Origin of the sequence: Nocardia sp. N2S4-5, from assembly GCF_044628355.1 — a bacterium.
GTDB lineage: Bacteria > Actinomycetota > Actinomycetes > Mycobacteriales > Mycobacteriaceae > Nocardia > Nocardia wallacei_B.
Genome location: NZ_JBIUPM010000001.1, coordinates 3,183,456 through 3,409,597, shown reverse-complemented (window position 1 = coordinate 3,409,597; position 226,142 = coordinate 3,183,456). Strand labels below are relative to the sequence as shown.

At 68.8% G+C, this 226,142-nt stretch carries 213 protein-coding genes, 2 tRNA genes and 2 pseudogenes (2 of these 217 cut by a window edge); 104 read left to right on the top strand and 113 right to left on the bottom strand.

The features are described from left to right. From ACFMRZ_RS15515 to ACFMRZ_RS15505, 3 genes are all read right to left on the bottom strand, one after another. A protein-coding gene (locus ACFMRZ_RS15515; protein ID WP_400179711.1) for a tobH protein crosses the window boundary here: on the bottom strand, positions 1–356 show its beginning. 841 nt of this gene lie to the left of the window's left edge; only the first 356 of its 1,197 coding nucleotides appear in the window; it begins with the start codon at positions 354–356; its stop codon lies beyond the left edge, outside the window. 103 nt (positions 357–459) lie between these two features. Next, entirely contained in the window at positions 460–1,851 is a 1,392-nt protein-coding gene (locus ACFMRZ_RS15510; RefSeq protein ID WP_400179710.1) for a phosphomannomutase/phosphoglucomutase, read from the bottom strand. Positions 1,852–2,031: 180 nt separating this feature from the next. Beyond that, a complete protein-coding gene (locus ACFMRZ_RS15505; RefSeq protein WP_400182872.1) occupies positions 2,032–2,424 on the bottom strand; it encodes a DUF3499 domain-containing protein in 393 nt (130 codons plus the stop codon). 116 nt (positions 2,425–2,540) lie between these two features. On the opposite strand from ACFMRZ_RS15505, the gene ACFMRZ_RS15500 reads away from it, so the two are divergent. Then, a complete protein-coding gene (locus ACFMRZ_RS15500; protein WP_400179709.1) occupies positions 2,541–3,017 on the top strand; it encodes a metallopeptidase family protein in 477 nt (158 codons plus the stop codon). A gap of 54 nt (positions 3,018–3,071) precedes the next feature. Here ACFMRZ_RS15500 and ACFMRZ_RS15495 read toward each other — a convergent pair whose 3' ends face one another. Continuing rightward, positions 3,072–3,305 (bottom strand): WhiB family transcriptional regulator, encoded by a 234-nt coding sequence (locus tag ACFMRZ_RS15495; protein WP_024799873.1) that lies wholly within the window; start codon positions 3,303–3,305, stop codon positions 3,072–3,074. A gap of 446 nt (positions 3,306–3,751) precedes the next feature. Between ACFMRZ_RS15495 and cofD the strand changes: the two genes are divergently transcribed. From cofD to ACFMRZ_RS15480, 3 genes are read left to right on the top strand one after another with little or no spacing between them, the layout of a single operon-like run. Next, positions 3,752–4,885 carry a 2-phospho-L-lactate transferase gene (cofD, locus tag ACFMRZ_RS15490; RefSeq protein WP_400179708.1) on the top strand — a complete coding sequence of 378 codons (1,134 nt, stop codon included), beginning with the start codon at positions 3,752–3,754 and terminating at the stop codon, positions 4,883–4,885. Then, a complete protein-coding gene (locus tag ACFMRZ_RS15485; RefSeq protein ID WP_400179707.1) occupies positions 4,882–6,237 on the top strand; it encodes a coenzyme F420-0:L-glutamate ligase in 1,356 nt (451 codons plus the stop codon). Before cofD ends, ACFMRZ_RS15485 begins: the two co-directional genes overlap by 4 nt. Before the next feature lie 14 nt (positions 6,238–6,251). Continuing rightward, complete coding sequence (locus ACFMRZ_RS15480) at positions 6,252–6,770, top strand: NUDIX hydrolase (protein WP_400179706.1); 519 nt, start codon at positions 6,252–6,254, stop codon at positions 6,768–6,770. A gap of 100 nt (positions 6,771–6,870) precedes the next feature. Here the strand turns inward: ACFMRZ_RS15480 and ACFMRZ_RS15475 are convergent, their stop codons facing one another. Further along, on the bottom strand, positions 6,871–8,223 hold the full coding sequence (locus ACFMRZ_RS15475; protein WP_400179705.1) for a cation:dicarboxylate symporter family transporter: 1,353 nt from the start codon (positions 8,221–8,223) through the stop codon (positions 6,871–6,873). A 199-nt stretch (positions 8,224–8,422) separates the two neighbouring features. Here ACFMRZ_RS15475 and ACFMRZ_RS15470 point away from each other — a divergent pair, with 199 nt between their 5' ends. The 15 genes from ACFMRZ_RS15470 (at position 8,423) to ACFMRZ_RS15400 (ending at position 25,063) form a co-directional block, all read left to right on the top strand. Further along, on the top strand, positions 8,423–9,949 hold the full coding sequence (locus ACFMRZ_RS15470) for an ATP-binding protein (RefSeq protein WP_400182871.1): 1,527 nt from the start codon (positions 8,423–8,425) through the stop codon (positions 9,947–9,949). Beyond that, positions 9,949–10,641, top strand: a complete 693-nt coding sequence (locus ACFMRZ_RS15465) for a response regulator (protein WP_400182870.1) — start codon at positions 9,949–9,951, stop codon at positions 10,639–10,641. Before ACFMRZ_RS15470 ends, ACFMRZ_RS15465 begins: the two co-directional genes overlap by 1 nt. Positions 10,642–11,015: 374 nt before the next feature. Beyond that, positions 11,016–12,125, top strand: coding sequence for an alkane 1-monooxygenase (locus ACFMRZ_RS15460; RefSeq protein ID WP_400179704.1), 1,110 nt, complete (start codon positions 11,016–11,018; stop codon positions 12,123–12,125). A gap of 101 nt (positions 12,126–12,226) precedes the next feature. Then, the gene (gene ahcY / locus ACFMRZ_RS15455) at positions 12,227–13,702 is read left to right on the top strand and encodes an adenosylhomocysteinase (protein ID WP_400179703.1); all 1,476 of its coding nucleotides are present in this window, start codon (positions 12,227–12,229) and stop codon (positions 13,700–13,702) included. Between the two features lie 210 nt (positions 13,703–13,912). Then, positions 13,913–14,560 (top strand): dTMP kinase, encoded by a 648-nt coding sequence (locus tag ACFMRZ_RS15450; RefSeq protein WP_280368916.1) that lies wholly within the window; start codon positions 13,913–13,915, stop codon positions 14,558–14,560. 78 nt (positions 14,561–14,638) lie between these two features. Then, positions 14,639–15,316 carry an MtrAB system response regulator MtrA gene (gene mtrA / locus ACFMRZ_RS15445; protein ID WP_228824209.1) on the top strand — a complete coding sequence of 226 codons (678 nt, stop codon included), beginning with the start codon at positions 14,639–14,641 and terminating at the stop codon, positions 15,314–15,316. Then, on the top strand, positions 15,313–17,259 hold the full coding sequence (gene mtrB / locus ACFMRZ_RS15440) for an MtrAB system histidine kinase MtrB (RefSeq protein ID WP_400179702.1): 1,947 nt from the start codon (positions 15,313–15,315) through the stop codon (positions 17,257–17,259). Before mtrA ends, mtrB begins: the two co-directional genes overlap by 4 nt. Then, positions 17,256–19,109: an MtrAB system accessory lipoprotein LpqB gene (gene lpqB / locus ACFMRZ_RS15435; protein ID WP_400179701.1), complete on the top strand. Its 1,854-nt coding sequence runs from the start codon at positions 17,256–17,258 to the stop codon at positions 19,107–19,109. Before mtrB ends, lpqB begins: the two co-directional genes overlap by 4 nt. Before the next feature lie 34 nt (positions 19,110–19,143). After that, positions 19,144–19,788 carry a ComF family protein gene (locus ACFMRZ_RS15430; protein ID WP_400179700.1) on the top strand — a complete coding sequence of 215 codons (645 nt, stop codon included), beginning with the start codon at positions 19,144–19,146 and terminating at the stop codon, positions 19,786–19,788. Between the two features lie 333 nt (positions 19,789–20,121). Continuing rightward, positions 20,122–20,730, top strand: coding sequence for a ribosome hibernation-promoting factor, HPF/YfiA family (hpf, locus tag ACFMRZ_RS15425; protein ID WP_400182869.1), 609 nt, complete (start codon positions 20,122–20,124; stop codon positions 20,728–20,730). Positions 20,731–20,977: 247 nt separating this feature from the next. Next, positions 20,978–21,115 (top strand): keywimysin-related RiPP, encoded by a 138-nt coding sequence (locus ACFMRZ_RS15420; RefSeq protein WP_400182868.1) that lies wholly within the window; start codon positions 20,978–20,980, stop codon positions 21,113–21,115. Between the two features lie 105 nt (positions 21,116–21,220). Next, the gene (locus ACFMRZ_RS15415; RefSeq protein ID WP_400182867.1) at positions 21,221–23,005 is read left to right on the top strand and encodes an asparagine synthase-related protein; all 1,785 of its coding nucleotides are present in this window, start codon (positions 21,221–21,223) and stop codon (positions 23,003–23,005) included. Then, entirely contained in the window at positions 23,002–23,283 is a 282-nt protein-coding gene (locus ACFMRZ_RS15410; RefSeq protein ID WP_400179699.1) for a lasso peptide biosynthesis PqqD family chaperone, read from the top strand. Before ACFMRZ_RS15415 ends, ACFMRZ_RS15410 begins: the two co-directional genes overlap by 4 nt. Beyond that, positions 23,280–23,699 carry a lasso peptide biosynthesis B2 protein gene (locus ACFMRZ_RS15405; protein WP_400179698.1) on the top strand — a complete coding sequence of 140 codons (420 nt, stop codon included), beginning with the start codon at positions 23,280–23,282 and terminating at the stop codon, positions 23,697–23,699. Before ACFMRZ_RS15410 ends, ACFMRZ_RS15405 begins: the two co-directional genes overlap by 4 nt. Before the next feature lie 71 nt (positions 23,700–23,770). Beyond that, positions 23,771–25,063, top strand: a complete 1,293-nt coding sequence (locus ACFMRZ_RS15400) for an acetyl-CoA C-acyltransferase (protein ID WP_400179697.1) — start codon at positions 23,771–23,773, stop codon at positions 25,061–25,063. An 84-nt stretch (positions 25,064–25,147) separates the two neighbouring features. On the opposite strand, the gene bluB is transcribed toward ACFMRZ_RS15400, so the two are convergent. The 6 genes from bluB to ACFMRZ_RS15370 all read right to left on the bottom strand — a co-directional run bounded on the left by bluB (position 25,148) and on the right by ACFMRZ_RS15370 (position 32,004). Next, a complete protein-coding gene (bluB, locus tag ACFMRZ_RS15395) occupies positions 25,148–25,777 on the bottom strand; it encodes a 5,6-dimethylbenzimidazole synthase (RefSeq protein ID WP_400182866.1) in 630 nt (209 codons plus the stop codon). 122 nt (positions 25,778–25,899) lie between these two features. Beyond that, positions 25,900–27,150, bottom strand: a complete 1,251-nt coding sequence (locus ACFMRZ_RS15390; RefSeq protein ID WP_280277121.1) for a fatty acid desaturase — start codon at positions 27,148–27,150, stop codon at positions 25,900–25,902. A gap of 97 nt (positions 27,151–27,247) precedes the next feature. Continuing rightward, the gene (locus ACFMRZ_RS15385; protein WP_400179696.1) at positions 27,248–28,648 is read right to left on the bottom strand and encodes a fatty acid desaturase family protein; all 1,401 of its coding nucleotides are present in this window, start codon (positions 28,646–28,648) and stop codon (positions 27,248–27,250) included. 127 nt (positions 28,649–28,775) lie between these two features. After that, entirely contained in the window at positions 28,776–29,939 is a 1,164-nt protein-coding gene (locus ACFMRZ_RS15380) for a ferredoxin reductase (protein WP_400179695.1), read from the bottom strand. An 84-nt stretch (positions 29,940–30,023) separates the two neighbouring features. Next, on the bottom strand, positions 30,024–30,536 hold the full coding sequence (locus ACFMRZ_RS15375) for a DUF6912 family protein (protein ID WP_400182865.1): 513 nt from the start codon (positions 30,534–30,536) through the stop codon (positions 30,024–30,026). Between the two features lie 58 nt (positions 30,537–30,594). Next, complete coding sequence (locus tag ACFMRZ_RS15370; RefSeq protein ID WP_400179694.1) at positions 30,595–32,004, bottom strand: wax ester/triacylglycerol synthase family O-acyltransferase; 1,410 nt, start codon at positions 32,002–32,004, stop codon at positions 30,595–30,597. A 74-nt stretch (positions 32,005–32,078) separates the two neighbouring features. Between ACFMRZ_RS15370 and ACFMRZ_RS15365 the strand changes: the two genes are divergently transcribed. From ACFMRZ_RS15365 to ACFMRZ_RS15355, 3 genes are all read left to right on the top strand, one after another. Further along, entirely contained in the window at positions 32,079–32,720 is a 642-nt protein-coding gene (locus ACFMRZ_RS15365; protein ID WP_400179692.1) for an Rv3235 family protein, read from the top strand. 132 nt (positions 32,721–32,852) lie between these two features. Continuing rightward, positions 32,853–35,684 (top strand): preprotein translocase subunit SecA, encoded by a 2,832-nt coding sequence (gene secA / locus ACFMRZ_RS15360; RefSeq protein ID WP_400179691.1) that lies wholly within the window; start codon positions 32,853–32,855, stop codon positions 35,682–35,684. Between the two features lie 120 nt (positions 35,685–35,804). Continuing rightward, entirely contained in the window at positions 35,805–36,380 is a 576-nt protein-coding gene (locus ACFMRZ_RS15355; protein WP_400179690.1) for a helix-turn-helix domain-containing protein, read from the top strand. 19 nt (positions 36,381–36,399) lie between these two features. Here ACFMRZ_RS15355 and ACFMRZ_RS15350 read toward each other — a convergent pair whose 3' ends face one another. From ACFMRZ_RS15350 to abc-f, 3 genes are read right to left on the bottom strand one after another with little or no spacing between them, the layout of a single operon-like run. Next, positions 36,400–37,563 (bottom strand): macrolide family glycosyltransferase, encoded by a 1,164-nt coding sequence (locus tag ACFMRZ_RS15350; protein ID WP_400179689.1) that lies wholly within the window; start codon positions 37,561–37,563, stop codon positions 36,400–36,402. After that, positions 37,560–38,201: a CatB-related O-acetyltransferase gene (locus ACFMRZ_RS15345; protein ID WP_400179688.1), complete on the bottom strand. Its 642-nt coding sequence runs from the start codon at positions 38,199–38,201 to the stop codon at positions 37,560–37,562. Before ACFMRZ_RS15345 ends, ACFMRZ_RS15350 begins: the two co-directional genes overlap by 4 nt. A gap of 37 nt (positions 38,202–38,238) precedes the next feature. Beyond that, positions 38,239–39,852, bottom strand: coding sequence for a ribosomal protection-like ABC-F family protein (abc-f, locus tag ACFMRZ_RS15340; RefSeq protein ID WP_400179687.1), 1,614 nt, complete (start codon positions 39,850–39,852; stop codon positions 38,239–38,241). 156 nt (positions 39,853–40,008) lie between these two features. Here abc-f and ACFMRZ_RS15335 point away from each other — a divergent pair, with 156 nt between their 5' ends. Continuing rightward, positions 40,009–40,653, top strand: a complete 645-nt coding sequence (locus tag ACFMRZ_RS15335; RefSeq protein WP_400179686.1) for a TetR/AcrR family transcriptional regulator — start codon at positions 40,009–40,011, stop codon at positions 40,651–40,653. 72 nt (positions 40,654–40,725) lie between these two features. On the opposite strand, the gene ACFMRZ_RS15330 is transcribed toward ACFMRZ_RS15335, so the two are convergent. After that, complete coding sequence (locus tag ACFMRZ_RS15330) at positions 40,726–41,550, bottom strand: hypothetical protein (protein WP_400179685.1); 825 nt, start codon at positions 41,548–41,550, stop codon at positions 40,726–40,728. Further along, positions 41,547–41,744, bottom strand: coding sequence for a hypothetical protein (locus tag ACFMRZ_RS15325; RefSeq protein ID WP_280270144.1), 198 nt, complete (start codon positions 41,742–41,744; stop codon positions 41,547–41,549). The genes ACFMRZ_RS15330 and ACFMRZ_RS15325 overlap by 4 nt, the downstream gene beginning before the upstream one ends. Before the next feature lie 733 nt (positions 41,745–42,477). Here ACFMRZ_RS15325 and ACFMRZ_RS15320 point away from each other — a divergent pair. Continuing rightward, positions 42,478–43,254, top strand: a complete 777-nt coding sequence (locus ACFMRZ_RS15320; RefSeq protein ID WP_400179684.1) for a hypothetical protein — start codon at positions 42,478–42,480, stop codon at positions 43,252–43,254. A gap of 3 nt (positions 43,255–43,257) precedes the next feature. On the opposite strand, the gene rsgA is transcribed toward ACFMRZ_RS15320, so the two are convergent. From rsgA to ACFMRZ_RS15295, 5 genes are all read right to left on the bottom strand, one after another. Beyond that, positions 43,258–44,259: a ribosome small subunit-dependent GTPase A gene (gene rsgA / locus ACFMRZ_RS15315; protein WP_400182864.1), complete on the bottom strand. Its 1,002-nt coding sequence runs from the start codon at positions 44,257–44,259 to the stop codon at positions 43,258–43,260. Then, positions 44,256–45,560, bottom strand: coding sequence for a 3-phosphoshikimate 1-carboxyvinyltransferase (gene aroA / locus ACFMRZ_RS15310; RefSeq protein WP_400179683.1), 1,305 nt, complete (start codon positions 45,558–45,560; stop codon positions 44,256–44,258). Before aroA ends, rsgA begins: the two co-directional genes overlap by 4 nt. A gap of 65 nt (positions 45,561–45,625) precedes the next feature. Next, positions 45,626–46,306 (bottom strand): Uma2 family endonuclease, encoded by a 681-nt coding sequence (locus ACFMRZ_RS15305; protein WP_400179682.1) that lies wholly within the window; start codon positions 46,304–46,306, stop codon positions 45,626–45,628. Between the two features lie 567 nt (positions 46,307–46,873). After that, positions 46,874–47,206: a divalent-cation tolerance protein CutA gene (gene cutA / locus ACFMRZ_RS15300; RefSeq protein WP_400179681.1), complete on the bottom strand. Its 333-nt coding sequence runs from the start codon at positions 47,204–47,206 to the stop codon at positions 46,874–46,876. Between the two features lie 129 nt (positions 47,207–47,335). Further along, entirely contained in the window at positions 47,336–48,844 is a 1,509-nt protein-coding gene (locus tag ACFMRZ_RS15295) for an aldehyde dehydrogenase family protein (RefSeq protein WP_400179680.1), read from the bottom strand. A 172-nt stretch (positions 48,845–49,016) separates the two neighbouring features. Between ACFMRZ_RS15295 and ACFMRZ_RS15290 the strand changes: the two genes are divergently transcribed. Beyond that, positions 49,017–49,814: an SOS response-associated peptidase gene (locus tag ACFMRZ_RS15290; protein WP_400179679.1), complete on the top strand. Its 798-nt coding sequence runs from the start codon at positions 49,017–49,019 to the stop codon at positions 49,812–49,814. A 26-nt stretch (positions 49,815–49,840) separates the two neighbouring features. On the opposite strand, the gene ACFMRZ_RS15285 is transcribed toward ACFMRZ_RS15290, so the two are convergent. The 3 genes from ACFMRZ_RS15285 to ybaK all read right to left on the bottom strand — a co-directional run bounded on the left by ACFMRZ_RS15285 (position 49,841) and on the right by ybaK (position 51,248). Beyond that, positions 49,841–50,140 (bottom strand): hypothetical protein, encoded by a 300-nt coding sequence (locus tag ACFMRZ_RS15285; protein ID WP_280274541.1) that lies wholly within the window; start codon positions 50,138–50,140, stop codon positions 49,841–49,843. A gap of 86 nt (positions 50,141–50,226) precedes the next feature. Beyond that, complete coding sequence (locus ACFMRZ_RS15280) at positions 50,227–50,712, bottom strand: MarR family winged helix-turn-helix transcriptional regulator (RefSeq protein WP_280274542.1); 486 nt, start codon at positions 50,710–50,712, stop codon at positions 50,227–50,229. A gap of 44 nt (positions 50,713–50,756) precedes the next feature. Further along, positions 50,757–51,248 (bottom strand): Cys-tRNA(Pro) deacylase, encoded by a 492-nt coding sequence (gene ybaK / locus ACFMRZ_RS15275; RefSeq protein ID WP_400179678.1) that lies wholly within the window; start codon positions 51,246–51,248, stop codon positions 50,757–50,759. 130 nt (positions 51,249–51,378) lie between these two features. Between ybaK and ACFMRZ_RS15270 the strand changes: the two genes are divergently transcribed. Together ACFMRZ_RS15270 and rsrA are read left to right on the top strand one after the other, a co-directional pair. Beyond that, the gene (locus ACFMRZ_RS15270; protein WP_400179677.1) at positions 51,379–52,245 is read left to right on the top strand and encodes a sigma-70 family RNA polymerase sigma factor; all 867 of its coding nucleotides are present in this window, start codon (positions 51,379–51,381) and stop codon (positions 52,243–52,245) included. Continuing rightward, positions 52,242–52,517, top strand: coding sequence for a mycothiol system anti-sigma-R factor (rsrA, locus tag ACFMRZ_RS15265; RefSeq protein ID WP_280274544.1), 276 nt, complete (start codon positions 52,242–52,244; stop codon positions 52,515–52,517). The genes ACFMRZ_RS15270 and rsrA overlap by 4 nt, the downstream gene beginning before the upstream one ends. Positions 52,518–52,608: 91 nt before the next feature. Here rsrA and ACFMRZ_RS15260 read toward each other — a convergent pair whose 3' ends face one another. Next, a complete protein-coding gene (locus ACFMRZ_RS15260; RefSeq protein WP_022597109.1) occupies positions 52,609–52,683 on the bottom strand; it encodes a 50S ribosomal protein bL37 in 75 nt (24 codons plus the stop codon). Between the two features lie 100 nt (positions 52,684–52,783). Here ACFMRZ_RS15260 and ACFMRZ_RS15255 point away from each other — a divergent pair, with 100 nt between their 5' ends. Together ACFMRZ_RS15255 and ACFMRZ_RS15250 are read left to right on the top strand one after the other, a co-directional pair. Next, complete coding sequence (locus ACFMRZ_RS15255; protein ID WP_280271126.1) at positions 52,784–52,999, top strand: biotin/lipoyl-binding carrier protein; 216 nt, start codon at positions 52,784–52,786, stop codon at positions 52,997–52,999. A 70-nt stretch (positions 53,000–53,069) separates the two neighbouring features. Next, complete coding sequence (locus ACFMRZ_RS15250; protein WP_400179676.1) at positions 53,070–54,584, top strand: sensor histidine kinase; 1,515 nt, start codon at positions 53,070–53,072, stop codon at positions 54,582–54,584. Positions 54,585–54,692: 108 nt separating this feature from the next. Here the strand turns inward: ACFMRZ_RS15250 and ACFMRZ_RS15245 are convergent, their stop codons facing one another. Together ACFMRZ_RS15245 and ACFMRZ_RS15240 are read right to left on the bottom strand one after the other, a co-directional pair. Continuing rightward, positions 54,693–54,947, bottom strand: coding sequence for a WhiB family transcriptional regulator (locus ACFMRZ_RS15245; protein WP_062507827.1), 255 nt, complete (start codon positions 54,945–54,947; stop codon positions 54,693–54,695). Between the two features lie 235 nt (positions 54,948–55,182). Next, positions 55,183–56,142, bottom strand: coding sequence for a diacylglycerol kinase family protein (locus tag ACFMRZ_RS15240; protein WP_280369189.1), 960 nt, complete (start codon positions 56,140–56,142; stop codon positions 55,183–55,185). Between the two features lie 74 nt (positions 56,143–56,216). Here ACFMRZ_RS15240 and ACFMRZ_RS15235 point away from each other — a divergent pair, with 74 nt between their 5' ends. Next, positions 56,217–56,660: a hypothetical protein gene (locus tag ACFMRZ_RS15235; RefSeq protein ID WP_280271119.1), complete on the top strand. Its 444-nt coding sequence runs from the start codon at positions 56,217–56,219 to the stop codon at positions 56,658–56,660. 10 nt (positions 56,661–56,670) lie between these two features. Here ACFMRZ_RS15235 and ACFMRZ_RS15230 read toward each other — a convergent pair whose 3' ends face one another. The 5 genes from ACFMRZ_RS15230 to ACFMRZ_RS15210 form a co-directional block, all read right to left on the bottom strand. Next, positions 56,671–57,279 carry a GNAT family N-acetyltransferase gene (locus ACFMRZ_RS15230; protein ID WP_400179675.1) on the bottom strand — a complete coding sequence of 203 codons (609 nt, stop codon included), beginning with the start codon at positions 57,277–57,279 and terminating at the stop codon, positions 56,671–56,673. Positions 57,280–57,303: 24 nt separating this feature from the next. Further along, a complete protein-coding gene (locus ACFMRZ_RS15225; RefSeq protein WP_280369193.1) occupies positions 57,304–57,780 on the bottom strand; it encodes a GNAT family N-acetyltransferase in 477 nt (158 codons plus the stop codon). Beyond that, the gene (locus ACFMRZ_RS15220; RefSeq protein ID WP_400179674.1) at positions 57,777–58,382 is read right to left on the bottom strand and encodes an acid phosphatase; all 606 of its coding nucleotides are present in this window, start codon (positions 58,380–58,382) and stop codon (positions 57,777–57,779) included. Before ACFMRZ_RS15220 ends, ACFMRZ_RS15225 begins: the two co-directional genes overlap by 4 nt. A 77-nt stretch (positions 58,383–58,459) precedes the next feature. Continuing rightward, positions 58,460–59,677, bottom strand: a complete 1,218-nt coding sequence (locus tag ACFMRZ_RS15215) for a hypothetical protein (protein ID WP_400179673.1) — start codon at positions 59,675–59,677, stop codon at positions 58,460–58,462. 42 nt (positions 59,678–59,719) lie between these two features. Continuing rightward, a complete protein-coding gene (locus ACFMRZ_RS15210; RefSeq protein ID WP_400182863.1) occupies positions 59,720–61,489 on the bottom strand; it encodes a DEAD/DEAH box helicase in 1,770 nt (589 codons plus the stop codon). Between the two features lie 399 nt (positions 61,490–61,888). Between ACFMRZ_RS15210 and ACFMRZ_RS15205 the strand changes: the two genes are divergently transcribed. The 3 genes from ACFMRZ_RS15205 (at position 61,889) to ACFMRZ_RS15195 (ending at position 64,008) form a co-directional block, all read left to right on the top strand. Further along, positions 61,889–62,941: an alpha/beta fold hydrolase gene (locus tag ACFMRZ_RS15205; protein WP_400179672.1), complete on the top strand. Its 1,053-nt coding sequence runs from the start codon at positions 61,889–61,891 to the stop codon at positions 62,939–62,941. Positions 62,942–62,982: 41 nt separating this feature from the next. After that, on the top strand, positions 62,983–63,681 hold the full coding sequence (locus tag ACFMRZ_RS15200) for a ferritin-like fold-containing protein (RefSeq protein WP_280369296.1): 699 nt from the start codon (positions 62,983–62,985) through the stop codon (positions 63,679–63,681). 99 nt (positions 63,682–63,780) lie between these two features. Beyond that, positions 63,781–64,008, top strand: a complete 228-nt coding sequence (locus ACFMRZ_RS15195) for a DUF3107 domain-containing protein (RefSeq protein ID WP_187687132.1) — start codon at positions 63,781–63,783, stop codon at positions 64,006–64,008. 81 nt (positions 64,009–64,089) lie between these two features. On the opposite strand, the gene ACFMRZ_RS15190 is transcribed toward ACFMRZ_RS15195, so the two are convergent. After that, the gene (locus ACFMRZ_RS15190) at positions 64,090–64,746 is read right to left on the bottom strand and encodes a TetR/AcrR family transcriptional regulator (protein WP_280271112.1); all 657 of its coding nucleotides are present in this window, start codon (positions 64,744–64,746) and stop codon (positions 64,090–64,092) included. Between the two features lie 280 nt (positions 64,747–65,026). On the opposite strand from ACFMRZ_RS15190, the gene ACFMRZ_RS15185 reads away from it, so the two are divergent. The 3 genes from ACFMRZ_RS15185 to ACFMRZ_RS15175 all read left to right on the top strand — a co-directional run bounded on the left by ACFMRZ_RS15185 (position 65,027) and on the right by ACFMRZ_RS15175 (position 68,597). Next, positions 65,027–66,172 carry a DUF3152 domain-containing protein gene (locus ACFMRZ_RS15185; protein ID WP_400179671.1) on the top strand — a complete coding sequence of 382 codons (1,146 nt, stop codon included), beginning with the start codon at positions 65,027–65,029 and terminating at the stop codon, positions 66,170–66,172. A gap of 97 nt (positions 66,173–66,269) precedes the next feature. Beyond that, positions 66,270–67,454 carry an adenylyltransferase/sulfurtransferase MoeZ gene (gene moeZ / locus ACFMRZ_RS15180; RefSeq protein ID WP_280271111.1) on the top strand — a complete coding sequence of 395 codons (1,185 nt, stop codon included), beginning with the start codon at positions 66,270–66,272 and terminating at the stop codon, positions 67,452–67,454. 291 nt (positions 67,455–67,745) lie between these two features. Further along, the gene (locus ACFMRZ_RS15175; RefSeq protein ID WP_400179670.1) at positions 67,746–68,597 is read left to right on the top strand and encodes a TIGR02569 family protein; all 852 of its coding nucleotides are present in this window, start codon (positions 67,746–67,748) and stop codon (positions 68,595–68,597) included. A gap of 186 nt (positions 68,598–68,783) precedes the next feature. On the opposite strand, the gene ACFMRZ_RS15170 is transcribed toward ACFMRZ_RS15175, so the two are convergent. Together ACFMRZ_RS15170 and ACFMRZ_RS15165 are read right to left on the bottom strand one after the other, a co-directional pair. Further along, positions 68,784–70,268, bottom strand: coding sequence for an MFS transporter (locus ACFMRZ_RS15170; RefSeq protein WP_400179669.1), 1,485 nt, complete (start codon positions 70,266–70,268; stop codon positions 68,784–68,786). A 176-nt stretch (positions 70,269–70,444) separates the two neighbouring features. Then, positions 70,445–71,113 carry a FadR/GntR family transcriptional regulator gene (locus tag ACFMRZ_RS15165; RefSeq protein WP_280271108.1) on the bottom strand — a complete coding sequence of 223 codons (669 nt, stop codon included), beginning with the start codon at positions 71,111–71,113 and terminating at the stop codon, positions 70,445–70,447. A 65-nt stretch (positions 71,114–71,178) separates the two neighbouring features. Here ACFMRZ_RS15165 and ACFMRZ_RS15160 point away from each other — a divergent pair, with 65 nt between their 5' ends. The 6 genes from ACFMRZ_RS15160 (at position 71,179) to ACFMRZ_RS15135 (ending at position 79,241) form a co-directional block, all read left to right on the top strand. Beyond that, positions 71,179–72,414 carry a CynX/NimT family MFS transporter gene (locus ACFMRZ_RS15160; RefSeq protein ID WP_400179668.1) on the top strand — a complete coding sequence of 412 codons (1,236 nt, stop codon included), beginning with the start codon at positions 71,179–71,181 and terminating at the stop codon, positions 72,412–72,414. A 291-nt stretch (positions 72,415–72,705) separates the two neighbouring features. Further along, the gene (locus ACFMRZ_RS15155) at positions 72,706–74,202 is read left to right on the top strand and encodes a nitrate/nitrite transporter (RefSeq protein WP_400179667.1); all 1,497 of its coding nucleotides are present in this window, start codon (positions 72,706–72,708) and stop codon (positions 74,200–74,202) included. 23 nt (positions 74,203–74,225) lie between these two features. After that, on the top strand, positions 74,226–76,787 hold the full coding sequence (gene nirB, locus ACFMRZ_RS15150; RefSeq protein WP_400179666.1) for a nitrite reductase large subunit NirB: 2,562 nt from the start codon (positions 74,226–74,228) through the stop codon (positions 76,785–76,787). A 65-nt stretch (positions 76,788–76,852) separates the two neighbouring features. Continuing rightward, a complete protein-coding gene (nirD, locus tag ACFMRZ_RS15145) occupies positions 76,853–77,248 on the top strand; it encodes a nitrite reductase small subunit NirD (RefSeq protein WP_400179665.1) in 396 nt (131 codons plus the stop codon). After that, the gene (locus ACFMRZ_RS15140; RefSeq protein WP_400179664.1) at positions 77,245–78,471 is read left to right on the top strand and encodes a uroporphyrinogen-III synthase; all 1,227 of its coding nucleotides are present in this window, start codon (positions 77,245–77,247) and stop codon (positions 78,469–78,471) included. Before nirD ends, ACFMRZ_RS15140 begins: the two co-directional genes overlap by 4 nt. Beyond that, positions 78,468–79,241 carry a sirohydrochlorin chelatase gene (locus ACFMRZ_RS15135; RefSeq protein WP_400179663.1) on the top strand — a complete coding sequence of 258 codons (774 nt, stop codon included), beginning with the start codon at positions 78,468–78,470 and terminating at the stop codon, positions 79,239–79,241. The genes ACFMRZ_RS15140 and ACFMRZ_RS15135 overlap by 4 nt, the downstream gene beginning before the upstream one ends. Positions 79,242–79,382: 141 nt before the next feature. Here ACFMRZ_RS15135 and ACFMRZ_RS15130 read toward each other — a convergent pair whose 3' ends face one another. Then, a complete protein-coding gene (locus ACFMRZ_RS15130; protein ID WP_400182862.1) occupies positions 79,383–80,447 on the bottom strand; it encodes an aldo/keto reductase in 1,065 nt (354 codons plus the stop codon). A 118-nt stretch (positions 80,448–80,565) separates the two neighbouring features. Here ACFMRZ_RS15130 and ACFMRZ_RS15125 point away from each other — a divergent pair, with 118 nt between their 5' ends. The 3 genes from ACFMRZ_RS15125 (at position 80,566) to ACFMRZ_RS15115 (ending at position 83,040) form a co-directional block, all read left to right on the top strand. Further along, positions 80,566–81,393: a helix-turn-helix transcriptional regulator gene (locus tag ACFMRZ_RS15125; RefSeq protein WP_400179662.1), complete on the top strand. Its 828-nt coding sequence runs from the start codon at positions 80,566–80,568 to the stop codon at positions 81,391–81,393. A 110-nt stretch (positions 81,394–81,503) separates the two neighbouring features. Continuing rightward, complete coding sequence (locus ACFMRZ_RS15120; protein WP_400179661.1) at positions 81,504–81,950, top strand: VOC family protein; 447 nt, start codon at positions 81,504–81,506, stop codon at positions 81,948–81,950. 112 nt (positions 81,951–82,062) lie between these two features. Next, the gene (locus ACFMRZ_RS15115; RefSeq protein WP_400179660.1) at positions 82,063–83,040 is read left to right on the top strand and encodes an alpha/beta hydrolase; all 978 of its coding nucleotides are present in this window, start codon (positions 82,063–82,065) and stop codon (positions 83,038–83,040) included. Between the two features lie 26 nt (positions 83,041–83,066). On the opposite strand, the gene ACFMRZ_RS15110 is transcribed toward ACFMRZ_RS15115, so the two are convergent. Then, a complete protein-coding gene (locus tag ACFMRZ_RS15110) occupies positions 83,067–84,770 on the bottom strand; it encodes a metallophosphoesterase (protein ID WP_400179659.1) in 1,704 nt (567 codons plus the stop codon). Between the two features lie 120 nt (positions 84,771–84,890). Between ACFMRZ_RS15110 and ACFMRZ_RS15105 the strand changes: the two genes are divergently transcribed. From ACFMRZ_RS15105 to ACFMRZ_RS15090, 4 genes are all read left to right on the top strand, one after another. Next, positions 84,891–85,226, top strand: coding sequence for a TfoX/Sxy family protein (locus ACFMRZ_RS15105; RefSeq protein WP_400179658.1), 336 nt, complete (start codon positions 84,891–84,893; stop codon positions 85,224–85,226). A 193-nt stretch (positions 85,227–85,419) separates the two neighbouring features. Further along, positions 85,420–87,156 (top strand): class I adenylate-forming enzyme family protein, encoded by a 1,737-nt coding sequence (locus tag ACFMRZ_RS15100; protein ID WP_400179657.1) that lies wholly within the window; start codon positions 85,420–85,422, stop codon positions 87,154–87,156. Between the two features lie 36 nt (positions 87,157–87,192). Next, complete coding sequence (locus ACFMRZ_RS15095) at positions 87,193–88,932, top strand: amidohydrolase family protein (protein WP_400179656.1); 1,740 nt, start codon at positions 87,193–87,195, stop codon at positions 88,930–88,932. 29 nt (positions 88,933–88,961) lie between these two features. Beyond that, entirely contained in the window at positions 88,962–89,741 is a 780-nt protein-coding gene (locus tag ACFMRZ_RS15090; protein ID WP_280277234.1) for an SDR family NAD(P)-dependent oxidoreductase, read from the top strand. Positions 89,742–89,749: 8 nt separating this feature from the next. Here the strand turns inward: ACFMRZ_RS15090 and ACFMRZ_RS15085 are convergent, their stop codons facing one another. From ACFMRZ_RS15085 to ACFMRZ_RS15065, 5 genes are all read right to left on the bottom strand, one after another. Further along, positions 89,750–90,262: a DUF1772 domain-containing protein gene (locus ACFMRZ_RS15085; RefSeq protein ID WP_400179655.1), complete on the bottom strand. Its 513-nt coding sequence runs from the start codon at positions 90,260–90,262 to the stop codon at positions 89,750–89,752. 89 nt (positions 90,263–90,351) lie between these two features. After that, the gene (gene narI, locus ACFMRZ_RS15080; protein ID WP_400179654.1) at positions 90,352–91,095 is read right to left on the bottom strand and encodes a respiratory nitrate reductase subunit gamma; all 744 of its coding nucleotides are present in this window, start codon (positions 91,093–91,095) and stop codon (positions 90,352–90,354) included. Then, entirely contained in the window at positions 91,092–91,772 is a 681-nt protein-coding gene (narJ, locus tag ACFMRZ_RS15075) for a nitrate reductase molybdenum cofactor assembly chaperone (protein WP_400182861.1), read from the bottom strand. The genes narI and narJ overlap by 4 nt, the downstream gene beginning before the upstream one ends. Positions 91,773–91,783: 11 nt before the next feature. Beyond that, a complete protein-coding gene (gene narH, locus ACFMRZ_RS15070) occupies positions 91,784–93,466 on the bottom strand; it encodes a nitrate reductase subunit beta (protein ID WP_400182860.1) in 1,683 nt (560 codons plus the stop codon). Between the two features lie 42 nt (positions 93,467–93,508). After that, positions 93,509–97,195 (bottom strand): nitrate reductase subunit alpha, encoded by a 3,687-nt coding sequence (locus tag ACFMRZ_RS15065; RefSeq protein WP_400182859.1) that lies wholly within the window; start codon positions 97,193–97,195, stop codon positions 93,509–93,511. 497 nt (positions 97,196–97,692) lie between these two features. Here ACFMRZ_RS15065 and ACFMRZ_RS15060 point away from each other — a divergent pair, with 497 nt between their 5' ends. Next, positions 97,693–98,130, top strand: coding sequence for a YdeI/OmpD-associated family protein (locus ACFMRZ_RS15060; protein ID WP_400179653.1), 438 nt, complete (start codon positions 97,693–97,695; stop codon positions 98,128–98,130). 6 nt (positions 98,131–98,136) lie between these two features. Here the strand turns inward: ACFMRZ_RS15060 and ACFMRZ_RS15055 are convergent, their stop codons facing one another. Continuing rightward, positions 98,137–100,434 (bottom strand): arylsulfatase, encoded by a 2,298-nt coding sequence (locus tag ACFMRZ_RS15055; RefSeq protein WP_400179652.1) that lies wholly within the window; start codon positions 100,432–100,434, stop codon positions 98,137–98,139. A gap of 175 nt (positions 100,435–100,609) precedes the next feature. Between ACFMRZ_RS15055 and ACFMRZ_RS15050 the strand changes: the two genes are divergently transcribed. The 4 genes from ACFMRZ_RS15050 to ACFMRZ_RS15035 are packed head-to-tail and all read left to right on the top strand — an operon-like array spanning position 100,610 to position 105,637. Next, a complete protein-coding gene (locus tag ACFMRZ_RS15050; protein WP_400179651.1) occupies positions 100,610–102,193 on the top strand; it encodes an ABC transporter substrate-binding protein in 1,584 nt (527 codons plus the stop codon). Then, complete coding sequence (locus ACFMRZ_RS15045) at positions 102,190–103,149, top strand: ABC transporter permease (RefSeq protein WP_400179650.1); 960 nt, start codon at positions 102,190–102,192, stop codon at positions 103,147–103,149. Before ACFMRZ_RS15050 ends, ACFMRZ_RS15045 begins: the two co-directional genes overlap by 4 nt. Next, positions 103,146–104,003: an ABC transporter permease gene (locus ACFMRZ_RS15040; RefSeq protein WP_400179649.1), complete on the top strand. Its 858-nt coding sequence runs from the start codon at positions 103,146–103,148 to the stop codon at positions 104,001–104,003. The genes ACFMRZ_RS15045 and ACFMRZ_RS15040 overlap by 4 nt, the downstream gene beginning before the upstream one ends. Further along, positions 104,000–105,637, top strand: a complete 1,638-nt coding sequence (locus tag ACFMRZ_RS15035) for a dipeptide ABC transporter ATP-binding protein (RefSeq protein WP_400179648.1) — start codon at positions 104,000–104,002, stop codon at positions 105,635–105,637. The genes ACFMRZ_RS15040 and ACFMRZ_RS15035 overlap by 4 nt, the downstream gene beginning before the upstream one ends. Positions 105,638–105,640: 3 nt before the next feature. On the opposite strand, the gene ACFMRZ_RS15030 is transcribed toward ACFMRZ_RS15035, so the two are convergent. The 9 genes from ACFMRZ_RS15030 to ACFMRZ_RS14990 form a co-directional block, all read right to left on the bottom strand. Continuing rightward, positions 105,641–106,114 (bottom strand): GtrA family protein, encoded by a 474-nt coding sequence (locus tag ACFMRZ_RS15030; RefSeq protein ID WP_280277225.1) that lies wholly within the window; start codon positions 106,112–106,114, stop codon positions 105,641–105,643. Between the two features lie 75 nt (positions 106,115–106,189). Continuing rightward, positions 106,190–107,926: an NTP transferase domain-containing protein gene (locus ACFMRZ_RS15025; protein ID WP_400179647.1), complete on the bottom strand. Its 1,737-nt coding sequence runs from the start codon at positions 107,924–107,926 to the stop codon at positions 106,190–106,192. A 90-nt stretch (positions 107,927–108,016) separates the two neighbouring features. After that, complete coding sequence (locus tag ACFMRZ_RS15020; protein ID WP_400179646.1) at positions 108,017–108,751, bottom strand: VOC family protein; 735 nt, start codon at positions 108,749–108,751, stop codon at positions 108,017–108,019. A gap of 43 nt (positions 108,752–108,794) precedes the next feature. Then, entirely contained in the window at positions 108,795–109,109 is a 315-nt protein-coding gene (locus ACFMRZ_RS15015) for an MGMT family protein (RefSeq protein WP_280277222.1), read from the bottom strand. Between the two features lies 1 nt (position 109,110). After that, positions 109,111–109,869, bottom strand: a complete 759-nt coding sequence (locus tag ACFMRZ_RS15010; protein WP_400179645.1) for an alpha/beta fold hydrolase — start codon at positions 109,867–109,869, stop codon at positions 109,111–109,113. A gap of 20 nt (positions 109,870–109,889) precedes the next feature. After that, the gene (locus ACFMRZ_RS15005; RefSeq protein ID WP_400179643.1) at positions 109,890–110,690 is read right to left on the bottom strand and encodes an alpha/beta fold hydrolase; all 801 of its coding nucleotides are present in this window, start codon (positions 110,688–110,690) and stop codon (positions 109,890–109,892) included. A gap of 17 nt (positions 110,691–110,707) precedes the next feature. Beyond that, positions 110,708–111,460 carry a MerR family transcriptional regulator gene (locus ACFMRZ_RS15000; protein ID WP_400179642.1) on the bottom strand — a complete coding sequence of 251 codons (753 nt, stop codon included), beginning with the start codon at positions 111,458–111,460 and terminating at the stop codon, positions 110,708–110,710. A gap of 17 nt (positions 111,461–111,477) precedes the next feature. Further along, entirely contained in the window at positions 111,478–112,401 is a 924-nt protein-coding gene (locus ACFMRZ_RS14995; protein ID WP_400179641.1) for an alpha/beta hydrolase, read from the bottom strand. A gap of 75 nt (positions 112,402–112,476) precedes the next feature. Next, complete coding sequence (locus ACFMRZ_RS14990) at positions 112,477–112,914, bottom strand: MarR family winged helix-turn-helix transcriptional regulator (RefSeq protein ID WP_280277217.1); 438 nt, start codon at positions 112,912–112,914, stop codon at positions 112,477–112,479. Between the two features lie 77 nt (positions 112,915–112,991). Here ACFMRZ_RS14990 and ACFMRZ_RS14985 point away from each other — a divergent pair, with 77 nt between their 5' ends. Together ACFMRZ_RS14985 and ACFMRZ_RS14980 are read left to right on the top strand one after the other, a co-directional pair. Beyond that, on the top strand, positions 112,992–113,627 hold the full coding sequence (locus tag ACFMRZ_RS14985; RefSeq protein ID WP_400179640.1) for a maleylpyruvate isomerase family mycothiol-dependent enzyme: 636 nt from the start codon (positions 112,992–112,994) through the stop codon (positions 113,625–113,627). A gap of 175 nt (positions 113,628–113,802) precedes the next feature. After that, entirely contained in the window at positions 113,803–114,684 is an 882-nt protein-coding gene (locus ACFMRZ_RS14980) for a glycoside hydrolase (protein WP_400179639.1), read from the top strand. Positions 114,685–114,697: 13 nt separating this feature from the next. Here the strand turns inward: ACFMRZ_RS14980 and ACFMRZ_RS14975 are convergent, their stop codons facing one another. Both ACFMRZ_RS14975 and ACFMRZ_RS14970 read right to left on the bottom strand, forming a co-directional pair. Then, entirely contained in the window at positions 114,698–115,783 is a 1,086-nt protein-coding gene (locus ACFMRZ_RS14975) for a dihydrodipicolinate reductase (RefSeq protein ID WP_280277214.1), read from the bottom strand. Further along, the gene (locus tag ACFMRZ_RS14970; RefSeq protein WP_400179638.1) at positions 115,780–116,787 is read right to left on the bottom strand and encodes a Rieske 2Fe-2S domain-containing protein; all 1,008 of its coding nucleotides are present in this window, start codon (positions 116,785–116,787) and stop codon (positions 115,780–115,782) included. The genes ACFMRZ_RS14975 and ACFMRZ_RS14970 overlap by 4 nt, the downstream gene beginning before the upstream one ends. Positions 116,788–116,906: 119 nt before the next feature. Between ACFMRZ_RS14970 and ACFMRZ_RS14965 the strand changes: the two genes are divergently transcribed. Continuing rightward, complete coding sequence (locus ACFMRZ_RS14965; RefSeq protein ID WP_400179637.1) at positions 116,907–117,524, top strand: TetR/AcrR family transcriptional regulator; 618 nt, start codon at positions 116,907–116,909, stop codon at positions 117,522–117,524. On the opposite strand, the gene ACFMRZ_RS14960 is transcribed toward ACFMRZ_RS14965, so the two are convergent. Then, the gene (locus ACFMRZ_RS14960; protein WP_400179636.1) at positions 117,509–118,075 is read right to left on the bottom strand and encodes a cupin domain-containing protein; all 567 of its coding nucleotides are present in this window, start codon (positions 118,073–118,075) and stop codon (positions 117,509–117,511) included. The two genes, ACFMRZ_RS14965 and ACFMRZ_RS14960, sit on opposite strands and share 16 nt — an antisense overlap. A gap of 104 nt (positions 118,076–118,179) precedes the next feature. On the opposite strand from ACFMRZ_RS14960, the gene ACFMRZ_RS14955 reads away from it, so the two are divergent. Continuing rightward, entirely contained in the window at positions 118,180–118,740 is a 561-nt protein-coding gene (locus ACFMRZ_RS14955) for a TetR/AcrR family transcriptional regulator (protein ID WP_400179635.1), read from the top strand. On the opposite strand, the gene ACFMRZ_RS14950 is transcribed toward ACFMRZ_RS14955, so the two are convergent. Further along, a complete protein-coding gene (locus tag ACFMRZ_RS14950) occupies positions 118,735–119,403 on the bottom strand; it encodes a TetR/AcrR family transcriptional regulator (RefSeq protein ID WP_400179634.1) in 669 nt (222 codons plus the stop codon). The two genes, ACFMRZ_RS14955 and ACFMRZ_RS14950, sit on opposite strands and share 6 nt — an antisense overlap. A gap of 102 nt (positions 119,404–119,505) precedes the next feature. Here ACFMRZ_RS14950 and ACFMRZ_RS14945 point away from each other — a divergent pair, with 102 nt between their 5' ends. From ACFMRZ_RS14945 to ACFMRZ_RS14935, 3 genes are all read left to right on the top strand, one after another. Further along, a complete protein-coding gene (locus ACFMRZ_RS14945) occupies positions 119,506–120,468 on the top strand; it encodes an SDR family oxidoreductase (protein ID WP_400179633.1) in 963 nt (320 codons plus the stop codon). Positions 120,469–120,577: 109 nt separating this feature from the next. Then, complete coding sequence (locus ACFMRZ_RS14940; RefSeq protein ID WP_400179632.1) at positions 120,578–121,054, top strand: VOC family protein; 477 nt, start codon at positions 120,578–120,580, stop codon at positions 121,052–121,054. 124 nt (positions 121,055–121,178) lie between these two features. Further along, complete coding sequence (locus ACFMRZ_RS14935; protein ID WP_400179631.1) at positions 121,179–122,297, top strand: alpha/beta hydrolase; 1,119 nt, start codon at positions 121,179–121,181, stop codon at positions 122,295–122,297. An 18-nt stretch (positions 122,298–122,315) separates the two neighbouring features. Here the strand turns inward: ACFMRZ_RS14935 and ACFMRZ_RS14930 are convergent, their stop codons facing one another. Then, entirely contained in the window at positions 122,316–122,876 is a 561-nt protein-coding gene (locus tag ACFMRZ_RS14930) for a TetR/AcrR family transcriptional regulator (RefSeq protein WP_400179630.1), read from the bottom strand. 275 nt (positions 122,877–123,151) lie between these two features. On the opposite strand from ACFMRZ_RS14930, the gene ACFMRZ_RS14925 reads away from it, so the two are divergent. Beyond that, positions 123,152–126,652, top strand: a complete 3,501-nt coding sequence (locus ACFMRZ_RS14925; protein ID WP_400179629.1) for an ATP-dependent helicase — start codon at positions 123,152–123,154, stop codon at positions 126,650–126,652. Between the two features lie 50 nt (positions 126,653–126,702). Next, positions 126,703–130,896, top strand: a complete 4,194-nt coding sequence (locus tag ACFMRZ_RS14920) for an ATP-dependent helicase (protein WP_400182858.1) — start codon at positions 126,703–126,705, stop codon at positions 130,894–130,896. A gap of 4 nt (positions 130,897–130,900) precedes the next feature. Here ACFMRZ_RS14920 and ACFMRZ_RS14915 read toward each other — a convergent pair whose 3' ends face one another. Continuing rightward, positions 130,901–131,293, bottom strand: coding sequence for a hypothetical protein (locus ACFMRZ_RS14915; protein ID WP_400179628.1), 393 nt, complete (start codon positions 131,291–131,293; stop codon positions 130,901–130,903). 97 nt (positions 131,294–131,390) lie between these two features. Here ACFMRZ_RS14915 and ACFMRZ_RS14910 point away from each other — a divergent pair, with 97 nt between their 5' ends. Next, a complete protein-coding gene (locus tag ACFMRZ_RS14910) occupies positions 131,391–132,446 on the top strand; it encodes a potassium channel family protein (RefSeq protein WP_400182857.1) in 1,056 nt (351 codons plus the stop codon). 61 nt (positions 132,447–132,507) lie between these two features. After that, the gene (gene nudC, locus ACFMRZ_RS14905; RefSeq protein ID WP_280277203.1) at positions 132,508–133,434 is read left to right on the top strand and encodes an NAD(+) diphosphatase; all 927 of its coding nucleotides are present in this window, start codon (positions 132,508–132,510) and stop codon (positions 133,432–133,434) included. A 19-nt stretch (positions 133,435–133,453) separates the two neighbouring features. On the opposite strand, the gene ACFMRZ_RS14900 is transcribed toward nudC, so the two are convergent. Beyond that, entirely contained in the window at positions 133,454–133,705 is a 252-nt protein-coding gene (locus ACFMRZ_RS14900) for a mycoredoxin (protein ID WP_280277202.1), read from the bottom strand. A gap of 91 nt (positions 133,706–133,796) precedes the next feature. On the opposite strand from ACFMRZ_RS14900, the gene ACFMRZ_RS14895 reads away from it, so the two are divergent. The 4 genes from ACFMRZ_RS14895 to ACFMRZ_RS14880 all read left to right on the top strand — a co-directional run bounded on the left by ACFMRZ_RS14895 (position 133,797) and on the right by ACFMRZ_RS14880 (position 137,346). After that, positions 133,797–134,249 (top strand): MarR family winged helix-turn-helix transcriptional regulator, encoded by a 453-nt coding sequence (locus ACFMRZ_RS14895; protein ID WP_400179627.1) that lies wholly within the window; start codon positions 133,797–133,799, stop codon positions 134,247–134,249. A 57-nt stretch (positions 134,250–134,306) separates the two neighbouring features. Next, a complete protein-coding gene (locus tag ACFMRZ_RS14890) occupies positions 134,307–136,478 on the top strand; it encodes an ATP-dependent DNA helicase UvrD2 (RefSeq protein WP_400179626.1) in 2,172 nt (723 codons plus the stop codon). Between the two features lie 107 nt (positions 136,479–136,585). Continuing rightward, positions 136,586–136,900 carry a hypothetical protein gene (locus tag ACFMRZ_RS14885; RefSeq protein ID WP_400179625.1) on the top strand — a complete coding sequence of 105 codons (315 nt, stop codon included), beginning with the start codon at positions 136,586–136,588 and terminating at the stop codon, positions 136,898–136,900. Between the two features lie 161 nt (positions 136,901–137,061). Further along, positions 137,062–137,346 carry a WhiB family transcriptional regulator gene (locus tag ACFMRZ_RS14880; RefSeq protein WP_342213872.1) on the top strand — a complete coding sequence of 95 codons (285 nt, stop codon included), beginning with the start codon at positions 137,062–137,064 and terminating at the stop codon, positions 137,344–137,346. A gap of 89 nt (positions 137,347–137,435) precedes the next feature. Here ACFMRZ_RS14880 and ACFMRZ_RS14875 read toward each other — a convergent pair whose 3' ends face one another. Both ACFMRZ_RS14875 and ACFMRZ_RS14870 read right to left on the bottom strand, forming a co-directional pair. Beyond that, on the bottom strand, positions 137,436–138,779 hold the full coding sequence (locus ACFMRZ_RS14875) for an AarF/ABC1/UbiB kinase family protein (RefSeq protein ID WP_280277199.1): 1,344 nt from the start codon (positions 138,777–138,779) through the stop codon (positions 137,436–137,438). Positions 138,780–138,976: 197 nt separating this feature from the next. Continuing rightward, a complete protein-coding gene (locus ACFMRZ_RS14870) occupies positions 138,977–139,840 on the bottom strand; it encodes a TOMM precursor leader peptide-binding protein (RefSeq protein WP_400179624.1) in 864 nt (287 codons plus the stop codon). 429 nt (positions 139,841–140,269) lie between these two features. Here ACFMRZ_RS14870 and ACFMRZ_RS14865 point away from each other — a divergent pair, with 429 nt between their 5' ends. Further along, positions 140,270–141,295 carry a MaoC family dehydratase N-terminal domain-containing protein gene (locus tag ACFMRZ_RS14865; RefSeq protein ID WP_400179623.1) on the top strand — a complete coding sequence of 342 codons (1,026 nt, stop codon included), beginning with the start codon at positions 140,270–140,272 and terminating at the stop codon, positions 141,293–141,295. A gap of 9 nt (positions 141,296–141,304) precedes the next feature. On the opposite strand, the gene ACFMRZ_RS14860 is transcribed toward ACFMRZ_RS14865, so the two are convergent. After that, the gene (locus ACFMRZ_RS14860; RefSeq protein WP_280277196.1) at positions 141,305–142,258 is read right to left on the bottom strand and encodes a sigma-70 family RNA polymerase sigma factor; all 954 of its coding nucleotides are present in this window, start codon (positions 142,256–142,258) and stop codon (positions 141,305–141,307) included. A gap of 215 nt (positions 142,259–142,473) precedes the next feature. Between ACFMRZ_RS14860 and ACFMRZ_RS14855 the strand changes: the two genes are divergently transcribed. Continuing rightward, complete coding sequence (locus ACFMRZ_RS14855) at positions 142,474–142,806, top strand: ArsR/SmtB family transcription factor (RefSeq protein ID WP_400179622.1); 333 nt, start codon at positions 142,474–142,476, stop codon at positions 142,804–142,806. A 106-nt stretch (positions 142,807–142,912) separates the two neighbouring features. Further along, complete coding sequence (locus ACFMRZ_RS14850) at positions 142,913–143,788, top strand: TIGR03620 family F420-dependent LLM class oxidoreductase (protein WP_400179621.1); 876 nt, start codon at positions 142,913–142,915, stop codon at positions 143,786–143,788. 9 nt (positions 143,789–143,797) lie between these two features. Here the strand turns inward: ACFMRZ_RS14850 and ACFMRZ_RS14845 are convergent, their stop codons facing one another. Continuing rightward, positions 143,798–145,204: a zinc-dependent metalloprotease gene (locus tag ACFMRZ_RS14845; protein ID WP_400179620.1), complete on the bottom strand. Its 1,407-nt coding sequence runs from the start codon at positions 145,202–145,204 to the stop codon at positions 143,798–143,800. Positions 145,205–145,254: 50 nt separating this feature from the next. On the opposite strand from ACFMRZ_RS14845, the gene ACFMRZ_RS14840 reads away from it, so the two are divergent. Then, positions 145,255–146,280 carry a PDZ domain-containing protein gene (locus ACFMRZ_RS14840; protein WP_280369285.1) on the top strand — a complete coding sequence of 342 codons (1,026 nt, stop codon included), beginning with the start codon at positions 145,255–145,257 and terminating at the stop codon, positions 146,278–146,280. Between the two features lie 9 nt (positions 146,281–146,289). Here the strand turns inward: ACFMRZ_RS14840 and ACFMRZ_RS14835 are convergent, their stop codons facing one another. Beyond that, positions 146,290–146,895: a PPA1309 family protein gene (locus tag ACFMRZ_RS14835; protein ID WP_400179619.1), complete on the bottom strand. Its 606-nt coding sequence runs from the start codon at positions 146,893–146,895 to the stop codon at positions 146,290–146,292. A 219-nt stretch (positions 146,896–147,114) separates the two neighbouring features. Between ACFMRZ_RS14835 and ACFMRZ_RS14830 the strand changes: the two genes are divergently transcribed. Continuing rightward, on the top strand, positions 147,115–150,111 hold the full coding sequence (locus ACFMRZ_RS14830) for a UPF0182 family protein (RefSeq protein WP_400179618.1): 2,997 nt from the start codon (positions 147,115–147,117) through the stop codon (positions 150,109–150,111). Between the two features lie 81 nt (positions 150,112–150,192). Here ACFMRZ_RS14830 and ACFMRZ_RS14825 read toward each other — a convergent pair whose 3' ends face one another. Further along, a complete protein-coding gene (locus tag ACFMRZ_RS14825) occupies positions 150,193–150,732 on the bottom strand; it encodes a transglycosylase family protein (protein ID WP_400179617.1) in 540 nt (179 codons plus the stop codon). Positions 150,733–151,236: 504 nt separating this feature from the next. Here ACFMRZ_RS14825 and ACFMRZ_RS14820 point away from each other — a divergent pair. The 3 genes and pseudogenes from ACFMRZ_RS14820 (at position 151,237) to ACFMRZ_RS14810 (ending at position 154,366) form a co-directional block, all read left to right on the top strand. Beyond that, positions 151,237–151,310: transfer RNA gene (locus ACFMRZ_RS14820), tRNA-Met, on the top strand. Between the two features lie 308 nt (positions 151,311–151,618). Beyond that, positions 151,619–151,915 (top strand): annotated as a pseudogene (locus ACFMRZ_RS14815) (toll/interleukin-1 receptor domain-containing protein); the annotation flags it as partial. 186 nt (positions 151,916–152,101) lie between these two features. Beyond that, positions 152,102–154,366 carry a WD40 repeat domain-containing protein gene (locus ACFMRZ_RS14810; protein WP_400182856.1) on the top strand — a complete coding sequence of 755 codons (2,265 nt, stop codon included), beginning with the start codon at positions 152,102–152,104 and terminating at the stop codon, positions 154,364–154,366. 47 nt (positions 154,367–154,413) lie between these two features. Here the strand turns inward: ACFMRZ_RS14810 and ACFMRZ_RS14805 are convergent, their stop codons facing one another. Further along, positions 154,414–157,305 (bottom strand): TIR domain-containing protein, encoded by a 2,892-nt coding sequence (locus ACFMRZ_RS14805; protein ID WP_400179616.1) that lies wholly within the window; start codon positions 157,303–157,305, stop codon positions 154,414–154,416. A 178-nt stretch (positions 157,306–157,483) separates the two neighbouring features. Between ACFMRZ_RS14805 and ACFMRZ_RS14800 the strand changes: the two genes are divergently transcribed. Continuing rightward, the gene (locus tag ACFMRZ_RS14800; RefSeq protein WP_400179615.1) at positions 157,484–158,383 is read left to right on the top strand and encodes a DUF4231 domain-containing protein; all 900 of its coding nucleotides are present in this window, start codon (positions 157,484–157,486) and stop codon (positions 158,381–158,383) included. 269 nt (positions 158,384–158,652) lie between these two features. Here ACFMRZ_RS14800 and ACFMRZ_RS14795 read toward each other — a convergent pair whose 3' ends face one another. After that, positions 158,653–159,096: a nitroreductase/quinone reductase family protein gene (locus ACFMRZ_RS14795; RefSeq protein WP_280277183.1), complete on the bottom strand. Its 444-nt coding sequence runs from the start codon at positions 159,094–159,096 to the stop codon at positions 158,653–158,655. Positions 159,097–159,273: 177 nt separating this feature from the next. On the opposite strand from ACFMRZ_RS14795, the gene ACFMRZ_RS14790 reads away from it, so the two are divergent. From ACFMRZ_RS14790 to ACFMRZ_RS14780, 3 genes and pseudogenes are all read left to right on the top strand, one after another. Further along, complete coding sequence (locus tag ACFMRZ_RS14790; RefSeq protein ID WP_280360628.1) at positions 159,274–159,759, top strand: MarR family winged helix-turn-helix transcriptional regulator; 486 nt, start codon at positions 159,274–159,276, stop codon at positions 159,757–159,759. Between the two features lie 115 nt (positions 159,760–159,874). Beyond that, positions 159,875–159,948 (top strand) — tRNA-Met (locus ACFMRZ_RS14785). A gap of 159 nt (positions 159,949–160,107) precedes the next feature. Further along, positions 160,108–160,167 (top strand): annotated as a pseudogene (locus tag ACFMRZ_RS14780) (CGNR zinc finger domain-containing protein); the annotation flags it as partial. 32 nt (positions 160,168–160,199) lie between these two features. Here the strand turns inward: ACFMRZ_RS14780 and ACFMRZ_RS14775 are convergent. From ACFMRZ_RS14775 to ACFMRZ_RS14745, 7 genes are all read right to left on the bottom strand, one after another. After that, positions 160,200–161,033 (bottom strand): NAD(P)H-binding protein, encoded by an 834-nt coding sequence (locus tag ACFMRZ_RS14775; protein ID WP_400179614.1) that lies wholly within the window; start codon positions 161,031–161,033, stop codon positions 160,200–160,202. 67 nt (positions 161,034–161,100) lie between these two features. Further along, on the bottom strand, positions 161,101–161,457 hold the full coding sequence (locus tag ACFMRZ_RS14770) for a winged helix-turn-helix transcriptional regulator (protein ID WP_400179613.1): 357 nt from the start codon (positions 161,455–161,457) through the stop codon (positions 161,101–161,103). 2 nt (positions 161,458–161,459) lie between these two features. Further along, a complete protein-coding gene (locus ACFMRZ_RS14765) occupies positions 161,460–161,846 on the bottom strand; it encodes a hypothetical protein (RefSeq protein WP_400179612.1) in 387 nt (128 codons plus the stop codon). Between the two features lie 24 nt (positions 161,847–161,870). After that, positions 161,871–162,515: a dihydrofolate reductase family protein gene (locus ACFMRZ_RS14760; RefSeq protein ID WP_400179611.1), complete on the bottom strand. Its 645-nt coding sequence runs from the start codon at positions 162,513–162,515 to the stop codon at positions 161,871–161,873. Between the two features lie 79 nt (positions 162,516–162,594). Further along, on the bottom strand, positions 162,595–162,807 hold the full coding sequence (locus ACFMRZ_RS14755) for a CDGSH iron-sulfur domain-containing protein (RefSeq protein WP_280362241.1): 213 nt from the start codon (positions 162,805–162,807) through the stop codon (positions 162,595–162,597). Further along, positions 162,785–163,441 (bottom strand): HemK2/MTQ2 family protein methyltransferase, encoded by a 657-nt coding sequence (locus ACFMRZ_RS14750; protein WP_400179610.1) that lies wholly within the window; start codon positions 163,439–163,441, stop codon positions 162,785–162,787. Before ACFMRZ_RS14750 ends, ACFMRZ_RS14755 begins: the two co-directional genes overlap by 23 nt. Before the next feature lie 28 nt (positions 163,442–163,469). Continuing rightward, on the bottom strand, positions 163,470–164,477 hold the full coding sequence (locus ACFMRZ_RS14745) for an iron-containing redox enzyme family protein (protein WP_400179609.1): 1,008 nt from the start codon (positions 164,475–164,477) through the stop codon (positions 163,470–163,472). A 114-nt stretch (positions 164,478–164,591) separates the two neighbouring features. Between ACFMRZ_RS14745 and ACFMRZ_RS14740 the strand changes: the two genes are divergently transcribed. The 6 genes from ACFMRZ_RS14740 to ACFMRZ_RS14715 all read left to right on the top strand — a co-directional run bounded on the left by ACFMRZ_RS14740 (position 164,592) and on the right by ACFMRZ_RS14715 (position 169,686). Then, a complete protein-coding gene (locus tag ACFMRZ_RS14740) occupies positions 164,592–164,960 on the top strand; it encodes a hypothetical protein (RefSeq protein ID WP_400179608.1) in 369 nt (122 codons plus the stop codon). A gap of 33 nt (positions 164,961–164,993) precedes the next feature. After that, on the top strand, positions 164,994–166,340 hold the full coding sequence (locus ACFMRZ_RS14735) for a cytochrome P450 (protein WP_400179607.1): 1,347 nt from the start codon (positions 164,994–164,996) through the stop codon (positions 166,338–166,340). Positions 166,341–166,430: 90 nt separating this feature from the next. Continuing rightward, positions 166,431–168,218, top strand: coding sequence for a thiamine pyrophosphate-requiring protein (locus ACFMRZ_RS14730; RefSeq protein WP_400179606.1), 1,788 nt, complete (start codon positions 166,431–166,433; stop codon positions 168,216–168,218). Positions 168,219–168,237: 19 nt separating this feature from the next. Next, the gene (locus ACFMRZ_RS14725; protein ID WP_280274024.1) at positions 168,238–168,561 is read left to right on the top strand and encodes a plasmid stabilization protein; all 324 of its coding nucleotides are present in this window, start codon (positions 168,238–168,240) and stop codon (positions 168,559–168,561) included. Positions 168,562–168,600: 39 nt separating this feature from the next. Further along, the gene (locus ACFMRZ_RS14720) at positions 168,601–169,188 is read left to right on the top strand and encodes a hypothetical protein (protein ID WP_400179605.1); all 588 of its coding nucleotides are present in this window, start codon (positions 168,601–168,603) and stop codon (positions 169,186–169,188) included. 60 nt (positions 169,189–169,248) lie between these two features. Continuing rightward, a complete protein-coding gene (locus tag ACFMRZ_RS14715) occupies positions 169,249–169,686 on the top strand; it encodes a hypothetical protein (protein WP_400179604.1) in 438 nt (145 codons plus the stop codon). 23 nt (positions 169,687–169,709) lie between these two features. Here ACFMRZ_RS14715 and ACFMRZ_RS14710 read toward each other — a convergent pair whose 3' ends face one another. Next, a complete protein-coding gene (locus tag ACFMRZ_RS14710; protein ID WP_280274021.1) occupies positions 169,710–170,852 on the bottom strand; it encodes an acyl-CoA dehydrogenase family protein in 1,143 nt (380 codons plus the stop codon). Between the two features lie 103 nt (positions 170,853–170,955). Between ACFMRZ_RS14710 and ACFMRZ_RS14705 the strand changes: the two genes are divergently transcribed. Further along, positions 170,956–171,540 (top strand): TetR/AcrR family transcriptional regulator, encoded by a 585-nt coding sequence (locus ACFMRZ_RS14705; RefSeq protein ID WP_280274020.1) that lies wholly within the window; start codon positions 170,956–170,958, stop codon positions 171,538–171,540. On the opposite strand, the gene ACFMRZ_RS14700 is transcribed toward ACFMRZ_RS14705, so the two are convergent. The 15 genes from ACFMRZ_RS14700 to hpnC all read right to left on the bottom strand — a co-directional run bounded on the left by ACFMRZ_RS14700 (position 171,530) and on the right by hpnC (position 190,039). Next, positions 171,530–173,266 carry an FAD-dependent oxidoreductase gene (locus ACFMRZ_RS14700; RefSeq protein WP_400179603.1) on the bottom strand — a complete coding sequence of 579 codons (1,737 nt, stop codon included), beginning with the start codon at positions 173,264–173,266 and terminating at the stop codon, positions 171,530–171,532. The genes ACFMRZ_RS14705 and ACFMRZ_RS14700 overlap by 11 nt on opposite strands. 113 nt (positions 173,267–173,379) lie before the next feature. Then, complete coding sequence (locus tag ACFMRZ_RS14695; protein WP_400179602.1) at positions 173,380–174,447, bottom strand: ABC transporter ATP-binding protein; 1,068 nt, start codon at positions 174,445–174,447, stop codon at positions 173,380–173,382. Between the two features lie 25 nt (positions 174,448–174,472). After that, the gene (locus tag ACFMRZ_RS14690) at positions 174,473–175,336 is read right to left on the bottom strand and encodes a carbohydrate ABC transporter permease (RefSeq protein ID WP_400179601.1); all 864 of its coding nucleotides are present in this window, start codon (positions 175,334–175,336) and stop codon (positions 174,473–174,475) included. A gap of 298 nt (positions 175,337–175,634) precedes the next feature. Further along, positions 175,635–177,215: a hypothetical protein gene (locus tag ACFMRZ_RS14685; protein WP_400179600.1), complete on the bottom strand. Its 1,581-nt coding sequence runs from the start codon at positions 177,213–177,215 to the stop codon at positions 175,635–175,637. A 33-nt stretch (positions 177,216–177,248) separates the two neighbouring features. Next, complete coding sequence (locus tag ACFMRZ_RS14680; RefSeq protein ID WP_400179599.1) at positions 177,249–177,839, bottom strand: RNA polymerase sigma factor; 591 nt, start codon at positions 177,837–177,839, stop codon at positions 177,249–177,251. 476 nt (positions 177,840–178,315) lie between these two features. Further along, entirely contained in the window at positions 178,316–179,161 is an 846-nt protein-coding gene (locus ACFMRZ_RS14675) for a carbohydrate ABC transporter permease (protein WP_400179598.1), read from the bottom strand. A gap of 3 nt (positions 179,162–179,164) precedes the next feature. Further along, entirely contained in the window at positions 179,165–180,472 is a 1,308-nt protein-coding gene (locus ACFMRZ_RS14670; protein ID WP_400179597.1) for an ABC transporter substrate-binding protein, read from the bottom strand. A 52-nt stretch (positions 180,473–180,524) separates the two neighbouring features. Continuing rightward, complete coding sequence (locus ACFMRZ_RS14665; protein ID WP_400179596.1) at positions 180,525–181,823, bottom strand: hypothetical protein; 1,299 nt, start codon at positions 181,821–181,823, stop codon at positions 180,525–180,527. Positions 181,824–181,881: 58 nt separating this feature from the next. Further along, positions 181,882–182,883 (bottom strand): adenosyl-hopene transferase HpnH, encoded by a 1,002-nt coding sequence (gene hpnH / locus ACFMRZ_RS14660; protein ID WP_280274013.1) that lies wholly within the window; start codon positions 182,881–182,883, stop codon positions 181,882–181,884. Further along, on the bottom strand, positions 182,884–183,882 hold the full coding sequence (locus ACFMRZ_RS14655) for a hypothetical protein (RefSeq protein ID WP_400179595.1): 999 nt from the start codon (positions 183,880–183,882) through the stop codon (positions 182,884–182,886). It abuts the gene before it with no gap. A gap of 3 nt (positions 183,883–183,885) precedes the next feature. Beyond that, the gene (shc, locus tag ACFMRZ_RS14650) at positions 183,886–185,817 is read right to left on the bottom strand and encodes a squalene--hopene cyclase (RefSeq protein ID WP_400179594.1); all 1,932 of its coding nucleotides are present in this window, start codon (positions 185,815–185,817) and stop codon (positions 183,886–183,888) included. Between the two features lie 2 nt (positions 185,818–185,819). Further along, entirely contained in the window at positions 185,820–186,836 is a 1,017-nt protein-coding gene (locus ACFMRZ_RS14645) for a polyprenyl synthetase family protein (protein WP_280274010.1), read from the bottom strand. 52 nt (positions 186,837–186,888) lie between these two features. Further along, a complete protein-coding gene (gene hpnE / locus ACFMRZ_RS14640; RefSeq protein ID WP_400179593.1) occupies positions 186,889–188,283 on the bottom strand; it encodes a hydroxysqualene dehydroxylase HpnE in 1,395 nt (464 codons plus the stop codon). After that, positions 188,280–189,197, bottom strand: coding sequence for a presqualene diphosphate synthase HpnD (hpnD, locus tag ACFMRZ_RS14635; protein WP_400179592.1), 918 nt, complete (start codon positions 189,195–189,197; stop codon positions 188,280–188,282). The genes hpnE and hpnD overlap by 4 nt, the downstream gene beginning before the upstream one ends. After that, complete coding sequence (hpnC, locus tag ACFMRZ_RS14630) at positions 189,194–190,039, bottom strand: squalene synthase HpnC (RefSeq protein WP_400179591.1); 846 nt, start codon at positions 190,037–190,039, stop codon at positions 189,194–189,196. The genes hpnD and hpnC overlap by 4 nt, the downstream gene beginning before the upstream one ends. Before the next feature lie 179 nt (positions 190,040–190,218). Between hpnC and ACFMRZ_RS14625 the strand changes: the two genes are divergently transcribed. Then, positions 190,219–191,361: a PucR family transcriptional regulator gene (locus ACFMRZ_RS14625; RefSeq protein WP_400179590.1), complete on the top strand. Its 1,143-nt coding sequence runs from the start codon at positions 190,219–190,221 to the stop codon at positions 191,359–191,361. 178 nt (positions 191,362–191,539) lie between these two features. Continuing rightward, a complete protein-coding gene (gene ald / locus ACFMRZ_RS14620; protein ID WP_400179589.1) occupies positions 191,540–192,649 on the top strand; it encodes an alanine dehydrogenase in 1,110 nt (369 codons plus the stop codon). Positions 192,650–192,659: 10 nt separating this feature from the next. Here ald and ACFMRZ_RS14615 read toward each other — a convergent pair whose 3' ends face one another. From ACFMRZ_RS14615 to ACFMRZ_RS14605, 3 genes are all read right to left on the bottom strand, one after another. Beyond that, a complete protein-coding gene (locus tag ACFMRZ_RS14615; RefSeq protein WP_280274004.1) occupies positions 192,660–193,145 on the bottom strand; it encodes an Lrp/AsnC family transcriptional regulator in 486 nt (161 codons plus the stop codon). A gap of 105 nt (positions 193,146–193,250) precedes the next feature. Then, complete coding sequence (locus ACFMRZ_RS14610) at positions 193,251–193,646, bottom strand: rhodanese-like domain-containing protein (protein WP_400179588.1); 396 nt, start codon at positions 193,644–193,646, stop codon at positions 193,251–193,253. A 58-nt stretch (positions 193,647–193,704) separates the two neighbouring features. Then, entirely contained in the window at positions 193,705–194,229 is a 525-nt protein-coding gene (locus ACFMRZ_RS14605) for a cysteine dioxygenase family protein (protein WP_280274002.1), read from the bottom strand. A gap of 207 nt (positions 194,230–194,436) precedes the next feature. Here ACFMRZ_RS14605 and ACFMRZ_RS14600 point away from each other — a divergent pair, with 207 nt between their 5' ends. Both ACFMRZ_RS14600 and ACFMRZ_RS14595 read left to right on the top strand, forming a co-directional pair. Beyond that, positions 194,437–195,426, top strand: coding sequence for an ABC transporter substrate-binding protein (locus ACFMRZ_RS14600; RefSeq protein ID WP_400179587.1), 990 nt, complete (start codon positions 194,437–194,439; stop codon positions 195,424–195,426). Between the two features lie 25 nt (positions 195,427–195,451). Beyond that, complete coding sequence (locus ACFMRZ_RS14595; protein WP_400179586.1) at positions 195,452–197,056, top strand: ABC transporter substrate-binding protein; 1,605 nt, start codon at positions 195,452–195,454, stop codon at positions 197,054–197,056. A 7-nt stretch (positions 197,057–197,063) separates the two neighbouring features. Here ACFMRZ_RS14595 and ACFMRZ_RS14590 read toward each other — a convergent pair whose 3' ends face one another. From ACFMRZ_RS14590 to ACFMRZ_RS14555, 8 genes are all read right to left on the bottom strand, one after another. After that, complete coding sequence (locus ACFMRZ_RS14590; RefSeq protein WP_400179585.1) at positions 197,064–197,894, bottom strand: nitroreductase family protein; 831 nt, start codon at positions 197,892–197,894, stop codon at positions 197,064–197,066. A gap of 22 nt (positions 197,895–197,916) precedes the next feature. After that, positions 197,917–199,107, bottom strand: a complete 1,191-nt coding sequence (locus ACFMRZ_RS14585) for a questin oxidase family protein (protein WP_400179584.1) — start codon at positions 199,105–199,107, stop codon at positions 197,917–197,919. After that, positions 199,104–200,384 (bottom strand): MFS transporter, encoded by a 1,281-nt coding sequence (locus ACFMRZ_RS14580; RefSeq protein WP_400179583.1) that lies wholly within the window; start codon positions 200,382–200,384, stop codon positions 199,104–199,106. Before ACFMRZ_RS14580 ends, ACFMRZ_RS14585 begins: the two co-directional genes overlap by 4 nt. Before the next feature lie 122 nt (positions 200,385–200,506). Then, the gene (locus tag ACFMRZ_RS14575) at positions 200,507–200,737 is read right to left on the bottom strand and encodes a hypothetical protein (protein ID WP_400179582.1); all 231 of its coding nucleotides are present in this window, start codon (positions 200,735–200,737) and stop codon (positions 200,507–200,509) included. A gap of 1 nt (position 200,738) precedes the next feature. Further along, a complete protein-coding gene (locus ACFMRZ_RS14570; protein WP_400179581.1) occupies positions 200,739–204,485 on the bottom strand; it encodes an amino acid adenylation domain-containing protein in 3,747 nt (1,248 codons plus the stop codon). A gap of 3 nt (positions 204,486–204,488) precedes the next feature. Then, positions 204,489–205,193 carry a uracil phosphoribosyltransferase gene (gene upp, locus ACFMRZ_RS14565; protein WP_400179580.1) on the bottom strand — a complete coding sequence of 235 codons (705 nt, stop codon included), beginning with the start codon at positions 205,191–205,193 and terminating at the stop codon, positions 204,489–204,491. A gap of 9 nt (positions 205,194–205,202) precedes the next feature. Continuing rightward, on the bottom strand, positions 205,203–205,892 hold the full coding sequence (locus ACFMRZ_RS14560) for an HAD family hydrolase (RefSeq protein WP_400179579.1): 690 nt from the start codon (positions 205,890–205,892) through the stop codon (positions 205,203–205,205). After that, complete coding sequence (locus ACFMRZ_RS14555; RefSeq protein WP_400179578.1) at positions 205,882–206,835, bottom strand: pseudouridine-5'-phosphate glycosidase; 954 nt, start codon at positions 206,833–206,835, stop codon at positions 205,882–205,884. Before ACFMRZ_RS14555 ends, ACFMRZ_RS14560 begins: the two co-directional genes overlap by 11 nt. Before the next feature lie 180 nt (positions 206,836–207,015). On the opposite strand from ACFMRZ_RS14555, the gene ACFMRZ_RS14550 reads away from it, so the two are divergent. Further along, entirely contained in the window at positions 207,016–208,227 is a 1,212-nt protein-coding gene (locus ACFMRZ_RS14550; protein ID WP_400179577.1) for an acyl-CoA dehydrogenase family protein, read from the top strand. Then, positions 208,224–208,715: a GNAT family N-acetyltransferase gene (locus ACFMRZ_RS14545; RefSeq protein WP_400179576.1), complete on the top strand. Its 492-nt coding sequence runs from the start codon at positions 208,224–208,226 to the stop codon at positions 208,713–208,715. The genes ACFMRZ_RS14550 and ACFMRZ_RS14545 overlap by 4 nt, the downstream gene beginning before the upstream one ends. Before the next feature lie 51 nt (positions 208,716–208,766). Here ACFMRZ_RS14545 and ACFMRZ_RS14540 read toward each other — a convergent pair whose 3' ends face one another. Beyond that, the gene (locus ACFMRZ_RS14540; RefSeq protein ID WP_400179575.1) at positions 208,767–209,345 is read right to left on the bottom strand and encodes a serine hydrolase domain-containing protein; all 579 of its coding nucleotides are present in this window, start codon (positions 209,343–209,345) and stop codon (positions 208,767–208,769) included. A 579-nt stretch (positions 209,346–209,924) separates the two neighbouring features. Further along, positions 209,925–210,752: an MBL fold metallo-hydrolase gene (locus tag ACFMRZ_RS14535; protein WP_400179574.1), complete on the bottom strand. Its 828-nt coding sequence runs from the start codon at positions 210,750–210,752 to the stop codon at positions 209,925–209,927. Between the two features lie 104 nt (positions 210,753–210,856). Here ACFMRZ_RS14535 and ACFMRZ_RS14530 point away from each other — a divergent pair, with 104 nt between their 5' ends. Further along, entirely contained in the window at positions 210,857–211,465 is a 609-nt protein-coding gene (locus ACFMRZ_RS14530; RefSeq protein ID WP_400179573.1) for a helix-turn-helix domain-containing protein, read from the top strand. 534 nt (positions 211,466–211,999) lie between these two features. Here ACFMRZ_RS14530 and ACFMRZ_RS14525 read toward each other — a convergent pair. Beyond that, positions 212,000–212,506: a hypothetical protein gene (locus tag ACFMRZ_RS14525; RefSeq protein ID WP_400179572.1), complete on the bottom strand. Its 507-nt coding sequence runs from the start codon at positions 212,504–212,506 to the stop codon at positions 212,000–212,002. A 133-nt stretch (positions 212,507–212,639) separates the two neighbouring features. Between ACFMRZ_RS14525 and ACFMRZ_RS14520 the strand changes: the two genes are divergently transcribed. The 4 genes from ACFMRZ_RS14520 to ACFMRZ_RS14505 are packed head-to-tail and all read left to right on the top strand — an operon-like array spanning position 212,640 to position 215,036. After that, positions 212,640–213,479, top strand: coding sequence for a helix-turn-helix domain-containing protein (locus ACFMRZ_RS14520; protein WP_400179571.1), 840 nt, complete (start codon positions 212,640–212,642; stop codon positions 213,477–213,479). Then, positions 213,472–213,948 carry a hypothetical protein gene (locus ACFMRZ_RS14515; protein WP_400179570.1) on the top strand — a complete coding sequence of 159 codons (477 nt, stop codon included), beginning with the start codon at positions 213,472–213,474 and terminating at the stop codon, positions 213,946–213,948. The genes ACFMRZ_RS14520 and ACFMRZ_RS14515 overlap by 8 nt, the downstream gene beginning before the upstream one ends. Beyond that, the gene (locus tag ACFMRZ_RS14510; RefSeq protein ID WP_400179569.1) at positions 213,945–214,520 is read left to right on the top strand and encodes a GNAT family N-acetyltransferase; all 576 of its coding nucleotides are present in this window, start codon (positions 213,945–213,947) and stop codon (positions 214,518–214,520) included. The genes ACFMRZ_RS14515 and ACFMRZ_RS14510 overlap by 4 nt, the downstream gene beginning before the upstream one ends. A gap of 54 nt (positions 214,521–214,574) precedes the next feature. Further along, positions 214,575–215,036 (top strand): NUDIX domain-containing protein, encoded by a 462-nt coding sequence (locus tag ACFMRZ_RS14505; protein ID WP_400179568.1) that lies wholly within the window; start codon positions 214,575–214,577, stop codon positions 215,034–215,036. A gap of 185 nt (positions 215,037–215,221) precedes the next feature. Here the strand turns inward: ACFMRZ_RS14505 and ACFMRZ_RS14500 are convergent, their stop codons facing one another. Further along, positions 215,222–215,794 (bottom strand): GNAT family N-acetyltransferase, encoded by a 573-nt coding sequence (locus ACFMRZ_RS14500; protein ID WP_400179567.1) that lies wholly within the window; start codon positions 215,792–215,794, stop codon positions 215,222–215,224. Positions 215,795–215,973: 179 nt separating this feature from the next. Between ACFMRZ_RS14500 and ACFMRZ_RS14495 the strand changes: the two genes are divergently transcribed. Next, a complete protein-coding gene (locus ACFMRZ_RS14495; RefSeq protein ID WP_400179566.1) occupies positions 215,974–217,134 on the top strand; it encodes a helix-turn-helix domain-containing protein in 1,161 nt (386 codons plus the stop codon). Positions 217,135–217,718: 584 nt separating this feature from the next. Here the strand turns inward: ACFMRZ_RS14495 and ACFMRZ_RS14490 are convergent. Continuing rightward, on the bottom strand, positions 217,719–218,669 hold the full coding sequence (locus ACFMRZ_RS14490; protein WP_400179565.1) for an MBL fold metallo-hydrolase: 951 nt from the start codon (positions 218,667–218,669) through the stop codon (positions 217,719–217,721). 99 nt (positions 218,670–218,768) lie between these two features. On the opposite strand from ACFMRZ_RS14490, the gene ACFMRZ_RS14485 reads away from it, so the two are divergent. Next, complete coding sequence (locus tag ACFMRZ_RS14485; protein ID WP_400179564.1) at positions 218,769–219,314, top strand: MerR family transcriptional regulator; 546 nt, start codon at positions 218,769–218,771, stop codon at positions 219,312–219,314. Here ACFMRZ_RS14485 and ACFMRZ_RS14480 read toward each other — a convergent pair. The 4 genes from ACFMRZ_RS14480 to ACFMRZ_RS14465 form a co-directional block, all read right to left on the bottom strand. After that, complete coding sequence (locus ACFMRZ_RS14480; RefSeq protein WP_400179563.1) at positions 219,198–219,506, bottom strand: DUF202 domain-containing protein; 309 nt, start codon at positions 219,504–219,506, stop codon at positions 219,198–219,200. The two genes, ACFMRZ_RS14485 and ACFMRZ_RS14480, sit on opposite strands and share 117 nt — an antisense overlap. Further along, on the bottom strand, positions 219,503–219,847 hold the full coding sequence (locus ACFMRZ_RS14475) for a YidH family protein (RefSeq protein WP_280273979.1): 345 nt from the start codon (positions 219,845–219,847) through the stop codon (positions 219,503–219,505). The genes ACFMRZ_RS14480 and ACFMRZ_RS14475 overlap by 4 nt, the downstream gene beginning before the upstream one ends. Beyond that, positions 219,844–220,491 carry a DUF3159 domain-containing protein gene (locus ACFMRZ_RS14470; RefSeq protein WP_400179562.1) on the bottom strand — a complete coding sequence of 216 codons (648 nt, stop codon included), beginning with the start codon at positions 220,489–220,491 and terminating at the stop codon, positions 219,844–219,846. Before ACFMRZ_RS14470 ends, ACFMRZ_RS14475 begins: the two co-directional genes overlap by 4 nt. A 96-nt stretch (positions 220,492–220,587) precedes the next feature. Beyond that, complete coding sequence (locus ACFMRZ_RS14465; protein ID WP_400179561.1) at positions 220,588–221,169, bottom strand: TetR/AcrR family transcriptional regulator; 582 nt, start codon at positions 221,167–221,169, stop codon at positions 220,588–220,590. 159 nt (positions 221,170–221,328) lie between these two features. Here ACFMRZ_RS14465 and ACFMRZ_RS14460 point away from each other — a divergent pair, with 159 nt between their 5' ends. Both ACFMRZ_RS14460 and ACFMRZ_RS14455 read left to right on the top strand, forming a co-directional pair. Next, on the top strand, positions 221,329–222,354 hold the full coding sequence (locus ACFMRZ_RS14460) for an isopenicillin N synthase family dioxygenase (RefSeq protein WP_400179560.1): 1,026 nt from the start codon (positions 221,329–221,331) through the stop codon (positions 222,352–222,354). A gap of 12 nt (positions 222,355–222,366) precedes the next feature. Next, positions 222,367–222,909, top strand: coding sequence for a YaeQ family protein (locus ACFMRZ_RS14455; RefSeq protein WP_400179559.1), 543 nt, complete (start codon positions 222,367–222,369; stop codon positions 222,907–222,909). A 2-nt stretch (positions 222,910–222,911) separates the two neighbouring features. Here ACFMRZ_RS14455 and ACFMRZ_RS14450 read toward each other — a convergent pair whose 3' ends face one another. After that, entirely contained in the window at positions 222,912–223,430 is a 519-nt protein-coding gene (locus tag ACFMRZ_RS14450) for a dihydrofolate reductase (protein ID WP_400179558.1), read from the bottom strand. A gap of 41 nt (positions 223,431–223,471) precedes the next feature. On the opposite strand from ACFMRZ_RS14450, the gene ACFMRZ_RS14445 reads away from it, so the two are divergent. Next, positions 223,472–224,323 (top strand): HAD family hydrolase, encoded by an 852-nt coding sequence (locus tag ACFMRZ_RS14445; RefSeq protein ID WP_400179557.1) that lies wholly within the window; start codon positions 223,472–223,474, stop codon positions 224,321–224,323. Positions 224,324–224,623: 300 nt separating this feature from the next. Here ACFMRZ_RS14445 and ACFMRZ_RS14440 read toward each other — a convergent pair whose 3' ends face one another. Beyond that, a complete protein-coding gene (locus ACFMRZ_RS14440) occupies positions 224,624–225,922 on the bottom strand; it encodes a diguanylate cyclase domain-containing protein (RefSeq protein ID WP_400179556.1) in 1,299 nt (432 codons plus the stop codon). 30 nt (positions 225,923–225,952) lie between these two features. Then, positions 225,953–226,142 carry the final stretch of an SAM-dependent methyltransferase gene (locus tag ACFMRZ_RS14435; RefSeq protein ID WP_400179555.1) on the bottom strand. It continues 620 nt past the right edge of the window, so the window shows 190 of its 810 coding nt (coding positions 621–810); its start codon lies off the right edge, out of view — the gene reads right to left on this strand; the stop codon is at positions 225,953–225,955.

The window sequence follows — 226,142 nt, the reverse complement described above, 5'->3', positions numbered from 1 at the left end:
TCCACGGCCTCGATCAGCCGCGGGTCGCCCGCGTCGTCCCCGGCCACCAGGACCGCGTCCAGCGGGCCCACCCACTGCGGGATGGCGGTGGCGGGCACGATCGGCAGCCCGGCCCGGTCGCCCAGCGCGGCGACCAGCAGCATGGCGGCGCGGTCGGCCCGTCCGGCGCCGGAGACCAGCACCAGGCTGCGGGGACTCATACCGCTCAGCCGGGCAAGCGCGTTTTCGTCGACGGCCGCCGCGGTGGCGCGCACCTGAGCGCCGGCCGACGCCGCCGAACGCAATGTTCCTCCGGAGTCGGCGGCCTCCAGCGAGGCGACGTCATCGAGATCGAGTACCGGTGTCCCAGCGATCATCGGGCGTTGCCACCTCCCCTCAATCGGGTCACCAGGCCGGGTGAGCGCCCGGGTGAAGCTTTAACTGCGAACGAATTCGCACCTTGTGATTCCACTATTCCAGTCAGCCGCGGACGATGCTCAGGATCTCGGTCACGAGTGCGTCTACTTCCTCCTGAGATCGGGCCTCGACGTTCAGACGCAACAGCGGTTCGGTGTTGGAGGCGCGCAGGTTGAACCAGGCGCCCTCGGGCAGTTGGACCGTGACGCCGTCCATCCGGTCGACCGATCGGGCCCGCCCCTCGAACGCCGCGAGCACCGCGCGGGTGCGGTCCTGCGCGTCGTCCACCGTGGAGTTGATCTCGCCGGAGGCGGCGTAGGTCGCGTACGCGGCCGCCAGTTCCGACATCGTCGACGCGGTACCCGACCCGTCCTTCTCGCCGAGTGCCGCCAGCACGTGCAGCGCCGCGAGCATGCCCGAGTCGGCGCCCCAGAAGTCCCGGAAGTAGTAGTGCGCGGAGTGCTCGCCGCCGAAAATGGCGCCGGTGGCGGCCATCTGCTGCTTGATGAAGGAGTGCCCGACGCGGGTGCGCACGGGCGTGCCGCCCAGCTCGGTCACCAGGTCGGGCACCGTCCGCGAGGTGATGAGGTTGTGGATGATGGTGGCGCCCGGCTCCTTGGCCAGCTCGCGCTCGGCCACCAGCGCGGTCACCGCCGAGGGCGGGACCGGCTCGCCACGCTCGTCCACCACGAAGCAGCGGTCGGCGTCGCCGTCGAAGGCCAGTCCGATGTCGGCGCCCGTCTCGCGGACGAAGCGCTGCAGATCCACCAGATTCTTCGGGTCCAGCGGGTTGGCCTCGTGGTTGGGGAAGGTGCCGTCCAGTTCGAAGTACAGCGGTGCGACGGTCAGCTGCGGGACGGGACCGAGGACGGCGGGAACGGTGTAGCCGCCCATGCCGTTGCCGGCGTCGACGGCGACCTTCAGCGACCGGATGCCGCTCAAATCGACCAGCCCGCGCAGGAATTCGGCGTACCCGTCGAGCAGATTCTGCTCGGTCGCGGCGCCGCGGGCGCCGTCGTAGCGGGGCACGCCGTCGGTCAGTTCCGCGGTGATGGTGGCCAGGCCGGTGTCCTGGCCGACCGGGAGCGCGTTGGCCCGGCACAGCTTGATGCCGTTGTAGCGGGCGGGGTTGTGGCTCGCGGTGAACATGGCGCCCGGACAGCCCAGCCGCCCGGAGGCGAAGTACAACTCGTCGGTGGAGGCGAGGCCGATGTGCACGATGTCCAGGCCCTGCGCCAGCACGCCGTCGGCGAAGGCCTCGGCCAGTCCCGGCGACGACTCCCGCATGTCGTGCCCGACGACGACCCGCGTCGCGTCCTCGCCGCGCATCAGCCGGGCGAAGGAGGCGCCCACGTCCCGGACGAAGTCCGCGTCGATCTGCTCCCCGACCACACCGCGCACGTCGTAGGCCTTGACAACTGCTTTCACGGACTCGGCAGACCGGGCGACTGTCATGGGCAACACCCTAGTAGGCCGACGGTGTGGAACGTATTCGGTACGCCTGTGGGTGTTCCGAGAACACCCCTACTTCGCCGTAGGCGAACAGCCGCGGCGCGTGCGGGAGACGCCGCATCGGCGCGATGGTCGTGGGGAGCGCTACACATGGTGGTGGCTCGTGGCCGGGGGAGTCGCGGCTCAGCTGGGCGGGTCGGGAAGCACGCGCAGATGCCCGCGGCGGCCCGTGCGCGCGGGGCGGCCGGGACGGGTGGGTCGCGGGGGAGCGGGAGGATTGTCGGCATAGCCGCGGTGGTCCGGCTCCGGGGACCGGCGGCGCATCCCGGCTTCCCGGACGGCCTCGGCCAGCGCGGTCAGGTCGTCCTCGTCCGGGGCGGAGAACCCGCCCTCGTGGCGGACCATGTCCCAGCCCTTGGGGGCGGTGATCCGGGAGGCGTGGGTGTCGCAGAGATCCCAGGAGTGCGGTTCGGCGACGGTGGCCAGGGGGCCGACGACGGCCGTCGAGTCCGAGTACACATAGGTGAGCGTCGCGACGGCCGGATTCTTGCAGCCGGGTCGACAGCAACGACGCATGGGAATCACGCCAAGGAGAGTAACTCTCCGCGCGCCGTCGTGCGGTGAGACACGCGAGGATGCGGCCGGGTTCACTGGGTTTCGGGCCGCAATCCCCGGAGTACTAGATTCGACGCATGACCCGTTCACGCAAGCGGCCGCCCACCGCGCGGTCGGTGATCCGTCGTGGGCGTGGGGTGCGGGGGCCCATGCTGCCACCGACCGTGCCCGCGTGGCGCACCCGGGGGCAGCAGTTCGACCGGCTGGTGCTCGAGGCGTTCGCGCCGCTGGACAGCCGGTGGCACGACCGGCTCACCAAACTGGACATCGCGGTCGACGACGTGCCCAAGATCCGCCCGCTGCACCCGGACTCGGTGACCTGGCCGGACGAGGTGGTGGCCGACGGCCCGGTGCCGCTGTCGCGCCTGGTCCCGGCCGGTGTGGACCGGCACGGCGCCACGACCCGGGCCCGCGTCGTCCTGTTCCGCAAGCCACTGGAGTTGCGCGCGGGCGACCCCGACGACCTGGTGGATCTCCTCCGCGAGGTCCTCGTCCAGCAGATCGCCACCTACCTGGGCGTCGATCCGGATGTCATCGATCCGGAAGAGGACTGAGTAGCGGAGGAATGAAAAAACTTGGGGGCCAAGGCGTTTCCCTGACCCCCGAGTTCAGCTGATGCCGCGCTTGAGGCGGCGGCGCTCTCGCTCCGAGAGACCGCCCCAGATGCCGAAGCGCTCGTCGTGCGCGAGTGCGTACTCCAGGCACTCGTCACGGACCTCGCAGCCCATGCAGATCCGCTTCGCCTCCCGCGTCGAGCCGCCCTTCTCGGGGAAGAACGCCTCCGGATCCGTCTGGGCACACAGGGCCCGTTCCTGCCACTGTTCCTCGATGCTGTCGAACATCGCATCGAAGTCGGTGACGATGAGGCTCAGTGTCGGTGGTTCGGGCGCTTGCTGCGTCCGTGCCCACTGGCCTCCATGCTGCGCTCGGTTTCCCGAGCCCTCCCCGGCAGTCACCGTGGCTCCCCCCTCTCGTTCGTCGTTCCGGCTTTCAGTGCAGGCGCCAGGTGCTGCGCCTGCTGTGGAATCGGTTTGCGATACACCGCCCGGATTGCCCGACGGGGCCACGTCCTCGGCCATCGCTCCGCCTCCTCACTGTGTGTTAGCGCAGAATGATTATCCGTCGGAACCGATCTGCCCACCGACGGCCCAACACCGCGACGTTGTCCCGCGGACATCCCCGAGCGCGTCATCCCGGTACGAACGGGTGTTCGAAAAACGGTCAGCGCCTTGAACTCTCGCGCCGACCCGGAATGACATGTCTGTGATTAGACACGCCGGACGCGGCGATGGTCAAGCTGCCGACACAATTCCGTTACTATCCGCCGCCCTCTTCGATGCGGTTCGGTAACCGCCCAGTAGCAAATGACCAGCAAATATGCTCCGGAGCATGCCGTTCCGAGTACCGCATAGGCTGTGCGGATGTGACTGGAGAACAAGCGGACATCGCGCCCGGAACCGGACCGCGCATTGCCGTGCTGGTCGGCGGAGTCGGTGGCGCACGCTTCCTGCTGGGGGTGCGCGAACTGCTGCCGGAGGCCGATGTTTCGGCCATCGTCAATGTCGGCGATGACGTCTGGATGCACGGGCTGCGGATCTGTCCCGACCTGGACACCTGCATGTATACCCTCGGTGACGGCATAGATCCCGAGCGCGGCTGGGGCCGGCGCGGGGAAACCTGGCACGCGAAGGAGGAGCTGGCGAAATACCGTGCCCAACCGGATTGGTTCGGGCTCGGCGATCGAGATATCGCCACGCATCTGGTTCGCAGTGAAATGTTGCGTGCCGGGTACCCGCTCTCGGCGGTCACCGAGGCCCTGTGCAATCGGTGGCAGCCCGGCGTGAAACTTGTACCGGCAACCGACGACAGATGTGAAACGCATGTTGTCATCAGCGACTCGGAGAAGCCTGGCGAACGTCGCGCGATTCATTTCCAGGAGTGGTGGGTACGCTATCGCGCGAGCGTTGAGACCCATGGATTCGTCACAATCGGGGCGGATCAGGCCAAACCTGCCCCTAATGTGACGGAAATCATAGCTGCCGCTGATGTGGTGCTGCTGGCCCCCTCGAACCCCGTGGTGAGCATCGGCGCGATCCTCGCGGTGCCGGGTATTCGCGGGGCCCTGCGCACCACGCGCGCGCGGGTCATCGGCCTGTCACCGGTGATCGATGGAAAACCGTTGCGCGGCATGGCCGACGAGTGCCTGTCCGTGATCGGCGTGGAGACCTCCGCCGAGGCGGTCGGCCGTCACTACGGGGCCCGGTCCGACACCGGCATCCTGGACGGCTGGCTGGTGCATTCGACCGATACCGCCGAGGTCCCGGGCGTGGAGGTGCGCAGCGTGCCGCTGTTGATGACCGACCCGGCCGCCACCGCCGAAATGGTCCGGGAGGCATTGGATATCGCGGGGGTGAAGCCGTGAACGCACCGCGGGTGACCGACCACGCGCCCGGCGGCGAACTGCGGATCGTGCCCGTGACCGGTCTCCCGGAGTTCCGCCCCGGTGACGATCTCGCCGAACACCTTGCGGCGCAGGCGCCCTGGCTGCGGGACGGCGACGTGCTGGTGGTCACCAGCAAGATCGTCGCCAAGGTGGAGGGCCGGGTAGTGGCCGCGCCGCTGGACCCCGACGAGCGGGACACGCTGCGGCGCAAGCTGGTCCGCGAGGAGGCGGTGCGCGTGCTGGCGCAGAAGGGCCGGACGCTGATCACCGAGAACAAGATCGGCATCGTGCAGGCGGCCTCCGGCATCGACGGGTCCAACGTCGAACAGGGCGAACTGGTGCTGCTGCCCGCCGATCCCGACGGCAGCGCGAAGGCGTTGCGGGCCGCGCTGTTCGCGCGGCTCGGCGTCGACGTCGCGGTGGTGATCACCGACACCATGGGTCGCGCGTGGCGGATCGGTCAGACCGACGCCGCGATCGGCGCGGCCGGGCTGCGAGTGGTGCACGACTACGCCGGCGCGATCGACGGGCAGGGCAACGAACTTCACGTCACCCAGGTGGCGGTCGCCGACGAGCTGGCCGCCGCCGCCGATCTGGTGAAAGGCAAGCTGGGCGGCGTCCCGGTCGCGGTGGTGCGCGGCTGGACTCCTTACGACGACGGTTCCACCGCCGCGGCGCTGCTGCGGCGCGGGGACGAGGACCTGTTCTGGCTGGGCACCGCCGAGGCGCTCGAGCGCGGTCGCGCGGAAGCGGTGCTGCTGCGGCGCTCGGTGCGGCAATTCGCCGACACCCCGGTCGATCCCGAGCTGATCCGGTCCGCGGTCGCGGTGGCCCTCACGGCGCCCGCGCCGCACCACACCCGGCCGGTGCGCTTCGTGTGGCTGCGCCGGGACGGCGTGCGCGAACGGCTGCTCACGGCGATGGCCGACAAGTGGCGGGCCGACCTGACCGCGGACGGACTGGCGCCGGACCGGGTGGAGCGCCGGATCGCCCGCGGCCGCATCCTGTTCGACGCGCCCGAGGTGATCATCCCGTTCTGCGTGCCCGACGGCGCGCACGACTATCCGGACGAGCGCCGCCGCGCGGCCGAGTCCACGATGTTCACCGTGGCGGTCGGCGCGGCCGTGCAGGGCCTGCTGGTCGCGCTGGCCACCGCGGGCGTCGGCAGTTGCTGGATCGGGTCCACCATCTTCGCCCCCGAGATCACCCGCGAGGTGCTGGGGCTGGGGCCGGACTGGAAGCCGTTGGGCGGCATCGCGATCGGCTATCCGATTGAGGAGCTGACCCCGCGCGAGCCCCGGGAGCCGGGGACCGGTCTGATCGAACTGTGAACCGGAAGGAATAGATGAGCGCGGAATCCCTGCACCGATCGGCCACCGACCTGCTCGAAACCTGGTCTCCGGCAATGGGAGTCGAGCAGTCGCTGCGTCAGGCGATGCTGGCGTTCCTGGGCGCGTCGCCGCGCGGCTGCCTGCGTGAGCACGCGCCGGGGCACATCACCGCCTCGGCCATGGTGTTCTCGCACGACGAGCGGGAGGTGCTCCTGACCCTGCATCCGCGGGTGGGATTGTGGATCCAACTCGGCGGGCACTGCGAGGAATTCGACGCCACCGTGCCCGCCGCCGCCCTGCGCGAGGCCACCGAGGAGTCGGGCATCGACGGCCTGTCCCTCGAACCCGGGCTCTACGGCGTCCAGGCCCATCCGATCACCTGCTCGCTGGGCGTACCCACCCGTCACCTGGATCTGGTGTTCAAGATCAAGGCACCGAAAGGCGCTGTGCCGGTGAAGAGTTCGGAATCCACCGACCTGCGCTGGTGGCCGGTCGGGGCGCTGCCGTCGGACACCGACCTGATCCTGCGCTGACCGCGCCGGGACCCTCCGGACGTGGAAGCGCCGGCGCACTCACACTCGGGGGGAAGTGGAGTACGCCGGCGCGCTGGTCCCGGCCCGGGAACAAGGCGGGTTAGGCCGGGACCAGGTCTCTGTGTTGTTGTGGCGTGTTCGCGGTGTCGTCGTCGTCGACCATGCTGGTCTCGTCGAACGGCACCTCGCGGTCCAGCACCGAGCGCACCCGCTCGGCATCGATGGTCTTGGTCCAGGTGCCGATGAGCACGGTGGCGACGGCGTTGCCCGAGAAGTTGGTGACGGCCCGGGCCTCCGACATGAACCGGTCGATGCCGACGATCAGCCCGACGCCGTCCAGCAGTTCGGGCCGGTGGCTCTGCAACCCGCCGGCCAGGGTCGCCAGGCCCGCGCCGGTCACGCCCGCCGCGCCCTTGGACGCCACGATCATGAACAACAGCAGGCCCAACTGCTCGGCCCAGGACAGCGGCTTGCCCATCGCGTCGGCGATGAACAGCGTCGCCATCGTCAGGTAGATCGCCGTGCCGTCGAGATTGAAGGAGTAGCCGGTCGGCACCACGATGCCGACGGTGCTCCGCTCCACCCCCAGATGCTCCATCTTCGCGATCAGCCGCGGCAGCGCCGACTCCGACGACGAGGTGGACACGATGAGCAGATACTCCCGCGCCAGATACCGGACCAGCTTGAAGATCGACACGCCGGACGTGGCCCTCATCAACACGCCCAGCACGCCGAACACGAACACCACGCAGGTCAGGTAGAACGCGACCATCAGCAGCGCCAACTGCTGCACCGCCGCCAACCCCGTCGACGCCACCACATTGGCGATCGCGCCGAACGCGCCGATCGGCGCCAGCCACAGGATCATCGTCAGGATCCGGAACACCAATTTCTGAATCAGCCCGACCGCGTGCAGGATCGGCTCACCGGTGCGGCCCATGGCCTGGATGCCGAAGCCGACCAGCAGCGCCACGAACAGCGTCTGCAGCACGCTGCCCGCCGTCAGCGCGGACAGCAGCGAGGTCGGGATGATGCTCTCCAGGAACTGCCACGTGCCGCCCGCGCCCTCGGCCTGCTTCACGTACTTGGCGGCATCCGTCGCGTGACTCGCGATGTTCAGCCCGCTGCCCGGTTCCAGCAGATTGCCGACCACCAGTCCGATCGCCAGCGCGATGGTCGACATGACCAGGAAGTAGCCGATCGCCAGTCCGCCGACCTTGCCCACTCGCGAGGCGGCGCGCACCGAGCCGATGCCGAGCACGATGGTGCAGAAGATGACCGGCGAGATCATCATCTTGATCAGGTTGACGAACATGGTGCCCAGCTCGCCGACCGACTTGCCGAACCCGGGCGCCAGCCAGCCGACGAATACGCCGGCCACCACCGCCGCGATGACGGCGAGGTAGAGCCAGTGGGTCCGGTCGCGTCGTCGCGGCCGTGTCTGTTCCGACATGGGTTGTGTTTCCTCCGGTACTGCGGTGTCCCTCGGTTGCCCGCGCGGGGGTCGCCGCTTCCCGGGCCGGACGCGCGCTGTGCTGGTGAGCCGGGCTACGCGTCCTGTCGACAATGGTGGCGGCTACCGTGATCGAGGTCACTATTTCGTACATTTCGTTCACCGGGAGGTGCTGGTGAAACGTCGCGACCCGCGCGGGATGACGCTGGCGGGCCAGGTTTTCCTCGTGCAGCTGGTCGTCCTGGTGGCCGTCGTCGCCGTCGGGGTGGCGCTGACCGTGTGGGAGCTGCGCCGCGACCAGGACGAGGCGACGGCGCGGCGGGTCACCGGCATCGCGGTGGCCCTCGCGCAGGCGCCCTCGACCGCGGCCGCGCTGGACGACCCGGACCCGACCGCGCGGCTGCAACCGGTAACCGAGCGGATCCGCCGCGAGACCGGCGTGGATTTCATCGTCGTGATGGCGCCCGACCGCACCCGCTACACCCATACCGAATCGGACCGGATCGGAAAGCCGTTCAGCGGCAACATAGATCGCGCGCTGGCGGGACAGACGTTCACCGAGACCTACACCGGCTCACTCGGCCCGTCCATCCGCGCGGTGACTCCGGTGCACGCCGACGGCCGCATCGTCGCCTTGGTCTCGGCGGGCGTGACGCGGGCGCGCATCGGCGATCAGGTGCGGCAGCAGTTGCCGTTGATCCTCGGCGCCGCGGGCTCGGGCCTGCTGCTGGCGGTGCTCGGCTCGCTGCTGCTGCGGCGGCGACTGCTGCGCCAGACCCACGGTCTCGCACCGGGCGAACTGCGCAGCCTCTACGAGCATCACGACGCCGTGCTGCACTCGATCCACGAGGGGCTGGTGGTGTTCGATCGGGACGCGGAGACCGCCGCGGTCGTCAACGATCGGGCGCGGCTGCTGCTGGAGTTGCCGGACGGACCGGTCCGCCGCACCGATCTACCGATCTCGTTGCGCCGCATGGATCTCCAGGTGGTGCGCGACGAGATGCACGTGACCGCCGAGCGCGTGCTGGTGGTGAACCAGGACGTCGTGCGCTGGTCGGGCCGGCCGCTGGGCACGGTGCTCACCGTGCGCGACCACACCGAGCTGCGCGACATGATGGGGGAGTTGGATTCGGTTCGGGGACTGGCGGATTCGCTGCGCTCGCAGGCGCACGAGGCCGCCAACCGGCTGCACACCGTCGTCACCATGGTCGAGCTGGGCCGCTACCGGGAGGCAGTGGAGTTCGCCACGGCCGAGCTGCGCTTGTCGCAGGCCCTGATCGACCGGCTGACCGGCGCGGTGCGGGAGCCGGCCCTGGTGGCGCTGCTGCTCGGTAAGGTCGACCAGGCGATCGAGCGCGGTGTGGAGCTGACCGTCGCGGACGATACGGTGCTGGATACCGCGGCCCCGCTGACCGCGCAGGAAATGGTGACCCTGGTGGGCAATCTGGTCGACAATGCCCTCGACGCGGTCGCGCAGACCCCCGACGCCTGGGTGGAGGTGACCGTGCGGCACGAGGAGGCCGGGCTCTATCTCCGGATCGCGGACAGCGGGCCGGGCATGTCCGAGGAGGTGTTCGCCCGAGCCATGGAGCGGGGCTATTCGACCAAGACCGATCACCAGGGCCTCGGTCTCGCGTTGGTGCGGCGGTTGGTGGCGCGGCACGGCGGCACCCTGCGCGCCGAGCGGTCCGCGGAATCGGCTGTCGTGGTGCGGATTCCGCGATGATCGTCCGGGTGCTGATCGTGGAGGACGAGCCGCAGATCGCCGCCGCCCACCGTGCGTATCTGGAGCGGATGACGGGCTTCACGGTCGCGGCGGTCGCCGGTACCGGCCGCGACGCCCTGCGCGCGGCGTCCCGGGCGGCCGAGTCGGACGCGCCGATCGAATTGGTGCTGCTGGACATCTGCCTGCCCGACATCGGCGGCCTGGAGGTGGCCGCGGCGCTGGCCCGGCTGCGCCCGCGGCCCGATGTCATCGCGATCACCTCGGCCCGCGATCTGGAGATGGTTCGTTCCGCCGTCGCGCACGGCGTCGCGCTGTATCTGTTGAAGCCGTTCACATTCGCGGCGTTCCGGGAGAAGCTCGATCGCTATCTGGAGTATCGCGCGGCCCTGGCGGCCGGCGCGTCCACCGTCACTCAGCACGATATCGACCGGGCGTTCAGCGCCCTGCGCACCGCCGACCCGAAGACCACGGCGCCCAAGGGCATCGCGCCGCACACCCTGGAGGAGGTTTCGCGGGCGGTCCGCGCGGCGAGCGACGGCCTGTCGGCCACGGAAACCGGCCGCGCGGTAGGGGTTTCGCGGGTCACCGCCTGGCGCTACCTGGAACGGCTGGCCGAGGACGGGGTGGTGGACCGGCGCAGCGACTACGGTCGGGCGGGACGTCCGCAGGTGCGCTATGTGTGGCGGCGCTGACTAGGGCCGCTGTGCTCGAAACATCTTGTGTTATATAACAATCACTTCACACCCCTATTGTGGAATCTCGCCGTCGGCTGGCAAGGTTTCCGGCTGTCGAGAGCAGTCGGCGACGCGCGAGTCGCGGCATGAGGTGTGCGAGCACCTCCGGTGTTTGCCTGCGGTGTGCGGTGTCGGATATCGCCTGAGTGAAGACTTAAGAAAGTACTGCGAGGTATGTAACGGTGGTCACCCTTCCCGGCTTTGGTGAGGTGTAACAGTAGAGATGGGCGTACATATCTACAAGCAACAGTTCCAGGGTCTTCTTTAGCGGGGCGAAAGTGCAAACGGTCGGCAAACGCTCGGGTTCGCCTGATCCGAAGCGGTATCTATGGGTGCTCGGCTTGGTCGCTCCCAGCTGCGCGTTATTGCCTTCGCAACTGGTATTGCACACCGGGTACCCCGTGTTCTGGTGGCTCGGGCCGATCGTCGTGCTGATCGTCATTCCGGTGCTGGACTGGGTGGTGGGCGAGGACGGAAACAACCCGCACGACGAGGACTACGAACGGCTGTCCAACGACCGGTACTACCGGTGGTGCACCTATCTGTTCCTGCCCATCCAGCTGATCGGCCTGTTCGTGGCCTCTTACCTGTGGGCCGACGACGGACTGCGCGTCGTCGACAAGCTCGGCCTGGCCGCGACCCTGGGCTTCATGAGCGGCATCGGCATCAACGCCGCGCACGAACTCGGGCACCGGGTCGAGCACCTGGAGCGGTGGCTGGCGAAAGTCGCACTGGCGCAGTCCGGGTACGGGCACTTCTATGTAGAGCACAACAAGGGCCACCACGCGCGGGTCGCGACGCCGGAGGATCCGGCCAGTGGCCGGTTGGGCGAGTCCCTGTGGGAGTTCCTGCCCCGCAGTGTGATCGGCGGTTTCCGCTCCGGTATCCGGCTCGAGCACGAGCGGCTGCGGCGCCGGAACCTGGGCTGGTGGAGCGTGCACAACAACATCCTGCAGGCGTGGTCGATGACGGTCGTGCTCTACGGTGCGCTGCTGGTCGCCTTCGGCCCGAAGATGCTGCCGTACCTGCTGCTGCAGGCGGTGCTGGCGGCCGGACTGCTGGAGACGGTGAACTATGTCGAGCACTACGGGCTGATGCGGAGCAAGCGGCCGAACGGCATGTGGGCGCGCTGCTCACCCGCCGACAGCTGGAACTCCGACCGCCTGGTGACCAACATCTTCCTGTTCCATCTACAGCGGCACAGCGACCACCACGCCAACCCCGGCCGCCGGTACCAGACGCTGCGCAGTTCCCAAGAGGCGCCGCAACTTCCGGCCGGCTACGCCTCGATGATCCTGCTCGCGGCCATCCCGCCGCTGTGGCGCCGCGTGATGGACCCGCGCGTGCTCGCCCACTACCGCGGCGACATCATGCGCGCCAACATCTCACCGCGCAAACGGGGCCGGATCCTGGCGGTCTACGGTTCGGCCGCTCCCGCATAGGGGCGCTACCCCTGCCGCGGGCGCTCCCCACCTCCCTTGCGTATCGCGTACGCATGGAAGCGGCTAGCCTTTCCTGAGTACACGCCGACCAGGAGAGGCAGATGACGACCGCAGTGAGCAGCAAGATGACTGCCGACCACCGCAACGGGATCGATTACAAGGTGGCGGACCTGTCCTTGGCCGAGTTCGGCCGCAAGGAAATTCGGCTGGCGGAGCACGAGATGCCGGGCCTGATGACATTGCGGCGCGAGTACGCGGAGGTACAGCCGCTGAAGGGGGCGCGGATTTCGGGATCGCTGCACATGACCGTGCAGACGGCGGTGCTGATCGAGACGCTGGTCGACCTGGGCGCGCAGGTGCGCTGGGCGTCCTGCAACATCTTCTCCACCCAGGACCACGCCGCCGCGGCCGTGGTGGTCGGCCCGCACGGCACCATCGACGAGCCCAAGGGCACCCCGGTGTTCGCCTGGAAGGGCGAGTCCCTGGAGGAGTACTGGTGGGCCGCCGAACAGATGCTGACCTGGCCGGGCGAGCCCGCCAACATGATCCTCGACGACGGCGGCGACGCCACCATGCTGGTGCTGCGCGGCGCCCAGTACGAGAAGGCCGGCGTGGTGCCCCCGCCGGACGAGGACCACTCCGCCGAGTTCACCGTCTTCCTGAACCTGCTGCGCGAGCGGTTCGAGACCGACAAGGGCAAGTGGACCCGGATCGCCGAGAGCGTCAAGGGCGTCACCGAGGAGACCACCACGGGCGTGCTGCGGCTCTACCAGTTCGCGGCCGCGGGTGAGCTGTCGTTCCCGGCGATCAACGTCAACGACTCGGTCACCAAGTCCAAGTTCGACAACAAGTACGGCACCCGGCACTCCCTCATCGACGGCATCAACCGCGGCACCGATGTGCTGATCGGCGGCAAGAAGGTGCTGATCTGCGGCTACGGCGACGTCGGCAAGGGCTGCGCGGAATCGCTGGCCGGCCAGGGCGCGCGCGTGCAGGTCACCGAGATCGACCCGATCAACGCGCTGCAGGCGCTGATGGACGGCTACGACGTCGTCACCGTCGAGCAGGCCATCGGCTCGGCCGACATCGTGGTCACCTCCACCGGTAACAAGGACATCATCACCCTCGACCACATGAAGGCGATGAAGGACCAGGCCATCCTGGGCAACATCGGCCACTTCGACAACGAGATCGACATGGCCGCGCTGGAGCGTTCCGGCGCCGACCGGCTCAACATCAAGCCGCAGGTCGACCTGTGGACCTTCAAGGAGTCCGGCAAGTCCATCATCGTGCTGTCCGAGGGTCGCCTGCTGAACCTGGGCAACGCCACCGGACACCCGTCGTTCGTGATGTCCAACAGCTTCTCCAACCAGGTGATCGCGCAGATCGAGCTGTGGACCAAGCCGGAGGAGTACGACAACGAGGTCTACCGGCTGCCCAAGCATCTGGACGAGAAGGTGGCCCGCATCCACGTCGAGGCGCTGGGCGGGACGCTCACCAAGCTGACCAAGGATCAGGCGGAGTACATCGGGGTGGATGTGGAAGGGCCGTACAAGCCGGACCACTACCGGTACTGAATTTTTGGCCTTCGCTTCGCTACGGCGTGTTCGCGGCCCCTGAGTCTCGCGGCTGGGCCCCGTGTCGGGTACTCGTTCCTCGCACCCGCCACGCGTCCCAGCCGCGAGACGGGCCGCGAACCTTGGGGGTGTGCGAGTTGGGCGAGGTGAACCCGGATCGGTTCAGCACCCGGGTGAGGTTGATGGTTGTGAGGGTCTAACCTGCAAGCCATGGGTGCGTTGGTTGCGGTGGAAGGCCTCGATGGGGCCGGTAAGCGCACGTTGATCGAGGCGGTCGCCGGTGGGCTGCGGGAGCGGGGGGTGCGGGTGGGCACCCTCGCGTTCCCGCGCTACGGGCGGTCGGTGCATGCCGATCTCGCGGCCGAGGCGCTGCGCGGGCGGCACGGGGACGTGGCCGCCTCGGTCAACGCGATGGCGCTGTTGTTCGCGCTCGATCGCGCCGACGCCCGGGACGAGCTGTCGAAGTTGTTGGCCGACAACGACATCGTGCTGCTCGATCGCTATGTCGCGTCCAATGCCGCCTACAATGCCGCGCGGACCGGTCAGTCCGCCGACGGTGAAATCGCTTCGTGGGTGGCGGAATTGGAATTCGGCCGGTTCGAATTGCCGGTACCCGATGTACAGGTACTGCTGGACGTGCCGATCGAAGTGGCCGCCGAACGTGCCCGCCGCCGTGGCGAACTCGACCGCACCCGCGACCTGGATGCGTACGAACGCGACAAAGGGCTGCAGGAACGTACGGCGGCGGTTTATCGTGTGCTGGCCGAATCGCATTGGCACGGACCCTGGTGGGTCCATGCGCCGCATGACGATCCGGCAACACTCGCCGCGCGCCTCTCGGAAAAGGTTGCCCGATAGGGTTGGATGTGCGTCGGTAATGTACCAGTGTTGGCGTGGTTGCCCGTTCCGAGCCGGAGAGATGACAACATAGTAGTTATGAAGCCGAAGATTCTGGTCGTCGACGACGATATGGCGCTCGCGGAGATGCTCACGATCGTCTTGCGCGGCGAGGGTTTCGACCCTCACGTCGTCGGCGACGGCACCCAGGCGCTCACCGCGGTCCGGGAGCTACGCCCCGACCTGGTGCTGCTCGATCTGATGCTGCCCGGCATGAACGGCATCGACGTATGCCGCGTGCTGCGCGCCGATTCCGGCGTGCCGATCGTGATGCTGACGGCGAAGACCGACACGGTCGACGTCGTGCTGGGCCTGGAATCGGGGGCCGACGATTACATCGTCAAGCCGTTCAAGCCGAAGGAACTCGTCGCTCGGGTGCGGGCTCGCCTGCGCCGCACCGAGGAGGAGCCGGCGGAGCTGCTGTCGATCGCGGACATCGTCATCGACGTGCCGGCCCACAAGGTCACCCGGAGCGGTCAGCAGATCTCGCTGACCCCGCTGGAGTTCGATCTGCTGGTGGCCCTGGCTCGCAAACCACGCCAGGTCTTCACCCGCGAGGTGCTGCTCGAACAGGTCTGGGGCTACCGGCACGCCGCCGACACCCGCCTGGTCAACGTGCATGTGCAGCGGCTGCGCGCCAAGGTCGAGAAGGACCCGGAGAATCCCGAGATCGTGCTGACCGTGCGGGGTGTCGGCTACAAGGCCGGACCACCGTGATCGATGGCTCCAGAGACCGCGTTCAGCGGTTGCTGGCAGCTCTGGTGGACTGGTTCAAATCCGTCGGAGAAGCACTGGGCCATGTGTGGCGGCGCTCGTTGCAGTTGCGCGTCGTGGTGTCCACACTCACCCTGTCGCTGATCGTGATCACGATCCTCGGTGTCGTGCTGACCAGTCAGATCACCGATCGGCTGCTGCAGGCCAAGCAGAACGCGGGACTCGAGGAGATGGGCCGGGCGCGCAATACCGTCGAGGCCCAGCTGACCGTCGCGAACGATTCGAGCAGCCAGGCGATTCGCCTGCAGGACGCGCTGCGCGCGCTGACCTCGGGGAGCAGTTCGCAATCGGTCGGCGCCGCGGGCAGTTACGAGGCGGCGCTGGTGATGGTGGGTGACGGCCAGCAGGAGATTCCGGCGGGCCCGATCCAGGAGGTGCCGGCCGAACTGCGCCGGTTCGTCCAGCAGAACCAGGTCAGCTACCAGTTCACGACGGTGTCGGATTCGGATCGCTATCGCGGACCGGCCCTGATCATCGGCAGTCCCAGCCTCGAGGTCCCGACGCTCGAGATCTACCTGATCTTCCCGCTCACCAACGAGCATCGCAGCCGGGACCTGATGACCGGCACCATGCTGATCGGCGGCCTCGTGCTCCTGGTCCTGCTGGCCGCGATCACGGCGCTGGTGACCAGGCAGGTGGTGCTGCCGATCCGCTCGGCCGCGCGCATCGCCAGCCGTTTCGCCGACGGCCGGCTCAAGGAGCGGATGCTGGTCCGGGGTGAGGACGACATGGCCCGGCTGGCCATGTCGTTCAACGAGATGGCCGAGAGCCTGTCCAACCAGATCACCCAGCTCGAGGAGTTCGGCAATCTGCAACGCCGGTTCACCTCCGACGTCAGCCACGAACTGCGCACCCCGCTGACCACCGTCCGGATGGCCGCCGACCTGATCCACGGCTCCAGCGACGAGCTGGATCCCGCGCTGGCCCGCAGCGCCGAACTGCTGGTCACCGAGCTGGACCGGTTCGAGGGCCTGCTCAACGATCTGCTGGAGATCAGCCGCCACGACGCGGGCGTCGCCGAATTGCAGGTGGAGTCGCTGGACGTGCGGATGTGCGCGCGGGCGGCCATCTCCACCGTGCGGCATCTGGCCAAGGAGACCGGCGTCGAACTGGTGGTGGATCTGCCGGAGGATCCGCTGGTGGCCGAGGTGGACCCGCGGCGCGTCGAGCGCGTGCTGCGCAACCTGCTCGCCAATGCCATCGACCACAGCGAGGGCAAGCCGGTCATGATCCGGATGCGCGGCGATATCGAGGCCAACGCGGTCGGCATCGTGGTCCGCGACCAGGGTGTGGGCCTGCGGCCGGGCGAGGAGAAGCTGGTGTTCAACCGGTTCTGGCGCTCGGATCCCTCGCGTATGCGCCGTTCCGGTGGCACCGGTCTGGGCCTGTCGATCAGCGTGGAGGACGCGAACCTGCACGACGGCCGGTTGGAGGCCTGGGGCGAACCGGGTCAGGGCGCGAGCTTCCGGCTCACGCTGCCGCTGGTCCGAGGCCGTAAGCTCGGCGTCAGCCCGCTCTCGCTGGAACCACCCAAACGCAAGCTGCTGACGGCGGAAGCCGCTGCGCTGCAAGAGGGTTCGGATGCCGGTGCGGAGCCGGACGCACCGGAACAACCGGGCTCCACCGACGCCGGGACAACTGAATCGCCGGGAACCGGTGCGGCGCAACACCCGGACGATGCCGCCGCGACGACGGAGCCGACCGACCCCGATGGTGCGGCACAGTCCGGTGGCGCGTCGGCTCTGCCCGGCTCCGCACCCGAGGCGGGCGCCGATTCGCCCGGGGGAGAAAAGAATTCGCCGCCGACTCGACGGACGTCCGCCGACTCCGGCAACGGGGCCGGGTCCGCGGACATGCTCACCGACTCCGGAGATCCGACGATATGAGCCTGTGGACCGCAATACAGCGATGGCCCGCGCCACGACCGTCCGAACGCCGCGCGTTCTGGGCGCGCGCGACTCTCGGTGTGGTGCTGGCCGGTCTCCTCGCTCTCCCGGGGTGCGCCAATCTCCCCGATTCGTCGGCCCCCCAGGCGCTGGGCACCATCGACCGCGAGCCCACCACCGCCGGTCCGCCGCCGCCGAGCACCGGCCGCGACCCGGACCTACTGCTGCGCGATTTCCTGCAGGCCACCGCGGACCCGTCCAACCGCCACCAGACCGCCCGCCAGTACCTGACCCCCGCCGCCGCGGCGACGTGGGACGACACCGCACGCATCACCATCGTCGAAAAGCCCGACACCCTGCGCGAATCCAGGTCCGGCGATACGGCGACCTATCAGATCCGGGCGCACAAGATCGGCGAACTCGAAGCCGACGGGTCGTACCGGGTGGTGGACAACACGCTCGAGAACCACATCGAGATGACCAAGGTCGGCACCGAGTGGCGGATCGATGAATTACAGCCGGGCGTGGTGGTGGACTCCAACGCGTTCGCCAAGTTCTACCGGCGCTATGCGTTGAATTTCGCGAATACGCCTGGCACGGCGATGGTTCCGGACCTGCGCTGGGTCTCGGTGCGCAAGGAGCAACTCGCGCAGCGCTTGCTGTCGCTGCTCGCCGAGGGGCCGCAACCGGCGCTCGCGCCCGCGGTGCGCAATGTGCTGTCCGGCCCGGTGACGATCCGCGGCGGCATCACCAAACCCAACGGAGACACCGACGGGGTGGGCGTCGGGTTGGGCGGCGTACAAGTGGATTTCGCCGGTGCGTCGGCGCTCGATCAGCGGGCCAAGGAGTTACTGGCGGCGCAGGTCGTGCTGACACTGGCCGACGCCGGCGTGCTGGGGCCCTACTTCCTGCTGGGTGACGGCAAGCCGCTCGACGAGCGCTACGCGACCACGGGCTGGTCGGTGCCCGACGTCAGCGCGCTGAGCCCATCGGCCAACTCGCACAACAAGATCGGCCTGCACGCCGTGCGCGACGGCGCGCTGGTGCGGGTCAAGGACGGCGGAATATCCCCGGTGCCAGGGTATTTCGGCACCGCGCGCAATCTGCAGTCGGTGGGCATGACGCCGGACGGTCAGCTGGTGGCCGCGGTCGCGGACAGCGGCAGGCCCGCCCCGGAGCCCGCCCGCACCCTGGTGATCGGCGGCAACGACAACAATGCGCTGGCCGTCGCCGAGGGCAATACCTTCACCCGGCCGTCCTGGACCGCCGACGGCAGTTCGGCCTGGTCGGTGGTCGACGGGGACCGGGTCGTCCGGGCCGCGCACGACCGCAGCACCGGCAACCTGTCGGTGCAGGACGTCGACACCTCGGCCCTGTTCTCGACGCCGACCTCGACCTCCGAGCCCATGCCCCGCACGCCGATCACCGAATTGCGCATGTCGCGGACCGGCGCCCGCGCGGCGATCGTCGCGGGCGGCAAGGCGTACGTGGTCGTGGTGGTCCCGCAGGCGGACGGAAAGTACGCGCTGACCTCGCCGCTGCCCATCGCCTTGAGCCTGAGCACCGCGGTGGTGTCGCTGGACTGGTTCAGGGAGGACACGATCATGCTGGCGCGCGAGGGCAACGTCGACCCGGTGAAGACGGTGCTGATCGACGGCTCCGAGTCCGATCCGGTGACCAGCCAGAACCTGACGCCACCGGTCCGGACGCTCAGCGCCTCGCCCGACACCCAGTACATCGCCGATTCGCGCGCGGTGATGCAGCTGCAGTCCGACGAGCCGGGCCGCGAGCGCTTCTGGCGTGAGGTGCAGCCGCTCGGCGCGAACGCGGTCCCGGTGCTGCCGGGGTGAGAATTCTGTCGGTGGTCACCGGCACACTGGGGCGATGCGAACGCTGCTGGACCTGATCCTGCCGCAGGCATGTGGGGGATGTGGGGTAGTCGGCACCGGATGGTGCGCGAGCTGTGCGGGTTGTCTGGCGGGGCCGCCGCGGCGCGTGCGGCCGCGCACCGATCCGGGTGTGCCGTGCTGGGCGCTGGGGCCGTACTCGGGTCCGCCGCGGCGGGCGGTGCTGGCGGCCAAGGAACGGGGGCGTCGCGATCTGGCGGCGCCGCTCGGACTGGCGCTGGCGAGGGGCCTGGATGGGCTGCGGTCCCGCGACCGTCCGCTGCTGCTGGTGCCGGCGCCGAGCCGGCGGGTAGCCGCCCGGCGGCGCGGTGGCGACCCGGTCGCCCGAGCAGCGCGGGTGGCTACCGGTTGGCTGTCCGATAGCCGTTGCGCTCCCGTGCTGGCCACCCGGCCAGGCGTGCGCGATTCGGTCGGTCTGGGCCCGCTCGACCGGCGGCGCAACCTCCGCGACGGCATCCGCGCCACCGGCGATTCGCTGCTCGCCCTGCTGCGCTGCCCGAACGTCGAGGTAGTGCTGGTGGACGATGTCCTCACGACCGGCGCCACGGCCCGCGAATCGGTGCGCGCGCTGGCGCGCGCCGGTGTGTCCGCACATGGCGTGTTGGTGACATGTGCCGCTTGAAGCTTTGAAATTCGTGTGAACACTGGCGGTCGGAACGCTGTCGTAATAGCGTTGCTGACAGAGCGATCTGACACCCGAACCAGAGAGTTTGGAGGTGGCACCTCGGACGACTTCGTGCCGAGTTCCCCGGCATCCGCCTCGACTCGGCGCGGTTGAATCCCGCCGCACATGCATCGGTTGTGCGGCCAGATCCGGGAGGTACGCGTGACGACTTCACGACCTTCAGTGAAAGCAGCAGATCCCTCGGCCCGTGACGGCTCTGCGTTCGAGTTCGAACGCAACGGCGCCGAGCAGCCTGCAGCGGACCGGCCCAGAACCCCTCTAGCGGACGTCGTGGTGAAGGGCCGCAACGTCGAGGTTCCCGATCATTTCCGAATCCACGTGGAGGAGAAGCTCTCCCGACTCGAGCGTTTCGATCCGTCGATCCACCTGTTCGATGTCGAACTGTTCCACGAACGCAATCGCCGCCAGCGCAAGAACTGCCAGCGCCTCGAGATCACCGTGCGCGGCAAGGGACCGGTGGCCCGGTCCGAGGCCTGTGCGGACAGCTTCTACGCCGCCCTCGAGTCGGCCGTGGAGAAACTGGAGAGCCGCCTGCGCCGCAGCAAGGATCGGCGGCGCGTGCACTACGGGGAGAAGACCCCCCTCTCGGTGGCCGAGGCCACGGCCACGCTGATCGATGAGGCGGTGCCGGCCCCCGGCAACGGGACCGTCACCCACGAACATCGGTCCGAGGACACGGAATCCGGCGAATACGCCGGGCCGGGTCACATCGTCCGGACCAAGGTGCATCCGGCGAATCCCATGTCGGTCGACGACGCGCTCTACCAGATGGAACTCGTCGGCCACGATTTCTTCCTCTTCCACGACCGCGACACCGACCGACCGTCGGTCGTCTATCGCCGCCACGCCTTCGACTACGGCCTGATCCGGCTCGCGTAGCGGCATCCGATTCGCGCACGGGGCCGATGGTTTCCGCCTTCGGCCCCTCGTCGCCAGGCTGTCCGGTCCGGACAGCGAGCAGGGGGAATTGCAGCGCCGGTGCCTTATCATAGGTATTGAACGGTCCTGTGACCGAGGGGAGGGGAATTCGATCGGCGCACCCGTGGGGGGCGCTTCCGATTTAGCATTGTGGATTCTGCCGGAGAATCGAGTTCGAATACTTCGACTCGGTGTATTCGGCGTGCTCATGAAACCGAGGAACGACATTATGCTGGCGTACGAACGACCGACTCTGGTCCGAATCGGCTCTTTCCAGGAGGTTACGGAAGGCTTCTCCAGCTTCCTGCCCGAGTTCCCCTTCGGGGACCAGAACTGGCCGAACTGAACGCGTCGAGCCGCGGCTCGGCCGGTGCGCCGGTGCGCCGTCGCGGCTCGTCCGGATTCGGCTGATTTCGCAGAATCGAACCGAATTCAGGGGGGAACATTGGCTGTGCTGTCGAGCGCGCCGTCATGGTTTCTGGTTCTAGCCGACGGGCCGGGCGCGGAAATCGTCGCCGATCGGGTGCGTGCTGAATACGGAAGCGTGCGGGAAATATCTCATCCGAGTGACCGCCCGTGGGTCATCGGGCATTGGGAGGAATCCGAAGTCGCCGTGTTCCGAGGCCGCGACGAGGCCTGTGCGGCCATCGGCGAGCACGATATGCCGCCCGGCAGGCTCGCCGGTCTCGGCGCCGAACTCTTCGGCCGGGCGACGGCCTCGGCCCCCGGCAGCTTCCATGTGATCGGCTCCCGTCCCGGCCGAGTATGCGTGCGCGGCACGGCCTCCGGGTTGCGGCGGGTCTTCCATGCCGTGGTGGACGGCGTCCGAGTCGCGAGCGACCGCGCCGATGTCCTCGCCACGCTGGCCCGAGCCGAGATCGACCGACAGCAACTCGCGCTCCTGCTGCTGTACGTCGTGCCCTGGCCGCTGCCGTTCCGGTCCGTCTGGTCCGGCATCGAGGTGGTATGGCCCGGCCACACGCTCGAGCTCGACCACCACGGCCACGCCGCGCAGCACCGGTGGTGGCAGCCGCCGGCCGCCGAACTCACGCTGGCAGAGGGCGCCGAATTGCTCCGAGCCCGCCTGCGAGAGGCCGTCGAACTGAGAACCGCGGGCAAGCGCCGCGTGGCGTCCGATCTGGGCGGCGTGGATTCGACGGCGCTCTGTTCTCTCGCCGCCCGCAGCGGCGCCGAGGTCGTGGCCATCACCGCGACCAGCCCCGACGACCTGGACGACGACATCCGCTGGGCCCGCGACACCGTGGCCGGGCTGGGCTCGGTCGAACATGTCGTGATCGGCGCCGACGAACTACCCCTGACCTACGACGGGATCCGCACCACCGACGACCGCTTCGACGAGCCGTGCATCGTCCAGGTCAACAAGGCCAAACTGGAGGCGGTCTGCCATCGCAGCGTCGACCTGGACACGCAGATCCGGTTCGTGGGATTCGGTGGCGACGAAATTCTCCGGGTGAGCTGGGGGTGGCTGCACGCGACCGTCCGACGGGATCCGCTGACGGCCATCCGCACGGCGCGGCGTTGGTCGGCGAAGCACAAGTATCCGCTGTGGCGGGTAGGAATGCAGATGGCCGGAAACAAATCGTACCGAGAACATTTGACCGATATCGCCGACAATATTGTGTCGACCCCGGCCTGGGCGCCCGATCCGGCGATAAATTGGGGCCTCGGCATCATATCTCCGCCGTGGCTCACCACCGGCGCATCGGAAACGGTGCGCGATGCGATACGCGAATGCGCGAAAGACGCCGAGCCCTTGGCCCAGGATCGCGGGCTGCATCAAACGCTGGAACAGCTGTACGGTGTCGCGCGCGGCGCTCGATTATGCCAGCAATTCGCCAGAAGAATAGGCGTGCCCACCGCGGCGCCCTATCTCGACGATTCGGTGGTGGGGGCCGCCTTGTCGGTGCGCCCGCCGGAGCGGGTCGACACCGGTCGATACAAGCCGCTGCTGGCCGAGGCTATGGCCGGAATCGTGCCGGAAACGTCTCGTCATCGCGGCACCAAGGCCAATACTTCGGCGGGCGTCGCGCGCGGTCTGCGGCGGCACCGCGGGGATATTCTCGCGTTGCTGGAGAATTCCCGGCTCGCCGAACTCGGAATAATCGACTCTGCGGCGGTCCGAGATCTGTGCGCCCAACCTCTGCTGATCGATAAGCACCGCGCCTCGCTCGACCTGACCATCGCCGTGGAGGCGTGGCTACGGGGGGAATCATGAATTCACTGTTCCTGGACAAGGTTTCGCTGGCCGAGACCGACTACGGCGTCATGGTGCTCGACGAGCGCAGCGGCGTCTACTGGGGTCTCAACGGCTCGGCCGCCGTGGCGCTGCGGGAGTTCGCGGAGTCGCGCAGTCTCACCGCCGCGGTAGCGGCCGTCACGACGAAGTACGACGTAGCCGAGCAGCAGGCATTGGACGACATCCGCGCGCTGCTCGGCGAACTGCGGTCCGCCGGCCTGATCGGCGACTGGGAAACCACCTCGGAGTTGTCGTGACAACGCACCATCCGCTGTTCCACGACCCCCGCGTGACGTCCCTGCGGGTGCGGATCCTCATCCACGTCCTGGTGGCCGTCGCCCGCGTCCTGGCGAAGGCGAAACCGGCCCGAATCCGAGCGATCCTGGCGATACTCCGAATCGGTACCGCGCCCGCCACATTCGAGGCCGCGAGCGTCGCGCACGAGCAGGTCACGGCGGTCAGCTACGCGTGTGTCGGGCCGCGCTCGTGCCTGCTGCGCTCGATCGCGATCACCCTGCTGTGCCGGACCAGAGGCCAATGGCCGACCTGGCGGGTCGGCGTCCGCAGGCTGCCGCCGATGGCCGCGCACGCGTGGGTGGAAGCCGAGGGCGAACCGGTGGGCGAGTCGTTCACCGGTGACTACTACGCCGTCCTGATGTCCGTTTGTCTGTGACACCGTGTCTCGATTTTATTCTTACCTCCGAGTAAGTTTGGTGGCCAGGTGGTTCTCTCGAAAGGATTCCCATGGCAACCCAGGGCGCTCGCCGTGCCGTCATCGTCTCCGGGGCTCGCACACCGTTCGTGCGGGCGTTCACCGACTACACCCGGATGGACTCCATCGATCTGGCCGATGCGGCGGTTGCCGGACTGCTGGAGCGGACCGGGCTGCCCAAGGAGCAGGTGCAGGCGATCGTGTGGGGCGGGGTCATCCTGCCCAGCGCGGCCCCGAATATCGCCCGCGAGATCGCCTTGGACCTGAAGCTCGACCCGGGCTGCGAGGGCCACACCGTGACCCGGGCCTGTGCGTCCGGACTGCAGGCGGTCACCACGGCGGCGGCGGCTATCGAGCGCGGCGAGTACGACATCATGATCGCCGGCGGCAGCGACTCGACCAGCAACGCCGAGGTCAAGTTGCCGCAGAAGATGGTGCATGCGGCGGCGCCGCTGGCGCTGGGCAAGCCGAAACCCAAGGACTACCTGTCCGCGGTGGCGCAGCTGGCGCCGTTCACCGATCTCCTGCCGCGCCGGCCGAAGATCGAGGAGCGCACCACCGGCGAGGTGATGGGGGAGTCGGCGGAGAAGATGGCCGGTATCCACGGTGTCACCCGCGCCGCGCAGGACGAGTTCGCCGCCCGCTCGCACCACCGGGCCGCCGCGGCCATCGACTCCGGCCGCTTCGACCGCGAAGTGCTGGAAGTCGTGACGCCGGAAGGGAAGTCGATCACCCGCGACGGCCTGGTGCGGGCGAACACCAGCGTCGAGAAGCTGTCGGCCCTGGCGCCGGTGTTCGCGAAGGACGGCACCGTCACCGCTGGCAACGCCAGCCCGCTCACCGACGGGGCCGCCGCGGTGCTGCTGATGAGCGAGGAGAAGGCTCGCGAGCTGGGCCTGCAACCGCTGGCCGCGTTCCGCTCCTGGAGCTACGTCAGCGTCGACCCGCGTGATCAGGTGCTGATCGGCCCGGCCATCTCCATGCCGCGCGCCCTCGACAAGGCCGGAATGTCGCTCGCCGACGTCGATTTCGTCGATATCCACGAGGCGTTCGCCGCCCAGACCCTGTCGGTGCTGGCCGCGCTGGCCAGCGACGACTGGGCCGAGAACCGCCTGGGTCGAGACTCGGCAGTCGGCGAGATCGACCCGGCGATCCTGAACGTGCACGGCGGCTCGGTCTCCCTCGGGCACCCCTTCGGTGCCACGGGCGCCCGCATGGTCACCACCATGGCCAACGAACTCGCGCTGTCCGGCAAGAGCGCCGCCCTGCTGGGCATCTGCGCGGCGGGCGGCATCGGCGCGTCGGCGGTCCTGGAACGCGTCTGAGCGGCGACGGTTTACCGCCCACGTTCAGGCGACGGTTCGCTTCTCTCTGGCGGTGCGGGGAAAGCGGCTGGCGCGCAGCGATACTCAGGCCCGGAAGCGTTCCCAGTGAATCGCGTGCTCGAGCGGACGCCGGGCGCGCCAGCCGAAGCGCTCCAGATCCGGCGTCTGCTGGAACTCGCGCACCGGCCCGACACACAGCCACGCGATCGGACGGATACCCGGCGGCAACTCGATCAGGTCGGTGAGGAACGGGCTGTCGTAGAAGCTCACCCAGCCGACGCCGACGCCCTCGGCGGTGGCCGCCAGCCACAGGTTCTGAATGGCGAGAATCGTGGAGTAGAGCCCGGTTTCGGGGACGGTGGCCCGCCCGAGCACCTGCGGCCCGCCGCGGCTGTCGTCGTGGGTGACGACGATGCCGGTGCCGCTCTCGGTGATGCCCTCGATCTTGATCGGATCGAAGACCCGCGCCCGCTCGGGCGGCAGCGCATCCCGGAATTCGGTGCGCTTCCGCGCGACGTGCGCGGCGAACCGCGCCAGCCGCTGCCGGTCTCGCACGACGACGAAATCCCACGGCTGCGAATTGCCGACGCTGGGCGCGCGGTGCGCGGCGTCGAGGATCCGCAGCAGCGTCTCGTCGTCGACCACTTCCCCGGTGAACTCCGCGCGCACGTCGCGCCGCTGTCGAATCACGTCGTAGATACCGGGTTGAGCCAACACGGGCCTCAGTCAATCAGGCGGGGCGACATCGGTCCGCCGCACCCCGGGAAACCAGCTACACAAAGGCGCACCCCGTATCGGTGAGGGGAACCGATACGGGGTGCGTGAATACGGGAAGCTCAGGCGACGGCCGCCGCGGCCCGGCGGGCGATCCGGCGACGGCCCTCCTGCAGCGCGGTGCGCAGCCCACGGCGGCGACCGGTGGCCGGGTCGATCGTGGACGCGCCGCCGAAGGCGCGCTCGGACCTGGTCTCCGGGGCGTCGTCGGTGCTGCGCCGCAGGTACTTGTTCGGCAGCGACAGCTTGATGATGGTGCGCCACGACTTGGCGTACTGCACCGGCAGCGAGCCGGTGGTGTAGGGCAGGTCGTACTTGTCGCACAGTTCGCGCACCCGCACCGCGATCGCGGCGAGCCGGTTGCTCGGCAGGTCCGGGAACAGGTGATGCTCGATCTGGTGCGAGAGGTTGCCGGTCATGAAGTGCAGCAGCGGGCCACCGGAGATGTTGGCGCTGCCCAGCATCTGCCGCAGGTACCACTGGCCCTGCGTCTCGCCGTCGATATCGGCCTTGGTGAATTTCTCGGCGCCGTCGGGGAAGTGGCCGCAGAAGATGACCGCGTTGGTCCACACGTTGCGCACCACATTGGCGGTGATGTTGGCCGTCAGTGTGGAGAAGAACGCCGGACCGGTCAGCAGCGGGAAGATCAGATAATCCTTGGCGACCTGCTTGCCGACCTTCTTCAGCACCAAGCGGCGGTCCGCCTCGAACTGCTTGCGCTCCGGGCTGTCGGCGGCCCACTTCTTCTTGGCGACCTTGCCCAGCTCCAAATGCTGGATCGCGACGCCGTATTCGAAGAACATCTGCAGCAGCAGGTTGTACACCGGCTGGCCGAGATAGAACGGCGCCCAGCGCTGGTCGCGGGTGACGCGCAGCAGGCCGTAGCCGATGTCGTCGTCCATGCCCAGCACGTTGGTGTACTTGTGGTGCAGGAAGTTGTGCGTGATCTTCCAGTGCTCGGACGGGCCGACGTTGTCCCACTCCCACGTCGCGGAGTGGACCTCGGGATCGTTCATCCAATCCCACTGGCCGTGCATGACGTTGTGGCCGATCTCCATGTTCTCGATGATCTTCGCGGTGCTCAGCAGCGCCGTGCCGGCCAGCCAGGCCGGCGGCAGGAAGCTCGCGAACAGCACCGCGCGGCCGGAGATCTCGAGCGCGCGCTGTAGCCGGATCACATTGCGGATGTACTTGGCGTCGCGCTCGCCACGGGACGCCTCGATCTCGCGCCGGATCGAATCCAGCTCGGCACCGATGGCCTCCACATCCTCGGGAGTGAGGTGGGCGTATTCCTTGACATCCGAGATCGCCATGCCGGTTACACTACCGTAGGTTACGGCTCCGTAGGTTGTGGCTTTATCGATTCACAACTGTGGCGTACGCCGCATTGTGATCGAGACCAACATGTGCTTAATTGGACCGCTGACGTCGGCGTACCCGTCGAATCGCGCGCTCGCGCAACGCCCGCTGCCGCAGCACCTTCTTCTCCTGGCGAGCCTTGTCCTGCAGGGCCACTTTGGCCTCCTGCAGCGACTCCTTCTCGTGGCGCGCCTTCTCCTTCAGCGCCACCTTGGCCTCGGCCAGCGCCGAGCGCAACCCGCGGCGCTGCCCGGTCACCGGATCGACCGGCCAGTGGTTCTCGGCCCACTGCTCGGTGCTCGGCAACGCGGGCAGGGTCAGCCCGGCGAACTTGCGCTCCGAGGATGTCTCGGGGGCGTCGTCGGCGGTGCGCCGCAGGAACCGGTCCGGCAGCGCCAGCTTGTGGATGGTGCGGAAGGCGAGCAGATACTGCTTGCCCAGCGAGCCCGTGGTGTAGGGCAGGTCGTATTTGTCGCACAGCTCCCGCACTCGGCGGGCGACCTCGGGGTAGCGGTTGCTCGGCAGGTCGGGGAACAGATGGTGCTCGATCTGATAGCACAGGTTCCCGCTCATGAACGCCATCACGGGGCCCGCGGAGAAGTTCGCGCTGCCGAGCATCTGCCGCAGATACCACTCGCCGCGGGTCTCACCCTCCAACTGCTCGATGGTGAATTTCTCCGCGCCGTCGGGGAAGTGGCCGCAGAAGATGACCGCGTATGCCCACAGGTTGCGGACCAGGTTGGCGGCCGCGTTGGCCTGGAGCGTCGACTTCCAGCCGGGACCGGTGAGCGCCGGGTAGATCACGAAGTCCTTGGCGACCTGGCGGGCGATCTTGCGTCCGAACGCCCGGTTCGGCTCGGACATCACCTGCCAGCGCGGAGTGTCGGACAATTCCCTGTCGATGCTCCAGTCGTGCAGGGCGATACCCCACTCGAAGGTCGCGGCCAGCACCAGATTCGCCGCGGGCTGCGCCAGGTGTACCGGTCGCCACTCCTCGTCGCGGGTCATCCGCAGGATCCCGAAACCGAGGTCCTCGTCCTTGCCGAGCACGTTGGTGTAGGTGTGGTGCGAGTAGTTGTGCGCCCGCCGCCACTGCGCCGACGGCCCCGTCATATCCCACTCCCAGGTGGTGGAGTGGATTTCCGGGTCGTTCATCCAGTCCCACTGCCCGTGGCTGATGTTGTGCCCGAGTTCCATGTTCTCGATGATCTTGGCGACCGAGAGCATCGCGGTGCCGGCCACCCAGGCCCACCGGTTACGCCCGGCGAACAGCGTCGCGCGGGCTGCCGCCTCCAGCATGCGCTGAGCGCGGATGGTGCGCCGGATGTAGGTCGCGTCGCGTTCGCCGAGCGATAGCTCCACGTCCCGGCGGATCGTGTCCAGTTCTTGACCCAGGGTCTCGATATCGGCCGCCGTCAGATGGGCGAACCCCTTGATATCGGTGATTGCCACCGCGTCTCCTGCTCCCTGTGCTCGGTGCCGTGCCTTCGGTACGGCGTGTTCGCGGCCCGGAGGCTCGACTACCCTCGAGGGTATCGGGTTTCGGTGAACCCGCGGCCGCGGATGATGGTGCCCTCGGCTATACGTCGAGGGTGCAGTCGCCGGCAGCGGCCGAGATGCAGGTCTGGATCTTCTCTCCCGCTTGATGTTCCGTGCCGTTGCGCAGATCGCGCACGTGGCCGTCGGTGAGAGACACGACACAGGTCTGGCAGATGCCCATACGGCAGCCGAACGGCATCTGCACGCCGGCGTCCTCACCGGCCTGCATCAGCGTGGTGGCGCCGTCGACGGTCGCGGTGCGCCCGCTGCGGCCGAAGGTGACGGTGCCGCCCTGCCCGACCGCGGAGCGTTCCACCTCGAACCGCTCGATGTGCAGCTTGTCGCTGAGTCCCGCTGCGGCCCAGTGCTTTTCGATGTCGTCGAGCATTCCCAGCGGGCCGCAGGCCCAGGTCTCGCGCTCGCGCCAGTCCGGGAACAGCGCATCGAGGCGGTCCAGCGTGAACTTGCCCTGCTCGCCGGTCAGGTGCCGGTGCGAGGTGAAGCTCGGATGCCGGTCGTGCAACTCGCTCAGCTCGGCGCCGAACAACACGTCGTCGGCGGAGCGGGCGGAGTGCACGTGCACCACGTCGGGCCAGCTGCCGCGCCGGTCCATGGTGCGCAGCATGGCCATCACGGGCGTGATGCCGCTGCCCGCGGTCAGGAACAGCACCTTCGCCGGCGGCGGCTCCGGCAGCACGAACCCGCCCTGCGGTGCGGCCAGCCGCACGATGGTCCCCTCGGGGACCCCGTTGACAAGGTGGCTGGACAGGAAACCTTCCGGCATCGCCTTGACCGCGATGGAGATCAGGCGCTTGGACCGGCTGTCGGGATCGGTCCAGTCCGGCGGGCAGGTCAGCGAGTAGGACCGCCAGTGCCAGCGGCCGCCGACCAGTACTCCGATGCCGATGTACTGACCGGGCGTGAACTTGAAATCGAAGCCCCAGCCCGGCTTGATGACCAGCGTGACCGCGTCGGTGGTCTCCTTGCGCACCGACACGATGCGCCCGCGCAGCTCGCGCGCCGACCAGAGCGGGTTGATCAGATGCAGATAGTCGTCCGGCAGCAGCGGAGTGGTGACCCGGGCGGCCGCGCCGCGGAGCGCGTTCAGCCGCGTCCGGCCGGACATCTTCGCCTCGGCGACCGGTGCCTCCAACCATTCTCGGACGCCTTGTACCGATTTCAGGACCATCGTGCGGATGCTCATTTCACTGTGTTGAACGATGCCGGCGCGCTCCACCGCGCGCTCTCCCGGTGCCAGGTTACGGCATCGTAGGTTACCGCGGCACGCTCACATCAGATCCAGCAGGAACGGCAGCTCCTGGGTGGCGTACCAGGCCAGTTGATGGTCCTCGGCGTCGCCCAGCACGAACTCGGCGTCCTCGTCGCCCAGGTCGGCGGCGTCGACGACGTCCACGGCCTTGGCCACGGCCGGCTCCGCCTCGGCCAGGTCGACGTGCACCGAGGCGATCCGGTTGTAGGTGATCGGGCCGGACAGCCGGACCACCGCGTCGTCCAGGTCGGGGCGCAGCGCGGCGCCGGTGACGTCGGCGGCGATCACCGCGCGGCGGTAGACCGGGCCGGAATACGGGTGCTCGGGGTCGTCGTCACCGGCGTGCAGGCCCGCCGCCTCGCGCTCCTCGGCGAGCAGGCGCAGCGCCGCGCGCGCGGCCTCGCCCATCGCCACCTCAGCCAGTTCCTCGTCGTCGCCGGAGGCGTAGGCCTCGCGCAGCGCCGGGGTCACCGCGAACGCCGTGTCGTTGATCGCGCGGAGTTCCCGGTCGGCCACCAGCTCGCGCAGCATCGGGACGGTCGCCGGAACGTAGACGCGTAGCTTCCGGTCGCCCGCGGGCTTGCCGGACTCACTGGACGCAGGCACCGAGCATCTCCTCCATGGATTCGTGCACCGCCGCGGACAGTACTCCGATATCGGCCATCGCATCGCGGTCGGCATTCAGACCGTAGAACACGCGGCCGTCGTAGGACGTGATGCCGATGCTCGAGGCCTGGTTGCGCAGCAGCGGCGATACCGGATACATCTCCAGCATCCGCGCGCCGCCGATGTACATCGGCCGTTGCGGACCCGGCGCGTTGGTGATCACCAGATCGAACGTGTGCTCTGCGAACGTACTCGCCGCGCGCACGCTCATGGCGTGCAGGCTCGCCGGGGCGAACCCGGCCATGTGCACCAGGGTGCGGGCCCGCACGCCGCGCCGGTGCCGGGCGTGCGCCTCGGTCGCGTGCGAGATGTGCGAGAGCCGCATCACCGGATTCGCCTCGCCCACCGGCAGATCGATCACGAACGACGACACCTCGCTGGCCGGTTTCATCCGGTCGCCGTGCTGCCCCTCGATGTACACCGACATCGGGACCACCGTCCGCAGCACCGCGGACTCGGTGAGCACCTCGTCGCGTGACTGCAGGAAGATGCGCAGCGCGCCGGTCACCACGGCCAGGATCACGTCGTTGATGGAGCAGTCGAAGCGCCGCCGGATCTTGCGGTAGTCCTCCAGATCGGTCCGGACCACGTCGAAGCGGCGGTTGCGGGAGGTGCGGGCGTGGAACGGGCCGTCGCGGCCGGGAGCGGTGCCGCGCAGCCACGACACGGCCTTCTCCAACGCGCGCCCGCCGGCCAGCCCGAAGGCGTCGCCGCCGGCCTGCCGCAGCACCTCGAACGCCTCGCGCGGCTGCCCGGCCAGCTCGACCAGCGCCATCGCCAGCAGTTCGACCTCGCCGGGCTCGCGCACCGCGATCCAGGCGTCGTCGGCGACCTCGCGCGGCGACGGTCCGGCGTCGAGGATGACGTGCCCGATCTCCAGCGCGGTGCCGCCGTCGACCAGCGCGGAATGCGTCTTGGTGAACACCGCGCGGCGGCCGTCCGACAGCCCCTCGATCAGGTACATCTCCCACAGCGGACGGGTGGGGTCCAGCGGCCGCGAGGCCAGTCGGGCCACCAGGTCGTGCAACTGCGCGTCGGTGCCCGGACCGGGCAGCGCCGAGCGGCGCACGTGATAGGTGATGTCGAACCGGCCGTCGTCCACCCACACCGGGCGGCCCAGGCCGAAGGGGATCTCACGCACCTTGCGGCGATAGCGCGGGACCAGGGCGAGCCGCTGCTCCACCAGGTCGACGAGACCGTCGTAGTCCAGCGACGCCCCGCCGGAGTCGCCGGCGCCATCGCGCACGATCGCGAGGGATCCGATGTGCATCGGATTGCTGCTCGACTCGAGCCGGTGGAACGACGCGTCCTGCGGCGTCAGTCTCGTGATCACGCTGCCGGGTGCTCCTTCCGATACCCGCTCCATTGTGATGTCACACAAACCGTTCGCGCCCCGGCGTGTGGGACATGTCGCGATACCGGGGGAAAGCCTTTGCGCTCGGCGGTCCCCATGGCATGCTGGTCCGATTCGTGTCAGGGGGAGACGACTACGAGGGGGAATCCGTGGGCAGCCGACGCCGGTCTCTGTCACGCGCGCCGAGTTTCGAGCCGCCGCTGGAGGGCGCCGGTGATTCCGGCGATCCGATGCGGCACGGTGGTCCGGCGAGCCGAGCCACGCTGCCCTGCCATCGTGCGTCCGCTCGTGGACCGGCGGCCGGCGCCCCGGGCCGGGCGCCGCGCCGCTCGCCGCACGACGGACGCTCTACATCGTACGCTTCCCAGGGCGAAACAGATTCCGCGACAAAGCGATTCGCCGAACGATCGCTGCGCCTGGTGCTGGAGGTGGTGGACGGCCGGCGGCCGGTCGCCCAGCTCGGACCGGTCGCCGAGCCGACGGTGCTCGCGGCGGTCGAGACCCTCGCCCGCACCGGCGCCGCCGAGCGGCGGCTGGGCCCGGCGGTGCTGGCATCGGTGCGGACGACGACCGTGGCGCCCGGCGCCGCCGAGGTCTGCGGCGGTTACGATCGCGGCAACCGGCGCTTCGCCGTCGCGGCCCGCATAGTCGCGCGCCGCGGTGAGTGGCGGTTGGCCGCACTGCGGCTCAGGTGAACGCGGCGCCTACCATGGAGGCCGCATTACCATGGGCGTTGCCGCGGCATCCGCGTAACCGGACCCCGCCCGCGGGGCCCCGGGGATGAAGCGCCGCAAACCACGACACCGACCAGAGGACTGACGAGACCCGTGCCTGCGCTGACACTGACGAGGTTGCTACGGATTGGTGAGGGCCGCGTCGTCAAGCGGCTCGCGCGGCTGGCCGACGAAGTGCTCGCCCTGGAGGACGAGTACGCCGACCTCACCGACGCGGAGCTGCGGGGCAAGACCGACGAGTTCCGGCAGCGCTACGCCGACGGCGAATCCCTGGACGAGATGCTGCTGGAGGCGTTCGCCGTCGCCCGTGAGGCGTCCTGGCGCGTGCTGAACCAGAAGCACTACAAGGTGCAGGTGATGGGCGGCGCCGCGCTGCACATCGGCAACATCGCCGAGATGAAGACCGGTGAGGGCAAGACCCTGACCTCGGTGCTGCCCGCCTACCTCAACGCCCTGAGCGGCGACGGCGTGCACATCGTCACCACCAACGACTATCTGGCCAAACGCGACTCGGAGTGGATGGGCCGCGTGCACCGGTTCCTCGGTCTCGAGGTCGGTTCGATCCTGTCCGGCATGACCCCGGCCGAGCGGCGCGCCTCGTACAACGCCGACATCACCTACGGCACCAACAACGAGTTCGGCTTCGACTACCTGCGCGACAACATGACCCACTCGCTGGACGATCTGGTCCAGCGCGGGCACAACTTCGCCGTGGTCGACGAGGTCGACTCGATCCTGATCGACGAGGCCCGCACCCCGCTGATCATCTCCGGTCCCGCCGACGCCTCCTCGAAGTGGTACGCCGAATTCGCGCGCATCGCGCCGCTGCTGAAGAAGGACGTGCACTACGAGGTCGACATCAAGAAGCGCACCATCGGCGTGCACGAGCAGGGCGTGGAGTTCGTCGAGGACCAGCTGGGCATCGACAACCTGTACGAGGCCGCCAACTCGCCGCTGGTCAGCTACCTGAACAACGCCATCAAGGCCAAGGAGCTGTACGTCCGCGACAAGGACTACATCGTCCGCGACGGCGAAGTGATCATCGTCGACGAGTTCACCGGCCGCATCCTGGTGGGCCGCCGCTACAACGAGGGCATGCACCAGGCCATCGAGGCCAAGGAGAAGGTGGAGATCCAGCCGGAGAACCAGACGCTGGCCACCATCACGCTGCAGAATTACTTCCGCCTCTACGACAAGCTGTCCGGTATGACCGGTACCGCCGAAACCGAAGCGGCCGAGCTGCATTCGATCTACAACCTCGGCGTGGTGCCGATCCCGACCAACAAGCCGATGATCCGCGCCGACGAGTCGGACCTGATCTACAAGACCGAGGAATCGAAGTTCGCCGCCGTCGCCGACGACATCGTCGAGCGGCACGAGAAGAACCAGCCGGTGCTGATCGGCACCACCTCGGTGGAGCGCTCGGAGTATCTGTCGAAGCTGCTCACCAAGCGCGGTATTCCGCACAACGTGCTCAACGCCAAGTTCCACGAGCAGGAAGCCCAGATCATCGCCGAGGCGGGCCGCCCCGGCGCGGTCACCGTGGCGACCAACATGGCCGGCCGCGGTACCGACATCGTGCTGGGCGGCAACCCCGACATCATCGCCGACACCCTGCTGCGCCGCCAGGGCCTGGACCCGGTCGAGACGCCGGAGGAGTACGAGCGGCACTGGCTGCCCACCTTGGAACAGGTGAAGCAGCAGGTCGAGGAGGACGCCGAGACGGTGCGCGAGGCCGGCGGCCTGTACGTGCTGGGCACCGAGCGGCACGAGTCGCGGCGCATCGACAACCAGCTGCGCGGCCGCTCCGGCCGCCAGGGCGACCCGGGCGAATCCCGCTTCTACCTGTCGCTGGGCGACGAGCTGATGCGGCGCTTCAACGGCGCGGCGCTGGAGTCGATCATGACCCGGCTCAACCTGCCCGACGACGTGCCGATCGAGGCGAAGATGGTCTCGCGGGCCATCAAGAGCGCGCAGACCCAGGTCGAGCAGCAGAACTTCGAGATCCGCAAGAACGTCCTGAAGTACGACGAGGTGATGAACCAGCAGCGCACGGTCATCTACGCCGAGCGCCAGCGCATCCTGTCCGGTGAGGACATGGAGGGCCAGGTCGAGAACATGATCACCGACGTGATCACGGCCTACGTCAACGGCGCCACCGCCGACGGCTACGTCGAGGACTGGGACCTCGAAAAGCTGTGGACGGCACTGAAGACGCTCTACCCGGTCGGCCTCGACTACCGGGACCTGACCGGCGAGAACTCCGACGGCGAGATCGGTGAGCTGACCCGCGAGGAACTGCTCGACGCCCTCCTCGACGATGCCCACAACGCCTACCAGCGCCGCGAGAAGGAGATCGACGACCTGGCCGGTCCGGGCAGTATGCGCAACCTGGAACGCCAGGTGCTGCTGTCGGTGCTGGACCGCAAGTGGCGCGAGCACCTCTACGAGATGGACTACCTCAAGGAGGGCATCGGCCTGCGCGCGATGGCCCAGCGCGACCCGCTGGTCGAATACCAGCGCGAGGGCTTCGACATGTTCGCCGCCATGCTGGAGGGCCTGAAGGAGGAGTCGGTCGGCTTCCTGTTCAACCTCCAGGTAGAGGTCCAGCAGCCCCAGCCGCAGGGCTCCGCCGTAGCCCCCGGCCTGCGCTCCCCGGTCGGCGCCGCCGCCCCCGCCCCGGTCGAGGAACCGGTCAACGGCGCCCCGGCGGCCTTGCGCGCCAAGGGGATCGACCAGCGCGACGTGAGCGGTCTGACCTACTCGGGCCCGGACGAGGGCGGCCACGCGGCCCGCCACAGCGACCGCGAGGAATACGGCGCCGACCCCGCCGACGACGGCATGACCCGCCGCGAGCGCCGCGAAGCAGCCCGCGCCGATTCCCGCCACAGCACCAAGCCCCCGAAGTCCAAGCGCCGCAGGTAATCACGGCAGCAAGAACGCCCACCCCGTCGCCCGGGGTGGGCGTTCCTGTTCGGTCGGGCAGCGCGGTGGCGTCCGTGAGACATCCGGCACGGAAACTTGCGGGTCCGGCAAGATGGGCGGGTGGACCCCGATACCGAGAATGTGCTCGACACGGTTGGTTCGCGGTTGCGTGCGCTGCGTCGCCATCGCGGGATTACTCTCGCGGATCTGGCGGTGCGGACCGGGGTGTCGGAGAGCACGTTGTCGCGGCTGGAGAGCGGGCAGCGGCGGGCGACGTTGGAATTGTTGCTGCCGCTCGCCCGCACCTATGACGTGCCGCTGGACGACCTCGTCGGCGCCCCGCGCACCGGCGATCCCCGTATCCATCTGAAACCGATCCATCGGCACGGGATGACCTTCGTACCCCTGTCCCGGCGGCCGGGCGGGGTGCACGCGTTCAAGATGATCATCCCCGCCCGCCCGGAACCCCTCGAACCGACTCCGCAGACCCACGACGGCTTCGAATGGCTGTACGTTCTCAACGGCCGCCTGCGTCTCGTGGTCGGCGAACGTGATCTGACCCTGCCACCCGGCGAGGCCGCCGAATTCGACACATCCCTGCCGCACTGGCTCGGCAGTGCCGACGGCGGCGCGGTCGAACTCCTGATCCTGTTCGGCCTGCAGGGCGTGCGCGCACACCTGCCGCCACACACCTGAGGCAAATGCCGGCGCCCGCTCAGCCCAGCATGCTCTCGATGAGATCGGCGGCTCGCCGGGTCCCGCCCTCGGCGCGGGTGTCGGCCCGGAGACGATCCGAGCGGCGCCCGACCTCGGCGTCGGAAACGAGTTCCCGCAACGCTTTTCGGAGGTTCTCGGCGGTCGCCTCCGCGGTATCGATGCGCCGCGCCACCCCCAGTTCCACGAGCCGATCCGCGTTGAGGAACTGCTCCGCGGCCTGTGGAACGGCGATCATCGGCACCCCGGCCAGCAGCCCTTCCCCGCACCCGCCCATCCCGGCGTGCGTGACGAACGCGTCGGCCTGCTCCAGGATCGCACGCTGCGGAACCCATTGGTGCACTTCGACATTCGCGGGAATATCGCCGAGTTCGCTTGGGTCGACGTACTTTCCGATCTGCAGGACGACGTGCCAACCGGGCAGGTCACCGAAGGCCGCCAGGCATTGCCGGTAGAACTCGGGCTGACGGGTATACGCCGATCCCAGCGAGATCAGCAGCACCCGTTCTGCATCGGGGCGCGACCAACCCTCGCCGCGTGGACCCAGGCACGGCCCGACGAAGGTCACCTTGTCGCCGTCGACCCGATCGGCATGCGGCTGCATCGCCCGCGGGATCAGCGCCAGCGCCTTGGCGGGCGCGCCGGAGAACTCGTCCACGTCGGTGGTGACGGCTCCGCAGTCGGCCAGCCACCGGGCGAACTTCGTCCGGTAGGCGTCCGCGCCCGGCAGTGCCCGCACCTGCGCCGCCACCTCCTGTTCGTAACCGTCCCAGGCCACGAAGGTCGGCGACAGTTGCAGCAGGGGACGGCCCTGGGTCTCGGCGAGGGCACGGGCGGCGTAGGCGCCGATGTCGTACAGGTACAGATCCGCTTGGTCGCGGTCGTAGGCGTCCCGCAACTGCGGCAGCGCCTGTACGGCATTGTCGAGGAACAGGGTCATCGCGGCGATGGGATCGTCGGGCCAGTTGTTGTCGGCGACCGGCAATACGGAAGTGCACCGGACGAATTCGGCGCCGGTGGACTCGACGAGGTCGCCGACCGCCGGGTCGTTGGCATAGGTGACGCGATGGCCACGGCCGACCAGTTCACGGATGACCTCGAGACTCGGCAGGACATGGCTGACGGCCGGGATGCCGATCATTGCGATATGAGCGGGAGAGGTCATCGAGGTTGTACTCCTTCGAGTTCGTCGACGGTGCCGGACATGATCACGCGGATATGTTCGGTGATGTGCTCCACCGGCCAGTCCCACCAGGCCACCGCCAGCAGCCGGGCGATATCGCGGTCGGCGTAGCGGGTCCGGACGAGGCGGGCCGGGTTGCCGCCGACGATGCCGTAGTCGGGGACGTCGGCGGTGACGACGGCGCGCGCGCCGATGATCGCGCCGTGCCCGATGCGGACGCCGGGCAACACCGTCGCGCCGTAACCGAACCAGACGTCGTTGCCGACGACCGTGTCCCCGCGATTCGGCAGCTCGGCCAGCAGGTCGGTGTGGTCCGACCACGCGCCGCTCATCATCGGGAACGGGAATGTCGAAGGCCCGTCCATGCGGTGATTGGCGCCGTTCATGATGAACCGCACCCCGGTCCCGAGCGCGCAGAATTTCCCGATGATCAGTTTCTCGGGTCCGTAGTGGTACAGCACGTTGCGGGTCTCGAAGGCGGTCGCGTCGTCGGGATCGTCGTAGTAGGAGAACTCTCCGACCTCGATCAGGGGCGAGGTGACCAGGGGCCGCAGCATCACGACGCGCGGCTGGCCGGGCATGGGGTGCAGGACGGTCGGGTCCGCGGGAACAGCGGGCATCGCGAATCTCCTTCTGTACGAACGTAAGTGATGGATGTCAGGAACCGACGGCGGCCGGTGTCCGAAGGTCGAGCCGCGCACCCTGCCACCGTTCCCGCAGCCGCCGATCGTGACTGACGATCACGAGCGCGCCCCGGTATTCGGCCAGGGCGGTCTCCACATCCTCGACCAGGCCGGGGGACAGGTGATTGGTCGGCTCGTCCAGCAGCAGCACGTCCGCCGGCTCGGTGACCAGCCGCGCCAGCGCGAGCCGCTGCCGCTGCCCGGTGGACAGGTGCTCGACCGGTGTCGTGAGCCGACCGCGGTCGAACAGGCCCAGCGACAGCAGCCGCTCGGCATGCTCGGCGAGATCCCCGGCACGACCGCGGGCAAAGGCGGTCAGCAGCGTCTCGCCGGGTGCGGCGGGCCGCGGTTGCTGCGCGAGGAAACCGATCCTGCCGCCGCGGGTGACGGTGCCGCCGTCCGGGGTCAGTTCCCCGGCGAGCACCCGCAGCAGCGTGGTCTTGCCCGCGCCGTTCGGCCCGGTGATCAGTAGTCGGTCACCGGCGCGGACCGTGACGCCGGTCCGGTCCAGGCGTCCCGCGACGGTGATGTCCGTGGCGTCCAGCACCGTGCCGCGTGCCCGGCCCGTCCGCACGGTGGCGGTGAAACGCAACGGCTCCGGGGGCGCCGGAACCGGCTCGGCGAGCAGGCGGCGCAAGCGTTCCTCGGCATTGCGTACCCGCCCGGCCAGCGATTGCTGCACCCGCCCACCGGCCCGGTCGTAGGCCATCTTGTTGTTGTCCCGCATCGCGCGCCCGGGGGCGACCCGGCGTGCCGTGGTCACGACGGCCTCGCGCTGCCGTTCGACATCGGCCTGCCATCGCGTGTGCTCCTGCACCCACCGCTCCCGCGCCGCCGCCTTCCCCGCGAGGAATCCGGCGTACCCGTTGCCGTAGCGCACGACCCGGCGGGTGTCCGCATCGACCTCCAGCAGGCTGGTGGCGACCCGCTCGAGGAAGACCCGATCGTGGGACACCGTCACGGTGGTGCCGCGGCGGGTGCGCAGGTGTTCCTCGAGCCAGCTCAGGGCGGCATCGTCGAGATGATTGGTCGGCTCGTCCAGCAGCAGCACCTCCGTGCCGGCCGCCAGCACGGCGGCCAGGCGCAACCGGACCTGCTCGCCGCCGGACAGCCCGCCCACGGTGCGGTCCCGCTCCACCAGTCCCAGGCCGAGACCGTGCAGCGCGCGTTCCACCCGGGCATCGGCGTCGTAACCGCCGCGCAGCTCGAAAACCGTTGTCAGCTCGCCGTATTCGGCCATCGCGGATTCCTCGCCCGCGGTCATCGCGACCTCGAGACCGCGCATCCGCCGCTCGATCGCGCGCAACTCGCCCAGCGATCGGTCGATGACCTGCTGGACGGTCAGGGCCGGCGACAGCCGTTCGTCCTGCGCGAGATATCCGACGCCGCCGTCGGCCTGGACAACGATCTCACCTTGATCGGGCCGCTCCCGCCCGGCGAACAGGCGCAGCAGGGTCGTCTTGCCGGACCCGTTCTCTCCGACTATGCCCGTGCGCTCACCCGCGGCGAGCGCACACGTCACCTCGTCGAGGACGCATCGGCCGTCGAAGGACTTGCTGACCGCGAGCGCGGTGATCTGGGTAGGCATGCACACACTCCGAAGCATTCGAGGACTTCGCGGCCACGGGGGACCGCAGGGCCGGGTGAACACTCCGGAAGAACATCGGCAAACCTCACTAGTGCGACAACTGTTGCATTAAGATAGCGCTACAGTCCTGCCCCGTCAAGCAAACGGATCCTGCCGATGAATTCCGCCCCGTCCGCCGACAGTTCCCGACCTCCCGACAGCCCCGGACCGTCGGCCCGTGCCCGCCCTGGTGGCCGGACCGCCCGCATCCGCGCCCAGGTGCTCGACGCGGTCCAGGCGGAGCTGGCCGAGCACGGCTACGACGCGCTGACCGTCGACGCGGTGGCCGCCCGCGCCGGTGTTCACCGCGCGACGGTGTACCGCCGCTGGCACGATGTCGGCGGCCTGATCGCCGACATCTTCACCGCCGCAGGCGATCTCGACTGGAAGCCGCCCGACACCGGCTCACTGCGCGGCGACCTGGCGGCGCTCAACACGGAGATTCAGGACTCGCTGCTCGAGCAGCCGTCGATCGCGGCCGCCCTCATCGCGGTGTCGTTCCGGTCCGAGGAGGCCGCCCGTGCGCTGCGACGGCTGTGGGAGAACCGGTACGCGCAGTGCGAGATCGTCGTGGAGCGGGCGATCCGGCGTCAAGAACTTTCGCCCGGCGTCGACGCGCGTGCGCTGCTGGTCGCCTCGACCGCGCCGCTCTATCACCACTTGGTCCTGCTGCGTACGCCGCCCGATCCGGACCTCCCCGACCGTGCGGCGAACGGCGCCGCACTCGCCGCCTCCGCGGGCGCCTTCTCCGCGGCACGCTGAGTGATCGTAAAAGCGATGGGCACCCGCTCCAATAGTGGAGCGGGTGCCCATCGAGTATGTGTTCGCGAACCCTCAGCGTTCGGCGGCCGAGCCCGCGAACAGCGGGGAATCGGTCCGGGCGGTGCTCGGCGCGAACGGCAGGCGGACGATCATTCCGTCCAGGCGAGCTTCGGCGTGCGGCCGGGTGTCGGGCCGCGGCGCGGGGACGGCGGCACCCCGGTCGGCGTCGAATGCGTTGAGCGCCTTGGCCGAATGCGTGATCTCGGGCGTCGGGGCCGGCTGTGCCGGGGCGTCCGGACCGGGATCGGCGGGCAGGCCGGTCGCGGCCTGGCCGTTGCCGCGGATCGGCATGAGGGAGGTCAGCACGATCAGGACGGAACCGAGCGCGGTGATGCCGCCGAGCATGGCCGCCGCGCCGAGGCTGACACTGGCGACCTCGCGAATATTCGAGGTGCCGTTGCCCGACAGCAGATCCCGCAGTCCGCCGGTACCGGAGGTCTCGACGAGGGTCTTGAACGCCTGGCCCTTGCCGTTGAGGTACAGCAGCGTGCAGAACACCGAAAGCGCCTGTCCCGCACTGGATCCCAGCACGAGCAGGGCCAGCGAGGGGCTGCCGTCACGCAGGTACAGGCCCACCGCGAAGATCGTCGTGATCGCCGCGGCGGCGGTGAGAATGCCCCAGCCGCCGCTGATGTGGGCCGGGTACGCGCCCTCGCCCCAGGTGTCGGCGGTGTTCGAGTCGGTGGTGCCCTGCGTCCGGCCGAAGGCGTCGGCCAGGATCCGGCCGTTCGGGCCCTGGGCGGTCAGCCAGGGCTGGAAGAGCAAGACTGTGGTGGCGAGGCTCAGCGCTGCCGCACATAGAAAACCCCAGTACACACGTAGATCGCGACTCGTCATCGCGACATCGCGTGCCTGCCGCCCGATTTCGGGTCGACGAAGCTGAACTTCATTGCTGCGCGGGGTGTTTGGCTGAACCATTCTTCTGAGCCTGAGGCTTTCTTTATATCGTTGAACCGGTGAGGTGAACGGGGATCGCCCATTTTCTCCGGTCGAATATTTAGTTTGAATCGGCGACGGGCTGCTTCGACCATCGGAATTACCGTAGAACCGTGTACTTACGAGGTCAACCGCAACAACGGTACCACTCGGAGAGCTGGGTCACATCGAAGTTTGCGAAATGTCTGCGACTCAGAATTTGGGACAAGTCGTTGGACGGTGTCCGAATCACCGTCTTCCGTGGGGGTTTGCCCTCGGGGTGCCGAGGAGCCCGCGCGGGTACGACGGCGAACCACGAGCATGCCTCTCGGTCTGTTCCTGTGACACGACTAACATGCCTGGTCTGAGACCTGGATCACGCCTGTTCCGGGCGGTGGCACGGGTTGTGCTGGCCAGGCTGCCGATGCTTCGGCCGGACTCGTGGGATCGAGGCCGTACCGCGTGTTTCCGGCAAGTTACTGATAGCGAGTGGCGGTGGCCGCCGCCCGGTGTCCCCGCTGCGCCACCGGCTCTTGTCGGACATTACGAATGGCAATTATTTTCACCGGCCCGTTCGATCTATTCCGATAACGGGCCGCGGCGGCATGTTTCTGTTCGGTAGTGATTCCTTCGAGCGTTTCCCGGCGCCGCCCCGCCGGCTTTGTCCCGGGGGAAATGATCATGATTGCGGTGGCGAGAACCGCCCGAATGCGAGAGACTGTTCGCGGCTCGGCGCAACTATCCATTGTTGCCAATGATGGGAAGACGTCGTTGTTGTGAGTCGCGGCGCTGCGGTGGCATCGTCGTCGTGGTGTGAGACCTCTTGTGGGACAGGAGGGAAGGAGAGCGGTGGGTGCGGATACCGGCCGGTCCCACCGGCCCGCGGATACCGGGCCCGGACCGGCGCAACTGCCGGGGTTCGGCCCGCCCCTGGGACCTCCCGACTGGCTGATGCAAGACATTCCGGCGCAGCAGCCGGAGCTGACCTGGCAGCCCGGTGACGCACCGGCGAGCCCACCGGCCGCGGCGGCGCCGCAGATCCCGACACCCGAGTGGGCGCTCGATCCCGATGTCGTACAGCGCACGCTGGCCCCGCCCGCCCGCAAAACCCGCCGGGTGCCGGGTCGCCTCCGGGTCGTGGTCGCCGTCGCGCTGGTGGCTTGCGGCGTCGCCGTGGGCGCGATCGTCGCGCTGGCGGCGGGCGGCCAGCGCGACGAGTCCGGCGCTCCCGTCGCGGCTCCGGTCCCGCCGAAACCGGCCTGTGCGTTCGAGCAGACGGGCAGCCTGACCATCGGCAACGGCCCCGGGGACACCGCCAGCGGCACGGGCGCGATTCTCGGCTTCGAATACGCGTTCTACGCCGAGCGCAGCGGCCGCAGCGCACAGGCCTTCGTCGCGCCCGACACGGTCAACGTCTCCCACGCCGAGGACATGCAGCGCGGGATCGACGCCGAGATCCCGATCGGCACCACGCACTGCGTCCGCGTCGTCGAACGCGCGTGGGACTCCTTCGATGTGGACATCGAGGAACGCCGCCCGAACGGCACGGTGAACGTCTACAAACAGCACATGCACACCGTGGTCCGCGACGGCCGCAACGTGATCTACGAGATCTCCGACCGATAGGCCCTAGCCGTTCCCGACCACCCACGGATCGTTGGCGTTGAGGGCGACGAGCAAGTGGCGGATGGCCTCGACCCGGCGCTGCTTGCCGGGGAGTTCGTCCAGGGCGCATTCCGGGTCGGCGGGCGGGCCGAGATGGGTGCAGCCGCGCGGGCAGTCCTCGATGGCCTCGGCGAGGTCGGCGAAGGCCTGGATGACATCGTCGGGCGTGATGTGGGCCAGGCCGAAGGAGCGGATGCCGGGTGTATCGATGACCCAGCCGCCGTCGGGCAGCGCCAGCGCCACCGACTGGGTCGAGGTATGTCGTCCCTTGCCCACCCCCGACACCACGCCCACGGCCCGGTCCGCTTGCGGCACAAGGCGATTGACGAGGGTCGACTTGCCGACGCCGGAGTGGCCGAGCAGGCAGCTCAGCTTGTCGCGCAGCAGCGCCTCGATGTCGTCCAGCGGGTCGTCGCGGCCGCCGAAGACGATGGTGAGATCGAGATCCCGGAATTCCGTGGCGAATTCGGATTCGGCCACCAGATCGTGTTTGGTGAGGCACAGAATCGGTTCCAGCCCACCGGCATACGCAGCCGCCATGGCACGCTCGACGAAACCGGTGCGCGGCGGCGGGTCGGCCAGTGCCACCACGATGAACAACTGCTCGGCGTTGGCCACCACCACCCGTTCGAACGGATCGGTGTCGTCGGCGGTGCGCCGCAGCACCGTGCGGCGGTCGGCCACCCGCACGATCCGGGCGAGCGTGTCGGTGCGGCCGGACAGATCGCCCACCACGTCGACCTGATCGCCGACCACGATCGGGGTGCGGCCCAGCTCCCGGGCCCGCATCGCCACGATCGGGCGGTCCGGGTCGCTGGCCAGCACGCAACTCCACCGGCCCCGGTCGACCCCGATGACCATGGCCTGCTCCGCGTCGAGGTGCTCGGGCCGGGTTTTCGTGCGAGGACGCGAGCCCCTGCCCGGGCGCACCCGGACATCGGACTCGTCGTACTCGCGGCGTCTCAGCGCACCGCTCCCGCCGGGCCGGCGTCGACCTGGCCGTCGGACAGCATGGCCTCCCACAGCTCCACGAAGTTCGGCAGGGTCTTCGCCGTGGTGCCGATGTCCTCGATCGTCACGCCCGGCACCCGCAGGCCCAGGATGGCGCCGGCGGTGGCCATGCGATGGTCGGCGTAGGAATGCCACTGGCCGCCCCGCAGCGCGGTGGGCTCGATGTGCAGGCCGTCCTCGGTCTCGGTGACCTTGCCGCCGAGGCGGTTGATCTCGGTGGACAGCGCCGCCAGGCGGTCGGTCTCGTGGCCGCGCAGGTGCGCGATGCCGCGCAGCCGCGACGGGGAATCCGCCAGCGCCGCCAGCGCCGCGACCGTCGGGGTGAGTTCCCCGACGTCGTGCAGATCGATATCGATACCGGCGAGCCGGTCCGGGCCGCGCACCACCAGCTTGCCGTCGGAGCGGCGGGCCTCGGCGCCCATGCGCACCAGGATCTCCCGGATCACGTCGCCGCCCTGGGTGGTCAGCGACGGCCAGTGCGGAACGGTCACCTTGCCGCCGGTTACCGCCGCGGCGGCCAGGAAGGGGGTGGCGTTGGACAGGTCGGGCTCGACGTCCCAGTCCACGGCATGGATCGGGCCGGGCGTCACCGACCAGACCTGTTCGGCGCGCGGCCCACTGGGCGCCTGCACCTCGACCCCCGCCTCCTGCAACATCTGCACGGTCATCGCGATGTGCGGCAGCGACGGCAGCGGCGCGCCGTCGTGCCGCACGGTCACGCCCTGCTCGAAGCGCGCCGCCGACAGCAGCAGTCCGGACACGAACTGCGAGGAACCGGACGCGTCGATGGTCACCTCGCCACCGCGCAGCGTGCCTGAGCCATGCACCACGAAGGGCAGCGAATCGCCATCGATCTCCACGCCGAGCTGCCGCACCGCGTCCAGAATCGGCCCGAGCGGGCGCAGCCGGGCCTGTTCGTCGCCGAAGAACGCCACGTCACCGTGGGCGAGCGCGGCCACCGGCGGCAGGAAGCGCATCACCGTACCCGCCAGCCCGCAGTCGACGGTGGCATTGTGCAGCGCCTCCGCCGGGGTGACGGCGAGAGTGTCACCGTCCCCGTCGATTTCGGTACCCATCGCCCGCAGCGCCGCGATCATCAGATCGGTGTCGCGGCTGCGCAGCGCACCGGTGATGGTCGAGGGACGGTCGGCGAGCGCGGCCAGAATCAATGCCCGGTTCGTGATCGATTTCGACCCGGGCAGGGTCACAGTCGCGTGCACGGAGTGCTCGGTATGGGGCGCGGGCCAGAAACTCACGCCTCTATCTTCTCCTACGACCGGTCGGAGACACCCCCCGGTCACGAACTCGTGACCGGGCGAGTTCAGAATTCGAGTTCGGACCAGGGGATATGGATCGGGAAGGGGTGGTCGATCACGATGCCCTCCACGTCGGCCGGAGACCATTCGCCGATGGCGAGATAGTTGGCGGGGTGCAGCGGGCGCACTCCATCGGGAAGCTGCCCGGGCCGCGTTTCCAGGGCATGGGCTCGGACGGTATGGATCGCGCTGTCATCGCGAGCCAGGTGGACTTCCCAGTACCACGGAATTCCCGCGTCCGCGTAACGCCCTTTCTTCGCATCGATATCGACCGGTGTGTTGGACGGCGAGAGCACCTCGCCGACCAGCAGCACCTCGTCGGCTCGAATGTCCTGATACGGCCCACCCGAACACCGCCGCACCATGAAATCCGGTGTAGCGAAGTCGGACTTGCCGGTACGGCCGAAGAAGATATTCGTCTCGAAGCTGGCACGCCAGCAGCGCTCGGGATCGTTCGCCATATCCTTCCGCGCCGCCCGCTCCAGCGCATTCCACAGCCGCCCGATGAATACTTGGTGCTCATCAGGCTTGTTGCCGGGACGACATAGTTCCGGGCCGCCATCGATCCAGACCACTCGTCCGTTCCACAACTCGATCCGGGAGGCGATTTCGTCCGGCAGACGTTCGAGTTCTTCCCACGTCATGTGGGTGGGGATGTCGGGGTGCTGCATCGGCGGGACGGGCATGCGGGGAGGTTAGCCGCGGGCCGGGCCGGTCGGCGGGATCCTGGCCGAGTATCGGGCCGAGCCCCTACTTGCCGTTCTTGTCGTACGGCCACCAGATCGCCGCCACAATCACCGCCAGCGGCAGGCCGGCCGCGACTGTATAGCCGAGCATGGTCACCATGCGTTGCCCCCGACCGTCGACCACCGCGCGAAAGACAAACGGGGGCAAGCGGTCTCGACGTCCGCGATGTGCATGAGCCCGTTCAGCTCGAGCGCACCGGTCCCGAGGCACATCCAAAAGCACGGGCCTTGCTGGAATCGCGGCGCGCCTGGTCGTGCGCTACCATCGGCGACCGCGACGGAGCGGCCCGCGCGCTAGACGTCGCGCGCGCCGCACTCGACAACGCCGACGAAGCGGCTCCCCATCGACCGGACATCGCCACCGCCCCATTGGAACAGGCGCTTTCCGGCTATCCCGATTACTGGGCGCGAGACAAGGCGCGCATTCGCGAAGTCGCACTACGGCGCGCTGCCACTGGTATCGATGGCAGCGCCGATTTGCCCGACGCGCTGCCACCGCTCGAATGCCTAATGTGCCGCAGCCGTAGTGCGTTCGATCCATTCGGCGTAGCTGTCCAAGCACCACTCGATCGGTGTCGCGGTGACTTCAGGACTGTCCCACGGGTGCAGTTCGGCGACACGCGCCGCGAGCCGATCACGGACGGCAGCAGCGGTACGCATCGTCACCCGCCATTCTTTGCCTTCGCCCAGTTCGCCGAGATGCCAGAACACCGACGCGGCCGGTCCGGTGATCTCGGCTCCGGCCGCCAATCGCTCGCCGACAACAGCACGCGCGATCGATCGTGCGTCATCCTCGGTCGGCGTCGTCGAGGTCACCGACCACACTCTCACCGTTGCCATACGGCCACCCTATGCGTGCATCGGTCCCGGGGTATTCGGCTGCTACTCGACGCGAGGGAGTGACATGCGTAGCCGGAGGCCGGTGCGGTCGGTCGTGCTCGAACCGACCACACCGGACCCCTCGGGGAACTACTTGTGCCGGCCGTGGAGGAGGGGGACGATGCGGCGGAGTAGTTTCATGGTGCTTTCGGTGCGGGTGTAGCTGAGTAGGGCCATGCCGGGGATTGTGAAGCGCTGCACTGCGATCGAGTGCGGGGTGGTGAATTCCAGCATGCCGGGGGCGCCGTGGATGCGGCCGATGCCGGAGTCGCGGCCGCCGCCGAAGGGCAGGGCGGAGATCGCGGCGAAGCCCAGGACCGAGTTGACCGAGGTGGCGCCGGCCTTGATGCGGCGGGCGATCTCGAGGCCGTGCTTGCGCGAGAAGACCGCCGAACCCAGCGAGTAGGTGGAATTGTTGGCCAGCTCCACCGCCTCGTCGACGCTCTGCACGGTGCGGATGGTGACCGTCGGGCCGAAGGTCTCCTCGCGGACCGCCGCGGAACTCTCGTCCACGTCGACCAGCACCACCGGCTCGATGTAGGCGCCCTGCACCGAGTCGGGGCCGCCGAGCACCGCGGTGCCGCCGTTCTTCAGGGCGTCCTCGATGTGGCGGCGCACGATGTCGATCTGGCTCGGCATGGTCATCGGGCCGTAGGAGGCCTTCTCGTCCGAGCCGGGGTGCACGTTCGACAGGATCTTCTTCACCTCGGCCACGAACTGGTCGCTGATCGAGGCGTCCACGTACACGCGCTCGACACCGGCACAGGTCTGGCCGCTGTTCATGGTGGCGCCGTAGGCGACCGCGTCGGCGGCGGCCTTGATGTCGGCGTCCGGTGCGACGATGACGGCGTCCTTGCCGCCGCACTCCAGCAGCACCGGCGTGAGCCGGTCGGCGGCGGCCGCCATGATCTTCTTGCCGGTCGCGGCGGACCCGGTGAACGCCACCTTGTCGATATCGGCGCGCACCAGCGCGGCGCCGGTGTCGCCGTAGCCGTTGACGGTGACGAAGACGCCCTCGGGCAGTTCCGGGTTGGCCTCGGAGAAGGCCTTCGCGACGAAATTGCCGATGCTGGTGGAGAATTCGCTCGGCTTGTACACCACCGTGTTGCCGGCGGCCAAGGCGTACGCGATCGACCCGTTCGGCGTGTAGACGGGGTAGTTCCAGGGCCCGATCACGCCGATGACACCCAGCGGGCGCTGTTCGATGTAGGCGCCGAAGTTGGACATCAGCGCGCCGGGGGAGACCTTCTTCGGCTTCAGGACCTTCTCGGCGTTCTTGGCGGCCCAGGAGATGTGCTCGAGGGCGAGCAGCAGTTCGAGGAACGCGTCGTCGCGCGGCTTGCCGTTCTCGGCGTGGATCAGGTCGCACAGCTCGTCGGATTTGGTGACCAACCGGCTGGCCCAGCGCAGCAGATGTTTCTTGCGTTCCGCGTAGGACAGCGCGCCCCAGACGGCCGCGGCTCCGCGCGCTGTGTCGACGGCCGCGCCGACCGCCTGCGCGTCGGCGATCGGATGGGTGGCGATGACCTCGCCGGTGGCCGGATTGACCGAAGTCAGGGTGGTGTCACCGGCGACGGCGGTGGACTCGTTGGTGGACATGGTTCGGCGGCCCCTAATGAGAGAGTTACGGCACGAAGTTCTCATACCCTAGATGTGAAGTCAACCGCCTTCAGTTGCATTTCCGGCCATCTTTCGCGCCGTCCGGCCATGCGGGTGCGGCGGCGGCGCGACGAAACCGGAATTCGTCGGTGGGCGGTGGCAGCATGGGGGCATGTGCGGCAGATATGCGACAACGGCCAACCCGGCGCGGCTGGCGGCCGAGTTGGACGCGATCGACGAGACCGGTGACCCGCCCGACCTGGACCGCGCGAATTACAACGTGGCCCCCACCAACCAGGTGCTCACCGTGGTCGAGCGGCACGACCACGACCACCCGGAAGACGATCCGGCGCTGCGCATCCGGCGCATGCGCTGGGGGCTGATTCCCGTCTGGACCAAGGCGTCGGAGCCGGGCGTGCCGGCCAGGGGCAAGCCCCTGTTCAACGCCCGCTCCGATCGCGCGGCCACGGCCCCCTCGTTCCGCGACGCGACGAAGAAACGCCGCTGCCTGGTGCCGATGGACGGCTGGTACGAATGGCTCGTCGAGCCCGCGCCTACCGGTAAGGGCAAAGCTGTCAAGCAGCCTTTCTTCATGTCGAACGCCGATGGCTCCCCCCTGTACATGGCAGGCCTGTGGTCGACCTGGCGCGACCGCTCGGTCGAGGACATGGCCCCGATCCTGTCCTGCACGATCCTGACCACGGACGCCGTCGGCGACCTGACCCGAATCCACGACCGGATGCCCCTGGTGATGCCGCGCGAGCATTGGGACGCCTGGCTCGATCCCGACCGCCCCGCACCGGCGGAACTGCTGGAAACGCCTGGCCCGGAACGGGTCTCGGGAATCGTGGCGCGCCCGGTGTCCCCGCTGGTGAACAGCGTCCGCAACAACGGACCCGAACTGCTCGCACCCGCGCCGGGAGCGCCCGCTCCGGACAGCGAACAGGCCGGGCAGATCAGCCTGATCTGAACCCGGCCCGCACGGCGAGGAGGGCCTCAAATATCGCACTTCACCGCCGGGGTGGCGAGGTTGAGCCCGCACTTGATGAGCTCGGTCCCCAGCTCCAGAATCTTGCTGGTGGTGGCCCCACCCAGCTTCTCCGCCTTCTCCGGCGCCTTCTCGAGACGCTTCTCCGGTTGCTGCTGACTCGGTACGCCCGGGCTGGTGCCGAGCGGGAAATTCGGGTCACCGCCGGGTGCCGCGCCCGCGGGGGCGACGACGAGCGCGCCGGACCCCACTACAAGGATCGCGCCGCAGGTGACGACCATGGTGCGCACACGCTGCCGGTGGGACATTTTCGCATCACATCCTCACGGTCGAACGAATTCTGGCCGCTCAAGTAATGCACAGATACTGGTGTGGTTGATGGGGTTTCTGTGATTTACACCTGTGAGCGCGGCGTTTCTCCGGAGGTCAGCAGCGCCGGCCGAGCCGTCTCGTAGTCGTCGACGAACCGGCGCAGCAGCGTCGCCAGCTGCTCGCGGTCGGCGTGATCCCAGTCCGCGACGATGTGCTCGAGCATTTCGACGCGTCGCTTGCGCAGCTGTGCGGCCAGCTCCCGGCCGGCGTCGGTGACGGTGAGTACGCTGGCCCGCCCGTCGTCCGGGTCGGCGCGGCGCTCGATCAACCCGCGCTTGACCAGCCCGGCGACCTGACGGCTGATGGTGGACGCGTCGGAGAACATCGCCTCGGCCAGCGTGCCCGAACGCATCGGGCCGTCGGCGAGCAACCGGAAGATGATGCTGTAGGCGGAGATCTCGATTTCGCCCCCGGACGCGGCGGCGATCTGGGCGTTGGTGCGTTCACGGAGACGACCGAGCCGGATCAACTGCTGGCCGATCGTGTCGATCACCTCGTTATCGTCCACGCACGGTCACCTCCTCGCACTCGCACCATTGTCCAGCAGACTGGTCAGCCGGTCACCGCGGCGGTCACCGCGCCCGTGAGCCGGATCAGGTCCGCCGGCGCCAGCTCGATCTCCAGTCCGCGCTTACCGGCGCTGCACAGCACCCGATCCCAGCGCAGCGCCGAATCGTCCAGCACCGTGGGCAGCGCGCGCTTCTGGCCCAGCGGCGAGATACCGCCCAGCACATAGCCGGTGGTGCGCTCGGCCTTCGCCCGATCGGCCAGGACCGCCTTCGGCGCGCCCAGCGCGGCGGCCGCCGCCTTCAATGTCAGCGTGCGCGGCACCGGCAGCACGGCCACCGCCAGACCACCCGTCGACAGCTCGAGCACCAGCGTCTTGAAGATCTGCGCGGCCGCGACGCCCACCTCGTCCGCCAGCGCGGCGACCGCCTCGGCGCCGTAGGAGTCGCTGCGCGGATCGTGCGCGTAGGCGTGCACCCGGTGCGCCACCTGCGCACGGGTGAGCGCAAGGATCGCGGGAGTCGAAGCACCTGCCATGCCGGTCAACCTTAGAGCCGCCGCGGCGCGGCCGGGAACACAGCGGCCGCCGACCATGTTGCACGCGGTACGCCGAACGTCCGCCGGGGGCCCGGACGAGGCAACGAGAGATTCGATCGGAACAAAGGAGATGCCGGTGACCGTGCTGGTCGACGAACGCCCGGTGGCAGTCGCTTGGCCGCCCGACACCGGGTTCCCGGTGTCCACCCCGCTCGCGGTAGATTCGAAAGCTACGGCGATCGAAGGGATGGGCGTGACGAGCGACGATACCGCGGGCAACGCTGAGCGCAAGAATGCCGGGCGCACGGACGTGAGCGCCGCCGAGGATCCGGCGATCGACGATCCCGCCGACGACATCGACGGCGCCGAGGGCGAGCCCGGCGTGGCCCGCAGCACCGCCAGCGACGCGGAACTGGCGCAGCGCTTCGAGCGCGACGCCCTGCCGCTGCTGGATCAGCTCTACGGCGCCGCCCTGCGGATGACGCGCAACCCGGCCGACGCCGAGGATCTGGTGCAGGAGACGTTCGCCAAGGCGTATCAGGGTTTCCGGTCGTTCCGCGAGGGCACCAATCTGCGGGCCTGGCTGTACCGCATCCTGACCAACACCTACATCAACTCCTACCGCAAGAAGCAGCGCCAGCCCGCGCAGTATCCGACCGAGGAGATCACCGACTGGCAGCTGGCGTCCACCGCCGAGCACACCTCGACCGGTCTGCGCTCCGCGGAGATGGAGGCGCTCGAGGCACTGCCCGACGACGACATCAAGGCGGCGCTACAGTCGTTGCCCGAGGAATTCCGGATGGCGGTGTACTACGCCGACGTGGAGGGCTTCCCCTACAAGGAGATTGCCGACATCATGGGGACCCCGATCGGTACCGTCATGTCCCGCCTGCACCGCGGCCGCAAACAGCTCAAGGGCCTGCTGGCCGACGTGGCACACGAGCGGGGCTTCGATCGGGACCGAACGGGAAGTGCGCGGCAGGAGGTTACTCGATGAGCGACGACATGGAACTGGATTGCACGGCGGTCCTCACCGATGTCTGGCTCATGCTCGACGGTGAGTGCGACGACGCCACCCGGGAGCGGCTACAGCACCACATGGACCACTGTTCGCCGTGCATCGAGGCGTACGGGCTGGAGGAGAAGCTGAAGCGGCTGCTCAGCACCAAGTGCGGCGGCGATCGCGCCCCGGACTCGTTGCGCGAGCGGCTGACCCTCGAGATCCGCAAGTCGGTCGTCATCACCGAGACCAAGATCGAGAATCCCTAGGTCGGTACCGGTAGGGGCGCACAGCAGAGCGGCACGTCATCATCGAGATGACGTGCCGCTCAGTGCTTTACGGCGCTTCGCGCCGGGCGACTCAGGCGTTGGGACGCTTGCCGTGGTTGGCCGCGTTGCCCTTGCGTGAGCGCTTCTTACGTCCTCGCTTACCCATCGGTATCCTCCTTCTGATCGAGCGCCATTGTTTCACGTGTGATTGGCTGTACCTCCAGCGGATGGGGGCGTCAACCGTGTCGACCGATCGAGAGGGTGTCATGGCCGAGGAAGTGCTCGCCGAGATGGTGTCGACCGTCTACGAGATCGTCGCGCAGGAGGGGGCCACCGTGCACGAAGGGGACACTCTCGTCATGTTGGAGTCGATGAAGATGGAGATCCCCGTGGTGGCCGAGGGCGACGGCACCGTCACGTCGATCAACGTCACGCCCGGACAGGTCCTGCAGAAGGGCGATCTGATCGCAGTCATCTCCTGACCGGGAGGGCTGCCCGCGTACCGAGCCCGACGGTTGGGGGAGAATCGCGTCGGGTGAAGGAGCGTGGTGCATGTCGACACTGAGTGACCTGCTGGCCGAACACACCGATCTACCGGGTGCGGCCGTGGACCATCTGCAGCGGGTGGTGGGGGACTGGCAGTTGCTGTCGGACCTGTCGTTCGCGGACCTGCAGCTGTGGGTGGGCGCGGGTCCGGTCGCCGAGGGCGCCGACGTGGTGTGCGTGGCGCAGGCCCGCCCGACCACCGCGGCGACCGTTCATCCCCAGGACGTCGTGGGCTCCCTCGCCTCCAAGGAAGATCATCCGCAGGTGTTCGAGGCCCTGCTGACCGGCGAGATCGTGCGGGTGGATTCCGACGGCGAGTCCGCGGGCGTCTATCACCCGACCCCGGAACACGCCATCCGCGAGGCCATCCCGGTACGAGTGGGCACCGACGTGATCGCCGTGCTGGGGCGCGACACCGACGTGCAGCGAACGAAGACCCGCGGCAGCCTCGAAGAGGCCTATATGACCTGCGCGGACGACCTGTGCCAGATGATCGCCGACGGCACCTTCCCGACCCTGGAGGACCGTACCGGTTCGCATTCCAGTCCCCGTGCCGGTGACGGTTTCATCCGCATCAATACCGAGGGCACGGTCGCCTACGCCAGTCCGAACGCGTTGTCGGCGTATCACCGGATGGGGTTGCAGAGCGATCTGGCGGGCCAGGATCTGGCGCACACCACGCGCTCGCTGATCACCGATCCGTTCGACGCCCAGGAGGTCGTCAACGACATCCAGGCCGCGCTGGCGGGCAAGTCGGGTCGCCGCATGGAGGTGGAGGCGCGCGGGGCCACCGTGCTGTTGCGCACGCTGGTGCTGCGCCCGCACGGCGTGCTCGCCGGGGCCGCGGTGCTGGTGCGCGACGTCACGGAGGTCAAGCGCCGTGACCGCGCGCTGCTGTCCAAGGACGCCACCATCCGCGAGATCCACCACCGCGTGAAGAACAACCTGCAGACGGTGGCCGCCCTGCTGCGTTTACAGGCCCGCCGCACCGAGAACGAGGAGGCGCGGCTGGCGCTGACCGAGTCGGTGCGCCGGGTCACCTCGATCGCCTCGGTGCACGAGATGCTGTCGATGTCGGTGGACGAGGAGGTCGACCTCGACGAGGTGGTGGACCGGCTGCTGCCGATCATGGCCGACGTGGCGACCGTGCACACCGCCCGGATCAAGGTGCGCCGGGCCGGTTCGCTGGGCGTGTTCTCCGCCGAACGCGCGACGCCGCTGGTCATGGTGCTCACCGAGTTGGTGCAGAACGCGATCGAGCACGCCTTCGACGCGGGCGAGAACGGCACGGTCACCATCCGCTCCGAGCGCTCGGCGCGCTGGCTCGACGTGATCATCAGCGACGACGGCCGCGGGCTGCCGGACGGTTTCAGCCTGGAGGGTTCGGACCGGCTGGGCCTGCAGATCGTGCGCACCCTGGTCACCGCGGAGCTGGGCGGCTCGATCGGTTTACACCCGGGTGCGGACATCGGTACCGACGCCGTGCTCCGAGTTCCCTTGGGCCGCCGCTCTTCTCGCTGATCGAGGAAGGATGGCAGCCCGGAAACAATGAAGCCCGGCACCTTACGGTGCCGGGCTGAAACGCGTTACGAGCCGGGGGCTGTGCGAGTGGCCGTAACGCCAGCGTCGTCAGACGACGCTGCGGGTGCGAGTGCGCGCGTTGCGACGCTTCAGCGCCCGACGCTCGTCTTCGCTCATACCGCCCCATACACCGGCATCCTGCCCGGACTTCAGGGCCCAGGACAGGCATTCGGCGGTCACGGGGCAGCGGGCGCAGACCAGCTTGGCATCGGCAATCTGCGCGAGTGCGGGACCACTGTTACCGACCGGGAAGAACAGCTCGGGGTCCTCATCGCGACAGATGGCCTTGTGGCGCCAGTCCATTCTCTCTGCTCCTTTGCTGGGCGCACCAGGGCGCCTCGGGTTTGTGGTCCGTTCACTTGTGCGACTCGAATGTTTCCGCACGGTTGCTTGTGAATGCTTTCACGAACACCGTAGATGTCAATAGCTTTGTGGTGCACCGTGGGGAAGCTCACGCTGTAAGACCCCTACATCGGGGGCCTGCCGAGTCCTTTGTACTCGCTCGAACCGGTTTCCGCAGCACAACTGCGATGTTTTCTCAGTTGTGTCGGCCCGTTCCGGGCCGTGGCGCGATCACCTCGAGCACCTCGGGAACCGAGGTGAAATCCACCACGTTGCGGCGGCCGATGAAGTCGCCATCGATTTGCAGGCCGATCGGCTCGTCGGCCGAGACGCGTACCGACGGAACGTCGTCGTCGCGAAACAAATTGCGAGACTTGGGATTTCCGTCGGTGGCCAACAGTTGCCGGGCGACCCACAGTGTGGGCAGTACCCGCATGGTCTGCATGGCAAACACCCCGAGACCGGTTTCGAATCGAGTTTCGGGGTTCGTGACCACCGGAGTGGCGTCGAGATAGGTCCACGGACTGGTGTTGGTCACAAATGCGTAATGCACGTCCGTGACCGGTTCGTGATGGGGAATCCGCAGGGTGACCGAGGGCTCCTTGCGCTTGGCCCGGAAGAACTGCCGGATGGTGGTGCGCAGGTAACGGGCCGGTGTCGCGGCGTGGCCGTCGGCGCGGCTGTTGTCGATGGCCTCGCACACGTCGGCGTCCAATCCGACGCCCGCGGAGAAGGTGAACCAGCGGTCGTCGGCGATGGCGAGCCCGATGCGACGGTCCTTTTCGACCGACAGCAGATCGATGAGCTGATTGGTGGCGGCCACCGGATCCGGTTTGATGCCCAGCGAGCGGGCGAACACATTGGCCGAGCCGCCCGGAATGACGCCGAGCCGCGGAATCCACGCCTGCCCGTCGTCGACCTGCGGTAGCGGGAGGAAGCCGTTGATGGTCTCGTTGACCGTGCCGTCCCCGCCGTGCACCACGATCAGATCCATCTCGTTGGTGGCCGCCCACTGCGCCAGTTCGGCGGCGTGCCCGCGGTGCTGGGTGTGGGCGACGATCAGCTGGGTCCGGCTCTCCAGCGCGTGGGCGAGCAGATCGCGGGTGGCCGGTGTGGTCGAGGTGGCATTCGGATTCACGATCAGCAGCGTCCGCACGCATGCAGCCTACTGAGACGGGGGCCGCGACACCGCGACGGGGACAAGAGAATCGACGGCTCTAGGCTGGCGGGGTGGCGAAGCGGAACGCGGACGAAGGCACGGCGGGCGAGAGCGCGGCACCGGAGCGGGCGCCCGCCACGGTGCGCGTGGCCGGCGGGCTGGCGGCGCTGGAGGGCGGCATCGGGGTGATCGTGGCGATCGTGCTGGTGGTGCGCGGTATCACGGGCATCGATCAGAGCTTGACCAGCGCGTACGGCACGGCCGCCTGGTTCGTGATCCTCGGTGGCGCGGTGCTGGCGGCCGGTATCGGGCTGCTGCGCGGGCGGCGCTGGGGGCGGGCCATCGCGGTGATCGCGCAGATTCTGCTGCTGCCGGTGTCGTGGTACATGATCGGCGGGCAGCCGCAGTTCGGGATCCCGCTGGGCCTGGTGGCGCTGGTGGCGCTGGGCCTGCTGTTCTCGCCGCCGTCGACGAGTTGGGCGGCGCAGGTCTACGACATCGCCGACGAGGACTGAACCGGCACGGTCAGCGCGGCGGCCGCCACATCGGCCACACCGGCGGGCCGCCGGCGGTCACGTCGAGTTCGCCGGTGACCTCGAATCCGTAGCGCTCGTAGTACGGGATGTTCTCGCGCTTGCTGGATTCCAGATAGGCGGGCGCGCCGGTGCTGTCGCAGTGCCCCACCCGCGGTTCGAGCAGGGCATGTGCCACGCCGCGCCCGCGCACCCGCGGCAGCGTGCCCACGAAGGCGAGATACCAGTGCGGCTCGCGCGGGTGCTCGGCCTGCATGCGCTGGGCGAGTTGCCCGGCCGCGAGCAGCCGGGTCCGGAACGCCCGCGCCAGGCCCGGCAGCGTGCGCAGTTCGGTCAGGGTCGACGGGCGCCGGTCGCCGGGCGGCGCCCACACGGCCGCCCCGACCATGCTGCCCGTGTCGTCGAATGCCACATCCACGCCGCCGAGGTCGATGAATTGGTGCCGGACCAGCGCGGCGAACATGTGGGCGGCCCGCCGGGCCCGCACGCGGTCGTCGCGGATGAGCCAGCCGATGATCGGGTCGTCGTCGAACGCCGCGCCGAGCACCTGCGCCAGCGCCCGCACATCCGACAACCCCGCCGACCGGACCGTGATATCCATCGCACCACGATACGGCTCGTGCACTCAGGACTCGGCGAGCCGGGTGAGCGCCGCACCGGCGAGGCGGTAACCGATCCAGTCGTTCTGTGGTTCGGCGCCGAGCGAGTTGTAGAACTCGATGGACGGGGTGTTCCAGTCCAGCACCGACCAGGCCACGCGGTGGTAGCCCCGCGCGACCGCCACCCGGGCCAGCTCGGTGAGCAGCGCCTTGCCCAGGCCCAGGCCGCGGGCCTCCGGCTTGACGTAGAGGTCCTCCAGGTAGATGCCGTGCGTGCCGGTCCACGTCGAGTAGTTCAGGAACCAGAGCGCGCAGCCGAGCACCTCGCCGCCCGAATCCCGCTGTGCCACATGGGCGAACAGCGCCGGGTTCGGGCCGAACAACGCAGCGTGCAGTTGTTCGGCGGTGAGCCGGCACTCGTGCCGGGCCTTCTCGTACTCGGCAAGGTCGTAGACCAGCCCGACGAGGGCCGGCACGTCGGCGGGCGTGGCGCGGCGGATCATCGGGCGTCGCCGTCGAGCGTGGGGACCAGGTTGTGGGCCAGTACGCTGCGGGCCTTGTGGTCGTGGCCCAGCACCGTGACCCCGGCGGTCGACATGAAGAAGCGGCGACCCTCGCGGACGTCGAATCCGGCCCACCGGGCGATCAGGGCGCGGGAAAAATGGCCGTGGCCCACCAGGACCACGTCGCGCTCGCGCAGCGCCGGTTCCACCGAGGCCAGCACGCGATCGGCGCGGGCCTGCACCTCGGCACTCGATTCGCCGCCGGGCACCTCGCCGGTGAAGATGGTCCAGCCCGGGGCGGTCTGCTGGATCTCCGGCGTGGTGATGCCCTCGTAGTCGCCGTAATCCCACTCGACCAGGTCGTCGTCGACCCGGGCGGCGAGTCCGGCCAATTCGGCGGTGTGGACCGCCCGCCGCTTCGGGCTGGTCAGCGCGAGCGGGTCGTGCAGGTCCAGGGTGCCCAGCAGCCGCGCGGCCGCGCGGGCCTGCTCCTCGCCGAGCGGCGTCAGCGGCACATCGGTACGCCCCGTGTGCTTACGTGCCCGCGACCATTCGGTCTCGCCGTGGCGCAGGAGTACCAGCCGGAAATCGGTGTCGCCCATGCCGTCGATCATGCCGGATCCGGTGCCGCGCCCGGGCAGCCGCTCGCCTCACTCGCGGTGGTCTCGCGGAAAGGACGTCAGCCCAGCGCGTACAGGTCGCCGCCGCGGCGTTCCAGCACGGTATTGCCGATCACCGCGAGGGAGATCGGCTCGCCGTGGTACTCGGCGCGCGAGACCGGAATGCGGGTGGTCTGCGCGCCGGTCGCGGGGTCGACGACGGCCAGGCCGTCGGCGACCGGCATGAGCAGTTGCCCGGCCAGCAGCGCCGGGGTACCGAGGGCGTCGGAGGCCGTCCAGACCGGGTCGAAGGTGGTGGTGTTCAGCGCGATCACGCTGTTGCCGGTGAAGACCAGGAAGGCCGAGCCGACGCGAGTGGTCATGATGTCGTCGGTCAACGGAGCGGTAAGCCGATGTACGGCAACGCTATTGGCGTTCTGGTCGTAGATCGCGAATTGTGGTGCCTCGGTGTCGGTTCCGGGCAGATACAGCGCGATTCGGTTGTCGGACACCGCGATTACCCGGGCCTTGTCCGACACCGCGCCGGGCTCGGTGAGTACGTGCGAGCCGTACTCCTCGGGCACGCTGTTGTCCTTGGGCGCGGGGTTGAGCACGGTCAGGCGGTCGGCGGTTTCGCCGGGACAGCGTTCGAGCACGGCGAGCCGGGTGGTGCTGGACGCGCCCGACAGCAGCGCGCAGTCCTTGCGCGGCTGGGTGCGGACGTTCACCGGCGCGTCCACGTAGCCGTACTCCAGCGTGCGGACCAGGTCCGAACGCCACATCTCGAGCCGGTCGGGACCCAGCGCCAGCGTGTAGGTGCCGTCCACCGACAGCTTCACCCGATCGTCCATATAGCTGCTGCGGGCCGTGCGCCGCGCTCCCGTGTCGGCGGCGAGCAGCGTGGTCTGGCTGCATCCGCGCTGGTCCCGATAGGTGGCGACGACGGTCCCGAACTGGCTCTCCACCCCGCACAGCGGAATATCGCGCTGGTACTTCCAGAGTTGTTCCCCGGTGCGCGGATCGCGGCCGGTGACCGTGCCGCCGGAGCCGGTGATGGCGACGCCGCCGGACGCGAGCGCCCGGGTGGTCGCCTCGTCGGGCTGATGCCACAGTTCGCGCAGTTGCTGCGGCAGGGCGGTGGCCGTGACTGGCGCCGTTGCCGCCTGCGCGGCGGGCTCGGACACGGTGCGGCGCGCGTCGCTGTACACCCAGACGAGCGCGATCGCGATCACCACGACGACGGCGATCGCGACGGCGGCTTGGATATCGGCGCGCGTCCGCCGCTCGGGTGCGAGCACGTCAGCGAGGGTAACCGATCGGCCGGGCGGACCGTGGCGTGGCTAGGCCGAGGTGCGTACGTCGGTGTCGCTGTGCGACTCCGACGCCGTGCCGTTGTGGCCCTCTTCGGCCGCACCGTTGTGCGATTCGCCCCCGGCGGGCTTACGCCGCCGCCGACGACGGCGTGCGGGCTTGTCGCCGGTGTCGGCGTCGTCGTCACTCTCGGCGCTCTCGCCGGTCGTCGTCGTGTCGGCCTCCGCGCCCTCGCCGCTCCCGGCGGGCTTACGACGGCGGCGGCGACGGCGTGCGGGCTTATCGCCCTCGTCCGACTCCGAATCACCCTGCGGTGCGGTCGATTCCGTGGCCGCGGCGGTGACTTCGGCGGTGTCCTCGGCGCTTTCGCCCTCGACACGGTCGATCGGCCGGCCGCGCACGGTCCGCTTGCGGTTGCGCTTGCGCGGCGCGCGCTGCTCGCGCTCGACCACCACGGCGTCCTCGTCACGAGCGGGCTTGCGCCGCAGCGTGCCGGTCACGTTCTCGGGAATGCCGAGTTCCTCGAACAGATGCGGCGACCGCGAATATGTCTCGACCGGTTCGGGGATACCGAGATCCAGCGCGGAGTTGATCGAGGCCCAGCGGTTCAGCTCGTCCCAGTCGACCAGGGTGACGGCGACGCCCGTGCGGCCCGCGCGGCCGGTGCGGCCGATGCGGTGCACGTAGGTCTTCTCGTCCTCCGGGCACTGGTAGTTGACCACGTGGGTGACGTCGTCGATGTCGATGCCGCGCGCGGCGACGTCCGTGGCGACCAGGACGTCGATCTTGCCCTTGCGGAATTTGTCGAGCGCCTTCTCGCGCGCGATCTGGCCCAGGTCGCCGTGCACGGCGCCGACGGCGAACCCGCGATCGGCGAGGTCGTCGGCGACCTTCTGCGCGGTGCGCTTGGTGCGGGTGAAAACCATGGTGGCGCCGCGGGTCTCGGCCTGCAGGATCCGCGCCACCACCTCGCTCTTGTCCAGCGCGTGCGCCCGGTAGACGAACTGCGCGGTGCGTTCGTGCACCGCCGAGTCGTGCGGCTCCTCGGCGCGGATGTGGGTCGGCTTGTGCAGGAAGGTGCGGGCCAGCGTGATGATCGGGCCCGGCATGGTCGCCGAGAACAGCATCGTCTGCCGCTGTTCGGGGACCATGGTCAGGATGCGCTCGATATCGGGTAGGAAGCCCAGGTCGAGCATCTCGTCGGCCTCGTCGAGCACCAGCACCCCGATCTTGCCCAGGATCAGATGCTGCTGCTCGGCCAGGTCCAGCAGGCGGCCGGGCGTGCCGACGACCACGTCGACACCCGAGCGCAGCGCCGCGATCTGGGACTCGTAGGGGCGACCGCCGTAGATGGAGGCCACCCGCAGCGGACCCTGGTGATTGGTCAGGTATTTGCTCGCGTTCTCCAGATCCGAGGTCACCTGCACGCACAGTTCGCGCGTCGGGACGATGATCAGGGCTCGCGGCGTACCGTCCAGCGCGGTCGTGCCGGAATCGGCGGTGGAAATTCGGTGCAGCAGCGGAACGCCGAATCCGAAGGTCTTACCCATGCCGGTGCGTGCCTGGCCGATGAGGTCCTCGCCGGCCAGTGCCAGCGGCAGGGTGAGCTCCTGGATGGCGAAAGTACGTTCGATTCCGAGCTCGGCGAGTGCGCGGACGATTTCCGGCCGCACTCCCAATTCGGCGAACGCGGGGGCGGTGTGAGTGGGGTCGAGTTCGGCCGTCAGCAGCGTCTCCGCCAGCCCCGGCTCCTGTTCGACAGTGATCTTGCTCAGGTTCGTGCCTTTCCTCGTGTCAATCGCGTCTCGCGCGCACGAGGCGTGGGGCGGACCCTTGCGGTCCGCGACGACCACCTGTCCGGCGTTTCCCACCCGGCCGCTCCGGGACACCGAATCGGCATCGACCTGGCGGCGCAATGGTGGTGCGGAACTGGTGCGCGCACAATTTTCCTGGGCAACGAATTTCCGTTGCCCACGTAGATTGTAGCGTGATACTTTCCTTAACTCGATTTCCGGCTCCGGTTCAGCTCCGGAGGTATTTCCCGGATACTTCGCCGTACCCGCGCGAGCCTGCGCGTCGTCCGCTGCGGCACAGCACAATTCACGCGGCGCGGGGAAATTGCCCGGGCGCGTCGCACCGTTCCGGCGGTGGCCGATCCCACATATGTGTGACGCGGTGTCACGGGATAGGTTGGTGCGGTGAGTCTGGCAGACACCGTGACCGTCGCCGCCCGCAACGCCTGGGCACTGACCTTCGGCGACGGCATCGAGCAACCCACGCCCACCCCCGCCACGGTGCTGTGGGACGAACCGCACCGGCGGCTGCTGAGGTTCGAGCGATCCGCCCCCGGCGCGTCCGCCGACGATGCCGCGGTACTGCTGGTCCCGCCGCTGGCCGCCCCGGCCGTGTGCTTCGATCTGCGCCCCGATCAGAGCCTGGCGCGGTTCCTGCTCGACGCGGGCCGCCACCCCTACGTCGTCGACTACGGCGAGATCACCTTCGCCGACCGGCGGCTCGGTTTCGAGGACTGGATCGACGACATCCTGCCCACCGCGATCGGCCGGGTCTCCGCCGATCGCGACGGCGCCCCCGTGGACCTGGTCGGCTGGTCGCTCGGCGGCGTGCTCGCGCTGCTGACCGCCGCGGCCGATGCCGCGCTGCCGATCCGCTCGATCACCGCGATCGGCTCGCCGCTGGACTACGACAAGGTCACCGGCGTGCCGCAGGTGCGGGCGCTGGCCCGGTTCACCCGCGGCCTGGCCACCTCCAACCTGATCCGGGCGGCGGGCGGGGTGCCCGCGTCGCTGACCCGGCTCGCCTACCGGGCGACCTCGTGGGAGCGGGAACTGCGGCGGCCGCTGTTCATCGCCGCCAATCTCACGGACCGCGCCACGCTGGGCCGGATGGAGACCATCGACCGGTTCCAGGCGCAGATGCCCGGCTACCCGGGACGGTTGTACAACCAGCTGTGGAGCCGATTCATCCTGGCCAACGACATCGGCAGGGGCGTGGTGCGGCTCAACGACGCGCGGATCGCGCTCGCCGACGTCACCGCGCCGGTGCTGCTGGTAGGCGGCCCCGACGACGTGATCACCCCGGCCGCGGCCGTCGAGCACGGCGTCACCACCCTCACCGGGGCCGACGTGCGCTACGAGACCGCGCCCGGCAGTCACCTCGGCATTCTCGCCGGACCGGGCGCGCGCGACACCACCTGGACCTACCTCGAGAAGTTTCTGCGAGATCGGGCGTGACCGGTCACGCCGCCGCCGCGACCCCTACTAGGCTGGAGCGCATGGGAGTAAACCCGTCTGCCGCGCTGGGTGTTTCGACCGGATCCGGCGCCCGCATCCCCGCCGACCATCCCGGCGTCCTCGACCTGTTCGCGGTGCTCGCCTACGGCGAGATCTCGGCGTTCTACCGGCTGGCCGAGGAGGCGAAGCTGTCGCCGTCGCTGCGCGGCCGGGTGGCCGTGGCGAAGATGGCGGCCGCGGAGATGTCCCACTTCGACACCCTGGAGGGCGCGCTCGCCGAGCGCGGGGTGGACGTCTTCGACGCGATGGCGCCGTACGTGCGCGCGCTGGACGCCTACCACGACTCGACCGACCCCTCGACGTGGCTCGAGTCGATGGTGAAGTTCTACGTCGGCGACGGCATCGCCGCCGACTTCTACACGGTCCTCGCCGACTCGCTCGCGCCCGAGGTGGCCGGCGTCGTGCACGACGTGCTCGCCGAGACCAGCCACTCCGAATTCGTCGTCGACGAGGTGCGCCGCGCGGTCACCGAGAGCCGCTCCGAGCGCGACCGGCTCACCCTGTGGGGCCGCCGGCTGCTCGGCGAGGCGATCACGCAGGCCCAGTTCGTGATGGCCCAGCGCGACGAGCTGACCGAACTGGTTCTCATCGCCACCGGCGACCTGAACGGCATCGCCGCGCTGTTCGACCGGATGCAGACCAGGCATGCCGAGCGCATGCGCGTACTGGGCCTGGCCTAGCCGCCCCGACGTCGGCGTCGTTCGCTGACAGCGTTAACTTCGCCCATCCGCCCTGCACTAGCCTGAGCAGGACAGCATCAGGACTCTAGGAGGTTGACCGTGGAGGTCAAGATCGGTATTTCGGACAGCCCGCGCGAGCTCGTGATCACCAGCTCGCAGACCCCGGAAGAGGTCGAGGCGCTGGTGTCCGGTGCGCTGGACGGCAAGGGCGGCGTGCTGGCGCTGACCGACGAGAAGGGCCGCAAATACCTGATCCAGGCCGCCAAGGTCGCTTACGTGGAGATCGGCACGTCGACCAGCGGCCGCGTGGGTTTCGCTGCGGTGTAGGGGTTTTCGACAGCGAAACGCGGCGAGGCGGGTAATCCGCTTCGCCGCGTTGTCGTTTCGTCCGGGTTCGGGGAGCCGCGCTCAGTGGTGCAGCGGCACCCGCGACAGGCCACCCCAGCAGAGGGCGACGGTGGTGTCCACGGCCTCCTCCTTCGGGATGGGTCGGTCGGCCTCGAGCCAGTAGCGGGCGGTGATCTGGCTCGCGCCCACCAGACCGACCGCGAGGATCCGAGCCCGGTAGGGGTCCAGTCCGGAATCGTGGGCGACCAGGTCGAAGACCGCGTCGACGCACGCCTCGGTGGCCTGCTCCACCCGGCGCTGCACCTGCGGTTCGCTGGTCAGGTCGGATTCGAAGACCAGCCGGAAACCCTGGGTCTCGTGATCGACGAAATCGAAGTACGCCTGCACCGCGGCCCGCACGCGCTGGCGGTTGTCGGTGGTCGAGCGCAGCGCCTGGCGCACACTGGACACCAACGCGTCGATGTAGTTCTGCAGGACCGCCAGATATAGCTCGAGTTTGCTTGAGAAGTGCTGGTACAGCACGGGTTTGGATACTCCGGCGCACTGCGAGATCTCGTCCATGCCCGAGGCGTGGTATCCGCGTAGCACGAAGACCTCACTGGCCGCGGCAAGCAGTTGGGCACGGCGCGCATCGCGGGGCAGGCGGGTTCCGCGCTTGCTCGGCATGGCCTCGGACGACAGTCGAGACGACGTCATCCGGTCCACGAGGTCTGTCATTTCGGCTCTCCCAATCGATTCCCGGCGAAAAATGTATGTGCACGGGTATCCCACGAACGATACCCGTACCTGGCTCACCTCGCTGATGCTCGGTGCACCATACGCGAAGGGCGCCCCCTCGATGGGCGCTTCGTACACGGCGCCCCCCGGCACCTATTGGCAACCTGCCAGTAACTGGTGGTCTAGAGCAATCTCGCACAGCCGTGAGAAATATCGCAACCCCGGACGGCCGAAAGTCGGTTGGTCCGTGCGGTCGCGGCGGTTGTGAGACTCTGATGCGGTGACCGACGAACGGGGCAGATCGACCGGTGGGCGGGATCCGAGCCGCCTCGTGTCCGCCCCCGCCGCGCGTAACGGCGGGCGCCCCGTCGGCCGCGGGACCGAGCCGCAAGCCGGCGCCTACGACCCGCTCGGCCTCTACACCAGCACCGACGGCTCCCATGGCAACGGCGGCGGTCAACTCCCGGACCGCTTTTCGCCCGGCGACGATCGGTCCGGGCAGCCGCTGCGAGCCATCTGGAATCCGTCCGTCGAGGGCCTGCGCGACCGTCGCGGCACGGGGAAACGCAGTGCGATCCGCCGGTTCGTCTCCACGTACGGCTGGCGGGCCTACGCGCTTCCGGTGCTGGTCGTGATCACCGTGCTGGTGCTCGTGGATGCGGTCAAGGGGGCTGGAGATCCGGCGGGTGCCGGCGTCCCGGGTCTGGGACGGCTGAGCCAGCACAGCGAGAAGGCCGGGATCATCGGCGCACCGCCCCGCGGCGACGGCAAGTTCTCGACCGAACTGGCCTCCGGCGCGCTGCCCGACGGCGGTTCCTTCGCCGAGACCGGCACGGGCGGCTGGCATCTGGTGCGCGGGGCCTCGGCTCAGGTCGGGGCGGCCCAGGGGCATCTGTTCAGCTACACCGTCGAGATCGAGGACGGGGTGGACACCGCCGCGCTGGGCGGCGACGAGGCGGTCGCCAAGATGGTCGAGGCGACGCTGGCCAATCCCAAGAGCTGGACCCACGATCCCAAGTTCGGCTTCCGCCGCGTCGACACCGGCAACCCCGACTTCCGGATCTCGCTCACCTCCCGCCAGACCACCAAGACCATGTGCGGGTTCGAGATTCCCATCGACTCCTCGTGCTACAACGCCGATGTCGGCCGGGTGGTGCTGTCGGAGGTGCGCTGGGTGCGCGGGGCGCCGGCCTTCGAGGGCGACATCGGCTCGTACCGGCAATACCAGATCAATCACGAGGTCGGGCACGCCATCGGCTATCACGAACATCAGCCGTGCGAGACCGACGGCGGGCTGGCGCCGGTGATGATGCAGCAGACCTTCGGCACCCGCAACAACGACATCGCCGCGCTCGATCCGCAGGGCGTGGTGCCGATGGACGGCAAGAAATGCCGGTTCAACCCCTGGCCCTACCCGCGCGGCTGAGGACACGGCCGGTACGGCACGATGGACGGGGAAGAACGGTCCGATTCGCGGTGTTGCACGGGTGTAATCGGCGAATTCGATTCGAGGAGTCCAGGACGTGTCATCACCACAATCCCTGCCGCCATTGGTCGAGCCGGCGGCGGAGCTGACCAAGGATGAGGTCGCCCGCTACAGCCGTCACCTGATTATTCCGGATCTGGGCGTGGATGGTCAGAAACGACTGAAGAATGCCAAGGTGCTCGTGATCGGCGCGGGCGGCCTGGGTTCGCCCGCGCTGCTGTATCTGGCCGCGGCCGGGGTGGGCACCCTGGGCATCGTGGAGTTCGACGAGGTGGACGCGTCGAATCTGCAACGGCAGATCATTCACGGCGAATCCGATATCGGCCGCAGCAAGGCCGACAGCGCGCGGGATTCGATTCTGGAGATCAATTCGGGAATCGACGTGCGGCTGCACAAGATTCGGCTCGAGCCGGAGAACGCGGTCGAGTTGTTCGCCGAATACGACCTGATCGTCGACGGCACCGACAACTTCGCCACGCGCTACCTGGTCAACGACGCCGCGGTGCTGGCGGGCAAGCCGTACGTGTGGGGTTCGATCTACCGCTTCGAGGGCCAGGTGTCGGTGTTCTGGGAGGACGCCCCCGACGGTCGCGGCATCAACTACCGCGATCTGTACCCGGAGGCCCCGCCGCCGGGCATGGTGCCCTCCTGCGCCGAGGGCGGCGTGCTGGGCGTGCTGTGCGCGTCGATCGGCTCGATCATGGTGACCGAGGCGATCAAGCTGATCACCGGGATCGGCGAGACGCTGCTGGGCCGCCTGATGGTCTACGACGCACTGGACATGAACTACCGCACGATCAAGCTGCGCCGCGACCCGGAGCGGCAGCCCATCACCGAGCTGATCGACTACGACGCCTTCTGCGGCGTGGTGTCCGAGGAGGGTCAGGCCGCCGCGGCCGGGTCCACCGTCACCGCGCGGGAGCTGAAGGACATGCTCGACGCGGGCAAGGACGTCGCGATCGTGGACGTCCGCGAGCCGGTGGAGTGGGACATCGTGCGCATCGACGGCGCGACGCTGATTCCCAAGGACCGCATCCTGTCCGGCGAGGCGCTGGCCGAGCTGCCACAGAACCGCCCGATCGTGCTGCACTGCAAGACGGGCATCCGCTCGGCGGAGGCGCTGGCGGCGCTGAAGAACGCCGGCTTCTCCGACGCGGTGCACCTGCAGGGCGGAATCATCGCCTGGGCCAACCAGATCGATCCCTCGCTCCCCGTCTACTGACCCGCCCCGCGCGTTTCCCGCGTCTGAGAACCGGCCGGTACGAAAGGTCGTTATCGCGTATATTTGCCCTGCGTACCAACGGAATTCGGATGTGGACGGCAACTCGCCGGTGCGGCCGAGCGGTAACCGGGCAATTGCGCAGGACCTGTCACGACGTCCCGCGGCGCGGGCCCGTGCGGTCTGACACGCGAAGAGGCGGGTTGGCAACGCGGAGAGGCGGGTTAGCTCGTGCTGATCGCTACCTCGGCGCGGCTTCCTGGGTGGACAACGGTCCGGGAGTACGGTACGGCCGTGACTTCTGTGGAACCTCCCGAGCATGTTCGGGCCACGTTCGGTCTTCGCGAGGTGACGCCGGTCGCGCTCGGCGACTGGGACGGCGGATGGCGCTGCGGCGACGTGGTGCTGTCCCCGGTGGCGGATCATGCCCGGGCCGCCTGGTCGGCCAAGGTCCGCGAGACGCTGCAGGTCGACGGCCTGCGGGTGGCCCGGCCGGTGCGCGGCACCGACGGGCGCTACGTCGTGGCGGGCTGGCGCGCGGACACGTTCCTGGAAGGCACGCCCGAGCCGCGGCACGACGAGGTGGTGTCGGTGTCGCTGCGGCTGCACCAGGCCACGGTCAAGCTGGAGCGGCCGCGGTTCCTGATCCAGCAGCCGATCGCGCCGTGGGTGGACGTCGACGTGTTCGTCGCCGCCGACCGCGCCGCGTGGGAACCGGTCCCGCTCCGCAGCCTGAAGGTGGGCGGCATGCTGCCGTCCACCTCACCCGACGGGCGGCGGAGCCTGGAGTTGCTCACCCAGCTGGCCACGCTGCGCAAACCCGTGCAGACCCCGGCCCAGCTGGTGCACGGCGACCTGTTCGGGACCGTGCTGTTCGCGGGGACGTTCACTCCCGGCCTCACCGATCTGACCCCCTACTGGCGACCCGCGCCGTGGGCGGCGGGGGTGATCGTGGTCGACGCGCTGTCCTGGGGCGGCGCCGACGACGGGCTGCTGCACCGCTGGTCGGATCTACCGGAGTGGCCGCAAATGGTGTTGCGGGCGGTCATGTTCCGGCTCGCGGTCCATGCGCTGCATCCGCGTTCCACCCCGGAAGCCTTCCCCGGACTAGCTCGCACGGCCGACATGACGCGCATGCTGCTCTGAGCGGAAACCTTTGGCGCACAGCGCTGTAAAAGCTCGAGGGGCCAGACAAGCGGGCGGGCACGGACGCCGACGGCAGGGGGGACGACGGCGACCGTGCCCTGGGGATCCGGCTTGGTCAGGGCCGGATCAGTCGGTGGCACAAAGCGATACCCGCTTACTTGATCATCTGTCCTGGTCCGCGAAGTGTTACACCCGCGCGTAGGCCAATGACGGCGCCCGGCGCACCGCGAACGACGACCGCAGATAGCACCACCAGGTCAGCCCGGCCATCGCGAGGAAGGCCACCGCGTAGGCCGAGAAGGCCGGCGACATGCTGCCGAAGTGGTTGTTGGACAGGCGCAGTGCCTGCTGCAGCAGCCAGCCGCCGGAGGCGCCCACCGCGCCGATCACGCCGATCGCGGCGCCGGCCTGGCGCTTCGCCGAGATCAACGCCGACGCGGTGTCCTCGCCCGCCTCGCTGGCGCGCCGCTTGGATTCGGCGATGAAGATCGACGGGATCATGCGGTAGGTGGAACCGTTGCCGACCCCGCTGAGCACGAACAGCAGCAGGAACGAGATCAGGTACAGCGGAAAGCTTTTCGCCGACAGCGCGGCCATGATCAACACCGTCGACACCGCCATTCCGGCGAACACGTACAGCGTGATCCGGCCACCGGTCAGCCTGTCGGAGATCCAGCCGCCGAAGGGCCGGCTCATCGACCCGACCAGCGCCCCGAGGAAGGCCAGGTTGCCGATCGTGCTCATCCAGCCGATCTTGGCCAGATCGGGGAAATTGGCCTTGAGCAGCGTCGGGAACGCGAAGGAGAAGCCGATGAACGAGCCGAAGGTGCCGATGTAGAGCACCGCCATCACCCAGGTGTGCGGGTTGGTCAGGGCCAGGCGGTACGAGCGGCCGTCGGCCTTGGCCCCGGTGATGGAGTCCATGTAGCGCAGCGCCCCGGCCATCGCGATCAGGATGAACGGGATCCACATCAGGGTGGCGAGGGTGATGCCGAAGCGGTAGCCGCCCGCGTCCTTGGCCATCAGGTGGGTGCCGAGGGTGATGATCAGGGGCACGAACAGCTGGGTCTGCGCGACGCCGAGATTGCCGCCGGCGGCGTTGATGCCCAGGGCCGCGCCCTTCTTGCCCTCCGGGAAGAAGAAGTTGATATTGGCCATCGACGAGGAGAAGTTGCCGCCGCCGACACCGGCGAGCGCGGCCAGCAGCATGAACACCCAGAACGGCGTGTCCGGCTGGTTGACGAACCACGCCAGCCCCAGCGTCGGCAGCAGCAGCATTCCGGCGCTGAACACGGTGAACGCGCGGCCGCCGAAGCGCGGGATGGCGAAGGTGTAGGGAATCCGCAGCGCGGCGCCGACCAGCGTGGGGGTGGAGGTCAGCAGGAGCGAATTGCCCACCGCGACCGGATCGCCCTTGCCGAGCCCGGCCAGGAAGTCGAAGCCCGCCGGACCCATCGCGGTGACCACGCTGGCCCACAGCACCCAGACGCTGAAGCCGAGGTTCTCGGCGAAGACCGAGAAGAGCAGGTTCTTGCGCGCGGTCCGCTTTCCGCCGCTCTCCCAAAAGCTTTCGTTGTCCGGTTCCCAATGTTCCAGCCAGCGCCCGCGGGTCTGGTGCTGGAAGGTGGCTGGGTCCGGACCGGTACGTACCGCGGCGTCGGTGGTGGTCATCGGCGCTTCCTCTCACGAAGGGGTGACCGCCCTCATCGCGGGAGTTCCGGCGGTGAATCCGGATCCCCCGGCGGTCGCGTCCACCGTACGAATGTGGCGTTACGCACACGTCGCGTGAGATGACGGGCTCGGCAAATCGCGCTCACCCGCCGACTTGCCCCGCGGTGACGACTCGTTTACTTGTCCGGGAACTCGGCGATGAGGGAGCCGAGGAAGCAGTTGGCCGCCCGCGCCGCGCGCTCGGGATCGCCGTCGATCACGGCGTGCACCAGATCGGCGTGCTCGGTGTGGAAGGAGTCGCCGGATTTGGCTGTGCGACTGCGGATTCCGTCCTCGATCACCGGCAGCAGGGAATCGTAGAACTCGAGATACACCGCGTTGTGGCTGGCCACCACGATGGCCCGGTGCAGTTCCACGTCGGCCTCGACGGCGGCGGGGTTGTGCTCGTCCCAGGCCTGCCGGCGTTCTTCCAGCAACCGCAGCAGAGTGGCGATGTCGGTGTCGTCGCGGCGCTGCGCCGCCAGCCGGGCGGCCTGGGTGTCGAGGGCCTGGCGCAGCTCCAGGATGTCGCGCTCGACCGCGTCGGCGAAGTACTTGGCAAGGGCGCCACCGAGATCGGAGGTGGCGATCACGTAGGTGCCGGACCCCTGGCGGCGTTCGAGCATGCCGGCGTGCACGAGGGCCTGTACGGCCTCACGAACGGTGTTGCGTCCGGTGCCGGTGAGTTCGGTCAGCTCCGGTTCGGTGGGAATGCGGGAGCCGACGGACCAACGGCCGGAACGGATTTCGGCACGCAGCTGCTCGGTGACCTGAGCGATGAGGCTGGTGCGACGGACGGGCTGCACGCTCCATAGAGTACCCCTGCTCACATTCTTTGCGTCCGATCATCCAATCATCCTATGATTTTTACGTGACGGTAACCGTTGAGCACACCACCACCGAGGTCCGCCGCCGCTCGCTGATCGAGGGGCGGCTGCTGGTGCTCGCCGCGATCCTCATGTCGGCGTTCACGCTGCGCCTCGCGGTCACCGCCTTCACTCCGCTGGCCGAGCGCATCGGCGGGGACATCGGCTACTCGACCGCCGTCGTCGGCGTGTTCGGGATGATCCCCACCGCCATGTTCGCCTTCGCCGGCGTGCTGACGCCGATCTTCGTGCGGCGGCTCGGCCTCGAGCGCACCGCGCTCGTGGCGATGCTGATGGCGGGTGTCGGCCAGCTCGCCCGCGCGATGGTGCCCGACACCTGGGAGCTGCTGGCGCTCTCGGCGCTGGCGCTGGCCGGCATGGGCATCGGCAACGTGGTGATTCCGCCGTTGGTCAAGCGGTACTTCGCCGACCATCTCGCGGTGCTCAGTTCGCTGTACATCACCATGGTGCAGCTGGGCACGGTGATGCCGGCGCTGATCGCGGTGCCGGTGGCCGACGCCGCGGGCTGGCGGGTGTCGCTGGGGCTGTGGTCGCTGCTGGGATTCGCGGCCGCGCTGCCGTGGCTCGGGGTGCTGCGCGGGCGCCGCGGGCACGATCAGGCCGACCGGACGGCGCTGCCGACCGGGACGCAACCCGCCGGCGGCAAGGTGTGGCGCTCGCCGGTGGCGTGGGGGATGGCCGGGATGTTCGGTATGACCTCGCTGAGCACCTACGCCATGTTCACCTGGCTGCCCAAGATCTTCTCCGACGCCGGGGCGTCCGCGGCGTTCGGCGGCACCATGGTCGGCGTCTTCTCGATGATCGGTCTGGTCGCCGCGCTCACCGCGCCGAGCGTGACCGCGCGGGTGCGCAATCCGTTCCCGATCGTGATCGGTTGTGCCATCTGCTTTTTCGTGGCGTTCGGCGGACTGCTGACGGCGCCGATGGCGGCGCCTTGGCTGTGGGTGGTGCTGCTGGGGCTGGGGCCGAGCACCTTCCCGATGGCGCTGACCCTGATCAATCTGCGCACCCGCACCCAGGCCGGTTCGGCCGCGCTGTCCGGGTTCACCCAGGGCGTCGGCTACACGGTCGCCTGCGTGGGTCCGCTGCTGTTCGGCGTGCTGCACGATCTGACCGGTGGCTGGGGCGCCCCGTTCGCTCTGCTCGCGGTGGCGGTGCTGGTGTTGCTCACGGGGGCGTGGCAGGCGTGCAAGCCGCGGATGCTGGAAGACACCTGGTGACGAATTCACCGTAGGACTTGCCGACCGGTGAGGTGTGGGCCAAGATGTTGGCCATCGGCAAGCGAGTGTGGTCCAAAACACTTGCCGCCGTTGATCTCACCGACCGATCGTCGTCCGGTGGGCTCTTCGTGACGCGCTGAAACCGTTGTGTCACACGGGCGAAACAATAGGCGGGTTCTCACGGGCGCTTCCCGATAATCGTGAGCAACCGTTGATTTGACGGTCATTTCGCGCAGCATCGGCGCAATACCGGTTTCCTACCTTGGGGCCATCCCGGAATTCAGGAGGCCCTTGGTGAGCACGCTGACGCGCAATCACGACATCCAGCATTGGGATGCCGAGGACGTCGACGCCTGGGAGGCGGGCGGCAAGAACATCGCCCGCCGCAACCTGGTCTGGTCGGTCTTCGCCGAGCACATCGGGTTCTCGGTGTGGTCGATCTGGTCGGTGATGGTGCTGTTCATGCCCACCGACGTGTTCCACATCGACACGGCGGGCAAGTTCTTCCTCGGCGCGGTCCCGACGCTGGTCGGCGGCGTGCTGCGGATTCCCTACACGGTCGCCACGGCCAAGTTCGGCGGCCGGAACTGGACCATCTTCTCGGCGCTCGCGCTGCTGGTACCGGTGCTGCTGACGCTGTACTTCATCAACCAGCCCGGCACCTCGTTCACGACATTCCTGATCGTGGGGGCGTTCGCGGGCCTGGGCGGCGGCAACTTCGCCTCATCGATGGCCAATATCAACGTCTTCTACCCGCAGCGGCTCAAGGGCTGGGCGCTGGGCCTCAACGCGGGCGGCGGCAATGTCGGCGTCCCGGTGATCCAGCTGATCGGCCTAGCCGTCATCGCGACTCTGGGCAGCGCCTACGGGCACGCCTCGGTCGTGTGCCTGGTGTACCTGGCGCTGATCGTCACCGCCGCCACCGGCGCGGCGCTCTACATGGACAACGTGCGCAACCAGAAGGCCGACTACTCCTACATGATCACGGCGCTGAAGGTGCCGCAGTCGTGGGCGATCGCGTTCCTCTACATCGGCACGTTCGGCTCGTTCATCGGATACAGCTTCGCGTTCGGGCAGGTGCTGCAGGTCAGCTTCGTCGCCGGGGGCGGCAAGCCCGCCGAGGCGGCGCTGCACGCCGCGCAGATCGCGTTCATCGGCCCGCTGCTCGGCTCGATCACCCGGCCCTACGGCGGCAAGTGGGCCGACCGGTTCGGCGGCAGCCGGGTCACGCTGTACAGCTTCGGCGCCATGACGCTCGCGACGCTCGCGGTGGCCGTCGCCAGTGCGGTCGCCGACGGCAACAACCACGTGCCCACCGGTGCGGTGATGGCCGCGATGGTGATCGGCTTCATCGCCCTGTTCGTGGTGTCCGGTATCGGCAACGGCGCGGTCACCAAGATCATCCCGTCCGTGTTCGACGCCAAATCCCGCAGCCTGCAAGCCGATTCGGCGACGCGGGCGGCCTGGTCGCAGAACACCTCGGGCGCGCTGATCGGTTTCGTCGGCGCGGTCGGTGCGCTCGGCGGGGTCGGCATCAACCTGGTGCTGCGCTCCTCCTACGCCTCCACCAAGTCCGCTACCACCGCCTTCTGGGTGTTCATGGCGTTCTACCTGGTCTGCGCCGCGGTGTGCTGGGCCGTGTTCCTGCGCCGTCCTAGTGCGCGGCGGCGCGCTGAGCCCGATGTCGTGGTGGAGGCCGAGACGTTCGTGCTCGAGGCCGAACTCGAATCCGGAAACCCCGTGTCCGGCAATGGATCCCCGTCCACCAACCGTCGGCCCAGAGCCTGACCAGAACCATTCGGAGGACAGACATGAACCCCACTGTGGAACCCGCGCAGCGCAAGACCGTGGTGGTCGTCGGTCACGGCATGGTCGGCCACCGGTTCGTCGAGGCCCTGCGCTCGCGCGACACCGACGGCCGCTGGCAGGTCGTGATCCTCAGCGAGGAACCGCGCCCGGCGTACGACCGCGTCGGCCTGTCGTCCTACGTCGGCGCCTGGGACGCGACCGCGCTGGCGCTGCCCGGCAACGAGTACGCCGGTGACGCGCTGGTGGATCTGCGGCTGGGCGTCTCCGCCGAGAACGTGGACCGCGGCGCCCGCAAGGTCACCACCTCCACCGGTGACGTGATCGGTTACGACGCACTGGTTCTCGCGACCGGCTCGTACGCCTTCGTGCCGCCGGTGCCCGGCCACGACCGCCCCGAATGCTTCGTCTACCGCACCATCGAGGACCTCGACGGCATCCGGGCGGCGGCCGACGCGGCCGGGCCGGGCGCGGTCGGCGTCGTGGTCGGCGGCGGCCTGCTCGGGCTGGAAGCGGCGAATGCGTTGCGGCTCATGGGTATCACCCCGCACGTGGTCGAGTTCGCGCCGCGGCTGATGCCGGTGCAGGTCGACGAGGGCGGCGGCGCGATCCTGGAGCGCCTGGTCACCGATCTGGGCCTGCACGTGCACACCGGTGTCGGCACCTCGGCCATCGAGGCCGCGGAAGATGGTGCGGGACTGCGGGTCACGCTGTCGGACGAGTCGACCATCGACGCCTCGCTGGTGGTGTTCTCCGCCGGTGTCCGCCCGCGCGACCAGATCGCCCGCGACGCCGGGCTGGAGGTCGGGCCGCGCGGCGGTGTGATCACCGACCTCGGGCTGCGCAGTTCCGATCCCCACGTCTACGCCGTCGGCGAGGTGGCCGCCGTGGAGGGGACCTGCTACGGCCTGGTCGCCCCCGGCTACACCACCGCGGAGATCGTGGCGGACCGATTGCTCGGCGGCGCAGGGGAATTCCCCGGTGCGGACCTGTCCACCAAGCTGAAGCTGCTCGGTGTGGACGTGGCCAGCTTCGGTGACGCGCACGGCACGACCGAGGGCGCGCTGTCGGTCGTGCTGCACGACGCGGCCAAGGGCACCTACGCCAAACTCGTTCTCTCCGATGACGCCAAGATCCTGCTCGGCGGCATCCTGGTCGGCGACGCGTCACAGTACGCGGCGCTGCGCCCGCTGGTCGGCAGCGAGTTACCCGCCGAGCCCGCGGCCCTGATCTCGCCCGCCGGTGCGGAACTGGGGGCCGACGCGCTGCCCGACGAGGCGCAGATCTGCTCCTGCAACAACGTGTCCAAGGGCGCCATCTGCGGCGCCATCGCGGACGGCGCCTGCGACATCCCCGGCATCAAGAGCTGCACCTCGGCCGGAACCTCGTGCGGCGGTTGCGTTCCCATGCTCAAGAAGCTGCTGGAGCAGTCGGGCGTGGAGATGTCCAAGGCGCTGTGCGAGCACTTCGAGCAGTCGCGCGCGGAGCTGTTCGAGATCATCCAGGTCACCGGCATCCGCACCTTCTCCGAGCTGATCACCAAGCACGGCAGGGGAACCGGCTGCGACATCTGCAAGCCGACGGTCGCCTCGATCCTGGCCTCCACCTCGAGCGACCACATCCTCGAGGGTGAGCAGGCCGCGCTGCAGGACACCAACGATCACTTCCTCGCGAATTTGCAGAAGAACGGCACCTATTCGGTGGTGCCGCGGATGCCCGGCGGCGAGTGCACGCCCGAGCAGCTGATCGAAATCGGCCAGATCGCCAAGGATTTCGGTCTCTACGTGAAGGTCACCGGGGGCCAGCGCATCGATCTGTTCGGCGCGCGGGTCGAGCAACTGCCGAAGATCTGGCAGCGCCTGGTCGATGTCGGCATGGAATCCGGGCACGCCTACGGCAAGTCGCTGCGCACGGTGAAAAGCTGCGTCGGGTCCACCTGGTGCCGCTACGGGCAGCAGGATTCGGTCGGCATGGCGGTGCTGCTGGAGAAGCGGTACCGCGGGCTGCGGTCGCCGCACAAGCTGAAGCTGGCCGTGTCCGGGTGCGCCCGCGAATGCGCCGAGGCGCGCGGTAAGGACGTCGGCGTCATCGCCACCGAGAACGGGTGGAACCTGTACGTCGGCGGCAACGGCGGCCTCACGCCCAAGCACGCGGTGCTGCTGGCCGGCGATCTCGACGACGAGACGCTGATCAAATACATCGACCGCTACCTGATGTTCTACATCCGCACCGCCGACCGGCTGCAGCGCACCGCGCCCTGGCAGGAGGCGCTGGAGGGTGGCATCGAGCACGTCAAGCAGGTCGTGTGCGAGGACTCGCTGGGCATCGCGGACGAGCTGGAGACGGCCATGGCCCAGCACGTCGCCGGGTACAAGGACGAGTGGTCGGCGGTGCTGGAGGACCCGGAGAAGCTGTCGCGGTTCGTGTCCTTCGTCAACGCGCCGGACCAGAGCGACCCGACCATCGGCTTCGACGACAGCGGCGAGCGCAAGGTCCCGGTCCTGCTGGGTATGCCCGAGGTGCCGGTCGGCAGCGCTGTCGCCGAGAGCGCCACGCACGGGAAATAGGCGCGTAATCGCCTGGAAACAGGACGCCGGTACCAATAGGTAGGGCGTTCGGAGGAGAGTTACCGATGACCGTGATCGACACACCCGGTATTGCTCAGGTGACCACCGCAGGGTGGACCTCGGCCTGCCGCCTCGACTATTTGATTCCCGGCCGCGGCGTGGCGGTGTTGCTGAGAGGTGGCCGTCAGGCCGCCCTGTTCCTGCTGCCCGACGGCAGCCTGTACGCCGTCGGCAATATCGATCCGTTCGGCCGGGCCGCGGTGATGTCGCGCGGCATCGTCGGTGATCGAGGCGGTGTGCCCGTCGTGGCGTCGCCCCTGCTCAAACAGGCCTTCTCGCTGCTCGACGGGCACTGCCTCGACGACGACTCGACGGGGCTGCCGGTATACGGTGTCCGCGTGATCGACGGTGTCGTGGCGGTGTCCGACGAGCCGGTGGACTGTACCGAGGACTCGGCATGAGCGTTGATATCCCGAACAACGCCGCCTGCCTCGACGGCTTCACCATCGGCGTCACCGCCGCGCGGCGCGCCGACGAGCTGGCCACCCTGCTGACCCGGCGCGGGGCGAACATCATGGCCGCCCCCGCGATCCGGATCATTCCGCTGGCCGACGACAACGAACTGGAGCGGGTGACCAGGCAGTTGGTCACCGATCCGCCGCAGGTCACCGTCGCCACCACCGGTATCGGTTTCCGTGGCTGGATGGAGGCCGCGGAAGGGTGGGGCCTGGCCGAAGATCTGCGCACGACGCTGGGCTCCACCCGCCTGCTGGCCCGCGGCCCGAAGGCCAAGGGCGCCATCCGGGCCGCGGAACTGCGCGAGGAGTGGTCGCCGGCCTCGGAGTCCTCCGCGGAGGTGCTCGATCACCTGCTGGCCGAGGGCGTGGAGGGTACGCGCATCGCGGTGCAGCTGCACGGCGCGACCACCGAGTGGGAGCCGGTTCCCGACTTCTGCGAGGTATTGCGTTGCGCCGGAGCCGATGTCGTGCCGGTGCCGGTGTATCGCTGGATTCCGCCGGAGGATCCGACCCCGCTCGACCGGATGATCGAGGCCATCGTCACCTCGGCGCTGGACTGCGTGACCTTCACCAGCGCCCCGGCGGTGGCCTCGACGCTCATGCGCGCCAAGGAAACCGGGCTGCTGGAGGCCGTGCTGCACGCCTTCCGCGCCCGGGTGCTGCCCGCGTGCGTCGGGCCGATCACCGCCGCTCCGCTGGAGGAGCTGGGAGTGTCCACCACCATGCCCGGCCGGGCGCGGCTCGGTGCCCTGGCGCGGCACGTGGCCGAGGAATTGCCGCGGCGCGCCAACCGGATTCACGCCGCGGGTCACATCCTCAGCGTGCGCGGTGGCTGCGTGGTGGTCGACGGCCAGGTGCGGCAGCTGGCCCCGGCGCCGATGGCGCTCATGCGCGCCCTGGCGCGGCAGCCCGGACGGGTGGTGTCGCGCGAGGACCTGCTGGCGGCGCTGCCCGGCGGCGGCGACGACACGCACGCGGTGGAGACGGGCATCGCCCGACTACGCGCGGGTCTCGGCACGCCGAAGGCCATCCAGACCGTCGTGAAGCGCGGCTACCGGCTCGCGCTGGACCCCGCCGAGTGCATCGACAACAACCCGCGCCCGCCGGTCGGCTACGCCCCCTCACTGCGCCCCCAGGGCCCCGCACCCATGGCAGGGGTCTGGTGAGCGGTCCGGCCCTGGTGCTGGTCGCACACGGCACCAGGAGTTCGCGCGGCGTGCGGATGATCGCCGATTTGGCCGAGGCGGTGTCGCGGGAGCTGGGCGCGGTGGCGCCCGCGCCGGACTTGCTCGATGGCGAGTCCGGGCGGGTCGACGTGCGCGCTCTCGAACCCGCGCCCGTGGTGCGCACGGCCTTCGTGGACGTGCTCGGCCCGTCGCCCGCGGAGGTACTGCGCGACCTGGATTCCGTTCCCGCCGTGGTGGTTCCGGCCTTCCTCGCCTCCGGGTACCACGTGTATCAGGATGTACCGCGCGAGGTCGCGGAGAGCGGGCACGCGTCCGTCGCGGTGACCCCGGCGATGGGTCCGGACCCGGCCCTGGCCCGCATCATGCGGATGCGGCTACGGGCCGCGGGCCGGCGCCCCGGCGACGCCGTGGTGTTCGCCGCCGCCGGTTCCTCCGACGCCCGAGCCCGCCACGACGTCCGCCGCGCGGCCCGGTTGTTGGGCCAAGACCTCGATGCCCCCGTCCGAGTCGCCTACATCGCCACCGGCGAGCCCCGAGTCCCCGAAGTAGTTGCCTCCCTTCGCGAATCCGGCGCCCCCCGCGTCTTCATCGCCTCCTACCTACTGGCCCACGGCCTGTTCCACCAACGCCTGCACGACACCGGCGCAGATGGCGTAGCCGAACCCATCGGCGTCCACCCCGCCATCGTCCGCCTACTAGCCGACCGCTACCGCACCGCCGCAAGCGAACTCACCCACACCGCCGCCTGAATTGTGTCGCACGCGCTCCGGCCCGGTGGCCTTCTCGAACAGCGCCGCCGACGACCTTGCTTCGTCAGTGTCCGGCCGTCATCCCGGCATGCTGTTGGCCGGGATCCACACCGCGCACCCGCGGTCGGGAGCAGTGTCGGGTCAGCGGCGGGGTTCGATGGTGAGGCCGCCTGTGGTGACTGTGCGGGTCATGTCTCGGGCCAGCATGTCGTGGGGGAAGCCGAGGGAGATGGCGCTGGCTTCTTCGAGGCGGGTTAGGTGGGTGGGGGCGAATTCGATGTCCAGGGCGCCGAGGTTGTCCTCCAGTTGGTGGGCGGTGCGGGCGCCGATGATGGGTGCGGTCACGGCCGGGTTCTGCAGGGTCCAGGCCAGGGCGACCTGGGCGGGGGTGCGGCCGAGTTCGGTGGCGATCTGGCGGACCACGTCGGTGATGGCGAGACCGCGTTCGGTGAGCTGGTTCTGCGCGAGGGCCACGTTCTTGCGGGTGCCTTCGGGGGAGCCCACGCCCTCGGCGTCGAGGTCGGCGCGGCTGTACTTGCCGGTGAGTACCCCGCTCGCCAGCGGTGACCACGGAATCACGCCCAGGCCCATCTCCCGGGCCATCGGGATCAGATCGCGCTCCGCGGTGCGCTCGATCAGGTTGTATTCCACCTGCAGCGCCACCAGCGGCGACCAGCCGCGCAGATCGGCGATGGCCTGCATCCGCGAGACCTGCCACGCGGGGGCGTCGGAGATCGCGACGTACAGCACCTTGCCCTGGCGGACCAGATCGTCCATTCCGCGCAGGATTTCGTCCACTGGAGTATGGAAGTCCCACGCGTGCAGGTACAGCAGATCGATGTAGTCGGTATTCAGCTGCCGCAGACTGGCTTCCACCGAGGCGAACATGCTCTTGCGGTGATTACCACCGGCATTCGGGTCGCCCGGCCGCCGCTGCATCGTGTATTTCGTTGCCAGCACCAGGCTTTCGCGATTGTCGCGGGTGAACTCGCCCAGCAGCCGCTCGGAACTGCCGTTGGTGTACATGCTGGCGGTATCGATGAAGTTGCCGCCGCGCTCGAGATAGAGATCGAACACCTTGCGCGCATCGTCGCGGTCGGCGCCCCAGCCCCAATCCGCGCCGAAGGTCATCGTGCCCAGCGCCAGCGGGGAGACCCGCAGCCCGGACCGCCCCAGCAGCCGGTAGGTGTCGAGGGTGAGGGACATGGTGTCCTCCTGTGTCGTAGCCATCGTCGGAATCGAGTCTGCGACGGCCGCGAACAGGGGGTAAGGGAAGGTTTTTCCTGGGAGCGCCGGTCCTAGGCTGGCCGTAGGATCGATCCTGATGACTGGCACGGTGGATGCGACACAGGAGTTGGGGGCGTTTTTGCGGGCCCGGCGGGAACGGCTGGACCCGCGGGATGTGGGGCTGCCCGCGCGGCGGTCCCGGCGTACGCCCGGGTTGCGGCGGGAGGATGTCGCGGAGTTGGCGGGGGTCAGCACCGACTACATAGTGCGGCTGGAGCAGGGGCGGGGGCTGCGGCCGTCGGCGGAGGTGCTGGAGGCGCTGGCCCGGGCGCTGCGGCTGGGCGGGGACGAGCGCGCCTACCTGTTCGACCTGGCCCGGCAACGCCAGCCCGACGACGGCAAGCCCGCCACCACCGCGGCTCCGGCGCTGCAACTGCTGGTGACCGACCTGTCGCCGCTGCCGGCGATGGTGGTGAACCATCGCTACGACATCCTGGCGTGGAACCGCGAGATGAGCCGTCTGCTACTGGATTTCGATACGCTGCCGCCGTCGCAGCGCAACTCGATGTGGATGTGCCTGTTGCATCCGGGGATGCGCGAATTCTTCGCCGACCGCGAACGCACAGTGCGCGAGGGCATCGCCGACCTGCGGGCCGCCTGGGCGGCGCATCCGGACGATCGGGTACTCGCCGACCTCATCCGGGAATTCCGTTCCCGCAGTGCAGAATTCGAACTGTTGTGGGCGAAACAGGACGTCCGGGTGAACGGGCGCGGGCAGAAGACGCTGGTGCATCCCGACGTCGGCCCGGTCACGGTGGCGTACGAGGCGTTGATGCCGTTGCAGGATCCGGATCAACGGCTGATCATCTACCGCGCCGCCGACGAGGCCAGCCAGGCGGCGCTGGATCGGTTGGCCGAGGACTGACTCGGGACCGACGAATCCGGGAGAAAAATTTCGCGGAAGTATGTCGAAATGGTCCGGGTGGCTCCGACCGAAGGGTGACAGCACGTCGGAACAACCCACAGGAGCACATCATGACCAGCGTCACCACCTTCTTCTGGTTCGAGCGCGACGCCGAGCAGGCGGCCGAGTTCTACACCGCGACCGTGCCGGATTCCCGCATCACCGAGATCAGCCGCGGCCCCGACGGGTCGGCGTTCATCGTCGCCCTGGAACTGGCCGGGCACGCCGTCACGCTGATGAACGCCGGACCGGACCACCCGTTGTCCGACGCGGCGTCCATCCAGGTCGTCGTCGACACTCAGCACGAGGTCGACCGGCTGTGGGCGGCGCTGACCGAGGGCGGCGCGCCCGGCCCGTGCGGCTGGCTGACCGACCGCTACGGCCTGTCCTGGCAGGTGGTGCCCGCGGCGCTGCCGAAGCTGCTGAACGGGGACCACGCCGCAGCGGTAGGCGCCGCCCTGCGCACCATGTCGAAGATCGACCTGGCAGTGCTGCAGGACGCTCACGACCGAGGCTGACTACTGACGCGAGCAGGCCGTGCTGGTCGATTGCCCAGGGGATGTGGGCGGGCGGCGGACACGCGCCCCCGCCTCGGCGAGTTTCCCTGTGCCACGGTGCGATACTGCATCAATGTCCCGGGTCATGCGCTGCCTGACGGTCCTGTTCGCGATGTTTGCCATGGTTGTGCCGGTGTCGGCCGTCGCCGCTCCCGGCGACGGCCCGGCCATCCTCGAGGTGCGCCCGCTCGGCGGCCGCGAGTTCGAGGTGGTGGTCTACTCCGCCGCGATGCATCGGCCGATCACGGTGTGGGTATCGCATCCCGGCGCCTCGGCTCCGGCTCTGTATCTGCTCAACGCGGTCGACGGCGGCGAGGACGGCGGCCCGTGGACCGCCCGCACCGACGTCGCGCAGTTCTTCGCCGACAAGCCGGTCAACGTGATCGTGCCGATGGGCGGGCGCGCCAGCTATTACACCGACTGGGTCTCCGACGACCCGGTGCTCGGCCGGAACCAGTGGTCCACCTTCCTCGTGCGCGAGTTGCCGCCCCTGCTGGAACAGCGGTTCGAGATGACGGGCCGCAATGCCGTTGCGGGAACATCGATGTCGGCGACCTCGGCACTGGACCTCGCGATCGACGCGCCGGGGAAGTATCAGGCGGTCGGCTCCTACAGCGGCTGCCCGCGCACCAGCGATCCGGTGGCGCGCGCCTACGTCCATTCGCAGCTGGGCATTTTCGGCGCGAACGCCGCGAATATGTGGGGCGCGCCGGACAATCCGGCATGGCCGGCGCACGATCCGGTGCTCAACGCGGACCGCTTGCGCGGCACGGCCCTCTACATCTCGGCCGGAAACGGCGGCGCGGGCGTGCACGACACCCTCGCCGACCCGTCCATCGCCGGTAACGCGGGCAAGCTCGCCGACCGGCTCGCGGTGGGCGGCGTGATGGAGTCGGTGGTCAACGGCTGCACCCGCGTCCTGGCCGATCGCCTTGCGTCCCTGGGCATCCCGGCCGATGTGGTGTATCGCACCGGTACCCACGCCTGGCCCTACTGGCAGGACGACGTCCACGACTCCTGGCCGACTTTCGCCGCCGCCCTGGGAGTCTGACGTCGTCCAGCCGAGTTCGCTGAATTTCAGGCCCGCACTTGCCGCCGGTAGGTGACCTTGTCGAACTCGCGCCCGTACTCGTCCACCGCGACCACGTCCATCTCGCTGGCGAAGAAGCCCGGCCGCACGTCGACCCGGATGAACGAGTAGTTGCGGAACCGCACGCGTGACCACGGCGCGGCTTCGTCCCGCTTGTCGCCGCCGACGGTCCATACATAGCTGTTGGGGACGGTGGTATCGGCGACTTCGTGACCGCGGTAGGTCTCCTGCGAACCCGGCTGGAAGCCGTAACGCGGTCGCCCGCCGCCGCCCACGGTGTAGTACACGGTGCCGTCGGTTTCCGGGTACACGACCGAATTGTCGCCCGCGACCTTGCCGGGCTGTCCCGCGCGGATCGGGTCGGTGCGTTCGAAGATGTGATTGTGGCCCTGCAGCACGAGATCGACGCGATAGCGGTCGAACAGGTCGCACCAGGCCGCGCGCAGACCTCCGTCGCTGGCATGCGAATCGGTGGTCGAATAGGCGCAGTGGTGGAAGAAGCAGACCAGGAAGTCGATGTCCGGATCGGCCCGGTAGGCGGCGAGAGTCCGTTCCACCCAACCGGTTTGGGCGCCACCGGAGTACCCGGTGTTGGCCCGGATCTCGGAGGAGACGTCGTTGGCGTCCAGCGACAGCACCGCCACATTGCCGTAGGTGAACGAGTACGCCGACGGGCACCCGGAGGGTCCGTTGCCCGGAAAGTCCAGGCGCGCAAGGTGTCCGCCGTACCCGTGGGTGTCGTAGGCGGCTTCCATGTCGTGGTTGCCGGTGGCGAACATCCACGGCGTGGTCGACGCGCTGGGTTCGATGGCGCCGAAATACACGTCCCACACATAGGGATTGAATTTGTCGAAGCCGCCGGGTGCGGCCCCGCCCGCGGGTACGAACCGCGGGCTCTTGCCCGCACCGGAGGGATCGGCATAGGCGATATCCCCGGCGAGTATGTGGAAATCCGGTCGGGCGGCGATGATCTGGCGCATCACGTTGTCGGCGTGCCGGACGGTGGGGTCGTTGTCCGCCTTGTAGTACATGTCGTCGTAGTCGCCGGGCGCCACTCCGCCGGGCTGCACGGGTGTTTCGTCGGTGCCCTGGTCACCCATCATGGTGAAACGGAAGGGCAGCACCGCGTTTCGCGCGGTGGGCATGGCGGTGGCCGCCGCGCTGACCTCGCCGGTGAAGCCGTCGGAGGTGCGCCACCGGTAGAAATGCGGTATCCGTCCCGCCAGCCCGTCGACGGGGGCGTGCACGTAGAACTGCTCGGCCGCGAGCACACCGCCGTCGCTGCTGGGGATCTGGGTGACCAGATTGCGGATCTCCGCTTCGACGCTCGCTCCCAGCCCGGGTGTCGGTCCGTGTTCGAGAAAAACCTTCGCACCGTGGGGATTTCGCGACAGCTGCGCCGAGAACCGGAGCTGACCAGCGGCATCGGCGCCGAACCCGACCCGCCGCCCGCCCACGGCCAGCTGTGCGTCCTCGGCGTAGGCGCGGCCCGCGAACGGTGTGGCGCCGACCGCCGCCACGGCGGCCGCCGCGGCCGAACCGCGCAGGAAATTGCGCCGCGAGACCGGGTGCCGGCGCAGGTGGGCGCGGTGCCATTCGTACTGCTCGGCCATGGTCATGGTGGCGGCCAGCGGCTCCGGGATCCCCGTGTCGGGGATATCGCCGGCCGGGTTCAGGCGATTCGACGGCATGGGATCGGATGCTCGTCCAACCGGTGTGGCTCGGCAACTGCCGACCTCGCCGTCGCTGGGGAATTCTCGGTGAATTCCGCGTGCGGGCGAATCTGTCGGTGGCCGGGGTCACAATGCGGTATGGCCTACGACGAGGAACTGGCGGACCGCATCCGGGATCTGCTCGGCCCGGTACTGCCCGAGACGGTGGAGAAGAAGATGTTCGGCGGGCTGGCCTTCCTGGTCGGCGGCAATATGGCCGTCGCGGCCAGCGGCAAGGGCGGCCTGATGGTCCGGGTCGACCCGGACCAGGCCGAGGGGCTGGTCGACGGTAAGCAGGTCGCGCCGATGGTCATGGGCGGCCGCCCGATGCGCAATTGGCTACGGGTCGATTCGGCCCTGGTAGCCGACGACGACGTGCTCGAGCAGTGGATACAACGCGGCGTGGCGTACGCACGCAGTCTGCCGCCGAAGTAGACGACCAGGTCCGGCGGAGTCGTGGTCAGGCTGCCGCGCCAGGTGCTACCGTGTGTCCCACGCCACGATAACTGCAACGAGTTCTAGTTAATCGCGGGCCTCGGGAGGACGTTCAGATCCGGAAGCGCGCGATGGACGGCTACTCGGGTGAAGGACGTACCCGGCGGCGACGCGGCGCGGAGGAGAGTGTGCCTTGACGAATACCGTTGATCCGCAGGCCGTGGCAGCCCGTGTGACCGCCGAACTGACCGGCCCCGGTGGTCCGTTCGACATGGCCGTCGAGGAGGTATTGGGCGCTCCGATCCCCGTCATGCGCACTCGGCGTCGCTCGCTGGGGGAGATGCTGGACGATTCGGCCGCGTGGGGCGACCGCGAATACCTCGTGACCGCCGACGACCGAATGTCGTTCGCCGAACACGCGGCCGCGGCGGGAGCGCTCGCGCAGGCCCTGGCGGATCGGTACGGCGTCGGCAAGGACGACCGCATCGGAATCCTGGCGGCCAACACCCCGGAGTGGGTGGTGGCCTTCTGGGCGGCGCAATGCCTGGGCGCCCTCGCGGTCGGTTACAACGCCTGGTGGGCGCCCCGGGAGATCGAGTACGCCCTCGGCCACGCCCGCCCGGCGGTACTGATCGCGGACGCGAAGAGAGCCGGGCTGCTGGACGATCCGGCGAGCGCGGGTCGAACCGAGGGCTCCGGCAGTGCGGGGTCGCCGGGTGGTGCGGCGTCTTCGGGCGAGGCTGGATCTGTTCGGCGGGTAGCTGGCATCCCTGTGCTGACGATGGAGCACGACCTCCCGCGACTGATCGCCGAATACTCCGGCGCACACCCCCGCACGGCCGTCGCCGAGGACGATCCGGCGGTGATCCTGTACACCAGCGGCACCAGCGGCCGTCCCAAGGGGGTCGTGCATTCGCATCGAAACCTGGTGGCGGTCACCGACTATCACCGATTCACCGATGCGATGGTGGCGGGCATGCGCGGCCTGCCCCATCGCGAACCCAGCGACAATCGCTTCCTGCTCACCTCGCCGCTGTTCCACATCGCCAGCCTGCACAACCTGGTCGTCCCGCGCCTGGCGACCGGCGCCGCGGTGGTAATCCACCAGGGTTCGTTCGAAGTCGACCGGGTGTTGCGCCTGGTCGAGCGCGAGCGGGTCACCAACTGGGGCGCGGTGCCGACGATGGCGAGCCGGATGCTCGAGCACGACCTGTCCGGCTACGACCTGTCCTCGCTGGCGGCCTTCTCGCTCAATGCCGCGCCCTCCTCGCCGGCGTTCCAGCAGCGGCTGCGCGAGCGGCTACCGGTCGCGCGGGTAGCGCTGACCACGAGCTACGGCCTCACCGAAAGTGGCACGGCCGCAACAGTTGCCACGCCGCCGGAGCTGGCGGCCCACCCGGATACGGTCGGCCGTCCCATCGTCGGGGTCACCGTCGAGATCCGCGACCCGGACGGCACGCCGGTACCCGACGGCACGGAGGGCGAGATCTGCATCCGCAGCCCGTACGTGATGCTCGGCTACTGGGACGACGAGACCGCCACCGCGGCGGCGATCGACGGCGAGCGCTGGTTGCGCACCGGCGATTTCGGCACCCTCGAGGACGGTCGGCTCCGCTTGTCCGGCCGGCGCAGCGATCTGATCCTGCGCGGCGGGGAGAACGTGTATCCGACCGAGATCGAGAACGTACTCGACGAGCATCCCGCGGTGCGCGAGTCCGCGGTGCTCGGGGTGCCGCACGACGATCTCGGCCAGGAGGTGGCGGCCGTCGTGGTCGTCGGCGATCCGAACGCCGTGACCCCGGCGGCGCTCCGTGATTTCGCCGCCGAACGGCTGGCCTACTTCAAGGTGCCCGCCCGCTGGACGATCACCGATAAACCATTGCCGCGCAACGCGACCGGAAAGGTCGTCCGTCGTGAGATAACGATCTGACGGCGGGTGTCCCCGGGCACCGAAAGAGGAAACACGATGTACGACAGCATCATCAAGGGCGGCCGCTGGTTCGACGGCACCGGCGCGCCCTCCGCGCTCCGGCACGTCGGCATCCGCGACGGCCGGGTCGCCACCGTGTCCGCGGCGCCGCTCGAGGAAACCGATTGCGACACGGTGATAGACGCCGCGGGCAAATGGGTGCTGCCCGGCATGATCGACATCCACACCCACTACGACGTCGAGGTGCTGCTGGATCCCACACTGTCGGAATCGGTCCGCCACGGCGTCACCACGGTGCTGCTCGGGTCCTGCTCGCTGTCGACCGTGCACGTCGACGCCGAGGTCGCGGGCGACCTGTTCGGCCGGGTGGAGGCGATCCCGCGCCGCCACGTCATCGATGCCATCGGTGATCTGAAGACGTGGCGGAACGCGCACGAGTACGCCGCGGCGCTGGAGGCGCTGCCGCTGGGCGCGAATGTCGCGTGCTTCCTGGGACATTCGGATGTGCGCGCCGCCGAGATGGGGTTGGACCGCGCCACCCGAAAAAACGTCAGGCCCGGCGCCGCCGAGGTGGCGGCGATGGAACGCAAGCTGGTCGAGGCGCTCGACGCGGGCTTCATCGGCATGTCATCGCAGCAACTGCTGTTCGACAAGCTCGACGGCGACCTGTGCCGCTCGCGCACCCTGCCGTCGACCTATGCGACCACCCGGGAACGGCGGCGGCTCAACACGGTGCTGCGCGAGCGCCGCCGCGCCCTCCAGGGCGGGCCGGACGTCTCGCGGCCGCAGAGCCTGCTGACCATGGCGGCGAGCAGCCTCGGCCTCTGGCGCGAACCGCTGAAGGTGAGCCTGCTGTCGGCCGCCGACATCAAGGCGATCCCCTTCGTCGCCTACGTCTTCCCGGCGATGGCGCGCGTGATGAACGCGCTGGGCGGCGATTTCCGCTGGCAGCATCTGCCGGTGCCGTTCGAGGTGTATGCCGACGGCATCGATCTCGTGGTGTTCGAGGAATTCGGTTCCGGCGCAGCGGCACTGCACCTGTCGAACCAGTTGGCGGACCGCGAGGAACTGCTGCGCAGCGCGGCGTACCGGCGGCGGTTCCGCAAGGACTACGACAAGAGGTTCGGCCCGCGGGTGTGGCACCGCGACTTCTTCGACGCCGAGATCGTCGACTGCCCGGACAGTTCGGTGATCGGCAAGACCTTCGGACAGGTCGGGCAGGACCGCGGCGGCCTGCATCCGGTGGACGCGTTCCTGGATCTGGTCGTGCAGTACGGCGGCAAGGTGCGGTGGCGCACCACGATCTCCAACCACCGGCCGCGCGTGCTCGACCGTTTCGCCGCGGATCCCGGTGTGCAACTGGGCTTCTCGGACGCGGGCGCGCATCTGCGCAATATGGCCTTCTACAACTTCGGGCTGCGGTTGCTGCGCCGGGTGCGGGACGCGCAGGGGTCGGCGCGGCCGTTCCTGACCCTGGAGCGCGCGGTGCACCGCCTCACCGGCGAACTAGCCGACTGGTACGGGCTGGACGCCGGGCACCTGCGCGTGGGTGACCGCGCGGATGTGGTGGTCGTCGACCCGCGACACCTGGACGACAGTCTCGACGCGTACGCCGAGCAGACGGTCCCGTACTACGGCAACCTGTCCCGCATGGTGAATCGCAACGACGCCGCGGTGTCGGCGGTATTCGTCGGCGGCACTTATGTTTTCGGCGATGGGCAGCCGGGTGCGGCGCTGGGGAACCGCCGCACCGGCCGTTTCCTGCCCGCCGCGTGAGCGCGACACCACGAGACGGGGGACACCGCATGACGAATCGCAGCTTCGACGGCCGGACGGCCGTGGTCACCGGCGCGGCCTCGGGCATCGGCGCCGCCATCGCCGACCGGCTGATCGCCGAGGGCGCGAACGTCGCGGGCCTGGACATCGACGAAGCGGGCCTGCGGTCGGCGGCCGAACGGCTGGGCGAGCGGTTCCGCGCGGTGCCGGCGGACGTGACGAGCGAGTCGGAGGTGGAATCGGCGATCGAGACGACGGTGCGGCTGTTCGGTTCGCTGGAGCTGGCGTTCAATGTCGCCGGGGGTTCGCGTATCGGCGCGGTCACCGAATTGGCCGAGGCGGACTGGGATTTCACCGTCGATCTGGTGCAGAAGAGTGTCTTTCTGTGCACCAAGCACGAGGCACGCCGGATGCGGGCGGGCGGTGGCGCGATCGTGAACGTCTCGTCGCTGGACGCGCGGATCCCGATGCCCGGCGGCAGCCCGTATTCGACCGGCAAGGCCGGGGTGGAGATGTTCACCAAGAATGCCGCACTGGAGCTGGCGCCCTACGGGATACGGGTGAACTGCGTGCTGCCCGGCTTGGTCGACACCCCACTCACCGCGCCGATCGTCGCCTACGAGCCCGCACTGCGAATGTTCCTCGACCGCATTCCCCTGAAAACGCCGGCAAGGCCCGACCAGATAGCCGGGCCTTGCTTGTTCCTCGCGGGCGCCGATGCCTCCTACATCACCGGCGCCTCGCTGGTCATCGATGGTGGCTGGCAGCTCACCAGCTTCCCCAACCTGGCCGCCCTGAGCGGCTCCTGACCGGCGCGTCATCCGCGTCCGGCGCACCGCAGGGCCCAGGCCAGGGCGCCGAGGGCGGCGGTGTTGGCGACACCGCGCAGGATGTTCAGCCGCACCCACGAATCCTCGAACTGCTGGCGCATCGCGGCGAAATCACCACCGGTGGCGTCGGCGAGCTGATTGTTGAGCGGGATATTGCCACCGGCACTGATCAGGAAGCTGATCACATTGAGCGCCAGCGCCGCCAGAATCCACCACAGCACCGTCCGCTGATCGCCCCGCAGATGCAGCGCCGCCGCCACTCCCGTGAACACGATCGAGCCGAGGAACCCGAACATGAAGGCCGGATTGACGATCACCACGTTGATCCGATTCATCACATCCACGAACGTCCGATCGTCCATCTGCCGCAGCGCCAACATCACCGAGCTGGCGTAGGCGTAGAAAACTCCGGCCAGGAGTCCGGTCGAAATGGTGGCCACCACGAGAGAAGTGGTGCCGAGGGCGGAAGTAGCGGTACTTGCCTGCGTCGTTGTCGTCATGCGATAAGTACACCGGGCGCCGTGAGATCCCGACATAGCCGCGACGCTCGACGGCATAAGCGGGCGTCCACGGGCCGAGGCGGCCCTGGTCAGTGGGTGCGCGACGGGGGGACCACCGGGGAGTCCCAGGCTCGGGCGTAGCGGCGTTTGTCGGCGGCGTTGTATTCCTTGCTGCGGTAGACGACGTAGGGGCGCACGAGGTAGCCGACGGGGGCGCTGAACATGTGGACCAGGCGGGTGTAGGGCCAGATGCCGATGAGGGTGAGCACGATCAGGCCGTGGGCCTGGAAGGTCCAGGGCGTGCCGACCATCAGGTCGGGCTCCGGGTGCAGCGTGAAAAGGCTACGGAACCAAGGGGATACGGTTTCGCGATAGTTGTGGCGGCCCCACAGCAGGTTGCTGCCGACGGTGTTGAGCAGGCCGGTGATCAACGCGCCCGCCAGCAGCGCGTACATCACCTTGTCGTTGTTGGTGGTGGCCTGCCGCACCGCGGGCACGGTGACGCGGCGATACAGCAGGATGGCGATACCGGCGATGACGGCGACCCCTGCCACGGTGCCCGCCGACACCGCGACCAGGTGGTACAGGTGTTCGGAGACGCCGATCGCCGCGGTCCAGGACTCGGGGATCAGCACGCCGAGCACATGCCCGCCGATCACGCCGAGCATCCCGAAGTGGAACAGCGGACTGCCCAGCCGCAGCAGCCGGCTCTCGTAGATCTGGGAGGACCTGGTGGTCCAGCCGAACTGGTCGTTGCGATACCGCCACAGGTGGCCGAGCAGGAACGACGTGAATGCCACATAGGGCAGCGTCATCCAGAGCATGGTGGTCATCGGCGGCCTTCCGATCCGGTGAACAGCGAGGGGTCCATGGCGAACGGGTCCAGCCCGACCTCCTCCTCCGGCGGCCCCTGCGCGGCGAGTTCGGCGATGCGGCGGCGGTCCGCGGTGGTCAGCGGCGGCAGGGTCGCGACCACCGCCGCCAGGATCGCCGTGTACGGAGAGTCGCTGTCGGACAACGACAGTCGCAACAGCTCGAGCACCGGGACATGCTCACCCAGCAGCCGTTCGCCGCCGATCGGATCGACGGTGGCGGCGAATTCCAGCAGCACCGGAAGGTGATCGGGCAGCTCGGTGTCGTCCAGTTCGACGCCCGCGTGCCGGTAGGCGTGCTTGAAGCGCAGCAGCGCCATGCCGCGCTTGCGGGTATCGCCGTAGGCGTAGTACGTGAGATGGAGGCTGACGCGGCGGCGCAGGTCGAACGTCTCGACGTACTGCTGCGCCAAGGCCAGCGGCTCGGTGTCGCGCAGATGCCGCAGGAACCGATCCAGGTTCTCGCGCACCTCCGACGGCAGTTGCGTTGTGGCGCTCGCCAATTCGTCTATCAGTGCGAGCGTCTCCCGGCCGGGGTAGTCGAGCAGGAGGGCGGCGATCCGCCACACCAGGCGGCGGTCGCGCTCGGAGATCGTTATCGCGGGCTCGGGGCGTCGCCGCAACTTCGGCAGGCTCACAGGAAAAGCGCTCATCGACTCGCCCCGGTCGGCTCGGGCTCCGCGATATCGTTCGCCGCGCCGTTCGTCGGACCACCGTTGTGGCTCCCGTTGTGCCCGTTCGCCCCGTCGCGCTCGGGCAGCAGCCCGCTGGTCGACTTCCCGTCCCAGTTGAGCAGGTTGACGCGGCTCGACTTCTCCTCGGGCGCGGCGCCGTTGGTGTCGGTCAGGTGGAACTTGTCCGCCATGACGTCGAACGCGGTCATGCCGGGCCCGCCGTCGTTGTCCAGGCTGCACCCGGTCGCCAGCGAATCCAGTTCGTGCGCACGGGAAGTCGCGCCGCTGGGAATCACGTAGCGGTGCTCGTACTTGGCGATGGCCAGCAGCCGGTACATGGCCTCGATCTCCTCGGGCTCCAGCCGCACCGATTCCGGGATCGAGAGGTCCGGCTCCTGGCCCAGGTTGATCGAGCGCATGAACGCGCGCATGCCCGCCAGCCGTTGCAGCGCGGCCCGGACCGGGCCGACCTCACCGGCGGTGAACAACTCGGCGAGATACTCGACCGGGATGCGCAGCGCGTCGATGGCCCCGAACAGATTGGCCATGTTCTCGCCGTCGTGCCCGGTCTCCGACAGCACATCCACCACCGGTGACAGCGGCGGCACGTACCAGACCATCGGCATGGTCCGGTACTCCGGATGCAGCGGCAGCGCGATCTGGTAGTCGACGATCAGCTTGTACACCGGCGAATCCTGCGCCGCCTGAATCCATTCCGGCGAGATCCCGGCCCGCTCGGCCTCGGCGATGACCCGGGGGTCGTGCGGGTTCAGGAATACGCCGAGTTGTGCCGGGTAGAGGTCCTTGTCGTCGGTGACCGACGCCGCCTCCAGCACCGCGTCCGCGTCGTAGAGCATCACGCCGATGTAGCGCAGCCGGCCGACACAGGTCTCCGAGCACACCGTCGGGATGCCGACCTCCACGCGCGGGTAGCAGAACGTGCACTTCTCCGCCTTGCCCGTCTTGTGGTTGAAGTAGATCTTCTTGTACGGGCAGCCGGTGACGCACTGCCGCCAGCCGCGGCACTTGTCCTGGTCGACGAGCACGATGCCGTCCTCGGCGCGCTTGTAGATCGCGCCCGACGGGCAGGACGCCGCACACGACGGGTTGAGGCAGTGCTCGCAGATGCGCGGCAGGTAGAACATGAAGGTCTGCTCGAACTCGAGCTTCACCTGCTCGGACAGCTTTCCCAGCAACGGATCCCGGCCGACCTGCTCCGGTCCCGATCCCAGGTCGTCGTCCCAGTTGGCGCCCCAGGTGACCTTGGTGTCCTCGCCGGTGATCAGCGATTTCGGCCGGGCCACTGGCGTGGTGTCCATGGCCGGTGAGCTGAGCAGATTCTCGTAGTCGTAGCTCCACGGGTCGTAGTAGTCCGACACCGTGGGCAGGTCCGGGTTGGCGAAGATGTTGAGCAGCCGCTTCATTCGCGACCCCGACTTCAGGGTGAGGCGGCCCCGGCGGTTCAGCGTCCAGCCGCCCTTCCACCTCTCCTGATCCTGGTACTGCCGCGGATAGCCCTGTCCGGGACGGGTTTCCACGTTGTTGAACCACACGTACTCGGTGCCGCTCCGGTTCGTCCACGCTTGCTTGCAGGTGACGCTGCAGGTGTGACACCCGATGCACTTGTCCAGGTTCATCACCATGGCCAGCTGTGCCATGACGCGCATGTCAGTACTCCTTCCGTCCACGGGGCGCGCGCATCAGTACTCCACCTGCTGCGAACGGCGGCGGATCGTGGTGACCTCGTCGCGCTGATTTCCGGTGGGCCCGTGGTAGTTGATGGCGAACGACTGCTGCGCGTAGCCGCCGATCAGGTGCGAGGGCTTGATCATGATGCGGGTCAGCGCGTTGTGGATGCCGCCGCGTTTTCCCTTCGCGCCGTTGACGTTCGGCGTCCCCTCGATGCGCGGGACGTCGACCGCGCGGTCCTGTGCGTGATACATGAACACGGTGCCCTCGGGCATGCGGTGGCTGACGATCGCGCGGGCGACGACGATGCCGTTGCGGTTGATCGCCTCGATCCAGTCGTTGTCGGCCACACCGATCTTGGCGGCGTCCTTCTCCGACATCCAGATCGCCTGACCGCCGCGCGAGAGCGTGAGCATGTGCAGGTTGTCCTGGTAGGCCGAGTGGATCGACCACTTGGAGTGCGGCGTGAGGTAGCGGACGGTGACGCCGTTGTCACCGACGCTCCCCACCCCCGGCTCGCGGAACAGGGCGGACATGTCCAGCGGGGGGCGGAAGATCGGCAGTTGCTCGCCGAGTTCGATCATCCAGTCGTGATCGAGGTAGAAGTGCTGGCGGCCGGTGAGGGTGTGCCAGGGCTTGAGCCGCTCGGTGTTGATGGTGAACGGCGAGTACCGCCGCCCGCCGGTCTCGGACCCGGACCATTCCGGCGAGGTGATGACCGGCACCGGCCGGGATTGGGTGTCGGCGAACGTGATTCGCTTGCCCTCGTGTTCGGCCGCGAGGTCGGCCAGCCGGGTTCCGGTGCGCCGTTCGAGCGCCTCGAACCCCGCCACCGCGAGCCGCCCGTTGGTGGTGCCGGACAGCGCCAGGATGGCCTCCGCCGCGTGGACGTCCTTGGCCAGCGACGGACGGCCCTGTGCGGCACCGGAGATCACGGTGCCGTTGACTCCGGCGAGATACTCGACCTCGGTGTCGGGGTAGGTGGTGACGCCCTTGGTGGTGAGGCCGAGCGTCTCGACCAACGGCCCGAGCGCCGCCATCTTCTCGGCCAGTTTCGGATAGTCCCGTTCCACCACAACGAGTTTCGGCATGGTCTGGCCGGGAATCGGCTCGCATTCCCCCGCCTTCCAGTCCAGCACCCGCCCGCCGGGCTGCGCCAGCGCGTCGGGCGAATCGTGTTGCAGCGCCACCGCGACGAGATCCTTGCGGACGCCGAGGTGCTTCTCGGCCAGCCAGGAGAAGCCGCGCGCGATGCGATGGAACGCCTCGAAGTCGGTCTTGGCCTCCCAGGGCGGGGAGATGGCGGGGGAGAAGGCGTGCACGAACGGGTGCATGTCGGTGGAGGACAGGTCGTGCTTCTCGTACCAGGTCGCCGCGGGCAGCACGATGTCGGAGAACAGCGTGGTGGAGGTCATCCGGAAGTCCAGCGACAGCAGCAGGTCCAGCTTTCCGGTCGCCGCCTGGTCCCGCCATTCCAGTTCCTGCGGACGCACCCCGGCCACGTCGGTCGTCTGCAGATTCGAGTCCGTGCCCAGCAGATGCTTGTGGAAGTACTCGTTGCCCTTGCCGGAGGAGCCGAGCAGGTTGGCCCGCCACACGGTGAGGCAGCGCGGGAAGTTCTCCGGCGCGTCGGGGTCCTCGCAGGCGAAGCGCAGATCGCCGGATTTCAGCCCGTCGACCACATAGTCCTGCGGCGTCTTGCCCGCCGCCTCGGCCTCGTCCACCAGGTCGAGCGGATTGCGGTTGAGGGTCGGGTAGCTGGGCATCCAGCCCAGCCGCGACGCCAGCGCGATGTTGTCGGCGGCCGTGCGCCCGGCGAAGCGGCCCGAAGCCAGTGGGGAGGAGAAGGTTTCGGCGGTGAACGGGTCGTAGCGCCACTGGTCGTTGGCCAGATACCAGAAGATGGTGCCCTGCATCTGCCGCGGCGGCCGCTGCCAGTCCAGGCCGAAAGCCAGTGTGGCCCAGCCGGTCACGGGCCGGCACTTCTCCTGGCCGACGTAGTGCGCCCAGCCGCCGCCGTTCACGCCCTGGCAGCCGGTGAGCAGGGTGAGGGTGAAGAACGACCGGTAGATCTGGTCGGAGTGGAACCAGTGGTTGGTGCCGGCGCCCATCAGGATCATCGAACGGCCGCCGGAGCGGTCGGCGTTGTCGGCGAACTCCCGCGCGATCCGGGTGGCCTGCACGGCGGGGACGCCGGTGATGGTCTCCTGCCAGGCGGGTGTATAGGGCTCGCGCGCGTCGTCGTAGCCCGTCGGCCAGGTGCCGGGCAGACCGGGGCGGCCCACGCCGTACTGCGCCAGCAGCAGATCGAAGACGGTCGTGACCCGCTTGCCCGCAACGATTCTCGTGGGCACGCCGCGCACCAGCACGGCCTCGCCGTCCGCGCCGCCGTCGAAGCGGGGGAACTGCACGGCCACAGCATCGTCGGTGTGGCCGTGCAGTGTCAGCAGGGGATCGACGTCCCCCAGGTCCAGATTCCAGCGGCCGGTGCCGGACGCCGAGAAGCGGTCGCCGAGAGAGCCGTTGGGCACCACGGGGTTGCCCTCGGCGTCCAGCAGCACGGTGCGGTGCTCGGCGCCCTCGCCGCTCTCGCCGAGATCGGCGGCGGTGAGGAACTTTCCGGGCGCCCAGGCGTGGCCGCGGTACTCACCGTCGGCGTTCCAGCCGCCCTCCTGCTCGTCCAGGGTGATCAGGAACGGCAGGTCGGTGTAGCGCTTGACGTAATCGAGGAAGCGGGGCGTGTCCCGATCGAGGAAGAACTCCTTGAGAATCACGTGGCCCATCGACATGGCAAGGGCCGCATCGGTTCCCGGCCGCGCGGGCACCCATTCGTCGGCGAACTTGGTGTTGTCCGCGTAGTCGGGGGAGACCACGACGACCTTCTGGCCGCGGTACCGGGCTTCGGTCATGTAGTGCGCGTCGGGGGTACGGGTCACCGGGACGTTCGAGCCCCACATGATCAGATAGCCCGCGTCGAACCAGTCCGCCGACTCGGGAACGTCGGTCTGGTCGCCGAACACCTGCGGCGAGGCCACCGGCAGGTCGGCGTACCAGTCGTAGAACGACAGCATCGACCCGCCCAGCATCGAGATGAACCGCGCGCCCACGGCGTGCGACACCATCGACATCGCGGGGATCGGGGAGAACCCCGCCACCCGGTCCGGGCCGTACCGCTTGATGGTGTAAACGTGTGCGGCGGCGGCGATCTCGGCCGCCTCCCACCACTCGGCGCGCACGAAGCCGCCCTTGCCGCGGGCCGACTTGTACCGCTTCGCCTTCTCCGGATCCTCCACCAGTGACTCCCACGCCACCACCGGGTCCTTCACCGCCGCCTTGGCCTCGCGGTACATCTCCAGCAGCACCCCGCGGATATACGGATACCGCACGCGCGCAGGCGAATACGTGTACCAGGAGAACGAGGCGCCGCGCGGGCAGCCGCGCGGCTCGTACTCCGGCTTGTCGGATCCGACCGAAGGGTAGTCGGTCTGCTGGGATTCCCAGGTGATCACGCCGTCCTTGACGTAGATCTTCCACGAGCAGGAACCGGTGCAGTTCACGCCGTGGGTGGAACGCACCACCTTGTCGTGCGCCCATCGGTCCCGGTAGAACTCGTCGGCGCTGCGCCCGCCCACCTTGTGGAGGGTGCGCAGATCGGCGGAGACCTCGCCGCGGTGGAAGTATTTGCCCAATCGGAGCAGTGCGTCACCGGATGCCGCGGATCGTCCGTTCGTATCGGAGGGGGTCGAACCCTTTGTATGAGAATTAACCACAACGCCCCCTTCGAGCTGTGAACCGGGCTGCTGCACCGAGAGTAAGGACGTCGGGAGAGGGGACAAAACGGTTCTCTCACAACGCTCCCGGCCTCGCGGTGAGCTGTGAGGCGGGGGAAACGTGGTGGTCACTATGCGGTGCCCGCCCCGCCCGACCTGGGCGGAGGCGACCTGGGCCGATGCCGTTTTCCAGGGCCTCGGAGGGCGGCGGCGCGGTATCCGGTGATGCTTTGGAAACGACCGGTTCTCGGGCACTTTACATTTGTTTACATATCCGGGAGCCGCTTCGAGCATCGTTTTTCCCGTCCCGATGAGACGGACGTCGCACAGGTTACGAGACCCGAATTACCGCGTGGTAAATCGTTTGCCCGGCGCTCGCGGCCGAAATCCTCCGTGCCACGCGACGGCCGGATAGGGTGCGGGTCATGCAGCGATTCGAGGCCGGAATCGAAGCGGCTCGCGGCGGCGGGGCGTATGTGCCGGTACCCGGCGAGGTCGTGGCGGCGCTCGGCGGCGGTGGCCGGATCCCGGTGCTCGCCACCTTCGACGGCGTGGAGTACCGCGGATCGATCGTGTCGATGGGCGACGGCCCGTGCATCGGCCTGGTGAAGGATATTCGCACCGCGCTCGGCAAGCAGCCCGGCGACACCGTGACCGTCACCGTGGCGCGCGACACCGCCGAGCGCACCGTGGCGGTCCCCGACGAACTGGCCGCCGCACTCGCCGCCGGCGGCCTGCGCAACCGGTTCGATCGGCTGTCGTACTCCCGCCGCCGCGAGTACGCCGACTCGGTGACCAGCGCCAAACGTGCGGAGACCCGGACCCGCCGGATCGAGAAGATCGTGGATAGCCTGCGCGAATAGGCCGGCCTACTCGGCGACGAGTTCGGCCTCCGCTTCGACGGCGCGGACGGTCCGCTCGGGGACGCGCAACGGTCCCGGGGTGTAGGTGATCGCGCGCAGGTCGCCGGTGTAGCGGAAGGGACCGCGGCGGCGGCGCAGGTCCCAGTCGACCGGACCCCGGGCGTCGATACCGACGGAAATCCCTGTCCACGGGGACATTCCGGCCAATTGCACCTGATCGGCCAGACTGCTCACCGCCGTGCCGTCGACGCGCACGGTGAAGTCCCATCGCAGCCGCGGCCGCACCACCGCGGTGAGGCCGATCTCGCGCGCCCCCGGCGGGAGCGGCGCCGCGGCGGTGGCGTAGCGGCCGTAGCTGTTGAATCCGAACACGATCCGGCCGTCCTCGACATACAGCAGGTAGCCGCCCTGCGGATCGCCGTGGGCCACCAGCACGCCCTCGTCACCCTCGGCGTACCCGGCCAGTTCCGCGGTGACGGTGAAGTCGCGATACGCGATCAGCCGCTGCGAGCGATACCGCTCCAGGGTCGGCGTGCCGGGCAGCAGTCGTACGGGGTCGGCCAGGCGTGCCTCCTCGGGCCTGCGCCGCGCCAGATCCGCGCGGGTGAGCAGCGGGAACACGGTGTTCCGCCAGGCGGCGTCGTCCCACGCGCGGGACAGCTCGGCGACCTTCTCCGGGAACTCGTCCGCCACGTCGTGCAGTTCGGTCGGGTCGGTGCGCACGTCGAACAACTGCCAGCGCGGGGCGTCGATATCCGCGCCGGGCTCGTACAGGGCGAGCAGTTTCCAGCCGTCCCGATAGAAGCCGCGGTGCCCGGTCATCTCCGAATACTGCTCGACGTGCGCCGACCTTGCCCGCGGATCGCGCAGCACCGGCACGGCCGAGACGCCGTCGAACTCCTTGGCGGGCAGTCCGTTACGCACCGACGGCCGCCGCAGGCCCGCCAGCTCGAGCAGGGTCGGCGCGAGGTCGGTCACGTAGCTGTACTCGCGGCGAATCTCATTGGCGGGCAGTCCGTTCGGCCACGACACCAGAAACGGGACCCGGACCCCTCCGGCGAACGTCTGGCCCTTGTAGAACCGGAACGGGGTGTTCGACGCCTGCCCCCATCCGCGCGGGTAGTGCACACCGAGCCGGGCGGTGCCGATCAGCTCCTCGTCGTGCGGCACGTCACCGACCCAGTCCGGATCGTCGACGTGCGCGAATTCCGCCAGATAGCTGCGGGTGCCGACCGGGCCGCCCTCCGCGGTGCCGCCGTTGTCGGAGGTGAACACCACGATCGTGTCGTCCAATTCGCCCAGCTGCTCCACCGTGTCGAGCAAGCGGCCCAGGTTCTGGTCGATATTGTCGACCATCGCCGCGTACACCTCCATGTAGCGCGCGAACCGCCGCTGCTGTTCGGCCGGCAGCGAATCCCATTCCTGCGCTTCGTATCCCGGCTCGGTGTTGCGGGGCTTCTGCCGGGTGCCCGCCGGAAACAGTCCCTGTGCGAGCTGGGCGGCGAAACGACTGTGCCGCAGCCGATCCCAGCCCTCGGCGTAGCGGCCCCGGTACTTGTCCAGGTCGACCTGCTTGGCCTGTAGCGGGCCGTGCATCGCGACGTGGGCGAAGTACAGGAAGAACGGCTTCGCCGCATCGTGCGCGCGCAGGTCCTTCAGATACGAGATCGCCTTGTCGGTGAGATCGTCGGTGACGTAATAGTCGTCGGGATAGGCCTCGACGTCGACGACCGAGCTGTCGGAGACGATCTGGTTCGGGTAGAAGAAGGAGTTGAACCCCTCCAGCGACCCGTAGTAGCGGTCGAAGCCGCGCTGCGTCGGCCACGAATCGCGGTGTGCCGCAGGGTTCATGGTGGCGTCGCGCACCAGGTGCCATTTGCCGACGGCGTAGGTGGCGTAGCCGTTGGCGCGCAGGATCTCCGGCAGCGTCAGCACGTCGTCGGCCAGTTCCAGCCGCAGCCCGGGGTAACCGGGATCGGCGTTGGCCACGAATCCGAAGCCCGCGCGGTGCGGGTTGATCCCGGTGAGCAGCGCGGCCCGCGACGGGGAGCACAGCGGGGTGGTGTGATAGTTGGTGAGCCGGATCCCGCGCTCGGCCAGGCGGTTCAGCGTCGGGGTCTCGATCTCCGAGCCGAACGGCCCGATATCGCTGAAGCCCATGTCGTCGACCAGCACCACGATGATGTTCGGCGCGTGCTCGGGCGCGGTGGGCGGGTAGGTCCATCGCGGGCTGGACTCGGCGGCGGTCCGCCCGATCGTACCGGTGAAGTTCTCGTAGCCGCGGGCATGATCAGGCACAGACATCGCTCCAGCGAAGCTCGGCGCCGACCGGGTTCGCCAGGGTTTCACGCAGGGTGCGCGCAACCGGTGCCGGGCGAGTCCGGGCTGGTTACCGTAACCGCCGTGCACACGAGTCGACGCCGCGCGCCCCGGAACGGTTCCGGCGACCCGTCGTGCTGAGTATTTCGAGGATCCAGCTATGAGTTCACCACCCGGCGCTCTGCGCCGCCGCATCTTCCTGCGCGGAGCGGGCGCCGCCGCGCTCGCGTTCGCCACCGGCGCCTCGGCGGCGTGCACCTCGGCGGTACACGAACTCGACGCCGCCGGTGACGACGCCACCCCGGTGCGCGGCGGCACTCTGAAGGTCGGCACGCCGTGGGACATCGTGCCCGCCAACATCCTGACCAATACCGCCACCACACCCGCGGTGATCGGCCTGGTGTACGAGTCGTTGATCCGCTACCCGAACGACCGCCTGGAACCGCAACCGCTGCTGGCGAAGTCGTGGAGCCTGGCTCCGGACGGCCTGTCGCTGGCCCTGGAGCTGCGCGACGACGTCACCTTCCACAGCGGTCGGCCGTTCACCTCCGCGGATGTCGAATTCGCGCTGCGCACCTACGCCGACCCGAAATGGTCGGCGCAGCTGAAGAGCACCGCGGCGGCCATCACCGAGTACGACACCAGCGCGCCGCATCGCATCGTGTTGAAATTCGCGCATCCGCTCGGCAATATCTTCGACCTGCTGGACACCGCGCCGATGCTGGACCGGGAGACCATCGGGCAGCTCGCCACCGGCGACGCCTTCGTCGGCACCGGGCCGTTCCGGTTCGTCGATCGAATCCCCAACAGCCGGTTGGTGTTCGAGCGCAACGAGCATTACTGGGTGCCGGAGCGGCCATATCTGGACCGGGTGCAATTGTCGATCATCCCGGACAGTCAGGCGCAGCTCAACGCGCTGCGATCGGGCCAGGTCGGGCTCGCGCACGGGCTGAATCCGCGCGACATCGAAAACCTCGCCGCGCGACCGGGATTCAAGTCGATCACCTACGACGGCGCCGAGCTGCAGATGTATGTCGGTGTGAACGTGCGTAATCCGGCGCTGGCCGACGTCCGGCTGCGGCAGGCGATCGCCTACGCCCTCGACCGCGACCGCATCATCGAGGAGGTGTTCCGCGGTGCCGGATATCCGCTGAACGTGCCGTGGCCGCGGAACTCGCCCGCCTACGACGAGGCGCGCAACACCAGATACGCCCGCGACCTGGGCAAGGCCCGCGAACTCGTCGCGCAGGTGGGCAAGCCGCCGCAGATCCCGCTGTCCTACAACACCAGTACGCCGTCGCACGGGGCGACCGCGCAGATCGTGCAGGCGAATCTCGCGGACGCGGGGATCGAGGTGACCCTCGACCCCAACGACGACGGCACCGCGGTGAAGAAGCTGATCGGCGGCCAGTATCCGGGCCTGTGGGTCACCGATCACTCGTGGGCCCAGTTCGTGCCGTCGACGCTCACGGTCAGCGCCTACCCGTTCAACGCCCGCAAGAACGCCTCCCACTACGAATCCGCCGCCTACGTCGCGGCCGCCGACGCGGCGTGGCGGCGCAGCGGCGGCACGGACGGCGCGGCGGTCTCGGCATATCGGGCCGTCAGCGACCAACTGCTGGAGGGCCTGTTCCTCATCGAGATCGGGGTGCGGTTCAACCAGGCGGCGGCGTCCAAGCGGCTGCACGGGGTGTCGTGGACCAAGCGCCGCGAGACCGTTCTGACGGAGGCGTTCCTGTCGTGACCCGATATCTGTTGCGCCGCTTGCCTTCCGCGCTACTGGTCCTGTTTCTGTCGTCGGTGCTCATCTTCCTGCTGATGCGCCTGGTGCCGGGTGATCCCGCCAGCACCCTGGCCGGACCGGACGCGACCCCGCAGAGCGTGGACGCGATCCGGCACCAGCTGGGGCTGGACCGATCCATTCCGGCGCAGTACCTGAGCTGGCTCGGCGGCCTGGTCACCCTCGACCTCGGCCGGTCCTATGTCCTCGGCGGGCAGATCTCCGAACTGGTCGGCCAGGGCCTGACCAACACGCTGGTGCTGACCGCGGCCGCGTTGCTGCTCGCGGTCGTGGTGAGCCTCGCGCTGGGGGTGGCGTCGGTGGTCCGGCCGAACCGGTGGCTGCACGCGGTGATCGCGGCGGCGAATACGGTGGCCGTCGCGTTGCCCACCTTCGTGACCGGCGTGCTGCTGACCCTGCTGTTCGCGGTCGCGCTTCCGGTGTTGCCCGCGGGCGGCGTGCCGCCCGACGGGTTCATCGCGCGACCGGACATCGCCGTGCAATATCTGCTGCTGCCCGCGGTATGCCTGGCATTGCCGGTCGGTGCGGCGCTGACCCGATTCCTCACCGAAGCGCTGCGCACCGAACTCGGCAGGCCCTATGTGCTGACCGCGCGGTCGCAGGGAATCTCACAGTGGCAGATAGTGACTCGCGGCGCGCTACGCAACGCGCTGCCCGCGATGCTGACCGCGCTGGGTATCCAGACCGGCCATCTGCTCGGCGGTGCGGTGCTGGTGGAGGCGATCTTCGCCTGGCCGGGGATCGGGCAGCTCATCGAACAGGGCATCAATCGGCGCGACTACCCGGTGGTGCAGGTGCTGTTGCTGCTGTCGGTGACCGTTTTCGTGGCGTTGCAGCTGGTCACCGATGTCGTGCACGCGTGGCTGGATCCGCGGATCCGGATCGGAGGGCGGTCATGACCGAGGTCGCGACGGCCGCGGAAACAGATTCGGCGGCAACGGAATCCGAGCGGTTCGCGCTGCGGCGCGGTCAGGGACTGGCCGGGCTGATCCTGGTCGGGATGATCGTGCTGGCGGGGCTGTTCGCGGGGGCGCTGAGCCGCCAGGATCCCGTCACACAGATCACGGGGGCGAATCTGCTGGGACCCACCGCGGAGCACTGGCTGGGCACCGACGAACTCAATCGGGACGTGCTCGCGCGGGTATTGCACGGCCTGCGGATCGATCTGCTGATCGTGTTCGTCGCGGTGCCGCTGGCGGCGGTATTGGGGTCGGCGATCGGGCTGCTCGCGGGTCTGCATCCGGTCGTGGACACCGTGGCGCAGCGCGTCTTCGACGTGGTCCTCGCCTTCCCGGCGCTGATTCTCGCCATCGCGCTGGCGGCCATCACCGGGCCGGGCGCGCACGCGGTGATCATCGTGATCGTCGCCGCCGAGGTGCCGATTTTCGGCCGTCAGATCCGCACCGCGATCCTGCGGGTGCGCGAGCAGGCGTTCGTCGAGGCCGCCGAGGTGATCGGCGCGGGGATCTGGTGGACGCTGCGCAAGCATGTGCTGCCCCATGTCCTCGAACCGCTGGGAGTTCAACTCGCGCTGTCGATGTCGATCGCCGTGGCGGTGGACGGGGCGATGAGTTTCATCGGGCTGGGGGTGCGGCCGCCGCAACCGTCACTGGGATCGGTGGTGGCCGAATCGGTCTCGAATATGGACGCGAATCCGGCGATGGCCGTGGGTCCCCTGGTGGTGGTCGCGGGGCTCACGCTCGGGTTCCTGCTGATCGCCCAGGGGCTGGGCCGGGCGAGGAGGATCGGATGAGTGACGAAGTGGTGCTGGGAATCTCGGACCTGGTGGTGCGGTTCGGGGCACGGACCGTCGTGGACCGGGTCGGCTTCGACGTGCGGCGCGGCGAGGTGGTCGCCCTGGTCGGGGAGTCCGGTTCCGGGAAGTCGCTGACCGCCCGCTCGGTGCTCGGCCTGCTGCCCGAAGGAGCCTCGGCGACCGGCTCGATCCTGTTGAGCGGCACCGAGATCGTCGGGGCGAGCGAAGCCGGGCTGCGTGGGGTGCGGGGCACGCGGGCCGCGATGGTGTTCCAGGAGCCGCAGACCGCGCTGAATCCGGTACAGAAGATCGGCACCCAGATCGCACAGGCGCTGCGCGCGCACGGGCCGATCTCGCGGAGCGACGCGCGCGCCCGGGCGGTGGAACTGCTGGGGCTGGTGGACATCCCGGAACCGGAGCGGCGCGTCGACTGGTACCCACATCAGCTTTCGGGCGGCCAGAAACAGCGCGTGGTCATCGCGCTCGCACTCTCCGGCGAACCGGATCTGCTCATCGCCGACGAACCCACCACGGCCCTGGACGTGACGGTGCAGGCCGAGATCCTGGACCTTCTCCGAGACCTGCAGCGGCGCAAGGGAACCGCGGTCCTGTTCATCACCCACAATCTCGGGGTGGTCGCGGAGATCGCGGATCGGGTGGTGGTCATGCGCGGCGGGCGAGTGGTGGAGCAGCAACCGGTGCGGGAACTGTTCGCCGCGCCGCGCGAGAACTACACTCGCGCACTGCTCGCGGCCGTGCCGAAGTTGCCGGACACAGCCGCAGAGGCGGATCTGGGACTGGCGGTGCCCGCGGAGCGGGAGCGTCCCGCGCCGGTGGTGGCACTGAGTGATCTCACCGTCGTCTACCGGTCTCGCGGCGAGCGGTTCCGGGCGCTGGACGGCGTGTCACTGTCGGTCGCGCCGCACGAGGTCGTCGGGTTGGTCGGTGAATCCGGTTCGGGGAAAAGCACTCTCGGTCGGGTCGCCTTGGGCTTGGTGCCTGTCGATTCGGGTGAGGTTGTGCTGCAAGGGGTGTCGTTGCGCGGACTGAGCGCCCGGGAGCTGCGCGGACTGCGCAAGCATGTGGCGCTGGTGCATCAGGACGTCACCGCCTCGCTGGATCCGCGGCGCACGATCGAGGATTCGATCGGTGAGCCGCTGCGGGTACACCGGGTGGCGAGCGGGTCACTGCTGCGGGAGAAGGTGGGTCGGCTGCTCGAATCCGTGCGGCTGCCGGGCGATTACGCCGCCCGCCGCCCCGGCGAGCTCTCCGGCGGGCAGCGGCAGCGAGTGGCGCTCGCCCGTGCCCTCGCATTGGCGCCGCGGCTGGTCGTGGCCGACGAGCCCACCAGCGCCCTGGATGTCTCGGTGCAGGCGCAGGTGCTCGACCTGTTCGCCGACCTCCGTGACGAGTACGGGTTCGCCTGCCTGTTCATCAGTCACGACCTGGCCGTGGTGCATCGGGTCGCCGACCGGGTGGTGGTGTTGCGGGCCGGAACGGTCGTCGAGACCGGCACGCCCGACGAGGTTTTCGGTCGTCCGCGCGCGGAGTACACGCGGCGGCTGCTGTCCGCGGTCCCCGTCCCGGATCCGGCGCGCAGGTATCGCGAGCCGTTGGCGCTCGGCGCGTGAGGGTCAGCGCCGGAAGACCACCCAGCGCATGGCGCAGTACATGTAGACCGCCTCGCACGCTCCGGCGGTGATCCGGGCGACGTGGTATTCGACTCCCAGCGCGCTCAGCACGCTGGACACGCCGAGGATGAACGCCAGGTAGTTGATCACCACGACCACCACGTACACCGTGAACTGCGGTCCCACCGCGGCGTGCGAACGGAAATTCAGCGTCCGATTCGCCAGGTAGCTCAATCCGAACGCGCAGACGTAGGCCACGGTCACGGCGATCGGCAGGCCGACACCCCACCAACTGTGCAGGACCGTGAGCAGAACCAGATCGATTGCGAACGTACACCCGTTGATCAGGGCGAAGCCCAGGAACGTCGCGGGAACGACAGCGGCCAGCCCCCACGGCAGCCGGCCCACCGCCACCTCACACCAGCGATGGAACCACTCGGCCCGTCCCGCCTCCTCCGCACTCGTATCGACCCGCACGCCGCCACCGTGCCATCACCAGGTGTCGGGAAGGTGATCAGCAGGTGAGCGGGATTACGCCCGATGTCCGGTGGGTCAGGTGGGCAGGGGAAGGAACTCGACCAGGGCGCCGTCCGGGGCGTTCGGGGGCACGATCACGAGGCCGTCGCGGTCCAGTAGCCCGGCGAGGTGGGCGGTGCGGATGTGGGAGTCGCCGAGCCAGCCGCCTTCGGGGGCGTTGCGGGCGGGCACAATACGCGGGGCGGGGCCGGAGATCTCCGCGGCGTTGAGTAGCGGGCCGGTGATCTTGCGGGCGGAGGTGCGGCCGAGGCGGCCCTCCACCACGGACGGGGCCAGGGCCAGCAGGGTGGCGACCGCCGCGAACGGATTGCCGGGCAGGCCCAGAATCGTGGTGCCGCTGTCGGTTTCGGCAACCACCGTGGAGCCGCCGGGCCGCATTCGTAAGCGGTGCACCAGGATTCGGGCGCGGAGACGGTCGAGGGCATCGCGCAGCTGATCGGCGGCGCCGCCGCCGGTGGCGCCGACCACCACCAGCAGCTCGCAGTCCGTGGCGGCCGCCAGGACCTCGTCGAAGCCGTTCGCCGTGTCGCGCAGGTGGACTCGGTCCAGGGCACGAATCCCGCACCACGCCAACAGGTCCGGGAGCGCCGGGCCGATGGAGTCGCGCGTCTGGCCGGTGTGCAGCGGGCCCTCGCTGCGAATCTCGTCACCGGTCATCACGACGCGGGCGCGCACCGGCCCCCGGACCGCGGCGGCGCCGACCTCGGCGGAGGAGGCGACCGACAGGAGCGCGGCCGATACCGGGGTGCCCGCGGGCGCCACGATGTCGCCGGGCTGCCAGTCCTCGCCGCGCCGGCGCACATCGTCGCGGATCGGGGTGTCGGGCAGCCGCCGCAGCAGGCCGTCCGGTCCGGTGTGCACGAATTCGTCCCGCACCACCGTCGTGGTGCCCTCGGGGACGTGCGCGCCGGTGGCGATGCGCACGGCCTCCCCGGTCAGCAGGCCGACCGGGCGCTCCCCGCCCGCGAAACCGACATCGTGGCGCAGCTGCCACGGACCGTCGCCGGACACCGCGTACCCGTCCATCGCCGACACGTCGAACCGGGGCAGCGCCTCGGCGGCGGCCAGCGGTTCCGCGAGCGCCGCACCGGGCACCGAACGCAGCGTCGCCCGACGGGTCGGCAAGCGGGAAAGCTTGCCGCGTAATACGCTTCGCGCCTCATCGAGCGACAGGGGCGTCGCGTGCGCCCGCGCCCGGCGCACGTCATCGGCCGTGTCGCAATCGGCCACGCCCGGCAGCGGCACCATCACCGTGTCGACCGGAACCAGGGCCTTCATGGGCTGGTTCATCAGCGAATCCAGCCGTGCCAATCCGGCCAGCAGCGCCGTGCGCCGCCATACCCCGACCAGATACTGCGGGCGCCCGGACTCGTCGGCCGCGAACACCGCGTCCGTGCCGGACTCGTCGGCATGCCGACGCAGGTCGTCGACCGCGGCGGCGGTGAGGAACGGCATATCCGCGGCGAGGACAACCACCAGCTCGGCCGGGAAATCGCACTCGTCCAGCGACCTGAGCCCCGCGGCGATCGCGGCGACCGGACCCGACCCGGCAGGCACCTCCTGCGCCTGCCGCACCTCCGGCCCCAGCTCCGGCCGATGCGGCCCGACGACAACCGTCCGCGCACAACCGACAACCGCACCCAGAGCGGCATCCAGCATCGAACGCCCGCCGACGACGATCGCGGGCTTGTCCACCCCACCCATCCGGCTGGCCCGCCCCCCGGCCAGCACGATCGCATCGGCGTCGGTCACGAGCCCACCCCCGCTACCTTCGTCATGCGCCGATCGTAGTTCGTCTCTCCGCCCGGACGCCCGAACGGGCACGGCCGCCGCGAGCAAGCGCTATAGGACAGGCTGGTGCAGGCGGAATTCGGTGGTTTCCGGGTCGGCCAGCGTTGTCGGCGGATCCTGGTGAGAAGCGCTGGGGCGCAGGTGGAGTGCGCCCGCGGCGGTGAGGCGGGCTACCTCCGCGGCGGGATCGTCGCCGGGGAAGGTGATGATGTCCAGGTGTAGTCGGCCGGGTTCGGGTGCGGCGTCGGGGGAGTGGAGGAATTCCAGCCAGGGGCCCTGCTGTGTCGCCGAGCGGAGACCGGCGAAATGTGTCTCGCTGTGGGTCAGCGGCCAGCCCGCGGCGGTCGACCAGAACCGCGCCGAGCGGGCCGGGTCCTGGGTGTCGACCACGATGGCGGCTACCGCGCCGGTGTCGACGTACTGCGCTCGCGGTTCCAGGACACAGAATTCGTTGCCCTCCGGATCGGCCAGTACCGACCACGGCACCGCACCCTGGCCGATGTCGATGGGGTGGGCGCCCAGTGCCAGCGCCCGATCCGCTTGGGCGCGTTGGTGTTCCAGGGACCGGGCGGACAGGTCGAGATGAATGCGATTCTTGCCGGACTTCGGCTCGCGGGTGAGCAGGAAGGTCAGGGCCACGTCGGGAGCGTCGGGGTCGGGCGCGGCGACCTCGGCCCGGTCGGGGCGGTCGACGGTCACTTCCCAGCCGAGCAACTCGGCCCAGAACCGGGCGACCGCGCGCGGCTGTTCCGCGTCGAACGCCACGCACGCCAGACGGGTGGGCATGCCCCCACGGTAACCGCCGAACCGGCCCGTGGGGAGCAGTCGGTCAGATTGTGCCGCCGGAGGATTCGAATCGGTGCCGGGCCGCCGCGAGGTCGACCCGGTCGCCGCGGATCGGGCAGCCCTCGGCGGCCAGTTGTCGCAGTTGGCGATGGGCCAGGTGCGGCGCGGGGGTGCCGTTCGCGCGCAGCACCCGGTGCCAGGGCAGATCCGCGGCGTCGGTGCGCATGATCCAGCCGACCGTGCGTGGCGTCGACAGGCCCGCCGCCGCGGCGATATCGCCGTACGTCGCGACCCGCCCCGGCGGAATCGCCGCGACGAGTTCGCGGACCCGTTCGATCTCGGCGTCGGTGGTGGCCATCTCAGAGCGCCGCGCGCACCACGGCGGCGGTCTCGGCGGGCCGCGCCTGGGCCACCATGTGGTCGCAGTCGAATTTGTGCACGGTGAGGTCGCCGCCCAGGCGTTCGGCCAGCACCGCCCGCAATCGCGGCGTGACGAACGGCGACTTCAGCGCGTGCACCAGCACCGTCGGCAGTCCGGCGGGCGGCAGCACGGGTTCGCGGGCGAGCTGGCCCCAATACGACACCACGGCAGGCAGATTCATCCGCCATGCCACCCGGCCGGTCGGCGTGGGCGCCAGATGTTCGGCGAGTTCGGCCGCGAGCAACGCCGGCGCGACATCGGCCCACGCGGTCTCCAATTTGTCCAGGCGGGCGGCCTCGACATCGGGATAGTCCGGCGCCGACAGCGTGCTCTCGGCGATCTCCAGCAGCAGGGCCGGGTCGAGTGCGATCGCGGGATCCAGCAGCACCAGCCGGCGCACCAGCTCGGGGCGCTGGTGCGCGAGGTGCAGCGCGGCGGCGCCACCGAATGAATGGCCCACCACCACGGCCGGTGTGTCGTCCAGCAGCGGAATCACATCGTCGACGACCGCCTCGAAGGTCCAGGGTGGCAGTGCGGGTGAGCGGCCGTGCCCGCGCAGATCGGGCGCGACGAGGCGAACCTCGGGCAGGTCGGTGGCCAGCGCCTCCCACCGTCTGCCGTGGCCGGTCAACCCGTGCAGGGCGAGCACCAGGGGGCCGTCGGCGGGGCCGTAGCGATGGACGTGCAGATCGGACACGCAACCATTGTGCCGGTCGGCTACGACGGCCGCGCCTCGGGAGCGGCCGGAAGACTTCGGATGAGCCGGGCGATTTCCGCGGCGTGCGTGAACACCAGCCCGTGATCGGCCTCCAGCCAGGTCACGGCGATGTGTGGCCGCTCGCGACGCAGCCGCTCGATTCCGGCCCGCCAGTTCCGATTACGTGGCGGCGCAAGCCCTTCGGCGCTGTCACCGGCCATCGAGGTCGACATGATCATGCTGATCGGTAGCTCGATCCGGCGGTACCGGCCGAGGATCTCGGCGCGCACCGCGTCCACCTCGATGTTCAGGTCGAGAATCTCCCGCCCGGTGAGCAGCACCTGGTGCGCGGTGCCCCGGTTCGCCTCCTGCTCGGTGGCCAGGTCCTCCCACATCGCGCGGAATTCCGGCAGGTCCGACTCGGTGAGGAACGGTTCCGGCACCGGGTTCGCACCATCGATGAGCACGAGTTCGGCGACGCTACCGGGATGCTCGGCGGCATAGTGCACGACCAGATCCGCGCCCAGCGAGTAGCCCGCGAGCACGGGCGGCGCGGGCAGATCGAGGCGTTCCACCTCCGTCATCACGGCGGTGAGGTCGCCGAGAAAGGCGTCGAAGGTGTAGCGGTCGGCGGCCGAGGCGAGGCCGTGGCCCCGCAGGTCGAAGGTGATCACGTCGTGGTCGCGCCGCAGCAGGCCGATCAACTCGTGCAGGTCCGCCTGTGTCGAACTCAGTCCTGGGCACAGCACCAGCGGCCGTCCGCGCCCACCGCGCGACACCGCGAGGGTGACTCCGTCGTGCTGAACGGTGAACTCCCGCATAGCTTTCCACGTTCCTTTCACCGGGTGGCCCTCGAAGCGGGCCGGTCCTGTCCGGTCCGGCGGCGCTCGGCGCGGTGGGCGAGGGCGTGCAGGACGCGCTGCCAGGCCGGGCTCTCCTCGGCGATGCGGGAGAAGGTCAGCTCCGTGCTGCCCGGGCGCTCGGCTCCTTCGTGCGCGATCTCCCAGGCGTCCAGGTCGTCGATGAGCCGGTCCAGGCGCGGGTCGTCCGCGTCCCAATCGGCCGCCCGGTCGCAGGCCAGGTACAGGCGCGCCGTCTCGGGATCATCCAGGGCGGCGTTCTTCTCCCGGATCCGCTGCGGCACGGCGCGCGGATCCACGGCCCGCATCAGGATCCATGCGTCGCGTTCGAGCCGCACCCGGCGTTCGCTGACGCCGAGACCGCGCATCCGGTCGAGGAGGGCGACCACCTCGGGCGGCAGGACGAGCCGCTCGCCGCTGTCCAGGTCGCCGATCCGGCGGCGGTAGTCGGCGAGTTGGTCTATCCGGCGCCGCAATTCGGCGTCGATATCGGCGATGGCCGCGGCGAACTCGGTCGGCTGCGCGTGCAGCAGCGCGTCGATGCGCGACAGCGGCACCCCGGCGTCGGCGAGGGTCCTGATCCGGATGAGGTCCACCGCCGCCTGCGCGCGGTAGCGGCGATAACCGGAGGCGTCGCGCTCGGGCTCGGGCAGCAGGCCGATGTGGTGGTAATGCCGGACGGTGCGCACGGTCACGCCGGCGGTCGCCGCGAGCTGGCCGATCGTGAGCACCGTCCTCCTTAGTCTTCCTACGACCGTGCCGAGTCTAAGGGGCGAGCCGAACGGTCGACGACGTCGCGGATCGCCCGGACCACGGCGTCGGGGCGGTCGAAGCAGAGCCGGTGGTGGAAGGTATCGGTGAGGATGCGCTGCTCGCCCCGCGAGACCGCGCTCACCAAGGCGGCATCCAGTGTCCGCTTGCCGTCGTGCACCTGCCGCGATGCCTGCTCCGGCATCGCTGCGGACTCGTCGCCGAGCACGGTGAGCGCGACCACCGGCACGTCGGGTAGGCCCGGGCCGGTGCGCAACTCGGCGGCGAGCGGGGTCAGCGTGGCTCGCTCGGCGAGGCCCGCGCGAATCCAATCGTCGCTAGCCTTGGCATCGATCAGAGACCGCTGTATCCGCTCCGGATAGGCGGCCAGCAGTTCGGTATTCATCTCGTGCAGGGCCGGGCGCAGTGCGTCCAGCCGGTCCGGGTCGGGCGCGGTTCGCTCCATCGCGCCCAGCCCGGCGTCGGGCGGCATGTGCTCGTCCCAGTCGCGGTGCAGCGCGTCCAGCCAGACCAGGCCCGCCACGTCCCGCGGATACAACTGCGCGAACCGGAAAGCGTAGAAGCCGCCCAGCGAATGCGGCGCGAGCACGTACGGGGCGGCGATGTGCTGGGCCCGCAGCAGGTCGCGCAGTTCCGTGGCGACCGCGGCGGCGGTGCGCGGCAGCGGCAGGGGATCGCTGTACCCCGTGCCGCCGCGGTCGTACACGACGGCGGTGGTGAATCGCGAAACCTCTTGCTGCACACCGAAATAATCCAAACCGACCGCGCCCGCGCCCGCCAGGAACACGACGGCCGGTCCGCCGCTGCCGCAGCGGTGCACGTAGATCCGGCGCCCATCGATCTCCTCGAACCCGCCGACCGGCGGCGCGAGCCGTGTCGAGGGAATGCTGTCGTTCGTCATGCGACCAGCCTCCGACCCTGACGCTGCGTCAAGGTCAACCGGCGGTCCGGGGGAGCAAGGTATTCGGCGCCGAACTCAGGCGTAGGGATCGGTGATCTCGCGCAGGCTGGTCAGTGCCTCGCGCAGGTCCCGCATCCGGCGCGCGCCCAGGTGCGCGGCCCATTCGGCCTGCACGGTCGCGGCGATCTTGTCGGCGTGGTCGGCCATCGTGTGGCCGCGCGGCGACAGGCGCACGAGGCGGGCGCGGCCATCGGACGGGTCCGGAGCCCGATCGACATAACCGGCCCGTTCGAGTTGATCGACCAGGAAACCGGCGGTCTGCTTGGTGACCTGCGCCTGCTCGGCCAACTCGGTGATGCGCGAGCCCTCCGGCGCCAGCCGCCCCGCCAGCCGGCCCTGCGCCACGGTGATATCGCCGTAACCGGCGTCGGCGAGGCCGGCGAAGATTCGTTCCTCCATGGACCGGTACGCGATGAACATCAGCAGACCGACATTTAACTCGTCGTCAGACATCCCACTCCTTGACTCGGTAAGCGACACTGACCATAATAGTCAGTGAATCTTACTAACCCTGACGTGAGGGGGCTGCTATGGATCGCGAAACTTCCTGGCAGCACATCGAACAGCAGCGTCGCGCGATAGCCGATCTGCTCGCCGACCTCACGCCCGAGGAGTGGGAGACCGAGTCGCTGTGCGCGGGCTGGCGCATCCGGGAGGTGGCCGCCCACATCGCACTGACTCCGGAGCCGCCCTCCCCGCTGGTACTGCTGCGCACCGGCCTGCATGTGCGAGGCGACTACAACCGGCTCATCGACGAACTCACCCGAGCATATGCCGTCCGTCCCCCATGGGAACTGGTGACCAGGCTCCGGGTGAACGCGGCCTCGCGTCGCTTGCCGAAGCTGACCAATTACTCCAACATCCTGTTCGACACCATCGTTCACGGGCAGGACATCGCCCTGCCGCTCGGCCGCGCCCTCGCCGTCCCGCCCGCGGCGGCGGCCGCGGGAGCCACGCGCGCCGCGAAGGTCGGCCGGCCGGTCTGGAACCGGCACCGCCTCGCCGGAATCCGGTTGTGCGCCATAGACATCAATTGGGCGTACGGCACGGGCCGCGAGATCTACGGGCCGATCCTGGCGCTGCTGCTGCTCATCACAGGCCGCACCGCTCTGCTGGATCAGGTCACCGGGCCCGGGGTCGTTCGGCTCACGCGCCAACTGGCCTGACGATCCCCGCGGCCCGCCCCCGGTTCCGGTGTGTCGGCAAACCTTCAGCGTCCGTGCCCTGGATACTGTGCGCATGACGTCGGGTCGGCTGTCGCGTAGATCGCTGCTCGCCTTGGCGGCGGTGCTTCCGTGGAGCGGGATGGCAGCGGGATACGCGGGGGCTAGGGTGTCGTCGATGCGATACACGATGACGGCGTTCACCAATCGCAGCCAGACCGACATGTGGGTCTTCGAATCCACCGATGCGACGAACTTCTCGCTGGTCGCCGCGGCCGCCTACCGACCGCCCCAGGCCGATCCCGCCGCCACGCCCGCGGCGGCGGTCACCGATATGAAGGGTTTGTGCCGCGACCCCAACATCTTCCGGCACGTCGACGGCGCCTACTACCTGACCTACACCACGGCCTGGGACGGCGATGCCATCGGTTTCGCCCGCAGCGTCGATCGCGTCGACTGGACGTTCCTGTACGAGTACACGTTTCCCGGGGCCGAGCACGCCTGGGCGCCGGAATGGTTCGTCGACGCCGAGGGCGCGGTGCACGTGGTGGTCAGCATTCACGACGGCGCCGTGTTCCGGCCCCACCTGCTGACCGCGACCGACCCGTCGCTGAGCGAGCGGCAGTGGACCGCGCCGACGCCGCTGCTGGGTTTCACCCCGGAAGCCGACACGCTCGGCTATATCGACACCACGATCGTCTTCGCGCGGGGCCGCTACCACGCCTTCGTCAAGAACGAGTCGACCAAGAACATCGAGGTCGCGGTGTCCGACGATCCGGTGGGCCCGTACCGGTTCGAGCGGACCGGCAACTGGGCGCAATGGGGCGGGACGGGTGCGGGCGAGCCGCGCGAAGGACAATGCGTGGTCCCCCTGCCCGACGGCCGGTGGCGAATCTATCTGGACGCCTACAACCTCGACGACCCCGAGCACGGCCGCTATCTCTACAGCGACACCGTCACCGACGACCTGCTCGGCGAATGGACGATACCGCGAGACCTCCCCGGCCTGTCGGGACTCGTCCGCCATCTCACCGTGCTGCCCGAACCCACGCCGCTGTAACCCTTCCCGGCAATCAGCGCTTGAATCGCCCGGCGAAACCGCGCAACGGCAGATCGGCGCTGGTGATGATGCCCGGCCGGGCCGCCACAACGGATTTGATCGCGTTGAGGGCGGGCAGTCCCGTGACGGTCATGCCGATGGAGGCGAAGTTCTCCGGGTTGGACAGGTCGAATCCCTTGCGGGGGAAAATCATGTGTTTGCTGTAGATATTCGGGTCGCCGGTGATCTGAGTGATGTAGCAGCCCTTGATATTCCATGCGGGATCGGTGTGCGGCGTCATCTGCCATTCGAGATGGGATTCCACGCGCGGCACGCCGTCGACCAGACCCTGATATTTGATGTAGCTGGCGCCCAGCGAATCCTTGGGGAGCTGGTACCAGCCGAGGTCGACATCCTTGGTGCAGGCGCCGAGTTCATAGCTGAAACGCACCTCGTCCAACGCCAAGTCGAACGCGTCGGCCATCAGATGCACCGAGTCGGCGAATACGGCGGTGTACTTGTACAGCGAGTCCGGGATGGTCGGGTCGTCGATCGGGCGGCCGTAGCCGACGGCTTTCCAGGTGTCGACGGAATGGTGGCAGGAGACGTCCACCGATTCGGTGACGGTGACATTCTCGATCTCGGAAACGTCCGCGCTGTGGACGATCCCGAGGATCTGGCACAGGCCGGGGTTCATGCCGGTGCCGTAGAACGTCGAATTCCCGCGCTCGCACGCGGCCTGGATGATCTCGCTGACCTTGCGGCCGGAAGGGTGCGGGTGATTGGTGTCGCGGTGATATCCGGTGATCCAGTCCGCCGTGGTCACCACGTCGATACCCGCCTCGAGGACCCGCGCGTAGAGGTCTTCGTCGGGAAACACCCCGTGGAAGGTGAGTACATCGGGCGCGGCGGCGAGGATCGCCTCGACCGTGCCCGTCGCGGTGACACCGATCGGGCCGAGGCCGACGATCTCGCCCGCGTCGCGGCCGATCTTGTCGGGGGTGTAGCAGTGCAGCCCGACGAGTTCGAGATCGGGATGGTTGCGGATGCGCCCGATCATCTCGGTACCGAGATTTCCGGTGGCGACCTGGAATACCCGGATGGTGGCAGGGGTGGTCATCGCGTGGCCCTTTCTGGCTGTGATTCGGCGGGATAGAACTGCTGGGCCCAGTGCCGCAGCGCCTTGAAACCCGCGAATTCCTTGTGCGACAGGGCAGGCGGGTCCGAGTAGCGCTGATGCGACCAGATATGGACGTCCGCCTCGAACTGCTCGATGACGAAATCGGCCATCGTCTTGCCGTAGCGGGTCAGCTCCGGGGCGTCGTCGCCGGGCTTGCGGCCGATCCACACGGTGAAGCGGACGTCGCAGGTGTGGTCGTCGACCGGTGTCACCGCGGGCATGGTGCGGTTGTCGATCATGCCCCAGCTCTTGGTGATCGAACAGCCCAGTCCGGCGTTGATCGATTCCACGCCGCTGTCGATCTGGTCCGCGGCCACGTCCGCGTCGAAGGCGACGGTGAAATCGACGTAGGAGACCGGTCCGGAGAAGTCGTGCCGGGTGAATTCCGGGACGAACGGTGTCTTGTGCACGAACTTGAAATGGGCGAAATCGACGCCGTTCTCCATGACGTACTGCGGGTGCAACTCCAGCCCCGTGCGGAACAGGGTCGCGCCGGGCACGGGCGGGTAGTAGTCGGCGGCGGTCTTGCCGTCACCGAAGGCCGCGAACATGTCGGGCACCTCGAAATACGGTGCGCGGCCGCGGATGTCGTACCAGATCCACACCGCTTCGTTGCGTTCGACCACGGGGTAGCTGCGGATGCGGCGGCCCTTGTTCGGATGCGTCTCGTAGGGGATGCAGACGTTGCGGCCCTCGCGATTCCACTCCCAGCCGTGGAACGGGCACACCAGATTCTCGCCGTCGACGTGGCCGCCGTAGCCGAGATGCGCGCCGAGATGCTCGCAGTACGCGTCGAACACCGCGATCTCGCCGGCCGCGGACCGCCACGCGACCATCTCCCGCCCGAAGTACTTCATCCGATGTACCGCGCCGACGGGGATCTCGGTACTCCAGGCGACCTGGAACCAGCCCGTCGGCTCCATCGACAGGGGTGGTCTGGCCATCTGGAACCTCCACGCTCGCGCACCAGGGAACGACCTTGATCGTAGAACCCTCTGCGAAACAATACAAGAGGCCTCTGTGAAACTGGTTGCGCCTGGTCAGCACTGCTAAACTCGGCGGCGTGACGGAAGCGGAGATCGGTGAGCGGCGCGCGAACAAGCGCGGGATCCGGTCCAGGGAGTCCATGTTGGAGGCGGCGATCGCGTCGCTGGCGACCGGCGATCCCGCCGCGGTGTCCGGCAATCGGATCGCCCGCGATATCGGCGCGACCTGGGGCGTGATCAAGTACCAGTTCGGCGATATCGACGGTCTGTGGGCGGCGGTCCTGCGCTACACCGCCGACAAACGCGGCGACCTGCCCGCCGGAATCATCTCCGACGGCACCGTGAGCGAACGGGTGCGCGCGATGATCACGGCCATGGCGACCGGATTGCGCCGGCCCGAATCGCTCGCCATCGAGACGCTGCGCGCCGCACTGCCCCGCGACCACGCCGAACTCGAGCGCGACTACCCGCTCACCGCCGCCGAACTGGCGTCGTGGAAACCCAACTGGGACAGGGCTTGTCAGAAGGCCTTCGCGGATCTGGATCTCGACCCGGACCGGGTGCGGCAGGTCGCCGCCCTCATTCCCGCCGCCATGCGCGGCATCACCTCCGAACGCACCCTGGGCACCTACGGCGACCTCGACGACGCCATGCAGGCATTGATCGGCGGAATCGTCGCCTACCTCGAGCGCTGAGCCGAGGCGGGCCGGACGCGGTCCGCCCCGATGGCGACGCCGACGATCGTGCACGGCTCGGCGCCGTGGTTGCGCCAGGCGTGCCGGGTGCCGTTCTGGACGACGATATCGCCCGCCCGCAACGCTTTTCGCTCGCCGCCGTCGAGTTCCAGCGTGACCTCGCCCGAGACCACCAGGACATAATCGATGCTGTCGGTGGTGTGCATTCCCGGGGCGTCGGACTCCTGGACGGCCATCGCGCCCGGCATCCGCCGTTCCAGTTCGGCCAGGGCCGCGGCCGTGTCGAGGTCGGGGTGCGGGGTCGGCTCGCCCGGCGGGATCACGTTGATCATGAAACGCGAGCCGTCCCGGGGCGGATACCACGTCTCGGCGTGGGGCGGCGAGCCGTCGTCCGGGAACGTCGGCCGCTCGTCCAGGCCCCACAGCCGGTAGGCGGCGAAGCCCGGCAGCAGTTCGGTGGTGATGGGTTCGATGTCGCGGTCGTCGGCCACTCGGCTCCTGCCCTGGGCGTCGTGCCCGGTGACCAGTCGCCGAATCTTCCTGTGTGCCATGGGAACGGTCCTTAGTACGGTTGCGTATGGATACGGTAGCGTATGGATACGCCACCGTATCTCTGTTTCGGGGAGGCGTCAATACGCTGGCGTATCCTGACTCCGTGGTGAACGAGACGACCAGGCTGTCGGCGTCGGACTGGGCATCGGCCGCGCTGCGTGCGATCGCCGACGGCGGGCTGGCCGCCGTCGCGGTGGAACCGCTGGCGCGGACCTTGGGCGTGACCAAGGGCAGCTTCTACGCGCACTACCGCAACCGGGACGAGCTGATCGAGGCGGCACTCGCGGAGTGGGTGCGAAGTCACGGCGAAGCGGCGCTCACGGACTTCGCGGCGATCACCGATCCGGAACGGCGACTGCGCGAACTGCTCACCGCTGTCGTGCGGTCCGTCCAGCCGCTGGCGCCCTCGGTGCACCTGAGCCTGCTCGGCGACCGCAACGACCCGCGGGTCAAGAAGGCGGTCGGGCGCGTCGATCGAGCCCGGCTGGAACTGCTGACCGACACCTACCGCGAACTCGGCCTGTCGCCGGGGCGTGCGGCGCATCGGGCGCGGATCGCCTACGCGGCCATCCTCGGCCTGCTGCATCTGGCGCAGACCGACGCGGACTTCCCGCACTCCGCGGCGCTGTCCGACGAGGCGACTGCGGTCTTTCTGCCGTCATGACCGGTCGCGGCCGAGCAAACCCTCGATGATCAGGTCGGCGAGTCGGCGGGCGGTGCGTTCCTGGCTTTCCCGGGTGACCGGCGCCGGGCGGCCGAGCCGGTGTGCGAGGGGCAGTTGTACCAGGGCGGCCACCGGGCTGATCACGGCGAAGAAGAGGACGTCCACCGGCACGGTGGGTATGCGATGCGCCGCCATGAGCCGTTCGAGCGAGGGGAGCAGTGGGTTCAGCGTCGGCGCCACGTAGTTCTCGTACAGGTAGTCCAGGCGCTCGGACTCGTGGGCGAACTCGTCGGCGAGTAGGCGGCCGAACAGCGGCGTTTTCACGGCGGCCCGGTAGAAGTGGGTGATCACGGCCCGCACTCGCTCGACATCGTCCAACTCGGCCTCGAGAATTCGCCGGCGTTCGTGCTGATCGTCCTCCAGCGCCGAATCCACCACGGCCCGCCAGAAATTGGCCTTGGACCCGTAGCGGTCGTTGATGAAGTTGTGGCTGACGCCGAGCCGGCGCGCGAGTTCCCGCGCGGAGGTTCGGTCGTAGCCGAGTTCGGCGAAGGCCTCCATGCCGCGCCGGAGGATTTCGGCCTCGGCCGGTACCGGGCGCGTGGCCGTTCCGGGTCGTCCCGCTCCGCGCATCGCGCCGGTTCTCGACTTCTCCACCGCCATGCGTTCATTCTCCCGAGTGACCCTCGCCGCCTTGCTTGACAGCTGTCAGAATACGCCTAATCTGACAGGTGTCAGCCCGGCTATCGAATCGGAGACCCTCGCATGGCACGCACCGCACCCGACATTTCCGTTCCCGATCTCGCGGGCAAGCTCGCGGTGGTCACCGGCGCGAGCGACGGCGTCGGACTGGGGCTGGCGACCCGGCTCGCCGCGGCGGGCGCGGAGGTCGTCATGCCGGTCCGCAATCCGAAGAAGGGCGAGGCCGCGATCGCGAAGATCCGGGAGCGGTACCCGAATGCCGCACTCTCCCTGCGTGATCTGGACTTGTCCTCGCTGGCCTCCGTCGCCGCCCTGGCCGACCGGCTCGCCGAGGAGGGGCGGCCGATCCACTTCCTCGTGAACAACGCCGGCGTGATGACGCCGCCCGAGCGGCAGACCACAAAGGACGGTTTCGAGTTGCAATTCGGCACCAACCACCTCGGGCATTTCGCCCTGGTGGCGCGGCTGCTGCCGCTGCTGCGCGCGGGCCAGGCGCGGGTCACCTCGCAGATCAGCATTGCCGCCGACCAGCGCGGCATCAATTGGGACGATCTGCAGTGGGAGCGGAAGTACAACGGCAACGGGGCCTACAGTCAGTCGAAGATCGCGTTCGGGCTGTTCGGTCTCGAACTCGATCGGCGCAGCCGCGCCGGAGGTTGGGGCATTACGAGCAATCTCTCCCATCCCGGGGTGACGCCCACGAATCTGCTCGCCGCGCGCCCGGAGGTCGGCCGGGAGCGGGATACGCCGCTGGTGCGGCTGATTCGCGCACTGTCCAAGCGCGGCATCCTGTTCGGCAAGGTCGAGTCGGCACTGCTGCCCGCCCTCTACGCCGCGACATCGCCCGCCGCCGAAGGCGGACATCTGTACGGCCCCAACGGTTTCCGTCACCTGTCCGGCCCACCCGCCGAGCAGAAGCTGTACTCCCGCCTGCGTAGCGCGGACGACGCCCGCCGAATCTGGGCGATCTCCGAGGAACTGATCGGCTACCGGTTCCCGGCCGTGGACATCCGAGCATCGGCCTGAGGGAGAACGTTCAGAATTTTTCGGTGGCGGTGTCGAGAACGCACGGGTGGCTCCGTCCCAGGGGTACGAGAGCCGAACGGGCTCGACGACTCCGACGAAGGGGAACATCATGAACGACACCGATCAGCGAGACACCCGGCCCGCTCGCGGGGCAGTTCAGCGGCTGGACAATATCGCCATCGTCGTCGACGATCTCGCGGCCGCCAAGGCGTTCTTCGCCGCGCTCGGGCTGGAGCTGGAGGGCGAGGCGACGGTCGAGGGCAGCGACGTGGACCGCCTTATCGGGCTCGAGGGAGTCCGCTCGGACATCGCGATGATGCGCACCCCCGACGGCCACAGCCGACTGGAGCTGACCAAGTACCAGTCGCCGCAGGTCCGAGACGTCGACCCGCACGCCCCGGCGAACACACTGGGCATGCACCGCATCATGTTCGCTGTCGAGGACATCGACGACATCCTCGACCGCCTGCGCCCCCACGGCGCCGAACTCCTCGGCGAGCCGATGCAATACGAGAACAGCTACCGCCTCTGCTACCTCCGCGGCCCCGCGGGAATCCTCATCGCGCTGGCCGAGCAACTTCGGTGACGGACAGGTTCGTCTGAAACACGGTGACATCCCTCCCATCTTGACTGGCAGCCAAGAAGCTTCTAGCGTTGCGTCACGCTTTCTTGATTGAAGATCAAGAAGAGGGTGATGGGAGGAATCATCGATGGGTGCAGCCGAACCGACTCCGGCCGCGGGAACCGCGCGTGCGGGAGTTGTCCGACGTGACGTGCGTTTCGTCTCCGGCGGGCAGGAGTGCGCGGCATGGCTGTACACCCCGGACGCGGCGGGTCCGCGGCCGTTGGTGGTGATGGGCCACGGGCTCGGTGCCGTGCGGCACATGCGCCTGGATGCCTATGCCGAGCGGTTCGCCGCGGCGGGCTGGTCGGTGCTGGTGTTCGACTACCGGTATCTCGGCGCCAGCGGCGGTCGGCCGCGCCAGCTGATCGACATCGGCCGCCAGCTCGCCGATTGGCACGCGGCATTGGCATTCGCCCGCACGCTCCCCGAGGTAGATACCGATCGAATCGCGTTGTGGGGCAGCTCCTTCGGTGGCGGGCATGTGCTGCAGGTCGCCGCCGACGACGGGCGCGTGGCCGCCGTGGTGGCGCAATGCCCGTTCACCGACGGTCCGGCATCAATGCTGGCTCGGACGCGCACCGGAACGTTGAGCATGGTCGTCCTGGTCGCCGCCGCGTTGCTCGACCTCGCCGGGTCCTGGTTCGGGGCGCGACCGGTGCTCGTGCCGATGGCCGGGCCCTGGTGGCTGCCGGCCTTCCTGGTTTCGGCCGACACCGTGTCCACCGCCTCGAAGCTCGTCCCGCCCGGCACGCGCCTGTCGGCGCGCACCAGTGCCGCGCTGGGACGGCTGCCGCGACTGCGGGCGCAGCTGTCGCGCCACCTAGAGCTGACCGGCGACAGCGCACCGGCGCCCGCGGGGATCGGCCGCGACACCATCTGGGGTGTGCTCACCGGCCCCGGCGAGAGCTTCACCGCCGCGAACGCGCTGTCGGCGCGGCTCGCGTTGCGACTGCCGTTCTACCGGCCCGGTCGTGCCATGGCCCGCATCAACGCGCCGACTCTGGTCTGCGTGTGTGAGCACGACGCGGTCGCCCCCGCCGCCGCGACCATCGCACACGCCGCCGGCCTGTCCAACGTCCGCGTCCGGACCTACCCGTGCGCGCATTTCGACATCTATGTCGGTGCCGACTTCGAGCACGCCGTGCGCGACCAAATCGATTTCCTGGCAACCCATTTCGACGACACCGCCGCCGAGCCGCACTGACCGACCATGGCCCTCGGGTCAGGCGGTGCTCACGGCAAGGCCGCGGATGCTGCGGACCAGCGCCGACACCACCGCGCGCTGCTCGGTGCGGGCGGCCGAGTGCATCAGCAGGCCTTCGATGACGAACACCCCCATGCTGATCACCGCGTCCAAGTCCGCCTCGGCGAGGCCGAGTTCGGTCAGCTCGAGCCGGAACAGGCCCTCCGCCAATGCGTGGAAACGGTCGTGCCAGTCCCGTACCACCGCCGATTCCTCGGCACGGGCATGGACCGTGGTGACCAATCCGCTCAGCTGCGCGAGTTCATCCACCACCCACACCAGTCGTTCGGCCAGATCCGCCCCCGCGATCGCCTCGAACCGCTGCATCGACTCGGCCAGCACCACGTCCAGCACCGAGATCAGCACCGCGTCCTTGTCCGGGAAGTACCAGTAGACCGTATTGGACACCACCCCGGCCGCCCGCGCGATGCTCGCCACCGACACCGCGTCGTACCCCCGCTCGGTGAACAGCGTCCGCGCCGCGGCGACGATCTCGGCGCGCTTCTCCTCACGATCCTGCGGACGTCTGTTACGAGGCATCACCAATCCCGATCACTCACCGGACAACCGAACCTCCGATGCTATCTTGACCTTCGGCCAAGAATTGTCGGCGTTCACGCGCCGGAGGGGTGTCAACCGGCGAATCGATTCGAATATATGTTCGAATTCTGTTCGGGTGTGAAAATCGAGGGGGCTATAACGGTGCGGCCCGATGCCTATCACAGGGCGGATACGTCGCGTGGTTTGCTGCGGTGGCCGCATTTCTGTCGGACGGGTCTGTTGAAATAGCGGTCGTGATGCGATCGGATAGCTCGGTGCGATTGGTGCGTCGCGGCGAGACGGCCCCCCGGGTGCGGGAATGGGGGGCCGAGGTCCGTGCGCTGTTCGACGGTGCTGTCGCGGAGGCGGGCTGGCGGCCTTGGCAGGTGCTCGGCGGCCCGGGTTCGGGGAAGACCGCGCTGCTCACCGATATCGCGTCCGACCGGATCGCCGGTGGCGCGGACCCGGATTCGATTCTGGTGCTGACGCATTCCAAGCATGCGGCGTTGCGGGTGCGCAACGCGGTTACCCGGCAACTGGCCGCCGCGTTCGGCGGGGTGCCCGGGGCGACCCGGGAGCCGCTGGTGCGCACGGTGCACTCCTACGCCTTCGCGATCGTGCGCCGCCACGCCGCCGCGCACGGCAATCCGCCGCCGCGGCTGCTCACCGGCGCCGAACAGGATGTGGTGCTGCGCGAGATGCTGCGCGGCGAGTTGGCGGATATCCAGGAGGGTTACGGCGGCGACACCGACCGCTGGCCGCAACGACTGCAACCGGCGCTGGGCACGATCGGATTCGCCGAGCAATTGCGGGATCTGATGCTTCGCACCACCGAGCGCGGGCTCGGGCCGGAGGATCTGGTCGAATTGGGCAGCCGGTACGACCGCCCGGAATGGGAGGCGGCGGGCCGGTTCGCCGAACGCTACGAGCAGGCCATGCTGCTGCGCTGGTCGGTCGGCGTCGAGGCGCCGGAGGCGAGCGCGCCAGCGCTGGATGCCGCGGAACTCGTCGGCGCCGCTTTGGATGTGCTTGCGCTCGATCCGGATCTGCTGGCGTCCGAACGGGAGCGGGTTCGCTGCCTGCTCGTCGACGACGCGCAGCATCTGGACCCGCTTGCGGCGCAACTGATTCGCGCTGTCGGCTCGGGCGCGGCGACGACGGTGGTGGCCGGTGACCCTGATCAGTCCGTGTTCACCTTCCGTGGCGCGGATGCCCGTTTCGTCGCCGATCTGGATGTCCCCGCGGATCGGCGAATCATCTTGCGGGACAACCATCGTTGCGCCCGTGCCGTGCACGAGGCCGTGGTCAGGGTGTCGGCGCGGCTGCCGGGCAGCGCGCCGCAGCGGTTCGGCGGGCGCGAGAACGACATGGCCGCAAGGGAATCGGCGATGGGCGACGGTGAGGTCCAGGTGCGGGTGCTGACGACCCCGGCGAAGGAAGCCGCCCTGATCGCCGACCACCTGCGCCGCGCACACCTGACCGACGGCGTGCCCTGGTCGCGCATGGCGGTGATCGTCCGCTCGGTGCCGCTGTCCCTCGCGCCGCTGCGCCGCGCCCTGCTGGCGGCCGGAGTCCCTGTCCTGCAACCGAAGCCGGACGTCCCCCTGGCCCGTCGCCGCGGCGCGGCCTGGATGCTGCTGGCCCTGCGCGCCCTACTCTCCGGCGACCGCGCCCGCCCCGACCTGTTCACCGAAGACGACACCCTCGACCTCCTGTCCGGCCCCCTGGGCGGCGCCGACCAAATCGCCCTCCGCCGCCTCCGTCGAGGCATCCGCCGCACCCTCCTGGAGCGCGCAAACCCCCGCGCCGCAGACGATCCATGGGCCGCCGGGCTGGAGAGCGCCGACATCCCTCATGCTCCCGAAGGATCTGAGGGTGCCGGGGAAGCGGCGGGCGCGCCCAACGCCGCGGAGGAGGCGAGGGGTAGGGGCAGGGGTGGTGCTGTGGATGACGACTTTGCTTGGGAGGCAGTGGATTCCGCGTATTCTCCGGATTTGGATCGGTCGTCGGCGGAGGTGTTGCGGGAGCTGATCGCGGGGGTGGGCGATTTCACGGTTTTGGATCGGCTTACCGAGGTGGAGGCGGCGCCGCTGCGGCGGGTGTTGAAGGCGGTCGGGCGGGCGCGGAAGGCGGCGCAGCGCGGTGCGGGGCTCGAGGATGTGCTGTGGGCGTTGTGGACGGCGTCCAATCTGGAGCGGCGCTGGGTCGGGCAGTCCGAGCGCGGCGGTGCGGTCGGCATGCAGGCCGACCGCGATCTGGATGCGGCGGTGGGGCTGTTCGACGCCGCGGCCGCCTTCGTCGATCGGCTGCCGCGCGCCACCATCGAGGGCTTCGTCGAATACCTGGAGCTTCAGGAGATCCCGCAGGACTCCGCGCCGCTCACCGATCCGGGCGACGCGGTCGCCATCGTCAGCGCGCACGCCGCCGCGGGCCGGGAATGGGATGTCGTCGCGATAGCCGGTGTGCAGGAGGGGATCTGGCCCAATCTGCGCCCGCGCGGGACGCTGCTGGGCATCGAGGATCTGGTGGATCTCGTTGCGGGCGTGGTCGATTCCGGCGATCGGGTGAGCCGCGCGGCGCCGATCCTCGCCGAGGAGCGGCGCCTGCTGCTGCTGGCGTGCAGCCGCGCGCGGCACTCGCTGCTGGTCACCGCGGTCGAATCGGTCAGCGGCGACCGGGATCTGGTGCCCTCCCGGTTCCTCGGCGAACTCGACGAGACGGCCGATCCCAGCGAACCGGGCCGCATCCCCGCACCGGTCGACCCCGGCCGCGCCCTGGTGATGCAGGCGCTGATCGCCGAATTGCGCGGCACCGCATGCGATCCGGAGGAGAATCCGCGACGCCGGCAGCGCGCGGCGCGCGAACTGGCCCGGCTGGCTCGCGCGGGCGTGCGCGGCGCGCATCCCGACGACTGGTACGGCACCGCCGAACTCAGCTCGCAGCTGCCGCTGTGGGGGGACGACCAGGGCCCGGTCGCGCTGTCCCCGTCCACGGTCGAGCTGCTGCAGACCTGCCCGCTGCGCTGGGCGCTGGAACGGCACGGCGGCAGCGACGGCGACAATCCGTACGCGGTCAAGGGCAACCTGGTGCACACGCTGGTGCAGGCGCTGGCCGGACAGGTGTCGGAGGCGCAGGTCAAGGCCGCGCTGGTGCGAGCCTGGAAGGCCGTCGACCCCGCCGCGTCCGACGACGGCCCGCACAGCTGGCATTCCCGGCAGGAGCTGCGCCGCACCGAATCCATGCTGGACACCTTCCTGGCCTGGCTGCACAACACCCGCACCGAACTCACTCAGATGGGGGTGGAGGTGCCGGTCGACTGCGTGCTCCCGGCCCGCGCGCCGGGGGAATACGCCGTGCGGATCCGCGGCCGTGTCGACCGGGTCGAACGAGATGCGTTCGGGCGCTTCGTGATCGTGGACGTCAAGACCGGCAAGACGCCGATCTCCAAGCAGGCCGCGCAGGACCACGCGCAGCTGGCGACCTACCAGGTTGCCGCCGCCGCGGGCGCCCTCGACGACGGCTCGCCCGATGCCGAGCCCGGCGGCGCCCGGCTGGTCTACGTCGCCAAGCCGAGCACCAAGGAGGGCGCGGCCCAGCGGTTGCAGACCGCGCTGGACGCGGACGGCGTCGAACAGTGGCGCGACGCCATCCATCAGGCCGCCGCCGCCACCCGCGGCCCCAGCTATCTCGCGATGCGCAACGACGGTTGCCGGCACTGCTCGGTCTCGGGCAGCTGCCCCGTGCAGGACACCGGGCGGCAGGTGACGGATACGTGAGCGGGCAGGGCGGCAGGATCACACCCGAGCGGCTGGCCGAAGCGCTCGGTATGCCGCCGCCCACCGCCGAGCAGGCCGCGGTGATCGCGGCCCCGCCCGGCCCGACACTGGTGGTGGCGGGAGCGGGCGCCGGCAAGACCGAGACCATGGCCGCGCGCGTGGTGTGGATGGTCGCCAACGGTCTGGTCGCGCCCGACGCGGTGCTGGGCCTGACCTTCACCCGAAAAGCCGCGCAGCAGTTGACGACTCGCATCCGCACCCGGCTGGCGCGGCTGGCCGGGTCACCGCTGCTGCGCGAGATCGATCCGAGTGGCCGGCTGCGTGCGCGGGTGTCCGGCTCCGAACCGGAGATCAGCACCTACCATTCCTATGCCGGTCGGCTGCTCGGCGAACACGGGCTGTTGCTGCCGGTGGAGCCGAACGCCACCCTGCTCACCGAGACCCAGCTGTGGCAGCTGGCCCACCGGGTGGTCACCGGCTGGGACGGTGACCTGGACACCGATCGCACCCCGGTGTCGGTCACCGAGGCCGTGCTGGCGCTGTCCGGTCAACTGGCCGAGCACCTGGTCGAACCCGAGCAACTGGCCGAGGCGCACACCGAACTCGAGAAACTGATCCTGACCCTCCCGCGGGGCCCGCGCCAGCGCGGCGGCCCCAGCCAGGAACTGCTGGGAATCCTCAACGTCCAGCACGAACGAGTGGCCCTACTGCCCCTGGTGCAACGCTTGGGCGAGGAGTTACGCCGCCGCGGCGCACTGGATTTCGGCTCCCAGATGTCGCTGGCCGCCCGCTTGGCCGCCGAACACCCGGAGGTGGGCGCCGCCGAACGAGCCCGCTTCCGCCTCGTCCTCCTGGACGAGTACCAGGACACCGGCCACGCCCAACGCATCCTCCTCGCCGCCCTGTTCGGCAACTTGGACAACGCCCAAGGCGTCGACACCGGTCGCGGACGGGCGCATTCACCGGAGCAGGACCATTCACCGAGCGATACGCCGCGGCCCCCGGAGCCGACGTCTCGGTCACAACCCGCGAAATATGCTGAGCGCCAATCACCTTCCGGCGATACCGCGCCCACTCTCGACGAGTTCGACGTTCCATCGGTGGGGGAGGCCGGGGTGGATGACGAGACGTGGGTGGTGGGGGAGCGTGCGGCGGGTTCGGCGGGTGCCGAATATGTTTCGGGGGTCGGGGAGGTGGGGGCGGCGGATGTTGCCGGGCAGCGGCTGGCGGTGACGGCTGTGGGTGACCCTATGCAGTCCATTTACGGCTGGCGTGGGGCGTCGGCGGCGAATCTGCCTCGGTTCGCTACCGATTTCCCTGTGGCGCCGGGGGTTCCGGCGCCGATCCTGCCGTTGCTGACCAGCTGGCGTAATCCGCCGGAGGCGCTGGAGCTGGCGAACTCGATCGCCGAACCGCTGCGGCAGGCTCCGGGCGGAGTCGCCGTCGACGCGTTGCGGCCCCGGCCGGACGCCGCTTCCGGGACGGTGGCGCTGGCGCTCGCCGAAACCGTTGCGCACGAACGGGAATGGGTGGCCGAGCGGATCGCGGCGGAATGGGAGGCGCATGCCGACGCCGGTGCGCCGCCGCCGACCTCCGCGGTGCTGGTGCGCCGCAACGCCGATGCCGCGCCTCTGGCGGAGGCGCTGCGCGAACGCGGATTGCCGGTGGAGATCGTCGGGCTCGGCGGCCTGCTGGCTACCCCGGAGGTGTCCGATGTGGTCGCCACGCTGCGCCTGATCGCCGACCCGGGCGCGGGCAGCGCGGCGGTGCGCGTCCTCACCGGCGCCCGCTGGCGTCTCGGCGTGACCGATCTGGCCGCGCTGGCCCGCCGGGCGCGCGATCTGTCCATCACCCGGCCGCCGGACCAGACGCCCGCGATCACCGACCCGGCGGCGCTGGCCCAAGCCTTGCGCTCGGTGGCCCCGGAACCGGCGGAACAGGCCGGGCTCGCCGACGCCATCGCCGATCCTGGTCCGGCGGAACAGTATTCGGAATTCGGCTACCAGCGCATCGTCGGTCTGGGCCGGGAGTTGGCGGCCCTGCGGGAACGCAGCGGTCAGTCGCTGCCGGAGCTGGTCGCCGATGTGGAGCGCACCATCGGCGTGGGCGTCGAGACCCAGGCGCGGCGCGCCTCGGCGGGCGGCGGCGCGGGCCGTGAGCATCTCGACGCCTTCGCCGAGGTGGTCTCCGACTATGCGAGCGACCACCGCGCATCGCTGCCGGGGCTCCTGACCTTCCTGGCCGCGGCCGAGGAGGTCGAAAACGGTTTGGAGCCAGGCGAAATCGAGGTGGCCCGCGACCGTGTCCAGGTCTTGACCGTGCACGCCGCCAAGGGCTTGGAATGGGAGGTGGTGGCGGTACCGCACGTGTCGCGCGGAGTGTTCCCTTCCGGGGCCGCCTCGGGCAGCTGGCTGGGCGCCCTCGCCGAACTCCCCACCTCGTTACGGGGCGATCGCCAGCGCGATATGGACGGTCGCGCTGCGGCGAGCAATGTGGCTGCCGTCGTGGCTGGGGACGCGGACGTTACCGGCGACGCTGGTGGGCGGGTTGCGGGCCGGGATATGGCCGCGGGCGATGGCGTGCCCGTGCTGGATCTCTCGGACCTGTACGACCGTAGTGATCTGGACCGCGCGATCAAGCAGCACAAGGACGCCCTCAATCGGCGGCGGCTCGACGAGGAGCGCCGCCTGTTCTACGTGGCGCTGACCAGAACCGAACGCGCACTGTTCGTTTCGGCGCACCACTGGGCCGAGACGGGGTCGACGCCCAAGGGCCCGTCGGACTTCCTGCTGGACCTGAAGCGCGTCGTCGAAGACCCGGACGCCACCCCCGCCGCGACGGTACGCGTCGACGTGTGGGCCGATCCCCCCGCCACCGACGCCGCCAACCCCTTCACCGACGACCCCGCCTCCGCCGAATGGCCCCGCGACCCACTGGGCAAGCGCCGCACCGCAATACAGGAGGGCGCCGCCCTCGTCCGCGCAGCCCTCACCACGCTCCCACCCGAACAAGACCTCCGCCGCCCACCCCGCCCCGGCGAGAACCCCCCGACGACGATGCCCGCCTCCCATACGTCGCCACCGACTCACACATCGCACGCGACGAGCACGCCTTCCGCGGCGAAAACGCCGCCCACCTCGGACGTGCCGCCCGCTCCGGACGTGCCGCCCGCTCCGGACGTGCCGCCCGCTCCGGACGTGCCGCCCGCTCCGGACGTGCCGCCCGCTCCGGACGTGCCGCCCGCTCCGGACGTGCCGCCCGCTCCGGACGTGCCGCCCGCTCCGGACGTGCCGCCCGCCTCGGACGTGCCGCCCGCCTCGGACGTGCCGCCCGCCTCGGACGTGCCGCCCGCCCCGGACGTGCCGCCCGCACCGGACGCGCCTTCCGGCCCGGCCGGTCAGTTGTCCCTGTTCGATGACCCGGACGAATCCCCCGGCGGCTCATCCGGTCTCGAAAGCACCGGCGACGCGACCACCTCGCCCGGCGCGGAAGACCCCGACCCCGATCCCGACGACGACCCCGAGGGCTGGGCGGCGGATGTCGATGCGCTGCTCGCGGAATTCTTCGCCGCGGAGGAGGGGACGCGGGAGGTGGAGTTGCCGGGGCAACTGCCCGCTACCGCGCTGGTGGAGTTGCGGGCCGATCCGGCGAAGCTGGCGGCGCGGCTGCGGCGGCCGCTGCCGTATCCGCCGAGCCCGTTCGCGCGGCGCGGCACGGCTTTTCACGCCTGGTTGCAGCAGTGGTTCGGCGCGACGCGGCTACTCGACCTGGACGAACTGCCGGGAGCGGCCGACAGCGGCGGCGCCGACGCCGACCTGATCCGGTTGCAGGAGGCGTTTCTGTCCTCGCCGTGGGCCGATCGCAACCCGGTGGAGGTCGAGGTGGCGTTCGAAACGTCGCTGGCGGGCACGCTGTTTCGCGGTCGCATGGACGCGGTCTTCGCCGAGCCGGGCGGGCGCTGGCTGGTGGTGGACTGGAAGACCGGCGCCGAACCCACCCGTGCCGAGGAACCGGCGGTGGCAATGCAGCTGGCCGTCTATCGCCTGGCCTGGGCCCGCCTGCTGGCCACCCGCACGGGCGCCGATGAGCATGAGATGCTCGAAAAGATCGGGGCCGCATTCCATTACGTGCGCACCGGTCGCACCATCGCCCCGCCCGACCTGCCCGGCCCGGAGGAGCTGGCGGAGTTCCTCACGACCACCGTGCCCGCCTGGTCGGCGCCCCCAGACGAGGACACCGAGTGAGCCGTCAGGCCGCTTCCCGACGCACCTTCCACGCCTGCCGCACCATGGGCACCTGCAGCGGCAGCCGCAGCAGCGAGACCGCCTTGAGTGCCAAGGGCGCCTTGGGATTACGGACGCTGTCCACCGCCATCTGCACATTCGCCGGGTACACGGCGATGAACAGCAGCATCGCCAGCAGCCCGCCGAGCCGCCGGGTCCGCGGCACGGCCAGCGCCGTCGCCACCCCGATCTCCGCCACGCCGGACCAATAGGTGTAGGTGCGCGCCTTGCCGGGCAGCGCGGGCGGCACGATCGAGTCGAACGGCCGCGGAACGACGAAATGCAGGGTGCCCATGCCGAACAACGCGGCGGCCATCAATTGCGCGCGCCGCGGCCGCGCGGGAGAGTCGGTGGTCATGCCTGAACGATGCCATCCGCGTGCCGCGGTGTCGAGCTGTTCCCGGCCCGGTACGCTGCGGTTCCGTGGTGCAGGACAGAATCGGTGATACCCCGTGATCGATGAGCCGTCGCGCGGCCTCCGCCGCCTGACCGACCGCCCCGACTACGCCCTGGTGGGAATTCTGCGAATTCCCGAAATACAAACCAGCCCATGGGTTTCACTGGCCCGTCGCGTGGTGTTCGCGGTCGCGTTGCTGGTGGGCGCGACGCTGGTGGTGTATTTCGGGCGTCACGGATATCACGACAATCAAGGCGACGAACTGTCGCTGCTGGACGCGGCGTACTACTCGACGGTGTCACTGTCGACGACCGGCTACGGCGACATCACGCCCAGCACCCCGCAGGCCCGGTTGATCAATATCATCGTCATCACACCGCTGCGGGTGCTTTTCCTGATCGTCCTGGTCGGCACCACCTTGCAGGTCCTGACCGAACGGTCCCGGCAGGTGTTCAAGATTCAGCGATGGAGGCACAAGGTGCGTAATCACACCGTGGTGGTCGGCTACGGGACGAAGGGCCGCACCGCCGTCGACGCGATGCTGGGCGACGGTGTGCAGCCGGGGGACATCGTCGTGGTGGACACCGACCCGGTGGCCCTGGAACGTGCCGCCACCGCGGGCCTGGTGACCGTGCACGGTTCGGCCGCGCAATCGGATGTGCTGCGGCTGGCCGGGTTGCAGCACGCGTCGTCGGTGGTGGTGGCCGCCAACCGCGACGACACCGCGGTGCTGGTCACTCTCACCGCCCGCGAGCTGAATTCGAAGGCCAAGATCGTCGCCTCGATCCGGGAGGCGGAGAACGTGCATCTGCTGCGGCAGTCCGGCGCGGATTCGGTGGTGGTCTCCTCGGAGACGGCGGGGCGGCTGCTCGGCATCGCCACCACCACGCCGAAGGTCGTCGACATGGTCGAGGACCTGCTCACCCCGGAAGCGGGCTTCGCGATCGCCGAACGCGACGTGGAACCGGACGAGGTGGGCGGCTCGCCGCGGCACCTGCGCAACATCGTGCTCGGCGTCGTCCGCGGCGGCGCGCTGATCCGCGTCGACGAGCCCGAGGTGGACGCGCTCGAATCCGGCGACCGGCTGCTCTACATTCGCCGCGTGCAGAAGTGACGCCCGGCTGGCACCCACCACCGCCGCCACCCGTGTCGCCGCCGGGGGATACGCTCGGAGCGTGCCTGGTTTTCAGCTGAAAGACGTTCCCCTGCTGTCGCGTTCCGTGCTCGACCGCGCCGAGGAGCTGCGCTCGGACGAACAGGCGTTGAAGGAGGGCTGGCCCGGCGCTCGTTTGCTGCGAATGAACCGGCGCGGCCAGGTTCGTGTCGACGGTGAATCGATCCTGCTGGAACCGGCGACGACGCTGGCCGCCGAACCGGTCCCCGAGGCGGTCTTCCTCGGCATCGACCGCGGCAGCCACCTGTGGGCGGTGCGCGACGAGGAGATCGACGGCAAGCTGATGGACCTGCGGGTCGTCAGCACCCTGCTGCACCTCGACGATGTCACCCTCGGCATCCTGGCGGCCGCGCTGGCGCTGCTGAACTGGCACGATCGCGCGCGGTTCAGCGCCGTCGACGGCACGCCCACCGCGCCCGCCAACGCGGGCTGGACGCGGGTCAGCGAGGCCGGGCACGAGGAGTTCCCGCGCATCGACCCGGCGGTCATCTGCCTCGTGCACGACGGCGCCGACCGGGTGCTGCTGGCACGTCAGCAGGTCTGGCCCGAGAAGATGTTCTCGCTGCTGGCCGGATTCGTGGAGGCGGGCGAGTCGCTCGAGCGGTGCGTGGAGCGCGAGATCCTCGAAGAGGTCGGCGTAGCCGTGCGGGAGGTGCGTTACCTCGGCAGCCAGCCGTGGCCGCTGCCGCGGTCGCTCATGCTCGGCTTCGCCGCCGTCGCGGACCCGGAGCAGCCGCTGACCTTCACCGACGGCGAGATCGTCGAGGCGCACTGGTTCACCCGCGACGAGGTACGCCAAGCGTTGGAGGCCGGCGCGTGGGGCGCGCCGATCGGCGACTCCGACGCCGTCGCCGAGCAGCGTCTGTTCCTGCCGGGATCGATCTCGATCGCCCGCAGCATCATCGAATCCTGGGCGGCCGAGGACTGATTCGCCGCTCGGGCCGCCGTCAGGCGATGGCGGCCAGAGCCTGTTTCACCTGCACCAGAGAGGGATTGGTCGCGGTGGAGCCGTCGGCGTAGCGCACGGTCGGCACCACGTGGTTGCCGCCGTTGACACTGCCGACGAATTCGGCGGCCGCGGGATCCTGCTCGATATCGACCTCGGTGTAGGTGATGCCGGACTCGTCGAGCTGCTTCTTGAGCCGCCGGCAGTAGCCGCACCAGGTCGTCGAATACATGGTCAGGTCGGTAGCTGTCACGCCAGCATTCAACATCGGCCGCGCCGAACCTGTTCCCGTGGGTTGCCGAAGCAACGATGAGCGCGGCGATCTCGCGGGCTATGGTCGGCGCGTGAGGCATCGACTGCGCTCCGGATTCCAGCACGCCGACGAGAGCCCCGGGCTGCTGCTGTGGCAGGTGACCAACCGCTGGCAGGCCGCCCAGCGCGCGGCACTCGCGCCGTTCGGCCTCACACATGTGCAGTTCGTCCTGCTGGCCGCGCTGGTCTGGCTCGCCGACGCGAACGGTGAGCCGGTGATGCAGCGCGACATCGCCGCCCACGCCGCCACCGACCCGATGATGACCTCCCAGGTATTGCGGGCCCTCGAACAGAAGGGCCTCGTGGAACGCCGCGACCACCCGCACGACCGCCGCGCCAGATCCCTGATCCCGACGGAATCCGGCGTTGCGCTCGCGGACCGGGCGACCGTCGCGGTGGAGGCCTGCGACAGCGAGTTCTTCGGTCCCCTGGGCGATCGGGTCCCGAATTTCGCCGGTGCGCTGCGCCGTTTGCGCGACCGCTGAGCCCTGGCGCGCGGTCGATCCGCACCGGTCCGTCGATATCTGTCGGACCGCACTGACATGATGGAGGCCGTGCCCGCCCCGACCACCCCGCCCGCGCTGCGGCTCGACGGACTCGATCCCGAGCAGGCCGCCGCCGTCACGGCGCCCCGTGGGCCGGTGTGTGTGCTGGCGGGCGCGGGCACGGGGAAGACCCGCACCATCACGCACCGCATCGCATATCTGGTGTCGGCGGGGCATGTGCGGGCCGACCAGGTACTGGCGGTCACCTTCACCGCCCGCGCCGCGGGCGAGCTGCGCAGTCGCCTGCGGGGTCTGGGGCTCGGCGGCGAGGCGAAAACGGTGCAGGCGCGCACTTTTCACGCGGCGGCACTGCGGCAGCTGCGCTATTTCTGGCCGCAGATCATCGGCGACGTGCCGTGGAAACTGATCGACAGCAAGTTCCCGATCGTCGCGCAGGCCGCGCAGCGGGTCGGCTTGTCGACGGCCACCGAGAGCGTGCGCGATCTGGCCGGCGAGATCGAATGGGCCAAGGCGTCGCTGATCGCCCCGGAGGACTACGCCGCCGCCACCGCCCGCCTGCGGCGCGAAATCCCTTACGAGGCAGGCAAGGTCGCCGCCGTCTACTCGGGGTACGAGCAGCTGAAGAACACCGCGGACGGCCTGCTGCTCGACTTCGACGACCTGCTGCTGCACACCGCGGCCGCGCTGGAGGACTACGCCTCGGTCGCCGAGGAGTTCCGCGGTCGCTACCGCTGCTTCGTCGTCGACGAGTATCAGGACGTCACCCCGCTGCAGCAGCGCGTGCTCGACGCCTGGCTCGGCGACCGCGACGATCTGACCGTCGTCGGCGACGCCAACCAGACCATCTATTCCTTCACCGGCGCCAGCCCGAGCCACCTGCTCGATTTCTCCCGCCGCTTCCCCGACGCGACGGTGGTCCGGCTGGAACGCGACTACCGCTCCACCCCGCAGGTGGTGTCGCTGGCCAACCGGGTGATCGGCGCCGCCCGCGGCCGCATCGCGGGCACCCGGCTGCAATTGATCGGTCAGCGGTCCGAGGGCCCGGAGCCGTCGTTCGCCGAATACGACGACGAGCCCGCCGAGGCGCTGTCGGTCGCCAAGGCGATCGCCCGTCTCATCGGCAAGGGCGTGCCCGCCGCCGAGATCGCCGTGCTGTACCGGATCAACGCGCAGTCCGAGGCCTACGAGCAGGCGCTCACCGAGGCCGGCATCCCGTACCAGGTGCGCGGTGGCGAGGGTTTCTTCCAGCGTCCCGAGGTGCGCCAGGCGGTACAGGCGTTGCGGCAGACGGCCGCCCGCGACGATCTCCCGGATGCCCGCGGCGCCGACCTCGTCAGTCTGGTCCGGGCGGCGCTGGGCCGGTTGGGTCTCACGGCCGCCGAGCCCAGCGGCGCCCAGGCCCGGGAGCGGTGGACGTCGCTGGTCGCCCTGGTGCAACTCGCCGAGGAACTGTCCGAACACGATCCGGAGCTGGATCTCGGCGGCCTACTGCGCGAATTCGCCACCCGCGCCCAGGCCCGGCACCCACCGACCGTCCAGGGCGTGACGCTGGCCTCGCTGCACGCGGCCAAGGGGCTGGAGTGGGACGCGGTATTCCTGGTCGGGCTGGCCGATGGCACCCTGCCCATCGCGCACGTGCTCGGCGACGGCGGTGTCGTGGCCGACGAGGCCGCGCTCGAGGAGGAGCGGCGGCTGCTCTACGTCGGTGTCACGCGCGCACGCGAGCATCTGCGGCTGTCGTGGGCGCTGTCGCGCAGCGCGGGCGGTCGTAAGACGCGGCGGCGCAGCCGTTTTCTCACCGGATTGGTGCCCGAGGATTCGCCGGCCTCTCGCATCGCCGCGCCCCTCGCCGACACGCGGAAGCGTAAGCATCCGGCCTGCCGCGTCTGCGGTCGTCCGCTGCTGGGCACGAAGTCCACCATGCTGGGCCGCTGCTCGCGCTGTCCGGGCGAGATCGACCCCGTGCTGCTGGAGGCGTTGCAGGAGTGGCGGCGGGAGAAGGCCGACGAGTTGTCGGTGCCGAATTTCGTGGTGTTCAGCGACACCACCTTGACCGCGATCGCCGAACAGCTGCCCGCGGACGACCGCGCGCTGGTCGCGATCCCGGGTATCGGGGCCAAGAAACTCGGGCAGTTCGGCGCCGACGTACTAGCGATAGTGCGGTCGCGCGCTCGTGCGCAAGACCATAAAACTGCAGGTGAAAAATAGGTTGTGCGGTTGTGTAGGGCCGCCGTAGTGTGAGGAACACGCACCGGGAGGTCATTCCGGCGCGCACAGTAGCCATTCGGACAACGAGAACGAAGGGAGGCAGACCAGTGAACGAAATCGTGTACATCGCTTCGACCGCCGTTGCGGCGACGGCGATTCCGTCGGTGCCCGCCTCCCGTGGGGTCCTCACCTTGCAGGGGACCGGTCTGTCCGGCGTCGGCATTCTCGGGGTAAGCGCCAAAGCCCCGAAGCATGCCATCGATACGGACAAGCCCGAGCGGGGCTGGCACCTGGCTTTTGCCGACGCATTCGCCAATGCCTACCCAGCCGACCACCAGACGGACGGTATGCCGGCAGCCCGCCTCCGCCGCATCCACCCAGCGACCGTGATCAGGTCTCGACATCGAAGTCGACTCAGATAGGGAATTACTCCCCTGAGCCTCCTGGCCACGGATCGCCCGAAGCGAGACCGTGGCCATAGTTTTATCGGCCCCAGCCACCGGCACCGGTTTCGCGGAAGACAACGAAACGACCGCTGCACGAGCTGAAGGAGACCGACGTGTCCACCGCGACCGTTTCTCGCGTGACATGCTGCACGACCGTGGCCCCGACCTCCCGCACCCGGGGAGTCACCCTCAACCTGCCCTGCCGGGTCGGCGACCCCGACCTGTGGTTCGCCGAGAGCCCCGCGCAGTTGGAGGAGGCGAAGGCCCTGTGCGCCACCTGCCCGATCCGCAAGGGCTGCCTCGCCGCCGCCCTGGACCGTGCTGAGCCCTGGGGTGTGTGGGGCGGTGAGATCTTCGACCAGGGTGTCGTGATCGCCCGCAAGCGCCCCCGTGGCCGGCCGCGCAAGGTTGCCGTGGCGTGATGGTTACGCACGACTCGAATACCGACCGAGCCCCGCATCTCTGTCCGAGGTGCGGGGCTCGCCCTTTGTATCGGGTCGCGCGCGAGAATTCAGCCGGCGTCGCGGTATTCGGCGTAGCTGGGCACCCAGTCGTGCATCAGTTTCATGAACGGCACCTCGGCGTCGAGCTGCGCGTAGATGCCGATCGAGCCCATCAGCACCCGGAAGATCATCACGTCTTCGGGCGGAAGTTGCAGGGACATACCGGTTTTCATCTCGGGGCGGCTCACGTCGGTGGCCTTGCCCGCGACCCGCTGCATCCACTTGCGGGTGAAGTGGAACGACTCGGTGCGGATGGGATCGGTGAACGGGCGCAGGTAATCGGCGATCTCGCGGTGGCTGACGGTGCGGCCGGGGATGACGAAACCGTTGGTGTACATCAGCTCGGTCAGCTCGTCGAAGCGATCCTCGACCGCCAGCGCCACCATCTGCCCGAGGATGGGCGGGAAGCCGTTGGGCAGCGGGGCGCAGGCGCCGTAGTCGATGACGGCCAGGCGGTCGTCGGCCAGCACCATGAAGTTGCCAGGATGCGGATCGGCGTGCAGTTTGCCGACGATCGCGGGGGAGGAGAAGTGGAACTCACCCATCAGCTCGGCGACGCGATTGCGTAGCGCGACCGTGCCTGCCGGGTCCTCGTTGCCGCGCTTGATGATCGCGGAAACCGGTGTGCCGTCCAGCCATTCGGTGACGATCACCTTCGGGGCGCTGGCGACCACCTTCGGCACCACGAAGCGCGGATGCCCGTCGAAGCCCTTGGCGAACGCGCGCTGATTGGCGGCCTCGGTGCGGTAGTCGAGTTCCTCCTCGGTGCGCTCGGTGATCTCGGCGAGGATCGGTTTCACGTCGGCGCCGGGGACGACGGCGCCGATCATGCCGGCCATCCGGTTCAGTGTCTTCAGGTCGGCGCGCAGGGCCTCGTCGGCGCCCGGGTACTGCACCTTCACCGCGACGGTGCGACCGTCGGACCACTGTGCCTTGTGCACCTGGCCGATGCTGGCCGAGGCGGCCGGCTCGTCGTCGAAGTCGGCGAAACGCTGCCGCCAGGCCGTACCCAGCTGCTGGTCCAGCACTCGGTGCACGGCGGGGGCGGGCAGCGGCGGCGCCGCGGCCTGCAGTTTGGTCAGCGCCTCGCGGTAGGGCTCGCCGAATTCCTCCGGAACGGCCGCCTCCAGCACCGACAGCGCCTGCCCGAACTTCATCGCGCCGCCCTTGAGCTCGCCGAGTACGGCGAACAGCTGCTCGGCGGTCCGCTGGTTCAGCTCGGCGTTGATCTCGGTCCGATCGCCCCCGGCCAGTCTGCGGCCGAATCCCATCGCCGCCCGTCCGGCGATCCCGAGCGGAATCTTGGCCAGCTTGGCATTGCGGGACGAAGGTCGACGCACAATCTCAGACACCTCACCATCATGGCGGACGTACCGCGCGCTGTGCCATGTGAATCGAGTGAACTTATCCCTCTCTCACGATGGTGTCTTCGGTCACAATCACCACTTCCAGGCCATGATTTCCGAAGCGCACCGGGTCCGCACGGTCCGTCCGGCCCGGCCAGCGCCCGATGCGCCGAGGAACCGCCCGATGCGTCGGGTGATACATCTCACCGACCCGGCGGGGCGGTGAGAATGGCGCGGCAGCCGCAGGCGGGATGGGGTGGCCAGGTGCGGTGGTGGATGTGGTGGGTTTCCGGGTCGAGTTCCAGTGTGGTGTCGAGGGTTCGGGGCGGGGTTTCGGCGACGCCGCCGAGGATGATCTCCAGATCGCGCAGGGCCAGGGCGGCGGTGGCGGCGATCATGGCGGGCGAGCCGTAACCGATGCGGTCGAGGAGCTGGGCGGCCAGGTGCGGCCATTCCGCGTCCATGTCCCGGCGGGTGAGGTCGGCGCAGCGCAGGCAGCTGGTGCCGCCGGGCAGTACCAGCGGGCCGACCACCCCGCGGCCGTCGCGGATGCGCACCTGCAGGTGCGGAACACGCCGCAGCACAAGGTCGTTGACCAGGTGCGGCTCGGGCACCAGCGCATCGGCGAGCACCACCACGTCGGCGTCGCGGCCCACCCCCGCGCCAGGGGCCAGATCGCGGGACCGGCTGGGCCGCAACCCCAATCGGCGCACCCCCGCGGCGACTGCCTCCGACAGCGGGCCACGCCCGTGCACGTGTACCGCCCGCACCGCGCTCACCGGCGTCCGCGGGCGCACCAGCAATCCGGCGCGGTCGATCTCGCCGAGCAGCCGCAGCGCGTCGCTCGACGCGATCCCGAAACGACTTGCCTGCCAGATGATCTGCGGATGGCTGCGCAGACCGTCCAGTAGCTTCAGGAATTCGGCGATCAGCTCGGCGCCGACCCCCGGTAGCCGCACCACCACGGCCCGCTCCGGATCCCACCCCAGCTGCACCGCCCCGGAAGGGCGCCGCAACACCGCCACTCGCGGATGCAACATCGGCCCGCGCGGCCGAAACATGGTCATGCCGACAGTATTCGCGCGCACCGCATCGGGCGAACGCCCGAAAGCCCTGGTTATCCACAGAATTCGGCTGTCATCCACAGGATATTCGGCCAGGACACCCACGTGTCCGCGCCCCGCTCGGCGGTCGCTTTCTCGCCGGTGTCCACCGAAACCATCCCCAGCTCGCCGGCTTCCGGCGAACCCGTCGATCCGGCTTGTGGAAACCACTTCGGTCGGAATGGCCGGAGCATCAACGTTTTCCGTCGTTCGCGACAATCCGGACGGTACGACCGCGGGCGTGGGGTTCACAATCCGATCGCCCGAACACGGTGATATCTCCAGACCATGGCCCCTCCCGGGTGAAATCCGGCCGGTCCGGGAAAACAATGGTTGTCCCCTCGGGGACGCACCAGCCGGTCGCCCGGCTCGGATTCGCTGCAAAGGAGCACCATGGGAAGCGCATCCGTCGACGTCCCGCATGTGGCATCGGACGAACGACTCCGGTCCCGCAACACCTTCACCGTGACGGCCGAACACATCCGCGACTACGCGCGCGCGGTCGGCAACTCGGACCGCATCCATCTGGACGCGGACGCGGCAGTCGCCCGCGGCTTCGGCGCGCTGGTCGCACCGCCGACGTTCGCCACCATGGTGTGGATGCGGGCGGAGGAGGAGACCCTGGCCGCGATGGTGCCCGGCTTCCACATCGGCCGCATCCTGCACGCCGATCGCGCCCTCGACATCGTGCGCCCGCTGCTGGCCGGGGATCGGGTGAGCTGCGATGTGCACTTCGAATCGTTCCGGCACTACCGCGATTACGACATCGTCTCCATGGCGACCACCCTGCGGGATCACCTCGGGCAGGTCACCGTGATCGGCTCGTCGACACTGCTCGTGCACACGCAGCGGCTCTCCGGCCGCCATCCCGGCGTGCCCGGCTGCGATCGCGGCCTCGAACTCGTGCCCGCCCGGCCGCGCGCCCGCGTGCCGGGACTGGGTGAACGCCTGCCGGTGCGGCAGCACGGGGCGACGGTCACGCGGCCGCCGCAGCCGGTCGTCGGCTACGCGGAGTTGCGGGTCGGCTACGAGTTGCCGCTCCGGCGTTACGCGCTCGCGCCCTCGGACGTGATGGATCATGCGAGTGTGGTGGGCGCCCCGAGCCGTGCGGATTCCGACGGGCGTACGCCGGGAACACCGTCGGGCGGTGCGACACCGGGCATGCTCAGTCTCGGCCTGGCCGCCGGGTATCTGTCGTCGTGGCTGGGTGATCCGACCGCGGTCGCCAAGTACCGGGTGCAGTACGCGCCGAAGAGGCACTACCTGCCCGTCGGCGCCGGCGACTCCACCTCGATCGAGTTCCGCGGCCGCGTCACTTGGCTGAACCCGGCCCGCCGCACCGCGACCGTGGTCGTCGACGCGACGGCGCAGGGGCGCAAGCTGTTCGGATACGCGACGGCGGAGGCGCGCTTCGCCTGAGGCGGCCGGTCAGCCGAGCAGGCCGTCGAGCACCCGCGTGCTGGCGGGCTTGCGGAGCTTGGCCATGCTCTTGGTCTCGATCTGCCGGATGCGTTCGCGCGAGACGCCGAGAATGCGCCCGACCTGCTCCAGGGTGCGCGGCTCGGTGCCGTCGAGTCCGTAGCGCAGCACGAGGACCTGCGCCTCGCGCTCGGCGAGGGTGGACAGCACATCGGCGAGGCGGCCGCGGATGAGGGAGTCGGCGACCGTCTGCGCCGGGTCGGGCGAGTCGTCGGCGATCAGGGCGCCGAGTTCGGTGTCGTCGTCGCCGACCTGCAGGTGCAGCGAGATCGGCTCGCGGGCGTGGCGCAGCACCTCGCGCACCTTCTCGGCGGACAGGTCCAGCTCGGCGGCCAGTTCGTCGGCCGTGGCCTGCCGCCCGAGCTGCTGGTCCAGGGTGCGCTGGGCGCGGGTGATCCGGTGCAGGATCTCGGCCACGTGGGCGGGCAGGCGAATGGCGCGGCTCTTGTCGTCGATGGCGCGGCCGACCGCCTGCTTGATCCACCAGGTGGCATAGGTGGAGAACTTCAGCCCGCGGTGGTGATCGAACTTCTCCACCGCGCGGATGAGGCCGAGCGTGCCCTCCTGGACCAGATCCAGCAGCGACATGCCGGCGGGCGCGGGATAGCGCTTGGCGATCGAGACGACCAGCCGCAGATTGGCCTCGATCATGTGGTCCTTGGCGCTGCGGCCGGAGCGGGCCGCGCGGGTCAGCTCGCGCTGCTCGGACTTGGTGAGTTCGGTTCCGTCCGTGGCGCTTTCGGCCAGCCGCCGCTCGGCCTCCAGCCCGACGGCCATCCGCTCGCCGAGTTCGAATTCCTGCTCGGCGGTGAGCAGGGCGGTACGACCGATGCGGTGCAGATAGTCGCGGATGGGATCCGTGCTGACAGCCGCCGAGCGGTCGGTGGTGGGGCGAAAAGTCACGAAGGCCTCCGAATGCGAGTGCGGCTGTGGGCTGTGCGGTGTAGGCGGCCGGGGGGCGGGACTGTGCAGCGCGGGTTGCGGCGCTAACGTGACGCCCATCCTACCGGCGGGAATTGCCCCGCACCGGCGGTCGTCCGAGCTTCCCGCGAAATGAGGGCACCCTCCCATATCGCCACCCGGCCGATCGTTGTTCCTCCCTCGCTATTCTGGGGGTCATGGCGGAAACTGTGGCCGCACCCGATCCTGATCTGGTGCGTGCGTTGCGGGCGCTGGCGAATCCGCTGCGGCTACAGCTGCTGGCCTGGCTGCGCGATCCGGAACAGCACTTTCCGGTGGAACGCGCGATCGCCGACATGAACGAGGTCGGCGTGTGTGTGAGTCACATTCGGGAGAAGGTCGGGCTGGCGCAGTCCACGGTCTCGGCGTATCTGGCCGAACTCGAGCGCGCCGGGCTGGTGCGGTCCACCCGGGTGGGTAAGTGGACCCACTACAAGCGGGACGAGCAGCGCATCGCCCGACTCGTCGCGGAACTCGGGCACACCCTCTAACCGATCTCGAGCGGGAACATATCGCACTTATCCGATGGTTCTAGGTATCGTATTTCTACGATATGACGATGCGTCTCGGCGCGCGAACCGGAAAGAGGAGATCTGCATGGGCACCATCGACGGCCTGGACCTGGGGACGTACGGCATCTACACCTTCGACTTCGAGCATCTGTCCGCCGCCGGCATGCGTGAGGCGATCCGGGAACTGGAGGACCAGGGCTGGCGGGCCTTCTGGTTTCCCGAGGTCGGCGGCCACGAGGCGCTGACCCAGGCCGGGAATCTGCTCGCCGCCACCGACCGCATGCACATCGTCAACGCCATCGCGCAGATCGGACCGCGGTCGCCGGGCGCGACCCACGGTGGCGCCGCGCTGCTGGCCCAGGCCTACCCGGATCGGCACCTGCTCGGGCTCGGCGTCGGGGCGATCGCGCGTAAACCGCTGGCGGCCATGGCCGAGTACCTCGACGAACTGGACGCGCTGGCGGCCGACGGCCGACCGCCGATCCGCCGCATCCTGGCCGCGTACGGTCCCCGGATGCTGGAGCTGGCGCGCGACCGCGGGGCCGGTGCGCACACCTACCATGTCACCGTGTCACATACCGAGCAGGCGCGAGAAATCCTGGGCCCCAACAGCTTTCTGGGCGTCGAGCACGCGGTGCTGTTCGAGACCGATCCCGATCGGGCGCGCGAGATCGCCCGCGAACACCTGGTGCCCTACCTGAGCACGCCGTACAACCTCGCCAAGTTCCACCGCCTGGGCTACACCGAGGCCGACACGTCGGGTGGCGGCAGCGACCGCATCGTCGACGACCTGGTGTTCTGGGGCGAGCCGGACAGCATCGCCGATCGCCTGCGCGACCATATCGAGGCCGGAGCCGACCATGTGGCCGTTCAGGTGATCGGCGTCGAACCCGGCCGGTCAGCTGTCGCGCAATGGCGCACGCTGGCGGAAACCCTTCTCCCGCAGCCCATCAGCGCCTAAGGGCAGCGCTCAGGAGTCGGTGCCGGAGTCGCCCTTCTCCGAGCCCTTGCCCTTCTCCTTCGCCTCACGCTGGGCGCGTTCGCGGGCCTCGGTCTCGGCCAGCTGGGCCAGCGGGTCGTCGAAAGCGTCGGTGCCGCCGCCGATCACGCCGTCGATGAAACCGGCCGGGTTGTCCAGGTCCTCGGAGCTGGGCAGCAGGTCGGGATGGGCCCAGACGGCATCGCGGGACTCGGTGCCGGCGTCGGTGGTCAGGCGTCGCCACAGGGTGGCGGCCTCACGCAGCTTGCGGGGCCGCAGCTCCAGGCCGACCAGCGTGGCGAAGGTCTGCTCGGCGGGACCGCCGGTGGCGCGGCGGCGGCGCAGCGTCTCCGCCAACGCGCCCGCGCCGGGCAGCCGATCACCCACGGCGTCGGTCACCACGACCTGCACCCAGCCCTCGATCAGCGCGAGCAGAGTCTCCAGTCGCTCCAGCGCGGCCTGCTGCTCCGGCGTGGTCTGCGGTTCGAAGGTGCCCTGCGACAGCAGCTCCTCCAACTTCGAGGGGTCGGTCAGCGTCATCGGATCGATGTTCTGGGCCGCCTCCTCGATGGCCGAGAAGTCCATCCGGATGCCGCGCGCGTAGTCCTCCACCGCGCCCAGCACCTGCTGACGCAGCCAGGGCACGTGCGCGAACAACCGCTGATGCGCGGCCTCGCGGGCGGCCAGATAGACCAGGATCTCGCTCTCCGGCCGCTCCAAGCCCTTGCTGAATTCGGTGACGGCCGCGGGCAGCAGCGCCGCGGTGCCGCTCGGGCCCAGCGGCAGGCCGATGTCGGTGGAGGTCAGTACCTCCTTGGCCAGCTGGCCCAGGGCCTGCCCGAGTTGCGAGCCGAACGCGAGGCCACCCATCTGGCCCAGCATGCCGATCATCGGCGCGGCGAACTCCTTCGCCTCCTCCGGCAAGGTGGCCGTCCACATCCCCGACACCTGCTGGGCAACCGGGTCGCACAGCCGCCGCCAGGTCGGCAGGGTCTCCTCGATCCAGTCGTTGGGTGTCCACGCCACCGTTTTCGAGGCGCCGGCCGGCAGCGTCGTGACCGGGTCCAGCCACAGCTCCGCCAGGTGGGCCGCGTCGGCCACGGCCCGCTGCGTGCCCGCGGACACCGGCTCGACGTTCGAGCCGAGCTGCTGGCGGGCCAGCCGCTTGGCGATGTCGTAGTTCACCGGACCACCGGACTGCGCGCCCGGCTGGCCGATATTGGAGAACATCTGCCCCAGTGAGGTCAGCATCTGCCCGAGCTGCGACGGATCGAACCCGCCCGCACCCGGACCTCCGATCCCGAACGGATTGTTCGCGCCGGAACCGGACTGATCGTCCCGCCGGTCGCGGTCGGGATCGTCATCGCGGTTCGAGAATCCGAATGGCACGTCGCTCATAACCCTCAGGCTACGCGGACGCCTACGGGGGAGCCGCTACTGTGTTGCGGGTGAATCGTCGGATCCTCACGCTGCTGGCTGCCCTGATTCCCGTCCTCGTGCTCGGTGTCGTCGGCAGCGCCGTCACCGTGCCGTTCGTCGCGCTAGGGCCCGGCCCCACCTTCAACACGCTGGGCGATATCGAGGGCAAACAGGTCGTCGACGTGCAGGGCGCGGCGGTCGATCCGACGGCCGGCAACCTCAATATGACCACGGTGTCCGTTCGCGACGGGCTGAATATTTTCGAGGCGTTCGTGCTGTGGGCCGACGGTCGATACGGCCTGGTGCCTCGTTCGGAGGTGTACCCGCCGGGCGTGCCGCGTGATCAGATCGACAAATCCAACGAGCAGGACTTCAAGGACTCCGAGGACAACGCGGAGCTGGCGGCGCTGCACTATCTGAAGTACCCGACCACGGTCCGGCTGCGCACGGTCGCCGAGGACGGCCCGGCCAACGGCGTGCTGCGCAAGGGCGATGTGCTGGTGAGTGTCGGCGGCAAGCCGGTCGCCACCTCCACGGACGTGGTGGAGGCGGTGAAGGCGACCAAGCCCGACACCGTCGTGCCGATGGTGGTCCGCCGCGACGGCGCCGAGCAGACCCTCGACGTGAAAGTCGGTGCGCGCCCGGACGACAACGCCAAGGGCTACCTCGGCGTCACACCGGAAGAGGTGCCGCAGGGCCCGCTGGACGTCACCTTCAACCTGGCCGATATCGGCGGCCCGTCCGCGGGCCTGATGTTCAGCCTGGCCATGATCGACAAGCTGAGCCCCGGACAGCTCAACGGCGGCAAGTTCATCGCCGGTACCGGCACCATCGACCCGACCGGCAAGGTCGGCCCGATCGGCGGCATCCAGTACAAGATGATCGCCGCCCGCGAGGCCGGGGCCGAGACCTTCCTCGTCCCCGCCGACAACTGCAACGAGGCCCGCCAGCGCATCCCCGACGGCCTGAAGCTGGTGAAGGTCGAAACCCTCACCGGCGCAGTGCAATCCCTCGGCGATATCAACGCGGGGCGGGACGCGGTCAGCTGCGGCTGAGCCCCGGCTCTAGTCCTCCGGCTCGTTCTCCAAGGTGTGGCGCAGTGCCTCGACCAGATTGGGCGCGAGGTTGGGGGCGGTGCGCAGGTCGAGATCGCCGAAGGGATCGGCCTCGTCCTCGTCGGGGCGGATCTGCAGCAGGCTCAGTGAGACGCCGTCGCGGAGGATGCCGACGAACAGGCGGGCATCGCGCCGGCCCGGGTGCGTGACCGCGGCCTTGCGGGCGGCCCGGTCGGCGGCGTCACGGTCGGCCAGCAGCGGGGCGATGGCGTCGTCGAGGGTCTGCTCGGCGTCCGGCGGCAGCACCACGATCTGCTGCATCAGCACGCAGCCCGCCACCGCCGGCGGCCAGCTGGTGGTCGCCAGGAATTCGTCCAGCGCCATCGAGTCCCCGCGCAGGTCGTCCGGAAGTGGTTCCTGCGCAATGGGAGTCAGTTCCGCGCCGTCGGCGAGCTGATCCTCCAGCGTCGGCTCGGCCGCGACCAGATCGGCGGTCGGCACCAGCGCGAACAGCTGCGGCGGCCGGTCCCATCCTTCGCCGTCGGCGTACTCGGCCACTTCGCGGATGCAGCGGTACAGAGCGGTGGAGGGGTTCACGATGGTCACGGCCGACACCTTAGGGCCTGCCCGGATGCGTCGGGACAGACACCTGGCGATCGTGGCGGGCACGCGTCGCCGAGCCGCGCGCGACGCACTCGGGTAGGGAGTGTGATCCAAACCGACCCGTTTTACGTAGAGTGGGGCGCGAGAGACGGTCCGCAGGGACCGCCGCAACATCGGACTGCGGTGCGTCGGCCGGGAAGTCGCGCACCGCCGGACCTGGGAGAGTGGCTCGTGGGCATGCGCCCCCCGACAGGCTTACCTTCGCTGTCCCGTCGTAGCCGCGTGCTGCTGCTGACGGCCCTCGTCATCGCGGCGCTGCTGCTGGTCGGGCCACGGCTGGTCGACGCCTATACCAACTGGTTGTGGTTCGGCGAGCTGGGTTTCCGGCGCGTCTACGCGACGGTGCTGGTGACCCGCATTCTGCTGTTCCTGGTGGTGGCGGTCGTGGTCGGCCTGCTCATCTGGCTGGCGTTGCTGGCGGCCTACCGGACCCGCCCGGTGTTCGTCCCGCCCGCCGGTCCCAACGACCCGATCGCGCGCTATCGCACGACGGTCATGGGACGGCTGCGGCTGTTCGGCATCGGCATTCCGGCGCTGGTCGGTCTGCTGTCCGGGCTGGTGGCCCAGTCGAGCTGGGTGACGGTGCAGATGTTCCTGCACGGCGGCTCGTTCAACATGAAGGATCCGCAGTTCGGCCTGGACGTCGGCTTCTACGCCTTCGATCTGCCGTTCTACAAGATGCTGCTGAACTGGCTGTTCGTCGCGACGGTGATCGCGTTCTTCGCGAATCTGGTGACGCACTACGTGTTCGGCGGCCTGCGGCTGTCCGGGCGCGAGGGCACCCTGACCCGCCCGGCCCGCATCCAGCTCGCGATCATCGCCGGAACCTTCGTGCTGCTCAAGGCGATCGCGTACTGGTTCGACCGGTATTCGATGCTGTCGAGCACGCGCAAGGAGCCCACCTTCACCGGTGGTTCCTACACCGATATCAACGCCGTGCTGCCGGCCAAGCTGATCCTGATGTCGATCGCCGTGATCTGCGCGATCGCCTTCTTCACCGGAATCGTGTTGAAGGACTTGCGGGTTCCGGCGATGGCGGCGGCGCTGCTGGTGCTGTCGTCCATTCTGATCGGCGCGGTGTGGCCGCTGATCGTGGAGCAGTTCGAGGTGCGTCCGAACGCGGCGACCAAGGAGTCGGCCTACATCGAGCGCAATATCGCCGCCACCCGGCAGGCGTACGGGCTCACCGACGACAAGGTCCAGTACCAGGACTACAAGGGCACCCAGACCAAGGACCCGACGTCCATCACCGCCGACCAGCAGACCATCAAGAACATCCGGCTGCTGGACCCGAACCTGTTGGCGCAGACCTTCATCCAGCGCCAGCAGTTGCAGAACTTCTATGGCTTCCCCGAGCCGCTGGACATCGACCGCTACACGGTCAACGGCGATGTGCAGGACTACATCGTGGGCGCGCGGGAGCTGGTGCCGCAGAACCTGTCCGGCAACCAGACCGACTGGATCAACAAGCACACCGTCTACACCCACGGCAACGGTTTCGTCGCCGCGCCGGCCAACCGCGTCAACGTCGCGCCGCCGAAGGAGACGCAGCAGGCCGCGACCGGTTCGGCCGGGTCGAACACGGGCGGCTACGGCTACCCGGTGTTCAACATCGGCGACCAGTCCACGGTCAGCGACCTGTTCACGCCGAAGGACAAGCAGGCGATCAAGGTCGATCAGCCGCGCATCTACTACGGCGAGATGATCGCCAAGTCCGATGCCGACTATGCGATCGTCGGCGGCAACGACCAGCCGCCGCGCGAATACGACACCGGCACTTCGCAGTACACCTACACCGGGTCGGGGGGCGTGCCGATCAGCAACTGGTTCAACCGCCTGGCCTTCGCCGCCAAGTACGCCGAGCGCAACATTCTGTTCTCGGGCGCGATCGGGTCGGATTCGAAGATCATCTACAACCGGAATCCGCGTGATCGGGTGCAGCAGGTGGCGCCGTGGCTGACCGCCGACGGCGATGTCTACCCGGCGGTCGTCAACGGCCGCATCCAGTGGATCGTCGACGCTTACACCACCCTCGACAACTTCCCCTACGCCCAGCGCACCTCGCTGGAGGGCATCGAGGACTCGATCGATCAGAACACCGGACGGATGCTGCCGCGCAAGGAGGTCAGCTACATCCGCAACTCGGTGAAGGCCACCGTGGACGCCTACGACGGCACGGTGAACCTCTACGAGGTGGACTCCAACGATCCGGTGCTGAAGGCGTGGGAGGGCGTGTTCCCGAACGCGGTGCAGCCCAAGAGCGCCATCACGCCGGAGTTGCAGGCCCACTTCCGCTACCCGGAGGACCTGTTCAAGGTGCAGCGGGACATCCTGTCGCGCTACCACGTGAACGATCCGCGAGAGTTCTTCACCACCAACGCGTTCTGGTCGGTGCCCAGCGACCCGACCTCGGATACCCCGACCAACGCGCATCAGCCGCCGTACTACGTGCTGCTGGGCGATCCGCAGACGGGTAAGCCGCAGTTCAACCTGACCAGCGCGATGGTGGGATACAAGCGGCAATTCCTGGCCGCCTATATCCAGGTGAATTCGGACCCGGAGAACTACGGCAAGTTCACCGTGCGCAAGCTGCCCACGGATTCGCAGACACCCGGCCCGCAACAGGTGCAGACGTCGATGACGACCGATGCCCGGGTGTCCAGTGATCGGACGGTGCTGACCGGTGGCAATACCAACAAGATCAAATACGGGAATCTGCTGACACTGCCGGTCGGCGACGGCGGCGTGCTCTATGTGGAGCCGTGGTATCTGGAGCGCAATGCCGGACCCAATGCGGCATCGTTCCCGCAGCTGGTGAAGGTCCTCGCCAGCTCCGGGGACAAGGTCGGCTACCAGGCCACGCTGGGCGACGCGCTCAACGACGTCCAGGAGGGTCTGGGTTCGACGGCGACCCAGCAACCCGGCCAGCAGGCGATCAACCCGCCGCCCAGCGGGAGCGGCACCGCGCCGCCCGCCAACCAGGGCACCCAGCCGCCGGTCACCCCGCCCTCGACCGGGTCGGCCGGTAAGGATGCCGCGGTCAAGGAGATCAACGACGCGCTGAAGGGCGTGGAGGACGCGCAGAAGTCGGGCGATCTCGGTCGCCTGGGCCAGGCCCTGGAGACCTTGCAGAAGGCCGTCGACGATTACAACAAGGCCGGTGGATAGCCGGCCGACACGCGACACGGCGCCGCCATCGTCATTGATGGCGGCGCCGTGTCGTTTCTCCCGGTATGGAGAGCTTTCGCGTCAGCGGCCGAGCGACTCGATGAGCCCGCTGTTCTGCTGCAGGATCTGCTGGTACTGGTCGGTGACGCCGAACTGGGTGGCGAGCTGGTCGCCGGTGCTCTTGGCCTGGTCGAGCAGGGCCTGGCGGTCGGACGGGGAAGGGGCGGGCGCAGCGGGCTCCTCCGGCTGCGGCTCGGGCTGCGCGACGCTGTCGTCGTCGGCGCCCCAGCGCAGGTACTGGCCGCACACCGGCCAAGCGCCCGCGCCCTGCGTGGCGAGGACGTTCTCGGCGACCCGGATCTGCTCCTCCTTGGAGGCGTGGGCCGGGCTGCCGGAGCCACCGTTGGCATTCCAGGTGCTCTGCGTGAACTGCAGTCCCCCGTAGTAGCCGTTGCCGGTGTTGATGTTCCAGTTGCCGCCACTCTCGCACTGGGCGACACCGTCCCAGTCGTGGGCGGCGGCGGAAGCCGTGCTGGACATGGCGAACGGGACGGCAACAAGGGCGCCGGTGACGGCGGCGAGGCCGAGGGCGCGACTGCTGATCTTCCGGTTCTTGTTCATTGGCTGTTTCCCTCCCTGCGCCCACCAGCACGACGGCGAACCGTCGGTCCCTGCCCCCAGGAGGTCGGGGATCCCTCGAACCGCGGGGCAGGATCACCGGCGTGCAGCGGTTCGGGTCGGTTGCCCGTCACGAGGATCGATCCGGGCCGAGCACGACGATAACGAACAGATTTCGACAGATCACGTCTTGATAACGGCTGGAATGCATGAAGCGCATAACCGAATCGAGGGTGTTGATGCAGGATAGCTATGCTGCATTTGAAAATTCTGGTCGGTCTGTTATCGGTTCGTTATGTGTTATAGATCACCCCGTGATTGTGGCCCGGCTCACGTTTCCACGCTCTTGCGTGGGGGACGCGCGTGTGCGTAGGGGCGATCCGACGGATATTTTCGGGTCCGATGTCCGGATCACCCGCTCATGATCATCTCCGCGCACCCGGAAACCCGCCCCGACCACCCGATTTGTATGTCCTCACCACCTGTGTGTAATGTTGTGTTCACCGACGCGGGGTGGAGCAGCTCGGTAGCTCGCTGGGCTCATAACCCAGAGGTCGCAGGTTCAAATCCTGTCCCCGCTACTAGGGGAAACGGCCCGGAACCTACTGGTTCCGGGCCGTTTTCGCGTTGAATTGACATCACATTCGGCATCATTAGCGGAACCTTCGTCCGGGGCAGGTCCCCAACGATCACCGGCAACGTCGCCCGCCGCGGGAGCCGCGACAAGGTATACGCCGGCCGCTGGATCGTCGAACAATCCTTCGCCCTGCTCCACCAGTATCGGACGGTTATCGTGCGATCTTGGCCGTTGCCACCCCAAACATGTTGGCGCGTAATTAGAGTGGACGACGCAAGGGTCTCGTGACTCTGGTATGGGGGAGACAAGCCGTTGGCCGCTGATGACATCGACGTATTCATCTCCTACAGCCACACCACCGACAGCGCTCTACCACCCGGGTTGCAGCGGGCCCTTGAGCGTCTGGGTCGGCCATGGTACCGAGCACGAGCTCTGCGCGTCTTTCGCGATCAGACCGACCTGCCCGCCGCCGACGCCCTTGGTCGCGAAATCCGCATCGCGCTCGATCGGTCCCGGTATTTCCTCCTGCTCGCCTCACCGAAGGCCGCCCAATCGACGTGGGTCGGCGCCGAGATCGACCACTGGATCCGGCATCGCGAACGAGCCAACTTCCTGATCGCCATCACCGACGGCGCAGCGGTGTGGGACGACGAGTCGGGTGACTTCGATTGGCCGGCGACGAGCGCGTTGCCCGCGCGGCTGACCGGCTACTTCGACGAGGAACCACTGTGGGTCGATCTGCGGCCGGGTCGATACGGTGGGCCGAGCCTGCGGGACGAGTCCTTCAAGGATGCGGTGGCGACGCTGGCCGCACCGATCCATGGCACGGACAAGCGCACGCTCATGAAATATGACACCCGCCAGCACCGGTATGTCTTCGCTGCGCTCGCGGTGTTCCTCATCGCTGTCTTGGTCGCAAGCCTGGGCTTCGTCGTCCAGCGCGACGCCGCTCACGACGAGCGCGATTTGTCGACATCGCGCAAGCTGATCGCGCAGTCACGCCAGCTGGCAGGGTCGGATCCGGACCTAGCGCGGCTATTCGCGGTCGCGGCCGTGAATCTCGACGTCGCGTCGGAGCGGGCGAACGCCGAAGCCGCGCTGCGTGCGGCAGTGGTGAACCGCGCTCGCCGCGTCATCCCCGCGCATAAGGCGGCCGTGACGGCGATCGCGTACAGCCCGGACGGTGCCACCATCGCGACGGGCAGCGCGGACAAGACAGTTCGGCTCTGGGACGCGGTGACCGGGCGCCCGCGGGGCGAACCACTCACCGGTCACCCTGACTATGTCGCCGCGCTCGCCTTCAGCCCCGATAGCGCGACACTCGCGACAGTCAGCAAGGACGGGATGGTACGAGGCTGGGAAGTATCAAGCGGGAGAAGCCGTTTCGAGCTATCGACGAGTCATGTGTCCATCGTGTCGGTCGCCTTCAGCAAGGACGGCGCGCTGCTCGCCACAGGCGACGGATCCGACGGGTCAGTTCGCCTGTGGGAGACCGCGACCCGCACGCAACATGGCGATGTGATAGCGGCGCACCGGAATTCGGTCAAGGCCGTTCGCTTCAGCGAGGATGGCTCGACCTTGGTCACCGCGGGCTTCGACGACACCGTCAAGTCGTGGGACGTCGCCACCGGGCAGGCGCGGGGTTTGCCGGTGACCGGCACGATCGGCACGGCGTGGTCGGTGGATTTCAGTCGGGACGGCGCGACGGTAGCCACCGGGCACGGTGCCGGGCTCGTCCTGCTGGCCGATGCGACCAGTGGGCGTACGCTGCGTGAGATCTCCACCGGCGGAACGGGATTGCTCGCGTCGACGGCACTCGACCCGCAGGCGACTACCGTCGCCACCGGCGGTGGCGACGACGGCTCCGTCCAACTGTGGGATACCAGGACCGGCGAGCGACTTGGCGAACCGCTCACCGGCCACACGGGCGCGGTCGTCTCGATGTCGTTCGATCGAGACGGTGCGATCCTCGCGACCGGTGGCCTCGATGGCAGCGTGCGACTGTGGGACGCGGCGCTCGGTCAGCCACGCGGCGTGCCGCTCGCCGGTCATTCGGGCGCGATTCGCGCGGTGGCGTTCGGTCCGGGCGGCGTCGTCGCGACTGGGGGCAACGATCGAACGGCGCGGCTGTGGGACGGGCGGTCGGGACTGCCGCGTGGCAAACCATTGGCCGGGCATACGGGGCAGGTCTGGTCGGTGGCTTTCACGCCCGACGGGGCGACAGTCGCGACCGCCGATGCAGACGAACACGCGGTGCGGCTGTGGAATACCGCGACCGGCGACCAGCGCGGGGCTCCGCTCGCCGGCCAACTCGGTCGCGTCGGCGCCGTCGCGATCAGCCGGGACGGGGCGACCCTGGCCAGCGGCGGCGGCTTCGACGGAACCATCCAGCTGTGGGACGTCGCCACCGCCGAGCCGCGCGGCACGGCGTTGACCGGACACCGTGGTCCGATCGCAGCACTCGCGTTCAGCCCGGACGGGACGACTCTGGCCAGCGGCGGAGTCGATGGGACGGTCCGATTCTGGGACCCGGCGAGTGGTCGGCCCAAGCTGGAGCCGCTCGACAGTCACGACGGATCAGTGTGGTCGGTGGCCTACAGCCCTGACGGTACGACATTGGCCAGCGCCAACGACGCGGGCACGATCCGGCTGTGGGCCACGCGCACCGGCGAACTTGTCGGCGCGCCGCTCGCCGGGCACAACAAGCCAGTGCGGGCGGTCGCGTATAGCCCCGACGGCGCGACCCTCGTCAGTGGCGGCGACGACGGCCGCGCGCGTTTGTGGGACGCACGTACTGGAACTCCGCTCGGGACTCCGTTGAGTGGGCACGCCAAGGAAAGTCTGCTCACGGCCGTTGCGAGCATTCTCGCGGTCGCGTTCAGCCCCGATGGCACGACGTTGGTGACCGGCAGTGACGACGCGACGGCGCTGCTGTGGAACGTGGCGGCCTACTCGGGCGACCCGATCGATACTGCCTGCCGCCAGGCTGGCCGGGACCTCACCGATACCGAGCGCGCCACATTCCTACCAGGTCGGGAAGCTCTCCGTATCTGTCCGTAGCCAGGGAATTCAAACCGCTCCTGGCGCGGGCCTCGTCCGGCGTGAAGTCATGGGCACAGTTGTTGGTGTGGCATTCCGGGGGCGAGGCGTTCCCATTCGGCTGGGTTGAATCCGGGCCCGGCTGCCGAGCAGGCGAGGTCGGTGGCGTGGGCGACGATTCCGGTCAGGTCGCTGGTGTTCCAGAGGATTACGGTGGTGTCCCGGCCGGCGGTGGCCAGGGTCGCGCCGGTCCGGTCGAACGTCACTGCGGCCACGTCGGAGCCGTGCCCGGATAGGGTTGCCACCAGTGCGGGGCGAGTGAGGTCGCCGACATCCCACAGCAGGGGCATGCTGCCCGCGGTGGCGAGTGTGTGCCCGTCCGGGCTGAATGCCAGATCGTCGAGGATGCCGGCGGCTGCCGTCCCGACACGGTGTGGCTGCCGTGGCCGGGAGACGTCCACCAGCATCAGGGTGGTCTCCTGGGCGTGGTCGTAACTTTCGCGTTGCTGTTTGGCGCCGGCGGCCGCCAGGACCGTGCCGTCCGGGTTGAAAGCGAGAGCCTCCGCGCCGGAAGCGTTGTCCAGGTGGGCGAGTTCTTCCGGTGCCGCGCGGTCGGACACGTCCCACAACCGCAGGCCACAGACCTCACCGACGGCGACAGTGTGTCCGTCCGGGCTGAATGCCACGGTGCTCGCGCCCCCGCACTGGCCGAGTTCGTAGCGGCGATCGGGCCGCGCCGGGTCGGTGACGTCCCAGACGAGTACCTGTCCGCCGACCGCGCCGATCAGCCCGCTCGCTGTGACCAGGGTCGTGTTGTCGCGGCTGAACGCGAGGTCGTTCAGTTCGGACGATTTTGGCAGGTCACCAGCCTTTTCCGCCGACTTCGTGCCGGTGACGCGCCAGAGGCTGACTGTCCCGTCCTTGCTCGCGGTAGCGAGCAGTTCGCCGTTCGGGCTGAATTCCACGGCGCGGACGTCGTCGGCGTGTGGGAGTTCGGCGAACCGGCGCGGGTGCTGCGGGTCGGCGAGGTCCCAGAGCGCGGCCGTGTTGTCCATGCTCGCTGTCGCCAGCACCCGATCATCGGCCGGGCTGAACGCGACCCTCGCCAGCGAGTTGCGATGCCCCTGTGCGGTCCCGATGGCAGCGGGCCGAGTGTGTCCGGCGACTCGCCACCGGTTGGTCGCGCCGTCAGTGCCCGAGGTGAACACCGTCTCGCCGTCCGCGGTGAAGTTCAGGTGCCGTACCTCGCCGCGCTGGCCCTCGAAGGTGGCCAGCCGGGGTGGATCGCCGGGTGCTGCGAGATCCCACAGGAAGGCGACGCCGTCGGCACCTCCGGTGACCAGTGTGCGACTGTCCGGGCTGAACGCCGCGCTGGCCACCTCCGCCGCGTGTCCGCGCAGCGTCGTCCGCCGGGTGGGTTCCGCACGGTGGTGGTAGTCCCACACCACCGCGGTCCCGTCGCCGCCGCCGGTGACGAGGAACCGCCCGTCGGGGCTGAAGGCCACCGCGTGGACGGCGCCGCCGACATGGCCACCCACGGTGATCGGTGTGTGGCTCGGATCGGTGACGTCCCACAGGGTGGTGCCGGAATGGCCCTTGTCGCCGGCCAAACGGTTCCCGCCGGAAATCAACGCCAGCGTGTGGCCGTCCGGCGCGAAGGCGAGCCGGGCGACCCCGCCGGTGTCGGGCAGCACGTTTGCTGGGGTTGGTGTGTCCCGGTCGGTGATGTTCCAGGTCGCGACCGAATTATCCGCGCCGAGGGCCAGAATCGGCAGATGCGGGCTGAACGAGAGCCCGTTGACCCACCTCCCAGGTATCCGGCCGCGGGCGCGGAGGCCGCCGGGAGCATCCAGGTCCCACAGTGTGGTGGCCTCCCGGTCGGCGACTGCCAGCGTGTGCCCGTTCGTGTCCAGGGCCAGGCGTGGCGGCGCGAACTGCCGGTATTCCGGGAGGGTGCGGGTGGGCTGCCAGCGCGCGGGGTCCGTCGAGTCCCATAGCGTCACCTGATACCGGTAGTCCGGGCTGTCCGGTACCCGCCCCACCCAGGTGCTGGTGACCGCGACCCGGCCGTCGGCGCTCATCGCGAAGTCGTCGAGATTGTCGCCGTACACCGCCGGTGTTCCGGCGAAATGGGTCTCCATCAGAGTGTTGACCAGGCCGGTACGGGCTTCCGGGGTCGGATCCACCGTCAATGCCGCCAGACTCGACAGCAGCGACGTACGCGGGTCGTCGGCTCGTCGGCTGTCCGCCTCCGCCACGAAGGCCCTGCCGGTGGCGATGCGACGCTGTCGCTCGGCGAGCGACCCCTGATGCACGGCTTCATTGCGCTGCACGACGACCAGCACGGTCGCCAGCACCGCGAGCACAATGAACGCGGACAGCACCATCACCCGGATCCGCTGCGCCCGGCGCTGCGCCCGCAGATCCTCGCGTTCCAGCGACGCCGCCTCCAGCCCGCTGACCGGTGCCGCGAGGCGGACTATCGCGCGTCGGAACGCCGCACTGCGCACCGGCATCCGCCGCGCTGTGCGTAAATCGACCCAGCTCGGCTCGTCGGTCAGCCAGTCCCGCAGCAGCGTCGGTAGGGCAGTGGTGCGCTTCCAGTCGATCCGCCCGCTCCGGGTGACGATCTCGCCGCCGGTCAGCACGATCAGGAAGGGATCGGTCCTGTCCCTGTGCTCCATCCAGCGTTCGATTTCGAAGCGAACCCCGGCCGACTCGGCCGACGCCGGGGAAGCCAGCAGCACGAAACACCGCGACCTGCGGACCGCATCCTCGAGCGAGCCCCACAACGTCTGGGTCGCCATCAGGTTCTTCTCGTCCCAGAACACCTTGGGTTCGGCCGCGCCGTCCACCCGGCGCACCACCGCACGCAGGTCACGGTGGATCGCGCCGGCCAATCGGCGGTCGGTTGTACTGCGATAGGAAAGGAAAGCGTCGTACTGGACGTCGCTGCCCACAACAATGCACCCCCGCATCTGCGCACCGCCGATGTCCGCACAGTGTCGGTGAATACTCAGATAAGGCTCGTCGATCGAAACCGGTTCGCCCCAGCCCGCCTCCCCTTTCGCGATCGGCCGCACAGCAATGTAGAGCTTCGGTCGACCGGACACACCCGAATCTGGTAGATCTTCGTAAATGGCAAGCAGCGGATGGGATTTGGTACGGCCCGAAGACTATCCCGGCCTGTTCCAGGCAGCCGACCAAGCCTCGACCGACGGTCAGAAATCCTACCTACGAGCACTCCGACTGCAACTGTCGCTCGCTGTTCTCGCCGCCGCGTCGGCCGCCTTCACGGTCCGAATCGGCGACTCGCGCACCGACATTGCCGCCGTGATCACCGCACTTGCGTTCGTCTGCGCGCTTGCGGTCGACGTCGCAGTACTGCAACGAGCGCCCGGCAAATCCTGGTACGAAGGCCGCGCTCTGGCCGAATCGGTCAAAACCCTGTCCTGGCGCTACGCGATCGCAGCACAACCGTTCCCGCGGACCATGCCCGACGACGAAGCTGACAAGCTGTTCGTGGACCGGGTCAGCTTGATCCAACGCGACCTGCCTGCCGTCGCGATTCAACCGACCACAGCACCCGCAATCACCGATCGCATGCGCCGCCTCCGACACGCGCCACTGAACGAACGACGCGAAGCGTATCTACACAACCGCATAACCGACCAGCAATTCTGGTACGCGACCAAAGCCCAGTACCACCGTCGCCGAGCGGGACGCCTGCAGGCGCTAGTGCTCATGTTCGAAGTAGTTGGCGTGGCTGGGGCACTGGCAAAAGCGTTCGGAGTGGTCGACTTCGACCTGGCCGGAATCATCGCCGCCACCGTGGCCGCTCTGGCCGCCTGGTCGACAGCACGCCAGCACTCGTCCACAGCAACCGCGTATGTCATTGCGTCACACGAACTCAGCGTCATCAGCGAACTACTCCGCAACCAACAAGACGAACAGCGCTGGGCGACCGCCGCCAGCGACGCAGAGGAGGCGATCAGCCGCGAACACACCCTTTGGCGCGCTTCACACGCCGGGATATGAACGATCCGCAACTTCTCTAACGTATCGCCACCGGCGACGCTCCTAGCGCAAAGCCCAACACCCACGCCAACGTTCGTCGCCGTTCGCCGAACCAGCAGGTGCTTGCGAGCGGCCATAGTCGTTCGCGCCAACGCGCAAACACGGACCGATTCCTGCGCAGGTTCAAATCCTGTCCCCGCTGCTAGACGGAACGGCCCCGGAACCACTGGTTCCGGGGCCGTTTCATTTCCAGGCTTACCGACCGCGGCCGGGGCCGAGGGTGAGCCGAATCAGGCCGGCTCGACGCTGAACACGGCAATCCGGTCCGCTGCCGCGGCGACTCCTTCCGGCGTCGGGAGGTCGGCCAGGCCCGTGGTGACGAATCGCTGTCCGACGCTCGCTGGACTGGTCTCGACCAACTCGCGCAGGAGCGGCCCGCGATCGGGCACCGGCACCTCGACCAGTCGGGCCGTTGACGTCTTCCGTCCGCGCGCCAGCGTGACCGTATCGGCCGCCCGCACGTTCGCCACCCAGGCGGCCTTCGGGAACGCCTGGACGATGTATCTGCCGCCGCCCAGCTCGTTCACCGCGATGGGGAAGGTGAGCAGCTTGCCCGTGCGCCGGCCCCGCACCGTGAGCAGTTGCATCGGGCCGAAGGCGATCCCGGCTCGTTGCAGGCCGGAGATGATCTTGTTGACGGTGTTGACTCGGCGGCGGTAACTATCTGCGTTCATGAGACTAGTGTAAGCCGTAATATCCGAGATGGATATAGTATCGTTTCCATACTTTCTCTCGCGTGGCGAAGTGCCGTTGCCGATGTCTCCAACGGTGTCCCTCGCTGCTGTGGAAGTGTCCGAGCGTGCCGTACGATATGGAATCCGTATGAGGCAGTGAAGCCGAGGTGGATGACGATGGGAACCGAGCGCGCGGCGTCTCGACGGCAGCGGAAGCTGGCCGTCGAGGTCAGAGACGCGTTGCGCGAGTTGAACATTCAGCTGTCGCTGCTCAACCGGCGGTTCGGCGGGCGAGTCGAATTGCGGGACGTCGACTGGACCTGCCTCGATCTCATCAACAGGCACGGTCCGATGTCACCCTCCACGCTGTCCCGCCGGGCCGGCCTGCACCCGGCCACGTTGACCGGCATCCTCGACCGGTTGCAGAAGGGCGGCTGGATCGTGCGTGAACGCGACCCCGAGGCAGCCGATCGCCGGGCCGTCACCCTACGGGCCGTGCGCGACCGCAATCCCGAACTCTACGAACTGTTTTCGGGTATGAACAGCCGGATGGACGCACTGTGCCGGCACTACTCCGAGGCCGAACTCGAGACCATCGCCGACTTCCTGCGCCGCACCAGCGCCGCCGGCCAGGAAGCCGCCGACGAACTCGCCGACGGTTGAGTTAGCGGAGCGTCGGCCGGCCGACGCAACGGTTCGCCCGCAAGCGCCCCGATTCGGCCCCGGTCCTGCGGTTTTGGGGTGCGGACCGAGGTCGTGTAGGGTCATAACTACCCGACGCGGGGTGGAGCAGCTCGGTAGCTCGCTGGGCTCATAACCCAGAGGTCGCAGGTTCAAATCCTGTCCCCGCTACTAGGTAGAAGGGCCCGGAACCATCGGTTCCGGGCCCTTCTCACTTGTTCGGCATCACCGTTGGCTTCGTCGGCGAGCACGAACGGCCAGCGCCGGCGCGGCGAGGCCGCCGATCACCAGGCGTACTACGCCCACTCCCGCAACAAGTCGCGCACCTGATGCTCGATGGAAACATGCGGCAATCAGGCCAAGGCCCGCGCATTCCGCCGGAGGCACTGACCTTCAGGCGGTTTCGCGCCATGAACGGTCTCTCAGCGGGTGAAGGCGGTGGCGTGGTCGGCGGCCCAGGTGGCGAAATCGAGGGCGGGGCGGCCGAGCAGGTCGGCGACCGTCGTCGTGGTCGGTCCTGCGGCGCGGGCGTAGTCGGCCAGCGAGCCGAGTAGCCGGTCCGGGACGTCATCCGGTAGGCCCTGCGCCGTCATGGCGGCGCGGACCTGCTCGGGCGTGAGTTCGGCGAAGGACAGGTGGCGGTTGAGGGCCGCACCCAGAAGGCGCACCTTGTCGTATTGGGTGAGTGAGGCCGGGCCGGTGAGGACGTCGTGGTGGTCGTCCTCGGTCAGTGCGCGGACGGCGACGGCGGCGATGTCACGTTCGTGGATGGGTGAAGTGGCGGCCTTTCCGTAGGCGCCGCGCACCACGTCACCGGCTCGCAATTGCGGCGCCCAGGCCAGCGCGTTCGCGTGGAAGTCGGTGCAGCGCAATGAGCTCCAACGCAGTCCCGACGCTTCGGCCGCGTGCTCCAGCGCCCGGAACCCGGCTATGAACCGCGGCTCACCGGCGGGGAACTCGACCGTGGCGGCCGAGATCGCGACTACTCGGCGTACCCCGTGATCTGCTGCGGTCGCGAGTATTTCGGCTGCCGTCCCGAGCGCGGCACGAGAGCTCAGCAGCACTGCCTCCGCGCCGTCCCACGTCGCGTCCGGAAGTCGGGGTATCGATGGATCACCCTGTACGACAACGGTTCCCGGTGGAAACTGCGCCGTCCGGTCGTTCCGGGTCACTGCGGTGACGCCGACGCCGTCCGCGCGCAGCCGACTGACCACTTCCCGGCCCACGATGCCGGTGGCTCCGATGATGACGAACATGACATGACCTCTCCGCTGTCCGGCGGCCCGCCTCGGGCATCTCTCCGGATTTCATAATATATGAGAATCATATCATTCGGTCCGAGTCGCCGGCGCGGTGCTGATTCCACTCCTCGGCCCATCGGGTGAGGGGTTGCAGATGGTCGATCAGGCGGGTGCCGAGGGGGGTCAGGGCGTAGCCGTTGTCGTGCGCGATCAAGCCGGCCTCGGTGAGTTCGTGGAGGCGGCGGGTCAGGACGCTGGAGGAGATGTCGCCGCAGGCGGTGCGGAGTTCGCGGAAGGTCGGCGGGTGTTCGGCTCGATGGAGTTCCCAGAGCACGCGGAGTGCCCAGCGGCGGCCGATCAGGTCGAACAGGGCCATGATCGGGCGGTCGGTGGTGGAGCCGCGGACCGGTCGTCCCGGGGTGGGGAGGTCGGCGGCCACGGCTATGCCGCGGGCTCGGGCAGGGGCGAATCCTCCAGCCGCCGTGCCATTGTCGCGATCGCTGCGCGCAAGACGCGGTACGGCCGCAGGAACAAGGTCACGTGGTGCAGCTTGCCGTCCGCATCGCGTTCCTCGCGGATGACGCCCTGCAGGTTCTCCCCGTCGGCCCGTGCGGTGAAAGCGAACATCCGGTCCCTGTCGCCGGGCCAGACCGCGGACTGATCGACCCCGTCCAGCACCGTCGCGATCACGCTCAGCATGTGTGCGACGTTCGCGCGCCCGTGATAGTCGGCGACCGGGCTGGAGAACACCGCTGCCTCGGCCAATTCGGTGGCCAGCGGTCCGGCATCACCGGACCGCCACGCTTCGAGAACAACGCTGTCATACATGCCTCTATAATAGAGGCACGGTGCTCAGCGGCGCCAGAGAAAGTGGTGGACGACGCCGCTCGGGCTGGGGATCTTCTCGATGTGGAAGCGGTCGGCGAGTTCGTCCGGGCTCTTCCAGAGTTGTTCGCCGCCACCGAGTTCGACGGGAGCGACGGCGAAATGCATGGTGTCCACGAGGTCGGCGGCGAGGAAGTCGCGCACCGTGGCGACGCCGCCGCCGATCCGTACGTCTTTGCCGTCGGCCGCGGCCTTGGCTTGCGTCAGCGCTTCCTGTGGGGTGGCGTTCAGGAAGTGGAAGGTCGTCTCGCCGCGGGTGAAGGAGGGGCGTTCGTGGTGGGTGAGGACGAAGACCGGCGTGTGGAACGGCGGCTCCTCGCCCCACCAGCCCTGCCACCGGTGGTCCTGCCACGGGCCGCGCTGCGGCCCGAACTTGTTGCGGCCCATGATCTCCGCGCCGATGTTCCGGAAGAACTCGCGTGTGCAGTAGTCGTCCAGCCCGCGCGTGCCACCGGGCTCGGTGCGGTTGACCCAGCTCGCCGTCGCCCCGGCCCACGAGAACAAGGCCGTCGCATCGGCGTCCCCGAAGGGGCGTTCGAGGCTTTGGCCGATACCCGCGCCGTATCCGTCGCTGGAGAGATTGAAATTGTGGATGCGGACCAGCTGTTCCATCGAGGCACCTTTCTGCATGCGAACTGCAAGCAGCTTGCCGCATGTGATTGCAAAGTGCAACCAGTGGAACGCGGTCGCGTCAGTCGCGGGTGGCGCGCTTGTGGCGGCGGTGGCTGGTATCGCAGAGGGGGTAGGTGCGGGAGCGGCGGCACATGCAGACCGCGACGACGAAGCGGTCGCAGTGGATGGTGGCGCCGTCGTCGGTCACCAGGTCCACGGGGCCCTCGATCAGGGCGGGCCCGTCCTTGGTGAGCGTGACGCGCCTGCGGTCAGAGTGCGGTTCGGTCGGCACGGATCACCACCAGTTCCTCGTGTCGCCGGCCGGGTTCGATCAACCCGACCGATTCCAGCCAGGGGGCGCGAGCGCGCAGCACGGGACCGAACTCGTTCGGCTCGCGCGCCGCGACCGCCGCCTTCAGCCCGCCGTCGCGCAGCAGGCGCATCGTCTCGTCCGGATCGCACAGCGCGGAATGGACGATCAGCGCCGTCCCGCGCCGGTTCAACAGGCCGGGCATCATCCGGCACAGCGGATCGAGCAGCGCCCGGCCGTTCGGACCGGCCTCCCAGGCGCGCGCGGCGCCGTGCGCGGCGGACGGCTCCGGCCCCGGCACGTACGGGGGATTCGCCAGCACGGTATCGAATCGGCGGTTCCGCAGTACTCGATCGAACTCGCCGTGCAGCAGTTCCAGCCGCCCACCGCGCAGGCGGCTGTTGACCCATGCGGACAGCAGCGCCGAGCGGGAAACATCCACGGCGGTAACCTTTTTCGCGCCCAGCCGCAGTGCCTCCACCGCGACGGCGCCGGTCCCGGTGCACACGTCGAGCACCTCCGCGTCGCGCGGCATCGCGGCCGCCGCCATGGCTCGCATGAGCAGTCTCGTATCTGCCCGTGGCCGGTAGACACCCGGTGCGCGGAAGAAGATCATGGTCGATGGATAACCCCGATCCGCGCGGTCAATCCGCCGGAACCGCGTCGGTGCCGCGCAGTGAACTCCGCCCGGCCTGCCAGCTGTCGAGCAGTTGCCGATCGATCCGATTCTCGAGCAGATCGGTCGCCTGGATGCCGAAGACCACCGACTCCGTGAGCGCCGGTTCCCGCTCGAGCAGGTCGCCGATCACGTCGCGGCGCATGACCTGTTCGTGGACGGCGTCGGCCTCGACGTGCTCGGCGTAGAACCGCACGCACGCCGGATCCGCCCGCAACCTCTCCAGGGTCTCCACCATGCGCCGCGACGCGGGCGGCGAGGTGATCTCGACCGTCGCGAAGTGCCCGACCAGCGCGCCGCGCAGCGCCCGGTGCAGGCCGAACAGCGACATCATGCTCACCAGGGCCAGCATCGGCGCGGGGGTGGCATCCAGGTAGTGCAGGTATCCGGAATTCAGCCCGGCGCCGTCGAGCAGATCGGCGAAGAGTTGGGCGTGCACGCGCTCGCCGCGGCCGCCACCGAACTCGTCGAATTCCACGGCGACCAGTGCCGCCTTGGCCTGCCCGCGTAACCGCGGGATCACCCACGCGTACGGGTCGGCCTCCTTGAGGTGGTAGATCGAGCGGTGCACGAAGTACTCCCGCACCTGCCACCATTCGCCCTGATCGCGCAGGAACGCGCCGACGCCGGTCGCCTCGACGGGCTCGGTCACCAGCTGTTCCAGCTCGGTGGCCAGGTCCGCCCCGCCGCTCACGTCCGCGCGCAGTGCGGTCAGGAAGCGCTCCTCGAGCCGCGCCCGCAGCCGCAGCAAATCCGGATCCCACTCCCAGGCCGGGTCCACCGCCTCGAAGCCGTGGTAGTGCAGTTCGTAACAGACGTGCAGCGCCAGGTGCAGGTCCTCGCCGTACGGGTCGGTGCCGGAGACATCGGGCTCGGTCCACCCGGTGACGCCGCGCAGCATGTCGAGGACGACGCCGGACAGCTCTCCGCGCGGCGCGGGCAACGCCGGGGCGATGGGGTCGGTATGGGAAGTCACGACTGTCGAATACCCCGAACGCCGACCGCAATCGTGGTGCGGGCCACCGGCGGGCGGGTCGGTTCGAACCGGATTCGGCGGGTATGCGCGTTGGTGAAGGGAGTGTGATCAACCATGGACCACGTCTACAACCGGCGGGAATCGATTCGCGCCCTCGACTACACGGGCGCCACCACGAGGACCGGCCGCTCGGACGACCGTGACTCGGCCGGATTCCCCGACGACGCGCGCACGTCACGCAACCATGCCGGAGAAGGCCTGGAGGACGGCTACAACGTGCCCGGAATTGTGCTGTGCGCGTTGGGAATCGTTGCCATGGCACTGGCGCTGACCGCCGCCGGATACGGCTTCGCGGGCTGGGCCGTGGTCGCCGGTGTGGTGGCGGCGGTATGCGCGATCACGGGTGTGACCTGGCTGCTGCTCGAGCACCGGCGGGTCAAGGCCAAGGAGGGCTTGGCCCTGAGTGACCAGCAGGGCCACTGACGTCGGAATCGTCGTAGCAGTCTGGAGGAGCACATGGGCGAAGGCCATCGGATCACCGGGGTCCGCGCGGCGGCGATACTGGCCGATCTCGGATTCACGGCGGTGGCGTCGGGCGTGATCGCCCGGCGGCGGGCGGTGATGGGTGCGCTCGAACGCGTGCAGGCCGATCGCCGGACCGTCGGGCGAATCCGGCAGTTGCGCGAGGAATACGGGTCGGGGCCGGTGGAACTGGTGATTCCGGGGCGGCGGTTCGTCATCGTGCTCGATCCCGAGGATGTCGCGACGGTGCTGGCGGGCGCTCCGACGCCGTTCCATCCGGCCAATCGGGAGAAGCGCGCGGCGCTGCGCCAGTTCCAGCCGCACGGCGTGCTGGTGTCCGATGAACCGGTGCGCGAGGAGCGCCGGGCGTTCAACGAGGCGGCGCTCGACACCGCCTCTCCGATGCACCGGCTGGCGGGCCCGTTCGCCGCGGTCGTGGCCGAGGAGGCGAACGAGATCATCGACTCCGCCCTGCGGCGCGGGCATTTGGATGCGGCGCACTTCACCACCGCATGGTGGCGGCTCGTCCGGCGGATCACGCTCGGTGACCCGGCCCGCGACGACGACGCGATCACCGACGAGCTGTGGCGGCTGCGCTCGGCCGCGAACTGGTCGTTCCTGGTGCCGCCGCGGCGACGGCGTCGCGAACGGTTCTTCGATCGGCTGGAGCGGTATGTCGAGAACGCCGCCCCCGACAGTCTGGCCGGGACGGTGGCCCGTCTGCCGGGTGCCGGCGCCGTCGACCCGGTCGGCCAGATTCCACACTGGCTGTTCGCCTTCGATGCCGCCGGAATGGCACTGAGCAGGGCGTTGGCCGTGCTGGCGACCCATCCGAGCCAGCACGCCCGCGCGGTGTCGGACGCCGTCGATCCCGAACACCTCGGCCTGCGGCAGTATCTGCGCGCGTGCGTGCTGGAGTCGGTGCGGTTGTGGCCGACGACCCCCATGATCCTGCGGGAGGTGACGGCGGCGGCGACCTGGCGGGCCGGTGCCGAACTGTTCGTGACGGCGCCGGGCGCCGCGCTGCTCATCACCGTCCCGGCCTTCCATCGCGACCCGGACCTGCTGCCGTTCGCGAACGAGTTCGTGCCCGAGATCTGGCTGGACGGCCGCGCCGAGCAGTATCCGCAACTGGTCCCGTTCAGCGCGGGGCCCGCCGGGTGTCCCGGGCAGAATCTGGTCCTGTTCACCACCAGCGCACTGCTGGCCCATCTCCTGACGGCACTGGATTTCCGGCTGCGCTCACACCCCCGCCCGGGCCCCGAAGCCCCACTTCCGCTGACATTCAACAACTTCGGGCTCGACTTCGCCGTCACGCGAGCCGCCGCTCGAGTCCCGTAGGCACTGGGTACGCCCCCGTGATTGGTCGGCCGGTTCCCGGGTATCCGGCCGACAGCGCCCCCGGACGACCCGACACGGACAGGAGAGGCGATGGCTGAGCAACAAGTGGGCGACCACATCGTGCAGCGGCTGCGAGAGTGGGGGGTCGAGCAGGTCTTCGGCTACCCCGGTGACGGGATCAACGGGCTGGTGGCCGCCTTCGGCCGGGCCGAGGACAATCCGGCGTTCATCCAGGCCCGGCACGAGGAGATGGCCGCGTTCCAGGCCACCGGTTACGCCAAGTTCAGCGGGAAGGTCGGGGTGTGCACGGCCACGTCCGGTCCCGGCGCCATCCACCTGCTGAACGGGTTGTACGACGCGAAACTTGACCATGTGCCGGTGGTGGCGATCGTCGGTCAGACGGCCCGCAGCGCCATGGGCGGCAGCTACCAGCAGGAAGTCGATCTGCAAAGCCTCTACAAGGATGTCGCGAGCGACTATCTGGTGGAGGTGAATGTCCCCGCGCAACTTCCCAACGCGCTCGACCGCGCGATCCGCGTCGCGATGACCCGGCGCGCGCCGACCGCGATCATCGTGCCCGCCGATCTGCAGGAGCAGCCGTACGAGCCGCCGGCGCACGAGTTCAAGCAGGTGCCCTCGAGCGCGCCGGGACCGGTCCACCCGGGCACGGTGCTGCCCCCGGCCGAGGAGGTCCGCCGCGCGGCGGAGATCATCGACGCCGGATCCAAGGTGGCGATCCTGATCGGGCAGGGCGCCAGGGGAGCGGCGGCGGAGATCACCGAACTCGCCGAGCGCACCGGCGCCGGTGTCGCGAAGGCCCTGCTGGGCAAGGATGTGCTGCCCGACGACCTGCCGTTCGTCACCGGCCCGATCGGCCTGCTCGGCAGCCGCCCGAGTTACGAGCTGATGCGCGATTGCGACACGCTGCTCATCATCGGGTCGAACTTCCCCTATTCCCAGTTCCTGCCCGACTTCCGGCAGGCCCGCGCCGTCGAGATCGACATCGACGGCGCCTTCATCGGCATGCGCTACCCGACCGAGGTGAATCTGATCGGTGATGCCAAAGCTACTGTCGCCCAGCTTATTTCACTGGTAGAGCGCAAGCAGGACCGGTCCTGGCGGGAGACGATCGAAAAGAATGTGCAGCGCTGGTGGGAGGTCGTGGAGCGGCAATCGATGCTCGAGGCGCACCCGGTGAATCCGATGCGGGTGGTCTGGGAGTTGTCGCAGCGAATTCCCGAGAACGCCATCGTGACAGCGGATTCCGGCTCGTCCACCAACTGGTACGCGCGATGCCTGCGGATGCGCGGCGACATGCGCGGCTCGCTGTCGGGCACGCTCGCCACCATGGGGCCCGCCGTGCCGTACGCGATCGGCGCCAAATTCGCCCATCCGGATCGGCCCGCGATCGCGCTGGCCGGTGACGGCGCCATGCAGATGAACGGCATGGCCGAACTGCTCACCATCGCCCGCTACCGGGACCGGTGGAGCGACCCGCGCCTGATCGTCTGCGTCTTCCACAACAACGACCTGAATCAGGTCACCTGGGAGTTGCGGGCGATGGGCGGTGCGCCGAAATTCGAAGAGTCCCAGACTCTTCCGGATGTCTCCTACGCCGATATCGCGCGCTGCGCCGGCTTCACCGCGATCTCCGTCGACAACCCGGACCAGCTCGGGGACGCCTGGGACCGCGCCTTCGCCGCCGACGGTCCCGTGCTACTCGACGTCCGGTGCGATCCGGAGATGCCGCCGATCCCGCCGCACGCCACCTGGGATCAGCTGAAGGACACCGCCTCGGCGCTGCTGCACGGCGATCCCGACGCGCTGCACCTGGTGGCGCAGGGCGCGAAAGCCAAAGTCCAGGAATTCATTCCGTGACGAACACTGGAGGTGTGAGATGCCCAAGGAATGGACCGCGAAACAGGAACGCGAATACGAGCACATCAAGGATTCCGAGCAGAGCCGGGGTGCGAGTACCCGCCGGTCCAAGGAGATCGCGGCGCGCACGGTGAACAAGAACCGCGCCCAGTCCGGACAGTCGCGCACGGCGAGCAAGTCGAGTGTGCGGGACAAGTCCCCGCAGCGCCGCGGCGGGCAGCGGTCGCACAGCGGTCCCGGCGGACCCACCCGCGACCAGCTCTACAACGAGGCGCGGCAGCGTGGTATCTCGGGCCGTTCCAAGATGACGAAGAAGGAGCTGGCCTCGGCGCTGGGGAAGTAGCCGAACCGGCCTGTCTGGTGAGTGCGACTCGAGGTCGAGATGGCACGCGACATTTCGATGGTGCGGCGCGCTTGGCGGCTCGCACCGTGGGCGCGAAATCCGATGCTGCGCGGGGTCGACCGGGTAGAGGGCTGGATCCGGCTGCTGGCGGCGGTGGTGGTTCTACTGGCGATCCCGGCCTCGATACCCGCGGGTGTCGACGGCTACACCGCCGCGGTCGCGCGCATCGAATCGGAGAATGCCGCGAAGGTGACGGTGCCCGCGGTGATCACCACGGACCCGGTCCGGGTGCCCGCCACCGACCGGGTGACCGTGGACCGGATGCAGGCCGAGGCGCGGTGGAACCACGAGGGCCGCACGGGTGAGGCGCCGATCGATGTGGCCGGAACCGCGAAGCGCGGCGATCGGATCGAACTGTGGCTGGGGCCCGACGGCCGCCCCACCACCGATCCCGTCGCGGCCGACGCGGCGATCGGCCAGGGCATCGGCCTCGGTCTACTCACCTTCGCGGGAATCGCCACGGCCACAGGCGTTGTGGTGTGGCTCAGCGGCCGACTGCTCGATCGTCGACGCAGCGCCGCGTGGGAACACGAGTGGAAAGAGGTGAGCCCGGCGCTCGGTTCGTAAGCCGGCGACCCCGCTCACCAGCGATGGGAGGGACGGGGGGGCCGTGGTGGACTACCGCGCATGGGCACCTCCTACATCGACTACCGCGACGGCGGCTTCTGGTGTCGCGACGAGTCCGCGGAGTTGTGGCTGCATCTGCTCTCGGCGGAAATCGACGCCGACCCGGACCGCCCCGCCTGGCTGGCGGAGGCCGGCGCCGAGTGGCGGCGGCAGGCGAGTGTCACCGGGAGCGTCCGGCCCGCGCTGGACGAGTATCTCGGCAGCGATCCCGGCCGGGTGGCGACCGTGGTGGAGTTGTCCGAGCGCGTGCGCGACCGCCTGCACGGATGGACGCCCGCGATCCCGCAGGAGGTCGTGAACGCCTGGGGGACCGGCGGTGGGGCCGCGCGCTACTGCCGCAATGTGGACACCGTGTGGTTGCTGCGCTTCGCCGAGGTCTTCGTCCGGCTGCTGCGCGGCGAACTCACCGCCGACCCGGATCCGACCACGGTGTACTGACGCACCCGAGTCCTGCCCCGGCGTCAGGACCCCGCGAGCGAGCGGGCGATGACCAGGCGCTGAATCTGGTTGGTGCCCTCGAAGATCTGGGTGATCTTGGCCTCGCGCATGTAGCGCTCCACCCGGAAGTCACGGGTGTAGCCGTAGCCGCCGAGCACCTGCACGGCGTCGGTGGTGACCTTCATGGCGGCGTCGGTGGCGACCAGCTTGGCCACGGAAGCGTTGCGGGAGTAGGGAAGTCCGGCGTCGCGGCGGCGGGCGGCGTCGAGATAGGTGGCGCGGGCGGAGTCGACGGCCGCGGCCATGTCCGCCAGCAGGAAGCCCAGGCCCTGATGGTCGATGATCCGGCGGCCGAACGCGGTGCGCTGCCGGGCGTAGTCGACCGCCTCGTCCAGGGCCGCCTGCGCCAGGCCGACCGCCACCGCCGCGATGCCGAGGCGGCCGGAATCCAGTGCGCTGAAAGCGATCTGGAGGCCTTGGCCCTCCGCGCCGATGCGGCGGTCGGCGTCGATCCGGGCGTCGTCGTAGTGGGCGCTGGTCGTGGGCACCGCGGACAGGCCCATCTTCTCCTCCGGCTTGCCGAAACTCAGTCCGGGAGTGTCCTTGTCGACGAGGAAGCAGGAGATGCCGCGCGAGCCCTCGCCGGTGCGGGCGAACAGTGTGTAGAAGTCGGCCCGGCCGCCGTGCGTGATCCACGCCTTGGTGCCGGTGACGCGGTAGCCGTCCGGACCCGGGACCGCCTTGCAGGTCAGGGCCGCGGCATCGGATCCGGCCTGCGGCTCGGACAGGCTGTAGGCGCCGATCGTGGTACCGCCCAGCATGTCCGGCAGCCACCGCTGCCGCTGCTCCTCGGTGCCGAAGGCCAGCAGCGGATAGCAGGACAGGCTGTGCACGCTCACCGCCACGGCCACCGCCGCCCATCGTGCCGCGATCTCCTCGAGCACCTGGAGGTACACCTCGTAGGGTTGGTCGCCGCCGCCCCATTCGGCCGGGTACGGCAGGCTCAGCAGCCCGGCCTCACCCAGCGTCGCGAACACACCCTCGGGATAGGTCTCGGCCTTCTCGTGCGCGTCGACGATCGGCGCGAGCGTCTTGTCCGCGATATCGCGGGTCAGCTGGATCAGGTCCCGCGCTTCGGCGGTGGGCAGCAGGCGATCGACGGCCACGCGCGGCTCCTTGCTGGTCGAACGGCAGACAGTACCGGATTACCGCTCACGGTACTGTTCCGCCGGACGATACCGCAAGCAGTACGTCAGTACTATCGCGGATATGGTCCAGCCCACCCGCGCCGAGTTCGCCACCCGGCGGCGCACCGAGCTGTTCGACGCGTTGGTCGACCTGTTCCTGACCGAGGGCTTCGCGCATCTGACGCTCGGCGAGATCGCGGCGCGCCTGCGCTGCTCGAAATCCACGCTGTACACCCTCGCCGGGAGTAAGGAACAACTGGTGCGGGCGGCGACCGTGCACTTCTTCCGGCGCGCTACCGACGCGGTGGAGTCGCGGATCGCGGAAGTCGATGGGGCGCAACGGCGTATCGTCGCTTACCTGTCGGCGGTCGGCACCGAGCTGTCGGCCGCCTCCGAGCGGTTCATGACCGACCTGGACGCCTTCGCCCCGGCGCGTGCGGTGTACGAGAAGAACACCAGGATCGCCGCGCGCCGGGTGCGCGAGCTGATCACCGACGGCGTCGCCGCGGGCGAGTTCCGCGACGTCCACGCCGCCTTCGCCGCCGACCTGGCCGCCACCATGATGGTCCGCATCCAGCAGGGCGGCGTGCGCGCCGGCACCGGCATGGACGACGCGCACGCCTACCGGGAGCTGGCGGCGATCCTGACCGCGGGCATCAATTCCTGAGACCGGCGTCGTCGGCCGGGCGGTGGGTGATGTCGACGATCGGCAGCCGCAGCGCGGCCGGTGCGTCGGCGGGCACCACGGGGCGGTGCGGTGTGACGGGGCCGAGGCGGCGGTACGGCGCACCGAGTTCCGGGCGCGGGTCCGCCTCACCACGGTTGGGCCACAGCGACACCGCGCGTTCGGCCTGGGCGGTGATCGTCAGGGACGGATTCACACCGAGGTTGGCCGAGATCGTCGAGCCGTCGATGACATGCAGCCCGGGGTGGCCGTACATGCGGTGGTACGGGTCGACGACGCCGCTGTCGGGTGAGTCGCCGATGACGCAGCCGCCGATGAAGTGCCCGGTCATGGGTATGCCGAACGGTGTGGTGATGCTTCCGGTGGGAATGCCGTCGATCTTCTCCGCGACCCGCCGGGCCACCTCGTGACCGGCCGGAATCCAGGTCGGGTTCGGTTGCCCCACACCCTGTTTGGTGGTCATGCGGCGGCGGCCGAACACGCCGCGGCGGGTGTAGGTGGTGATGGAGTTGTCCACCGACTGCATGACCAGCAGCCCGATCATCCGTTCCGACCAGTGCCGCGGATTGAGGATCACGGGCAGATCCCTTCGGCCGCGGCGCAATTCGCGCAGCCACAGCCGGATCGGGGAGGTGTGGCCGTCCTCGTCGAACATCACCGTCGTCATCAGCGAGAGCACATTGCTGCCCTTGCCGTAGCGCACCGGTTCGATGTGGGTGTCGGGGTCGGGATGCACCGAGGAGGTGATGGCCACGCCCTTGGTGAAGTCGGTGGTCTTGTCGCGGCTGCGAACCGACAGCAGCTCTTCGGAATTGGTGCGCGACAGATACCCGAGCCGCGTCGAGATGCCCGGTAGCGACCCGGTGTCGCGCAGCCGGTGCAGGAGTTTCTGGGTGCCCAGCGCGGCGGCGGAGAAGACCACCTGTTCGGCGGTGAAGGTCTTGCGCGCCTTACGGACCCAGCGGCCGGTGCGAACGGTCTCGATGGCGTATCCGCCGTCCGGAAGCGGCCGGACGTCGACCACCGTGGTGAGTGGATGCACTGTCGCGCCGGACTTCTCGGCCAGATACAGATAGTTCTTGACCAGGGTGTTCTTGGCGTTGTGGCGGCACCCGGTCATGCACTCGCCACAGTGGGTGCAGGCGCGGCGATCCGGGCCGACACCACCGAAGAACGGATCGGGGATCTCCTGACCGGGCCGAACCCCGTTGCCGCCGAACAACACTCCGACCGGCGTGCTCCGATAGCCGGCGCCGACGCCCATGTCCTCGGCGACCTCCGCCAGCACCCGGTCCGCCGCGGTGGTCGCCGGGTTGATCGTCACGCCCAGCATCCGCTTGGCCTGGTCGTAGTGCGGGGCGAGTTCGGCGCGCCAATCGGTGATGTGCGCCCACTGCGGGTCCGCGAAGAACTTCTCCGGCGGTTCGTAGAGCGTGTTGGCGTACACCAGCGAGCCGCCGCCGACCCCCGCGCCGCTCATGATGAAGGTGTCCTTCAGCAGTGTCAGGCGCTGGATCCCGAAGCAGCCGAGTTTGGGCGCCCACAGGAAGCGCCGGGCGCGCCAAGAGGTCGCGGCGAACTCGTCGTCGGCGAAGCGGCGGCCGGCCTCGAGCACGCCGACCCGGTACCCCTTCTCGGTCAGGCGCAGCGCGGTGACGCTGCCGCCGAACCCGGACCCGATGACCACCACGTCGTAGTCGAACGCCATGTCCTGCCTTCCGTCGCCGGTACCACCCCACCTGGGACGTTAGCGAGGAAAGCGCCCCGGGTGGCACACAGCTGCGGCCAGGAAATCCATATTTCCGGTCAGGGTGGCGGGCGCTACGCGGTGGCGAGCAGCAGTCCGGTGTCCGGGTCGTACCAGCGGCTCGCCTCGGGCGGGAGGCGCAGGGCCAGCGCGCTGCCGGGTTCGGCGCGGAAACCGGCCGGGGCCTGGATCTTCAACGCCTGCCCGGCGACCTCGGCGGTGAGCAGGGTCGACGAGCCGAGCGGCTCGAGCACCTGCAGTTCGCCGCGCACGGTACCGGGATCGCCCACCACGACCGCTTCGGGCCGGATGCCGAGTCGCAGCTCGCGGCCCTCGAACGACGACAGGGCCGCGGGGACCGCCAGCGATTGGCCGCCCAGCTCGAGGCGCGCGGCCGCGACCGTGCCGGTGAGGAAGTTCATCGGCGGGCTGCCGAGGAAGCCGCCGACGAATTCGGTGGCGGGCCGGTCGTAGACGTCGGTCGGGGTGCCGGTCTGCGCGATCCGCCCGTCGCGCAGCACCGCCACGCGGTGGCCCAGTGACAGGGCCTCCACCTGGTCGTGGGTGACGTACACGGTGGTGGTGCCGAGTTCGGCAACCAGCTTCTTCAACTCGGCCCGGAACGACATCCGCAGCAGCGCATCCAGATTCGACAGCGGCTCGTCCATGAGCAGCACATCGGCGTCCATCACGATCGCGCGGGCGACCGCGACCCGCTGGCGCTGGCCGCCGGACAGCTGCGCCGGGTAGCGGTCCAGATACGGCGTCAGCTGCAGCAGGTCCGCGGCCCAGGCGACCTTGCGGCGGATCTCCTCGGCGGGCACGCCGTGCACCCGCAGGCCGAATCCGATGTTGTCGGACACCTTCTTGTTGGGGAACACCGCATAGGACTGGAACACCATCGACAGATTGCGCCGCCGCGGTTCGAGATAGGTGACGTCGCGGCCGCCGATGACGATCTGCCCGGAGTCGGGCAGGTCGAGCCCGGCGATCATGCGCAGCAGGGTGGTCTTGCCGCAGCCGGACGGGCCGAGCAGCACCATGAACTCGCCGTCGGCGATCTCCAGCGAGACGTCGTCGGTGGCGCGCACGGTGCCACCCGGATAGGTCTTCACCAGCTCGCGCAGGATCACCTCAGCCATACCGAAACCCCTGTTCTCCGACGTCTCATCGCAGCGTCGTCCCCCACATGTTCACCAGATAGCGCCGCATCACCAGGATGAACAGCAGTGCCGGGACGATCAGCGCGAACCCGCCCGCGAACCGGTACGGCGTGGACGCCTCGCCCAGCGCGGTGAGCACCTGGGCGGGCAGCGTGCGGTGGCTCAGTGTCACGATGGTCGCGCCCAGGATCTCGTTCCAGGACAGCACGAAGGTGAAGATGGACGACGCCGCCAGGCCTGGAAGGGCCAGCGGCACAACGACTCTGCGCGCGGCCTGCCATCTGCTGCAGCCGAAGACGCGGGCCGCCTCCTCGAGATCGGCCGGAACCGAGACGAAGATGCTCGCGGTGATGAGCACCGTGGTGGGCAGCGCCAGCACCGTGTGTACCAGCGTGACCGCCAGCACCGTGTCGTAGACGTGCAGGTGCAGGAAGATCGTGGCCAGCGGCACCGACAGCACCACGATCGGCAATGCCCGCACCAGCAGCACGAACACCTGATACGCGTCCCGTCCACGGAAGCCGTAGCGCGCCAAGGCATATCCCGCCGGAGCACCGACGACCAGCGACCAGAACACGGTGTAGAGCCCGACCAGCACCGAATTCCCCAGGGCCGCGGCCGTTCCGGTGGCGCGGAAGAACGACACCAGGGTGTCGGCCGAGAATTCGTCCGGCGCCAACGGCTTCGGGAAGCGGTTGAGCGCCTCGCGCGAGGAGAACGCCGACAGGGCGACGAGCACGATCGGCAAGGCCATGAACAGCGTGATCACCACGCACGCGACCTGAACACCCACGGCCCGCCACCGCCGCCTGCGCAGCGGCGCGCGATCGATCGGCGGAAGCATCCTGGTCGCCCCGGCCTCAGACATGCTGACACTCTATCCCCGGCAAAGGAACACCTGGATGAACACGTACTTGACTCTCTTGAAGTTTACCAACCGGGCGAACACACACGGCCTTCTGGCCACTTTTACCACCTCCGCGTGCAGCATCGCAATCTGAGTCCGATCAACCGACAGCCCAGTATTTTGAAGATATCGGTCAGATCTCCAGTCGGGACTATCCGCGTTGTCGAGTCAAGCTGCATGCCAGCTGATCTCAGGGTGATGAGAGTCGGGTTATGTCTGCCGTAGCCTACCTTGGCAGACCTTGAGACCTGAAAATACTCTATTTCCAATCCCAACTCTCCGTAGAGGTAGGTGATCCAGATACAAGTATGCGGGAAACTTCATGACTGCGCAGCAGCCCTGCGCTTCTGAGATTTCCGACAACAGCTTGGAGTTCCGGAGGCCAATATTTGGATGCATGGTTGCGCATGGAGACAAGCGCAGACTCGGTGGATTCGGTGGAGCTTCTGGTTGTAAGCACCCTGGCTTTAGAGCGATCCCCAACGCTGGACGTGAATGCTTCTATATATTCATGCCGCTCTTCCGGAGTCCGACGGGCTCGATAGTTTCTCCATGCAGCTGTAGCTTCGTCATCGCGGAGCTCATGGCGTTCGATCGCATCATGCAGTCGGCTGACCATTTCCCAATCTGACTTGCGTACGAACGATGACATAATTTTAGCGAAGTCGGATTCGCGATCATTTCCGCTGATCCATTGGCGCACTTTGGTGACAAACTTTTGAGAGCTGTGGCGTGTATGTTCAATCCAGCGCCCGTTCGCGCTGCGGATCATAGAAATACGCTCGGCGTAGTCCCTCACCGCCAATACATTGAGGTCTATAACGGCGCCCCGGACAGCGGGGTGTGCAAATTCGTCCACAATATCGAGCGGATTTATTCCTTGTATGATCGTCGAGGCACCTCGCTGGCCGCTAGCAGCTGCTTCAGGGTCATTCGGCACCGCTAGCATATCTTCGACCGCCAGTACGGCTCCCAGATGAGCAAAGGTTTCAGATGGATCATCCGGCAAATCTAAGACAGGTCGTCCTCCGTTGCTCTTCTCTTGCTTGAGGTGCAGCGCATAGCCGGTCTTTGAGCCGGGATGTGGATCGTCTCTAGATTCGGCGAAAAAAAGATAACGCCCCTGAAAATCGATATCGGGATATGTAGTCGCCAGAAGCTCTTGAAGAATGCCTCTGAAACCGGTATCGATCAGGGTTATACGTTGTTTAGGGATATGTGGTGATATCCCGCACGACTGAAGGTACTCCGTCAGGCTGAGATGAGCGCCAGTGACATCTTCGTTCCGTATACGCGGTCCCAGGGTGTAAAACTCGGTCAGATGGCCGACTTCCCGTCCGGCATTTATTTTCAAGTCCTGCAGGGCTGTTTCTACGATATGCCGAGACAATGGAAGTAGCGCGCAATGGTTGACGAAAAATTCTGGCTCAAGAGTAGCCGCGGCAACGGCGAGACCCATTCCGGTGCGGCCGAGGAATGCGTACTGCGAATTAGGACGCACTTTTATGTCGGCTTTGCAGTCTCTGAGCATCTCGTCTACGTGTTGAACCGTGAAAGGTGCGACGTAGCTGTAAGCGGTATCGTAGGCGAGGGTTAGAGCCTTAATGTGCGCCGCCTCGCGGAGATGCCACTTGTTGCACACATCTTCGACAGTGCGTTGTTTTCGGAATTCGTCTCCAACCGAGCCTTTGCTGCTGCGTGACGATATATTCTTGAATACGTCGTCAGCCGTAAGCTCATATGATATAAGAGTGTCAGCCTCGCGGTTGGCGAATTCGAATAGACGATCAACGAGCTCATCTTGAGTATGATTGATGTGTGTCCATTCGGCACCCGGCATATTGTCATTTCTCCCATTCATCGATGGCATCTTTTACAGTTGTCGCGTCTTTGTAGATATGCCCAACTCAATGAGTAGTTCTTCGGGGATACTCTGCTTTAGTTGTGAACGGGCTCTGTGAAGTATTGTGCCCACATTGGAAACCTTCAGGCCGGTGCGCGCGGCAATCTCAATGTGGTTCAATCCCGCAACGCTGGTAAGACTGATAATTAGCTGCTGCTCATCGGAAAGCTCTTGTAGAGCTGATGCAAGAAATTTAAGCGCTGACCTGGCCAAAACCGCCTCTTCAAGTCTGTAATCTACAGGTTCGCTACGTAGATCGAGTCGTCTCGGGTCCGACCGCATCGAAGTACGTTGCATTTCGCGTGCAATATTTTCCATGTAGGTAAAAGTTGATGCCAGGCGGACGTCGTCAGATTTTCTGTGCAGCGCAGACCATCCTTTCTCCCAAATGCGTGCGAGTGCCTCTGCGGCTATATCGTTTGCTGCGCTGGACGGTAGGCATCGGTAAGCCGCGTAACGATTAGCAGTTGGAATGAGACGAATCTCGAAGTAGGCGCGAACGAATTTTTCGAAGCTGTCACGCTCAGCCAGGGTGGGTGGTCGCGGTTCATCGGAAATCATCGCACCCTCGCTCGATGATCCGACCTACCGCCCAAGCAGTAGAGCTTATATAGATGTTAGAGCGTATTAGGACGAGGACGCGGTTGCAACGTTGCTTATCTACAAGAAGCGTCTCGCACGCAGACTCTGTCAGGATCAGCCGATATGTCTTACGCCTGCTCCGTTCCCGCCATGCTGCCGACAATCCTAGCGACAGTGACGCGATGACAAGCCAGATCCACGCCCCCGAGCCGGACAGTGTCACTGCTGCAATCAGATTCGCCAAGTTGTCTCTCCCACGTGGTTGGTCACACCTCATATGACCGCTTGCCGGAAGACGTCACAGCGGGAGAGGACGCCTGGCAACCGATCCGAACCGTTCGCTCCCAATCCGCGCCTGCACCGGCCACTACTCGCCCTTCAGCGCCATGAAGAAATCCAGGTCGCCCTGGGGCATCGCGGGGCGCGACATCAGTCGGTAGTGCTTCTCAGGGTTCTCATCGCGCGCCCTCGGGATCTCGGACGGTGCGGAGGTAGAAGAACGCGGTGGCGAGGGAGATGGCCAGGACGACCAGCGATACGCAGCTCGCGACCGCGGGGTTCTGGAGGTTCGAGTACCACTGGTAGGTCTCGCCGACGAGCAGCGGGAAGTCACGGCCGGTGAGGGCCTGGGCGACGGCGAAGGCCTGGAGCGCCAGGATGGTGCGCAGGATGAGGGCCACCTGGAGACTGGGCCCGAGCAGCGGCAGCGTCACGTGCCGCAGCCGCTGCCACGGATTCGCGCCGAACACCTGGGCGGCCTCGTCGTAATCGCGTGGGAGCAGCTGCATTCCGGCGATCACGATCACGAACACCAGCGATGTCGCCCGCCAGATCTCGGCGACCACCACGGCCAGCAGCATGGTCCCGGTGTGCTGATAGCCGAGCCACTGCACCCCGTCCTCGGACAGCCCCAGCCGCACCAGCAGCGAATTCAGGTATCCGCGATTGCCGAAGACGGCCAGCCACACCAGTCCCGCGGCCAGCTCCGAGACCGCCAGCGGCACGCACCACAGGTAGAAATGTGCGGCGGCGAACCGCGGCCGCGCCTGCAACAGCAGCGCCATACCGATCGACAACACCAACTGGATCGGCACCACGATCACGATCAGCAGCAGCGTATTGCGCAGCGCGGGAAAGAAATACGGGTCGTCGACGAGACGCCGCCAGTGTGCGAGGGTGAAGCCGTGGTCGTCGCGGAACGCCGCCGCCACCGCCTGTACCAGCGGCCAGCCGAACAATGCCGCCAGCAGCACGATCGAGGGCAGCAGCAGAAGCCACGGCGAACGCAGTCGTGCGGCCATCGCTCACCCCACCCGGCACGGTTCGGACACGGGATCCGGCGCCCAGCACGGCACGCGCAGATCGTCGAGGATGCCCTGCAATACCCGCGCCTGCTGGTCGAGCGTGGCGCGAATATCGTTACCGCCCAGCACGATCGAACGGAAACTGTCCTGGAACACCTTGCTCACCTCGCCTTCGCGCTTGCCGAGGCCGACCGGCGGCAGCGACAGCAGCGCACCCGGCGCGTCCCGCTGGCGGCGCAGCGCCTCGGCCTCCGATGTGGCCGCCGCGGGCAGGTCGCCGGGGACGGCGGTGTCGACGGACGGGAAGAAACCGTTGGAGCGCAGCAACTCGAGCTGCGTCTGCGGCTGGGTGAGTGTCGCGATGGTGCGTTGTGCCAGTTCGGGATCCGGGCTGTGCTTGGGCACCGCCAGCCCGGTGACCACGGCCATGTACCCGAGGCCGTGCGGACCGCGCGGGGCGGGCAGCATGCGCCACCGCTGCGGCTCGCGGGCGGGCGCCTGCGCCAGCCGGACCACGTGATCCCAGGCCATGCGCACCTCGCCGCTGTCCAGCGCGTCCTGCATGAAGTCGTAATTGGTGCTGGAAGGCGCGCAGTTGGACCACAATTCGCGAAAGTACTGCCAGGCCGTCACGGCCTCCGGCGACCGGAAAGTGGTGATCTGACCGCCGGTGAACGAGGGCAGCAGGAAGCCCTGCACGAACCGGTGCAGCAGCCCCTTGGGTCCGGCGGGCAGGCCGAGCATCGGCCGGTTGCCGTTGGCGCGCCGCGCGGCGACGGCCCAATCCAGGAACTGGTCGTAGGTCAGCGCGTTCGCGTCGGCCCCGGAGGGCAGGTGCTGCAACGCGTCGGCGTGCGCCGCGAGCACGTAACTCGCTGTGGCCCAAGGGATGTACCAGGTGCGGTCGGTGCCGACCCGGGCCAGGCGCAGATAGTCGGCCGGCCACCCGCGCTCGCCGAGGTCGGCCAGTAACCCGGTCAGGTCGTTCAGGTAGCCGTCGGCGAGCGGGGCCAGGTCGCCGTGCAGCCCGCCGAGCAGTCCGATCTGTGTCGATCCGGCGTCCACCTGGCTGCGCACCTGACCCGCGAACGGGCTCTCCTCGATGGTCACGTAGCTGACCCCCGGCGCGGTGCGGCCGAGCAGTGCCCGGAACCGTTCGGCCTCGTCGGCGGGCCGGAACTGGGTGGACAGGAACACCATTCCGCCGGCGCCGCTGGTCACGAAGCCGGTGCAGGCCGCGGACAGCGCCGCCACACCGAGACCCGCCGCGCGCAGGAACGCGCGTCGCGGCGCACCGGATGCGAGCATCGGCGGCTCCCTGGGGGCAGCGTGGTGATCTTGGCTCGATGGTCCGGAAAACTTAAGCGCCGTCCCCGGTGTTGTCAACGCGACGGCCGCGCAGGAGCCCGGCGAAGACCATGCACCCGGTGATGATCCCGAGGGCCGCCCAGCCCGGGAGCACCGAAGCGCGCCCGTTGAATTCGCACACCAGCCCGCCGCCGGGAGACGGCGACTCGGAACACGAACCGTAACTCAGCCGGGTGCGCAGCACCAGGATCGCCGACGGCGTCACGATCATCACCAGCCCGATCACGCGGGTCGAACCACGCTGCGGCAGCGCCGCTCCGAGCGCGTAACCGGCGATGAACGCGATCACGAAATTGCCGATATTGTCGACGACATCGTTGCGACTGTGCAGATAGGCCAGCAGCGTCGCGCAGAGGGCCAGTGCCGCGGTCGCGGCGAAACCGGCCTCGGGCTTGGGCCACCGCGACCCCGCCGCCAGACCGGCGCCGGTGAGCACGATGAACCACGGCAGCGACCACACCGGCAGCGTGGCCGAGATCATGGCGTTGCCCGCCGCCGTCACCGACACGGCCATCAGCACGAACAGGCCCTCCCGGCCGGGTAGCGCGAGCGCGGTGACGCCGAACACGAGCGTGGCGATCGCGAGCGCCGCGACGACCACGACCATGCTGTCGCCGCGCCGGGACAGCCATTCCGCCGTCGCCGTCTCGGTACCGATCAGCACCAGCGCCGCGACGATCGGCGCCATCGGCAACTCCACCGACAGCCGCGGTGCGGTATCGCCGCGGCGATTCAGGTAGGTGCTGACGATCACCATCGCGACCGCGGCGCCGACCAGCCAGGCCGGCGGCGAATCCGTGGCCGTCCAGGCGTCGGTCCGGGTGCCGCCGGAGCGTTGCGTGCTGGGCAGCGCCTCGGCGACGGAGATGCTGGCGACCATGCCGAGCACCCAGCCCGCGCTCGGTATCCGGCGTCCGACGACCGCTGCGCCGATACCGCCGAGCAGAATTCCGCCGGCCACCGAGTCGACGAAGTTCAGCGTGGTCAGGGGTGCCGTCGGGCCGGAGGTGTAGCCGATCTGATGAACGGCCGCGACGGTCACGATGCCGCCGAGCGTGGTGCACCAGGACACCAGTTCACTCTCCGCGGCGGTGAGCACCGTCGCCACGACCACGGCCACGACCGCCCCTGCCGCGACGGCGCGCGGCTGGCTGAAGGCGAGCAGGTTCAGCTGCAGCGGCGAGGACTCGCTGGTCCACCGGAAGTCGATGGGCAGGGCCAGCGACAACCCCGCAACGAGGGTCGTCAGGAAGGCCGTGGCCGTGTCCACACCGGTGTGGATGCGTCGCACTTGCCGAAAGTACCTGGTGGCGGCCCCGCGTTCCGGACGAAACGCCGACGGCCCGCGGTCAGCTCACCGCGGCGCGGATGGTCTCCCGCAGCGAGCCGAGCGTGGCGACGACGGCGGTGGGTTCGTAGCCGCAGTGCGCCATGCAGTTCGCGCAGCGGGGATCGTTGCCGCGGCCGAAGTTCGACCAGTCGGTGTCGTCGATCAGCTCCCGGTAGCTCGCCGCGTAGCTGTCCTCCAGCAGGTAGCAGGGGCGCTGCCAGCCCTTGAGCGAGTAGGACGGGATGGCCCACGCCGTGCACTGGAAGTCGACCTTGCCCTCCAGGAAATCCAGATACAGCGGGGAGTGGTTGAGCCGCCACTTCTTGCGGCGCCCGTTGCCGAAGGCCTTCGCGAACAGCTGGTGGGTCTGCGAGACGCCGAGCCAATGCTCCTGGTCGGGCGCCTTCTCGTAGGCGTAGCCGGGCGCGATCTGCATGTGGTCGACGCCGAGTTCGTCGTTGAGGTAGTCCAGCACGTCGATGACGTCCTGTGGCGAATCCAGGTCGTAGAAGGTGGTGTTGGTCATCACCCGGAATCCGGCCGCCTGGGCCTGCCGGATCGCGTCCACGGCCTGATCGAAGACGCCGTCCTTGCACACCGACGCGTCGTGCCGTTCCCGCAGTCCGTCGACGTGCACCATCCAGGCGAAGTTGCGGTGCGGGGCGAACTTGTGCAGGTGCTTGGGCAGCAGCACGGCGTTGGTGCACAGGAAGACGATCTTGTTGCGGTCCAGCAGTTGCCGCACGATCTCATCGATCTGCGGGTGCATCAGCGGTTCGCCGCCGGCGATGGACACCATCGGCGCGCCGCACTCCTCGATCGCGCCGACGGCCTGTTCCACCGGCATACGTTGTTTGAGCAGCTCGTGTGGATGCTGGATCTTGCCGCAGCCGGCGCACTTGAGATTGCACGCGAACAGCGGCTCCAATTCGACCAGGATGGGGAACTTCTCGCGGCGCAGCACCTTCTGCTTCGCGAGATAGGCTCCCAGGCGCAGAGATTGACGCCAGGGCATGGGCATTCAACTCACCTCCCGAGGGTGGAACGAAAGTTCGTCGGCGACAGTGGTTTCGCGCACCCGGACCGGACCCAGGCCGGTCAGGGCGTCGAGCAGATCGGTGGTCAGCGCCGGTGGAGCGGAGGCGGCGGCGACCACCGCGATCCGGCGGGCGCCGCGCAACAGCGCCAGGTCGACGCCCTCCACGCTGTCCACCGGATGTACCGGAATGCCTTGGTTGGCAGCCAATTCCGGCAACCCGGCGGTCAGGCATTCCCGGCCCGGGGTCGAGGGGGCGGTCCAGACGTACTTGCCGGTGACGCGGACCGACCGGGAATCGAATGCGGGGGCGGCGTCGGCCGCGGCGGGGGAGCGGAGCAGCAGCACGAGATCCACTCCCGGCGCACGCCGCCGCGCGGTCCGTGGCCCCGGTGGCGCATCGGCGGCGGGGGGACCGAACAGCAGCACCTCGCGCTCGCCGATCGCCGCCGACCACTGATCGAGAACCGGTGCGGCACAGCGCAAGGCGTGCAGGGCGCGGATACCGCGCAGTACCGTGCCCGGGTGCACCAGGGGTGCGTCCAGGGTGTCGACGATGGCGCGGATCACGACGGTGCGGCCGTCGGGCACCGCGTCGGCGAGGAACGCCGACTCGGTGTCCACGGCGAGGGCGCCGGTGGCGGCCAGCCGGACGCGAGCCGGGCCGTCGACGACGCGCTGGGCGGAATAGATGGGGCCCAGATGAACTCGCAGGCCTAGGTGCCGCAGGGCCGAGTACAGCAGCGGCGCGGCCTTACTGGGCAGCACCGCCCCGGCGCGGCGGATCTCCTGTGCGACAACGAGATCCCCGGGCAGCACGCGCGGGTCCAGGCCGCCCGCGACGCCCGCGACGGCGATCGGACCGGCCGAGGCGTCCAGCCGGTGGGCCGGTCCGCGGCCGGTGCGCACCACGGGAGTGGCGATCGCGCCGCGCAGTGCCGCCCACTCGCTTCGCAGTGGGGCGCAGACGGTTCCGGGTCGCATCGCTCAGCCGCCCGTCTGCCGGTCGCGGATCGCCGCCGGGCCGCGCAGGTACCGGCCCAGCGCCCAGATCGGGAACACCACCCGGTACAGGTGATAGTTGATGTAGAAGTCGCCGGGGAAGCCGGTGCCGGTGAACAGGTCCTCGTCCCAGCCGCCGTCGGGTCGCTGGGTCTCCACCAGCCAGCGGACCCCGCGCTCCACCACCGGCGAGTCCACGCCCGCGGCCAGCAGCGCCAGCAGCGCCCAGGCCGTCTGCGAGGCCGTCGAGTCGCCGTGCCCGATCCAGGCCGCGTCGCGATAGGAGCGCAGGTCCTCGCCCCAGCCACCGTCGCGGTTCTGGTGGATCTGCAACCACCGCACGGCCGCTCGGATCGGCCGCGAGCGCGGGTCCACACCGGCGGCGATCAGCGCCGGGACCACCGCGCCGGTGCCGTAGATGTGGTTGGCCCCCCAGCGGCCGAACCATGAACCGTCGCGTTCCTGGTGGTCCAGCAGCCAGCGCACGCCGCGCTCGCACTCCGCGTCGGAGGCGCGGCCCAGCGCCGCGAGCATCTCCACCACGTGCGCGGTGACATCGGCCGAGGGCGGATCGGTGACCGCGCCGAAATCACAGAACGGCAGATCCGCGGGCAGGGAGGAGGTGTTGTCGGCGTCGAACGCGGCCCAGCCGCCGTCGGCGGACTGCATGCCGACCGTCCACTCGGCCGCGCGTTCGACCGCCGCCCGCAACCCCGCCGGATCGGGATGCGAAACCTGATGCAGGGCAAGGACTATCAGCGCGGTGTCGTCGGTATCCGGGTAGCGGTCGTTGGCGAATTCGAACGCCCAGCCGCCCGGGGTCAGGTCGGGGCGGCGCACCTGCCAGTCGCCGCCGACGGTGACCTGCTCCGCCAGCAGCCAGTCGGTGGCCCGCAGCACGGCCGGGTGGTCGGCGGGTTCGCCGGCCTCCTGCAGCGCGACCAGTGCCAGCGCGGTGTCCCATACCGGCGATTGGCAGGCCTCCAACCGGCGCAGTTCGCCCTCGGGCGTCTGCTCGCGAACGACGAATCCCTCCAGCCCCTCCAGCCCGGCGCGGACCGCCGGATGATCCAGGGAGTAGCCGAGCAGGTGCAGCGCCAGCAGCGAGTACACCCACGGCGGCTGAATGCCGCCCCACCCGCCGTCGGCCTCCTGGCGGGCCAGGATCCATTCCGCGGCCTGCCGCATCGCCAGATCGCGCACCCAGCCGAGCGGTCGGCGCGCGTAGCCGTGCAGCACGGTGTCCAGCCGCTGGAACACGCCGGCGATGCTGGCGATCGAACTGCGTTGCGCCGGAGCGGTTCCGGCGCGCAGCTCGGCGATGTCGAAGGGCAGCGGGCGGACCGGGCGCAGGGTCGCCACCACGGTCAGCGGCACCACGGTCTGCCGTGCCCAGCAACCCCAGTCGTAGATGTTCAGCGGGAACCAGGAGGGCAGGAAGATGAGTTCCGGCGGCAGATTGGGCAGGTCGTCCCACGACCACAAACCGAACAGCGCCAGCCAGATTCGGGTGAACACGCGGCTCGCCTCGATGCCGCCCCCGGCGCGTACGAACTCCGCGGCCGCGCGCATGTGCGGGGCGTCCGGGGAGTCACCGGCCAGCCGCAGCGCCACCCATGCCTCCGCCGTGGTGGACAGATCGCCGGGGCCGCCGTGGAAGGTCGCCCAGGTGCCGTCCTCGCGCTGCTGGGACCGGATCCAGCGGGCGGCCGGTTCGGTCACCTCCGGTGTGCTGATGCCCAGGAAGGCGCGCAGTAGCAGGTCCTCGGCGTCCATCGTCACGTTGGTGGCCAGTTCGCCCTTCCACCAACCGGTTTCGTCCTGCAACGAGCGCAGGTGGGCGACCGCCGCCCGCAGCGCGTCCTGGACGGACGCGAGATCCTCGGCCCGCGCGTCGGTCGTGTCGATCACTGTCATACTCACGCACTCCGTTCGACGATGAACTTCGCCAGATCCGTCAACTCCCGGTGGCACTGCGGCGGCATGGGGACCGCGGCCAGCGCCTGTTCGGCCAGCGCGACCCGCCGCCGGGCCTCGTTGCGGGCCCAGCGCCGCCCGCCGCCGCGGTCGACCAGCTCCGCGGCGTATCGCAAACCGTCCTCGTCGGGCGCCTCCGGACGCGAGAGCCACTGCGCCAGTTCGTGTCCCGTGGTGCCACCCGCCTCCATGGTCCAGACCACCGGCAGCGACTTCTTGCGCGACCGCAGATCCGACCACACCGGCTTGCCGGTCACCTCGGGTTCGCCCCAGATGCCCAGCAGGTCGTCCACCAGCTGGAAGGCCAGGCCGACGTGGTGGCCGTAGCGTTCCATCGCGGTGACCGTGCGGGCCGGGGCGCCGGTGAGCACCGCGCCCACCGCCGCGCTGGCCGACAGCAGCGCCGCCGTCTTGCCCGACGCCATCCGCACGCATTCGGCCAGACTCACCTCGCTGCGCTGCTCGAATTCGACATCGGCGATCTGCCCGCGGATCAGCTCCCTGGTCGCCCCGCCGACGATCCGGCTGGCCGGTATCGCATGCGGCACAGCGGGATCCAGTAGCACCTCGTGTGCCAGCGACAGCATCGCGTCACCGGCGAGCACCGCGACCGGATCGCCCCAGACCGACCACACCGTCGGGCGGTGCCGGCGGGTGGTGTCGCGGTCCATGAGGTCGTCGTGGACCAGCGAGAAGTTGTGCACCAGCTCCACCGCGACCGCACCGGGTATGGCGTCGGCGGCGTCCCCGCCGGTCGCCTGTGCCGTGAGCAGCGCCAGCCGGGACCGGATGGACTTGCCGCCGTTGCCCGCCACGGCGTGACCGTGCTGGTCGCACCAGCCGAAGTGGTAGGCGACCACGGTGCGGAGGGAATCGTCGAGCCGGCTCACCGCCTCGCGTAACGCGGCCCGCACCGCGTCACTTCCGGTGCCGACGGCAGAAAGGATCGTTGTAGTCACCGAACCACCTCCGTTGCCCGTGCCTGATGCTGTTCGAAGTCGGGTGTGCCGGTCATCGGACGACCTCCGCGGCGGGTGTCCGGGCGTGGTCCGAAACTAGTTCGGCCACAGCGGATTCCCCGCTGCGCACGGCGCCTTCCATGGTCGCGGGCCAGCCGGTGGCGGTCCAGGCGCCCGCCAGGTACAGGCCGGGCAGCGCGGTGCGGGCCGTCGGGCGCAGGCGCGCGCTGCCGGGAGCGGGGCGGAAGGTGGCGTGCCGCTCGCGGGTGACGAAGAAGTCGCGGACCTGGGCCGTGCGAGTGGCGGGCAGCAGCCGGTGCAGGGCAGGGAGGAAGCGGTGGCGCAGTTCGGCGGTGGGCAGGTCGACGAGGTCGTCGGCGGCGGAGACCGAGACGGCGAGATACTGGCCGCCGGTCGCGGTGTCGCCCAGCCCGGAGGCCGCGGTGCGGTCGAAGACCCACTGCGCGTCGGTTTCGAGTCCCGCCAGGAACGGCTCGGTCATCACCGTCCGGTCGTAGACGGCGTGCACGTTGATGATCGGCGAGCTATCCAGCGCCACAGCCCAATTCGAGGGCAGGCCCACCGAGTCCGGCGGTAGCAGGGTGGCGGCGGCGTCCGGTGGGACGGCGAACACGACCGCGTCGGCCGCGGCGGTGTCGCCGTCGACCGAGATCGCCCACCCGTTCCCGTTCCGCTGGATCCCCGCCACTTTCGCGCGCGTCACCACCGCGACGCCGGCGGCGGCGAGCGCCCGCTGGGCGGCCTCGCCGTGCAAGCGGCCCAACGGTATTCGCGACCAGCCGATGTCGGCGGCGTCCGACCGGGTCAGCAGGCCGATCTGGAAGACCGTGGCGGCCAGGGCCAGCGAGACGTCGTCGGCGCGGGCGTTGAGCGTGGCGATGCCCACCAGCTCCCACAGGCTCTCGATCGCCGCGCGATCCTGCCCGTGTGCGCGGAGCCAGTCCCCGAAACTCGTGTCGTCGGTGCGCGGATCGTCGGCGTCGACCGCGCGCAACGCCAGCGCGGCCCGCACGAAACGAGCCCGCGCGGCCGTCGAAATCCACGGATAGCGCAGCAGCGCCCAGCTCAGATGCAGCGGCGCGGGCACCGGAAGACGGCGCAGCCGACCACTGACGACGGGGGATCCGGCACCGTCGGTGGCGGGGTCGAGGAGCGGACCGCGCACCGGGATGTCCAGGCGCTCTTGCAGATTCACGTCGCTTTCCACGCCGAGCCGGGCCAGCAGCGCGCGGTACCGGTCGCAGCAGCGCAGGAATACATGCTGGCCGTTGTCCACCGCGAGACCGGCGCGGTCGAAGGAATAGGTCAAGCCGCCCAGTCGATTTCGCGATTCGAACAGCGTCACCCGATGCCCGGCGTCGGCACAGCCGAGCGCCGCGGTGATGCCCGCGAGGCCGCCGCCGACCACCGCCACCCGCGCGGTCATCGCGGACCCCGCGCCGTGCGTGACCGGTCGCCATCGCCGGTCAGCGTCGCCGAGGACCGCAGCAGCGCGCTGGAGGCGACCCGGGCCTTCTCCCACGCCGACAGCGACAGCCGCCGGTCGTACACCGCGGCCGGATTGGCGCGGATACGGGCGTTGAGTTGCCGGTAGATGCCCGCCATGGCGGCGCAGCAGGCGGCGCTGCGGCTGTCCAGTTCCGGCAGCAGCCGCAGACCGAGGCAGTACCAGTTCTCGGCGCGTTCGGTGGCGTCGCGAATCAGCGCCGCGAGCCGGCCGTCCGGGTCGTCGAGTGCGCCCGTGGCGTCGAATTCCAGCCGCACCCCGTACCGGTCCAGCTCGTCGGCGGGCAGGTACACGCGGCCGTTGCCGAGGTCCTCACGGATGTCGCGCAGGATGTTGGTCTGCTGTAGCGCGATGCCCAGCTGATCGGCGAACAGCGGCGCCCGCGGATCGGCGCCCGTGCCGAACACCGACAGGCACAACCGGCCCACCGCACCGGCGACACATCGGCAGTACGTGGTCAGCGCGGCGAAATCGGCGTAGCCGACGCCGTCCACGTCCATCTGCACGCCGTCGATCAACTCGCCGAACGCCGACATCGGCACGGGGTAGCGGCGCGCGGTGTCGGCCACCGCCAGCAGCACCGGATCGTCCTGCCCGGCCGGGTCGTCGAGCCGCTTGCGCAGCACGGCCAGCGCCTCGGTCTTGGCCGCCGGCGCCAGATCGCCGTCGCCGATGTCGTCTATCCGGCGGGCGAGCGCGTAGAGCGCGCACAGGGCCGAGCGTTTGTCCGGCGGCAGCAGCCGGATGCCGTAGAAGAAGTTCTTCGCCTCCATGCGGGTGATCCGCTCGCACTCGGCGTAGGCCTCGGTGCGAGTGGGAAGAGTGGCCGTCATCGGGTGACCACCGCCGCGCGGCCGAGCAGCGTCACCATCGTGCGGACCGTGTCGACGTGCCGGGGTGTGGGTTTTCGCAGCCATACGTCGCCGTCGGCGGCCCGCAATGCCCGCGCGGTGGCGTAGCCGCCGGCGACGTAACCGGCCACGGCCATCCGCGCCCAGCCGGTGAGCCGGCCGACCAGCGCGGCGCCCTCGTCCAGCAGATCCATCGCCCGGTCCACCTGCCGCAGCACCACCGCCCGGCAGCCGGTCGCGCCGGTGGTGAGTTGTGCCTCGGCCACGCCGAAGTCGGCCAGATCCTCCTGCGGCAGGTAGATCCGCCCGGCCAGGTAGTCCTCGGCGACGTCCTGGCAGTGCTCGAGCACCTGCAGTGCCGTGCACACCCGGTCCGACAGTGCGACCGTCGCGGGCGTGGCCTGGCCGAACACCGCGAGCACCAGCCGCCCGACCGGATCGGCCGACAACCGGCAGTAGCCCAGCAGGTCCTCGAACGTGGGATACCGGGCGACCCGCTGGTCGACCAGGTTGGCCTCGATCAGCTGCTGGAACGGTTCCTGGTCCAGCCCGCACGCGGCCACCGTGGGCGTCAGCGCCGCGAACACCGGATTCGCCGGTTCACCCCCGGACCACACCAGCGCCAGATCGGCACGCAGCGCCAGCAGCTGGGCGGTCCGGTCACCGGCCGCTCGGTCGCCGACGTCATCGATCATCCGGGCCGTGGCATACACCGCGTGCAGGTGATCGCGTTGTTCGCGGGGGAGCCAGCGCAGCGCGACGGGGAAGTTCTCCTCCTGTTCGCGGGCCCGGATTCGTCGGGGCCCGGCCGTGGCTGCGTCCATTATTCGATGGTGAGCGCTACTCTGCGCGCAAATCTTCAACCAACGAGGTGATTTCGGACGGTCGTATTTGTCACGGGGGGATAATCGAGGCCGGAGGGATTCGAATGAGCATCTCCGACAAAGAATTTCAGGTTAAACCGGACGCGGTAGAGCGGCTGGCGACCGAACTCGATGCTAGAATGCCCGTCCTTCTCGACGAGGTCCGGGACATGCTCGCCGCCGAGTGGCCCAACTACGCGGGCTTCCTCGACCAACACCATCCGGACGTGGCCGAGGCGGGCGTGCTGTTCGTGCACAGCCTGCTGGAGATGGCCGAACACGGGCCCGCACCCGGCCGCGCGCGGGGCGGCGAATACGCGCGGGCGCGGCTGGTCTTCGAACAGATCGGCCGGCGGCACTTCCAGGACGGCCTGGAGCTGTCGTACCTGCTCACCGCCTACCAGGTCGGTGCGCGGGTGGCCTGGCACCACGTCGCCGCGACCGCGCTGGAGCTGGAACTCGAGCCGCAGGTGCTCGCCGCCCTCGCCGAGGCCGTGTTCGTCTTCGTCGACGAGTTCTCCACCGCGTCGGCGCACGGGTACGTGCTGGAGCAGTCGGCCGCCAGCGCCGCCCGCGAGCGCCGCCGCGAGGAGTTGGCCGAACTGTTGCTGTCGGGCCGTTCGGACGCCACCGACGTCCGCGCGGCCGCGAACCGGGCCAGCTGGCCGCTGCCCGCCGACGCCGCGGTGGTGCTCGCCGATCCCGACGACGCCGATTCCCGGACCGCCCTGGATCGGCTCGGCCTCAACGCGTTGCCGATCCGCCGCCCGGACGCCACCGGGGTGATCGTGCCGAACACCAACGGCGGCAATGGGCAACTGCCCCGGCTCGCCGCGGTGTTCCGCGGCCGCGCGGTCGTCATCGGCGGCCCGCTGTCGCTGGACCTGCTGCCGGTCGGCATGCACATCGCGCAGACGGCGCTGCGCCTGCGCCGCGGCGGGGTGCTGCGCGACAGTCCGGTGGTCGTCGGCGACCAGCTCGACACCATCATCGCCAACCGCGACGAGTGGCTGCTGTCGGTGCTGCGGGAGCAGGTGCTCAAACCGGTGCTGGAACTGCCCGAGGGCACCCGCGACCGGCTGATCGAGACGCTGCGCAGCTGGCTGTGGCAGATGGGCGATCGACAGGCCATCGCGCACGAACTCCATATCCACCCGCAGACCGTCCGCTATCGCCTGGCCCGGCTGCGCGAGCTGTACGGCGAGCGACTCGAATCGCCCCGCGAGCGCGCCCGCCTGTTCCTGGCGTTGATCTGGGACATGCCGCACGAGCCGCCGGAGTAGGGGTTCGCGGCGGCCGAAGATGCTTCGGTCAGCGGCCCGCACCGGCCCGGTATCTCGCTTATATGAATGACACACCGGCGTAATGGAGAATTATCTTCAGCAGGATAGATCTCTGATCGCAGTTTTTTCATACTTTTGGTCAACGGGACGATGGCATCCAGCGGACACAGGAGCACAGGTGAAGATCGGAATCCCCCGCGAGGTCAAGAACCACGAGTACCGGGTCGCGGGCACCCCGGCCGGGGTACGCGAACTGGTGGCGCGCGGCCACGAGGTGTTCATCGAGTCCGGCGCCGGCGTCGGATCGGCGTTCGACGACGACGCCTACGCGCTCGTCGGCGCGCGCGTGCTGAATTCGGCGGACGAGGTCTGGGGCGTCGCGGATCTGGTGCTGAAGGTCAAGGAGCCGGTGGCCGAGGAGTATCCGCGGATGCGGGCGGGCCAGGTGCTGTTCACCTATCTGCACCTCGCGGCGTCGGCGGAATGCACCGACGCGCTGCTGCGCTCGGGCATCACCGCGATCGCCTACGAGACGGTCACCGGCCGCGACGGCTCGCTGCCGCTGCTGGCGCCGATGAGCGAGGTGGCGGGACGGCTGGCGCCACAGGCGGGCGCCTATCACCTCATGCGCAGCGGCGGCGGCCGTGGCGTGCTGATGGGCGGCGTGCCCGGGACCCGCCCGGCGAAGGTCGTCGTCATCGGCGCGGGCGTGGCGGGCCGCAATGCCGCGGCGGTCGCCGTGGGCATGCACGCCGACGTCACGGTGCTGGATCTGAACATCGCGCCGCTGCGCGAACTCGACGCGCAGTATCAGGGCCGGGTACACACGGTCATTTCCAACGCGCAGGAGTTGGAGAATTCGGTGCGCGAGGCGGATCTGGTGATCGGCGCGGTGCTCGTGCCGGGCGCGAAGGCGCCGAAGCTGGTCTCCCACGAACTGGTGCAGCAGATGAAGCCGGGCTCGGTGCTCGTCGACATCGCCATCGACCAGGGCGGCTGCTTCGCCGACTCACATCCCACCACGCACGCCGAGCCGACCTATCAGGTGCTCGAGTCGGTGTTCTACTGCGTGGCCAACATGCCCGGCGCGGTGCCCTACACCTCGACCGTCGCGCTCACCAATGCCACACTGCCGTACGTCATTTCGCTCGCCGATCGGGGCTGGCGCGCGGCCGTCGCGGCCGATGCCGGACTGGAACAGGGACTGAGCACCCATCAGGGAATGTTGCTGTCGGAGAGCGTCGCCGCCGCGCACGGCTATACCGCGCAGCCGTTCGCCAAGGTGTGAACGCCCGCGCTCAGCGTCCCGGGCGGACGCGGGGACGGACGTGTTCGAAGATGAGGATCGTCTCGGTGCGTGCGACGGCGGGATGGGCGCTCAGATTCTCCAGTACGAACATGCGCAGCCGCTCGGTGTCGGCGGTGGCGACGTGCACCAGGAAATCGTCGGCGCCCGCGATGAAGTAGACGTTGAGCACCTCGTCGAGCGCGGCCAGCTGGCCGCCGAAGTCGGCGAGGTGCTTGCGCGCGTTGGCCTGCACCCGCACCGAGACCATCGCCTGCAGGCTGCGCCCCAGCGCGGCCGGATCAATATCGGCGTGGAAGCCCCGGATCACCCCGCGTTCGACGAGCGACCGGACCCGCCCCAGACAGGTGGACGGGGCGATCCCGGCGGCCGCGGCCAGCGCGTTGTTCGTCATGCGCCCGTCGCGCGCCAGTTCGTCGAGCAGGACGCGGTCGACGTCGTCCAGGGCTACTGCGGCCGCGGGATCGTTCTTCGGCATGGGCTCACCGTATCGAACGAAATTCGGCGATCCGGCCTAACGAACGCCGAATCCGCTTTCCGCACCGTCCGAATCAGCGCACCGATTCGGCGTCCGTCCGGCCGGTCAGGGGACGGCGGGCGAGCCGCCCGGCGCCACCGGGAGACCGGCGGACTTCCACGCGCGGAAGCCGCCGATCAGATCGGTGGCGTGGGCCAGGCCGAGGCGGTGCGCGTCGGCGGCGGCCAGGCTGGAGGCGTAACCCTCGTTGCAGACCAGGATCACCGGGGTATCGGCCGCGAGCCCCGGCAGCCGGTGGTCGCCGGTCGGGTCCAGCCGCCACTCCAGCACGATGCGCTCCATCACGACCGCACCGGGAATCTCGCCCTCGTCGAGCCGGTTCGCGTGCGGCCGGATATCAACGATCAGCGCGCCCTCGGATTGCAGGGCCGCCGCCTCCCGGGGCTCCACCCGGATCAGGTGCGACCGGGCACGGGTGAGCAGTTCGTCTACGGCACTCATACCTCCACCCTTCCGGCACCCGGTTGCCGGTCGATCACCGGGGCTCCGCATCGGCCGCTCATATGCCCGCGAAATCCGTCAGGTCGCGGTATTCGCGCACCGGCCGCAGCGGCGGCGAGTACGCGTGCACCGTGGCCGCCGGGCCCGCGCTGCGATTGTCGAGCCGGTGGGCGCGCTGCGGGCCGAAGGCCACGGTCTGCCCCGCCCGCCAGTGCGCCCGCTGCACGGGACCGCCCGCATGGCGGTACTCCTCGTTCAGCTCGCCGACGGTGACGGTGAACGCGCCCGACGCCCCGCCGTGGTCGTGTGGTTCGGTGCCCTGGCCGGGCGCCCACGACAGCAGCCACAGCTCCACGCCCATGGTCAGGGCCAGCCGGGTCCACCAGCGCTGGCCGGAGTCGAAGCGGACGATGTCGAGCAGCGGCGTCGCGAATTCGGCGGCGACCGCCTCGGTCAGCTCGCGCAGTTCCGCAGGTGACCACAGCGTGCGGTCCGGGTGTACGGCGTCCTGTAACAGCGGCACGTCTACGGCGGGGTGAATGTCCTTGGCATGCTTCAGATTCACCGGTAGTGACGTGGTCACCCTGTGCGCTCCTGACGGGTCGAATGGACGGAACCAGCTCGGATTGTCCGCCACCGCGGCGGCTCTGCCATCGGACAGGATCAGCGTGAGCAAAATCGCCGGACCGTTCGAACCGGCGGACAAGCATTGCGCTCAGGCCGATCGAGAGTGCAGACACCGCAACCGATTTCCCCCTACGGTCAGCGCAGCCGAGGTAAAGGAAGTCCGATGTTCTTCGCCCGCAACGGCCGTCGCGGCCGCCGCCGCGCGCTGGTCGCCACGATGCTCGCCGCCGCGGTGCTGCTCACCGGCGCGTGTGGCGCCGACGACCCGGAAAACGAGGTGCGCACGGCCGACGGCCAGAGTTTCGACCTGTCACCGGAACAAGCGGGACGGGTGCACGCGGAGCGGGTGGACGCGATCGCCGCCAAGGTGCCGCAGCCGATTCGCGACCGCGGAACGCTCGTGGTCACCGGCTCGGCCACGACCGGCCCGCCGCTGCGTTTCACCGCCACCGACGACCGGACCTACATCGGCTCGGAGGTCGACTTCGCCGCGCTGGTCGCCGACATCCTGGGCCTGCGGCTGGAGCTGCGTTCCGCCGACTGGGCGCAGAACTTCGTGGCCGTCGACTCCGGCGCCGTGGACGCGTTCATCTCCAATGTCACCGTGACCGAGGAACGCAAGGAGAAGTACGACTTCGCCACCTATCGCCTCGACAATATCGCGCTGGAGGCGCCGAAGGACGCCACGTGGGCCTACCAGGACCGGAAGTCGCTGGCGGGCAAGCGGATCGGTGTGGGCAGCGGCACCAACCAGGAGCAGCTGCTGGTCCGGTGGAACGAGCAGAACGTCGCCGAGGGACTGCCGAAGATCGATATCGCCTACTACCAGCAGACCACCGACTACTACCTGGCGCTGTCGTCACGGCGCATCGACGGCTTCCTCGGCCCCAACCCCGTTGCGGCATACCACACCGCGACCACCGGCCAGACCAAGATCCTCGCCACCTATTCGGGCGCCGGCGACGCGCTGCAGGCCGAGATCGCCGCGCTGACCCGCAAGGACAACGGCCTGATCGGGCCCATCCACGAGGCGCTGCAATACGCCATCGACCACGGCAGCTATCAGAAGCTGCTGGAGCGCTGGAACCTGCGGAGCGAGGCGGTATCGGCCTCGCGCGTCAACCCGCCGGGACTGCCGAAGCAGCAGCGTTGATCCACCCACACCCCTGGAGAATTCGATGAAACGACCCGTGGCCCTGCTGGGTGCCGTCGCCGCCGTCGCGACCCTCGCGGCCTGTGGCTCCGACTCCGGCGATACCGCCCCGGCGGGACCGCCGCAGCCGGGCGGCACCCTGCGCTACGGCCTGTCGCTCGCGCCCACCTGCTCCGATCCGGCGCAGTCCGGCACCAACCAAACCCTGTATGTCACAAGGCAGATCGTCGACTCGCTGACCGACCAGAACCCCGAGACGGGCGCGATCACGCCGTGGCTGGCGCAGAGCTGGGAGGTGAGTCCGGATGCCAAATCCTTCACCTTCCACCTGCGGCCGGGCGTGACCTTCAGCGACGGCACGCCGCTCACGGCGACCTCGGTGCAGAAGAACTTCGATGCCATCGTGCGTACGCTGACCGGCGCGAAGGCGCCGCTCGCGGCCAGCTATCTGGCCGGATACACCGGCACCACCCCGGTGGACCCGCTCACGGCCCGAGTGGAATTCGACCGGCCGAACGCGCAGTTCCTGCAGGCGTCCTCGACGCCGCAGCTGGGTATTCTCGCCGACGCTGCCACGGTCGGGTCGGCCGACGAACGCTGCCTGGGCAACAATATCGGCAGCGGGCCGTTCACCTATGCCGAGTACAAGCAGGGCGCCTCGGCCACGCTGGCGAAGCGGGCCGGATATGCCTGGGGGTCAGCGGCTTTCGCGCACCAGGGCGAGGCGTATCTGGACCGGATCGAGTTCACGGTGGTGCCCGAGTCCGGGGTGCGCGCGGGCAGCGTGTCCTCGAACCAGCTCGACGCGGTCAGCGACGCGCTGCCGCAGGACGCGCCGCAGATCGAGGCCACCGGTGGAAAGGTACAGGTGACCCCGAATCCGGGCCTGCCGTTCGGGATTCAGCCCAACGTCACCCGCGGACCGCTGCGGGACGCGGCCGTGCGCGCCGCGCTGGAACCGGCGATCGACCGCCAGGAACTGGTGGATACGGTGCTGGGTCCGCAGTTCCGGCCCGCCAGTAGCCCACTGGGCTCGAAAACTCCTGGCTACGTGGACCTTTCCACCTCGCTGCGATACGACCCCGAGGCCGCGCGCCGCCGCCTCGACCAAGCGGGCTGGGTGCCCGGCGGCGACGGGATCCGGGCCAAGGACGGCGTGCGCCTGTCCTTCGGCATCCTGTTCAGCCGCGCGTTCGCCGGGAACCAGGCGATTCTCGAGCTGATCCAGCAGCAGTTGCGCAAGGTCGGCGTCGATGTGCAGTTGCAGGTCGCCTCCGACGCGGAATACACGGCGCGGCAGAATGCCAAGGATTTCGACTCGGCGTACTACAACATCACCCGCGCCGACGGCGACATCCTGCGCACCACCTTCGGCCTGGCCGACCGTAATCTCAACGCGCGCGGCCCGATCCCGCCGTTGGATCAGGCGCTCTACGATCAGCTGCAGATCACCGACCCCGCCGCGCGTGCGCAGCTGATCGGCCAGGCACAGCAGCTGGTGCTCGACAACGGGCTGTGGATACCCACCATCGAGCTGTCGCAGGCGATCGGGGTGTCGGGCACGGTGCGGGACTTGAAGTTCGAGGCCTCCGGGCGGTTGCAGTTCCACGACACCTGGTTGCGCAAGTAGGCGACCGCTACCTCAGCTCGAATCCCTGGTTGCCGAACGTCCGGCGGATGTGCTGGCGGCCGTGCAGACTCTCCTTGGTGGAGATGCGGCCCGCCAGGCGGTTCTTCGCCCAGTCCGCCGGAAGTTCCTGCTCGCGGTAGTAGGCGTTGATGCGGTCGAGGTAGTCCTGGACGTCGGCGGCCGCGGGGGGACTGTAGGTGTTGCGGTGGACGACCACGCTCTGCCCGTAGCGGGGTTTGATGTCGGCGGGATCGGCCGGGTCGGGGACGCCGATGGCCATGCCGTACACCGGGAAGGTCCACTGCGGCAGCCGCAGCTCGGCGATGACGGCGTCGATATTGTTGCGCAACGCGCCCACGAAAGTGATTCCGTAGCCGAGCGATTCGGCCGCCACGGCGGCGTTCTGCGCCGACAGCGTGACATCGACGATGCTGGAGACGGCACTGTCGAGGTAGGCGGTCGCCTCGATGCTGTGGCCGTGCTCGGTGGCGATGGCGATATTGCGCGACCAGTCGGCCACCCAGACCAGGAACACCGCGGCGTCGCGCACCAGCTGCTGACCACCGGCCAACTCCGCCAACCGGTTTCGCAGCGCCGGGTCATCGACCACCACCACGCTGGTGAACTGGAAGTTGGCAGAGGTCGACGCCGATTGCGCCGCGGCGATGATCAGTCGCAGCTCGGTGTCGCTCACGGTCCCGGGTAGGAAACGGCGCGTGGTGCGGTGCCGCAGCAGCACTTCCAGCGTTTCGTTGCCCACACCGTCGGCGATCGGCGCGCCGGCGCCGTAGCGCTTGTCGAGCTGCTGCTGTAGTTCGGTCGAAATCACTTCGGTCACAACAGGTCCTGTTCTCTTCGGGTCATTCGGTCGGGGGTTCGTCGAAGCTCGGCGGGAGTTCGGGCGTGCGGGTGAATTGGGCGGCGGCGTGGCGGTAGCCGGTCCAGTCGGCGGCGTTCCACCAGGCCCGCAGGACGAAGACCAGCTTGGGATTGTGTTCCTCGTCCTCCAGCCACGCCCGGCGCGCGGCGACCTCGAATTCGTCGAGCGCGTACGCGGTGCGATCGGATTCCCGTCCCGCATAGAGGGTGTCGAGTTCGCGCAGCTTGTCGGGGTCCGGGAACTTGCGTTCGGCGGCGGTGATGATGCGCGCGCCCGCCCAGTACAGGTCGTAGATCGCGGCGGTGGCCTCGGGCGAGTCGAGGGTTTCGGCGATGATCTCCAGCGCGAACAGCGACGTGATCAGGTGCAGGACAACGAAATCGCCGGGCTGGGCGAGATACAGCAGCGTGACCGCCCGGCGCACTCGGTCGCGTCGCTCGGCGGGCGGCAGGGTGTGGATCCACGCGGGGGTGTCGGTGAGGTCGGCGATGCCGGACCGGGCGACACCGGCGACACGGGCCTGCAGGCCGGAACGATTGAGTTCGGGGTGCAGTTCGGTGACGGTGTCGGTATCGGTGATGGTCGACTCGGCGGCGGTGCGAAAGCCGGTGTCGCCGCGCCACCGCTCGCTGAGCCGCACCAGCGATTCCAGGGGGTCGGCGGCATCGAAGTCCGGCCCGGCCGCGCGGTTGTCACCGACGGTGCGCACGTGGGAGAACGCCAGGTAGGCAAGGGCTTCCGCGGTCATTGCGGTATGCTCGGACCACAGCGCCCAGCCCAGGTGGATGGCGGCGTGGGTGAACGCGCCGATCCAGCCCTGCAGCAGTTCCGGGGCGTACTCGGCGACGGTGCCCGCGAGGCCGCGCTCGGCGATCTCGCCGTCGAAGAAGCGCAGATAGGCGTCGAAATGCACTCGCGCGCCCAGGAATTCGCGCCAGTTCCCGCCGTCGATGACCCGCGCGGACGGTCGCCGGGGCTCGAGCGGGAAGCCGTACGGCGTGAGTTCGGCGTAGGTCCGGTAGTAGTCGCGGATGCGCCGCTCGGGTGCGCCGATCGCGGCCAGCGCCACCACCGCGTGCTTGACGTGGTTGGTGAGGTGGCCGTTGAACTCGATGTGGTGGGTACGGTCGTCGAGCAGATCCACGACGCCCTCCAGTTCCTTGATCGTCATCCGTCGTGCCTCCCGTTGTCGTGGGCCGATTGCCCGGCCACTGGTGCTCGCGGGGCGGCGCCCGCGGTCAATGCGGTCAGTGCCTGGGCCACCGCGGTCGCCAGCAGCCCACCGAGCGGCAGCGCCCAGCCGTCGCCGAGCTGCCGAAACAGTCCGATCCCATACGGGCCGACGGCGGCGATCAGATAGCCGACGCCCTGCACCGCCCCGGACACCTCGACCGCCTGTTCCGCGGAACCAGCCCGCACGGTGATCACGGTGAGCGCCAGCGAGAACACGGCCAGCCCGGTCCCGAGCACCAGCGACCACAGCAGCGGCGCGGCCGCCGGAGCGACGAGGAAGGCCAGCACCCCCAGGACGGTGCAGCCACTGAACCCGGCCAGCCAGCGCTCCGGATGCGCCGAACGCGCCACGATCGGCGGCACAGTCAGGCTGATCGGAACGCCCAGAAAGGTCAGCAGCCCGAGATAACCACCGGCCGCCGAGGCACCGACCCCAGCGTCGCGCAGCACGGACGGCAGCCAGCCCATGACCACGAACGCCACCAATGCCTGCAGCCCGAAAAAGACTGCGAGACCGGTGGTCCCGGTGCGCCGGAGGATCGTGAGCGGGTTGGCCGTGCCCGCCGGCCGCGAGCGGTTCGGATCGGTCGCGGCGGCTGGATGTGGTGCGGCCGGGCTGTGTGTCGTGGTTGAGGGCGAGCCTTCGGCAGCGGCTGTTGCGGGCGACCACCACAGGGCCGCGATCGCGATCGGGGCGAGGGCCGCCCAGATCGCCAGGGCTGGTCGCCAGCCGCCGAATAGGTCGGACAGTGGTACGACGGCGGCGAAACCCAGTGCGGCACCGGCCTGTAGGCCGGTGGTGAAGGTCGCCACCAGCACTCGGGTATTGCCGATCGCGCGTACCGCGGCGGGTAGCAGCACGGTCAGCAGACCTACGCCCAGCGCGGCGGTGAACGTGGCGGCCACGAACAACCACAGGTCTCCCCACGGCCGCACGGCCAGGCTCACTCCGATCACCGCGAGCGCTCCGAACATGCCGCCGCGCAACGTCATTCGTCCCCGTACCAGCGGCACCACCAGGCTCACCACAGCGAACGCCACCACCGGCACAGCGGTGATCACACCCGCGGCCCGCGCACCCGCCCCGTAATACGCGGTGATGTCGTCCAACCGGGGCCCGACGGTCGTGATCCCCGGCCGCAGATTCACCGCGACCGCGGCGATGACCGCCACCAGCACCCCGAGCCTCGCCACCCCGCCCGGCCGTCTCTCCACCCCCGACGACTTCTCTCCGCGTCGTCTCGCTCGGCGAACCAGAGAGTACCGCTGCCACGTCGACGCTCGCAGACCGCGCACCGCCGAGACGCCGGGTACGGGTGTCGTGGGCTTGGTCGCCATCAGTAACCGGGGGTGCGCAGCAGGTCGGTGCCCGTGGCGCGGTCGGTGATAAGAGGGCCGTAGATGCGCTGTTGCCACTGGTCGCGGGGGATCGGGGTGAGGCCGATCGATACGGCGTCGGAGGTGACCCCGAAGGCCCGCGTCACCGCCTCGACCAGGTCGGCTTCCAAGCGCCGCCGCGCGATGTCGGACAGATCGGCGGGGAAGTGTGAGATCTCCACGTGCGGCATATCAGACCAGCTCCCGATTCATGCTTTGTTCGAGGACCGCCGCGGCGATATCGAGCGCACCCGCTGTGACGATCTCGTAGTGGTGATAGGGCAGGTTGCTCACCGGCGTGCTGCGCAGGCGCAGCGGTGCGACGGGGACATCCGCGAACGCCGGGCCGTCGCCCCGCGCCCGCAGATACAGGCTGCGGTCGAGCAGTTCCTGGTCGACACCGATCGGCTGATGCCGGAAACGGTAGGTGTGCTCGACCACCGACACGATCCGCTCCACGGTGTCCCGCGCGAATCCGGTCTCCCGGCCGACGATCAGCTCCACGAATTCGGCTCGGCTGCACAGTGTGTCGAGTTCGTCCGCGTACACCGGATCCACCCGCCCACTGAACACCGAGCCCAGCACGCGCTTGAAATACGCACTGCCGTAATCGACTCGGCCGGTGTCGGGCCCGGCCGCCGGGATCACCGGCGAGCCCGGTGCGATCAGTACCAGCTCCTCGACCTCGTGCCCGGCCGCGAGCAGCCGTTGCGCCGCCTCCGCTGCCACCCGCGCCCCGAAGGAGTACCCCACCAGGCGCAACGGTCCGGGCAGCGCCGCCGCGAGCAGTTCGGCGACGTCGTCGGCGATGAGGCCGCCGAGATCGGTATGCGGCCGCTCGCCGACATTGAGGCCCCGCGCCTGCATGCCGTACACCACGTGGCCGTGCTGGGCCAGCTCGCGGGCCAGGGTGCGCAGGCTCATCGGATAGCCGCCGAGCCCCGGCCAGAGCACGGTCGCCGCGGTCCCGCCCGCTCCGGCCAGCCGCAACAGACGTCCGGCAGTGGTCCGCGTGGCCGCCTCGTCTTCGGCTGTGGCGGCGGCCAATTCGGCCAGCGTCGGAGTCTGGAAGATCGCCTGCACCGGCAGTGCGATGCCCAACTCGTCACCGAGCGCGCGGATGAGCCGCAACGCCGACATGGAATTGCCGCCCTGAGCGAAGAAGTCGTCGCCGCGATACACCGGCTCGTAGCCGAGCACCTGCGCCCACACCCTGGCGACCCGAGCTTCGTGCGCACCGGCGGGCGGATCGGCGGGCCGTGCCGCCCGCTCGTTCAGTTCCGACGCCAGCCGAGACAACCCCGTACGGTCCTGCTTACCATTCTGCGACAACGGGATTCGATCGACCACGTGAATGGTCGGCGGCACCATGTACGGTGGCAGCACCGCCCGCAGGTCGTCCTTCAGCAACTCCTCCGGACCCTTCATGTGCACGGCGTCCTCGGCCATCCCCGTCGACCGCAGCTGTTCCTCGGACACCCGCCCGCCCACCGCGAAATAGCTGAGTTGCCCTGTGCCACCGAGGATTTCGTTCAGTCGGCGCGCGGACGGCAGATCACGTCCGGTCAGCGACGAATACCCGGCCGACATGAACCCCACGCCCGCGCGAGCGCCGATCTGCTGCAGCCGCGCCAGCGCCCGGCCCAGGGCGGTGAAACCGTCCCAACCGGCGTCCGTGGCGGTGACGAGCGCGACCGCGAACCGTGACCGATCGTAGGAGCGCTGATTGATGGCGATCACGTGCCGCCGCTCGATCTTGCGGTCGGAGACGAATCGCAGTGCGGCGCCGTCGAATCGATACAGGCCGTGCCTCGCGCCACCGACCTCGCCGTGCACCTGCACCAGCACGTCTACCGGCGGCTCGGCCGCGGCGGGCAGCGCGCGGGTGTCGACGGCGACGGTCGCGGTCACCACGCCCTCGTCCACGCCGTCCACCACCCGTACGGCGGCCGGTCGGACGTGCCAGCCGTTGGCCGCGGCCACCTCGTCGAGGACGCCCAGCATGTGTCCTGCCTCGAAATGCAGCACCTCCCGGACGTTGGTCACATACACCGACTCGATCACCCGCGCCAGCCCCACCAGATGCAGGTGCAGCCCGGGGCGCGTAGCCGCACCCACCCGATACAGCGCGTGCCGCCGGGGATGGAAGTAATAGACACCCGGTTCGAGCCCGGGGAGCCCGCTGGTCTCCAGGTACACGCGAGTGGCGTTGAGTGCGCCCGGCGAGGCGTAGGAATACTTGGGCAACAAGCGATCCGGGCTCTCGAACGGCCCGAACCAGCGCAGCAGCCCGCCCAGCGACCGCGCGGTGATCTCCACTGGAGCGGCCGGGTCGCGGGGCGGCAGTTGCCGGAGGAGCCGCTCGATCGCCGCCAGGTCGATCGGGGCGTCGGCGAAGCTGCGATAGGTCTTGCGGGCGAACACCCGGCGCCGCTGCTCCTCCGTCGGCTGTGCGCCGGGCAACTCGAGATCGGGCGCGGTCGCGAACTCCCGCACCCCCAGATCGGCGAGCTGCGCGGCCACCTGGGTGCGGGTCGACTTGGAGCGGTGATGCCGCCCGGCCCGGCCCTGGTCCATCAGCGGCGCCTCGTCGGGATCCAGTTCGACGAAGCCCGCCAGCTGCGTCACCCCGCGTTCGGACACCCACGGCACCACGGCCGCCGCCCGCACCCAGTGGTGCGCCTCGATCCACGTCCGGACCTCGGTGGTCTCGATCCGGTGCCCGTTCACCTTCACCTGTTCGTCGTTGCGGCCGACGAATTCGAGTACGCCGTCGGCCCGGCGGCGGACCAGATCTCCGGTGCGGTACCGGCGTTCCCGAACGCCGCCGACCGTCAGCTCCGCGAAGCGCTGCGCGGTGGTGTCCGGCCGGTCGCGGTAGCCGTCCGCCAATTGCACTCCGCCGATGAGCAATTCGCCGACCTCGGTGTCCGCCGTTTCTCGACCGGCCGCGTCCACCACGACCGTGGTGCAACCGTCCACGGCCCGGCCGATCGGCACCACCGCGGTGCCGGTCAGATCGGTGGTCGTGAAGTCGAACCACGTCGCGTTGATGGTGGTCTCGGTGGGCCCGTACAGATTGAGCTTGCGAGCCCGCGGCAGGACCTCCCGCAGTCGCAGCGCGACCGTGGTGGGCAGCGCCTCGCCACCGCTGACCACGGTGCGCAGGGTGCTCGCGGATCCGATGTCCGGAAGCCCGGCCAGCGCCGACCACACCGTGGGCACACATTGCAGCACCGTGATCGCTTCGCGGACAACAAGTTCCAGAATACCCTCGGGACTGGTGTGCGTTCCGGCGGGTGCGACGACGACCGTGGCCCCGCACGCGTTGGCCAGCAGCTCCCACTGCGCGGCGTCGAAACTGACCGGCGTCTTCAACAGGATCCGCGACCCCGTCCCGAGCGCGAGTTCGCTACCGATCCAGCGCATCTGGTTGCCGATAGCGGCGTGCGAGATCACCACGCCCTTGGGAGATCCGGTAGTACCGGAGGTGTAAATCGTGTACGCCGCCGACAATTCCGGCCGTTGTTCCCCGAACTCCCCGGCCAGGCCCGGCACCGACACGGTACGCACCCCCGCGGGCAGTATGCGACGGGCCCGGTCGTCGGTGCCGGCGTCGGTCAGCACGACCCGCAGGGCGCTGTCGGTGGCCATGTAGGAGAGGCGCTCGGCCGGGTAGTCCACCGCCAGTGGCAGATACGACGCACCGGCACGCAGCACGGCCCATACCCCGACCACCAGATCGACCGACGGCTCCAGATACACGCCCACCACATCGCCCGGCGCCACACCGGCGGCCCGCAGCCCACCGGCGGCATCGCGGGCGCGCCGGGACAGCTCGGCGAAGCTCAGCGCCCGCGAATCATCCACGCACGCAATGGCATCCGGATGTCGATGCACGTGGGCGTCGAGCAGGTCGAGGAGGTTCGTGGTCGCCATGACTCAGGCCCCCGCCACGGTGCCGTGGAACCGGTCACCGAAATCGCCGATGCCGGGCAGCATGAACGCCTGGTCGGTCAGGGCCTCGTCGATGTGGGAGGTCACGATTCGCAGGTCGGGCCGCCGGGTGAGCACCGTGCCCAGCGCCTCGGGGCAGGTGAGCACGTTCACCACGATGATCCGGTGTTCGGCAACGCCCGCGGCGATCAGCTCGTTCACCGCGGTCAGCAGCGTGCCGCCGGTGGCGATGGTGGGATCGAGCAGCAGCACCTCACTGCCCGCGATACCGGGTGGCAGTTTGCTGTAGAACAACGTCGGCTGTTTGGAGGTGGGGTCGCGCTGGATGAGGATCTTGCCGAACCGGGTATCCGGGCGGATCTCACGGAGCCCGCCCTCGAGCGCGTCGCCCGCCCGCGGAATGGACACCGCGTACAGCGCGGGGGACGCTGGTTCCAGACCCTCGAACGTGTAGCCGGTGGGAGTCGTGACGGCGCGGGTGCGATGTTCCAGATGCGACAGTGCGGTTTCCAGCAGCAGCCGGATGATTCGGCCGGTGGTGCGCACGAAACGCTCCTGGCCGGTGTCGGCGTCACGGGCCTGCGTGTGCAGCGCGATCAGGCCGGGCTGCTTGGGCAGTTCGAAGACGTTGACGCCCAGATAGCGGTCCAGCGGTACGGGTTCGGTGGTCGGGCGGGTCCATGTGGTCATGGCCTTGGCTCACTTTCCAGTCCGGAGAAGAACGGCACGGATGACGTCGTCGAAGGTGTGCGCTACGAAATCGGCTGAGGCCGAGGCGATCTGGTACGTCGACCCGACCCCGTAGGTGACGCCGACGGTGAAAGCGCCGATGGCCGAACCCAATCCGATATCCGCGGCGGTGTCGCCGACGACCGCGCCCGAAGGCCCGGTGTCGGGGAGGCCGAGGATCGCCAGTGCGGCGTCGGCGCTGTCGCGATGCGGTTTGGGATGCACCACGTCGTCGGCGCCCACCACGGCCGCGAACTGCTCGCGGATGCCCGCCGCCTCCAGGATCAGCTCGGCGCTGTGGTGTTTCTTGCTGGTCACCACGGCCAGCGCCAGGCCGGACCGGGCGAGTCGCTCCAGGCCGCCGCGCACCCCGGCGAACAGCAGATCGGCCGCCTTCGGCACGATGAGTTCGCGGTACCGGGTCAGGTAGTCGGCCGAAACCCGCTGTGCGGTAGTCGAATCCGGGGCTGTTCCGGACAGCGCGCCGGCCATCTGCTCCAGCGGCGCGCCGATCAGCGCGCGTGCGGTCTCCAGGTCCGGGAGGACGCCGGTCACCGCCTCCACCGCCAGCGACATCTGTTCCGCGATCGCTCGCGGGGTGTCCAGCAATGTCCCGTCCAGGTCGAACAACACCGCCGAGCGTGCCGATTCAGCCGACATGGGCCACTCCTCGCTCCAGGGCGGCGCGCGCCGCCTCGATCTCCGCGGCGGCCGCCGCGGTGCTGATCAGGACCGCGCGATTGGCGGCGGCCGCGGCGCCACCGGTGGCGGCGTCGACGGCCTTCAGTACGAATGTGGTGACGGCCGGTCCCGTGACGTGCTCGGCGTCGGCCCGGGCCAGCGCCTGGCGGATCGCCGCCTCGATGGCGTCGCCGTCGAGCGCGTCCGCCGCCGGAATCGGGTGGGTGATCAGCAGCGAACTGCTGCCGGCCAGCTGCCGGTGGAAGCGGGCGATCTCGGCGAGCCGGTGCGGATCATCGATGCGCACTTGGGTGTCGTAACCGCTGTCGCGGCAGTAGAACGCGGGAAATCCCCGATGCCGGTACCCGATCACCGGCGTGCCCTGGGTCTCCAGGAATTCCAGGGTGAGCCCGGCGTCGAGGATCTTCTTCACTCCCGCGCACACCACCAGCAGGCGGGTGCGGGCCAGTTCGGTGAGGTCGGCGGAGATGTCCATGGTCGTCTCCGCGCCCCGGTGCACGCCGCCGAGCCCGGCCGAGGCCACCGTCGCGATCCCCACCTGGTTCGCGACCGCCATCGTCGCCGAGATCGAGGTGGCGCCGAGGCCTCCCCGTGCCAGCGCCACCGCCAGGTCGCGGGACGTCACCTTCGCGACATCGGTTGCGGTGCCGAGCCTTTCGAGTTCCTGCGAGTTCGCCCCGACCACGATATGGCCGTCGGCGACGGCGATGGTCGCGGGCACCGCGCCGCCATCACGGACCGCTTGCTCGACCTCGAGTGCGATCGCGACATTGGCGGGCCGCCGGAACCCGTGCGCCACCACGTTGGACTCGAGCGCGACGACCGGCCGTCCGGTGTGCAGCGCGTCGCGGACCTCGTCGGAGAGGCGAAACAACGGTGCGGAAACAACGACATCAGACATACGTACGACGTCCGTTCGTAGAGTCGTAGAAAAGTGGAGACAGACCCCCTTGGTCCCAGGTCATGCTGCGGGAGAAGGGCTGCGCTGTAAACAATTTCGACCAGCGTGAGCGCATACCTGTTGTGTGATAGCCGGTACCGGGTCGAATGCGAATGGGTCCGCACGATGAATGGAGCTGGAATGGTCGCGGTCGACGATGATCTTTCGGCGCGGCTGCGTGCCATCGCCGCGGTGGTGTCCGGGCTCGGCGCCGAGGCGGCCGACCGCGAGGCCGAGCACAAGTTGCCCACCGAGCAGGTTTCGCAGTTGCTGGCGGCCGGTGCCGGGGCGTTACGGGTGCCGGTGGAGTTCGGCGGGTCCGGCGCGCCGGTGCGTGTGCTGGCCGAGGTGCTCATCGATATCGCGGCGGGGGATTCCAATCTGGCCCAGATCTTTCGGGGCCACCTCGGACTGACCGAGATCCTGCGATTCACCGAGCCCGGCCCCGCCCGCGACACGCTGCTGCGGTCCGCGGCGGACGGCGCGTTCTTCGGTCCGGCCGGTGCGGAGCTGAGTACGCCGAATCTCACGGCGCTGGCCACCACGCTGCGCCGCGACGGCGACCATTACGTGCTGTCCGGCCGCAAGTACTACACCACCGGCAGCCTCTACGCCGACTGGCTCAATGTGCTGGTGTCCGAGAACGGGGAGTTCGTCTCCGCCATCGTGCCGCGACGCAGCGAGGGCGTCACGATCATCGATGATTGGGACGGTTTCGGGCAGCGGTTGACAGCGAGCGGCACCGCGATCTTCGAATCGGTCCGGGTGGACCCGGATTACTTACTGCACCACCGCAATTCACTGACCAACGATTACATGGAGGCGTTCTACCAGTTCGTGCATTCGGCCACCCAGGCCGGAATCGCACGGGCCGCCGCGGACGATCTGGCCGAACTGGTCCGGGGCCGCACCCGGTCCTATCCGCTGGCGTCCACGCCCGAGCCCGCGGCAGACCCGCAGGTGCTGCAGACCGTGGGGCAGGTGCGCAGCAAGGCGTACGCGGCACGAGCGAACGTGCTGCAACTCGCCGACACCCTGGACGGTTTCCTCAGCGACCCCACCCGGCAGCGGGCCGAACGCGCGCTGCTCGATTCCGCCGCGACACAGGTGGTGAACACCGAGCTGGTGGGCGCGGCGACGTGGCAGCTGTTCGACGCCGGTAGCGCGAGCGCGCTGAAGAGTCGGCTCGGACTGGATCGGCACTGGCGCAATGCCCGCACCGTCTCCTCGCACAACCCGGCCGTCTACAAGGCGTCGCTGCTCGGCGACCACGCGGTGAACGGGACGGCGCCGCGCGCGTTCCTCAACAGCCTGGGCGCGAGCAACGCCTCGGAGCAAGGGAAAGCGCTGTGACAGACACTCTTTCGCGGACGAGACAGGTTTCGGACATCACCTTGCGGGTTGTCGGCTGGACCGATCCCGACGCCGTGCTGCTGCGCGAGGAAATGGCGGCCGAGGTAGGCCCGCGCTATGCCCGTCTGATGCGGGCATTGCCGACCGACCCGCACCGCATCGATCCCGCGACCGTGGTCCGCACCGTGGTCGCGTACGGCCCGGAGCCGGTCGGTCACGCCGCAATCCGTTGGAACGGCGGGGATCTCGAACTGAAGCGAATGTTCGTGCGTCCGGGTCAACGCGGTCGCGGCATCTCGGACCTGCTGCTCACCGCCGCCGAGAACACCGCACGCGAGCACGGCGTACCGCGGCTCATCCTGCAGACCGGACACCTGCAACCGGCGGCGGTCCGCTTCTACCTGCGGCGCGGCTACCGCTGGATCCCTCTCTTCTCGCCCTACGAAGACCTGCCGTTGTCGAATTGCTTTGGTAAGCAACTGAATTGATTCGGTCTCGGCACCACATGCACGCTTCGGCGCACTTCTCGATATCGGGACTCAGGCAGATGAGTTGATCTCGGTTGTGGTGAGGTCTGCGAGTCTTCGGGCAGTGTCGAAATGGGGGGTGAGGCGGGTCTTGGTCATGGCGAAGGAGATGCCCGTGGCGGTGTCGGCGTAGACATAGCTGCCGCCGCCACCGACCCAGCCGAACGCGGTCGGGGACTCGTCCGGGCGAGCGCCGAGGCGGCCGAGCGGATAGCCCAGGGCCAGTCGCGCCGGGTTGCCGAAGACCTGGTCGGTGCCCTCGAAGGCAACCGCCGTCAATTCCTCGAGCTGACGTGGATCGACGAGCCTGCCGTCGAGGAGCGCGGCGTGCGCTGCGGCGATCGCCCGTGCGGTGAAGGTACCGACCGACGGGATGTCCGCTCGCAGGATCTCGGGGCTGTTGCCCATCGCCGCGCTCGGCCGCATCTCCCAGGGCGCGAGAACGGCCTCGCTGTCGGGCTGGATGCGCGGGGGTGGTGCGGCGTCTTCCAGTCGTGCCAGTCGTGCCAGATCCGGCTGCGGCACACCGAAATACAGCTCACCGTCGAGATCGAGCGGTGCGGCGATCCATTCGTGGAGGAGTTGCCGCATCGGTTTGCCGGTGGCCCGGCGCGCGATTTCCCCGCCGAGCCTCGCATTGCTCCCTCGGGCCAGACGACCTCGATAGGCAGCCCTTTCTCCCGGGCGAGCGCGACGACGCTTCCGGTACCGCTGCGCTCGCCGGATTGGCCATCCCATACAGCGATCAGCAGGTCGCAGGATTCGAGCACCGCTTTATTCGCCGCCTCGTAGGCGTCGGCATCAGCGTCGGCGAAGTCCATCACGCGGACCGATTCCGCGCGGCGCAGCAGGTTGTCGAACTGCTCGGCATGGTCGGGTTTCACGTTGCGTTCACGGTAGTTTCGCGAGGGAATGACGACCTTCAAGCGGCCACCGAGGTCGAGCACAGCCTGTGCGAATACCGAATCGGCGCCGCGAGCGATACAGCTGACTCCGACCAACTCCGCCGGATCGCTTGCTTGCTCGACAAGCCGGACGATCTCCGCATGTACGAGCGGCATCGTGTCCGTCGTGATGTTCATGTGCCCAGTAACACCGATGCGCACTATCAACTCCCTCGGTTCAGGCGCCTCCTTGTAGATGACCGGAACTCGCCCGGAAATTCATCGGTCAGGGAGCCGGGGTGCGGGGTGGTGCGAGATATTCCAGCGCATAACCGTTGCCGGAGTGGGTGACGCGGGCGATGCCGGGTGAGTCGAGGTGGGCGCCGGCTACGAAGTGGTGTGGTCGGGTCAACTGTTCGAGGAGGGCCGCTCGTGCGGTGCGGGCCTGAGATTGATCGCCGTCCAGCTCCCAGGACACGTTCGGCTGATCGAATTGGAGCGTGGGGACGTGAACGGTGTTGCCCCAGGCGAGAAGGTGGCTCGCGCCGCTTGTGATGTCGTAGACGGTGTGACCGGGGGTGTGGCCCGGTGTCGGGATCGCGGTGATCCAGTCGTTGATCGCGACCTGCTCCGAAACGGGCACGACGCGGTCGCGGATCGGCTCGAGTCGCCCCGTGAACACGGAGGTGTCGCCCGCGCCGATCCACACGCGCGCGAGTTCGGGGAACGCCTCCGAGCCGTCCGGCGCGATCAAGCCGCTCACGTGGTCTTCGTGCTTGTGGGTGATGGCCACATCGGTGACCTGCGCGCGATCGATTCCCGCTTCGTCGAGCGCGGCGTAGATCAATCCCATGGTGGGGTCGTGCCAGGCGTTGGACGCGCCGGTGTCGATGAGAACCGACCGCGTGCCGTCGGTGACGAAGAAGGCGTTGACCGACAGACGCAAGTTGTCGCCGGCCAACGGCACGGCGGCGGGCAGCGCGTCGAGCGGGCGCCCGTCCTCGTCGCGGAGCCGTGTCGGCGGCATGTCGATATACCCGTCTCGCAACGAGATCACCTGCAGCTCACCGAATTCGAACGTGGCATGGTGCCGGCCACTCGAGATCAAACGCATGGAGCCTCCGTCGTGTCGCTGCCTGTCTTCTATGGAAGACTCTATCTTCTTTAGAAGATCCATACACTGTGGGCGGCGAAATACTCCATTGATCGAGGAGCACGGTGGTCGAGCAAGACGGAAACGCGAACGAACCGCGGCACGGTGACGACCTGGCCGGCGCGTTCGGCGGTAACGTGCGTCGGCGCCGCGAGGAGGCGGGCCTGACACTGGAGCAGCTGGCCACCCAATCGGCGGTGAGCCGGGCGATGCTCTCCAAAGTCGAACGCGGCGAGAAGAGTCCGACGATCGGCGTCGCGTCCAGGATCGCCCACGCGCTCGACGCATCGCTGTCGGACCTGATCGGCGGGACGGCCGCAGCCGCGTCCGGCGTGGCAGTGGTCATGCGCAAGAACGACCGCCCCGTTTTCCGTGACCCGGAAACCGGCTTCGAGCGCCACATGGTGTCGGCGGCCCCGGGCGCGGGCGGAGCCGAGATGATCGTTCACTACCTCCCCGCGCAGGTCTCTACCGGACTGTTGCCCGCGTACCCGCCGGGCACGGAGAAACAACTCGTCGTGCTCGAAGGCACCCTCACCGTCGCGATCGGCGGAATCAGCGAAACCCTGAACACCGGCGACTCCCTGTTCTTCCAGGCCGACGCCGACCACGGCTTCGCCAACCGAACGAACGCTCCCTGCGAATACATCATGATCATCTCGCGCAGAACCTGATCCCGACCCACTTCCGCACTCGCCCTGGATCATCCACCCTTCGGCATGTCCGGATAACCCTGAGCAGGAGGCCATTCCCCGTCCGTCTGATAGCCGCGTGCGAAGTACGGCACGACATGCGGCCGATGACTGTCGGCGACGAACCGTACCGCCTGCTCCGCCTCGGCAAGACTGCCGTACGGCCCCCACACCCCATTCGGACATGGCCCTTCGTGCGATGGGCAACTCCCGCCGCACGCCACGATCGCCCACCGACTGTACGGACCGAATCGCCTGCCGGTCACCGAACCGCCCGATCCTGTGCTGTCGAATATCTTGGAGGCGTAGCCATTTCGCTCCAGAACTCACGTCGTACCCTGTCCCACAACAATTCCCACTGCGGCCGCTGTACCCGAGCCTCAGCCAGATCGGTCTTCGGCGCGAACCACACCACCACGGGGCGCTCACCGGTCTTGTCGTGCACAGCTACCACCTCGATCCGTCTGCTGAGGTCATGAGTGGGCCGCCACAAGGCCTCGAGCCCACCCACCCGCGTCACCCGCTCGCTGTCCATGACTCGGACCGCTGCGTGGCCGCGGCCGGACATGCCCGACATACATCTTCGATCCCAGGCGACAGACGCGCCGCGAGCATCCCGTGATCGGCGTCGGCATCAGCAAGGCCTTCGAGCACCGCCAGTAAGGTGTCCAAATCCGGCCCGGTGTCCGCCGCCGATTTCGGCACCGCCGCCGTCCACGTCTCCGGCGGACTGACCGTTTCCAGGTCGAACATGTCGCACACCCGAGACGGCTGGTAATCGACGGTAGCCAGGTCGCACACGACAACAGCGTTCACACCGAGCCCAGCCGCGATGCCGAGCCCGTACTCCACCGGATCTGGATGACCCGCGGGCGGCCCCACCGTATAAAGACACGCGTACCCCAGCCGAACGGCGTGCCGTTGGACCAGAGTCGCGTGCAGAACGGCGTCGCGTCCCGACATGTCGGCGCGGACCAGACATACCGCAGTGGGCCGGTGTTGTTCTCGTTGAACGGAATCCATGTGCGTCCTCTCAGCTGCTCTGGTCGGCGGTTGGTTCCAAGCATCGCCGCACCACTTCGGGTCATAACAGCGCAGAAAGCGGTAGAAGCGGGTAATTTTTCCTGCACACCGGCCATTCAGGGGGACCACATCTATGGTTGAGTTCGAATGGACTGCTCACGAGATCCAGTGCTTGCGACATGCACTGCGGTTGAGCAAGCCGGAGTTCGCGCGGCGCGTGCGCGTCACTACACGGACACTGCGGTTATGGGAAAGCGGCGAGACGACGAGGCTGCATGCCGCCAGTCGGCGACTGCTGTATCAAGTCCTCGAGGAAGCGGACGAGGACGCAGTCGTCCGGTTCCGAACCTTGTTGGACAGCGACAGGCGGACGCCCATGGTGGTTGATGCCTCGGGGACGGGTTCTGCGCTCGGTCCCTATGCACGGGAAGCGAATGACGAAGACATGAAGCGGCGGGAATTCGGAAAAGCCGCAGCCACCGGCGCGGCTCTTGCCTTGCTGGGTGGTTCGGGCCGGGTCGGTATGACGGATGTACAAAGGTTGCTTGCAGCGATCGGTGAGCTGGAAGAGAAGGACCAGCGATTCGGCAGTGGAATGTTTGTCGACCGGGCGGTCCGAGACCTCGCTGTGGCGAAGAACATGCTCGATGTGTGTTCGTACGATGGTGCCACAGCCGCCGCATTCGCCAGCGCCACAGGAGAATTGGCTGTATTGACCGGGTGGCTGGCTTTCGATTCCGACCGCCAGTCGCTGGCGCGCCGATGCTATGCCGATGCCATGGCATTGGGAACCGAGGCCGATAACGATGAGCTGATCGCTCATACCTGCCTGTACGCGGCGAATCAATCGATACGGTTGTCCCGCACCGGCGAAGCCAGCCCGCATCGAGCTTCTCCAACTTGTCGGCCGAGCCCGCGAACTCATGCGTGGACGCCAGCCCGGCCGCATCCATGTCTTGATCGCGGTGCGTGAGGCGCAGACTCGTGCCATACTCCGTGACCGCTCGTCTTTCGACCGCGCCATCGCAACTGCACGCCGCGAGATGGATTACGCCCTCTCGTTCGAATCCCTCGATGAAGCCCCGGTCTGGCTGCGGTCGGTCAATCATTCGGAAGTTGCTCATCACGAAGCTCGCGGTCTCTCTGACTTCGAAGAGTTCGATCGGGCTATCGCGCTGCTCGACAAAGCGATCAGTGAACAGGTCCACGAGCGCAACGCCACCATGTCGCGGGCGAGTTCCGCCTTCTACCGGTTGCGGTCCGGCGATCTGGGAGGCGCCGTCGAAGAGGCCCGTCCGGTATTGCGGGCGTTGCACTCCCTGAGTTCTGCTCGCACTCTTCGGGAACTACGTCCCATCCGGGAAGCTGCGGAGCAACGACCCGCGGCCGCTGGCTGGTGTGATGAGTTCGACACCCTCGAGCGGAAGGCAGTCATCTTGTGAGTGCACCCGAGTTCTCCCGATACGACGCCGATCAGGCCCGTGGGCTTCGGGCGACGGTGGAGGAGATCTACCGCCGTTCGTACGTGGAGTCCATCGCCTCGGGCGAATTGTTCGACTCCCCAACGGAATTCATGGCGAGGTTCGATGCTTACACCGAGCCGCACCGGACCAGAGGGTTCGAGTTGGTTATTGCCCGCATTGATGGGGAGCCTGCCGGGCAGACGTGGGGTTGGCCGCTCGCGCCGAATGCCGGTTGGTGGCGGGGGCTTCGGCTCGACAGTGGTGATGTCGATGAGTTCACCGCCGAGAACGGTTTTCGTACGTTCGCGCTCAGCGAGATCATGGTGTGTGAGGAGTATGCGGGGCGCGGGTTGGGGCATGCGCTGCATGACGAGTTGCTGCGGGCTCGACCCGAGCGACGCGCGACATTGCTGGTCGAGCCGGACAATCTCCGTGCCTACAATGCGTACCGCAAGTGGGGCTGGGAGCGGGTCGGCAGTCTGCAACCGTCGTGGCCTGGAGCCCCGAGCCTCGATGTGCTGATTCGCGAGCTTCCCGCCGCGACCGGATAGCCACCGGAAGCCACACGCATCATGACGCTGTCTGCCGCGAAAGAGGGGAGTCCGATGGCTGACCCAGCCGCGAAGTTCGCAACCCCTCGGCTCGCAGCAGGCGCACTCTTCGTAGATGGCGAGAATGTCCTGCTGGTTCGCAAAACCTATGGCAATCGGTGGGATATCCCCGGCGGCTACGTCGACCGGGGGGAATCACCGGCGTCGGCCTGTGAACGCGAGGTGCGAGAGGAGTTGGGGCTGAACAGAACTGCGCATCGGCTGCTCGTCCACGATTGGGCGCCGAGCGATGCCGAAGGCGACAAGGTTCTGTACATCTTCGACTGTGGGAAGCTGGGCGACGACGAGCGCAGCATCCGCCTCGACGGTACCGAGATCGACAAGATCGAATGGGTGAACCTGAACTCCCTGTCCGAGTACGTAATTCAACGCCTCGCGCGACGTCTGACGTACGCCCACCGCGCGCACACGTCCCACACCGTCATGTACCTCGAACACGGTCGTCCCCGCACGTGAACCCGCCTTCCCGCGCTTCAGAATACCTGCGAGACGGACACATCGAGGGTGCGGAAGGGCCCTCCAGTCTTGGCGATGTCCTGCCGCTCTGATCGGCTGTCCGGCCGGATCGGAGCCGCTCGTAATGAACTTGCGGGGTGGAGCAATGTGGTTTGTGTGCGGGAACTCGATGGCGAGTTGGCGTCCTACGGGTTCGCTGTGCCGGGCAAATCCGCGATATAGATGTCGAATTGCGAGGAGACGTAGTACGGCGTGTCTTGGCGGCCGACCAGCTGCCAGCCTCCAATTGCGGCGTAGAACGCGTGCGAGTCCGCTGCGTGAGGCTGAACCGCGAGGGTTGCGCGTTCTTCTGAGCGCGTGCTGAGCAGAACATTCAACAGGCGGTGCCCGATTCCCTGTCTGCGCCAATAGTTTTGGACTGCAAGGTCGATCACCGCGAAGGTTCGGCCCGTCCATTCTTGGGTCACATGGTGGGGGACAGGTTGCTGAAAACCGTTCCACCAGTTCGTGTCTGGCTTCAGCCCCACGCCGTAGACGAATCCGACGAGATTGTCCGCCGTGGTCGCGAACGCTATCCCGAATGTCGGGTCGAAGGTGAGACGGTCCAGCATCTGCCGATGCCGCACCGACTCGTCCTCCGGCCACACGAACGGCGGAACGGAGAACACCTCGTCGTACAGCGCGCACACGGCATCCATATGCCGCCGAGCCCCCGCCGCCGAACCCGCTGCCACAGTCACCAGCGCACCCTCACCCATGCGGCGACCTTACGGGTTGAGCCGTGGGACTGGGCTAGGGGTCGCTGCGCGATGGGTCACGTTGTCGCGCATCTGTGCACCCGGTCCCGGCGAGACGGTCCCGCGAACCCGGTCGCTGTGTCAACTGGCATCCTGACACTGGTGTTGGGATATTCCCAACGCGAGTGTAGGCTGGGCGTATGGACGACGAGCTGCTAGCAGTAGGTGATCGAATCCGGTCACGTATGCCGTTCGGCATGAGTCAGCGGCAGCTCGCAGAACGAGTGAACATGAAGACCGATGCGTTGTCGCGAGCTCTCAACGGGCAGCGAGGATTCTCGTCAGTCGAGCTTGCCCGGATTGCGGACGAACTCGGGACCGACCTCTATTGGCTGGTGACGGGCGACCCGGATCCGCATCGCGTCAGGATCGCTGCTCGGCACAGATGGGATGCCGGTCAAGGTCTTCGAATCAACCCGGGACGGCAGCACGATGACGAGATACTTCAGCGTGTGGCCGTAACTTACGAAGCGGCATTTCCCGAAGGGCCTTCGCCCAGTATGTCGCTACCCGATAACGCACCAGCCATGCGGGAAATACTGGGCGAACATTTCGTGAGAAGCTACGGCGAGGTGGTCGAGGATCGGTTAGGGGTCGACGTCGTCCGCTTGCCGATGTTGTCTACCGATTACTCTCTGAGTATCGGTTCACGGGCAATCGTGATACTCGCAACAACGCCGTACTGGTTCCGAAGCAATTGGTCGTTGGCTCATGAGCTGGCTCATTTTGCGCTCGGACATCATGGTGGAGAATCTGAACCGGGAGAAAAGGATGAGGCGCCCGCAGATCACTTCGCGGCAGAGTTGCTTCTACCGGAGGCCCTGATTGCCGGGCAAGATTGGAAGCGGATGGACCAGCGGGGCGTTGCCGAATTGCTTTGGCAAACGGGCGTATCCACGATGGCCCTGAAGAATCGACTCGCTTCGCTTGGAGTTCAAGTGGCAGCGGAAGTGGCTGCCGCGCTAAAGCAGACCACGCCAAATCTGATTCGCGCCAATGCAGGCGAAGATCAAGGAGCAATCGGTGGAGCGAAACAGGTGATTGTGCGTCAGCAACAGTCGGCTGCTCGCGTGTTCCCTACTGTTCTGGTTGATGCGCTCCAGCGTCGGGTCGAGTCTGGCGCTGTCTCGCCCGAGCACCTCGCGTGGGTGCTGGACGTACCTGTGGACCAGATAGACTTTCCCGAACCCGACGATGATCAAGACTTCGTCGACGCCTATGAGCAAGTTCTTGCCGCTCGGCCGAGCCATGCTGATCTGGAGGAGTGGTTGGCTACAACAAACAGCCAGCCTGCACAGTGAATCCGGCTGATATCCGCTGGGGCACGATTGCTGATCGCACGGAAGCAAGAAAACATCCATTTCAAGAGTTTTCGTGCACTGAGCCGCGCCCTAAGTCTCCGGAGGGGCGGAGGCTTCCGCATCCGAAACCGTGGGAGTGGCATGCGCAAAGCATCCTTCGACAGAGTTCGCAGTGTTTGAAGGCGGGCAGTCGACTGGTGGTCGGGTGGTCTGAATGCAGCAACGAAATCCTCGCAGTCGCTCACATAATGCCGGAAGCCTCTCCCGCTCTGCTCTCTGCTCATATCGCTGCAATCGGCGTCAGCAGGACTATGCGTGGCCAGGGTGGGGCGATTGCGGATCGGACATTAGAGGAAGTGCGCAGCGTTGTCACTGAACTTGCACGAGCAAGCATGGCGCCTGTGGTGCTGGCAACTGCGAATATTCATACCAGGAACTTCCCAAGTCAACGACTCTTCGAGCGCGCTGGCTACGAGCCGAGATCGGTTCCTAGCGGCGAGTTACAACAGTGGTTTTGCCGCTTTGACACCTGACACAGAGGTTCGGGTGCCCGGAAAACGATCAGCCCCGCATTCGACTGCGTCTCAATCTTTCACGCCACAATCGACAAGATCGGCCAACTTCAGGGAGGCGTCATGGTCATGTGTCGGGACGATGGTCACGATCTCGCGCGCCAAGTGCAGCCGATGCAAGGTCCGGAAGGTCGCCTCACGATCGGTATCTACGAGATTGCCTGGGAAGCTTGCCTTCTGACGCACGGTATCGATCTGCAGATGGTGCCAGGCAGCGTCACCCGCGAGCAGAACCCAGCCGCGCGGCGTGTAGGCCAGCACCCCGACGCTCCCCGGGGTATGCCCCGCCAAATCCACCAGCACCACAGTCCCGTCGCCGAACAAATCGTGGCTGCGGGTGAAGGTGAGCACCGGCGGTCCGTCCAACTCGTACTCGGCGATCGGCCGATCCCGCAGCGCGTCGCGCACTCCGCCGACCGGAGCCACCCGGCCGCTCGCGATCCACTCGTGCTCGGTGCGATGCAGGTGCACCGGCAATTGCGGAAAATCCAGTAAACCGCACACGTGGTCCCAGTGCGCGTGCGTCGGCAGGGCGAAATCCGGTCGCGGCAGGTGCGGCGCCGCGGCCAGCGCGTCGACGGTGGCGACCGTATCCGCGGGCGGCCGCACGGCGGCCCGGAGCACCGCGGGCAGTTGCGCGATCGCCCGATGCTCGGCATCCACGCACACGCTCGGGTCGACAAGGAACGTCGCCTCCGGGTGCCGCACCACGAATGTCGTCAGCGCGTTGGCGACCCGCCGCGGCGCGAACACACCCTCCACGATCGCCGCGGTCGGCACCGGCCGCGGCGCCTGCGGCAGCGCCGTCACGGTCACCGTGCGCCGCGGAGTCGGCAGGCCCGCGTCGGTGATCGAGCGCAGCAACCGCTCGTCGCGCCGCCGCGGCCGCACCATGCCGTGTACGAGACCTACTGCCGCCGAGCAACATTGGATGACGCCGGGCGTCTGTACCGGATCCGACACGCGGTCCTCCGTTCGATGCCGAGGCGGCGGGACCGTCCCCGCCGCTACCCTCGGTGTCACCGTAAAACTTCATGTCGACGTGAAGTAAAGAGGAGATTCGTGAGTACCAGGGCAGGTCTGAGAATCGGCGACGCCGCCGCCACCCTCGGCATCGCCGCGCACGTGCTGCGGCACTGGGAGTCGGTCGGCCTGCTCGCGCCGCCGCGCAGCCCGTCGGGCCACCGCACCTACGACGAACAGACCCTGAACCAGGCGCGCCTGATCCGGACACTGCAACGCACCGGACTGTCACTGAGCCGGATCCGCGGCATGGCCCACGCCGGCCACGACGACCGAATCGCGCTGATCGATGCCAAGCGCGCCGAAATCCGGGACCGCATCGCGCTGCTGCGCGCCACCGACCGCTTCCTGTCCCACATCCTCAGCTGCCGCCACCCGGTCATCGCCGAATGCCCGGACTGCGCCCGTTTCGTCGCCCGGCAGTTCCGCCCCGACATCGACGCAGCGGAATCCTTCCCGCACTCCGCGCTAGAACAGGGGGTTCACGGACCCGATCACGGCCGCCACGATCGCGACCCCGATGACCGCGATGGTCGTCACCGCGACAACCGCCGTCCCGTGTCCCCAATGTCCGTGCCGCAGTGAACGATTACGCACATAACTGACGACCGCGAGGGCCAGCAGTCCCAGCGCCGCGGCCACCGGCGCCGCCGACGCCGCGCGCCACCCCGTGACCACGGTCTCGTGCACGAACAGCGCCGAGGTGCCCATCGCCGCCACGGCCGTCCGGCGCCAAGCGAGCGCGGTGCGTTCGGCGGCGAGTGTCGGCGCGGTCATCGGTAGAGCACCGCCACCGCGGCCACGACGGAGACGACCGCGATGCCCACGGCGAGCAGCGGCACCATCACCGTGTCGGCGAGCGGCTCACCGCGCCGCATGCGCCGCTGCACGTCCCGCCAATGCGTGTAGGCCCCGACCGACACGAGCACCGCCAGCACGATGCAACTCACCGCCAGCGTCCGGCGCAGGCCGACGTGATGGAACGGCTGGGCCAGCGTATGCACGGCGACACCACCGGCCAGCAACCCGAGCGCCGTGCGGATCCACGCCAGGAAAGTGCGCTCGTTGGCCAGCGTGAAGCGATAGTCGAGGTCCTCGTCGTCCTGTTCCTCGGTCATGGTGCGACCGTAGGCCGCGGCGTCGGGTGCCGCAGCGATCGCCGCACCCACAGCCAGGTGCCCGCGATCATCACCACCAGCGCGGGTTTGCCCAGTACCAGCGCGACCGTGCCGAGCAGCACCACCTTGTCCGCGACGTACAGCGGCACCATCACCACCAGGTGCACCGCCCAGAACACGAACCACGCCAACGTGACCCGCCGATGCAGCCGCAGCCGGGCCCGGGGATCCGCCGCGTCCGCGGGCTCGAGACCGATGCGCCGGCACACCCAATGCGTGAGCGGGCGGCCGGTGAGCAGCGTGAGACCGAACGCGACCGCGAATACCGCGCAGAGGATCAGGTCGGGCAGGTAGAAACCGCGGCCCTCGCCGGTGATTCCGACGAACAGCGAGAACACCACCACCACGGCCACCGAGATCGCGACCACCTTCACCGAGTCACCCTTCAGCAATCGAAAGGCGCCGAGGCCGACGGCGACGGCCAGCGCGAGGAGCACCCCGATCTCGGCGTTCACGGTCGCGTACCCGACAAGGAATGCGATGGCCGGTGCAGCGCCGTCGATCAGGTGTTGAACACCGCCCAGCGCGCGGAACTTGCCCCATGCCTCGGCAGCGCCCGAACGCTGCTGGTCGATCGATTCCACGGCCACCATCCTGTGAGACGGTTACACAGTTGACGATCAGCAAACTAGATACTGCCACGATGCTCGCGGCGGGGACAGCCTCTCGCGACGGAGCCGCTACGCCGGGCTGCGCAGCCCGGCGAGGGTGACCGAGATCAGCCGGTCGGCGGCGTCCGGGGAGGTTTCGCAGGCGACGCCGATGCCGTGCCCCAGGCGCAGCAGGTCGCGCGGCTGGATGTCGTCGCGGACCAGCCCCGCCTCCTGGGTGGGACGCAGGACGGCGGCGGCCGCGTCGGTGATCAGGCTCGAGCAGAGGGTGAAGGTCGCGGAGTCGCGGTCGATGGCGGCCTTGAGCGTGGCCGCGAGACTGCGCTTGTCCATCACGAAGTCGACCTGAGCCCGGAACCACTGCTCCAAAGCGTCTGTGGGGGAGCGGGTCTCGACGAGCTTGTGGGCCTCGGCTGCCAGCCCTTCTATGCTGGATCGGTAGACCGCCTCGATCAACGCGTCGCGCTGCGGGAAATGCCGGTACAGCGTGCCCGGCCCGACACCGGCCCGGCGGGCGATATCGTCCAGCGGGGCCTGCGGGCCGTGCTCGGCGAACGCCTCGCGCGCGCACTCGATGATGCGCTCGTAGTTGCGGCGGGCGTCGGCGCGCATCGGCCGCGCCGTCGGCGTCGTCGTCGGCGATGCGTCCACGGTTCCTCCATCGAGAACGGATGAACTCCCCGTTCGGTGTTGCGTAAGTGGAGATGTTCTCCATATTCTATCCGGCGCAGCCGCTGAGCTCGCCGGTGCTTGCGTTCACCTCGAGCGGAACGGTTTCCCGCCGGGACGGTCGTCCCTACGATCGTGCGTGTGAACGCCCGCCTGCCGCTCATCGACATTTCGCGCTTCCGCGGGACAACCGCGGAACGTGCGCGATTTCTGGACGAATTGCGTTATGCCGCACACGAAATCGGGTTCTTCTACGTCGTGGGCCACGGAGTGCCGGAGTCGTTGACCGATGGAATCTTCGAGGTGGCGAAGCAGTTCTTCGCGCTGCCGCTGGAACAACGGCTGGAGATCGAGAACATCCACTCCCCGCAGTTCCGCGGGTACACCGGCACCGGTCACGAATACACCGCCGGATCGCCCGACCGGCGCGAGCAGATCGACATCGGTCCCGAGCGCGAGCCTGTCCCGCCCGCGCCCGGACAGCCCGCGTGGCAGCGGCTGATCGGTCCCAACCAGTGGCCCGCGGCGCTGCCGCGACTCCGCGCGACGACGCTGGCCTGGCAGGCGGAGGCGCTGCGGGTGAGCCGGGAAGTGTTGCGCGCGTTGGCCGTAGCGCTCGGCCAGGACGAGGGCTATTTCGACGCCTGGTTCGACGAGGAGGCGTCGGCGCACATCAAGATCATCCACTATCCGGGTCGCGACACCGGCGAAGATCAAGGAGTCGGCGCGCACAAGGACTACGGCTACCTGGCCCTGCTACAGCAGGACGAGGTCGGCGGCCTCCAGGTGCAGGGCCCGGACGGCTGGATCGATGCGGTGCCGGTCGCGGGCAGCTTCGTGTTCAATATCGGCGAGATGCTGGAGATCGCCACCCAGGGCTACCTGACCGCGACCAATCATCGCGTGCTGAGCCCGCCGCCGGGCGTCGACCGCTACTCGGTGCCGTTCTTCCTCGGCCCGCGCCTGGACGCCGTGGTCGAACCGCTGGAGCTACCGGCGGAACTGGCGGCCCGGGCCCGCGGCGTCAGCGCCGACGCCGACAATCCGCTGCTGGCGCAGTACGGCGAGAACGCGCTGATCGGCTGGCTGCGTTCGCATCCGGCCGTCGCCGAGCGGTGGTGGGGCGACGTGCTGGCCGAACGTACTCGAGCGGTGGCGGGCGGCTAAGCTCCTGCGGCTATGGCCCTCAGCGCGACCGTGTACAACTTCGCCGTCCAGCTCGCCGATGTGGACCGCGGCGTCTACGCGGACGTCGAACTGCGGGTAGCGCGCCACCCGTCGGAAACGGCCGAATTCATGGTGACCCGGCTGCTGGCCTATCTCCTCGAATATGAAGAGGGCATCGCGTTCAGCGACGGTGGCGTGTCGTCCACCGACGAGCCCGCCGTGCTGGTGCGGGATCTCACCGGTCGGCTCACCGCTTGGATCGAGATCGGCGCGCCCGCGGCCGAGCGCGTGCATCGCGGCAGCAAACTGGCCGATCGGGTCGCCATCTACACCCACCGCGAGCCCGCGCGGGTGCTGGCGCAGCTGAGCGGCAAACGCATTCACCGCGCCGAGGCCATCCCGCTGTACGGCATCGATCCCGGCTTCGTCGACGCCGTCGTCGCGCAGGTCGAACGCCGCAATACCGTCGGGGTGTCCGTCACCGAACGCCAGGTGTACCTGGACCTCAACGGCGCCGGCCTGAGCACGCCGATCGAGGAGCATCGGCTCGGGTGAGCCTACGGCCTGGCGTAGCTGCGGAAGACGTAGTAGTCCTTGCCGTTCGACGACTTCGACAGCCCGGTGGTGAAGGCCATGACGAACTCGCGCGAGATCTGCGGCGCGTACACGTCACCGGTCACGTCGGCGGATACCTCCGTCACCGAGATCACCGTGGCGTAAGGCATTGCCGTGCGGAGGGTCTCGCCGCCGCCGATCACCCACACCTCGTCGGGCTGGGTGGCGGTCAGGGCTTCCTCGATCGAGGCGGCACGCTCGGCGCCCGGGGCGTACCAGTCCGGATCGCGGGTGACGACGAGGGTGCGCCGGCCCTCCTCGACACGCGCCTCCGGGGGCAGCGCGTCCCAGGTCTTGCGGCCCATGACGACCGCGCGGCCGGTGATGATCTCCTGGAAGTGCGCCAGGTCCTCCGGGATGTGCCACGGCACTGTGCCGTTCGCGCCGATGACGCCCGACCGGGTCTGCGCCCAGATCAGCCCGATGGTCCGCTTGCCGGTGGGGGTGGTCGCTGGGCTCACGAGGCTCAGGATAGTCACCGGATCGGCCGTCCTAGCTATTGATGAGCAATCGGACTGTCGGCGTGGTGCGCGGGGTGGCCGCCGCGCGGGCGGGGTCGTCTCGTGACAGTGTGGCGGGGATGCGGCGGCAACGGCCGCCGGATCGAAGGGAGGGCCGGATGAGTGCCGAGGACGCGGAGCCGACCGCGGCGACCACCGAGAAACCGGTGCGCGCAGTGGTTTTCGATATGGACGGCCTGCTGCTGGACTCCGAGCGGCTGGCGCTCGAGTCGCTGACCGGTGCGGCCGCGGAGCTGGGTTACGAAGTGCCGCCGGAGTTCTGCCGCAGCATGATCGGACAACCCGCCGACCGCTCGCGCGCCCTCGTCACCGCCACCTACGGGCCGGAATTCCCGGTCGAGGAGTTCTTCGCTCGTCACGAGAGCACGCTGGCCCGGCTCGTCGACGACGGGCGCCTGACCCTCAAGCCAGGAGTGCCCGAGATTCTGGACGAACTGGACGCGCGGGCGCTACCGCGCGCGATCGCGACCTCCTCGGGACGCGCGCGCACCGATCACCATCTGCGCGCGGCCGGCATCGCGGAGCGCTTCGACGCGGTAGTGACCCGGCAGGACGTCCGGCAGGGCAAACCGCACCCCGAGCCGTACCTGACCGCGACGGCGGCCCTCGCCGCCGAGCCGGAATACACACTGGCACTGGAAGATTCACCGAACGGCTTACGCGCCGCACACGCCGCCGGCCTGCGCTGCCTGCTCATCCCGGACCTTGTGGATCCCACCGCGGAAACCCGGCACCTGGCACACCGCGTCCTCCCGGACCTGTACCAGGCGATCGCCTACCTGGCCGAAACCGATTCCCCGCTCTCCACAAGTCGCGCCGCGCCCGGCCGGTGAGGAAGTGCCGGGTGTTCGCATAGTTCGGCCCGTGGCGGGTATGCGCGAGACGTACACACCGTCGTCGCGAGGAGTGAACGCCCATGCGAGCCGTCACGAGGGCATGGCAGCGGATTACGGCGCTGGCGGAGTCGGCGCTCCGGCGTGATCACCGGCCCGGCGCTCGCCGCCACCTCCGGCTGGTCTCGGCATCGGATAGGGATTCCGGAGCCGAGCACAGTTCACTCACCACTGACCGGCCGCGGGGCGAGCCGGAGTCCTCCCCGCGCGGGCTCGGCGGCATGGACTTTTAAGCGGCCGCTATTGGTGCTGGCGTGAACGTGAACCCGGCCGGTGCCGCGCGGCCTTGTTGCGGTACATGGCGGTATCGACGGTGTGCATGAGATCGTCGATGGCGTCGGGATGCTGCGTCACCAGCGCCGTGCCCACCGACGCGCCGACCGAAATCGATTGCCCGGCAACGATGATCGGCTCGGCCAGCGCGGCGAGCAGCCGCCCCGACAGCGACACCAACTGCTCGGCTCCGGTGCACCGCTCCCGCAGCACGATGAATTCGTCGCCGCCGAGCCGCGCGGCCAGGCCGTCGGGGGCCGCGGCGGCCCGCAACCGTTCGGCGACGGCGCGCAGTACGCGGTCGCCGACGGTGTGCCCGTGCTCGTCGTTGACCTCCTTGAATCCGTCCAGATCCAGGTAGCACAGCCCGATGGGCGGGGTGGCGTGCGCGAGCCGGTCGAAGAACAGCACCCGGTTCGCCAGGCCGGTCAGGTTGTCGTGGTGGGCGTCGTGCCACAGCCGATCGGCGAGCGCTTGGCGTTCGGTGATGTCGACGGAGACGCCGATGAGGAAGCGGATGTGCCCGCGCGCGTCCCGCACCGCCGACATCGAAAGGTCGATGATGGCCGTGGTGCCGTCGGGCCGCAGGGTTTTGGTCTCGATCCGGAACCGGTCGATCCGTCCCGCCATCAACTGCTGGAACTGCGCGTAGGCCGGGCCGATATTGTCCGCGCCCAGCACCTCGGCGACCGTGCGCCCGGGAATGAGTTCCGCTGGGACGCCGAGCATTTCGGCCATCGCCGCGTTCACGTCCAGCACCGTGCCGGTCGCGGCGTCGATGGTGCCGATACCGACCGAGGCGCCGGCGAAGATCGCCGCGAAACGCGCCTCCGACAACTGTCGCTGGGCCTGCGCCTGCTCGACCGCGCCCAGCGCGGCGGTCAGCGTCGCCTCCTGCTCGGTCAGCGCCCTGGTCCGCAGCGCCGCGGTGAATCCGGCCGCGAACTCGGCCGCGACGGTGACGGCCCGGTCCCGCAGCCGCTCGTACTCGGCCCCCGCACGCTGCGGGCACAGCGCCTCGACCATGTCGCGGCAGATGATCGGCACGCTCCGGGCGACCGCCGCCGAGTCCTTGTAGTTGGCGGCGACCAGCGCCGTCGCCGCGGACCGGGCCACCATGGCAGGGTCGTCGCCACCGCGCAGCACGGCCAGCAGTTTGTCGCACAGATCGCCGAGCAGGTCCTCGATCTGGGTCCGGGTGAGGGTCGGCGCGACGACGCCGTCGAGCGCGTCGGCCCACCGCCGTGTCACCTCGCGCGCCGCCACCTACTGCACCTGCCTACTCGAATGCCCTGCTCAGACCCGTAAGCCTACGCCCGCCAGGCCGAGCGAACGGCCGGGCGCCTCATGCAGATCGCGCTCGGATTCCGGTCGCCACTGCGGTATCTCGACCACGCCCGGCTCGACCAGTTCCCAGCCGGTGAACAGGTCGATGATGGCCGCGCGGTCGCGGAAGCGGATCCCGACGCGGCTCTCGTTGGCGGAA

What these genes read in the sequence shown, in the direction of transcription:
- ACFMRZ_RS14765 (WP_400179612.1), bottom strand. Translation starts at nt 161,846, where the DNA reads ATGTATGACAGCGTTGTTCTCGAAGCGTGGCGGTCCGGTGATGCCGGA.
- ACFMRZ_RS15255 (WP_280271126.1), top strand. Translation starts at nt 52,784, where the DNA reads ATGGCCGAGGAAGTGCTCGCCGAGATGGTGTCGACCGTCTACGAGATC.
- ACFMRZ_RS14715 (WP_400179604.1), top strand. Translation starts at nt 169,249, where the DNA reads ATGGGCACCTCCTACATCGACTACCGCGACGGCGGCTTCTGGTGTCGC.
- ACFMRZ_RS15105 (WP_400179658.1), top strand. Translation starts at nt 84,891, where the DNA reads ATGGCCTACGACGAGGAACTGGCGGACCGCATCCGGGATCTGCTCGGC.
- ACFMRZ_RS14950 (WP_400179634.1), bottom strand. Translation starts at nt 119,403, where the DNA reads ATGGCGGTGGAGAAGTCGAGAACCGGCGCGATGCGCGGAGCGGGACGA.
- ACFMRZ_RS14550 (WP_400179577.1), top strand. Translation starts at nt 207,016, where the DNA reads ATGGTCGCGGTCGACGATGATCTTTCGGCGCGGCTGCGTGCCATCGCC.
- ACFMRZ_RS14975 (WP_280277214.1), bottom strand. Translation starts at nt 115,783, where the DNA reads ATGACCACCCCTGCCACCATCCGGGTATTCCAGGTCGCCACCGGAAAT.
- ACFMRZ_RS15250 (WP_400179676.1), top strand. Translation starts at nt 53,070, where the DNA reads ATGTCGACACTGAGTGACCTGCTGGCCGAACACACCGATCTACCGGGT.
- ACFMRZ_RS15060 (WP_400179653.1), top strand. Translation starts at nt 97,693, where the DNA reads ATGCAGCGATTCGAGGCCGGAATCGAAGCGGCTCGCGGCGGCGGGGCG.
- ACFMRZ_RS14540 (WP_400179575.1), bottom strand. Translation starts at nt 209,345, where the DNA reads ATGCGGCAACTCCTCCACGAATGGATCGCCGCACCGCTCGATCTCGAC.
- ACFMRZ_RS15035 (WP_400179648.1), top strand. Translation starts at nt 104,000, where the DNA reads ATGAGTGACGAAGTGGTGCTGGGAATCTCGGACCTGGTGGTGCGGTTC.
- ACFMRZ_RS15430 (WP_400179700.1), top strand. Translation starts at nt 19,144, where the DNA reads ATGCGAACGCTGCTGGACCTGATCCTGCCGCAGGCATGTGGGGGATGT.
- ACFMRZ_RS15500 (WP_400179709.1), top strand. Translation starts at nt 2,541, where the DNA reads ATGACCCGTTCACGCAAGCGGCCGCCCACCGCGCGGTCGGTGATCCGT.
- ACFMRZ_RS14725 (WP_280274024.1), top strand. Translation starts at nt 168,238, where the DNA reads ATGCCCAAGGAATGGACCGCGAAACAGGAACGCGAATACGAGCACATC.
- ACFMRZ_RS15270 (WP_400179677.1), top strand. Translation starts at nt 51,379, where the DNA reads ATGCCGGTGACCGTGCTGGTCGACGAACGCCCGGTGGCAGTCGCTTGG.
- lpqB (WP_400179701.1), top strand. Translation starts at nt 17,256, where the DNA reads ATGAGCCTGTGGACCGCAATACAGCGATGGCCCGCGCCACGACCGTCC.
- ACFMRZ_RS14675 (WP_400179598.1), bottom strand. Translation starts at nt 179,161, where the DNA reads ATGGCCGCACGACTGCGTTCGCCGTGGCTTCTGCTGCTGCCCTCGATC.
- ACFMRZ_RS14960 (WP_400179636.1), bottom strand. Translation starts at nt 118,075, where the DNA reads ATGGCACACAGGAAGATTCGGCGACTGGTCACCGGGCACGACGCCCAG.
- cutA (WP_400179681.1), bottom strand. Translation starts at nt 47,206, where the DNA reads ATGGCAACGGTGAGAGTGTGGTCGGTGACCTCGACGACGCCGACCGAG.
- ACFMRZ_RS15005 (WP_400179643.1), bottom strand. Translation starts at nt 110,690, where the DNA reads ATGCGGGAGTTCACCGTTCAGCACGACGGAGTCACCCTCGCGGTGTCG.
- ACFMRZ_RS15245 (WP_062507827.1), bottom strand. Translation starts at nt 54,947, where the DNA reads ATGGACTGGCGCCACAAGGCCATCTGTCGCGATGAGGACCCCGAGCTG.
- abc-f (WP_400179687.1), bottom strand. Translation starts at nt 39,852, where the DNA reads ATGCCTACCCAGATCACCGCGCTCGCGGTCAGCAAGTCCTTCGACGGC.
- ACFMRZ_RS14475 (WP_280273979.1), bottom strand. Translation starts at nt 219,847, where the DNA reads ATGACCGAGGAACAGGACGACGAGGACCTCGACTATCGCTTCACGCTG.
- ACFMRZ_RS14670 (WP_400179597.1), bottom strand. Translation starts at nt 180,472, where the DNA reads ATGCTCGCATCCGGTGCGCCGCGACGCGCGTTCCTGCGCGCGGCGGGT.
- ACFMRZ_RS14970 (WP_400179638.1), bottom strand. Translation starts at nt 116,787, where the DNA reads ATGGCCAGACCACCCCTGTCGATGGAGCCGACGGGCTGGTTCCAGGTC.
- ACFMRZ_RS15410 (WP_400179699.1), top strand. Translation starts at nt 23,002, where the DNA reads ATGAATTCACTGTTCCTGGACAAGGTTTCGCTGGCCGAGACCGACTAC.
- ACFMRZ_RS14985 (WP_400179640.1), top strand. Translation starts at nt 112,992, where the DNA reads ATGGATCGCGAAACTTCCTGGCAGCACATCGAACAGCAGCGTCGCGCG.
- ACFMRZ_RS15450 (WP_280368916.1), top strand. Translation starts at nt 13,913, where the DNA reads ATGGGTGCGTTGGTTGCGGTGGAAGGCCTCGATGGGGCCGGTAAGCGC.
- ACFMRZ_RS14850 (WP_400179621.1), top strand. Translation starts at nt 142,913, where the DNA reads ATGGGCACCATCGACGGCCTGGACCTGGGGACGTACGGCATCTACACC.
- ACFMRZ_RS14695 (WP_400179602.1), bottom strand. Translation starts at nt 174,447, where the DNA reads ATGGCTGAGGTGATCCTGCGCGAGCTGGTGAAGACCTATCCGGGTGGC.
- ACFMRZ_RS14980 (WP_400179639.1), top strand. Translation starts at nt 113,803, where the DNA reads ATGCGATACACGATGACGGCGTTCACCAATCGCAGCCAGACCGACATG.
- ACFMRZ_RS14600 (WP_400179587.1), top strand. Translation starts at nt 194,437, where the DNA reads ATGTTCTTCGCCCGCAACGGCCGTCGCGGCCGCCGCCGCGCGCTGGTC.
- mtrA (WP_228824209.1), top strand. Translation starts at nt 14,639, where the DNA reads ATGAAGCCGAAGATTCTGGTCGTCGACGACGATATGGCGCTCGCGGAG.
- nirB (WP_400179666.1), top strand. Translation starts at nt 74,226, where the DNA reads ATGAACCCCACTGTGGAACCCGCGCAGCGCAAGACCGTGGTGGTCGTC.
- ACFMRZ_RS14720 (WP_400179605.1), top strand. Translation starts at nt 168,601, where the DNA reads ATGGCACGCGACATTTCGATGGTGCGGCGCGCTTGGCGGCTCGCACCG.
- ACFMRZ_RS15020 (WP_400179646.1), bottom strand. Translation starts at nt 108,751, where the DNA reads ATGCCCACCCGTCTGGCGTGCGTGGCGTTCGACGCGGAACAGCCGCGC.
- ACFMRZ_RS14865 (WP_400179623.1), top strand. Translation starts at nt 140,270, where the DNA reads ATGGGAAGCGCATCCGTCGACGTCCCGCATGTGGCATCGGACGAACGA.
- ACFMRZ_RS15125 (WP_400179662.1), top strand. Translation starts at nt 80,566, where the DNA reads ATGACTGGCACGGTGGATGCGACACAGGAGTTGGGGGCGTTTTTGCGG.
- ACFMRZ_RS14610 (WP_400179588.1), bottom strand. Translation starts at nt 193,646, where the DNA reads ATGAGTGCCGTAGACGAACTGCTCACCCGTGCCCGGTCGCACCTGATC.
- ACFMRZ_RS14790 (WP_280360628.1), top strand. Translation starts at nt 159,274, where the DNA reads ATGGGAACCGAGCGCGCGGCGTCTCGACGGCAGCGGAAGCTGGCCGTC.
- ACFMRZ_RS14940 (WP_400179632.1), top strand. Translation starts at nt 120,578, where the DNA reads ATGAACGACACCGATCAGCGAGACACCCGGCCCGCTCGCGGGGCAGTT.
- ACFMRZ_RS15510 (WP_400179710.1), bottom strand. Translation starts at nt 1,851, where the DNA reads ATGACAGTCGCCCGGTCTGCCGAGTCCGTGAAAGCAGTTGTCAAGGCC.
- ACFMRZ_RS14575 (WP_400179582.1), bottom strand. Translation starts at nt 200,737, where the DNA reads ATGCCGCACGTGGAGATCTCACACTTCCCCGCCGATCTGTCCGACATC.
- ACFMRZ_RS14945 (WP_400179633.1), top strand. Translation starts at nt 119,506, where the DNA reads ATGGCACGCACCGCACCCGACATTTCCGTTCCCGATCTCGCGGGCAAG.
- ACFMRZ_RS14455 (WP_400179559.1), top strand. Translation starts at nt 222,367, where the DNA reads ATGGCCCTCAGCGCGACCGTGTACAACTTCGCCGTCCAGCTCGCCGAT.
- ACFMRZ_RS15330 (WP_400179685.1), bottom strand. Translation starts at nt 41,550, where the DNA reads ATGACGAGTCGCGATCTACGTGTGTACTGGGGTTTTCTATGTGCGGCA.
- ACFMRZ_RS15365 (WP_400179692.1), top strand. Translation starts at nt 32,079, where the DNA reads ATGTCGCGATACCGGGGGAAAGCCTTTGCGCTCGGCGGTCCCCATGGC.
- ACFMRZ_RS15305 (WP_400179682.1), bottom strand. Translation starts at nt 46,306, where the DNA reads ATGCCCGTCCCGCCGATGCAGCACCCCGACATCCCCACCCACATGACG.
- ACFMRZ_RS14775 (WP_400179614.1), bottom strand. Translation starts at nt 161,033, where the DNA reads ATGTTCGTCATCATCGGAGCCACCGGCATCGTGGGCCGGGAAGTGGTC.
- ACFMRZ_RS14930 (WP_400179630.1), bottom strand. Translation starts at nt 122,876, where the DNA reads ATGCCTCGTAACAGACGTCCGCAGGATCGTGAGGAGAAGCGCGCCGAG.
- ACFMRZ_RS14595 (WP_400179586.1), top strand. Translation starts at nt 195,452, where the DNA reads ATGAAACGACCCGTGGCCCTGCTGGGTGCCGTCGCCGCCGTCGCGACC.
- ACFMRZ_RS15040 (WP_400179649.1), top strand. Translation starts at nt 103,146, where the DNA reads ATGACCGAGGTCGCGACGGCCGCGGAAACAGATTCGGCGGCAACGGAA.
- ACFMRZ_RS14570 (WP_400179581.1), bottom strand. Translation starts at nt 204,485, where the DNA reads ATGGCGACCACGAACCTCCTCGACCTGCTCGACGCCCACGTGCATCGA.
- ACFMRZ_RS14870 (WP_400179624.1), bottom strand. Translation starts at nt 139,840, where the DNA reads ATGACCATGTTTCGGCCGCGCGGGCCGATGTTGCATCCGCGAGTGGCG.
- ACFMRZ_RS15015 (WP_280277222.1), bottom strand. Translation starts at nt 109,109, where the DNA reads ATGGCCACCACCGACGCCGAGATCGAACGGGTCCGCGAACTCGTCGCG.
- ACFMRZ_RS14685 (WP_400179600.1), bottom strand. Translation starts at nt 177,215, where the DNA reads ATGCCGGGTGCCGAATGGACACACATCAATCATACTCAAGATGAGCTC.
- ACFMRZ_RS14825 (WP_400179617.1), bottom strand. Translation starts at nt 150,732, where the DNA reads ATGAACAAGAACCGGAAGATCAGCAGTCGCGCCCTCGGCCTCGCCGCC.
- ACFMRZ_RS15220 (WP_400179674.1), bottom strand. Translation starts at nt 58,382, where the DNA reads ATGGGCGACACCGATTTCCGGCTGGTACTCCTGCGCCACGGCGAGACC.
- ACFMRZ_RS14795 (WP_280277183.1), bottom strand. Translation starts at nt 159,096, where the DNA reads ATGAACGCAGATAGTTACCGCCGCCGAGTCAACACCGTCAACAAGATC.
- ACFMRZ_RS14680 (WP_400179599.1), bottom strand. Translation starts at nt 177,839, where the DNA reads ATGATTTCCGATGAACCGCGACCACCCACCCTGGCTGAGCGTGACAGC.
- ACFMRZ_RS14700 (WP_400179603.1), bottom strand. Translation starts at nt 173,266, where the DNA reads ATGGCGTTCGACTACGACGTGGTGGTCATCGGGTCCGGGTTCGGCGGC.
- ACFMRZ_RS15390 (WP_280277121.1), bottom strand. Translation starts at nt 27,150, where the DNA reads ATGGCGATCTCGGATGTCAAGGAATACGCCCACCTCACTCCCGAGGAT.
- ACFMRZ_RS14520 (WP_400179571.1), top strand. Translation starts at nt 212,640, where the DNA reads ATGGTTGAGTTCGAATGGACTGCTCACGAGATCCAGTGCTTGCGACAT.
- ACFMRZ_RS14990 (WP_280277217.1), bottom strand. Translation starts at nt 112,914, where the DNA reads ATGTCTGACGACGAGTTAAATGTCGGTCTGCTGATGTTCATCGCGTAC.
- hpnD (WP_400179592.1), bottom strand. Translation starts at nt 189,197, where the DNA reads ATGACGGCCACTCTTCCCACTCGCACCGAGGCCTACGCCGAGTGCGAG.
- upp (WP_400179580.1), bottom strand. Translation starts at nt 205,193, where the DNA reads ATGACCACATGGACCCGCCCGACCACCGAACCCGTACCGCTGGACCGC.
- ACFMRZ_RS15495 (WP_024799873.1), bottom strand. Translation starts at nt 3,305, where the DNA reads ATGTTCGACAGCATCGAGGAACAGTGGCAGGAACGGGCCCTGTGTGCC.
- ACFMRZ_RS15290 (WP_400179679.1), top strand. Translation starts at nt 49,017, where the DNA reads ATGTGCGGCAGATATGCGACAACGGCCAACCCGGCGCGGCTGGCGGCC.
- ACFMRZ_RS15170 (WP_400179669.1), bottom strand. Translation starts at nt 70,268, where the DNA reads ATGACCACCACCGACGCCGCGGTACGTACCGGTCCGGACCCAGCCACC.
- ACFMRZ_RS14920 (WP_400182858.1), top strand. Translation starts at nt 126,703, where the DNA reads ATGCCGCCGCCCACCGCCGAGCAGGCCGCGGTGATCGCGGCCCCGCCC.
- ACFMRZ_RS15055 (WP_400179652.1), bottom strand. Translation starts at nt 100,434, where the DNA reads ATGTCTGTGCCTGATCATGCCCGCGGCTACGAGAACTTCACCGGTACG.
- ACFMRZ_RS14855 (WP_400179622.1), top strand. Translation starts at nt 142,474, where the DNA reads ATGGCGGAAACTGTGGCCGCACCCGATCCTGATCTGGTGCGTGCGTTG.
- ACFMRZ_RS15420 (WP_400182868.1), top strand. Translation starts at nt 20,978, where the DNA reads ATGAAACCGAGGAACGACATTATGCTGGCGTACGAACGACCGACTCTG.
- ACFMRZ_RS15230 (WP_400179675.1), bottom strand. Translation starts at nt 57,279, where the DNA reads ATGGATATCACGGTCCGGTCGGCGGGGTTGTCGGATGTGCGGGCGCTG.
- ACFMRZ_RS14935 (WP_400179631.1), top strand. Translation starts at nt 121,179, where the DNA reads ATGGGTGCAGCCGAACCGACTCCGGCCGCGGGAACCGCGCGTGCGGGA.
- ACFMRZ_RS14525 (WP_400179572.1), bottom strand. Translation starts at nt 212,506, where the DNA reads ATGGATTCCGTTCAACGAGAACAACACCGGCCCACTGCGGTATGTCTG.
- ACFMRZ_RS15285 (WP_280274541.1), bottom strand. Translation starts at nt 50,140, where the DNA reads ATGTCCCACCGGCAGCGTGTGCGCACCATGGTCGTCACCTGCGGCGCG.
- ACFMRZ_RS15335 (WP_400179686.1), top strand. Translation starts at nt 40,009, where the DNA reads ATGAATTCCGCCCCGTCCGCCGACAGTTCCCGACCTCCCGACAGCCCC.
- ACFMRZ_RS15090 (WP_280277234.1), top strand. Translation starts at nt 88,962, where the DNA reads ATGACGAATCGCAGCTTCGACGGCCGGACGGCCGTGGTCACCGGCGCG.
- ACFMRZ_RS15400 (WP_400179697.1), top strand. Translation starts at nt 23,771, where the DNA reads ATGGCAACCCAGGGCGCTCGCCGTGCCGTCATCGTCTCCGGGGCTCGC.
- ACFMRZ_RS14915 (WP_400179628.1), bottom strand. Translation starts at nt 131,293, where the DNA reads ATGACCACCGACTCTCCCGCGCGGCCGCGGCGCGCGCAATTGATGGCC.
- ACFMRZ_RS14655 (WP_400179595.1), bottom strand. Translation starts at nt 183,882, where the DNA reads ATGCGACCCGGAACCGTCTGCGCCCCACTGCGAAGCGAGTGGGCGGCA.
- ACFMRZ_RS14705 (WP_280274020.1), top strand. Translation starts at nt 170,956, where the DNA reads ATGGTCCAGCCCACCCGCGCCGAGTTCGCCACCCGGCGGCGCACCGAG.
- hpnC (WP_400179591.1), bottom strand. Translation starts at nt 190,039, where the DNA reads ATGGACGCAGCCACGGCCGGGCCCCGACGAATCCGGGCCCGCGAACAG.
- ACFMRZ_RS15505 (WP_400182872.1), bottom strand. Translation starts at nt 2,424, where the DNA reads ATGCGTCGTTGCTGTCGACCCGGCTGCAAGAATCCGGCCGTCGCGACG.
- ybaK (WP_400179678.1), bottom strand. Translation starts at nt 51,248, where the DNA reads ATGGCAGGTGCTTCGACTCCCGCGATCCTTGCGCTCACCCGTGCGCAG.
- ACFMRZ_RS15225 (WP_280369193.1), bottom strand. Translation starts at nt 57,780, where the DNA reads ATGATCCGCCGCGCCACGCCCGCCGACGTGCCGGCCCTCGTCGGGCTG.
- ACFMRZ_RS15325 (WP_280270144.1), bottom strand. Translation starts at nt 41,744, where the DNA reads ATGGTCGAAGCAGCCCGTCGCCGATTCAAACTAAATATTCGACCGGAG.
- ACFMRZ_RS14560 (WP_400179579.1), bottom strand. Translation starts at nt 205,892, where the DNA reads ATGTCGGCTGAATCGGCACGCTCGGCGGTGTTGTTCGACCTGGACGGG.
- ACFMRZ_RS14495 (WP_400179566.1), top strand. Translation starts at nt 215,974, where the DNA reads ATGGACGACGAGCTGCTAGCAGTAGGTGATCGAATCCGGTCACGTATG.
- ACFMRZ_RS15200 (WP_280369296.1), top strand. Translation starts at nt 62,983, where the DNA reads ATGGGAGTAAACCCGTCTGCCGCGCTGGGTGTTTCGACCGGATCCGGC.
- ACFMRZ_RS14740 (WP_400179608.1), top strand. Translation starts at nt 164,592, where the DNA reads ATGGACCACGTCTACAACCGGCGGGAATCGATTCGCGCCCTCGACTAC.
- ACFMRZ_RS14555 (WP_400179578.1), bottom strand. Translation starts at nt 206,835, where the DNA reads ATGTCTGATGTCGTTGTTTCCGCACCGTTGTTTCGCCTCTCCGACGAG.
- ACFMRZ_RS14445 (WP_400179557.1), top strand. Translation starts at nt 223,472, where the DNA reads ATGAGCAATCGGACTGTCGGCGTGGTGCGCGGGGTGGCCGCCGCGCGG.
- nirD (WP_400179665.1), top strand. Translation starts at nt 76,853, where the DNA reads ATGACCGTGATCGACACACCCGGTATTGCTCAGGTGACCACCGCAGGG.
- narI (WP_400179654.1), bottom strand. Translation starts at nt 91,095, where the DNA reads ATGACCACCATGCTCTGGATGACGCTGCCCTATGTGGCATTCACGTCG.
- ACFMRZ_RS15190 (WP_280271112.1), bottom strand. Translation starts at nt 64,746, where the DNA reads ATGACAGACCTCGTGGACCGGATGACGTCGTCTCGACTGTCGTCCGAG.
- ACFMRZ_RS14585 (WP_400179584.1), bottom strand. Translation starts at nt 199,107, where the DNA reads ATGACGATCAAGGAACTGGAGGGCGTCGTGGATCTGCTCGACGACCGT.
- ACFMRZ_RS15095 (WP_400179656.1), top strand. Translation starts at nt 87,193, where the DNA reads ATGTACGACAGCATCATCAAGGGCGGCCGCTGGTTCGACGGCACCGGC.
- cofD (WP_400179708.1), top strand. Translation starts at nt 3,752, where the DNA reads ATGGTCAAGCTGCCGACACAATTCCGTTACTATCCGCCGCCCTCTTCG.
- ACFMRZ_RS15295 (WP_400179680.1), bottom strand. Translation starts at nt 48,844, where the DNA reads ATGTCCACCAACGAGTCCACCGCCGTCGCCGGTGACACCACCCTGACT.
- ACFMRZ_RS15110 (WP_400179659.1), bottom strand. Translation starts at nt 84,770, where the DNA reads ATGCCGTCGAATCGCCTGAACCCGGCCGGCGATATCCCCGACACGGGG.
- ACFMRZ_RS15120 (WP_400179661.1), top strand. Translation starts at nt 81,504, where the DNA reads ATGACCAGCGTCACCACCTTCTTCTGGTTCGAGCGCGACGCCGAGCAG.
- ACFMRZ_RS14535 (WP_400179574.1), bottom strand. Translation starts at nt 210,752, where the DNA reads ATGCGTTTGATCTCGAGTGGCCGGCACCATGCCACGTTCGAATTCGGT.
- ACFMRZ_RS14845 (WP_400179620.1), bottom strand. Translation starts at nt 145,204, where the DNA reads ATGAGCGACGTGCCATTCGGATTCTCGAACCGCGATGACGATCCCGAC.
- ACFMRZ_RS14625 (WP_400179590.1), top strand. Translation starts at nt 190,219, where the DNA reads ATGCCCGTCCTTCTCGACGAGGTCCGGGACATGCTCGCCGCCGAGTGG.
- hpnE (WP_400179593.1), bottom strand. Translation starts at nt 188,283, where the DNA reads ATGACCGCGCGGGTGGCGGTGGTCGGCGGCGGCCTCGCGGGCATCACC.
- rsrA (WP_280274544.1), top strand. Translation starts at nt 52,242, where the DNA reads ATGAGCGACGACATGGAACTGGATTGCACGGCGGTCCTCACCGATGTC.
- ACFMRZ_RS15085 (WP_400179655.1), bottom strand. Translation starts at nt 90,262, where the DNA reads ATGACGACAACGACGCAGGCAAGTACCGCTACTTCCGCCCTCGGCACC.
- ACFMRZ_RS14500 (WP_400179567.1), bottom strand. Translation starts at nt 215,794, where the DNA reads ATGGGTGAGGGTGCGCTGGTGACTGTGGCAGCGGGTTCGGCGGCGGGG.
- ahcY (WP_400179703.1), top strand. Translation starts at nt 12,227, where the DNA reads ATGACGACCGCAGTGAGCAGCAAGATGACTGCCGACCACCGCAACGGG.
- ACFMRZ_RS14800 (WP_400179615.1), top strand. Translation starts at nt 157,484, where the DNA reads ATGGCAAGCAGCGGATGGGATTTGGTACGGCCCGAAGACTATCCCGGC.
- ACFMRZ_RS14995 (WP_400179641.1), bottom strand. Translation starts at nt 112,401, where the DNA reads ATGACGAACGACAGCATTCCCTCGACACGGCTCGCGCCGCCGGTCGGC.
- ACFMRZ_RS14615 (WP_280274004.1), bottom strand. Translation starts at nt 193,145, where the DNA reads ATGCCGAAGAACGATCCCGCGGCCGCAGTAGCCCTGGACGACGTCGAC.
- ACFMRZ_RS14760 (WP_400179611.1), bottom strand. Translation starts at nt 162,515, where the DNA reads ATGGAACAGCTGGTCCGCATCCACAATTTCAATCTCTCCAGCGACGGA.
- ACFMRZ_RS14505 (WP_400179568.1), top strand. Translation starts at nt 214,575, where the DNA reads ATGGCTGACCCAGCCGCGAAGTTCGCAACCCCTCGGCTCGCAGCAGGC.
- ACFMRZ_RS14890 (WP_400179626.1), top strand. Translation starts at nt 134,307, where the DNA reads ATGATGGAGGCCGTGCCCGCCCCGACCACCCCGCCCGCGCTGCGGCTC.
- ACFMRZ_RS15350 (WP_400179689.1), bottom strand. Translation starts at nt 37,563, where the DNA reads ATGACCTCTCCCGCTCATATCGCAATGATCGGCATCCCGGCCGTCAGC.
- ACFMRZ_RS15375 (WP_400182865.1), bottom strand. Translation starts at nt 30,536, where the DNA reads ATGCTGCGCGAGCTGGTGGCCGACCGGGAACTCCGCGCGATCAACGAC.
- ACFMRZ_RS15380 (WP_400179695.1), bottom strand. Translation starts at nt 29,939, where the DNA reads ATGAGCATCCGCACGATGGTCCTGAAATCGGTACAAGGCGTCCGAGAA.
- ACFMRZ_RS14750 (WP_400179610.1), bottom strand. Translation starts at nt 163,441, where the DNA reads ATGATCTTCTTCCGCGCACCGGGTGTCTACCGGCCACGGGCAGATACG.
- ACFMRZ_RS14690 (WP_400179601.1), bottom strand. Translation starts at nt 175,336, where the DNA reads ATGTCTGAGGCCGGGGCGACCAGGATGCTTCCGCCGATCGATCGCGCG.
- ACFMRZ_RS15115 (WP_400179660.1), top strand. Translation starts at nt 82,063, where the DNA reads ATGTCCCGGGTCATGCGCTGCCTGACGGTCCTGTTCGCGATGTTTGCC.
- ACFMRZ_RS15130 (WP_400182862.1), bottom strand. Translation starts at nt 80,447, where the DNA reads ATGTCCCTCACCCTCGACACCTACCGGCTGCTGGGGCGGTCCGGGCTG.
- ACFMRZ_RS15140 (WP_400179664.1), top strand. Translation starts at nt 77,245, where the DNA reads ATGAGCGTTGATATCCCGAACAACGCCGCCTGCCTCGACGGCTTCACC.
- narH (WP_400182860.1), bottom strand. Translation starts at nt 93,466, where the DNA reads ATGGCACAGCTGGCCATGGTGATGAACCTGGACAAGTGCATCGGGTGT.
- ACFMRZ_RS14480 (WP_400179563.1), bottom strand. Translation starts at nt 219,506, where the DNA reads ATGACCGCGCCGACACTCGCCGCCGAACGCACCGCGCTCGCTTGGCGC.
- ACFMRZ_RS15470 (WP_400182871.1), top strand. Translation starts at nt 8,423, where the DNA reads ATGACGCTGGCGGGCCAGGTTTTCCTCGTGCAGCTGGTCGTCCTGGTG.
- ACFMRZ_RS15475 (WP_400179705.1), bottom strand. Translation starts at nt 8,223, where the DNA reads ATGTCGGAACAGACACGGCCGCGACGACGCGACCGGACCCACTGGCTC.
- ACFMRZ_RS14735 (WP_400179607.1), top strand. Translation starts at nt 164,994, where the DNA reads ATGGGCGAAGGCCATCGGATCACCGGGGTCCGCGCGGCGGCGATACTG.
- ACFMRZ_RS15345 (WP_400179688.1), bottom strand. Translation starts at nt 38,201, where the DNA reads ATGCCCGCTGTTCCCGCGGACCCGACCGTCCTGCACCCCATGCCCGGC.
- ACFMRZ_RS14730 (WP_400179606.1), top strand. Translation starts at nt 166,431, where the DNA reads ATGGCTGAGCAACAAGTGGGCGACCACATCGTGCAGCGGCTGCGAGAG.
- ACFMRZ_RS15050 (WP_400179651.1), top strand. Translation starts at nt 100,610, where the DNA reads ATGAGTTCACCACCCGGCGCTCTGCGCCGCCGCATCTTCCTGCGCGGA.
- shc (WP_400179594.1), bottom strand. Translation starts at nt 185,817, where the DNA reads ATGACAGTGATCGACACGACCGACGCGCGGGCCGAGGATCTCGCGTCC.
- ACFMRZ_RS15480 (WP_400179706.1), top strand. Translation starts at nt 6,252, where the DNA reads ATGAGCGCGGAATCCCTGCACCGATCGGCCACCGACCTGCTCGAAACC.
- hpnH (WP_280274013.1), bottom strand. Translation starts at nt 182,883, where the DNA reads ATGCCCATGCCCTGGCGTCAATCTCTGCGCCTGGGAGCCTATCTCGCG.